We start from the raw sequence: 224554 nt of genomic DNA, 5'->3' as shown, positions 1-224554 counted from the left end.
GGTCATGTCGTGATAGCTCGGCAGGTTGAAGGCGCGCTCCGGCAGGGCGAATGACACCGGCGTGTCAACGTTGTGCCCGCTGAACATCGGCAGCGTCGACAGCGGCCAGAAGAACACCCGGGCATCGATGTCGGCGGCCTGGAACGCTGCGATCAACTGGTCGCGATGGATACCGGTGTCGGCATCGAACACCACGGTCGGCATCCAGTAACCGTTGCGCCCGTGAGCCGGCTCGGGATTGAGCGACACACCCGGCACGCCTTCCAGCGCCTGCGCATAGTTGGCAAAGATCGCCCGCTTGCGCGCGATCAACTCTTCGATCCGCTCGACCTGTGCGCAACCGACGGCCGCCTGCAGGTTGCTCATCTTGTATTTGAAACCGACGAACTCGGGCCAGAACTGCTTGGTGCAGCCGGCCACCCGACCGTGGTTGGACAGGGTCAGCACGCGCTCGTACAAGGCCTTGTCCGAGGTGACGAACATCCCGCCCTCGCCAGTCGTCATGGTCTTGGTGCCATGGAACGAAAAAGCCCCGAAAGCACCGAGCGAGCCCGCCGCCCTGCCGCGCCACTGCGAACCGATGGCTTCGGCTGCATCCTCGATCACGGGAATGCCGAATTCCTTGCCGATGGCCAGCAAGGCATCCATGTCGCACAGATTGCCGTACAGATGCACCGCCAGGATGGCTTTGGTGCGCGGGCCGATCGCGTTTCTGACCTGCTGCGGGTCGAGGCACCAGCTGTCGGCCAGCACATCGACGAACACCGGCGTGGCGCCCAGATAAGTGATGGGCGCCGCCGAGGCGATCCAGTTGGTGTTGCCAAGGATCACTTCATCGCCTTCGCCGATGCCCAGCGCCGCCATGCCCATGTGTAGGGCTCCGGTGCAACTGGAGGTGGCGATGGCGTAGGTCGCGCCCAGGTGCTCGGCAAAACCGTGCTCGAAGCGGGTCAGGTATTCGTAGCAACGTGCGCCCCAGCCGTTCTGCACGGCGTCAAGGGTGTAGCGGGCTTCGAGTTCGCCGACGCTGGGTTTGGTGTAATGAATTCTGCTCATCGAATGCTCAACTCCGGAACGGCGACGACAAAGCGTGCGCCCCACGTTTTGGCCGAGGCCAGTTGCTGCGTGACTTCACTCAACAGGTTCCACGGCAGCACCAGGATGTAGTCGGGCTTTTCCAGCTCGATGCGTTCGGGCGCGACAATCGGAATGCGGCTGCCCGGCAGGAACTTGCCCTGCTTGTGCGGGTTGGCATCGGCGACCCAGGCCAGCAGATCCGTCCTCACGCCGGCGAAGTTGAGCAAGGTATTTCCTTTTGCTGCCGCGCCATAGCCGACCACACGTTTGCCGTCGGCCTTGGCCTGCAACAGGAAACGCAGCAGGTCATGCTTGATCCGTTCGGCGGCCGGCGCCAGCGTCGCGTAGTACCCGGTGGTTTTCACCCCGGCCTCGAGCTCGGCCTGCAACTGCTGTTGCACGGCCAGCTGCACGGCGCGGCGTTCGCCGTCCTTGCGCTGGACGAACACCCGCAGCGATCCGCCATGGGTGGTCAGCCGGCTGACGTCGAACACTTCCAGACCATTGCACTCGCACAGTGTCTGCACGGCGGTCAACGACAGGTACGAATAGTGTTCGTGATACAGCGTGTCGAACTGCGCGCCGGCCATCAGCGTCAGCAGTTGCGGGAATTCAAAGGTAGCGACGCCGGTCGGTTTGAGCAGCGTGGCGAATCCACCGAGGAAATCATTGATGTCCGGCACGTGAGCAAGCACGTTGTTGGCGGCCATCAGGTCGGCGGCCCAGCCTTCGCTTTTCAGCTGGGCGGCGGTGTCGCGACCGAAGAACAGTTCACGAATCTCCAGGCCTTTTTCCCGTGCCGCCTGCGCGGTGCTGCGGGTTGGCTCGACGCCCAGACAATGGATGCCTCGACCGGCCACGTATTGCAGCAGGTAGCCGTCGTTGGCCGCGACTTCCACCACGCGGCTGTCGGCGGTCAGGCCGAAACGCTCGACCATCTCCGCCACATAACGCTCGGCGTGGGCCAGCCAGGTGCTGGAGAACGAACTGAAGTAGGCATAATCGGCGTCGAACAGGCTGTCGGCCGAGGTGTAATCCTCGGTCTGGACCAGCCAGCATTGCTCGCACACGGCGACCTTCAGCGGCACCCATTGTTCGGCCCGCTCCAGCCGATCGGCAGGCACGTAGGCGTTGGACGGTGGCGAGGTGCCGAGGTCGATCAGCGGCAGGCTCAGCGGTGCGGCGCACCCACGGCAGTTCATAGACGCACTCCAGCAAAGTGTTGATCGAGCGCGGGATGGCTGGAATCCCGCGCTGACAAATTATTGACAGGCAACGGCCAGACGATCGCCAGCCGTGGATCGTTCACCGACAGACCGCCCTCGTGCTCCGGCGCGTAATCGGTGCTGTGCAGATAAAGCAGTTCGGCGTCTTCGGTAAGGGTCTGGAAACCGTGGGCGAAACCGGCCGGAATCAGCAGGCTGCGACCGTCGCCGGCCTTCAGGTGCTCGGCGTGCCAGTGCAGGAAGGTTTCCGAGTCCGGGCGCAGGTCCACCGCCACGTCCCACACTTCACCGCGCAGGCAGGTGATCAGTTTGGCTTCCGGCGCATTGGCGTTCTGGTAATGCAGACCGCGCACGCTGCCCTTCTCGCGGGTGCAGGAATGGTTGATCTGGCGGATGTGGAATTCGCTGCCGAACGCTTTCAGGCTGCCTTCGCAGAACAGCCGGGCGAAGTGCCCGCGCTGATCTTCGAAGCGTCTGTGCTGGACGCTGAACAACCCGGCCAGCGGCAACGGTTTCAAGGAAAACTCGCTCACAGCGCGCCCCGGTACAGGTTCAGTTGGCCGAGGGTCACGGTGCGCATGTCGTCGCCGTTCTGCCACGCCAGGTGCCAGTCGAGGGTCTGGGTCAGGCATTGCTGCAACGACCAGCGCGGTTGCCAGCCCAGCACCTGACGGGCGCGACTGCTGTCCAGACGCAACAGGCCGGCTTCGTGCAGGTCACTCTTTTCGAGGCGCAGGCCACGGGCCTGAGGCCAGCGGTTGGAGAGCAGTTCGACCACTTCGCCGACGCTGCACATGTCCGCTTCGCCCGGACCGAAGTTCCACGCCCCAGCGTATTCCGGGCCATCTTCATAGAGGCCGGCAGCCAGTTGCAGATAACCGGCCAGCGGCTCCAGCGCGTGCTGCCACGGGCGCACGGCTTGCGGATAACGCAGGGTCACCGGCTCGTCGGCCGACCAGGCTTTCAGGACATCGGGAATCAGCCGTTCTGGGGCGAAATCACCGCCGCCCAACACATTGCCGGCGCGCGCAGTGGCCAGGGCCAGACCGTGCTCGGCGTACTTGTCGGCCGGGAAAAACGATGCCGCGTAAGACTGCGCCAGCAACTCGCAGCAGGCCTTGCTGCTGCTGTAAGGATCGTGGCCACCGAGGGCTTCGTCCTCGCGGTACGGCCACAGCCATTCCTTGTTGGCGTAGACCTTGTCGGTGGTCACCAGCACGCAGGCCCGCACGCAACCAACCTGACGAATCGCTTCGAGCAGGTTGAGGGTGCCCATGACGTTGCTGGAATAAGTGCCGAGCGGATCGCGATAACCTTCGCGCACCAGCGGCTGGGCCGCCAGGTGCAGGACGATTTCCGGCTCGGTGTCGGCGATGATCTCGAGCAAGGCGCCGAGGTCACGCAGGTCGCCGCGCTGATCGTTGATGCCTTCGCTCACGCGCGCCAGTTCGAACAGGCTCGGCTCGGTCGACGGATCGAGGGAAAAACCGCTGACCTGCGCGCCGAGGCTTTGCAGCCACAGGGTCAGCCAGCTGCCCTTGAAACCGGTGTGGCCGGTGACCAGAACCCGCTTGCCGCGCCAGAACTCAGGACTCAGGCCCATTGCTTCCATGGGGCCTCCCCGCTCTGCCACAGCGCTTCGAGGTGGTTTTTGTCACGCAGGGTGTCCATTGGCTGCCAGAAGCCTTCGTGCTGGTACGCCATCAACTCGCCGCGCTCGGCCAGACCGTCGAGCGGGCCGGACTCCCACGAGGTTTCGTCGCCTTCGATCAGCGGCAAAACCTTGGGCGAGAGCACAAAGAAACCACCGTTGATCCAGCCACCGTCACCGCGCGGTTTTTCCGTGAAACCGAGAACCCGGTCGCCGTCACGATCCAGCGCGCCATAGCGACCCGGCGGTTGTACGGCGGTGACTGTCGCCAACTTGCCGTGAGTCAGGTGGAAATCCACCAGCGAGCTGATATTCAGGTCGGAGACGCCGTCGCCATAGGTGAAGCAGAAGGCTTGTTCGTTTTCCAGATAGCGTGCGGCGCGGCGCAGACGGCCACCGGTCATGGTTTCCTCGCCGGTGTCGATCAGCGTCACGCGCCACGGTTCGCTGTAGTTCTGGTGAACGTCCATGCGATTTTCACGCATGTCGAACGTCACGTCGGAGGTGTGCAGGAAGTAGTTGGCGAAGAAGTCTTTGATCGCGTAGCCCTTGTAGCCAAGGCAAATCACGAAGTCATGAATCCCGTGGGCGGAATACTGTTTCATGATGTGCCAGAGAATTGGCTTGCCACCGATCTCGATCATCGGTTTCGGCTTGAGGTGCGACTCTTCACTGATGCGCGTGCCCAGGCCACCCGCCAAAATAACTGCCTTCATGGTCTCCCCTCTCGTTCGTCACAGGGCTGCGCGCTGCTTTTTGCGCATTGCGGCCTTCTGGCTAAACCTTTCTGCCGGTACGGGCGCAGGGGCAATGACCGCGAGCGCTCGTTTTATGGCGATTTGAGGGGGACTTGCAGGAAACGCGCCAGCTAGCTCGACTGCCAAATGCCTGCGTCGCAAGTAGCGACGAACGCTCAAAATTAAAAAAGGAAGGCCGATCCACCAGGATCGGCCTTCCTTCATTTCGGCTCAAAATACCTTCGATGTACGCAAGGCAAATGAATCAGCCAAACATGGCAAACCCATCACCATTGAGCGGCAGAACATCACCGTTGGCTGCCTTGAAGTGTTCAATGGTGTTGCCACCGGCGAACCAGTCCAGCAGCTTGACACCTTGCTCGGTCGGGTCGGACGGCGGGAAGTAGCCATCGTTGAGGTACAGGTCGTCGCCAACCCGCGCCAGTTGCAACGTACTGGCCGAACGGATGTTATTCAGGATCAAGGTGTCATTGGTGCTGAGCCCGTCATCCCGAATTGTCACCAACATGCCGGTGTTGACGAAATAGGTGTCATCCCCCTCTCCACCATTGGCGAAGCCGGTAGCCTTCATCTGCCCGTAGGCAGTACCCAGGGCGCCAAAGGTCAACGCATCGTTGCCCGCACCACCGAGCAGGACAAAGTTCGCTCCCGTACCGAGCAGATCGTCGTTGCCCTCTCCGCCATCCGCAGTGCCACTGACGACATAAATCGTGTCATGGCCGGCCTCACCATAAGCGATGGTGCCACGGTCGTCCGGAGCACTGACGATCATGTCGTTGCCATTGCCGCCGTACAACATGTCGGCTTGCGGGCCAGCGGCAGCCACGTCGACCGCGAATGGCCCGAGCTGGGTATAGAAGCTGCCGTAGATGACGTCATTGCCATCGCCGCCATAAATGGTGTCATTGCCGAGACCGCCTTCAAGCCCGTTGGCCAGCGCATTGCCGGTCAGAGTGTCGTTGAAGTGGGTGCCGATAATGCTCTCGACGTTGATCAGCACATCGCCCTGCGCATCGCCGCCCTGATTGACGCCGGTTTGCAAATTGATGCTCACCGCTGCGGCACTGTTGAGGTACCAGACGGTGTCGATCCCTTCACGACCGTCAATCACATCGGCGCCACCGCCACCGACGAAGTTGTCGTTGATCGCAGTGCCGGACAAGGTGTCGGCAAAATTGCTGCCCTGGAAGATCTCTATCCCGGTAAAGGTATCGCCAGCGGCATCACCGGCGTTGACGTTGGTTTTCAGGTCGATGGTGACGCCACTGGCGGACGACTCGTAGCTGACCAGATCGAAGCCCGTACCGCCATCGAGCGCCAGTGCGGCAGCACTGCCAACAAAGACGTCGTTGAAGTTTGAACCACGCATCGCTTCGATGCTGTTGTAGGTATCACCCAGCGCGATCCCGGTATTGATCCCGGTTGTCAGGTTGACGCTGACACCCACGGTGCTGTCAAGGTACGACACGGTGTCCATCCCGGCGCCACCAATGAACTGGTCGGCACCACCACCGCCATACAACACGTCATTGCCGTTGCCGCCAGTGATGATGTTGTCGCTGGCATTGCCCCAGCCGGTAAACGAACCGGTGCCGGTGTAGGTCAGGCGCTCGACGTTGGCCGCAAGCACATGGTCCTTGTAGCTGACCCGCACTTCATCGTTACCGCCGCCAGCCTGCTCGATGACGGTGACGCCGCCACCGTTGACGTAGTAGATATCGTCCCCTGCACCGCCGTCGTAAGTGGCAAAAAGGTAGGCGTCGGTGGTGAAGGTATCGTTGAAGGCCGAACCGATGACTTTCTCGACGTTGGTCAGGGTCACGCCCTGCGAATCGCCACCGACACCAGGCAAGCTGACGCCCGGACGGATGTCGATGTTCACGCCGGCAGCCGACGTCGAGTAATCGACGGTATCGAAACCTTCACCGCCATCGACGCCCGAGATCCGGCTGTCGACAACGAAGGTATCGTTGTATTTGGAGCCGGCGATGACTTCGATACTGTTGAACGTATCGCCTGCACCGATCCCCGAAATAACGCCGGTTTTCAGATTGATGTTCATGGCGACCGTGCTGTCCAGATACGACACGGTGTCGCGACCCGCACCACCGAAGAACTGGTCGGCACCACCACCGCCATACAACACGTCATTGCCGTTGCCGCCAGTGATGATGTTGTCGCTGGCATTGCCCCACCCGGTAAACGAACCGGTGCCGGTATAGGTCAGACGCTCGACGTTGGCCGCCAGCGTGTGGTCCTTGTAGCTGACCCGCACTTCATCATTGCCGCCACCTGCCTGCTCGATGACGGTAACGCCGCCACCGTTGACGTAGTAGATGTCGTCACCGGCACCACCGTCGTAAGTGGCGAAGAGGTAGGCGTCGGTCGTGAAGGTATCGTTGAAGGCAGAACCGATGACTTTCTCGACGTTGGTCAGGGTCACACCCTGCGAATCGCCACCGACACCTGGCAAACCAGTGCCTGGACGGATGTCTACGTTCACGCCGGCAGCCGACGTCGAATAATCAACAGTATCGAAACCTTCACCGCCATCGACGCCCGAGATCCGGCTGTCGACCACGAAGGTATCGTTGTATTTGGAGCCGGCGATGACTTCGATACCGTTGTAGGTATCGCCCGCGCCGATCCCCGAGTTGACCCCGGTTTTCAGGTTGATGTTCACCGCCACCGTGCTGTCCAGGTACGACACGGTGTCGCGACCTGCACCACCGAAGAACTGGTCGGCACCACCACCGCCATAGAACAGGTCGTTGCCGTTACCGCCAGTGATGATGTTGTCGCTGGCATTGCCCCAGCCGGTAAACGAACCGGTGCCGGTATAGGTCAGACGCTCGACGTTGGCCGCCAGGGTGTGCTCTTTGTAGGTGACGCGTACCTCATCGTTGCCACCGCCCGCCTGCTCGATGACGGTCACGCCACCGCCGTTGACGTAGTAGATGTCATCGCCGGCACCACCGTCGTAAGTGGCGAAGAGGTAGGCGTCGGTCGTGAAGGTATCGTTGAAGGCCGAACCGATGACTTTCTCGACGTTGGTCAGGGTCACGCCCTGCGAATCACCGCCAACGCCCGCCAGCCCGGTGCCCGGACGGATGTCGACGTTGACGCCGGCAGCCGACGTCGAGTAATCGACGGTATCGAAACCTTCACCGCCATCGACGCCGGTGATTCGGCTATCGACCACGAACGTGTCGTTGAATTTGGAACCGGCGATCGCTTCGATGCTGTTGAACGTATCACCTGCTCCGATCCCCGAAATAACGCCCGTTTTCAGATTGATGTTCATGGCGACCGTGCTGTCGAGGTACGACACAGTGTCGCGACCTGCACCGCCGAAGAACTGGTCGGCACCGCCGCCGCCATAGAACAGGTCGTTGCCATTGCCGCCGGTGATGATGTTGTCGCTGGCATTGCCCCAGCCGGTAAACGAACCCGTGCCGGTATAGGTCAGGCGCTCGACGTTGGCTGCTAGCATGTGGTCCTTGTAGCTGACCCGCACTTCATCATTGCCGCCACCCGCCTGTTCGATAACAGTGACGCCACCGCCGTTGACGTAGTAGATGTCGTCACCGGCACCGCCGTCGTAAGTGGCAAAAAGGTAGGCGTCGGTAGTGAAGGTATCGTTGAACGCCGAACCGATGACTTTTTCGATACCCGTCAGGGTATCGCCCTGCGCATCACCACCGACCCCCGCCAAACCGGTACCCGGTCGAATATCGACGTTGACCCCCGCAGCGGAAGCCGAGTAATCGACCGTATCGAAACCCTCACCACCATTCAACTTGTCTGCACCGGCCCCTCCGATCAGGATGTCATTTCCTGCCAGACCGTTGATCTCGTCATCACCACTGGTACCCGTCAGCGTATCCGCGCCGTTTGTCCCGTTGATTACCGCCATTACATCTTCCTTGCCTTGTTTGTGAACCGGTACCGGCCAGCGTGGCGATCACTCGTCATCGCGGCATGATTTTCTTGAACTGCAATGTGTTGATATCGACAGGAAACTCCCTGCGCTTGAGTCCGTTGCAAAGAAATGTATCGCCAATGAAACAAAGACGAACAGGCAGGTAAAAAAAAACAGGCGATTGCAATAGTCGCCTGTTTTTTTTGGAGCGCGGATGAACCGATCAATCCGCCAGCCAGCCGTTTTCCCAGTACCGTAGGTTATCCCCACGCAGCACGTAATCGCGCAGCACGACTTCACGCAATTCGTCACCCATGCGATAGCTCGCATCCGGATCGGCCAGGTGCATGCGGATCGCTTGCAGCCACTCATCCGTGGTGTTGGTCTTGATCCGGGTGCATGGCAGGTAACCGCGATAGGCCTCGGTGTCGGTGCAGATCACCGGGTATCCGCAGGCACCGTACTCCAGCAGACGCAGGTTGCTCTTGCAGTCGTTGAAAATGTGGAACTCCAGCGGTGCCAGGGCCAGGTCGAGGTTGAGGCTCGCCAGTTTCGCCGGGTACACGTCCAGGCCGATCACGCCGTGGAATTCATGCATGTACGGACGCAGATCATCCGGACACATGCCGAAGAACACCCAGTCGACTTCATTGGCCAGTTCACGAACAACGTCGGCAATCACGGCCAGGTCGCCGTGGTGGCTGGTGCCGCCACCCCAGCCGACCCGTGGTTTTTTCGAGGTGCGGCGCTGGCTGCGCAAGTCGCACCACATGTGTCGGGACAGCATGTTCGGAACGACCCGGATGTCGTTATGCATGCTCGACAGCGCATTGCCCAGCGGCGCCGTGGACACCACGACCCGGTCACACATGGCAATTGCCCGGCGGACGAGTTTTTCCATTTCGTCCTTGTTCGGCATGTTGCGGATGTGCGCATTGCGGTGCGGCACATCGATGACGTAGTCATCGAGCTCATAGATCCGCCGCGCACTGGAGTACTTTTGCAGACTCGGGATTTCGTTGATCGGCGCTTCGGCATAGCGCCCCTGCAAAATGATCACGTCCGGCGACTGACGCTCGACTTCAATGATGGTCGGCAGGTTGTAGTGAATGCGCCCCAGCGCGCGACCTGCTGCTTCCAGCTCGATCAGAGGCTGCGTCACGCGGTAGTGGCCGATGGCGGAGGCGTTGACCGGCAGCGCAAGGATCTTCGGCAGTTGTGGCTGGGAGAACGGAGTCCAGCCAGTACGCAAGCCTGGATCGAGACTGAAGCTCGACCCGCCAAGGCCGTTCAGCGACAGATTCTTGTTGTAGGCCGGGTCCCGCGCAACGATGGGCAACCAGCGCTTGTAGAACGTTTCCTGCTCCTTGCCGAGCTGCGCCTCTTCACCCTCTTTTGGCGTAACGGCCGGCTGCGCACCCAATGCCAGCTGCGCATAAGGCGTCCAGACCACCAGATAACCCTGCTGACCGACACGCAGGCACAAGTCCACTTCGTTCAGCGACTGCGCCAGATCCTGTTCGTCGAGGCCACCGACGGCCTCGAAAACCGACTTGCGCACCAGCAGGCAATCGCTGCCGACGGCGCTCAGGTCATGCGCCGCCAGCAGACGATACATGTAACCCGTCGCCTGCAGCGATTCACCGAAAAACGGTACGCCGGCCGGCCCTTGCAGACCCAGAATCAGCCCGGAATGCACGATCCGGCCATCCGGGTTGAATAGTTTCGCGCCCACTACACCGACTTCCGGCCTTTGCGCATGATTGAGCATTTCCGCCAGCCATTCGCCGTTGGTGATCACGGCGTACGGGTTGAGCAGCAGGACGTAATCGCCACGGGCCTCACTCACGGAGAGATTGCGCACTGACGCCAGGTTGTCCTGCTGCGGGCAGTCCAGCACGCGAATCCGCTCGCTGCCCAATTGCGCCATGCCATCGAACCAGGCCCGGGCTTCGGCGCTCTCGCTGCCGTTGTCCACCAGCAGCAGTTCGTACTCGGCGTATGCGGTTTTCTCCAGCAGGCTCTCGACGCAGCGCTGCACCGCCGCCGTCTGATCCTTGCTGACGATGATGATCGACACCAGCGGCCGGCGGGCGTGGTGATAGTCGACCCGGTTCAACAGGTTCGATGCACCTCGACGGATGTCATGAGCGATGCCCAGCCGATCCAGGTGTGCGCCGACCAGTTGCGCATTGCTGTCTGCCATTTCCGGTCCCGACAGCCACTTGGCCAGGTCAAATGCCGACTCCAGCAACACCTCGGCGATATGACCGACCACTGGCGTGCCGCCCTCCTCGACCATGCGCCACAGCACATCGTGGGGTGCCAGTTCGCCAAACGACGAATCGAAACCACCCAGGGCCAGGAAACGTTCACGCTCGAACGCCAGCGCCCTGCCGACGTAGGGGTAGCTGCGCATCAGATCGAGGTTGAAGTCCGGCTTGAATACCGGCTCGGTCGATTCCCCCTGGGACAGACCACCCTCATCGCTGTACAGACACGTCAAGGTACACGACAACGCAATGCGCTCGGCCATCACCAGCAGCGCCGGCACCACCAACCGATCGCCGGCACGCAGCAGGTAGAACCAGTCGGCGCCATCGAGTTGCGGCAGCAGATCATTGATTTGTTGCTGCCAGTCATCCTGCAGCGGCATGCGCACCACGCGCTCGTCCAGCTGCACCTCGGTACAGGCCGCAGACAATACGATGGTCAGCTCGGACAAATACTCCTGGGCGGCCAGCGATTGCAACGTAAGATCCAGCGCCGAGCGACTGCCCTGCTCGTCAATGATCAGTGCAACGATTTTCGGTATACGCGGCCACGCGGCCAGTGTATCCGGCAGCAATTCACGCTGGCCTTCGGTCAGGCGGCGGCATTCGAGCCACTGCGCGTACAGCTCGGCGAAACTGACGCTGGAGATGCCCACGTGCCAATCCTGGGTCGTCTGCTTGGTACCCAGTGTCCGGCTCAGCGGCAGCTCTTCCCAGACACGCGGCGACTCGTCTGCCTTGGTCATCGGCACGTAGCGCACCCAGCCCGGTGCAGGCGCCGACTCGCCGCTGCGCGCCTTGAGCATCTGCGTCAGCCATTGACGCTCGGCCTCGATCGCATCGCGCATGGCCTGCTGACCGCTCAATCGTTCAGGGTACAGTCGCTCGACACTCAATACATGGTTCGAGACCACCATGTTGCCCCGGCGCAGCAGACAGACATACAGGGCGAAGTCCAGACTGGCGACAAAGCAGTGCCCCGGCTGGGTCAACGCCGGCAGCAACTCCACTACATCGGCGCGGCGAAACAGGGCATTGCTGAAACCGCCCAGAATGTTGACCGGAAAGTTCTCGAAGATCGCCAGCAGGTCTTCACCCTTGAACAGCCCGCAGGTCGGAGACAGCGGCGTGTTTTGCAGGCGTGACGGCAGCGGCCGATCGTCTGCGTCCCAGAACAGGCGCTGAGCCAGGACCAGATTGACATCCTGCTGATCGATGAGTACCTGCGCCTGACGCTCGACACAGATGCTGAACAACTGGTCGTCATCGCACAGGAATTTTATGAACTCGCCCTGAGCCTGTTCGAGACAGACGTGCAGGTTGCCCACCAGCCCCAGCGTCCGGGAATTGCGTACATAACGCACCGCCACGCCGCTGCTATCGCTCACCGAGTCGACGATGGTTTTGATCTCGTGACCACGACTGTCATCACAGACAATGATTTCGAGATTGCCATAGCCCTGACTCACGGCACTTTGCAATGCCCGTTCGAAAAAACGCGGATTGAAGGCTGGAATAACGAGGCTGACGAGGGGAAGTGAATTCACGGCGGGCTCACAGGCGGTGCGAACCCGCCCAGAAAAGCGAGCTCTTGAAACCGCTAAGACATTAACTATTGAAGGAACAGGGCAACGCGGGCGCTTGCGCGCCCGCCTGCCGTCAGATCTTGTTGAACAGACCCAGCTGGCTGATTTTGCTGAACGCCAGTTGCGAGGCCTGCAGCATGGTCTGCTGCAGGGTCAGGCGGGTCATCACCTCGGCCGGATCGGAATCGCGGATCGAGCCCTGAGTGGTGGTGTTCGCCTGGATCAGGGACTCGTTGGTGGTGGTCTGGTCATCCAGCGACTGGCCACGGGCACCGATCGACGTGACGGCGGAACCGATCTGGTTGCTGGCGCTGTCGATGTTGCCCAGCGCCGACTCCATCGCCCCCTGGAATTTCTGCTTGGCGACCGGATCACCATCGATCGGTGTGTTCAATGCAGTGACCATCTGGCCCAAGGTGTCGAGCACGTTCTGGGTCTGGTGGTTGTTGGACTGGATCGAGAACTGGTCACCGGCGGCTGGCGTGCCGCCGATGGCGAAAGTCACGCCCGCAGCCGTAGCGTTGCCACCGACCACGGTGCCCGAAGACACCGGTTTGCTGTCGGCAGTGACAGGCGCCGCGTACAGGTCGAATGCCGTGGCACTCGTGAACTTCAGAACGGCGCCGCCGCCCGACGGGAAGGCGCCGTTGTAGGCCGCCTGGTTGGTCACGTTCGAACCGGTGATGACCGCGGTCGACGGGTTGCCCGGGCTGCGCACGGAGGTGAAAGAGTCCGGTGTGGCCGACAGCTGGAAGCTGTGACCGGCAATGACCGCGTCCGGGTTGGTATCACCTGGCTTGAGGTTGATGTTCAGTTTCAGATCGACACCACGGAAACTGACCGTCTGGTTGGCACCGTTGCTGTTGGTGATCGCACCGTTCTGACTGGCTTCGGTGGTTACGTCATTGCCCAGGGCATCGGTGATCTTGATCTGAGTGCTGCTGATGAAATCCACGGTGTACGGCTGGCCGGCCGTGAATTTGGCGTTGTAAGTCGCAGCGGTACCCACGATACCGTTGGTCAGCACCACACGACCGTCATCGACCGCCGGAGCCGTCATGCTGGTTTGGGTCCGGGCGGTATTGATGGTCTGCTGGAAGGCATCCCAACCGGTGGTGTTGGTGGCCACCGACAGGCCGTCGCCAATGCCCAGGTTGATCTGGGTCTGGTCGCCGTTGTAGGTGTAGGTGCCATCGGCGTTCTGCGAGTACGGCGCGGTATCGGTTTTCGAACCGGAGAACAGGTAGTTGCCGTTGGCGTCCTTGGAGTTCATCAGGCCCAGCACCTGCTGCTGGATCTGGCCAAGTTCCGCGGCGTAAGCCTGGCGGTCCTTGTCGGTGGCGATGCCGTTGTTGGCCGCCAGACCGATTTCCTTGGCACGTGCCAGAGCGGTGGTGATGGCGCTCAGGGTGGACTCCTGAACGGTCAACGAGCTCTTGGTGGTGTCAATGTTGCCTTTGTACTGCTCGAGCATCGCGGCCTGCTGGCCCAGCTTCAGCAAACGACCAGCCCCGATCGGATCGTCGGCGGCAGTGTTGATGCGCTGCAGGCTGCTGGCTTCGTTGGCGGTCGCGACCGTCTTGCTGTAGTTGCGCTGATATTGGGCAGCTTGTGTCGCGTAATACTGGGCGGTGGAAATGCGCATGAATTACGGCTCCTTAAAGGCTGTTGATCAGCGTGGCGAAAGTTTCCTGCGCAGCTTTGATGATCTGCGAAGACGCTGTGTAGTACTGCTGATACTTGACCAGGTTGCCGGTCTCTTCATCCAGGTTGACCTGGGACAGCGAGTCCCGCGCACCCTGGGCCTGATCCAGGATCACCGTGGTGGCCGCACCGTCGGACTTGCTCTGGGCGGCCTGGGTACCGACGTTGGTCACCAATTTGTTGTAGGCGTCGGTCAGGCTGATGCCCTTGCTCGCCGTGCCGGTGTCAACGGTCTGTTTGGTCTGCAAACCGACCAGTGCCTGGGCGTTGCGGTTGTCCGAAGAGGCTGCGCCGGTCAGGTTGATGGTGAAGGTTTCGCCGGACTTCGGCGTCGCGCCCACGGTGGTCTGCACGGTGAAGGTCTTTTGCACGTTCGGGATGACAGTGGTGTCCATCACCGGAGCACCGGTGGAGTCGACCATGCCGATCTTCAGGTTCAGGGTGTTCGCCTGACCGGGAACGATGACGCCGGAACCGATCGTGGCACCCTTGGCATCAACCATGTTGTAAGTCTGGCTGCCGCTGGTGGTGGCGCCGAATACCAGTTTGACCGGGGTCGAATACTTGAGCGCGTTCTGCAGCTCCGCCTGGGACGCCGGGTTGTAGATATCGACGACGTCAGTCAGCGTCGGCTGAGTGTAGGTGCCTGAGTTGTTGGCACTGGCCACGCCGGTCAACGGTGCGGCTGCCGCGATTTTCTTCGGGTCGGTGAGCACAGTCTGGATGCTCGAGGCCGCGCCACGGGTCGGGGTCACCTTGAAGGTGTCACCGGCGCTCAGGGCACCGCCATTGAGGGCCAGGGTGAAGCCGTCGATTACCGGAGGCGGCGTGGTCGTGGTGCTGAACGAACCCATGTCGGTGCCGTCGGAGCGCTTGACCGTGTAGTTGGTCGCGCTGGTGAAGGTGACCTGGTAGTCGCTGGTGGTCAGCTTGCCGGTGTCCTTGATGGTGACATCAAGGTTGCCCGAACCTGCGCTATTGCCGGACTGGGCAATACTGCGCTGGCTGATCAGGGCGGCACTGTTGATGTTGTTGAAAATCGCCGCGCCGAAGTCACCGTTCTTGTCGATGCCCTGGGCTTGCTGGCGGTTGATCTGGTCGGCAACGACCAGTGCCACACGGCCCAGCTCGTTGAGTGCAGGATCGAGCACTTCCTTGCGATAAGTCAGCAGACCGCCGATTTCACCGCCGGTCATCGCCGAGGTGATGTCGATGGTGCTCGAACCACGATCCATCTGGATGCCCATGCGCGATGGGTCACCCTTGAGCGGCACGGTGCTCAGGGTATTGGTGGTATTGCCGATGACCAACGGCTGGCCGCTGCCGATGTAGACGTCGAAGCTGGTGCCACGCTCAACGACTTGCGCGCCGGTCAGCTCGGAGAGCTGACGCACGGCTTCGTTACGGCTGTCGAGCAGATCGTTCGGCTGGCCGCCGCTGGTGGAGATCTCGCCGATCTTCTGGTTCAGAGTGGCAATCGAGGTTGCCAGCTTGTTCACCTGGGACGCCATGTCGGACAGGTTGCCATTGAGCGTAGCGTTCTGATCGTTCATCTGCTTGGCCAGCGCGTTGAAGCGACTGGTCAGGGCCTGCGCGCCGGTCAGTACCGACTGACGGGAAGTGTCGTCGGTGGCCGAGGTCGATACGCCTTGCATCGAGGTGAAGAATTTCTGCAGCACGCCGGTCAGGCCGGTGTTGGTGTCGGACAGCGAGCCGTCCAGTGCGGTGGCCTGCGCACCGAAAGCGGCGGCTTCGCTATTGAGCGACGTGGCGGTACGCAGCTGAGATTCGAGGTAGGAGTTGTACACCCGGCGCACGTCGGCGAGGGTCGTACCGGTACCGATGAACACGTTACCGTATTGAATCGAGGACTTGGTGCCCTGCACGGTTTGCTGACGCGAATAACCGGCGGTGTCGACGTTGGCAATGTTGTTACCCGTCACAGCCAGAGAGGATGAACTCGCGGCCAACCCCGACATCCCGATATTGAGCAAACTCATGATTCAAACCTTACCTTGTGTTTATAAGGGCGTTGTTGAAACGCCGGCCGCAGCGTAGTTCTGATTGACCGTCATCTGCCTGGCAATCTGCGAAATCTTCGTCGCGTAGTTCGGGTCGGTCGCGTAACCGGCCTTTTGCAATTCGCGTACAAACTGTTCTGGGTTATCGGCCGACTTCAGCACATCTTGATAGCGATTATTGCTCTGCAGCAAAGTCACCAGATCGTGGAAGCTGTCCTTGTACGAGGCATAGGAACGGAACTCGGCCGTCTCCTTGACCATCTGCCCGTTGCGGAATTCGCTGGTGATCGCCCGGGCCGAATCGCCCTTCCAGTTGCTGCTGGCCTTGATGCCGAACAGGTTGTGACTGCTGCTGCCGTCCTGGGCGCGCATGACCGATTTGCCCCAACCGGTTTCCAGCGCAGCCTGAGCCACCAGATAACGCGGATCGACGCCAATTCGCGCGGCGGCTTCCTGCGCCATCGGCAGCATGGTGTTGACGAATTCGTCGGCGTTGCCGAACGCTTTCTTTGCCGGTGCCAGCGGGATCTGCGCCATGGCGCGACCGTAAATCTGCATCTGCCCGCCCGAAGCTTTATCTGCCTCGGCACGGGCCAGCCAGTCGCCGTTGTACAGCGGGCCGGAACCGGTGGCAGCGGCGGTCGTGGCGCGTTGCGGCAGTTGAGCGGTCGCCGCCGGCGTGGCTGACGGCACCAGACCTGCGAGCAAGCGATCCGCCAGTTTCGGCGGCAGCGCCAGACGACGCTGGTTGATCATTTCCATGTCATTGCGATGGGTCAGTTCGGTGCTCGGCGCATGCACCGAACGCGACGCCCACAACGGACGCTCGCCATTGAGTCGCGACAACGGACCATTCGTAGCCACGGTGCCGGCGGCAATCGGCGTGGCCACGGCAGCGGCCTTGGCCTTGGCTTCCTCCTGCTTGGCGGCGGATGCGGCCGCCGCCTCGCCCGGCGCCATCGGTTTGTTCTTCGACATCTGGCGCATCAGCACGTCGGCCAGGCCGATACCACCGCCCTCGCGGGACATGGAGACCGCCAGTTGCTGGTCGTACATTTCCTGATATTGCTTGGCCGCCGGCGTGTTGAGCGGGTTGTCCTGGCCCAGCGCTTCAGTGGCCGAGCGCATCGACTTGAGCATTTCACCGAGGAACAGCGATTCGAATTCCTGCGCGACCTTGCGCATGTTCGCATCGCTGTTCTTGTCGCCGACCTTGAGCTGGTTCAGACGATTGAGGTCGGAGTACGAACCCGAATCGCTGCTGCTGACCAGACCGCTTTTGCGCATATCCATGGTCGGCGTCCTCAGATCACGATCAGGTCGGCTTGCAACGCGCCGGCCTGCTTCAGTGCTTCGAGGATGGCCATCAGGTCACCCGGCGCGGCGCCGACCTGGTTCACCGCACGGACGATCTCGTCGAGGGTGGTACCCGGGCCGAACTTGAACATCGGCTTGGCTTCCTGTTCGGCATTCACCCGCGAGCGCGGCACGACGGCGGTCTGGCCGTTGGACAGCGGGCCCGGCTGGCTGACAATCGGGTCTTCGGTGATGGTCACGGTCAGGCTGCCGTGGGTCACGGCGGCCGGCGAGACCTTCACGTTCTGGCCGATGACGATGGTGCCGGTACGCGAGTTGATGATGACTTTCGCCACCGCCTGACCCGGATCGACTTCAAGGTTTTCCAGGATCGACAGATAGTCGACGCGCTGGCTCGGATCGAGCGGCGCGGTCACACGGATCGAACCGCCGTCGATGGCCTGGGCCACGCCAGGGCCGAGCATGTCGTTGATCTTGTCGACGATGCGCTTGGCGGTGGTGAAGTCGGAACGGTTGAGGTTCAGCGTCAGGCTGTTGCCCTGGTTGAAACCGCTCGGCACCGAACGCTCGACCGACGCACCGCCAGGGATGCGACCGGCCGACGGAACGTTGACGGTGATCTTCGAACCGTCACGACCTTCAGCATCGAAACCGCCGACCACCAGGTTGCCCTGGGCGATGGCGTAGACGTTGCCGTCGATACCCTTGAGCGGGGTCAGCAACAGGGTGCCGCCGCGCAGGCTCTTGGAGTTACCGATGGACGACACGGTGATGTCGACCTGCTGACCCGGTTTGGCGAACGCCGGCAGATCGGCACTCACCGACACCGCCGCGACGTTTTTCAGCTGCACGTTGCCCGATCCCGGCGGCACCTTGATGCCGAACTGCGAGAGCATGTTGTTGAAGGTCTGCAGGGTGAACGGGGTCTGCGTGGTCTGGTCGCCGGTGCCGTTGAGGCCGACCACCAGGCCATAGCCGATCAACTGGTTGGAACGCACGCCGGAAATGCTGGCGATGTCCTTCAACCGTTCGGCTTGTGCATTGAAGGCCGCCGACAACAAAAACGCGGCCATCATGAGGCTTCTGAAATTCAACGTAGCCACCTAGAAAGGGAACAGCGGGCTGAGGAAGAAACGGTCGAACCAGCCTGGCTGACTCGCATCGGCGAACGAACCGGTGCCCGAGTAGGTGATGCGCGCATCGGCGACCCGGGTCGAGGAGACGGTGTTGTCGGTGGCGATGTCGTCGGCACGCACGAGACCGGCGATCCGCACCAGCTCGTCGCCGGTGTTGAGGGTCATCCACTTCTCGCCACGCACGGCGATGATGCCGTTGGGCAGCACGTCGGCGACGGTCACGGTGATCGAGCCGGTCAGGGTGTTGCCCTGGGCGGCCTTGCTGTCACCCTTGGTCGCGCGGTCGCCTTCATAGCTGGCGCTCAGGCTCAGGTCATTGCCGCCGATCGGGTTGTTGGTGGTTGCACTGCTGCCGAACAGCGACGTCAGGCCGATGCCGGTCTTGCTGTTCTTGGCCACCTGCGAGTTGGCGTTCTTGCTGGCCTGGGTTCTCTCGTTCAGGGTGATGGTGATGATGTCACCGACCCGGAACGCCTTGCGGTCGCTGTACAGGTTCTGCTCGAAACCGGCCTGATAGATCGAGCCGTTGTTGGCGGCCGATGGCAACGGTGTGCGCGGCAACACCGGGGCGTAGTAAGGATCATTGGGCTTGGGCGTCGGAGCGACGCAGCCCGCGAGCGAGACGACCCCGCTCAATGCCACAACAGATACAAAGCGTTTCATGACCCTTACCTCACGGTGTTGCAGGCAGCCTCATGGCCGCCTCATAGACTTGATTACAGATTCTGCGTTACGAACGAGAGCATCTGGTCGGCGGTGGAGATCACCTTGGAGTTCATCTCGTACGCGCGCTGGGTGGTGATCATGTTGACCATTTCTTCCACGGTGCTGACGTTGGAGGTTTCCAGGGTGTTCTGCAGGGTGGTACCGAAACCGTTCAGGCCCGGCGTACCGACTTGCGGCGCACCGGAGGCGGCGGTTTCCAGGAACAGGTTGTTGCCCACCGCTTGCAGACCGGCCGGGTTGATGAAGTCGGCGGTTTGCAGGTTGCCGATCACTTGCGATGCGGCGTTGCCGGCGGTGGTGATCGAAACGGTGCCGTCACGGCCTACGGTGAAGGTCTGGGCGTTGTTCGGGATGACGATGGCCGGTTCCAGGGCGAAACCGCTGGCGTTGACGATCTGGCCGTTGGAGTCGAGGTGGAAAGTACCGTCACGGGTGTAGGACGTGGTGCCGTCCGGCTGCAGGATCTGGAAGAAACCGCGACCGTCGATAGCCATGTCCAGCGGCTGCTCGGTGGTTTGCAGGCTGCCGGCGGTGAAGTTTTTCTGGGTGCCGACGATGCGCACACCGGTACCCACTTGCAGACCCGACGGCAGTTCGCTGTCCTGGGTCGACTGGGCGCCTGGCTGACGCTTGATCTGGTACAGCAGGTCCTGGAACTCGGCGCGGTCACGTTTGAAACCCGTGGTCGACACGTTCGCCAGGTTGTTGGAAATGGTGGTCAGGTTGGTGTCCTGGGCGGACAGACCGGTTTTGGCAACCCATAGAGCCGGAAGCATTCGATTCTCCTCGTGCGCCTGTTTTACGGCGCGACGTTCTGATAATTAGCTGATCTGCAAGACCCGAGCCATGGCCTGGTCGTCGTCTTTGGCGGTGTTCATCATCTTGACGTGCAATTCGAATTGCTTGGCCAGGGCCAGCACCGACGTCATCTCTTCCACGGCATTGACGTTGCTCGACTCCAGGAAACCCGACACCAGCTTGACGTTGGCATCGGCCGGCGCAGGCTGGCCGTCCTTGGTGTAAATCGAACCGTCCAGGCCCTTATTCATGTTCTTGATGTCCGGATTGACCAGCTTGATGCGGTCGACTTCGGCCATGACGCGCGGGCCCTCGCCCATCGCTCGAATACTGATGGTGCCGTCTTCGCCGACTTCCACCTGCTGCTCCGGCGGCACGGCGATCGGCCCGCCATTGCCCATGACCGGCATGCCGTTGCCGGCACGCAACACGCCGAGGGCGTCGATATTGAGGCTGCCGGTGCGCACGTAACTTTCACCGCCATTGGGGTTCTGCACGGCGATCCAGCCGTTACCCGACACGGCGACGTCGAGGTCACGACCGGTCTGCACCAGCGAGCCCGGCGTGAAGTCGGTGGCGGGCCGTTCGCTCATGGCAAACGCACGCGCCGGAAAGCTGTCACCGAACACCGGCATCGAACGCGCCTGCTCCAGGTCGCGCTGAAAACCGTTGGTGGAGATGTTCGCCAGGTTGTTGGCATGAGCCTTTTGCGCCAGTGCGTTCTGGCTGGCGCCGGTCATTGCCACATAAAGGTACTTGTCCACACTCTTTCCTCTGCATGCCGGACGTTTGCCGCCCACCGCTGTACTGCTGAGCCATAAGCAATTTGCAGACCAACTTTTTTCTGGCGGCCCACGACCCGGTAAACAAAGGACTTGAGGGATTTTGCGGGGAGAAGGGAAATGTATCGAAGACGAAAAACCGGCGGTGTCATGCCGCTTGGCGGCAAACACCCGATCCGGCCGTGATCACTCCGACGCGTCCTTGCCGACTTCGTACTCACGCAACTTGTTGGCGATGGTCGTATGGGAAACCCCGAGCCGCTTGCCCAGTTGCCGGCTGCTCGGATGCTCGGAATACAAGCGCTCCAGCACCGCCTTCTCGAAGCGCCCAACAATTTCGTCGAGCCCGCCTTCGAGGGAGAAATCGCCAAGCGGCTGACGCACGCCGTAATCCGGCAGGCGAATATGCTCGGCCTTGACCGTGCCGCCGTCGCACAGGGAAACCGCCTGGAACAGCACGTTCTCCAGTTGCCGCACGTTGCCCGGCCAGTGGTAGTGACTGAGCCGATCCATCGCCGCCGGCGCCAGTTTCGGCAGCGGGCAGCCGATCTGCCGACTGGCCTGATCGAGAAAGTGCTCCACCAGCGGCGTCAAACCGTCGAGGCATTCGCGCAGTGGCGGGATGTGCAGCGACAGCACGTTCAAGCGGTGATACAGATCCTGGCGAAACTCGCCGCGCGCGCACAACTCCGACAGGTCGACCTGGGTTGCGCAGATCACCCGCACATCGAGGTAAACCTCTTCATCACTGCCCACCCGCCGAAAGCAACCGTCCTGCAGGAATCGCAGCAGTTTCACCTGCAAGCGCGGGCTCATTTCGCCGACACCATCGAGGAACAGCGTGCCGCCCGCCGTCAGTTCCAGCAGCCCGAGCTTGCCTTCGGCCCGCGCGCCTTCAAAGGCACCGGGGCCGTAGCCGAACAGTTCGGTCTCGGCCATCGACTCCGGCAGCCCCGCGCAGTTGAGCGCCATCAGCGGCGACTGACCACGCGGGCTCGCCAGGTGGCAGGCCCGCGCCAGCAATTCCTTGCCGGTGCCGGTTTCGCCCTCAATCAACAACGGCGCATCCAGCGGTGCCATGCGTCGCGCTTCGCGCACCACCGCCGCCATCACTTTCGAGCTCTGGAAGATGCTGTCGAAGCCACGCAACTCTTGTTTGCGCACGTTATAGATGCGCTCGCCGACCCGGTCCGCGCGGTGCAGCGTCAGCACAGCACCAGCCATGGCCTCGCTGTCGTCGTGTTCCGATTGCAGCGGCGCGATGTCGGCCAGAAAGATGTCGCCCTTGACCTTGACCCGCATGCCGTTGATTCGCGATTTGTTGGCGCGAACCAGTTCCGGCAGGTCGAAATCCTCGGCGTAACGCGACAACGGAATGCCCGGCACCTCGTCCACCCGCACCCCGAGCAACTGCGCTGCCGCACGGTTGGCGGCAACGATGGAGCCGCCCATGTCGATCGACAGCACCGGAAACTCCAGCGCGCCGAGCAGCGCATTCAACTCCATGTGCCGCCGCTCGCTGGGCATCAACCCTACCCGCTTGACGCCGAACACCCCGGCAATCGCCTCGAACTTGGGTCGCAGCGCCTGGAACTGAATGTTGATCAGGTTCGGGCAATGCAGGTAGATCGCGTTGCCATGCTCACCGCCCACCTCGCCACGGGCGACGTTGATCCCGTACTCCACCAGCAGATTGAGAATGTCGCGCAGGATGCCGATGCGGTTCTGGCAATGGACTTTGATACGCATATAAAGGCCCGAAACAGGTGAAGAGCCGGTCTGACGCCGGAATTTTCTGCGCAGCGCGCAAGATAGTCGTCAAGATTATGTGACAGCCATCGGCCTTTTCAAACCCGACGGTCACCGTAAACACGACTTATCGCGCGAAGCGTAACGAAAATTTTACGAATTAAAGAGACTTTTCCTACTCAACCAGTCTTCAACCTGCTGCAACAACAAACGTTCCGGGGTATTTCTCAGTCCATCGCAGGACATAACAAGAACGAAATTCCCCTCGCAGGAGAGCAGTATGAAGCAGACGCAATACGTGGCCCGCGAGCCCGATGCGCAAGGTTTTATCGACTACCCCGCCGAAGAACACGCGGTGTGGAACACGCTGATCACCCGCCAGATGAAAGTGATCGAGGGTCGTGCGTGCCAGGAATACCTGGACGGTATCGAAAAACTCGGTCTGCCCCACGACCGCATTCCGCAACTGGGCGAGATCAACAAGGTGCTCGGCGAGACCACCGGTTGGCAGGTTGCCCGCGTCCCAGCGCTGATCCCTTTCCAGACCTTTTTCGAATTGCTCGCCAGCAAGCAGTTTCCGGTGGCCACGTTCATCCGCACCCGTGAAGAACTGGACTACCTGCAGGAGCCGGACATTTTCCACGAGATCTTTGGCCACTGCCCGCTGCTGACCAACCCGTGGTTCGCCGAATTCACCCACACCTACGGCAAGCTCGGCCTGCAGGCGACCAAGGAAGAACGCGTTTACCTGGCGCGCCTGTACTGGATGACCATCGAGTTCGGCCTGGTCGACACCCCGCAAGGCAAACGCATCTACGGCGGCGGCATCCTGTCCTCGCCAAAAGAAACTGTTTACTCGCTGTCGGACGAGCCCGAGCATCAGGCCTTCGATCCGCTGGAAGCCATGCGCACGCCGTATCGCATCGACATCCTGCAACCGCTGTATTTTGTCCTGCCGAACCTCAAGCGCCTGTTCGACCTGGCCCACGAAGACATCATGGCCATGGTCAAGCAAGGCATGCAGCTGGGTCTGCACGCACCGAAGTTTCCGCCAAAACCGAAAGCCGCGTGACCCGCGACTTTTGCTTACAAGTGAGTCTGTCCGTCGTCGCCACTTTGGTTTAGCGTGGCGACATTGACCGCCAATATAAAAAAACACCTTCAGATTTCAGGAAGTCCACCATGTCCACTTTGAACCAAGCCCATTGCGAAGCCTGCCGTGCCGATGCCCCACAAGTCAGCGATGAAGAACTGCCGATCCTGATCAAGCAGATTCCTGACTGGAACATCGAAGTACGTGACAGCATCATGCAGCTGGAAAAAGTCTTCCTGTTCAAGAACTTCAAACACGCGCTAGCGTTCACCAACGCCGTCGGCGAGATCTCCGAGGCCGAAGGTCACCACCCGGGCCTGCTCACCGAGTGGGGCAAAGTCACCGTGACCTGGTGGAGCCACTCCATCAAAGGCCTGCATCGCAACGACTTCATCATGGCCGCGCGCACTGACGAAGTGGCCAAGACCGCAGAAGGACGCAAGTAATGCACTTCGACGCCATCGGCCGAGTGCCCGGCGACCCGATCCTCGGTCTGATGGAGGCCTACGCGCAGGATTCCAACCCGCGCAAGTTCGACCTTGGCGTGGGCGTCTACAAGGATGCCCAGGGCCTGACGCCGATCCCCGAGGCGGTGAAAATCGCCGAGGCGCGTCTGGTCGAGAGCCAGGACACCAAGACCTACATCGGTGGCCACGGCAATCCGCTGTTCGGCAAGGTGATCAATGAGCTGGTGCTTGGCGTCGATTCGAAGCTGATCGCCGAGCAACGCGCCGGCGCCACCCAAACGCCGGGCGGTACTGGCGCCCTGCGTCTGGCGGCGGACTTCATCGCCCAATGCCTGCCGGGCAAGGGCGTATGGCTGAGCAACCCGACCTGGCCGATCCACGAAACGATTTTCGCGGCCGCCGGGGTCAAAATCAGCCATTACCCGTACGTCGGCAGCGATAACCGCCTCGACGTCGATGCGATGCTCGCCGTGCTCAACGAAGTGCCGAAAGGTGATGTGGTGCTGCTGCACGCGTGCTGCCACAACCCGACCGGTTTCGACCTGAGCCACGACGACTGGCAGCGAGTGCTGGAGGTAGTACGCCGCCGTGACCTGCTGCCGCTGATCGACTTTGCCTACCAGGGCTTTGGCGACGGTCTGGAGCAGGATGCATGGTCGACCCGGCTGTTCGCCGCCGAGTTGCCCGAGCTGCTGATCACCAGCTCCTGCTCGAAGAACTTCGGTTTATATCGCGACCGCACCGGTGCGTTGATCGTCAGCGCGAAAACCGCTGACAAGCTGATCGACATCCGCAGCCAGTTGGCGCACATCGCCCGCAACCTGTGGTCAACGCCACCGGATCACGGCGCGGCTGTGGTCGCCACGATCCTCGCCGACCCGGAGCTGAAACGCCGCTGGGCCGACGAAGTGGAAGCCATGCGTCTGCGCATCGCCCAGTTGCGCAGCGGTCTGGTGGAAGCGCTGGAACCGCACGGCCTGCGCGAGCGTTTTGCGCACATCGGCGTGCAACGCGGGATGTTCTCCTACACCGGGCTGTCGCCGGAACAGGTGAAGAACCTGCGTGAGCATCACAGCGTGTACATGGTCAGCTCGGGCCGGGCCAACGTTGCCGGGATTGATGCGACGCGTCTCGACCTGCTGGCCGAAGCGATCGCCAACGTCTGCAAATAGTCCCAACTGTGGGAGCGAGCCTGCTCGCGATAGCGGTGCATCAGTCAGCACAAATGTCGACTGACAAGCACTCATCGCGAGCAGGCTCGCTCCCACATTTGCCCTGCGTCACCCTGTCGCACTTGTCTAGACAATCCCGCCCGTCGAACCAAATGGATTTAAAAGTCTGATTGTCATTTTTCTTGCTGTATCCTGCGCAAGCTTTCTGAAAGCGCGGATCTACCAGATCTATCAACAGACTTAGCGAGGAGCGCAACCATGCACGAGATTCCGAATCTCCCCTTCCCAAGCCTGCACGAAACTGAGCAGACGACCACGCAACAAGCCGGTGCCCAACAGCCCGAGCCGAAAGAAGCCGCCGAGAGCCGTCCGGCCGACAGCGAAGAGTAAGCAAAACCCGCCGTACAGACCGTGTGGAAAGCGCTAACATGCGCTTTCCACACTGCCTGAAACCTGAGTTGCCATGTCCAAAGAATTCGATGAACAACAGGCCGAGATCCTGATCGGTGCCACCGAGAAGATGATCGAGATCTGGAGCCGTCTCTCGCCCGAGAAACAGGCCGCCCTGCTCGCCCGTTTCGGCAGCGAAGAAAACGCGCTGGCCGCCCTGGTCACCACGCAATTGGTCGCCCCGGCCAAATAGTTTTACTTTTCCCCGCCCCGGACGCGTCCGCATCGGTATCATGAGCAGCCTATCTATTCTGCTCTTCCCGTGGATCGTAATTCATGTCGTCCTCTATGCCAGAACCCCAGCGCCCCCTGGCGGTCACGCTGCAAGTCGTTTCCATCGTCCTGTTCACCTTCATCGGCTACCTGAACATCGGCATTCCATTGGCGGTGCTGCCCGGCTATGTGCACAGCGACCTGGGCTTCGGCGCGGTCATCGCCGGGCTGGTGATCAGCGTGCAATACCTCGCCACCCTGCTCAGCCGCCCGTATGCCGGGAAGATCATCGACAACCAGGGCAGCAAACGTGCGGTGATGATCGGTCTGGCCGGTTGTGGTTTGAGCGGCGTGTTCATGCTGATTTCGGCGTGGACGCCCAACCTGCCGCTGCTGAGCCTGATCAGCCTGTTCGTCGGCCGCCTGGTGCTGGGCAGCGCGGAAAGTCTTGTCGGCTCGGGATCGATCGGCTGGGGCATCGGCCGCGTCGGTGCCGCCAACACCGCCAAGGTCATCTCGTGGAACGGCATCGCCAGTTACGGCGCGCTGGCGGTCGGTGCGCCGCTGGGGGTGTGGCTGGTCAGCCGTTTCGGTCTGTGGAGCATGGGTGTGAGCATTCTGTTGCTCGCCACGCTGGGGCTGCTGCTGGCCTGGCCGAAAACCGCCGCGCCGATCGTGGCCGGCGAGCGCCTGCCGTTCATGCACGTTCTCGGTCGCGTCTTCCCGCACGGCTGTGGACTGGCCTTGGGCTCGATCGGTTTCGGCACCATCGCCACCTTCATCACCCTGTATTACGCCACGCAGCATTGGGATAACGCGGTGCTGTGCCTCAGCCTGTTCGGCGCCAGCTTCATCGGCGCACGCCTGCTGTTCGGCAACCTGATCAACCGCCTCGGCGGCTTTCGAGTGGCGATTGCCTGCCTGTCAGTGGAAACCTTGGGCCTGCTGTTGTTGTGGCTGGCGCCGGACGCGCACTGGGCACTGGCCGGCGCGGCATTGAGCGGTTTCGGTTTCTCGCTGGTGTTCCCGGCGCTGGGCGTGGAAGCCGTGAATTTGGTGCCGGCCTCCAGCCGTGGCGCGGCGGTCGGGGCTTATTCGTTGTTCATTGATTTGTCGCTGGGCATCACCGGGCCGCTGGCAGGGGCGATTGCAGCGGGCTTCGGATTTGCCTCGATCTTCCTGTTCGCCGCCCTCGCCGCGCTGAGCGGCCTGGCACTGAGCGTCTATCTCTACCGCCACACGGCGAAGTACCGCGAAGACTAGAAATCCACCTTGCCGCGCCCGGCCTTGATGCTGCCGCGCTTGGTCTTCGATTCGAGCCGACGCTTCTTGGAACCCAGCGTCGGCTTGGTCGGCCGCCGCTTCTTCTCAACCTTGGTGGCACTGAGGATCAACTCGGTCAGACGCTCCAGCGCATCGGCGCGGTTCTGTTCCTGCGTGCGGTACTGCTGGGCCTTGATGATCAGCACGCCGTCGCCGGTGATGCGACTGTCGCGCAGCGCCAGCAGCCGCTCCTTGTAGAACTCGGGCAAGGATGAGGCCGGAATGTCGAAGCGCAGGTGCACGGCGCTGGAGACCTTGTTGACGTTCTGCCCACCGGCGCCCTGGGCGCGGATGTACGTCAGTTCGATCTCGGCATCCGGCAGATGCACATTGTTGGAAATCACCAGCATGGAAAAGCGTCCCTGATCAGAACCCGCAGGATACCGCGAAAGTACAAAAAACCCGGCACTTGGCCGGGTTTGTTGTTTTTGCAACGACGCTTACTTGGCTGCGCTCGCTGCGTGCAGTGCCTGCTGCGCGCCACGTTTGTTCTTGATCACGTAGCAGACCCACATGAACACCACCCACACCGGAATCGCGTACACCGAGATCTGGATGCCCGGGATCAGCAGCATCACGCCGAGAATGAACAGCACGAACGCCAGGCAGATGTAGTTGCCGTACGGGTACCACAGCGCCTTGAACAGCGGCTTCTGGTGGGTCTTGTTCATGTGCTGGCGGAACTTGAAGTGCGAGAAGCTGATCATCGCCCAGTTGATCACCAGCGTTGCAACCACCAGCGACATCAGCAGTTCCAGCGCGTGTTGCGGGATCAGGTAGTTGAGCAGCACGGCCACCAGAGTCACCGCCGCCGACGCCAGGATCGAACGCACCGGTACGCCGCGCTTGTCGATCTTCGCCAGCGCTTTCGGCGCGTCGCCCTGCTCGGCCATGCCCAGCAGCATGCGGCTGTTGCAATAGGTGCCGCTGTTGTACACCGACAATGCCGCGGTCAGAACCACGAAGTTGAGGATGTGCGCGGCGGTGTTGCTGCCAAGCATCGAGAACACCTGCACGAACGGGCTGCCGCTGTAGGAATCGCCCGAAGCGTTGAGGGTTTCCAGCAGGCTGTCCCATGGGGTCAGCGACAGCAGGATCACCAGTGCACCGATGTAGAAAATCAGGATCCGGTAGATCACCTGGTTGATCGCTTTCGGGATCACGGTTTTCGGCTTGTCGGCTTCGGCTGCGGTGAAACCGAGCATTTCCAGACCGCCGAAGGAAAACATGATGATCGCCATGGCCATCACCAGACCGCTGACGCCGTTCGGGAAGAAGCCACCATGGGACCACAGGTTGCTGACCGAGGCTTGCGGGCCGCCATGGCCGCTGACCAGCAAGTAGCTGCCCAGGGCGATCATGCCGACGATCGCCACGACCTTGATGATCGCGAACCAGAATTCGGCTTCACCGAAGACTTTGACGTTGGCCAGGTTGATCGCGTTGATCAGCACGAAGAACGCAGCGGCAGTGACCCAGCTCGGGATCTCCGGCGCCCAGTAGTGGATGTATTTGCCGACCGCGGTCAGCTCCGACATGCCCACCAGGATGTACAGGATCCAGCAGTTCCAGCCCGACAGGAAGCCGGCGAAACCGCCCCAGTATTTGTGCGCAAAGTGGCTGAAGGAGCCGGCCACCGGCTCTTCGACGATCATTTCGCCGAGCTGGCGCATGATCATGAAGGCGATGAAGCCGCAGATGGCATAGCCGAGGATCATCGACGGACCGGCGGATTTCAGCACCCCGGCCGAGCCGAGGAACAGTCCGGTACCGATCGCACCACCGAGGGCGATCAGTTGAATATGGCGATTTTTCAGGCCGCGTTTCAGCTCGCCTGATTGCGAGTTTTGTCCACTCATGAAAAAGGTCTCACGCAAGGTTTGATGATGTTCAGTAGACGTTGCTGCAAGGTTGCGATTTCAGCCAACCTTGATCAAACCCCAGCGCAGGCACCAGGAATTCAGCTTTTTTACAACGGTCATGCGTCACCTGTTTGTTTTTATCTGTGACGAAATCGAACCCGACACGCTTGTGACGCGGCGGAGTGAACAAGGCGGATAAACCTTGAGGTTTGCGCGATTACGCAGAGGGTCACAGTTAAAACGCGGCGCATTGTACACCGCTAACCCCCTGCTGCCAGACCTCGCCGGATCAGCGTGTCGGTTGCCGGGATTGCATGTGTCCACCCCGGGAAGCCCGGGCGGCTGCAAAAATTGAGTCAGGCCTTTGCAGGCCATCGGCGTGGACGATGGACAATCCGCCCCACGTGGAGAAGTGAAAATGGATTACGGCGTTCATTGCGCCTCCTTCTTGTTATGCACCTGCACGACAGGCATGCAGCGCATCTCACCCTCCAAACGACGCTGAAACAAGCGCGCCAGAGCGCTGCGCGAGGCCCGGCGGGCGTGGCTGTGGCAGATTTTCCTTACAGCCAGGCAAAGCCACCCGATTCATGGGAAGGCGAGGGCTTTTTCGTAAATATTCACTGACAGCGCGTAACGTAAAGTTTCCACTCCAGACCCATCGAAGCGGCGCCCGGTGTTTGACGTTAGCTGGCTAACTATTTGAAAGGCGTTAAGTTTTTTGTTTAAAAACAAGAAAAACACGCCCGAAAAAAAGAAATAAAAAGTCCAAAAAAAACGCCAACCCTGAGGTTGGCGTTTCTGTTTTCAGCTTGAAGCTTGCCGCTCGAAGCTTACAACCGCGTTATTCCGGCTTCTTGCGACCGAAACCCGGACGCTGGCCGGAACCGGCCGGTGCGCCACGGCGCTTGCCCGACGGCTTGTCATCATCAGCCAGCTTGATGCCTGGACGCTTCGGCGATGGCTTGGACGGACGCTTGGTGTCGACTGGACGATCCGCCACCGGCGTACCGCGACCTTCACCACGCTCGGTACGGCCATTGGCCGGACGCGGAGTGCGTGGACCGCGCTCGCCATCCGGACGCGCTGCCGGCTTGCGACCTGGACGCTCGCCTTCGATCTGCGGCTCGCGGACCGGACGCGGACCGGCGCCAATCGGTGCACCGTTGGCCGGACGCAGGGTGCGCACGCGCTCGGTACGGGCCATCGGACGCGACGACTTGCGCTGCATGCGGTCGAGCTTGTCTTTGCTCTTGGCATTCAGTTGCGGCATGGCCACCGGGGTCAGGCCGACTTCGGCGCTCAGCACGTCGACTTCGTACTGGCTCATTTCACGCCAGCGGCCCATCGGCAGGTCGGAGTTGAGGAACACCGGACCGAAACGCACGCGCTTCAGACGGCTGACCACCAGCCCCTGGGATTCCCACAGGCGACGTACTTCACGGTTACGGCCTTCCATCACCACGCAGTGATACCAGTGGTTGAAGCCTTCGCCGCCCGGTGCCTGTTGAATGTCGGTGAACCGCGCCGGGCCGTCTTCCAGCACCACGCCGGCCTTCAGGCGTTCGATCATCTCGTCATCGACTTCGCCGCGCACACGCACCGCGTATTCACGGTCCATCTCGTAGGACGGGTGCATCAGGCGGTTGGCCAGTTCACCGTCGGTGGTGAACATCAGCAGACCGGTGGTGTTGATGTCGAGACGACCGATGTTGATCCAGCGGCCTTCTTTCGGACGCGGCAGCTTGTCGAACACGGTCGGACGGCCTTCCGGGTCGTCACGGGTGCAGATCTCGCCATCGGGCTTGTTGTACATGATCACGCGGCGAACCGACTCGGCGGCTTCTTCACGCTTGATGACCTTGCCATCAATGGTGATGGCGTCGTGCATGTCGACACGCAGGCCCAAGGTGGCGTCTTTGCCATTGACCTTGATCCGGCCGGCAGCGATCCAGGATTCGACGTCACGGCGCGAGCCGACGCCGATACGGGCGAGGACTTTCTGCAGCTTTTCGCCTGCTGGGCCGATTTCCTGGTCGTCTTTCTGATTGATGTCACTCATCTGGGCACCTCCCGGTGTGGTCTGTTCAGCGGCGCTGAATTGAGCCGCTGAAGCGTTGAAATCTGGGTTTTCGGGCGAAGGGGATCGCCGAAGGGTCGCGAATCATACGCGGATGTGGCCGCGCGCGCATCAGAGACTAGTCGATCAGGCCAAGGTTATTTCTTTTTCCGCCGACCGGTGGCCCCGAGCTTGATCAGACGCAGCGCGGCTTCGGCCAGTACGGTGCGCTTGTCGTCCTTGTCGAGTTTCTTCCAGGCCCGGATCTCGCGCTTGCTGCGGCCGCAGCCGAGGCAGATGTCGTCGCTGAACTTGCAGACGCTGATGCACGGGTCTTTGGTCGAGCTCATGCTCAGTCCTCGAACTCGCGGCGTTCGGCTTCAATGGCTTCGGCCAGGGCGCGAGCTTCGGCTTCTTCTTCGCTCAGTTCTTCCTCAGGTTCTGGTGAGGGTTGTTCGAGGCGGGCGACGGCGGCCAGCAGTTTTTCCCGGGCTTCGGCCACGCCGAGCACATCGTCTTCCTGCTCGGGTTCGGGCTCGAATTCAGGCTCATGCTCAAATTCAGGCTCAAATTCAAGTTCTGGCTCACCCTCAACCGACGGCTCGACCGGATCGGACTCAACCCCGGTCGGCAGCGATTCGCCGCCCACCCCGTCACGCAGCAAGTCGTCGAAGTCGGTCTTGATCCCCTCTTCCATGCTGTCCAGTTCCAGCAACAAGGTATGGAAACTGGTTTCTTCCTTCGGTTCTTCCGGCTCGGCACTGGCGTCGGCCAGTTCCTGCAAGCCCGGTGGCACCGGAGCGTCGTCGAAGTCGAGCACCGGTTCCGCCTCGATCTCGCGCAACTCGGCCAGCGGCGGCAGGTCGTCGAGGTTCTTCAGGTTGAAGTGATCGAGAAACGCCTTGGTGGTGGCGAACATCGCCGGTTTGCCCGGCACGTCGCGGTAACCGACGATGCGAATCCACTCGCGCTCGATCAGCGTCTTGACGATGTTGGTGTTGACCGCCACGCCCCGAACGTCCTCGATTTCGCCCCGGGTGATCGGCTGGCGATAGGCAATCAGCGCCATGGTTTCCAGCAGCGCTCGGGAGTAACGCTGCGGACGTTCTTCCCACAAGCGACCAACCCACGGCGCGAACTTCTCGCGGATTTGCAGGCGATAACCGGACGCGACTTCCTTGAGCTCGAACGCCCGGCCCTCGCAGGACTTGCCAAGCAGGGTCAGGGCTTTCTTGAAAACCGGCGGTTCCGGGCGCTCGCCCTCTTCGAACAGTTCATACAAACGCTCGAGGGATTGCGGCTTTCCCGAGGCCAACAGAAAGGCTTCAAGCAGGGACGCCAGCTCGCGGGGTTCAGTCAGGTTCATATCGGGACTCGTTATTCGGCTCGGGCTCGCACGTGGATCGCGGCGAACGGCTCATTCTGCACCAGCTCGATCAGGGATTCCTTGACCAGTTCAAGGATGGCCATGAAGGTCACCACCACCCCGAGCTTGCCCTCTTCGGCGGTGAACAGCTCGATGAACGGCACAAACCCGCCGCCCTTGAGCCGCTCCAGCACGTCGCTCATGCGCTCGCGGGTGGACAGCGCCTCGCGGCTGACCTGATGGCTTTCGAACATGTCGCCGCGGCGCAGCACTTCGGCCATGGACATCAGGATTTCTTCCAGCGCCACGTCCGGCAACAGCTTGCGCGCGCGGGCTTCCGGGGCGTCGAGCTTGGGCACGATCACGTCGCGACCGACCCGGCTCAGGCCATCGATGCCTTCGGCGGCGGCCTTGAACCGTTCGTACTCCTGCAGGCGACGAATCAGTTCGGCGCGCGGGTCGTCCTCTTCGTCCTCGACGGTTTCGGCCCGGGGCAGCAGCATCCGCGACTTGATCTCGGCCAGCATCGCGGCCATCACCAGGTACTCGGCGGCCAGTTCCAGGCGCACCGACTGCATCAGCTCGACATAGCCCATGTACTGGCGGGTGATTTCCGCCACCGGGATGTCGAGGATGTTGATGTTCTGTTTGCGGATCAGGTACAGCAGCAGGTCGAGCGGACCTTCGAAGGCTTCGAGGAAGACTTCCAGCGCATCCGGCGGGATGTACAGGTCCAGCGGCATTTCCGTGACGGCCTGGCCGTAGACCATGGCAAACGGCAGTTCCTGCTGGGCACCGGCCTGGGGATCAACGGTTTCCACTGCGGACATTCAGGCCTCGACCATGAATGGAGCAGGATCGCCGCAACCGACGCGGATCACTTCCGGATCATCGCCAGTGAGGTCGATCACGGTGGAGGCCTTGATGCCGCCGGAACCGCCGTCGATGATCAGATCCACCTGATGCTCGAGCAACTGGCGCATTTCGTACGGGTCGCTCAACGGGTCTTCATCGCCCGGCATGATCAGGGTCACGCTCATCAACGGCTCGCCCAGTTCGGCCAGCAGCGCCAGCGCGATCGGATGGCTCGGCACCCGCAGACCGATGGTGCGCTTCTTCGGATGCAGCAACAGGCGCGGCACTTCGCGGGTGGCGTTGAGAATGAAGGTGTACGGCCCCGGCAGGTGGGCTTTGAGGATTCGAAACGTCCCGGTATCGATCTTGGCGTAATTGCCCAGTTGCGACAGGTCGCTGCAGATCAGTGCGAAGTTGTGTTTCTCGTCGAGCTGACGCAGGCGTCGAACGCGCTCGATGCCGTTCTTGTCGCCGATCTGGCAGCCGATTGCGTAGGAAGAGTCCGTGGGATAGACCACCACTCCGCCCTTGCGGATGATCTCGACCGCCTGTTTGATCAGGCGCGCTTGCGGGTTTTCCGGATGAATCTGGAAAAATTGACTCACATTCTCTACCTGTTCAGACGGCGGCAATAACTGGGTCATGTTTGAACCGACCCCACAGGGGTGGAAGGTCCTCCGGCACCGGCCGGTACTGGCCGATCTCGGACCAGCCACCAGGGCCATGGAAATCACTGCCGGCGCTGACCAGCAGACCGAACTCACGGGCAAGGATGGCAAGGCTGCCCACCTGTTCCGCAGGCTGATGACCGTTGACCACTTCGATCGCATGCCCGCCCGCTTGAATATAGTCGGCAATCAGCTTTCGGCGCTTGCTGCGGGTGAAATCGTAGTGCCACGGATGCGCCAGGCTGACCCAGGCGCCGGCGGCGCGCAACGTGCCGACGGTGTCTTCCAGGGTCGGCCAGTGCTGCTTGACGTCCCCCAGCTTGCCGGCGCCGAGCCATTTACGAAACGCCTCGGCGCGATCCTTTACAAAACCTTCACGCACCATCCAGTCGGCGAAATGCGGGCGGGCCGGCGCGTTGCCGCTGTCGCCCAATTCCTGCTGGATCTGCCGCGCGCCGTCGAGCGCATTCGGCATGCCCTTGAGGGCGAGCTTGCGGCTTATTTCTTCAGACCGCAGCCAGCGGCCGTCGTGCAACTTCGCAATCGCCTCGACCAACGGCGCGGCATTGACGTCAAAACCATAGCCGAGCACGTGAATGGTCGCCCCGCCCCAGGTGCAGGACAATTCGACGCCGTTGACCAGTTGCATGCCCAGCCCCTCGGCGGCCGTGCGCGCTTCGGCGAGGCCTTCGAGGGTGTCGTGATCGGTCAGGGCCAGGACTCGCACGCCGTTCTCGAACGCACGCGCAACCAGTGCCGCAGGCGCCAGGGCGCCATCGGAGGCCGTGCTGTGGCAGTGCAAATCAACATTCACGGGGATGTGTTACCTCAAATCAGCTGGCGCTATCGCGCGCCCATATGTTTGTTATTATGCCGCCACATCCAGCTTCTGGCTCTCACTGTGAAACAATTCATCGATTTCATCCCGCTTCTGCTGTTCTTCATCGTCTACAAACTCGATCCACGCACCGTCGACGTTGCCGGCCATGAACTGACGGTAGGCGGCATTTACAGTGCCACCGCCATGCTGATCATCAGCTCCCTGGCGGTGTACGGCGCGCTTTTCATCAAGCAGCGCAAGCTGGAGAAGAGCCAGTGGCTGACCCTGATCGCCTGCCTGGTGTTCGGCAGCCTGACCCTGGCTTTTCACAGCGAAACCTTCCTGAAATGGAAAGCCCCGGTGGTCAACTGGCTGTTCGCCCTAGCCTTCATCGGCAGCCATTTCATCGGTGACCGCCTGCTGATCAAGCGCATCATGGGTCACGCGTTGACTCTGCCGGATCCGGTCTGGACCCGCCTTAACATCGCCTGGATCGCCTTTTTCCTGTTCTGCGGGGCCGCCAACCTGTTCGTCGCCTTCACCTTCCAGAGCATCTGGGTGGACTTCAAGGTGTTCGGCAGCCTGGGCATGACCGTGCTGTTCCTGGTCGGTCAGGGCATCTACCTGTCCCGTCACCTGCACGACGCCGATACCACAACGCCAAAAACCGAGGACTGACATGCTCTACGCCATCATTGCCACCGACGTCGCCAATTCCCTGGACGCCCGCCTCGCTGCGCGCCCGGCACACCTTGAACGCCTGCAAGTGCTCAAGGGCGAAGGCCGCATCGTGCTGGCCGGCCCGCACCCGGCGGTCGACAGCAATGATCCGGGCGCAGCAGGTTTCAGCGGCAGCCTGATCGTCGCCGAATTCGACTCCCTGAGCGCGGCGCAAGCCTGGGCCGATGCCGACCCGTACGTCGCCGCCGGCGTCTACGCCAACGTGATCGTCAAGCCGTTCAAGCAAGTCCTGCCGTAACCTCCCCCGCAAAAGCCTTCAGCGCGATGAACCTTGTCGGTTCATCGCGTTCTCAATCGCTCATTATTCTCGTTTGCCGGCCGACAACCTGCCCAATATCCATTTGGAAACAGGAGTCGCGATGCGCAAGGGTCCGTTGTGTCTGATGTTGGTCACGTTGTCGATCATGGCGCCCGCCCATGGTGAAGAAAGCACCGAAGGCAACAGCTCCACGCCGCTTTCATTGAGCGCCGGCAGCCAGATCACCGAGTTGCAGCAGCGCCTGAAGGCCAGCGAGCAGCAACGGGAAGAACTGAGCAAACAACTGCAAAATGCCGACAACACCCGCGAAAGCGCCCAGCTCGCCCGGTTGCGCCAGGAGAACCAGCGTCTGAAGCTGCAACTCAAGGAAGCCCAGGCCAGCCCGCTGCCGCGCCTGTTGACCGAACAGCAGCAATGGTTCGTCACCGGGGCCGGGGTAGCGCTATTGGCGCTGCTCTGCGGTATCTTTGCCAGTGGAGCAAGCCGAAAACGTCGGCAATGGCTAAATTGAGTGAGTCATGAGCGAGCTGTTACTGATTGATGATGACCAGGAGTTGTGTGAACTCCTGAGTAGCTGGCTGAGCCAGGAAGGCTTTCAGGTCCGGGCCTGCCACGATGGTCAGAGTGCCCGCAAGGCGCTGGCCGAAACCGCGCCGGCGGCCGTGGTGCTGGACGTGATGCTGCCCGACGGCAGCGGTCTGGAACTGCTCAAGCAACTGCGCAGCGATCATGCCGACCTGCCGGTGCTGATGCTTTCGGCCCGGGGCGAGCCGCTGGACCGGATTCTCGGCCTGGAACTGGGCGCCGACGATTACCTGGCCAAACCTTGCGATCCACGCGAACTGACCGCCCGCCTGCGCGCCGTGCTGCGCCGCAGCCACCCGACCGCCGTTTCGACCCAGCTCGAACTGGGCGATCTGAGCTTCAGCCCGGTGCGCGGCGTGGTCAGCATCGACGAAAAGGAATTCACCCTCACCGTCTCCGAAAGCCGCCTGCTTGAAGCCCTGCTCAAGCAACCGGGCGAGCCGCTGGACAAACAGGAACTGGCGCAGATCGCCCTCGGCCGCAAGCTGACCCTGTACGACCGCAGCCTGGACATGCACGTCAGCAACCTGCGCAAAAAGATCGGCCCGCACCCCGACGGCCGCCCGCGCATCGTCGCCCTGCGCAGCCGTGGCTACTACTACAGCCTCTGATCGTCTGCCAGTTTTGTCAGGTCGGCGCGAAAGCGTGTTTACCCAAGCTTTACACAGCGCTGACCGCCGCTGACCTTGATCTCCGTAATCTGTACTCATCCGGAACGTACCGGGAACGAGACAAAGGAGATTCACCATGCGCAAGACTCTTATCGCTCTGATGTTCGCCGCTGCCCTGCCGACCGTCGCCATGGCCATGCCACAGGATGGCGGCCCGATGGGTGGCCCGCTGGACGGCCCGCGCCATGGCGGTCAGATGCACGGCATGCACGGCAAAGGCCCGTACAGCCAGCTCGACTTGTCCCGCGAACAGCGCGAGCAGATCCGCAAGATCATGGGCGAGCAGATGCACGAGCGTAAACAGACGGTCGAAAAATACCTGGAGAAACTCTCGCCAGCCGACCAGAAAGCCATGAAGGACGAGATGGCGGCCAACCACAAGAAAGCCGAGTCCGATGTTCGCGCCGTGTTGAAACCGGATCAACAGAAGAAATTCGACGAGATCCAGAAGAAACAGGCCGAACGTCGCGCCGAATGGGCCGAGTTCAAAGCCTGGAAAGCGCAACAGCCGCAAAAGGCGCAATAATGTTCTAGCGTCACGCCCCGACCCAACGGCTCACCGCCGTTGGGTTTTCTTTGTTTGAGGACTTTCTGTGCGTTCATTGTTCTGGCGTATCCTCGCCAGCTTCTGGCTGGCCATCGCTCTGGTTGCAGGGCTTTCCATTCTGCTGGGGCACATGCTCAACCAGGACGCGTGGATCCTCAGCCGCCATCCGGGCCTCAACACCCTGGCCGCCGAATGGACGCAGACCTACGAAGCCCAAGGCGAAGACGCCGCCCAGGACATCCTCGAACAGCGTAAACGCCAGTACCACATCGACGTGCAAGTGCTGAACGAAAGCGGCGACCCGGTAGTGCGCGGCACCTTCCCCCGGCGTGCGGCCGCCTTCGAGGCGCGGCAGAACAACGATGACCGACGCCTGCCCTGGCGCCGACTGACCGACGAATTCACCAGCGACAAAAGCGGCGACACCTACCTCTTCATCTACCGCATCCCGCACCCGGAACTCGACGCCTGGCACCGCGAAAGCCTGCTCTGGCCGTTGAGCGCGCTGGGCATCGCGCTGGTGGTGCTGACCCTGTTCAGCCTGCTGGTGACCTTTTCCATCACCCGTCCGCTCAGCCGTTTGCGCGGCGCGGTGCACGACCTCGGGCAGACCACCTATCAGCAGAACAGCCTGGCGCAACTGGCCAACCGTCGTGATGAATTCGGCGTGCTGGCCAATGACTTCAACCGCATGGGCGCACGCCTGCAAAGCCTGATCGGCAGTCAGCGCCAACTGTTGCGCGACGTGTCCCACGAGTTGCGCTCACCGCTGGCCCGACTGCGCATCGCCCTGGCTTTGGCCGAACGTGCAAGCCCCGAAGAACGGGAAAAACTCTGGCCGCGCCTGACCCGCGAGTGTGACCGGCTGGAAGCGCTGATCAGTGAAATTCTGGTGCTGGCGCGAGTCGATGCCGACAACGCCAGCGCCGAAGAGGTGGATTTGAATGCCCTGCTCGCCACCCTGCAAAAAGACGCTCAATTGGGTTCGCCAGAGCAGACCGTGCGTCTGGAGGCCGAGCCGGCGCTCAATCTGACAGGCTGGCCGACCATGATCGAACGCGCCGTGGACAACCTGCTGCGCAATGCCCAACGCTTCAACCCGGTCGGGCAGTCGATTGAAATGCAGGCGTCACGTCAGGGCGAGCGGATCGTGGTCAGCGTGCGTGACCATGGGCCCGGGGTGCAGGCCGAGCATCTGAGCCAGTTGGGCGAACCGTTTTATCGGGCGCCGGGGCAGACCGCTGCGGGTCATGGCCTGGGGCTGGCGATTGCCCGGCGGGCAGCGGAGCGGCATGGCGGGACGCTGGTGCTCGCCAATCACCCGCAGGGCGGGTTTGTGGCCAGTCTTGAGTTACCGCTGGAGCCTGGGATTGTGGTGCAACCCTGAAAAGCCCCCCTCATCGGAACGCCGCCCGCCCAGCCCTCTCGCGGAGGGAGAGGGAGCCGACCGACGTGTCTTGCGTCATACATCAACCTGAAAAAACGAGTCGATTATGGATCTGCCAAAGCCCCTGAACCGCGTCAATTCCGGATTCGGCCAAGTTCTTTCAGGTCGGTGAACCTCTGGAGCATCCCCCAATCAGTCCCCTCTCCCTCCGGGCGGTCCGACGTTTCGGGAGGGTTAGGGTGAGGGCGCTTTTAAAGCTTTTAACGCCCTTTAAGCCTTACCCGACCAAGCGCTAACAAACTCCGCCAAATCAACCTTCTCGGCCACCCGCGGTTCTTTCTGCGGCGTGCCTAGGTACAGGAACGCAATCACCTCTTCGTCATCCGTCAGGCCCAGGCCCTTGGCGACATGTTTCGAATAAGCCAGATCACCGGTGCGCCACACCGCGCCAATCCCCTGCGCGTAAGCCGCCAGCAGAATCCCGTGCGCCGCACAGCCCGCTGCCAGCAATTGCTCGGCCTTCGGGTATTTGACGTGATCCTGCAACTTGGCGATGACCACGACCACCAGCGGCGCCCGCAGCGGGCCGTTGCGTGCCTTGTCAATCATCGCTTCGGTGACTTCGCCTTCCTGCATCTGTGCAGCTTCGGCCAGCAACTCGCCCATCTGCTCACGCGCCGCACCTTCGACGGTCAGGAAGCGATACGGCTGCAAATGGCCGTGGTCCGGTGCACGGGTCGCGGCGGCAAACAGCACTTCGCGCTGTTCGGCGGTGGGGGCCGGATCGATCAGTCGTGGAACGGAAACACGGTTGAGCAAAGCGTCGAGAGCCTGCATCGGCCACCTCCTGAAAAAAATGTCCGGCTATTCTAGCTGCAAGTGATCCAGACGCGTCGGTTTACATGCCTTGCACCGCAGGTAGAATGGCGCCCTTCCCACATCAGCCCGAGCGGACTTCATGGCGTTGCCGACCTTACGGATCATTGGTTTCATCATCGGCATCTTCCTGATCACCCTGGCCGTCGCCATGGTCGTGCCCATGGCCACCCTGGTGATTTTCGAGCGCACCGGCGATCTGCCGTCGTTCCTCTGGGCGAGCATGATCACCTTCGTCGCCGGCCTCGCGCTGGTCATTCCCGGCCGCCCGGAACACATTCACCTGCGCCCCCGGGACATGTACCTGCTGACCGTCAGCAGCTGGCTGGTGGTGTGCATTTTCGCCGCGCTGCCGTTTTTGCTGACCCAGCACATCAGCTACACCGACTCGTTCTTCGAAAGCATGTCCGGCATCACGGCCACCGGGTCGACCGTGCTCAACCACCTGGACGACATGTCCCCCGGCATCCTGATGTGGCGCTCGCTGCTGCACTGGATCGGCGGTATCGGCTTCATCGGCATGGCGGTGGCGATCCTGCCGCTGCTGCGCATCGGTGGCATGCGGCTGTTCCAGACCGAATCCTCGGACCGCTCGGAAAAGGTCATGCCCCGCTCGCACATGGTGGCGCGGCTGATCGTGGCAGCCTACGTCGGCATCACGATTCTCGGCAGCCTGGCGTTCTGGTGGGCCGGGATGAGCCCGTTCGATGCGATCAACCACGCGATGTCAGCGATTTCCACCGGCGGGTTCTCGACCTCCGACCAGTCCCTGGCCAAGTGGACGCAACCGGCGGTGCACTGGGTGGCCGTGGTGGTGATGATTCTCGGCAGCCTGCCGTTCACCCTGTACGTGGCGACACTGCGCGGCAACCGCCGGGCGCTGATCAAGGATCAACAGGTGCAGGGTTTGCTCGGCATGTTGCTGGCGACCTGGCTGGTGCTCGGCACCTGGTACTGGTGGACCACCAACCTGCACTGGCTGGACGCGCTGCGCCACGTGGCGCTGAACGTGACGTCGGTGGTCACTACCACGGGGTTTGCGCTGGGGGACTACAGCCTGTGGGGCAACTTCTCGCTGATGCTGTTCTTCTATCTGGGCTTCGTCGGCGGCTGTTCCGGTTCGACGGCGGGCGGGATCAAGATCTTCCGTTTCCAGGTCGCGTACATCCTGCTCAAGGCCAACCTTAACCAGCTGATTCACCCACGAGCGGTGATCAAGCAGAAGTACAACGGTCATCGCCTTGACGAGGAAATCGTCCGGTCGATCCTGACCTTTTCGTTCTTCTTCGCCATCACCATCTGCGTGATCGCCCTGCTGCTGTCGCTGTTGGGCGTGGACTGGATGACCGCGTTGACCGGCGCCGCCAGCACCGTGTCCGGCGTCGGCCCGGGCCTGGGCGAGACCATCGGCCCGGCCGGCAACTTCGCCAGCCTGCCGGATGCGGCCAAGTGGATTCTGTCGTTCGGCATGCTGCTCGGCCGACTGGAGATCATTACGGTGTTTGTACTGTGTATTCCGGCGTTCTGGCGTCACTGATCGCCTTCGGCGCCTCCAGCAACCGCGCCCGGTAATCGCCGGGCGTGGTGTCGAACCAGCGACGGAAGGCGCGGAAGAAATTGCTCGGATCGGCAAACCCCAACAGATAGGCAATCTCCAGCAAGGTCATGCTCGGTTGCGCCAGGTATTGCTCGGCGAGTTCGCGGCGGGTGTCATCGAGCAACTGCTGAAAACTGGTGCCCTCCTCCTGCAAGCGTCGCTGCAAGGTTCGCTGCGACAGATGCAGGGTCTGCGCCACCGTATCGCGCTTGGGTTCGCCCTGCGGCAGCAGGCGGCACAACACCTGACGCGCCTTGTGGGTCACGCGGCTTTCGGAAAAACGCGCCAGATACTCCCCGGCGAACCGGTCGTGCAGCAGCGCCATCGCCTCGTTGGCCGTGGGCAGCGGCGCTTCCATGTCGGCCCGTTCGAAGATCAGCGCGTCATACGGCGCGTTGAACACCAGCGGTGCATGGAAGGCTTGTTTGTAGGGTTCAAGATCATCCGGCTCGTCACCCTGCACCAGCACTTTGCGCGGGTGCAGCGTGCGCCCGGTCAGCCAGCCGCACAGTGCCAGCGCGCAGGCCAGCGAGGCTTCGGCACTCTGGCGGGTCGGCGGCAGGTGATCGCCGTGCACCGTCAGGATCAGCGCATAACCCTCGTCGAGCAGGCGAAAACTCAGGTCGGCACTTTCGGCGATGATCCGCTGATAACGCACCAGACGCTGAAAACCTTCCGCCAGCGTATTACTGGACATCAGTGCATAGCCCGCGACATGGAACGAAGCCGGCCGCACCACCTTGCCCATGTTCAGGCCGATCGCCGGATTCCCGGACAGCTCGACCGCCCGTTGCCAGAGTCGGGTCATGGAATCCTGTGGGAAGCGCGCGTCCGGATCCTCCAGCGCCGCGTAGTCGAGCCCCAGCTGTCTGAACAGAACCCGGCAATCCAGGCCGTCCATTTCCAGTGCCTTGACAATCCCCATGGCCCAGCTTGCAGAAGTCGTTCGTTCGCTCATGGCGTTTTTTCTTGGATGACATGGTGAGCCGCATACTACGGCCGATTTCCCAAGGATAGTAAAGTGGCGCCGATTGTCACTGGCCGACGCCAATGATCACTCTAGACTCAAATAAGCTACCCGCCGAACAACTTGCAATCAGAACAATAGCCACAGAGATCGCAGTCGTGGAAACCCTCAAGCCTTTCAACAGCTTCGCCGAGTTCTATCCGTATTACCTCAGCGAGCACAGCAACAGCACCTGCCGTCGCCTGCATTTCATCGGCACGACGCTGGTGATCTTCATTCTCGCCCTGACCATCGCCAAGGGCGCCTGGCTGCTGTTGCTTGCCTTGCCGCTGGCCGGCTACAGCTTTGCCTGGGTCGGCCATTTCTTTTTCGAGAAAAACCGCCCGGCCACCTTCCAGCACCCGTTCTACAGCCTGCTCGGCGACTTTGTCATGTACCGCGACATGATCCTGGGCCGCGTGCCGTTCTAGAAATTCCGACCAAGAGGATTGCCGATGAATGCCAATGCCCGTTTCACCCACATGAAGGACGGCACGCAGGAAGACTGGGCGATCATTGCGGCGGATTTCAGCGCCTATGCCCGTCAGTTGCCGGGCCGGATCATGGCCCACCTGAAACTGCTCGAAGGCGATTTCGGCGGTTTCCCGGTGGATCGCCTGACCCACTCGCTGCAAACCGCGACCCGCGCCTTTCGCGACGGGCGCGACGAGGAATACGTGGTCTGCGCCCTGCTCCACGACATCGGCGACACCCTCGGTTCCTACAATCACCCGGACATTGCCGCGGCCATTCTCAAGCCGTTCGTCAGTGCCGAGAACCTGTGGATGGTGGAAAAGCACGGGATCTTCCAGGGCTACTACTTCTTCCATCACCTGGGCATGGATCGGCACCTGCGCGAGCAGTTCAGCGACCACCCGCAGTTTCTGGCGACCGCAGAGTTCTGCGCCAAATACGACGCAGCGGCGTTCGACCCCGAGTACGACACCCTGCCGCTGAGCTTCTTCGAGCCGATGATGGAAAGGTTGTTCGCCCAGCCGAAAAACTCGATCTACAAAGCGGCGATGGAAGAGCACGCCTAGGCCTGATGTTGTCTGCACCGGCCTCATCGCTGGCAAGCCAGCTCCCACAGGTTTTTGGGGTGTACACAAAGGCTACGTACACCTTCGACCACTGTGGGAGCGGACTTGCTCCGGGCGGCGATCCGACGATGAGGCCAGCAAAACCGACACACATCTTTTCTAAGCCAGCTCGGCAACCTTCGCCGCTTTCAACTCGGCCTCCCGCGCCTGCGCATCGGCCAGGCGATACAGCTCGATCGTGCCGTCCCAGTGCTCGATCAGCGCCGTGCATGACTCCACCCAATCGCCACAATTGAGGTAATCCACCTCGCCGACCTTGCGGATCTCGGCGTGGTGAATGTGCCCGCAGACCACACCGTGCAACTCGCGTTTCACACATTCATGGGCGATGGCTTCTTCGAAGTCGCTGATGAAGCTGACCGCCGTCTTCACCTTGTGCTTGAGATAGGCCGACAGCGACCAGTAGCCGTAACCGTATTTCGCCCGCCAGTGATTGAGCCAGCGGTTGAGGGTCAGGGTGAACTCGTAGGCCGAATCGCCGAGGAACGCGAGCCAGCGGTGGTAACGGGTGATCACGTCGAACTGGTCACCGTGAATCACCAGCAGATGCCGGCCATCGGCGGTGACGTGGACTGCCTCGTCGACCAGCTGGATGTTGCCCAGAATCAGTTTCGAATAGCGGCGCAGGAATTCGTCGTGGTTGCCGGTGACGTAGATCACCTCGGTGCCACGCTTGCTCATGGTCAGCAAGCGGCGAATCACGTTGGTGTGGGCCTGGGGCCAATACATGCCGCCGCGCAGTTTCCAGCCATCGATGATGTCGCCGACCAGGTAGATCTTGTCGGCGTGATAGCCCTTGAGAAATTGCGACAGATGCTCGGCCTGGCAATCCCGCGTGCCCAGGTGCACGTCGGAGATCCACAGGGTGCGAACCCGTTGTTTACGGCTGGGTCTGGCGAGCTCGGCGCTGGTCATGGGCAACCCTCTGCGATGTTTTCGCCACTCTGCGCGCGCCCGGTTAATCGACCATGACAGGTGTGCGTCAGTCGTGTGACAAACGCGTCGCCCCTGCGCCGGTGTAGACTGGCAGCTCGCCCGGAGACCGCCATGCAACCGATCCTGACCCTGCGCCATTACAGCCACGACCTGATCGCCCACAGCCACGACCACGCGCAACTGGTGTTCGGCCTGTCCGGCGCGCTGGATTTCGAAGTCGAAGGGCGTGGCAGCCAGGTATTGCAGCAGAGCTTCGTGGTGATCCCCGCCGGCGCGCATCACGCGTGCGGCAGTCCCAAGGGCAGCCGTTGTCTGGTGCTGGATGTGCCGGACGAACAATGGCTGGCGCGCTCGCTGGGCGATCACGCCGATGCCAGCCGTCGCCTGCTGGACAACGCCGCGCGGTTGTCGCTGGATGCCGGGCAAGGTCAATTGGTCAACTGGCTGGCGAACAGTCCGGTGGACGACCCGTTGATTGCGCAACAGGGCGCGGTGCTGCTGTTGGCGAGTCTGAACCACGCGCCACCCGCCGAGATCGTCGCGCGCCGCCTGCCCTACGCGGCACTCGACGCGCACATCGAGCAGTACGCGGCCTATCCGCTGCAAGTGGCGGATCTGGCGCGCGTCGCCGGATTGTCCAGCGCTCGGCTGCATGCGCGGTTCGTCGCCGAATGCGGGCAGACACCGATGGACTACATTCGCAGCCGCCGGCTGCACAAAGCCGTCGCGCTGTTGCGCAACACCACGCTGCCCGTCGGTGAAGTGGCCAGCCGCGTCGGCTACAGCTCGCAGAGTGCGTTCTCGGCCGCCGTCCTGCGTGAATTCGGTACGTCTCCTACACAATTGCGACGCGAGGCTGACGACAAAAGTCGATAGCCTGCCGACAGACTTTTGCGCCGTGACACGCTTCAATGTGTGCCTGTAATGGTGTTTGGAAAAAGGACTGCAATGACTCCCCGTACCGCCCTCGGCGCCCTGCATATCGGCGCACTGATGTTCGGCCTGACCGGCGTCTTCGGCAAACTCGCCGCCGCAACGCCCGCCGTCATCGTGTTTGGGCGCGCCGCGTTTGCCGTGCTGGCCCTGGCGTTTTTCGCCCGCTTCGCCCAACAGGGCGGCTGGCAGAAACTGCAGGCCGTCGACTGGCGGCGACTGGCCCTGAGCGGTGTGCTGCTGGCCGGCCACTGGGTGAGTTTCTTCATTGCGGTCAAGGTCGCGGGCGTCGCCATTGCGACCCTGGGTTTCGCCAGTTTCCCGGCCTTCACGGTGATCCTCGAAGGGCTGATCTTCCGCGAACGCATCCGCATCAATGAAATCGTGCTGGTGGTGCTGGTCAGTGTCGGGCTGGTACTGGTGACGCCGGCGTTCGATCTGGCCAGCGGCGCGACCACCGGCCTGCTCTGGGCGATCCTGTCCGGCCTGCTGTTTTCCCTGTTGTCCCTGACCAACCGCGCCAGCTCCGGGCGCATCCCGGCGGTGCAGGCAGCGCTGTGTCAGAACGTGGTGGTGGCGTTGTGTCTGCTGCCGGTGGCAGCGCCGCAACTGAGCGAAGTGCGGGCCATCGACTGGTTGTGGATCGGTCTGCTCGGGGTGTTCTGCACCGGCGTCGCCCACAGTCTGTTCGTCGCCAGTCTGGCGGTAATCAAGGCGCGCACCGCCGCAGTGGTGTTCGCCATGGAGCCGGTGTACGGGATTACCGTGGCGTGGCTGCTGTTCGATGAAGATCCGACCCTGCGCATGCTGATCGGCGGCGCGCTGATCATCGTTGCCATCGTGGTGTCGAGCCGGATGTCAGGCAGCAGCGACAAGAAAACCGTCGCGGCCGAAGCCGCCTCTCACTGAGTACGGTCGTTGTGGCCGAGGTCGCGGTCAGGGTCGATCCGGTCGCGCACCCGCTGCTTGAGCACCTTGGCTTCGGGGAAACCGCCGTCGCCCTTGCGCTCCCAGATCTGCACGTCGTTGCAGGTGATGTGGAATATCCCACCGGTGCCCGGCACCAGGGACACTTTGCCGAGATCGTCGCCGAAGGTGCTGAGCAGCTCTTGCGCCAGCCAAGCGGCGCGCAACAGCCACTGGCATTGCGTGCAATAGGTGATGACGATTTCCGGTTTTGTGACGGTCATGATTGCTGAAACTCCTGAGCCAGAGGGCGCCGCTATAATAGCCGGCTTTATCGCTCGCCCCGAGACTCACGATGCGTCGTCTGCTGATCTGCCTGTTGCTTGGTTTCCTACCCCTGTTCGCTGGTGTCAGCGTCCATGCCAGTGAGGCCACACGCCCGAAAGTCGGACTGGTGCTGTCCGGCGGCGCGGCCCGTGGCCTGGCGCACATCGGCGTGCTCAAGGCTCTGGAAGAACAAGGCATCAAGATCGATGCGATTGCCGGCACCAGCATGGGCGCGGTGGTCGGCGGGCTGTACGCCTCGGGCTACAAGATTGACGAGCTGGAAAAACTCGCCCTGACCATCGACTGGCAGCAGGCATTGTCCGACGCCCCGCCCCGCAAAGACGTACCGTTCCGGCGCAAGCAGGACGACCGCGATTTTCTGGTGAAACAGAAGCTGAGCTTTCGCGACGACGGCAGCCTCGGCCTGCCCTTGGGCGTGATCCAGGGCCAGAACCTCGCGCTGCTGCTCGAAAGCCTGCTGGCCCACACCAGCGACACCCGGGATTTCGACAAACTGCCGATCCCGTTCCGCGCCGTGACCACCGACATCGCCAACGGCGAAAAAGTGGTGTTCCGCAAGGGCCATCTGCCGCAAGTGATCCGCGCCAGCATGTCGATCCCGGCAGTGTTCGCCCCGGTCGAACTCGACGGCAGATTGCTGGTGGATGGTGGCATGACCGACAACATTCCCCTCGATGTGGCGCGGGAAATGGGCGTCGACGTGGCCATCGTGGTCGACATCGGCACCCCGCTGCGCAACCGCAAGCAACTGGTGACCGTGGTCGATGTGCTGAACCAGTCGATCACCCTGATGACCCGACGCAACTCCGAAGAGCAACTGGCGACCCTGCATCCCAATGACGTGCTGATCCAGCCGCCGCTGGCCAGTTTCGGTTCCACCGATTTCGGCCGAGGCCAGGAGATGATCGACGCCGGCTACCGAGCGACCCAGGCCCTGGACGTACGCCTTGCCCGCCTCAAACCGGTGCAGTCGCAGGACGCCGAACTCAACGCTGCCCGCGCGCCGGGCCAACGCACGCCGATCATCACCGCGATCAAGGTCGAGAACGACTCTAAAGTCGGCGATGACGTGATCCGCTATTACATCCGCCAGCACATCGGCGAACCGCTGGACCTGGGCCGCCTGCAAACCGACATGGGCACTCTGTACGGCCTCGATTATTTCGAGCAGGTGCAATACCGCGTGGTGCACAAGGGCACGGATCACACGCTGGTGATCAGCGCGCGCGGCAAACGCACCGGCACCGATTACCTGCGGGTCGGCCTCAGCCTGTCGGACGACATGCGCGGCGACAGCGCCTTCAACCTCGGCGCCAGTTACCGCATGAACGGCATCAACCGACTCGGCGCGGAATGGCTGACCCGGGCGCAGATCGGCGATAAACAAGAGTTGTACAGCGAGTTCTACCAGCCGCTGGACGTGGGCTCTCGCTACTTCGTGGCGCCTTATGCGTCGTTCGCCGCACAAAACGTCGACTCGGTGCTGGACAACGATCCGATCGCCCAGTATCGCGTCGAGCGCTACGGCTTCGGCCTGAATGTCGGCCGGCAGATCGGCAACAGCGGCGAAGTGCGCTTCGGGGTTGGCGAGGCCTGGGGCAAGGCGGATGTGCGGATCGGCGATCAGGATCTGCCGAGCGAGAACTTCAACGAAGGGTTCTATGCGTTGAAGTACTCGTTCGACTCGCTGGACAACGTCTACTACCCCCACGAAGGCGAGGACATCGGCCTGACGCTGGTGCAGTTCGAGCCGAGCCTGGGTTCCGACACACGCTACCGGCAGTGGGAATTCAAACTGGACAAGGCCATGAGCAGTGGCCCGGATACGCTGATTCTCGGCGGTCGTTACGGTCGAACGCTGGACGATGCCAACGTGGTGACCTCCAGTTTCCTGCTCGGCGGTGCCCGGCAACTGTCCGGTTTCCGCGAGGACGCGATCTCCGGGCAGAACGTCAGTCTGATGCGTGCGGTGTATTACCGCCGCCTCACCCCGCGCTCGTACCTGCCGCTGGACTTCCCGCTGTACGCCGGCGCCTCGCTGGAACGCGGCCGGGCGTGGAACAACGACAACGAGTTCGACAGTGGCTACATCAACGCCGCCAGCGTGTTCATCGGCTTCGATACGCCGCTGGGGCCGCTGAACTTCAGCTATGGACTGAACGATGCGGATGAGCAGGCGGTGTACCTGAACCTCGGGCAGACCTTCTGACAGCGGTCAGCGAATCCCCGCCAACAGCGTGCGCGCCGTTTGCTTGAGGGGTTCGTCGGCTTCCTTGAGCAGTTCGTTGAGCAAGGCAATGGCGCTGTCGATATCGCCGTCGTCGATGCAGGTCTGGGCCTGTTCGAGTTTGCCGGCGTTGGCGGCGTCTGAGGGTTCGGGCTCCAGTTCAGGAGCATGTAGCTCCAGTGGTTCCAACGAGAGCGACGAACCGGGATCGCCAAACTCGTTGAGAAAGTCCTCATCCAGCGGCTGCGCTTCCGGCTCGGCGATCCATTCCAGTTCGGCGGTTTCAGCATCGTCGGGCAGGGTTTCCGGCAATTCGAAATCCTGTGGCAGTACCTGCAGATCGGAGCCGAGCGTTGATGGCGCCTGTTCAGGTGCGTCGGTGGTGGAGCGAGTCTCCTCAAGATCCCAACTCGACGCCATCGAGAGCTGATCCAGGTTCAGTTCGAAATTGTCTTCGGGTTCCGGCTCCACAGGGGGTTCGATCGGCAGCGCAGCAATCACCGGAGCCGCTGCCGCCAGAGGTGCGGCGCTGACCAGTTTCGGGTAGCGGGCGCGAATCTCCTGCAAGCGCTGATCCTCGACCCCGAGCTGGCGCAGGCGGTTTTCCTGCTCGTCATAGATCGGCGTGTCGCCCTGCCGCCCCAGCACTTCAAGCAACTGCACGCCAAGGTCGATGCGCTCCGGCTCCCGCTGCAACGCATCGCGCAACAAACCGGCAGCCTCGCCCAAGCGTCCGTAGGCCAGATAAATGCCGACCGCTTCCAGCACATCGCCGTTGGCGTGTTCCTCGCGATGCTCGACAGCACTGTGAATGGCACTCGGCTGCATCGGTTCGGCGTCGTCGACCGGGGGTTCGTTTCGTACCGGCAGGAACGGCAACGGCGCAGCAGTCCCTTGCGCCTGCTGGCGTTGCCGGCGCACATACAACCCCGCCACCAGCAACCCCAGTACCAGCAGCAGTCCGCCGAGCAGCGGCCAGTTTAGTGAATCCTCTTGAGCCTCGACCGGGGCAATGACCGGCGCCGGCACAGGTGCCACGGGCGCTGCGGTCACTGGGGGTGCCTGTTGCACTTCAATCAGACGAGCCTGCAAATCACCGAGCTGTTTCTTGCCGTCAGCGATCAGCACTTCCTGCGCCTGAAGCTTCACGTTCAATGCATCGATGGTTTTTTGCAGTTGCTGATTCTGCACAAGGCTCGCCGCCAGTTGCTCGGCCTGCGCGTCAGCGACCGGAGCCGGTGGCTGCACCGGCGCAGCAGGTTTGGCCGGCGTAGTTGCGGTGGGAGCCTCGGGGGTCGGGAATTCCGAGGATTGCGCGCGCGCCGTTGGCTCGTCGGTGGCCGGAACAATTCCCGGTGAGCCCGGCGGGTCGATCAGCACGGTGTATTCGCGCAGCAGGTGGCCGTTGGGCTGATCGAGCTGCACCAGGAAATTCAGAAAGGGTTCGTTGACCGGTTTGCTGGACGTCACCCGGATCATGTTGCGATTGCCGCGCAGGATCGGGGTGAACTTGAGGTCATTGAGGAAGAACACGCGCTCGATGCCGGCGCGGCCAAACTCGTCCGCCGAGGCCAGACGGACCGCCAGTTCGCTTTCACTGACGGCCCCGACATCCACCAGCGCGATGTCAGCCTTGAGCGGCTGATTGAGGGCTGAATGCACGGTGATGTCACCGAGCCCCAGCGCCAATGAGGCGGTGGACCAGGTGAGAACACCGGCCACCAGCAGCGAGTTGGCGCAACGCTTTACCACGTGCCGACTTCCGAGCATGAGCATCCCTTGAATAAGCAAAACCGACTTCTATGCGTTCGCACATCCGGTACGAACACGATATTGCCCAGTAGTTCTTATAGTCTGCCCAGCGCGTTCTCTCAAAAAAACGGCACGCGGTTGTGCCTCAAGACTTTTCCAGATTGGCAAGAATGTGCCCGTGAACCCGCATGCACACCTTCAAATCCGCTTCGTCGACGCCTTCGAACAATTCCTTGCGCAGTTGCGTGGCGATGGTTTCGATCTGTTCGATCAGCGGCAAGGCCGGTGAGCACAGCACGATTTTTTTCGCCCGGCGGTCTTCCATCACGGACTGGCGTTGCACCAGACCCTGGCTTTCCAGGCTGTCGAGCAGACGGGCCAGGGTCGGCCCTTCGACGCCGACGCTTTGCGCCAGCTCCCGCTGGGTCGGCGCCTCTTCGAAGCGCGCCAGATGCAGCAGCACCAGCCAGCGCGCTTGGGACAAGCCCAGGCCGGCCAGCCGGCGATCCAGTTCGGCACGCCAGCCACGGGACATCTGGGCCAATTGCATGCCAAATCGGTGTTGATCGGTTAACGGCATAAAACACTCATGATCAGACTGAAGAAATAGAGAAAAACTAATTATTAGTCAGCTAAGCATGACATTTGCCTATAGGCAAGAGGCGTCCTGTACTGAATCGTTACATCGGTATAGCGGTTGGCACAAACGCCCTCTCACATTTCAAACTCGGATTGCAGCGCAGCCCGTACGCAATACAGCACACCTTCAGGCACGCGACCGGCAAACAGCTCGGCCACTTCGGCGACCGACGGCAACTCGCCCTCACCGTCGAGAAACGCGTCCTGGACTTCGCCCATCAGGTCTTCCGGCAAATCCAGCGCCTGTTCCAGCGACAACTGCTGCTTGCCGATGGCCTCGGCGAGCATGGTGTAGACGTTCTTTTCCGAGCACTGCAATTGACCGGAGATCTGCAACGGCGTCATGCCGGCGCGGGCCAGGGTGATCAGTTCGTGGCGCACGTCGGCCACGACTTTCGGCGCCTCGGCCTCGCCGCCGAGCACTTCGAGGAAGGCCTCGCCGTAGCGCTCCAGCTTGCGCGCGCCGACGCCGCTGACCCGGGCCATGTCCGCCAGCGAGGTCGGCTGGCTGCGGAGCATTTCCAGCAGGGTCGAGTCGGGGAAGATGACGTACGGCGGCACGCCGTGTTCTTCCGCCAGCTTGCGCCGCAGGGCGCGCAAGGCTTCCCACTGTTCCCGTTCTTCGCCGCGCACCAGTTGGCTGGCCGGGCTCTTGCTGCCGCTCTTGGCGGAGACTTGCGGCTTGAGGTCGCGGCGCAGCTCCAGGCTCACTTCACCCTTGAGCAGCGGCCGGCACGTGTCGCTCAGACGCAGCCCGCCGTAACCTTCGTGATCGACATCCGCCAGGCCGCGAGCAACCAGTTGACGGAACAGCGAGCGCCATTCGCTCTCGCTCAGCGCCTTGCCGACACCGTACACCGACAGATGCTGATGACCGAAGCTGCGGACCTTTTCGTTGTCCTTGCCCAGCAGCACGTCCACCAGATGGCCGACGCCATAACGCTGGCCGGTGCGATAGATCGCCGACAGCGCCTGACGCGCAGGCTCGGTGGCGTCCCAGGTCTGCACGCCGTCGGTGCAGTTGTCGCAGTGACCGCACGGCTCCGGCATGTCTTCATCGAAGTAGGCCAGCAGCGCCTGACGGCGGCAGCGGGTTTCTTCGCAGAGCGAGAGCATGGCGTCGAGCTTGTGCTGCTCCAGACGCTTGTGGCGCTCGTCGCCCTCGGAGTTCTGCAGCATCTGCTTGAGCATCACCACGTCTTGCAGGCCGTAGGCCATCCACGCGTCCGCCGGCAGACCGTCACGGCCGCCACGTCCGGTTTCCTGGTAATACGCCTCAAGGGATTTCGGCAGGTCGAGGTGAGCAACGAAGCGCACGTTGGGTTTGTCGATACCCATGCCGAACGCCACGGTGGCGACCATGATCAGGCCTTCCTCGTTGAGGAAGCGCTTCTGGTGATAGGCGCGCAGATCGTTGGGCAGACCGGCGTGATACGGCAGTGCCGGGAAGCCCTGCTCGGTGAGAAACGCGGCCACCTCTTCCACCTTCTTGCGCGACAGGCAGTAGACGATGCCGGCGTCACTGCGCCGCTCGGCAAGGAACGCCAGCAACTGCTTGCGCGGCTGCTCCTTGGGCACGATGCGGTAGAAGATGTTCGGCCGGTCGAAGCTCGAGAGGAAACGTTCGGCATTCTGCAGGTGCAGGCGGGTGACGATTTCTTCGCGGGTGCGCTTGTCGGCGGTGGCGGTCAGGGCGATGCGCGGCACGTCGGGGAACATTTCCGCCAACTGCCCCAACTGCAGGTATTCGGGACGGAAGTCGTGGCCCCATTGCGATACGCAGTGCGCTTCGTCGATGGCGAACAGGGCGATGTTCAAGCCTTGCAGGAACGACAGCATGCGCGGCTGCACCAGCCGCTCCGGCGCCAGATAGAGCATCTTCACTTCGCCGCGCTTGATCCGGTTGGCGAGGTCGCGCTGCTGCTCGGCGCTCAGCGTGGAGTTCAACGCGGCGGCGGCCACGCCCAGCTCTTCGAGGGTGGCAACCTGATCGTCCATCAAAGCGATCAGCGGCGAAACCACCACCGCCAGGCCGTCGCGCAGCAGCGCCGGCACCTGGAAGCACAGGGATTTACCGCCGCCGGTCGGCATCAGGACAAGGGCATCACCGCCACTGGCCACGCGCTCAATGATTGCACCCTGACGGCCACGGAAACTGTCGTAGCCGAAGATGTCCTTGAGGACGCGTTGAGCCTGTTCGAGCATAAAAACTCCAAAAATCCACTGAAACATCCCTGCACAGGCTGGTTCAAGACAGCCGAGGCTGCTTTAAACAAAACGTAAGCGTGCATTGCATGCGCCGTACACAATCAGCCGCGACACCGGCAGGGATCGCAAAGCGCGGCAGTATACCCGAGCCCTCCTCGGCAGAGGGCACCGCCGATAAGAAGCTTGTTCGGGCAAATCTGCCGTGCGGCTGGCTTGAGGGCTCAAGAAGGCCTAGAATTCCCGCATTGTTTATTCCCCCAAGGTAGCCCTTTAATGTCCTTCGCCGAGCAACTAACCCGCCTGCAAGTCTTCCTTGACGCCGACGAGCTGCATGAAGAGGCGCTGGACTACGTGGCCGCTCACGGTTACCTGACTGCGCTGTCGATCTGCGCCGACGTGGTGCCGGAGCGTGAATGGATCGACGCCCTGTTCGCCGAAGAGCCGCATTACAGCAGCGAAGCGCAGCGTGAAGAGATCGAAGCCACGCTGATCGGCCTCAAGGCCCACATCGCCCGCCAACTGGCGTCGGACGAAGAGTTCGAGCTGCCATGCGAGCTGGACCTGGGCGACGACCCGGACGATTCCGAACTGCGCGGCTGGTGCATCGGCTTCATGGAAGGCGTGTTCCTGCGCGAAGCGGCCTGGTTCGAAACCGCCGAAGAAGAAGTCAGCGAAATGCTCCTGCCGATCATGGTCGGTTCGGGCCTGTTCGACGAACAGCCTGAGTTCGAAGACATCGCCAAGGACGCGAACCTGATGGACGACATGATCGTGCAGATCCCGGAAGCCCTGACCGCGCTGTACCTGCTGTGCCAGGCGCCCGACGAAAAACCGGCGATCCTCAAGCCACGTCACCACTAAGATCCGGCCTATGGACAACCCCATAGGCAACCGCTCCCTGATGTTGCGCTACATCCTGCTGGCCATCGGCTGGCTGAGCGTGGCATTGGGGGTGATCGGGATTTTCCTGCCTGTTCTCCCCACTACCCCCTTCCTGCTGCTGGCAGCCGCCTGCTTCGCCCGCAGCTCTCCGCGTTTCTATCAATGGCTGGTCGAGCATCCCCGGCTCGGGCCATGGATCCGCGATTACCTTGATGGCAACGGCATACCGCTCAAGGGCAAGGTCTACGCGATCGGGCTGATGTGGGTGAGCATTCTGTTCTCGTGCTACCTGGTGCCGCTGCCTTGGGCCCGGGGGTTCATGTTGACCAGCGCGGTGCTGGTGACGGTTTATATCTTGCGGCAGAAGACGTTGCGCAAATCCTGACAAGGGGCGATGGCGCAACTCAGTCCTTTCAACCTGACACCCAGTTGAATCATGTTTAAGAACATGTCCGCAAAGCCACGCAACCTTGCGCCTTTGCCTACGCATCCGCCAGAATCCGCCGGCTTGTGCGCCTTGGGGGCGGGTTCTATTGTTTGGCGGTCGCTGAAAAACAGCGATCGGGTTTAGCGATCCGGCTCCATACAGACGCAACAACGCCCAATCCCGATTGCAGTCTCTTCTCTGCACTTGGCGTAATGGTGGCTGTGCGTGGGAGACCTTCGGGTCTACCCGGGGTTTCTGTGACCCGGATCGCTAACCTGCGTACAGCCGCCACCTTTACTTGTTTAGCGATGAGTCGTGGCGGCCAAATCCAATCACGGAGATTCGCCATGATCAAACCAACGCCAAACCCGCCCGAAGTCGATTCGACTTCCCCCTACGAAACCCTCGACTCCAAGAAATTCCACGAAGCCGCCGAACGCGCCCTCGATCACTACCTCAATCCGCTGCTCCCCCGCAAACCGCTGCTCAAACCCAACACCCGCTACCTCATCGCCCCCGGCATCGATAGCGAAGAACTGCTGGCCGATGCCTGCGAAACCCTGACCTCGGCCAAGGTCATGGCCAATGACTTCGCCGGGTTGGTGGACGGCCCGCAGCGGCATGTGCTGTTGGGGATTGCGCAGTTGATCATGCTGGGTGAACTGGCGGTGAATCGGGTGCTGGATAATCTGGAGTTGAAAACCGAGACGGCGGTGTAAAAAAGGTAAATGCACTGTCCCGAATAATGCGTGACAGACATGACGCCTTCGTCGGATCGCCGCCCGGGGCAAGCCCGCTCCCACAGGTACGGCGGCGTAATTTAAATGTGTGTTAGACGCACGACCTTGCTCCGGCGGCAATCCGACGAAGGCTCACTCACAGGCAACCCATCACTTGCGGCATGAAAAACCCGCCGTCCCGTGTGATCGGGGCGGCGGGTTTTGTCGTTTCAGCGTTCAGATCAGACCGTGTCCACCTTCAACGAATGATCATTCAGCATGCCGTTGATGATGGTCGCCGTGTCGTGCCCGCTGGCGATCAACCCACCCGCCCCCGGCGTCACACCGTAGTGGCTGGCGAGGTTGACGCCCGCCAGGTCGATGGTCTGGTTCGGCGTGGCGCCGGCCATGGCGCTGACGTCGATGCTGGTCATGACCGAGGCGCCGCTGCCGGTGACGGTGAAGTGCAGGTAGTCATCCAGTGACGCCGACGTGCCGTTTTCACCTTGCAGCAGTTGCGACAGGTCGAGCTTGTCGGTGCCGGGGGTGAAGTCGGTGACGAGATCGTGACCGCTGTTGCCCTTGAGCCACTGGAAGGTGTCGGCACCCGGCCCGCCGGTCAGGGTGTTGTTGCCCATCCCGCCGATCAGCAGGTCGTCACCGCCGCCGCCATTGAGGATGTCGTTGCCCAGACCGCCGTTGATCACGTTGTTATTGTTGTCGCCGGTGAGGGTGTCGTTGAAGTTCGAGCCGACGAGGTTTTCGATACCGGTCAGGGTGTCTGTCCCGGCGCCAATGGTGTTTTGCGCACCGAGCAGGCCGAGGTTGACAGTCACCCCGGCGGTGGCGTGGGCGTAGCTGGCGGTGTCGATGCCGGTGCCACCGTCGAGCAGGTCGTTGCCCGGGCCGCTGTAGAGCAAGTCATTGCCGGCGCCGCCGTGCAGTTCGTTGTTGCCGGAGCCAGCGGTGAGCACATCGTTGCCGTCGCCGGCGTTGATGATGTTGTCGCCGGTGCCGGCCACCAGTACGTCATCGCCCGAGGTGCCGGTGAGGGTGTGGCCGTCCTGATAGCTGATGGTCACGTTCGCCGTGTCGCTGCCGCCGTGGTTGTCGTTGGCGGTGTAGGTGCCGTGGTAGTCCGGGGTGATGTCGTGGGCCCCGGCGTAGTTGAGGGTCATGGTCAGCTGGTAGTTCTCCGCCGCGTTGGCGTTGCTGCCCGTGGTGTTGCTGATGTTGGTGATGTGGATCTGGTAGACGCCATCGGACGTCGCGGTCAGGGTCTGGCCGTCCGCGAGGGCAATGTAAGCGCCGCCGTTGATCGAGTACTCCATGGTGATGTGACCGGCCGCCAGGTTGTGGTCCAGGTTGAGGGTTTCGCCCTGGCGCAGGTTGACGGTGATGCGGTCTTCATCGTTGGCGTTGGTGTTGGTCACCGCGCCGAGGTAGCCGCTGACCACCAGCACAGCGGTCATGGTCGCAGCGTTGGCGCTGAACGCATTGCGCACGTTGGCCAGGTTCTGGTTGGCGGCGGTGTTGGCGTTGGTGCCGGTGAAGCTGATCGCGCCGCTGCCGGTAAAGTCTGCCGCTTTGGAGACCCAGCCGGTGTTGAACGAGGTTGGCGTGGCGTTGAGGGTATCGCCGTTCGGGTCGGTGTCGTTGGCCAGCAACAGTTCGCCCGGCACCACGATGTTGCCCGACAGCACGTTGGTGATGATGTGGTCGTCCGCCGCCACCGGAGGCGCGTTGGGGATCACTTTTACGGTCAGCGTCGAACTGGCGAGGTCGCCGTCGTTGTCGCTGAGGGTGAAGCCGATGTTTTCGGTGATCACCACGGCGGTGGTTTTTTGCGAGGTGTAGCTGTAGTCGCCGGTGTCGAGGTTGACCACCAGGGTGCCGCTGTTGTTGGTGGCGATGCTCAGGGTGTTGTTCACCGTGTTGAACGTGCCGTGGTTGGCGCCGCCGCTGGCGACCAGTGAACCCTGACCGCCGTTGGCTTTCGGGTCATAGGTGTAGGTGGTGCCGTCGACCACGATGGATTTGATGAACCCGCCATCGGCGCCGAACGTACCGCCCTCGCCCAGCAGCGAACCGGTGACCGGCGCGCCCTGCACCGTGCCGGACAGCACCGAATTGAGTTGATTAAGGTCGGTGACCACCACCGCGTTGGTGTTGGTGTGGGTGATGCCGTCGTACGCCAGCGGATCGAGGTTGGCGTTGCTCACGCCGCTGCCCAGGCCGATCGCGTAGTTCTTGATGTTGTTGGCATCGAGGAACGCCTTGAGTGTCGCTTCGTCGGCAGTGCCGATATCACCCTCGTTGGGTTTGCCGTCGGAGAAGAAGTAGCCGACGTTCTGCGCCCCGGTGAGTTTGCCCGAGGTGTTGAACGCGTTGTACATGGTTGCCACGGCAGCGTCGTAGTTGGTGCCGCCGCCCGCGCTGAGGCCGGCCAGAAGGGTCTTGGCCGTCGCGACATCGACCCACACCGAAGTGCGGTCGGTGGCGTTGCTGCTGAAGGTGACGAGCTGCACTTTCACATCGCCCAGATCGTCGTACTTGTCGAGCAAGGCGCTGATCGCCTGCTTGGCCAGTTCCAGCCGCGACAGGCCCGGTACGCCGGAGGCGTCAGCCATGCTGCCGGAGATGTCGAGGACGATGAGGATGTTGGAGTCGATTTCCACCGCCGCCACCGAACGATCCGACGCCACCGCTTTTGGCACGTCGTCGACGATGTTGACCACGATGTTGCTGGTGGTGCTGTTGCCCAGCACATCGGTGGCTTTGTAGGTAAAGCTTTCGCTCAGGGTGTTCGGCCCGTCGTTGGCGTTCGGCGTGGTTTTCGGCGCCGAGGTCAGGGTGTAGGTGTAGGTGCCGTCGGCGTTGAGCTGGATCTGCCCGTAAGTGCCGGTGGCGCTGCCGACCAGGGTGTAGGTGATCGCCCCGCTGCCGCCGCTGACCGAACCGACCAGCGTGCCGGTCGCGGTTTCGCCGGTGTTGCCCGGCTCGCTGCCGGTGACCGTGCCGGGGGCCAGGTCTTGTCCGTCCTGGGTCAGGTCGAGGGCTTTCTCGTAGACGGTCACGTCCTGATCGGTCGAGGCCACGAGTTTGCTGTCGGCGACGTTGACGGTGATGGTGGTGGTGCTTTCGTCGCCGTCACTGTCGCGGATGGTGTAGGTGAAGGTGTCGGTAGCGCCCGGCGGGCTCACCGAGTTCGGGTTGCTGTGATAGACCGCATTGCCCGCCGCATCGAGGGTCAGGTAACCGTAATTGCCGTTGATGTTGCTGTTGAGGCCGCCGATGGCCGAGGTTGCGGTGTTGCCGCCGGCGCGCACGCCGACCACGATCGCAACGCCATCCGCGCCACTGATGTCATTGCCCAGCACGCTGATGTTGACCGTGCCGCCCTCCGCCACCGAGCCGGTGTCGGCCTTGGCGGTCGGCAGGTCGTCGATGATGTTGACGTTGATCTGCCCGGTGGCGGTGCTGCCATCGGTATCGGTCGCCACCACGTTGAAGTTCTCGGTGAGGCTGTTGGCGCCGTTGGCGTTCGGATGGGATTCGTTATCGACCAGGGTGTAGCTGTAACTCACCACGCCGGTAGTCGGGTTGTAACCGGTGATGGTCAGCGTGCTGCCCAGCGGGGTGACGGTCGATTGCGGGAAGCCGGCCGCCACGCCGTTGGTCATCACGGCGATGCCGCCCACGGTCAGGGTTTGCAGACCGTCGAGCGCGGTGACGGTGAAGGTGCCGCTCTGGGTCAGCGCCGGGGTGTCGGGACTGGTGCCGTCGCTGAGGTTTTTCTCGTAAACGGTGAGTTCGCCGCCATACACGTCGAGACCGTTGAGGACCACCGGATCGTCGTTATTGTGAATGTTCAGCACCAGGTTGGCGGTGCTGGTGTCGCCATCGGCATCGGTCAGGGTGTAGGTGAAGGTCTCGGTGCCGTTGCCACCGCCGTGCAGATTCTTGAAGTCTGCATCGTTGGTGTTCAGCGTGTAGGTGTAGGTGCCGTTGGCATTGAGCACCAGGGTGCCGTAAGTGCCGGTGAAGGTGCCGGGGGTGATCGGGCCGGCATTCGGACCGGTTGCCACCACGTCGGCGCCCTGCACGTCGTTGGTCAGCACGTTGCCGTTGAGGGTCAACTGGGTTTCCGACGCGGTGCTGGCGTTGCTGTCGTTGATCGCCTTCGGCACGTCATCGACGATGCTGACCACGAGGGTGCTGGTGACGACGTTGCCCAGCGAATCGGTGGCCTGGTAGGTGAAGGTTTCGGTCAGGGTGTTGGCGCCGTCATCGGCGTGCGGGGTGGTGCTGGCCGCAGAGGTCAGGGTGTAGGTGTATGTGCCGTCGGGGTTGAGCACGATTTGCCCGTAGTTGCCGGTGGCGCTGCCGACCAGCGCGTAGCTGATCACACCGACCGCGCCGGTGACCGAGCCGACCAGTGTGCCGGACGCGGTTTCCCCGGTGCTGGTCGGATCGCTGCCGGTGACCGTACCAGGGGCCAGGTCTTGCCCGTCCTTGGTCAGGTCGAGGGCTTTTTCGTACACGGTGACGTCGGTGTCGCTGACCGCACACAGCTTGCTGTTGGATACGTCGATGGTGATGGTGGTGGTGCTTTCGTCACCGTCGGAATCGCGCACGGTGTACACGAACACATCCACCGCACCCGGGCCGCTCACGGCATTCGGGTTGCTGTGATAGACCGCGTTGCCGTTGGCGTCGAGAGTCAGGTAACCGTAAGTGCCGTTGATGTTGCTGTTGAGGCCGCCGATGGCCGAGGTCGAGGTGTCGGAGCCGGCGCGCACGCCCACTACCGCGCCACTGGCTGCCGGGCCGTCGGCGCCGCCGATGTCGTTGTCCAGCACGTTGCCGCTGACGGTGCCGCCCTCCTGCACCGACGTCGCGTCGGGTTTGGCGGTCGGCAGGTCGTCGATGATGTTGACGTTGATCTGCCCGGTGGCGGTGCTGCCGTCGGTGTCCGTCGCCACCACGTTGAAGTTCTCGGTGATGCTGTTGGCGCCGTTGGCGGTCGGATGGGTTTCGTTATCCACCAGGGTGTAGCTGTAGCTGACCACGCCCGTGGCCGGGTCGTATCCAGTGATGGTCAGCGTGCTGCCCAGCGGGGTGACGGTCGATTGCGGGAAGCCGGCCGCGACACCGTTGGTGATCACGGCAATGCCACCCACGGTCAGGGTTTGCAGACCGTCGAGGGCAGTCACAGTGAAGGTGCCGCTCTGGGTCAGTGCCGGGGTGTTGGGGCTGGTGCCGTCGCTGAGGTTTTTCTCGTAGACGGTGAGTTCGCCGCCGTTGACGTCGAGGCCGTTGAGGTACACCTGATCGTCGTTGTTGTGGATGTTCAGCACCAGATTCGCAGTGCTGGTGTCGCCGTCGGCATCGGTGATGGTGTAGGTGAAGGTCTCGGTGCCGTTGCCGCCGCCGTGCAGGTTTTTGAAGTCTGCATCGTTGGTGTTCAGCGTGTAGGTGTACGTGCCGTTGGCGTTCAGCACCAGGGTGCCGTAAGTCCCGGTGAATGTGCCGGCGGTGATCGGGCCTGCGTTTTCACCGACAGGCACGCGATCAGCGCCCTGCACGTCGTTGGTGAGGACGTTGCCGCTCAACGTGAGGTTGGTTTCCGAAGCGGTGCCGGCATTGCTGTCGTCCACGCCTTTTGGCAGGTCGTCGACGATGTTCACGTCCAGCGTGCCGTTGGCGGTGGTGCCGTTGTCGTCGACCACGGTCACGGCGAACTGCTCGCTCAGCACGTTGGCGCCGTTGGCATTCGGGTGCGCTTCGTTGTCGACCAGGGTGTAGCTGTAGCTGACGACGCCGGTGGCGGCGTTGAAACCGGTGATGGTCAGGGTGCTGCCCAAGGGAGTGACGATGGATTGCGGGAAGCCTGCTGCCACGCCATTGGTGACCACGGCGATGCCGCCGATGGTCAGCGTGGTGACGCCGTCCAGTGCGGTGATGGTGAAGGTGCCGCTTTGGGTCAGGGCTGGAGCATCGGGGCTGGTACCGTCGCTGAGGTTTTTTTCGTAGACGGTGAGTTCGCCGCCATTCACGTCGAGGCCGTTGATGATCACCGGATCATCGTTGTTGTGGATTTGCAGCATCAGGTTGGCGGTGCTGGTATCGCCGTCGGCATCGGTGATGGTGTAGGTGAAGGTCTCGGTGCCGTTGCCGCCGCCGTGCAGCGCTTTGAAGTCGGCGTCGCTGGTGTTCAGCGTGTAGGTGTAAGTGCCGTTGGCGTTCAGCACCAAGGTGCCGTAAGTCCCGGTGAACGTACCCGCCGTGATCGGGCCGGCATTGGGGCCGGTCGGTACGCGGTCGGCGCCCTGCACGTCGTTGGTGAGGACGTTGCCGCTCAACGTGAGGTTGGTTTCCGAAGCGGTGCCGGCATTGCTGTCGTCCACGCCTTTTGGCAGGTCGTCGACGATGTTCACGTCCAGCGTGCCGTTGGCGGTGGTGCCGTTGTCATCGACCACGGTCACGGCGAATTGCTCGTTGAGCACATTCGCGCCGTTGGCATTCGGGTGCGCTTCGTTGTCGACCAGGGTGTAGCTGTAGCTGACGACGCCGGTGGCGGCGTTGAAACCGGTGATGGTCAGGGTGCTGCCCAGTGGAGTCACCGATTGTGGGAAGCCTGCTGCCACACCGTTGGTGACCACGGCGATGCCGCCGATGGTCAGCGTGGTGACGCCGTCCAGTGCGGTGATGGTGAAGGTGCCGCTTTGGGTCAGGGCTGGAGCATCGGGGCTGGTACCGTCGCTGAGGTTTTTTTCGTAGACGGTGAGTTCGCCGCCATTCACGTCGAGGCCGTTGATGATCACCGGATCATCGTTGTTGTGGATTTGCAGCATCAGGTTGGCGGTGCTGGTATCGCCGTCGGCATCGGTGATGGTGTAGGTGAAGGTCTCGGTGCCGTTGCCGCCGCCGTGCAGCGCTTTGAAGTCGGCGTCGCTGGTGTTCAGCGTGTAGGTGTAAGTGCCGTTGGCATTCAGCACCAATGTCCCGTAAGTCCCGGTGAAAGTGCCGGCGGTGATCGGGCCTGCGTTTTCACCGACAGGCACGCGATCAGCGCCTTGCACGTCGTTGGTGAGGACGTTGCCGCTCAAGGTGAGGTTGGTTTCCGAAGCGGTGCCGGCGTTGCTGTCGTCCACGCCTTTTGGCAGGTCGTCGACGATGTTCACGTCCAGCGTGCCGTTGGCGGTGGTGCCGTTGTCATCGACCACGGTCACGGCGAACTGCTCGTTCAGCACGTTGGCGCCGTTGGCATTCGGGTGCGCTTCGTTGTCGACCAGGGTGTAGCTGTAGCTGACGACGCCGGTGGCGGCGTTGAAGCCGGTGATGGTCAGCGTGCTGCCCAACGGAGTGACGATGGATTGCGGGAAGCCTGCTGCCACGCCATTGGTGACCACGGCGATGCCGCCGATGGTCAGCGTGGTGACGCCGTCCAGCGCGGTGATGGTGAAGGTGCCGCTTTGGGTCAGGGCTGGAGCGTCAGGGCTGCTGCCGTCGCCGAGGTTTTTTTCGTAGACGGTGAGTTCACCGCCCTCGACGTTCAACCCGTTGATGATCACAGGGTCGTCGTTGTTGTGGATCTGCAAAACGAGGTTGGCGGTGCTGGTGTCGCCGTCGGCATCGGTCAGGGTGTAAGTGAAAGTCTCGGTGCCATTGCCACCGCCATGCAGATTCTTGAAGTCCGCATCACTGGTATTGAGCGTGTAGGTGTAGGTGCCGTTGGCGTTGAGCACCAACGTGCCGTAAGTGCCGATGAAGGTGCCGGGGGTGATCGGGCCGGCGTTGTCGCCGACAGGTACACGGTCGGCGCCTTGCACGTCGTTGGTCAGGACGTTGCCGGTCAGGGTCAGTTGGGTCTCTGAGGCCGTGCCATTGTTGTCATCGAACGCTTTCGGGACATCGTCGGTAATGTTGACGTCGAGCGTGCCGGTCGCGGTGTCGCCATTGCTGTCGCCGGCAATCACAGTGAACTGTTCGCTGAGGTTGTTCGTCCCGTCGCCCGCCGCGTGGGTTTCGTTGCCGTTGAGGGTGTAGCTGTAGCTGACCGTGCCGGTGGCCGGGTTGTAGCCGGTGATGGTCAGGGTGTTGCCCAGTTGCGTGGTGATCGATTGCGGGAAACCGATCGGCACGCCACCGACGATCACGTTAATGCCGCCGATGCTCAGGCTGCTCAGACCGTCCGGCGCCGACACCGTGAAGCTGCCGGTCTGGGTCAGCGCGCCAGGGTTGGCAGCGGAACCGTCGGGCAGATTGGCTTCGTTAAGATTCAATTCGCCACCGGCAACAGACAGCCCGGTGAGTGTTACCGGGTTGTTGACTGGCGGTGGTGGTGGGGCGATCGGCGTGGTGTCGTCACCGTTGTCGATCACCGCGTTGTGGCGTTCTTCGGGAAACTCGGGAATGCCATTGAAACCGGCGGTGGGGAAACCGATGACCGGATCGACCCGGCCGGCCACTTCGGTCAATAACACGAAACTGTGCCCGCCACCCAGTGCGCCCGGCGCACCACCGGTGGCGCCGGGGCCGGCCGCTGTCGCTTCGGCGGATTGGGTCGGGTCATCGCCGGCGGCAATGGCTTTCTGGATCTGTTCGACGTCGGTCAGTTGCGACTCGCTCGGGGTCACCGCTTCCGGTGCATTGACGTAAGCCGCCTGATCGGCGAGCAACTGGCCGGTCATGGTCAGGCTGCTGTCGCGGCCGAGGGTCAGCTCCTGGCCGTTTTGCAGATGAACGGCAACCGCCCCCTGCGCCCCGGTGATCAATTGATCCCCTGCAAACAGATGATCGCCTTCGACCAGTGCGCGACGAGTGCCGTCCGCCGACTGAGCGAAAACCTGACCAATGACTTTAGTGACGATCCCGATGAGCGTTGCCATGTGCATTCCTCCGCTGCCGACCACCGTCGGCGCTGGTTAGCGAAGCAGCCCATGGCTCAAGCGGGTTGTCGGGGCGACGCTCGCACCTCGACAGTTCGTTTCGCAGGTTGTGCAAGTTCAGAAACTCCAGCGCCATCAAGCACTTGGAATCTCTGTTCACTGCAGCAGGCCCACTAGCGCTACGTAACGGTGGTGAATCACCCGAGTGACAAAAATCTGTCGCTCATCAGCCGCTACGCGTCCCTCCCCTTTAGCAGTACTTCGCCGTATGTCGCAAAGTGAGTGGAACTTTCCTCAAGCCTTTCTGTGCTCCCTAAAGCGCATAAAACAAAGGCTTTCGAGTGGAACAATGTGCTGGATTTAGCGAAGCGCATAAGTTTTTTTTGGCATAACCCTTATGAAAATTTTTTCTTAGCTACGCTTCAGGATGTTCTTAGCTCTGTTGTTACAGGCATGAAACGCTTTCTACTAAAAATATCGTCAATAAATTGGCGACAGCGAAACACCATCAGGACTCAGGGAGATGCACCCATGCGCGTACTAACCCCCCTCTGCAGCGCGGTTTTGCTGGCCATGGCTTGCACTTCCCAAGCCCAGGCCATGAACCTCACCGAAGCGATCCAGAGCACCATCGCTACCCACCCCGAACTGGCCTCGCGCGTGGATGCGCGCCTGTCGGCTGATGAACAGGTGAAGGTCGCCAAGGGCGGCTTCTATCCGTCGGTGGATCTGAACGCTGCTTACGGGCGCGGCTACAGCGACAACACCAACACCCGGGCCTTCGGTAACCACCACACCGAAATCCTCAATTACACCCAGTCCGAGCTGCGGCTGCGGCAAATGCTGTTCGACGGTTTCAACACCGCCAACGAAGTCGAGCGCACCAAGGGTGTTTCCAACTCGCGTGCCTATTACGCGCAAGGCACCGCCCAGGATCTGGCCCTGCGCACCATCGAGGTCTACCTCGAAGTGCTCAAGCGTCGCGAACTGGTGACCCTGGCCAAGAACAACCTGCAGGCGCACTTGCGGGTCAACGACCAGATCGGCCTGCGCACCGAGCGCGGGGTGGGCAGCACCGCCGACTCCGATCAATCGGTGGCCCGTAAGGCGCTGGCGCAGAACAACCTCGACACCGCCGAAGTCGATCTGGCGGATGCCGAATCCAACTTCTACAGCGTGGTCGGGCGCATGCCCGATGAGCTGGAAACCCCGGCTTCGACCCGCGGCGAGTTGCCCGCCACGCTGCCTGAAGCCCAGCAGAGCATGGTCGAGAACAACCCGTATCTGAAATCCGCCCAGGCTGACGTGCAATCGGCGGAGAGCCAGTACGAAGTCGCCAAGTCGCCGTTCTACCCGCGCTTCGACGCGGAAGCCGCCGTCGGCGCCAACAACAACGTGCAGGGTGACGAGGGCCACGACAACGAATGGCGGGTCGGCGTGGTGATGAACTACAACCTGTTCCGTGGCGGCAGCGACAAAGCGCGACTGGCCTCCGACGCGCACCAGATCAACCAGGCGATGGACATCCGCAACAACGCCCTGCGCCAGCTCAACGAGAACATTCACCTGGCCTGGAACGCCATGCTCAACGCTAAGAAACAGACCCCCACCGCCCGCGAATACGCCGAGACCACCAAGCGTGTGCGCGCTGCGTATCAGGATCAGTTCGGCCTCGGTCAGCGCACCCTGCTGGACGTGCTCGACAGTGAAAACGAGCTGTACAACGCCAACCGTCGCTACACCGAAATCCGCTACACCGAGGAATATTCGATGTACCGCGTGCTGGCGAACATGGGCCAGTTGTTAAGCAAGCAGCGGGTGGTGCTGCCGGCCGATGCGATTGCTGCGACCGAGGTGAAAAACGAAGCGCGCTTGCCTGAACTGAAGTAGTCCCGATGATGTAGTGCCAGGGGAGCGATCAATATGACCAGCATGCAACCCGGTAACACCGGGATCGATCCGCGGCTGAGTTTCGATGACCCGTTGCTCGACGGTCTGTTGATCCTCTGCAAACTGCATGGCGCGACGGTCAGTCGCGCCAGCCTGAGCGCCGGGCTGCCCCTGGACAAACAACGCCTGAGCCTGGACCTGCTGCCCCGCGCCGCAGCCCGGGCCGGGTTGCAGGCGCGGTTACTGCGCCGAGAGCTGAAAGACATCTCACCGCTGAACCTGCCGGTGCTGTTACTGCTGGGCAACGGGCGCACGGCAGTGCTGCGGCGTTTTAGCGAAGACGGCAAGGCGCTGATCCTGCCCAGCGAAGCCGACGGCGGCGAGCAATGGGTCAGCCGTGAAGAACTCACCGAACACTACAGCGGCCAGGCTCTGTTCGCCCGGCCCCGGCATGAACTGGAGGACTTGCGCTCGCCATTGGTGCCACGAGTGCAGGCGTGGTTTCGCGACACCCTGAAGCTGTCGAAATGGCTGTACAGCGACGCGATCCTCGCCAGTTTCCTGATCAACCTGCTGGGCCTGATGGTGCCGCTGTTCGTCATGCAGACTTACGACCGCGTGGTGCCGAACCAGGCCACGTCGACCCTGTGGGTGCTGGCCATCGGGCTGCTGATCGGAACCGGTTTCGAACTGGTGCTGCGGGTGGTGCGCGCGCACCTGCTGGACACCGCCGGCAAGAAAACCGATGTGATCCTTTCTGCGACTTTATTCGAACGCATCACCGGCATGGCGATGAAAGCCCGGCCGGCGACCATCGGCGGCTTCGCCCAGAGCATTCATGACTTTCAGGGCCTGCGCGAATTTCTCACCGCCGTGACCCTGACCAGCCTGATCGACCTGCCCTTCGTGGTGTTGATGCTGGTGGTGATCGGCCTGCTCGGCGGCTGGCTGGTGGTGATTCCACTGCTGGCGTTTCCGATCACGATCGTGTTCGCAATGATCATTCAGGCTCGCCTGCGCGACACCGTGCAGAAAAGCCTGAGCCTCGGCGCCGAGCGTCAGGCGTTGCTGATCGAAACCCTCGGTGGCCTGGAAACCCTCAAGGCGTGCAGCGCCGAAAGCGAGCGCCAACACAAATGGGAAAGCACCCACGGCGCCCTCACCCGACTCGACAGCCACGCGCGTAATCTCTCGGCGCTGGCCACCAACGGCACGCTGTTCATCCAGCAGTTTTCGGGGATGGCGACAATTGTGGCCGGGGTCTACAGCATCATCGCCGGCAATCTCAGCGTCGGCGCACTGGTGGCGACTTACATGCTCGGCAGCCGCGTGCTGGCGCCGCTGGGCCAGATCGCCGGGCTGATTACCCGCTACCAGCAAGCGCAACTGACCATGAAAAGCACCGATGCGCTGATGTCCCTGCCTCAGGAACGCGACGGCAAACAGCGGCCGCTGGAGCGCACGCAACTGCAAGGTGCGCTGGACGCCAACGCGGTGACCTTCCACTACAACGGCCAGAACGCCCCGGCCCTGAGCAACGTCAGCTTCAGCGTCAGACCCGGCGAACGGATCGGCATCATCGGCCGCAGCGGCTCGGGCAAAAGCACCCTGGCGCGACTGGTGATGGGCTTCTACGAACCGGACGAAGGCCAGTTGCTGCTCGACGGCCTCGACCTGCGGCAACTGGATGTCGCCGACCTGCGCCAGCAGATCGGCTACGTCGCCCATGACCTGCCGCTGCTGGCCGGCAGCCTGCGCGACAACCTGACCCTCGGCGCCCGCTACATCAGCGATTCACGGATGCTCGAAGTGGCCGAACTGACCGGCGTCACCGAGCTCGCCCGCCAGCACCCGCAAGGCTTCGACCGGCCGGTGGGCGAGCGTGGGCAACTGCTTTCCGGTGGCCAGCGCCAAGCCGTGTTGCTGGCTCGGGCGCTGTTGCTCGACCCGCCGATCATGCTGCTCGACGAACCGACCAGCGCCATGGACAACAGCAGCGAAGACGTCCTGCGCCAGAAGCTGCACGGCTGGGTGCAGGGCAAAACCTTGTTGCTGGTCACCCACCGCACTTCAATGCTGAGCCTGGTGGACCGGTTGCTGGTGCTGGACAACGGCCGGATCGTCGCCGACGGTCCGAAAGAAGCGGTCATCGATGCGCTGCGCAAGGGCCGGGTCGGCTCGGCAGCGGTCTAGGAGTTACCCCATGTCGGCTTCCTCACCTTCAAAACCGCGCGGTTACTTCGACAGTTTCGGCAAAAGCGCCGAAGCCGAATTCATGCCGGAAACCGCCGGTGCTTCGCTGCAGGATTCGCCACGCTGGTCGCGCATCACCGTGTGGCTGGCGGCGGCGCTGCTGATCAGTGCGCTGGTCTGGGCCAAGTTCGCGGTGTTGCAGGAAGTGACCATGGGCGAAGGCAAGGCGATTCCGTCGAGCAAGGTCCAGGTGATCCAGAACCTTGAGGGCGGGATCGTCACCGAGATCTTCGTGCGCGAAGGACAAATGGTCGATAAGGGCGACAAACTGCTGCGCCTGGACGACACGCGGTTTCTGTCGAACAAGGGTGAGAGCGAGGCCGATCGTTATGCCTTGACCGCGCAGGTCGAACGCTTGTCCGCCGAAGCAGAGGGCCGGCCGTTCAAGCTGTCGGACGAAGTGATCGCCAAGGCGCCGCAAGTGGCCGAGGACGAGCGTTCGCTGTACGAACAACGGCAGCGGCGGCTGGCCAGCGAACAGAGAACCCTCAGCGAACAGCTGCGGCAGAAGACTCAGGAGCTGGCGGAGTTTCGCTCGAAACAGGGGCAATACAGTTCGAGCCTGGCGCTGGTCAATCAGGAAATGAACATGTCCGAACCGCTGGTCAAGACCGGTGCCGTGTCGCCGGTGGAGATCTTGCGGCTCAAGCGCAGTGCGGTGGAAATCCGCGGTTCCCTGAACGCCACGACCCTGGCCATTCCCCGCGCCGAATCGGCCATCGCCGAGATCCGCAGCAAGATCGACGAATCGGAACAGACCTTCCGCTCCGAAGCGGCCAAGGAGCTCAACGAGAAACGCACCGACCTGTCGAAAATCACCGCGTCGAGCATCGCCATCGACGACCGCGTCAGCCGCACCACCGTGACTTCGCCGGTGCATGGGGTGATCAAGCAAATGAAGGTCAACACCATCGGCGGCGTGGTGCAGCCGGGCAGTGACATGGTGGAAATCGTGCCGCTGGAAGACAACCTGCTGATCGAAGCCAAGGTCCGCCCTCAGGACGTGGCGTTCCTGCATCCGGGCCAGAAAGCCATGGTCAAGTTCAGCGCCTACGACTACACGATCTACGGCGGGCTGAGCGCGAAGCTTGAACTGATCGGCGCCGATACGATTACCGACGACAAGGGCAACAGCTTCTACCTGATCCAGGTGCGCACCGACAAAAACCATTTGGGCGGGGATGTGAAACCGCTGCTGATCATTCCGGGGATGGTGGCGACGGTGGACATCATTACCGGGGAGAAAAGTGTGCTGGATTACCTGCTGAAACCAGTGCTCAAGGCCCGGACCGAGGCGATGCGCGAGCGCTAATTCTGCTCAACATTGTCGGTGATGTGACCATTGCAATCGCTAGCAGGCTAGCTCCCACAGGAGATTTGCTGTGAACTCAATTTTGCATTCACAACCAATCCACTGTGGGAGCTAGCCTGCTAGCGATATGGCCAGTACAGACAGCTCCTATCTTTCGCCATGATTGCGCTGAAAGGTCTCCTCCCCCATCGCCGCAATCTGCCCCTCGATCAACGCCTCGAACGGCTTTAGCAGCGGCTCGAAAGAGGCCGGCGCTTCCAAGGTCTGCAACGCCTGCACTATCGCCTCAATCGTCGACAACGCCCCCGGCCCCGGTGCCTTGCGCAGCCGATACCGCGAAACCCCGCCCTCCGCCAAAGTCACCCGTGGCAACGCCGCAAGCAGCGGATTGAGGTGCAGCATCTTGCGCGCCTTGCGCCACGTGCCGTCCGGCACCACCAGCAACAGCGGTTCATCCGATGCGGCGTAAGCCTGCATCGGCTGCGCATCATCCGCCGGGAACAGCAATCGCGCCCGATACCCCGGCCGGTTCAGCAGCGCGGGCAAATCCTCGAATACCTCACCGACGATCAGCTCGGCATTGTTCAACCCGAGCACTGCCAGCCGTGCGGTGTTGAGCGCGTGATTGACCTCGCTCGGGTGCTGCAACAGCAATACTCGGGTGCGGCTGTCGAGGCTGGGGATCAGCGGGCACAGGCAATGAGTTTGTGGGCGCAGGCAGCGCGGGCATTGGGGTCTGGACATGTTCTTTATGCCTGATTGAGCTGCGCTTTGAGCAGATCGCGGAAGGTCTGGATCAGCGGTTCGCGGCTGCGGCCACGGCGCATGATCATGGAAAACGGCGCCTGATAACCGAAGGTCGCCGGCAGCAGCACCCGCAGGTCGCCCTTGTCGGCCCAGGCCTGGGCGTAGTGCTCCGGCAGGTAACCGATGTAGGCCCCGGACAGCACCAGAATCAGTTGCGCTTCCATACTTTCCACGGTAGCGGCGCTGTGTTTGAAACCGTGACGGGCCAGTTCGGCCTGGCTCCAGTAACCGCGTCCGACCATGCGTTGCTGGGTGATGACCTGTTCGGGAATCCGCCGTTCGCTGAACAGCGGGTGCCGGTTGCTGCAATACAGCCAGTGCTGCTCGCGGTACAGCGGCATGTACACCAGACCGCTCATGCGCGTGGAGAACGCGCCGATGGCCAGGTCGAGGCGGTTGTCCTGCACGCCGAGTTGCAGTTCATACGGGCTCATCACCGACAGATGCAAATGCACCGCCGGGTGTTCCTGGCTGTAGGCGCCGATGGCTTCGGCGAACGGCAAGGCCTTGTCGCTGACCGTGGAGTCGATCACCCCGAGGTTGAGGGTGCCGCGCAACTCGCCCTTGAGCGCGGCGGCGTATTGCTCGAAACCTTCAAGCTCCGCGAGCAGACGCAGGGTTTCCTGATGGAACAGCTCGCCCTTGCTGGTCAAGCTGAAACCGCCGCGCCCGCGATGGCACAGCACCAGACCCAGCGCGGCTTCGAGCTGACTCATGTAGGTGCTGATCGCCGAGGTCGACAGGTTGAGTTCCTGCTGCGCGTTGGCAAACCCCTGATGACGCACGACGCTGACGAAGATGCGCAACAGTTTCAGGTCGGGTAAAGCGTTGGCCATGTCTACTCCGGGCTTTGGAACTGTGTCGTCTGTTGGAACCACCCCTCACCCCAGCCCTCTCCCCAAGGGGGAGAGGGGGAAAGGGAGCCGATCTCCATGGCCTTCAAATTCTGCGTCTGTCCCAGATTCTATTAAGTTCGACTCGATATTTCAGGTCGATGAAGCTCCTGAGAACAACTCTATCGGCTCCCTCTCCCTCCGGGAGAGGGCTGGGGTGAGGGCGGCGATGTTCAGCCGATCACAAACCCCAAGGCGCACAAAGTCTATCTCTACCCACATCATTAGTTTAGAAATTTCTGAACTAAGTATTTGCCCGTAGCGATTCTTCCGCCTCACTACATTTCGCAGAATCGGCCCACAGCGGTGCCCGTGACCTTGCGAATGCGGTGCGCCGACATAAATAAAACAAAGACGATGAGGCCCTACCCGTGGACAAGATTCTTCACCAACCACTGGGCGGCAACGAAATGCCGCGCTTCGGCGGCATCGCCACCATGCTCCGACTCCCCCATGTACCGACCGCTGCCGGTCTGGACGCTGCCTTCGTTGGCGTGCCACTGGACATCGGTACTTCGCTGCGCCCCGGCACCCGCTTCGGGCCGCGCGACATCCGCACCGAATCGGTGATGATCCGCCCGTACAACATGGCCACCGGCGCTGCGCCGTTCGACTCGCTGTCGGTTGCCGACATCGGTGACGTGGCGATCAACACCTTCAACCTGCTCGACGCCGTGCGCATCATCGAAGAAGCCTACGACAACATCCTCGAGCACAACGTGATCCCGATGACCCTGGGTGGCGACCACACCATCACCCTGCCGATCCTGCGTGCCATCCACAAAAAGCACGGCAAGGTCGGTCTGGTACACATCGACGCTCACGCTGATGTCAACGATCACATGTTCGGCGAGAAGATCGCCCACGGTACGACTTTCCGTCGTGCGGTCGAAGAAGGTCTTCTGGACTGCGACCGTGTGGTGCAGATCGGTCTGCGGGCGCAGGGTTACACCGCCGACGACTTCAACTGGAGCCGCGATCAGGGCTTCCGCGTCGTTCAGGCCGAAGAGTGCTGGCACAAGTCGCTGGCACCGCTGATGGCCGAAGTGCGCGAGAAAGTCGGTGGCGGCCCGGTGTACCTGAGTTTTGACATCGACGGCATCGACCCGGCCTGGGCGCCAGGCACCGGCACCCCGGAAATCGGTGGTCTGACGACCATTCAGGCGATTGAAATCGTTCGCGGCTGCCAGGGCCTCGACCTGATCGGCTGCGATCTGGTAGAAGTCTCGCCCGCTTATGACACCACCGGCAACACCTCGCTGCTGGCCGCCAATCTGCTGTACGAAATGCTCTGCGTACTGCCAGGCGTGGTCCACCGCTGAGGGTCGGGTCATGAACGAACGTGATCAGGTTCTGAAAGCGGCCGCCGATCTGGTGTCCGCCTTCGCCCGCAACGATCGCGAAGCCTACTTCGGCGCGTTCAGCGCCGATGCGAGCTTTGTGTTCTACACCCTCGAACAGCCCCTGCTGTCGCGCGATGCCTATCAGGCGTTGTGGGACAGCTGGCGCGCCGAGGATGGCTTCGAGGTGCTGTCCTGCACCTCGAGCAACGCCTTCGTCAGCCTGCAGGATGACGTGGCGATTTTCATCCATGACGTGGCCACCGAGCTGCGCATGCAAGGGGAGCAACACTTCAGCCAGGAGCGCGAGACGATTGTTTTCAGAAAACAAGCGTCGAGCCTAGAACAACAAGGCCTTTGGCTGGCCTGCCACGAACATTTGTCCGCAATGCCGGAAGGGCTGCCATCCCCTTAGCCAAACAGGTGACGCCTCACACACGATGAGGCGCGCCTTTATGATCGGAGCAGATCATGAATAACAACAACAACGACCAAAGCCTTACGCAGATTGAAACCCACGGGGTCGAACAGATCCCGGACAACGAACGCACCGCCGGTCCCGTGGACTTGTTCCGCATGATCTTCGGCGGCGCGAATACCTTTGCCACCGCCGTGCTCGGCAGTTTCCCGGTGCTGTTCGGCCTGTCCTTTCAGGCGGGCGTCTGGGCGATTGTCTCGGGCGTGCTGCTCGGCTCGCTGATCCTTGCACCGATGGGCCTGTTTGGCCCGCTCAACGGCACCAACAATGCCGTGTCGTCCGGTGCGCATTTCGGCGTGCACGGGCGGATCGTCGGTTCGTTCCTGTCGCTGTTGACCGCCATCGCCTTCTTCTCGCTCTCGGTGTGGAGTTCGGGGGATGCGCTGATCGGTGGTGCGAAACGCCTGATCGGCCTGCCGGAAACCGACCTGACCCTGGGCCTGGCCTACGGTCTGTTCGCGATTCTGGTGCTGACCGTGTGCATCTACGGCTTCCGCTTCCTGCTGTGGGTGAACAAGGTCGCAGTGTGGAGCGCGAGCCTGCTGTTCCTGCTGGGCATCTTTGCCTTCGCCGGCCCGTTCGATTCGCACTACGCCGGCACCGTCAGCCTCGGCCAGCCAGGCTTCTGGGCCGCGTTCATCGGCGCCGCACTGGTGGCCATGAGCAACCCGATTTCCTTCGGCGCGTTCCTCGGCGACTGGGCCCGCTATATCCCGCGTGAAACCTCGCGCCAGCGGATCATGGCGGCGGTGGTTCTGTCGCAGATCGCCACCTTCATCCCGTTCCTGTTCGGCCTGACCACCGCGACCATCGTGGCGATCCAGGCACCGGACTACATCGCGGCCAACAACTACGTCGGCGGTCTGCTGGCGGTGTCGCCGAGCTGGTTCTTCCTGCCGGTGTGCCTGATTGCGGTGATCGGCGGCATGTCCACCGGCACCACCTCGCTGTATGGCACCGGGCTGGACATGTCCAGCGTGTTCCCGCGTCTGCTTTCACGGGTCAAGGCGACGTTGCTGATCGGCGTGCTGTCGATTGCCTTCATCTTCATCGGGCGCTTTGCGGCGAATCTGGTGCAGAGCGTGTCGACCTTCGCGGTGCTAATCATCACCTGCACCACCCCGTGGATGGTGATCATGATCATCGGCCTGGTGGTGCGTCGCGGCTTCTACTGCCCGGACGACCTGCAAGTGTTCACTCGCGGCGAGCAAGGCGGACGCTACTGGTTCAGCCACGGCTGGAACTGGCGCGGCCTGGGCGCGTGGATCCCGAGCGCGGCGGTCGGCCTGTGCTTCGTCAACCTGCCGGGGCAGTTCGTGGGTCCGCTGGGTGAACTGGCCGGCGGCATCGACATCAGCCTGCTGGTGACCCTCGGTCTGGCCTCGGTGATGTACCTGATGCTGCTGAGCCTGTTCCCGGAGCCGGCGCTGGTCTACGGCCCGAAGGATCCCCGCAGCAAAGGCGCCCATGCGCCGGCTGAAGCGGCGCTGCGTCAGGCTGCCTGATCAACCCTGTGGGAGCGGGCTTGCTCCCACAAGGGCAGCCTCATAGAACCAATTTGTTTCACCATAAAAAAGACAATCGGAGACACGCCATCATGGCTTTGGATTTATTCGTCGTCCTCATCTACGCCGCCGGCATGCTCTTGCTCGGCTACTTTGGCATGCGCAAGGCCAAGACCAACGAGGACTTCCTGGTCGCCGGGCGTAACCTCGGCCCGAGCCTGTACATGGGCACCATGGCTGCAACCGTTCTCGGCGGCGCGTCCACCGTCGGCACCGTGCGCCTGGGCTACGTGCACGGCATTTCCGGTTTCTGGCTGTGCGCGGCACTGGGTTGCGGCATCGTGGCGCTGAACCTGTTCCTGGCCAAGCCGCTGCTGAAACTGAAGATCTACACCGTTACCCAGGTCCTGGAAAAACGCTATAACCCGATGGCCCGCTCGGCGAGCGCGGCGATCATGCTGGCCTACGCGCTGATGATCGGCGTGACCTCGATCCTCGCCATCGGCACCGTGCTGCAAGTGCTGTTCGGCCTGCCGTTCTGGATCTCGGTACTGCTCGGCGGTGGCGTGGTCGTGGTGTATTCGGCCATCGGCGGCATGTGGTCGCTGACCCTGACCGACATCGTCCAGTTCATCATCAAGACCGTCGGCCTGATGTTCATCCTCCTGCCAATCTGCCTGTACCGCGTCGGCGGCTGGGACGAACTGGTGCTGAAACTGCCGGCCACCGCCTTCAGCTTCACCACTATCGGCTGGGACACGATCATCACCTACTTCATGATCTACTTCTTCGGCATCCTGATCGGTCAGGACATCTGGCAACGGGTGTTCACCGTCAAGAACGAAAAAGTGGCTCAGTACGCCGGTAGCTTCGCAGGCATCTACTGCATCCTTTACGGTCTGGCCTGTGCCCTGATCGGCATGGCGGCGCACGTGCTGATCCCGGATCTGGACAACGTCAACAACGCCTTCGCCGCCATCGTCAAACTGTCGCTCCCGGATGGCATCCGTGGCCTGGTGATCGCCGCTGCCCTGGCCGCGATGATGTCCACCGCCAGCGCCGGTCTGCTCGCCGCTGCCACCACCCTGACCGAAGACCTGCTGCCGAAACTGCGTGGCGGCAAACAGTCGAGCCTGGGGGTGAACCGCCTGTTCACCCTGCTGACCGGTGTCGTGGTGCTGGGCATCGCGCTGGTGGTCAACGACGTGATCAGCGCCCTGACCCTCGCGTACAACCTGTTGGTGGGCGGCATGCTGATCCCGCTGATCGGTGCGATCTTCTGGAAACGCGCGACCACCGCCGGCGCCATCGCCAGCATGGGCCTGGGTTTCGCCACCGCCCTGCTGTTCATGTTCAAGGATGGTCTGGATGCCAACACGCCGATCTACTACAGCCTGGCTGTGGGTCTGGTGAGTTTTGTGGTGGTCAGCCTGATGTCCCGTCGCCCAAACGTGGTGGCCAGCGCGATCTAAGCTGAACGTAACGACTTGATGCTTTCTTCGGCGGGTGTGGCGTCGGTTGCCACACCCGTTTTTTTCGTCTCAAGGAAAGTGCTTATGAAGATTGTTTCTCGCGATCAGTGGTTCGAAGTGCAAACCCTGAGCGACGGCATTCGGCTGATTCACGAGCCGTTCATCCGCCCGTTCTACCGCTGCAACCTGTGGCATGTTCAGGGCCGGGACAAGGATCTGTTGCTCGACAGCGGTTCCGGGCTGGTCAGCCTGCGCGAGCAACTGCCGTGGCTGACCGAGCGGCCGCTGGTGGCGGTGGCCAGTCATTGCCATTTCGACCACATCGCCGGGCATCACGAATTTGCCGAACGGCTGGTGCATCCCGCCGAGGCGGACATTCTGGCAGCGCCGGATGGCGAGAACGATCTGAGCCGGGCCTTCGTCGGCGACGACATGTTCGAAGCGCACCCGGATTGCCCGTTGTGCTACGCCGAATATCGGGTCAAGGCTGCGCCGGCCACTGGGTTTGTCGAGGACGGCGATGTGCTGGACCTGGGCAATCGCACGCTGCAGGTGCTGCACACGCCGGGACATTCACCGGGCGGGATCAGCCTCTACGAAGCGGCCAGCGAAACCCTGTTCAGCGGCGACATCATTTACGACGGGCCGTTGATCGAAGACGCCTACCATTCCAATCTCGACGACTACGCCGCCAGCCTGCGGCGCTTGCAGGGGCTGAAGATCCGCACGGTGCATGGCGGGCACTTCGGCAGTTTTTCCGGAGAGCATCTGCGCGGGATGATTGACGAATGGTTGCGTCGGCACGCCTGAGGCCTGCTGTACTCCAGTCAGATCAACAACCATAAAAATCTGCCATGAGAAGAGCTGCCGTGCGTGCTGCCGTGCACCGATTCATCCTGCGCCTGCTGGAAAATCGTGAATTCGACGACCACACCAGCCTTGCGCAACTGGGGCTGGAAAAAGCGGATATCGAGGATCTGATCTTCCATCTGGAAGATGAATTCGGACTGACGGCCTTCACCGCCGAAGAAGACCGGATGCTCAAGACTGCGAAAACCGTGAATGACCTGAGCCGGTTTCTGATGGAAATCGGGCGTCACTGAAAACAAAAGATCGCACCCGGCCGCCACTCCATGGAGCGACGGCCGGATGCGATCTTTTGTCGTTTAAATCCTTTGATCCTTCAAAGCGGGGCATTACCGCCGACGTGGCTGACGCCGACGCTGTTCGTCATCGGTGCGAATCGGGACCGGTTGCAGAGGCGGTTCGATCAAGCCGAGGGCAACACCCAAATCGTGCAGCCAGTTTTGAATTTTCTCTTTCATCGTCATGCCCCCTTCAGGGTGGTGCTGAGCGTCCGGAATTCTGAGGCCGCTTCGCACTGATAATAGTCCGAAGTCCTACGCAATGCTCGGCCAAATCCGCAATGATCTGTTACTGAATTGATCCAAATCCCTGACCGTTCGTTCAAGCCGTTTCCCGCACGTCCTCGCCAGCCACGGGATAGAGCGCCTGCTGTTGTTCAATCCACGCGTTGAGGTTGGCACCGACCATGCCCCGGCGCCACATGAGCCATGTTGTCGCACTGGCAAAAGGCTCGGCCAGCGGATGCACCGCCACGCTTTCGCGCCCCGGCAGGCTGGCGAGCATCGACTCTGACATCAGTGCCACGCCGCTGCCGGCAATCACGCAGGCGAGCATGCCCTGATAGGACTCGATCTCCATCGCCCGCCCCATCGCCGCCTGATAGTGGGCGAACCACGCTTCCAGCCGTGCGCGATAGGCGCAGCCATGACGAAAGGTGAATACCGCCCGCCCTTCGACATCCTTGGCGCTGCGCACCGGCGGGTGATCGGCCTCGCTGATCAGCACTAGTCGCTCGTTGCACAACGGCACACCGTCGATCCCGGCCAGTTGCGGCGGGCCGTCCACCAGCGCGGCGTCGAGGCGCCCGGTGAGCAGGCCTTCGAGCAACTCGCCACTGGGCCCGGACTGCACCTGAAGATTCACCGCCGGATATTGCTTGTGATAGCGCGCCAGCAGCGCCGGCAAATGGATCGCGGCGGTGCTGTACAGCGTGCCGAGCACGAAATCTCCCGCCGGCTGCCCGCCCATCACCGCCGCGCAGGCCTGATCGCGCAGGGCGAACAGTTTGCCGGTGTAGTCCAGCAGGACTTTTCCCGCAGGCGACAACTGCAAACGCTGACGCTCACGGACGAACAGTTCGACACCCAGTTGCTCTTCGAGCTGTTTGAGCCGGGTCGACAGGTTCGACGGCACGCGATGCAAACGTTCGGCGGCGCGGGTGATCGAGCCCTCCTCCGCCACGGCCTGGAAGATCCGCAATTGGCTGAACTCCACAACCTTTCTCCTGAACAGAACAAGTTACTCACTATTATTCAATTTTAAAGAAAGTCAATCAGTCCTAGCCTGACGGTCATTGAACCTCCAACGGAATTCAGACCATGTCACCGCTGATTCGCTTATCCGCCTGTTTCGTTGCCCTGATGATGGCCATGGGCATCGGGCGTTTCGCCCTCACCCCGCAACTGCCGCACCTGCTCAGTGAAGGGCAGATCGACCTGACCGCCGCCGGTCTGATTGCGGCGGCTAACTACCTCGGCTATCTGCTCGGTGCGGTGGATGCGATGTTTTCCCGGCGGCCGGATCAGGTGCAGCGGCGCCTGCATGGTGGCTTGTGGTTGTGTGTGTTGCTGACACTGGCGTCGTTCTGGGCCAACGGTTTCTGGTCGCATCTGTTGCTGCGGTTCGGCACCGGAGTGGCCAGCGCCTGGGTGCTGGTGATGATTACTGCATTGAGTCAGCCGCTGGCTGCGGCGGCGGGTCGCCCACGGTTGGGGGCGCTGGTATTTGCCGGGCCGGGGTTGGGGATTTTTCTGACTGGGCTGTTGGCGCTGTTCTCACATCTGGCGCAGCAGACTTCCGCTACCCTGTGGCTGATTTATGCCGCCGTGGCGCTGGTGATGTTGCTGGGGATCGTGCGGATCCTGCCGCAACCGGGTGTCGGCGTGCCGGCCGCGCCGACTGCGGTCGGTTCGTCAAATCGTGGCATTGGACGTTTGGCGGTGGTGTATGCCTTGTACGGCGTGGGCTACATCATCCCTGCCACGTTCCTGTCGCAGATGGCCAACGCGCAGTTCCACGGGCAATGGCAGGCGGATCTGTTCTGGCCGTGCTTCGGCCTTGGCGCTGCGATTGGTGTGCTGCTGGTGAGTTTGCGTCGGCACGATCCGCAAACCACCCGGCACTGGTTGATGGCGACGTTGTGGCTGCAGGCTGCCGGGGTGTTCGCTTGTCTGCTGGGCAGTGGCCTTGGTCTGGCGCTGGGCGTGATCCTGTGCGGCACGCCGTTCCTGGCCTGCATGCAACTGGTGATGCAACGCTCCCGGGAACTGGCGCCCCACGCCACCCAGCGCAACGCCGGCCTGCTCACTGCGTGCTTCGCCGTCGGCCAGCTCAGCGGGCCGTTGCTGGCGGCGGTCAGCAGCCATTTCAGCGGCGGCCTGCAACCGGCGCTGGTGATCGCCGGCAGCGGCCTGCTGATTGCCGGCGGTCTGGCGTGCAAATCCGTTACGGCTGGCCGAGGGCTTTGCGCAAACGCCGACGCACCCACTGTTCCGCGCTGACGAAGGTGATGCCGAGCAACACCAGCACGGCACCGATGATGAAATTCAGGCTAAGTTCTTCGCCGAGCAGCACCACGCCGAAGGTCACGCCGAACAACGGCGTCATGAAGGAAAACACCGCAAGGTTGGCCGCCAGATAACGGCGCAGCAGCCAGAACCAGGTGAGGTAACTGAAGAACGACACCACCAGTCCCTGGAACAGCACGCTGCCCACGGCCACGACGGTCAGGCTGACGTGGGTGATCTGGCCGCTGAGCAGTGCGATCAGCAACAGGCCGATGAAGCCGACGATCAATTGATAGAACAGGGTCAGGGTCACCGGCGCCTCCGACAGACGCGAAGCGCGCACCACCACGGTGGTCGCGCCCCAACTGGCACCGGCCAGCACGCCGAGGGCATCGCCCATCAACATGCGGCGGTCGAGGTTGTCCCACGACACGCCGCCGGCAAACGCAACGGCAATCCCGACGAACGCCATGAAGATCCCCAGCCATTGCACCGGTCTTAGACGCTCGCTCGGCAACAGAAAATGCACGCCCAGCGCAGTGAAGATCGGCGCGGTGTAGAGGAACACCGACATGTGCGCCGCCGTGGTCAACTGCAAGCCTTCGGAGATGAACAGGAACTCCAGACCGAACAAGGCACCGGCCAGCAAGCCGCCGCGCCAGGTAGCACCGACCTGATCCCAGCCACCCTTCCAGCAGATGAGCAGTCCTACCAGCAACGCGGAAATTCCCGACCGCCCCGCCGCCTGCATCACCGGCGCAATGTCGGTCGCCGCCCACTTGATCATCACCTGCTGCACGCCCCAGATCAGGCACAGGCCGATCATCACTTGCAGGGCAAATCTGTCGGCACTGCGCCGACTGACGCTCACCTCGACACCTCGAACACACACGACATGGCAGTTTTTCCAATGGTCAAACAAAGCCCCGGCTCGTTGTCCGGGGCGAAAAATAGTGAGTGGATTATTAACCAGTCAGCCAGAAAAAGCCGTCTGGAAAAGACATTTGATTCTCCTGAAACGTCAGTGGTGATTGGCTGACGGCTGCGCCGTCAATCGCGAGCAGGCTCGCTCCCACAGGGAAACGCGATCCCTTGTGGGAGCGAGCCTGCTCGCGATTGACGCCAGTTCAGGCAACAAACATTATCCGGCGGATCGATCAAGCCTTCTGGCCACTCCCCATCCCACCGTACAAGCCAGCGCCGTGGCAAACGTCCCCCAGGCCCAATCCATCAGTGACACCTGCGCCGACCAGCCGCGCAACGTCGCCCAGTTGGTCAGGTCATAGGTGCCATAAGCCACCAGCCCGAGCAGCGCGCCCATGCGGGCGGCGCGTTGCCAGGTCAGCGACGGCAGCACCACAAACACCACGCAGCCGAAAACGTACAGGCAATAAAAAACCGCTGCCGGCACCAGCAACGGTTTTTCGAGCATCAGCGAACCGAGCAGTTCGCGATAGGTCGGCGCCATCAACACGCCGAGCCAGAGCCCGTCGAGCAGAAGAAACGCCAGCAGTGTGGCGACGTAGGCAATCAGTGCTTTTTTCATCTGCCTGACCTCAAGTAAGCCCATGCAACATGGGCCACGCGAGACTCAGGTTAGTTCAATGCGATCGGCATGGATGACGATCTGACCGTTCTTGTACAACGAACCGATGGCCTTCTTGAAATTGCCCTTGCTGACACCGAACAGGCTGCTGATCAGTGCCGGATCGCTCTTGTCGCTGACGGCCAGGGTGCCATCGTTTTCGCGCAACTTGGCGAGGATCTTCGAGTTCAGGCTGCTGGCGGCTTCCTGCCCCACCGGTTGCAGACTCAGGCTGATCTTGCCGTCGGCGCGCACTTCCTTGATGAAGCCTTTCTCGCGCATGCCGGCCCGCATGAACTTGAAGATTTCATTCTTGTGAATCAGACCCCAGTGCTTGTTGTTGATGATCGCCTTGAAGCCCATGTCGGTGGCTTCGGCGACCAGCAGATCAACTTCCTGCCCAGCGCTATAGTTGGCCGGGGTCTTGTCCAGATAACGATCCAGGCGCGCGGTGGCGGTGATGCGGCGGGTGTGCTTGTCGAGGTAGACGTGCACCACGCAGTACTCGCCGGCGGTCATCTGGCGTTTTTCTTCGGAGTAAGGCAGCAGCAGATCCTTCGGCAGGCCCCAATCAAGGAACACGCCGATGCTGTTGACTTCAACAACTTTCAAACTGGCAAATTCACCGACCTGAACTTTTGGTTTTTCAGTGGTGGCAATAAGTTTGTCATCGCTGTCCAGATAAATGAAAACATTGAGCCAGTCTTCATCTTCGCTGGGAATATCTTTAGGGATATAACGGTTGGGCAAAAGGATTTCGCCGTCGGCACCGCCGTCCAGATATAAACCGAAGTTAGTGTGTTTAACCACTTGCAAACTGTTGTAACGCCCGACTAAAGCCATTTCCAATACCCTCATTGCGTGGGCGGCATTCTACCCGGTTTTGCCGTGCTGGTTGGCCGTCCGATCGGCCGGCCGCGCGAAAATCTGTGGGAAGCCTTGATTTTCCTGGATTTCGCGTTGGATGGGCGCCGCTCGTCAGGCCAGCGTGACGGCTTTCACGCGATCCCGACAGCGCCGAACATCATGGAATCGCCTAAAGGTTGTTATTTAAAACAGCAGGTTAGCGGGATATTTCGAATAATTAATCACGAATAATCCACCCGCCCACTGGTTATTCCGGGGGATATTTACCAAGCAATTGTCAAGTTATTCCTGTACGATGCCTGGCCGAGTTACTTTTCTACAGGTTAATGGCCGCCATGCGTGTAAAAGCATCCTCCAGCAAAGCAAAGCCAGCTCCAGCCGTTGAAACCAGCGAATCGATCAACGATCAGATCGCGGCATTCCTCAAGTCCGGCGGCGAAATCCAGCAAATTGCCAAGGGCGTCAGCGGCCAGACGTTCGGCCCGTCCAAGCAGATCAGCCTGGGCAAGAAGTAACACCCCCCGCAGCACACCAGTCCAAAGGCGCTTTGAGCTTCGAAGCGTCTGGACCGGATCTCTCGCAAGACCTCTCTCGCGTTTAATCAAACCTACAAAACAGCAGAAATCGACGAACGGCCCTCGATGCCGATCATTCGCCGGTATCCTTGCACGCGTCTGGATCAAGCGTTTCAGCAGGCTTTATCGCCCTGCGCTCGCTGCTCAAGGAGTGACGCATGCTCAAATCATCCTGTTTATTGCTTGTAGGCCTGCTGGCGAGCACAGCCGCGCACGCGCAGATTTTCCAGCGTGAACTCGGTGACTTCGACCTCAAGCTCGGCACCACGCCCAGCCGCAGCATGGCCCAGGGGCTGGTCAAACCTTCGGCAGTCGGCTCGTTCCACGGCGGCCTGGATCTTAGCCATGACAGCGGCCTGTATGTTGGCCAGTACGCACCGAGCATGGGCCTCACGCCGGGGAAGAATCTCGAAATCGACTCCTACGTCGGCTTTAAACAACCTTTCGATCAGACCCTCGGCTACGAAGTCGGGATGATCCATTACAGCTATCCCAAGGTCGACACCCTCGACAGCCAGGAACTGTTCGGTGGCCTGACCCTGCTCGGCAGCCGGATCGGCATCGCCCTGAGCAACGATCCGGATAAACAGAACAACACCCTGTTTGCCGACCTGGGCGGCAATCAGCCGTTCGGCATCGGGATCAGCATGAAATACACCACCCATCAACTCAACACGCCGGTCTCGGTGGACGGGGGTTATGTCAGCAGTTTTACCGATTGGTCGGTGAAACTTTCCCGGCCGTTCATGGGCATCGACCTCGACCTGATCTACAGCAATTCGAGCCTCAGCGGCAGCGATTGCTCGGCCTATTCCGGGCATAACAGTCAGTGCGACGGGCTGGTCACGCTCAAGGCCGAACGCCCGTTCTTTTGATGGGCTGAACTGCCGGGGCCATCCTGTGTTCACATGAGAATCAGACCCTCAAGGCTGGCTTTCGCAAGGACTCGCCCATGTCTAGCTGGTTCAAACGCATCGCGATTCTACTGATCCTGACCCTTGCCCTCGGCGCCTGCAGCCGTGTCGGCCTGGCTTATCGCAACCTTGACGTGATCATTCCGTGGACGCTCAGCGACTACCTGGACATGAACGGCGAGCAGAAGGACTGGTTCAACGAGCGACTCAAGGAACACTTGAACTGGCATTGCACCACGCAATTGCCGGGTTTTCTCGATTGGCTGGATCGCCTGCAAACCATGGTCGAGACCAATCAGGTCACCGACGCAGCGCTCCAGGCCCGCACCGCAGAAGCCAAGCAGGCGATCGCCGAAACCGCCCGGGAAATCACCCCATCGGCGATTGAATTGCTGCAAGGGCTGGATGATCGGCAGGTCGCTGAAATGAACGACGCGTTTGCCAAGGATCTGCAAAAGCGCCAGCAGGAATACCTCAAGCCACCACTGGCGCAGCAGATTGCCGAACGAGGCGCGCGCATGGACAAGCGTCTCAACGATTGGCTCGGCCCATTGAGCGCCAAACAGGAACAGCGGGTGATGACCTGGTCGACCGCCCTGGGCGATCAAAACACCCAGTGGATCGCCAACCGCGCCCACTGGCAAAAGCAGTTCAGCGCGGCGGTAGCGCAACGCAAAAGTCCTGAATTCCCACAACGGATCGAGACCCTTCTGGTCAATCGCGAGCGTTTATGGACCCCGGATTACCAAAAGGCCTACGCCAATACCGAGGCGCAGGCCCGTTCGCTGTTCGTCGATCTGATGGCAGAGAGCACGCCGCAGCAAAGACAGCGCCTGTTGAAAAAAATCGAGGGGGTGCGCAAGGACTTCAATGATTTGAAGTGCCTGAAGGCTGCGCAAAAAAGCTGAGATCACTGAAAAACCCATGTGGGAGCGAGCAAAATCGCTCCCACATTTTTGTGCAAAGCCTCAGGCAATCTGCGCTTTGGAAGCCACCTCATCGAATGTCAGCTCATCCAGCGCATCTTCCTGCTCATCGAGCACCTGACGCGGATGATCGTTGCCGGGAATGCTGCTGTCGATCAGGCTCAACAGGCTGGAGCCACGCGGGGTCAGGCTGAAGTTGTTGCCGGTACTGCCTTCATCTTCGCCACGGGGCTCGATGTAGCCGCGCTCCAGCAGCAGCTTTTCGTAGTCACAGGCGAGTGTTTTCAGGTGATCCAGATTCTCGATCGGCTCGCCCGCTGCCGCTTTTTCTGCCGCATAGTCTTCGGCGAATGACCGTGGCGCGAAGCTGTGGCCCGCGCCGTTCTGCACTTCATGCAGCAGGCGCTCAATCAAATCCCAGTTATAAGTCGTCATCCTGATACAACCTCCGGTGCGCGTGATTTTTTGGCGCGTTCACAGGTTGTGACCGGAGCGCTGCGTCAGCGTTCAGGATTATTCCGCGCCCCGACCGACCGGCGGTCTGTCGATTTCCCGGGGTGTTGAACGACTAGTCTGAGACAGACGGTTTCAACCCCGCAGGAGAAATCATCATGAACGTTGAGAATCATCCGGTGGTGTCGCGCGAAGCATGGCTCGCCGCCCGCAAGCAGCATCTGGCCGATGAAAAGGCCTTCACCAGGGAACGCGACCGCCTCAGCGCCAAACGCCGCGCCCTGCCTTGGGTGAAGGTCGACAAGGATTACCGCTTCATGGGCCCGAACGGCGGATTGAAACTTGCCGACCTGTTCGGCAAACACAGCCAGCTCGTCGTTTACCACTTCATGTTCGCCAAGGGCTGGGAGGAAGGCTGCCCGGGCTGTTCATTCCTCAGCGACCACATCGACGGCGCCAACCAACACCTGGCCCATCACGACATTGCGCTGGTGGCGGTGTCCCACGCACCGTTCGCCGAATTCCAGGCCTTCAAGCGCCGGATGGGCTGGACATTCGACTGGGTGTCGTCGGACGGCTGCGATTTCAACTACGACTTTGGCGTGTGTGCCCGCGCTGAGGATGTCGAAGCAGGCAAGGCTACGTACAACTACGAAAAGACCGACAGCGCCGAGGAAGAAATGCCCGGGCTGAGCGTGTTCTATCGCGCTGACAACGGCGAGATTTTCCACACCTACTCAACCTACGCCCGAGGTCTGGACATGCTGGTCGGTGCGTACAACTTTCTCGACCTTACGCCCAAGGGCCGGAACGAGGACGAGATCATGGAATGGGTGCGGCATCATGATCGGTACGACGGGGCAGCAAAATCCAGTTGCTGCCATGGTGACTGAGCCCCAAACACACTGAACTTTTCACCGGCCACAGCCCTCAACCGGTTAACCCGCCTTAACCGGAACTGAGGCCTGCCCCATGAAAACCCTGCTCAAGCTCACCCTCGCCGCCACGCTCGCCTGCACCCTGCCCGTCTGGGCCTGTACGCCGGAAGAAGCCACCGCCAAACGCGAGCAACTGGCCAAGGAAGTCGCGAAGCTCACCGAGCAAAACCCGGCCAAGGCCAAGGAGATCAACGCCGAGTTGCAGAAAATGGACCTGGGCACTGCCTCCGCCGATCTGCCGGACAAATGCCAGTTGATCGATCAGCGCTTGAAGGAACTGGGTTCGGCCGAGAAAAAAACCGAGGGATAACACCCGCTCAGACAACGGCAGGCTTTGGCATCGATCAGGCTGGATCGATACCAGAGCCTGCTTCCTTTCGTCCGGAAATTTGCATTAGTGCATTTTGCTATTTGCACAAATGCATATTCACACCTAGGGTTACCCCGAGCCTGATCGGAACCGGCCATCGGAGATGGCAACCCTTACCCACCGATCGCTCGGTAGTACCGTTATCCCGCAAACGCGGAACGTTTGTTTTCATTCATGGAGGATTGAAAAATGTTAACCACTGAAACAACGGCATTCACCGGCAACACCCTGCCCGAATGTCTGATCAGCCATCTGCTCGACCCGCAACTGGTCGAGGTCGAGGCGGCTGTACAACAACGCGCCCTCGCGGCCGCCAGCCTGAACTTCACGATGCAGCAACAGACCCAGACCAACTGGTGCTGGGCCGCTGCTTCCGCCTCGGTCGGCAATTATTACGGCACCGGGTCCTGGACCCAATGCGCCGTTGCCAGCGCCGCACTGGACCGCAACTGCTGCAATCAACCGGGGCCGTGCAACGTCTACGGCTATCTCGATGTTGCGCTGAAGATCACCCGCAGTTTCAACGGCATGAATTCGGGCTCGCTGCAAATGTCGGCCATCCAGAACCAGATCAACATGGGCCGCCCGATCGGCCTTCGTTGCGCCTGGTACGGTGGCGGTGCGCACTTTCTGGCGATCTACGGCACCAACGGCAATTACGTGCTGGTCGCGGATTCGATCTACGGCTATTCGACCCGCGCGCTGAGTGCCTTCCCCGGTTCCTACAACGGCGGCGGCAACTGGACCCACACTTACTTCACGGCGAAAAACCAGGGGGCGGCATCATGAAACTGACTTATCCAAAGGCGCCTTCCAACGGCGTGCAGACTTTGCGCCCGGCCCTACAGGCCGCGTTGCAGACCCAGGGCTTTGGCGTCAATCGCCAGTTCGCCAGCGCCGCGCCCGCCGGGATCAGCCTCAGCGAGGCCTATCGCGGCTACTCGCTCAGTCTGGACGACTTGAGCCAGGGCAAAGGCCTGAAGAATGCCCGAGCGGGCGACTGGCATTACCTGGTGTTTTCCGGCGGGGTGTCGATTGCCGATGCGCAATTGGCCGAAGTACGCGGTCACGTCGAGTTCGCCTCGCTGAACCACGGCAACCTGGCGGCCGCCACGGTCGATGCGCTGAAACTGGCGGAGCAATCGCCGCAACTGAAGGGCAAAACCGTTGAGCTGCGGATGCTGTTTGTGTCGGCGCTGCACCTTGTGGCGATCTGGCTGCATGCGGCGGACGAAGACGTTTTGATTCCGATTGAGCCAACGCCAAAAGAACTGGCACTGACCGGGCTGTACAGCGAGGCCGCCCTGCTCGCACAGCTCAAACCGGCAGCCGATCAAGCCAAGCGGCGCTTTGATGCCGACACCACAGGCCTGCTGGGCAGCTAATAAACGCTGGTAATAAAAAACCCGGACCATGTCCGGGTTTTTCTTTGTCTGCCTGAAACGGCTTACTCAGCCGCTGGCGCTGCCGGTTTGCGGCGTTTCAGTGGGGCCATCCCGTCGCTGCTCACCAGAGCGTCCGGTTTCGGACGGTTGGCGCTCTTGCGCTTGGTCGGGGTTTTGGCGGCAGTTTTCTTCTTGTCGCCCTTGGCGTCGGTCTTTTTCTTCTTCACGCCGACGGCCTTGCCCGAGGCCTTGACCTTTTTCGGTCCGCCGTAGGTGCCTTTGACTTCCTTGATGGTGCGGCGCTCGAAGCTCTGCTTCAGATAACGCTCGATGCTCGACATCAGGTTCCAGTCGCCGTGGCAGATCAGCGAGATCGCCAGACCGTCGTTGCCGGCACGGCCGGTACGACCGATGCGGTGCACATATTCGTCGCCGCTGCGTGGCATGTCGAAGTTGATCACCAGATCCAGGCCGTCGACGTCCAGACCACGGGCCGCCACGTCGGTGGCCACCAGGATCTTCACGCCGCCCTGCTTCAGACGGTCGATCGCCAGCTTGCGATCTTTCTGGTCTTTCTCGCCGTGCAGCACGAACGCCTTGTATTCCTGGGCGACGAGGCGACCGTAGATACGGTCGGCCATGGCCCGGGTGTTGGTGAAGACGATGGCCTTCTGATAAGTCTCGTTGGCCAGCAGCCAGTTGACGATCTGCTCTTTGTGCTGATTGTGGTCGGCGGTGATGATCTGCTGACGGGTGGTGTCGTTCAGCTGGCTGACCGCGTTGAGCTGCAGGTGCTCAGGGTTGTTCAGCACCTTGGCGATCATCTCGCGCAGGCCGGAACCGCCGGTGGTGGCGGAGAACAGCATGGTCTGCTGACGGTTCGGACATTCATCGACCAGACGCTGCACGTCTTCGGCGAAACCCATGTCGAGCATGCGGTCGGCTTCGTCGAGCACCAGCACTTCGACTTCTTTCAGGTCGAGGTTGCCGGCGTTGAGTTGCTCGATCATCCGGCCCGGGGTGCCGATCAGGATGTCCGGCACCTTGCGCAGCATGGCGGCCTGGACCTTGAAGTCTTCACCGCCGGTGATCAGGCCTGACTTGATGAAAGTGAACTGCGAAAAGCGCTCGACTTCCTTCAGGGTCTGCTGGGCCAGCTCGCGGGTCGGCAGCAGGATCAGGGTCTTGATGCTGACGCGAACCTTGGCCGGGCCGATCAGGCGGTTGAGGATCGGCAGGACAAAAGCGGCGGTCTTGCCGCTACCGGTTTGCGCCGTCACCCGCAGGTCACGCCCCTGAAGCGCCAGCGGAATGGCCGCGGCTTGCACAGGCGTTGGCTCGACAAATTTCAGCTCGGCCACGGCTTTGAGCAGGCGTTCGTGCAGGGCGAATTGGGAAAACACGGGTGCTACCTCGAAGATATGCAAAAAATCAGCTGCATAGGTTACCGGTTTCGAGCGCTCAGGCCGAGTTTCTTTGTGAAATCCACGGTAATCAGTGGCTTTTTTGTTGCTCGATTTGTCTCCAACGGTAATACACAGCGTCTTAAATGCTCTAATCGCCCGTCGCGTCTTACAGAAGAATCGTTTCGCTCATGGATTTCAAACAGCTCTGGCTCAACGCCCAAGACCTCTGGGGTGCCCTCGATCAGCACCCGCTCCTGCACGCCGGCCTGGCGCTGCTCCTGTTGTTGGTGATCGCGCTGGTCCTCGGACGAGTGGCGCGCTACCTGATCCTGCATGCCAGCCGCATGCTCGGTCGCCAGCCCGCGTTGCACTGGATCAACGACTTTCGCCATAACAAGGTGTTTCAGCGTCTGGCGCAGATGACGCCATCGCTGGTGATCCAGTTCGGCCTGCACCTGGTGCCGGAACTGAGCAAGACCGCCACGGTGTTCCTCGGCAACGTGGCCCTGGCGTTCACCATTCTGTTCCTGCTGCTGTCGGTCAGCGCCCTGCTCAACGCACTGCTGGACATCTACGCCCGCACCGAACACTCCCGCACCCGCTCGATCAAGGGTTATGTGCAACTGGCGAAAATGGTCCTGTACGTGTTCGGCGCGATCATCATCGTCGCCACCCTGATCGACCGTTCGCCGCTGTTGCTGCTGTCGGGTCTGGGTGCGATGTCGGCGGTGATCCTGTTGGTCTACAAGGACACCCTGCTGTCGTTCGTCGCCAGCGTGCAACTGACCAGCAACGACATGCTGCGGGTCGGCGACTGGATCGAAATGCCGCAGGTCGGCGCCGATGGCGATGTGGTCGACATCACCCTGCACACGGTCAAGGTGCAGAATTTCGACAAGACCATCGTCTCGATCCCGACCTGGCGCCTGATGTCCGAATCGTTCAGAAACTGGCGCGGCATGCAGCAGTCCGGCGGTCGACGAATCAAGCGCAGCCTGTTCATTGATGCCAGCGGTGTGCGGTTCATCCGCGACGATGAAGAGGAGAAACTCTCCCAGGTGCACCTGCTGACCGCTTACATGGGGCGCAAGAAAGCCGAGCTCAAGGCCTGGAACGAGGCGCAGGGCAACGTCGCGGCGATGTCGGCCAACCGCCGGCGCATGACCAACATCGGCACCTTCCGCGCCTATGCGTTGGCCTATCTGAAGAGTCATCCGGAGATCCAGCCGAACATGACCTGCATGGTCCGCCAGATGCAGACCACCGCCCAGGGCATCCCGCTGGAAATCTACTGCTTTACCACCACCACGGTGTGGGCCGATTACGAGCGGATCCAGGGGGATATTTTCGATTACCTGCTGGCGGTGCTGCCGGAGTTTGGGTTGAGTCTGTATCAGCAGCCGAGTGGTGGGGATTTGCGGTCGGGGTTGTTGCCGGCGGTGTTGGGTTCGGCGCACATACCTGAAGCTGAAAAACACCTCATGTAACACCACCGATCAAATGTGGGAGCCAGCCTGCTGGCGATTGCGGAGTGTCATCAGACATTGATCAGTCTGATCCACTGCAACGCCAGCAGGCTGGCTCCCACAGGTTTTGCATCGCTTCCCTAAATTACTTCGCCTGCCGCTGCGGCGCCTTGTGCACCATGGTGTAGGCGTAATCGACGCCCATGCCGTACGCGCCGCTGTGTTCCAGCACCAGGTCCATCACTGCCTGATAAGTGTCTTTGTGCGCCCAGTCACGCTGGTACTCGAGCAGCACTTGCTGCCAGGTCACCGGTACTGCGCCGGCCTGAATCATCCGCTGTACCGACATGTCGTGGGCTTCTTTGGTAGTGCCGCCGGACGCGTCAGTGACGATGTACACCTCGTAGCCTTCAGCCAGAGCTTCCAGAGCCGGGAAGGTCAGGCAAACCTCGGTCCACAGCGCGGCGATAATCAGCTTTTTGCGCCCGGTGGCCTTCACGGCGTCAACCAGCGCCTTGTCTTCCCAGGAGTTCATCGAGGTGCGTTCGATCGGTTTCTGCTCAGGGTGTACTGCCAGCAATTCCGGCCAGATGTAGCCGCTGAAGCTTTCGGTTTCGACCGAGGTGTAGATGGTCGGCACGTTGAAGATCTTGGCAGCCTTGGCCAGGCCAACGGTGTTGTTCTTCAGGGTCTGACGGTCGATCGACTGTACGCCGAAAGCCATTTGCGGCTGGTGGTCGATCAGGATCAGGGCGGAGTTGGTTGGGTTCAGCAGTTCACGGATAGACATGGCGCGTTCCTTTTGATGTCGATTCAAAGTTTCGATTGGGTATTGGTGAGTCGAGGCGGCTTGCCGTCTTCGGCGTTGTTGTCTCGGCTTGGATGTCACTTTAGGGGCTAGCCGATAAAGGGACAATTCCCTAAAATCGAGAATCATTGATTCCAAAATAGGGACAATCATGGATCGCATCGAATGCATGCGCGCCTTCGTGGTGACGGTCGGCGAAAACGGCTTTGCAGCCGCCGCCCGGGCCATGGACGTGCCCCGCTCGAAAGTCAGCAAACAGATTCAGGCACTGGAAGAGGCCATCGGCGTGCAACTGCTGCAACGCACCACCCGCAGCCTGCACCTGACCGAGGCCGGGGCCGAGTATTTCGAAGCGGCGCGGGAAGTGATTGCGGCACTGGACGAGGCCGAACAGCGGGCGCGGGACGGGGTGGGTGAATTGCGCGGGGTATTGCGGGTCAACGCGCCGATGTCGTTCGGCCTGCGACGGCTGGGCAAGCTGATTCCGCTGTTCCACGAGCAACACCCTAACATCGAACTGCAACTGGTGCTCAGCGACCAGCAGGTCGATCCGGTGCGCGGCGGCTTCGACGTGACCATCCGCATCGCCAGCCTGCCCGACTCGACCATGATCGCCCGGCAACTGGCGCCCGCCCCACGAATCATGGTCGCCTCCCCCGCTTACCTCGAACGCGCGGGCACGCCGCAATCCCCGCAGGATCTGCGCTCACATCAATGCTTGAACTACGGCTATCTGCAGAGCGGGGTCAGCTTGCAACTGTGCAACGGCAAGGAGACCCAGCGCGTCAACGTGACCGGGCCGCTGCACGCCAACAACGGCGACCTGCTGGCGCAAGCGGCCGAGGCCGGCATGGGCATTGCGCTGCTGCCGGACTTCATCGTCGAAGAGGCGTTGGCGGCCGGGCGGCTGGTGCCGGTGCTCTGCGAATGGCAAGCCCCGGCGATCACCATCAACGCGGTGTATTCGTCAGCGCGGCGGGTGCCGCAGAAGACCCGGGCGTTTATCGAGTTTCTGGTGGGGCAACTGGCGCCGGCTTGCGAATCCCCAACCGGCTGATCCACACCGCGGCCAGAATCACGCTGCCACCGAGGAACAACCGCCCGAGCTCTTCATGCTGATTCCAGATCAGCAGATTCAGCAGCAGCCCCACCGGCACGTGCAGGTTGTTCATCACCGCCAGGGTGCCGCCGTTGACCAGGCACGCGCCCTTGTTCCACCAATACAAACCGAGTGCGGTCGAGACCAGACCAAGGAACACCAGCACGCCCCATTGCAGCGGCGCTTCGGGCAGGAAGTTGGATTTGCCGAACAACAGGAACGCCGGCAACGCCACTGCCAGCGCGCCGAGGTAGAAGAAACCGAAGCGCCGGTAGTGCGGCAGATCGCTCGGGTGTTTTGCCACCAGATGCTTGTACAGCACCTGCCCGGCGGCGTAGGTGAAGTTGGCCAGTTGCAGCAGCAGAAAGCCCATGAAGAAGTCCGGGTTGATCCGGTCGTAGCGAATCACTGCTGCACCGCACACGGCCACCAGTGCGGCGATCAGCGCCCACGGGTTGAAGCGTCGGTTGAGCGCGTCTTCGATCAGCGTCACATGCAATGGCGTGAGGATGGTGAACAGCAACACTTCCGGCACCGTCAGCACTCGGAAGCTCAGATACAGGCAGACGTAGGTCACGCCGAACTGCAACGCGCCGATCAGCAGCATGCCGCGCATGAACGCCGGCTCCACCGAGCGCCAGCGCGTCAGCGGAATGAACACCAGCCCGGCCAGCACCACACGCACCAGCACCGCGAAGTAGCTGTCGACATGACCGGCCAGGTATTCGCCGATCAGACTGAAGGAAAACGCCTGGATCAGCGTGACAAAAAGTAGATAGCCCATGCTCGCCTCGATTTCGAATGGCGGCGACGATAGCGTTTTTTGCCAGCCATCGCTAAATCCCGGGCAAAAAAAAGCCCGATCTCGCTAAAGCGTTCAATCGGGCTACAGCACTCAGGAGCAACAAGTGCAAAGGGAGGTTCGATGCGCGTAGAGCCTTGAAGGGGTTGCGCCAGGTCACTAGAACAATCGGCGATTATCTGGCGATTAACATATCAAGCGACCTGGGACAGTTTGGCGTTGGCCTGGTTGAGGCCTTTCTCCTGGAAGTCGCCGCCCAGATTCATGCCTTCAGCGTGGATGAAGGTCACGTCGTTAATGCCGATGAAGCCCATCACCTGACGCAGGTACGGTTCCTGATGATCCGCCGGGCCGCCAGCGTAGATGCCGCCGCGAGCGGTCAGCACGTAGGCACGCTTGCCGCTGAGCAGGCCTTGCGGGCCGGTTTCGGTGTATTTGAAGGTCACGCCGGCACGCAGTACGTGGTCGAGCCAGGCCTTCAGGGTGCTCGGAATGGCGAAGTTGTACATCGGCGCCGCCATCACCAGCACGTCGGCGGCCAGCAATTCATCGGTCAATTCGTTGGAACGGTCCAGCGAGGCCTGCTCGCTGTCGTTGCGCTGCTCGGCGGATTTCATCCAGCCGCCCAGCAGGTTGATGTCCAGGTGCGGCACTGGGTTCACGGCGAGGTCACGTACGGTGATCTGATCGGCCGGATGCGCCGCTTTCCACTGACTGATGAAGGTCTGGGTCAGTTGACGGGAAACCGAGTCTTGCTGGCGGGCGCTGCTTTCGATGATCAGAACGCGGGACATGTTGTGTAGCCTCCATCCGAGAATGTTGTAAGTCGATGGAGTGAAGGTTAAACAGTGCCGTATCGATGAAAAAGCGCAAATAATTGCTGCAAAGCATCGAAAAATTCGTTTAGATGCAAGCCTTAGCCTGTGGAAGCCCGCTCCCACAGGCCCATGACGCTATTTCGGGGTGCAACTCAGCTTGATGCGCAGCTTGATGATGGTCCGGGTGAATTTGGCCGTGGCGTTTTTATGCTTGCCCGCCGCCACCTCGATATTGCGCGTGCGCGGCGCCTCCGGGCCGTTGGTGAATACCACCTTGCAGGTTGCGTCGACGTCGCCGTAGTTGTTGACCTGGATGGAGCCGATGTCGTTATCGGTGTCGAACGCGTTGTAGTCGATCTTCAGGCCGTTGAGGTCCTTTTCCACATCGATCGGGTACGCGAACGCAGTCAGCGGAAGCAGCGCCAGCAACACACAACAGAATTTTTTCATTCGGCAGTCTCCATGAGGGACCGCCAGCTTAGGACAAGAGGAGCTATTGATGAAAGCGCCCCGCGTGACCCTTGATCAATGGCGAACGTTGCAGGCCGTGGTCGACCACGGCGGATTCGCCCAGGCCGCCGAGGCCCTGCACCGTTCGCAATCGTCGGTGAGTTACACCGTCGCCCGCATGCAGGATCAGCTCGGCGTGCCGCTGTTGCGCATCGACGGCCGCAAGGCCGTGCTGACTGAAGCCGGCGGCGTGCTGCTGCGCCGCTCGCGGCAATTGGTGAAACAGGCCAGCCAGCTGGAAGACCTTGCCCATCACATGGAGCAGGGCTGGGAAGCCGAAGTACGGCTGGTGGTCGACGCCGCCTACCCGAGCGCCCGTATCGTGCGCGCGTTGACCGCGTTCATGCCGCAGAGCCGTGGCTGCCGCGTGCGTCTGCGTGAGGAAGTGCTGTCGGGCGTTGAGGAAGTGCTGCTCGAAGGCGTGGCCGATCTGGCCATCACCGGGCTGAGCATTCCCGGTTACCTTGGCGCAGAATTGAGCGATGTCGAATTTGTCGCCGTCGCCCATCCTGATCACGCGCTGCATCGGCTCAACCGCGAGCTGAGCTTTCAGGACCTGGAAACCCAGATGCAAGTGGTCATCCGCGACTCCGGCCGCCAGCAACCTCGGGACGTCGGCTGGCTCGGCGCCGAGCAGCGCTGGACCGTCGGCAGTCTCGCCACGGCTGCGACGTTCGTCAGCAGTGGCTTGGGATTCGCCTGGCTGCCACGCCACATGATCGAGCGGGAACTGAAAGACGGCTCACTCAAGCTGCTACCGTTGGACAGAGGCGGCAACCGCAACTCCAGCTTCTATCTGTATTCGAACAAGGACAAACCCTTGGGCCCAGCCACGCAAATCCTCATCGAACTGCTGCGCACCTTCGACACCCTGCCGCTGGACGCACCGTTCGCCGCCCCCGAACAAGCCTGACACGGAGTTCACCGATGGCGTATTTCGAGCATGAAGGTTGCAACCTGCACTACGAGGAATATGGCCACGGCGATCCGTTGCTGCTGGTTCACGGTCTGGGCTCCAGCACTCTGGACTGGGAAATGCAGATTCCTGCCCTGGCCGCGCATTACCGGGTGATCGTCCCGGACGTGCGCGGTCACGGCCGCTCCGACAAGCCCCGCGAGCGCTACAGCATCGCCGGCTTCAGCGCTGACATCGTCGCCCTGATCGAGCATTTGAAACTCGGCCCGGTGCACTACGCCGGGTTGTCCATGGGCGGCATGATCGGCTTTCAGCTCGCCGTCGATCAGCCGCGGATGCTCAAGAGCCTGACCATCGTCAACAGCGCGCCCGAGGTCAAGGTGCGCAGCCGCGACGATTACTGGCAGTGGTTCAAGCGCTGGAGCCTGATGCGCCTGCTCAGCCTCGCCACCATCGGCAAGGCCCTTGGCGCCAAGCTGTTCCCCAAACCGGAGCAGGCCGATTTGCGCCAGAAGATGGCAGAGCGCTGGGCAAAAAACGACAAACGTGCTTATCTCGCCAGCTTCGATGCGATTGTTGGCTGGGGGGTCCAGGAACGACTTTCCCGGGTCACCTGTCCAACCCTCGTCGTCAGCGCCGACCGGGACTACACCCCCGTTTCGTTGAAAGAAACCTATGTCAGACTGCTGCCCGATGCGCGGCTGGTGGTGATCGCCGATTCGCGCCACGCCACCCCGCTCGATCAGCCCGAACGCTTCAATCAAACGCTGCTGGAGTTCCTCGCCACAGCCGATAATCACCCTCAGGATCACTGACCCATGCTGAAAAAACTCGCCCTCGCCGCCGGCACCGTGCTGTTCGCTGCCAACCTGATGGCTGCCACGCCGGCAAAAGCACCGCACGTGCTGCTGGACACCACCAACGGCCAGATCGAAATCGAGCTGGACCCGGTCAAGGCGCCGATCAGTACCAAGAATTTCCTCGAGTACGTCGACAGCGGCTTTTACAACAACACGATTTTTCACCGCGTGATCCCGGGCTTCATGGCCCAAGGCGGCGGCTTCACCCAGCAGATGCAGCAAAAAGACACCAAGGCGCCGATCAAGAACGAAGCCAGCAACGGTCTGCATAACGTTCGTGGCACTTTGTCGATGGCGCGTACCTCCAACCCGGATTCGGCCACCAGCCAGTTCTTCATCAACGTGGCCGACAACGCCTTCCTCGATCCGGGCCGTGACGCCGGTTACGCGGTGTTCGCCAAAGTGGTCAAGGGCATGGACGTGGTCGACATCATCGTCAACTCCCAGACCACCACCAAACAGGGCATGCAAAACGTGCCGGTCGACCCTGTGATCATCAAGTCGGCCAAGCGCATCGACTAAGCTTTACAGGGCATATCGAGCGGCGCTGACCTGATGTCACGCCGCTCACACTGATAAAAGGAGAGCCCGTGCTCCGGGCGGTTATCTGATGCTCTATCGCCGTTTCGAACAACTGATCGACATATTCCGCGACGCCCCGACGGCGTCTCCGCCGGACCGCGTTCTGCCCTTCTATACCTATTACCTGAAGCAGGTCTGGCCGAGTTTCGTCGCCCTGCTGATCGTCGGCCTGTTCGGCGCGTTGATCGAAGTGGCCCTGTTCAGCTACCTGAGCCGCATCATCGACCTCGCCCAGGGCACGCCGAACGTCGACTTCTTCAAGGTGCACGGCGTCGAACTGGCGTGGATGGCGGTGGTAGCGTTACTGCTGCGCCCGCTGTTCCTGGCGCTGCACGACATGCTGGTGCACCAGACCCTGAGCCCGAGCATGACCAGCCTGATCCGCTGGCAGAACCACAGTTACGTGCTCAAGCAGAGCCTGAATTTCTTCCAGAACGACTTCGCCGGGCGCATTGCCCAGCGCATCATGCAGACCGGCAACTCGCTGCGCGATTCCGCCGTGCAAGCGGTGGATGCGCTGTGGCACGTGCTGATCTACGCGATCAGTTCGCTGGTGCTGTTCGCCGAGGCCGACTGGCGCCTGATGATCCCGCTGCTGACGTGGATCGCCGCCTACATCGGCGCGCTCTATTACTTCGTGCCACGGGTCAAGGACCGCTCGGTGGAAGCCTCCGACGCGCGCTCGAAACTGATGGGCCGGATCGTCGACGGCTACACCAACATTGCCACCCTGAAGCTGTTCGCCCACACCAACTTCGAACAGCACTACGCCCGCGAGGCGATTCAGGAACAGACCGAAAAAGCCCAGTTGGCCGGTCGCGTGGTCACCAGCATGGACGTGGTCATTACCACCATGAACGGCCTGCTGATCGTCGGCACCACCGCGCTGGCGCTGTGGCTGTGGACGCAATCGCTGATCAGCGTCGGCGCGATCGCCCTGGCAACCGGCCTGGTGATCCGCATCGTCAACATGTCCGGCTGGATCATGTGGGTGGTCACCGGCATCTTCGAAAACATCGGCATGGTCCAGGATGGTCTGCAGACCATCTCGCAACCGGTCAGCGTCACCGACCGGGAGCAGGCCAAACCGCTGGCCGTGGCCCGTGGCGAAGTGCGTTTCGAGCACGTGGATTTTCACTACGGCAAGAAGAAAGGCATCATCGGCGACCTCAACCTGACCATCAAACCCGGCGAGAAAATCGGTCTGATCGGCCCGTCCGGCGCCGGCAAATCAACCCTGGTCAACCTGCTGCTGCGCCTGTACGACGTCGAGGGTGGGCGGATTCTGATCGACGGCCAGGACATCGCCGAAGTCGGCCAGGAAAGCCTGCGTGCTCGGATCGGCATGATCACCCAGGACACCTCGCTGCTGCACCGCTCGATTCGCGACAACTTGCTGTACGGCAAGCCCGACGCCACCGACGCCGAACTCTGGGAAGCGGTGCGCAAGGCCCGCGCCGATGAGTTCATCCCGCTGCTGTCGGACGCCGAAGGACGCACCGGATTCGACGCCCATGTCGGCGAGCGCGGGGTGAAACTGTCCGGCGGTCAGCGTCAGCGGATCGCCATTGCGCGGGTGCTGCTCAAGGACGCGCCGATCCTGATCATGGACGAAGCGACCTCGGCGCTGGACTCGGAAGTGGAAGCGGCGATTCAGGAAAGCCTGGAAACCCTGATGCAGGGCAAGACCGTGATCGCCATCGCCCACCGCCTCTCGACCATTGCCCGCATGGACCGGCTGGTGGTGCTGGAAAACGGCAATATCGCCGAAAGCGGCAACCATGCCGAACTGCTGGCCCACGGCGGGTTGTATGCGCGGCTGTGGGCGCACCAGACCGGAGGGTTTGTCGGCATCGATTGATCCTGCGCGAAACACAAAAACCGCCAAAGCCCTCTACCCACGGGCTCTGGCGGTTTTTTATCGCCTGCTGGAAATTCGCATGAACCCTGCTGTACTGACCCAAGGCTCCGGAACGGAACCTGTCGTAAATCTGCAAGGAAGCACCACTCGATCCAGTCTCGATAGTACGTCTATCAAGGACACTCTCATGTCTCTGTTCAAACGTTCAGTCACTGAGTTGTTGGGTACGTTCTGGTTAGTGTTGGGCGGTTGCGGCAGTGCGGTCATTGCCGCGTCTTCACCCTTGGGAATCGGCGTGCTGGGGGTCGCCCTGGCGTTTGGTCTGACGGTGCTGACCATGGCATTTGCCATCGGCCACATCAGCGGCTGTCACCTCAACCCGGCGGTGTCGGTCGGTCTGTCCGTCGGCGGTCGATTCCCGGCCAAAGAGCTGCCCGCCTACATCATTGCCCAAGTGATCGGGGCGATCCTCGCGGCGGCGCTGATCGTCTACATCGGCAGCGGCAAGGAAGGCTTCGACGTCGCCGCCGGCCTGGCCTCAAACGGTTATGGCGAACACTCGCCGGGAAAATACTCGATGGCATCCGGCTTCGTCACCGAGCTGGTGATGACCGCCATGTTCGTGGTGATCATCCTCGGCGCCACCGACAAACGCGCTCCGGCGGGACTGGCACCTATCGCCATTGGCCTGGCCCTGACGCTGATCCACCTGATCTCGATTCCGGTGACCAACACCTCGGTCAACCCCGCCCGCAGCACCGGCCCGGCGCTGATGGTCGGCGGCTGGGCCATCGCGCAGTTGTGGATGTTCTGGGTCGCGCCGTTGCTGGGTGCGGTGGTCGGCGGCGTGCTCTATCGCTGGCTGGGCAAGGAAGACAGCTGAGGGAGTCGGCGAGGATCAGGCTTGCCGATACGGCAAGGCGCTCCTCGCCTCTTCGGCATAGGCCAGTACACCGGCGCGTTCCTGGTGCAGGAAGTCTTTGACCGCGGCTTTCAAACCGGGATGGCGCAGGTAATGCCAGGAATGGGTGATTACCGGTTCGAAGCCGCGAATCAGTTTGTGCTCACCCTGGGCACCGGCATCGAAACGCTGAAAGCCCTGGGCAATCGCATAGTCCATGCCCTGATAGAAACAGGTCTCGAAGTGCAGCCGGTCGAACTCGGCCAGGCATCCCCAATAACGCCCGTAAAAGCTGTCGCCGCCCACCAGGCTGAACGCCATCGCCACCGGCCGTGAGCCCTGTCGGGCCAGCACCACGCGAATCGCTTCCGGCATGCGCTCGGCCAGCAGGCTGAAGAACTCCCGGGTCAGGTACGGTGCCTGCCGACGCACCGCGTAGGTGTTGGCATAACAGGCGTAGACGAAATCCCACTGCGCCTCGTCCAGCTCGCGGCCTTCCAGCCATTCGAACTCGAAACCCTGTCCCGCCACTTGCTCGCGCTCCTTGCGCATCTGCTTGCGCTTGCGCGAGGCGAGCACGTCGAGGAAATCCTGAAAGTCGCGATAGCCGCGATTCTGCCAGTGGTACTGACAGCCGATGCGTTGCAGCCAGCCCGGCTGCTCGGCCATGGCGGCATCGGTAAATGCATCGGTGAAGTTGATGTGGGCGCTGGAGAGCTCTTCGACTTCCAGATAGCCCGGCAGGCTCTTGAGCAGCTCGAATCCGTCCTCGACATTCGCTGCCAACAACCGTGGGCCGCTGACCGGGCTGAACGGCACGGCGCTGAGGAACTTGGGGTAGTAATCGATGCCGGCGCGGGCGCAGGCATCGGCCCAGCCGTGATCGAACACGTATTCCCCGTAGGAGTGCCACTTGCGATAACCGGGCAACGCGGCGATCACGCGCCCCGCTTCGACGTGCAGCAAATGCTCCGCTTGCCAGCCGGTGTGCGGGCCGACGCTGCCGCTGTCCTCCAGCGAAGCCAGGAAGGCGTGGCGCAGAAACGGCTGGTTTTGCGGGACCAGAACATCCCAGTCGGACGCTGGAATTTCCGACAGTTTATGCAGACGTTGCAGCGGCATTTTCCTCTCCACTTTCGGGCGTGAACGCCCGGCGAGTATCGCTGATCGGCGGGGCGTTGCCCACGTCCGATTACGCGACAGCGCTCTAAATCAATAGTTCACGGCAGCTTTGTATCGTCATCAACCTGCCATCATCGTGCCACTGCTCTGTCATAAACCATCGCGATACTGGCGCCTGTTTTTAGAGCGCCGGGTTCTACCCCGGACACTGTTTTCCGACCGTCAAACCGTCGGTTGTGCCCAGGATGGTTCAGCCATCCCCTTTTCATCTTCGGAGATTGCTATGCGTCTTGCTTCCACGAAAACTGCGGCGGCCCTGTGCGGTGGCTTGTTGCTGGCCATGAGTGTTCCGGCCAGTGCCGCAGTCGACGCCAAACTGCTCGACATGCTCAAGGCTAACGGTTCGATTTCCCAGGCGCAGTACGTTGAACTGCAAACTGAACTGGCCAAGGATCAGAAGGCCCAGCAGATCGCGCAGCAGGCGCAGCAAGAGACCAACGAGCAAATCGCGGCGACCGCGAAGAAAACCAACGAACTCAGCAGTTTCGACCAGAAACTGGCCTGGGCCGCCAAGACCCAGTTCAAGGGTGACGTGCGTATCCGTCAGGAAACCATCAAGATCGACGGCGAGCCGAACAACGGCGGCCGCGACAAGGATCGCCAGCGCATCCGTGCCCGTCTGGGTGCGTACACCGAGATCAACCCGCAAGTCGACACCGGCATCCGTATCGCCACCGGCGGCGGCGACGATGCCCGTTCGACCAACCAGGACCAGGACAACTACTTCGACAAGAAGCAGATCTGGCTCGACCTGGGCTATATCGACTACCACCCGGATCAGATCAAGAACCTGCACATCATCGGCGGCAAGATGCTGCAACCGTGGGTGAGCATGGGCGACGTGATCTGGGACAGCGACATCAACCCGGAAGGTCTGGCCGTCACCTACAAGTATCCATTGGGCAGCAGCGTCGAGCTGTTCGGCAGCCTGGGTAACTACAACCTCAAGGACAACGTCGACGGCGACGGCGTGCAATTCCGTCACGACCTGCGCCTGACCGCCGGCCAGTTGGGCAGCCGCTTCGCCATCACCGACAACCTGAAACTGACCCTGGGCGGCAGCGTCTACGCCTACCAGAACGACGAAGACAGCCGTTGCACCGGCACCTCCACGCCGTGCGCCCTGGCCGTCAACGGCAACTCGGCCGACAACGAATTCCGTCTGTACGAAGGCTTCAGCCAGGTCGACATCGGCGGCCTGCCAATGCCGCTGTCGTTCTACGGTCAGTACGTGAAGAACAACGATGCAGTGACCGATCAGGACACCGCGTGGCTGGTAGGTGCCAAGTCGAAGGTCTTCGGCCTGAACCTCGACTACAACTATCGTGACGTACAGCGCAACGCGGTGGTCGGCGCCTTCACCGATTCGGACTTCGCCAACGGCACCACCGGTTCCCGTGGCCACAAGTTCAAGGTCGGCTACGACATCGACAAAAACTTCGCCATTGGTGCGACTTACTTCCTGACCAAGGCCGACTTCTCCAGCCGTACCCAGCGTGATGCAGACACCAACACCCTGCAGCTGGACGCGGAAGCGAAGTTCTAAGCAACCCGGCAACAGACTTCAAACGATGGGTTTACATCCGGTTCCATCGTTTGAAGAGGCTTCAACAGACTGGCGCGGCCGCAGCGATCCCCATCATCCGTTCGCTGCGGCCGCGCCAGTCTGTGATTTCAGGATCGATCCTTGCGCCGCAGCGCTGCCAGCTGCTCGGCCAACGCGTCCACGCCCTCTTCAGGCTTTTGCGGCATCGCTCGCAACGTCGCCTGCATCAAACGCATCTGGCGAATGAACCGCCGGCAATTGCGGCAGAACATCAGGTGATGACGCACCATCAACTTCTCGCGAAAGCTCAACTGGCCATCGAGATAATCGCTGGATCGCGCCACTTGCTCCTTGCAGGTCAACATTCTCCCGTCTCCTCAAAATGCTCCACGGTCGCGAAGACCTTCAAGCGTGCCCTGTGCAGCAACACGCGGACATTGGAGAGCGAGATCTCCAGAAGATTACAGATGTCCTCCAGCTCCAGACCCTGACGCTCGCGCAGCGTGAGCACACTGCTCTGAAGTTCGGAGAGACTGAGCAACGTATGCTCCAGGCATTCACGCAGCTCGCCTTCTGTCAGCAACGCTTCGGGCGTGTCCTGGTGCCAGGCGAACGGTGCGACCAGCCAGTGACCGTCGCCGGGACAGAAGCGATTGTCGTCGATGGTGCCGTGGGGGGACGGCAGATCATCCAGCAACACTTCGCGACGATTGAGTTTGTAGCGGCTCTTGGCCGAGTTGGCGGTGATGGTCAGCAGCCAGGTCTTGAGACTGGAGCGCCCCTCGAAACGGCCGATATTACGCACCACCGACAGCCACGCGTCCTGCACCACTTCCTCGACATGGCGCTGGCCGACAATCGCGTAGGCGACCGCGCGCATGGGGCTTTGATAGGTGCTGACCAGTTCCTTGAAGGCTTTCTGTTCGCCTGCCAACAACCGCTCGAGCAGTTGTGTGTCGTCAACCGCCATCCATCAATCCCCTTTTCCTGACTCCGAAAATGATAGCGGCAGGATCTCTCCTGCCGCCAGTTTCGAAAATTACAGCGCTCGCGCCGATTCGGATGTAGGAAACGTCAGCGCGATTAAGAGGAAATGAACTCGCTCTTAGCGTTTACGCAGAATCACGCTACCAATCGAGTAACCGGCACCGAACGAACTCAGCACCGCCAGCGAACCGGCCGCCAGATCGTCCTGATATTTGTGGAACGCGATCACGGAACCGGCGGAGCTGGTGTTGGCGTAGGTGTCGAGAATCACCGGGGCTTCTTCTTCGGTGGCCTCGCGGCCCAGCAACTTGCGCACGATCAGGTGGTTCATGCTCAGGTTAGCCTGGTGCAGCCAGAAGCGCTTCACGTCACCGACGTTGAGCTTGTTCTCTTCCAGATGCTCGCCGATCAGCTCGGCCACCATCGGGCAGACATCCTTGAACACCTTGCGGCCTTCCTGCACGAACAGTTTGTCGCGGGCGCCGATGCCCTCTTCCGCCGCGCGGTTGAGGAAGCCGAAGTTGTTGCGGATGTTGTTGGAAAACTTGGTCAGCAGTTTGGTGCTGACCACATCGAACTGGTGTTTCGACGTCGCCAGATCGGCGCGCTCAATGATCACCGCCGTGGCGGCGTCACCGAAGATGAAGTGGCTGTCGCGGTCACGGAAGTTCAGGTGACCGGTGCAGACTTCCGGGTTGACCATCAGGATCGCCCGGGCCTGACCCAGTTGCACGGTGTTGGCCGCTTGCTGGATGCCGAAGGTCGCCGACGAGCAGGCCACGTTCATGTCGAAACCGAAACCCTGGATGCCCAGCGCTTCCTGGACTTCGATGGCGATGGCCGGGTAGGCGCGCTGCAGGTTGGAGCAGGCGACAATCACGCCGTCGATGTCGGCGGCGGTCTTGCCGGCACGTTGCAGGGCTTGTTCGGCAGCGCCGATGGCCATCTGGCAGAGCACCGACCATTCGTCGTTGGAACGCTCCGGCAGCCGTGGCGCCATGCGCGCAGGGTCGAGGATGCCGTCCTTGTCCATGACAAAGCGGCTCTTGATGCCGGAAGCTTTTTCGATGAACGCGGCGCTGGACTCGGTCAGGGCCTGGACTTCGCCGCTGGCGATGGCGTCGGCGTTGTCCGCGTTGAACTGGGCGACGTAGGTATTGAAAGACTGCACCAGCTCTTCGTTGGAGATGCTGTTGGCCGGGGTGTACAGGCCGGTGCCGCTGATGACGACGTTATGCATGGTCGTTTCTCTAATCTGTTCAGGCAGAAAGTGCTGGCACCGACGTGCCAACACGCAAAGGGTCCATTCCCGTATCAGGGACGCAAAAACCTGGCATCGCTTTATTCCGTTGCGCGGCCCGGCAAAGGCTCTGGGACGCGAAAACGGCATTTATGGTGGCGAAGTTTGCCATAAACCCGAGGTTTTGGCGCCTTTCCCAAGCGTCACGACCTTCCCAATGTGGGAGCGAGCTTGCTCCCACAAGGGGAATTTGTGATCGTTCCCACGGAGCGATCAGGCACTCGCTAGGGTTCCACCTGCGTCCACTGCTTGTTGAGGCGTTTGTCGGAGATCGGCACCTTCGTCCCCAACTGCTGGGCGAACAGCGAAACCCGGTACTCCTCCAGCCACCAGCGATACAGCTCAAGCTGCGGATCGCGCTTGCCTTCCTGGGCATGCTTGGCAGCGCGGGTCTGGTATTGCGTCCAGAGGCCGGCGAGTTCGCCGCTCCAGACCCGATCCTTCTGCACTTGCGCGCCCAGCTTCTCGAAACGCTGCTCGACCGCTTTCAGGTAACGCGGCAACTCCTTGAGCCAGAGCATCGGCGTTTCCCGGACGAAGCCCGGATACACCAGATGACTGAGTTGCTGTTTGATGTCGTTGAGCGCCACCGCTTGGGCCAGGTCGATCTTGCCCTTGAAGCGTTTTTGCAGACCGTGCCAGAGCTTGAGGATTTCCAGGGTCAGACGCGCCACGCGCTCGGCGTGCTCGGTCCAGCTGCCGCGCTTGCGCTCGGCCAGTGCCGCCAGACCTGCGCCGTCACGCGGCAAAGGGTCTTCGCCGTCGAGAATGCAGCTGTCGAGGCTGGCCAGCAGAATGTCTTCCACCAGTGCATCGACCCGCCCCAGTTCGCGGTACAGCAGGCCCAGTTCGGTCAGGCCCGGCAACTTGCCGCGCAGGAACTTCGCCGGTTCGGCCAGTTGCTGCAGCAGCAGACGTTGCAAGGCGCGGCGGTGCTGGAATTCGGCTTCGGCCGGGGTAGAAAATCGCCCTTCCTTGACCGTACCGCCCTCTTCCACCAGCGCCGGATACACCGTCATCGACAGCCCGGCGATCTTCTGTTGGGTCTTTTCCGCCACCGGCGCAAAGACTTTGGCCTCCACCGGTTGCTGGCTTTTCGCACTTTGCGGCACCGCCAGTGCGGCCTGGCTGGCTTCGGCGAAACGTGCGGTCAGCTCGGCCAGATCCCGGCCCTCGCCGAGGAACTTGCCCTGGCCGTCGACGATTTCCAGGTTCATCCGCAGGTGGCTTTCAACCTGCTGCGCCGCTTCGGCCCAGGCTTCATCGCTGACCCGCGCACCGGTCATGCGCAGCAGTTCGCGACCCAGCGCTTGCGACAACGAACCTTCGGCGAAGGTCATGCGTTGCAGCGCGGCCTTGATGAAGTCCGGCACCGGCACGAAGTTTTTTCGCAAAGCCTTGGGCAGGTTGCGCACCAGGGCGATGCACTTGGTCTCGATCAGTCCCGGCACCAGCCATTCCAGGCGTTCCGGCGGCAGCATCGGCAACAGCGGCGCCGGCACACGCAGGGTCACGCCGTCACGCGGATGATTCGGTTCGAAGTGGTAACTCAGCGCCAGTTCCAGATCGCCGATGTGCAGCGTGTCCGGGTAATGCTGGGCGGTGACTTCGCTGGCTTCGCGAGCCAGCACGTCTTCCTCGCGCATGATCAGCAGTTGCGGGTCTTTCTGACTGTTGACGCGGTACCAACTGTCGAACGTCGCGGTCTGGTGGATCTCCGCCGGCAGTCGCGCGTCGTAGAACGCGTAGAGGGTTTCCTCGTCGGCCAGAATGTCCCGGCGACGAGCCTTGGCTTCCAGTTCGTCGAGTTGTTCGAGCAATTGCTTGTTGGCAGTCAGGCATTTGGCCCGGGACTGAATCTCGCCGCGCACCAGACCTTCGCGGATGAACAGTTCTCGCGAGACCACCGGATCCACCGGGCCGTAATGCACCGGCCGGCGACCGACCACGATCAGGCCAAACAGAGTGATCTGTTCGAACGCGACGACCTGGCCGCGCTTCTTCTCCCAGTGCGGTTCGAAGTGGTTCTTCTTGATCAGGTGCCCGGCCAGCGGCTCGATCCAATCGGCGTCGATCTTCGCCACCATCCGCGCGTAGAGCTTGGTGGTTTCCACCAGTTCGGCGGTCATCACCCACTGCGGGCGTTTCTTGCCGATACCCGATGACGGGTGAATCCAGAACCGCCGCTGACGGGCGCCAAGGTAATCGCCGTCCTCGGTTTTCTGACCAATCTGGCTGAGCAGGCCGACCAGCACCGCTTTGTGCAATTTCGGATAATCCGCCGGCTCTTTGTTCAGGCTCAGCTGCAAGTCGCGGCAGATCAGGCTCAACTGACGGTGGGAATCGCGCCACTCGCGCAGGCGCAGGTAGTTGAGGAAATTCTTGCGGCACCAGTTGCGCAGCGGGCTGGCGGTCAGCGCCTGGCGCTGCTCTTCAAAACCGCGCCACAGATTGACCAGCCCGGCGAAGTCCGAATCGGCGTCCTTCCACTGAGCGTGGGCCTGGTCAGCGGCCTGCTGACGCTCCGGCGGACGCTCGCGCGGATCCTGAATCGACATGGCACTGGCGACGATCAGCACCTCCTGCAAGCTGCCGAGTTTGGCGGCTTCAAGCAGCATGCGGCCCATGCGCGGGTCCACCGGCAGGCGCGCCAGTTGGCGACCGAGCGGGGTCAGCTGACTGTTGCGATCCACCGCCGACAATTCCTGCAGCAGGTTGAAACCGTCGCTGATCGCCTTGCCGTCCGGCGGCTCGATGAACGGGAAATCGGTGATCTCGCCGAGGCGCAGATGGAGCATCTGCAGGATTACCGCAGCGAGGTTGGTGCGCAGGATTTCCGGATCGGTGAATTCCGGACGACCGAGGAAATCCTCTTCGCTGTACAAGCGCACGCAGATACCCGGCTCGACCCGGCCGCAGCGACCTTTACGCTGGTTGGCACTGGCCTGGGAAATCGCTTCGATCGGCAGCCGCTGGACCTTGGCACGGTAGCTGTAGCGGCTGATGCGCGCGGTGCCGCTGTCGATCACGTAACGGATGCCCGGCACGGTCAGCGAAGTTTCGGCAACGTTGGTCGCCAGCACCACACGACGCCCCGGATGGGACTGGAAAATCCGCTGCTGTTCCGCCGGCGACAGGCGCGCGTACAACGGCAGGATTTCGGTGTGTTTGAGCTGGGCCTTGCGCAGCATGTCGGCGGCGTCGCGAATCTCGCGCTCGCCGGGCAGGAACACCAGCACATCACCGGGACTGCGGCGCTCGCTGCGCTCATAGGCGGCGATTTCGTCGAGGGTGGCGAGAATCGCCTGATCCACGGTCAGGTCATCCTCGACGCGGTTGCCTTCTTCGTCCTGCTCGAGCGTCAGCGGGCGATACCAGGTTTCCACCGGGAAGGTGCGGCCGGACACTTCGACAATCGGCGCATCGTCGAAATGTTTGGAGAAGCGCTCCAGATCGATGGTCGCCGAAGTGATGATGACTTTCAGATCCGGGCGACGCGGCAGCAGGGTTTTCAGGTAACCGAGCAGGAAGTCGATGTTGAGGCTGCGTTCGTGGGCTTCGTCGACGATGATCGTGTCGTAGCGTTCGAGGTAGCGGTCGTTCTGGGTTTCCGCCAGCAGGATGCCGTCGGTCATCAGTTTGATCAGGGTGTTCGAATCGCTTTGGTCTTCGAAGCGCACCTGATAACCGACCAGCGCGCCCAGCGGTGTACCGAGTTCTTCGGCAACCCGGCTGGCCACGCTGCGCGCCGCGATCCGCCGAGGCTGGGTGTGGCCGATCAAACCGTGCTGGCCGCGACCGATCTCCAGACAGATTTTCGGCAACTGGGTGGTTTTGCCCGAGCCGGTTTCACCGGCGATGATCAGCACCTGGTGCTTTTCCAGGGCCTTCTTGATTTCGTCACGCTTGGCTGCAATCGGCAGGCTGTCGTCGTAACGGATCACCGGCAGGCTGGCCTTGCGTGCCAGCACCTGATCGCAGGACGCCTGCATCCGCGCCACCCACTGGGCCAGCTTGGCCTCGTCGGGTTTCTTGCGCAGCTCAAGCAACTGTCGCCGCAGCCGGTGGCGGTCGGCGAGCATGGCGTGATCGAGGTTTTTCAGCAGTTTGTCGATGGAGGGCGATTCGTCGGTCATCGGGTACGCAATTCGGTCGTCTAGTGGCGCAAGGACGCGATTGTCGCAGATTTGCGGGATTTGTGGCGTGTCTGGGGGATTGCTGCCCTCACCCTAGCCCTCTCCCAGGGGGAGAGGGGACTGATCGGGGGTTGCTCTAGAGCTACGCCGACCTGAAGGAGCCTCACCGAATCCATAATCGCCACGATCTTTCAGGTCGATGTTTAACCCGAGACACCTCGGTCGACCCCCTCTCCCTCCGGAAGAGGGCAGGGGTGAGGGCTTGCTTTTGGGGGGTTACTCGTTATCAAGCCCCTTACGCCGATACGGAAACACATCGATAACTTTCCCCGCCCGAATCGCCTCCTGTAGCCCCTTCCAGTAATCGGCGTTGTACAACTCGCCATGCAGCTGATCGAACAGCTTGCGCTGCGCCGCATCGGCAAACAGGAACGGCGGAAATTCTTCAGGGAACACGTCCAGCGGCCCGATCGAATACCACGGCTCGGAGGCCATTTCGTCCTCTGGCGTGCGCGGTGCCGGGATGTGGCGGAAATTCGCTTCAGTGAGGAAACAGATCTCGTCGTAGTCGTAGAACACCACCCGGCCATGACGGGTGACGCCGAAGTTCTTCAGCAGCATGTCGCCGGGAAAGATGTTGGCCGCCGCCAGTTGCTTGATCGCCAGGCCGTAATCCTCCAGCGCTTCGCGCACCTGGGCTTCGTTGGCGTTATCCAGATAGAGATTAAGCGGCGTCATTCGGCGCTCGGTCCAGCAGTGGCGGATCAGCACGGTTTCGCCTTCCAGCGACACCGTGGACGGCGCGACTTCCAGCAGCTCCGCCAGGCACGCCGGCTCGAATTTGCTCAGGGGAAAACGGAAGTCGGCGAATTCCTGGGTATCGGCCATGCGCCCGACCCGGTCGACGCTTTTCACCAGTCGGTACTTCTCGATCACCGTGGCACGGTCGACGTTTTTCGATGGAGAGAAACGATCCTTGATGATCTTAAACACGGTGTTGAAGCCCGGCAGCGTGAACACGCTCATGACCATGCCGCGCACGCCCGGCGCCATGATGAACTGGTCATCGGTGTTGGCCAGGTGATTGATCAGGGCGCGGTAGAACTCCGATTTACCGTGCTTGTAGAAACCGATCGAGGTGTACAGTTCGGCGATGTGCTTGCCCGGCAGGATGCGTTTGAGGAAACCGATGAACTCCGCCGGCACCGGCACATCCACCATGAAATACGAACGGGTGAAGGAGAAGATGATCGACACCTCCGCTTCGTCGGTGATCAATGCGTCGATCTGAATCCCGCGCCCTTCGCGGTGTAGCAACGGAATCACCAACGGCCACTGATCGTCGTTGGTGTAGATGCGCCCCACCAGGTACGCGCCCTTGTTGCGGTACAGCACCGAGGAAAACAGCTCGACGCTCAGCTCCGGGTCCTTGCACACCCAGTCCGGCAGGTTCTCGCGCAGTTGCGCTTCCAGACGCAGCAAGTCGCCGGGCAAATCGGCGTAGGCCTCGCTGAAGCGGTAATCGGCAAAGATGCTCGCAAGCATGCCCGAGATCTGCCCTTGGGGCTTGTAGGTGCGGGTTTGCGCGGCCCGTGCCCGACGCAGGCTCGGGCGCGTGGTGTGGATGAACATGCAGCCGTCACTGATCAGGTCGTGGCTGAACAGGCTGCAGAAAATCGAGTTGTACCAGGTCTCGGACAGTTCATCGTCGAAGCGCAGGTCGATGATGCTGATGTAGGCGCTTTTCACCAGTGGCCAGCAGGTGACATCCATCAAGGTGTCCGGCTCGAAGTACTCGCGCAGACGGGCGACGGTTTCACCGACCTTTTCTTCGTAGAGGTTGATCCGTGCCGCCGACGCGGTTTGCGTGTCCTGCCAGCGGGCCTGCTCGAAGCGCTCCCGGGCGCCGTCGGTGATCCGCCGGAAATGCTCGCGGTAATCGTCAAAGCCATCGAGGATCAGGCGGGCGATGTCGGTGGCTGGCCATTGCTGCGGCATAGATGAGACCTCTGCGGGAATTGGAGAATCTGTGCTCGAAGGCCTGAGCTTAGCCACGGAAGCAGGCGCAGGAGAAGCGCAATTTCGGCCAAATCCTCTTGCGGGTTGTACAACGACACAGTTTTTATCAAAGTTTTTTTAATCGACCGTTCGGTCAATAAACGTCCCTTCGGCTTCTCCCTATCGCTGAGCGCCAGCCCGCGTTTCTTCTGGGTTTCGGATCCAACCCGGTAGCGACGTCTCTAATCCGCGCTTTTCCCGGCTAGTTCCTTCTCGTCCATCGCGTGCCACCCCGGTTAAAAATGGCCTTACCAAGATAGTGGCACTTTGATATACAGCCCGCCATCACCCGCCTTACAACAAGATCCTCGGTCCACGAGGACGACCTCTCCCCCAATCCCCAAGGAGCACATTGATGTCTATCCGGAATCTGCGCATAGGTTTGCGCGCCAGTTTGTGTTTTGCCGTTCTGGCCAGTCTGCTGGTGGTGGTCGGCCTGTTCGGTCTGGGCCAGATGAAAACCCTGCGCGAGAGCGCGGCGGTGATCGAGGAATCGTGGATGCCCAGCATCGAAAGCATCCATGACGCAGCGGCGAATATCGCCAGCATCCGTCTTGAATCCCTGCGCCTGATCACCAGCACCCAGGTGGCCGTTCGCGAACGCAGCAAAGGCATTCTCACCGCGCAACGTCAGGAATTGCTCAAGCGCCTCGACGACCACAAGGCCCTGATCGCCAATGACCAGGAGCGAGCGATGCTGGAAGGTTTGAGCGCCGACACGGCCAAGTACCTGAGCATCCTCGACCAGATCATCAAACAGATCGATGCCGGACAAAACGAACAAGCCTACGCGCGCCTGACCACTGAACTGGCGCCCCAGGGCACGGTGCTCGACAAGACCCTTGAGCAAATGATCAGCCTCAATCAGCAAGGCGCGGATGCCGCCGCCAAGTCCGCGGCGGCGATGTACCAGCAGGCGCTGTGGATCGTCGCCGCGATCATCGTCATCGCCCTGATTGCCACGTTGTTGCTGGCCTGGTTGCTGACCCGCAGCATCACCACGCCGATCAATCAGGCGCTGAACGCGGCGCGGCAGATTGCGTCGGGAGACCTCAGCGGTCGCATCGACAGTGAGGGTCGTGATGAAGCGGCGCAATTGCTCACGGCGCTGGCGCAGATGCAGGGCAATCTGCGTTCGACCATTCGCGGCATCAGCGAGTCGGCCCAGCAACTGGCCTCCGCTGCCGAGGAAATGAGTTCGGTGATGGAACAAAGTACTCGCGGGTTGCAGCAGCAAAATGACCAGATCGAGCAGGCCGCCACGGCGGTCACCGAGATGAGCACGGCGGTGGATGAAGTGGCCGCCAATGCGGTGTCCAGTGCCCAGGCCTCCGAAGCGTCGAACGAGGACAGCAAGCACGGGCATGTGCAGGTCAGCGAGACCATCAGTTCGATTCAGGAACTGGTCAGTGCAGTACTCGGCGCGTCCGAACAGGCCGAGGGCCTTGCGACCCAGGCCCAGGACATCAGCAAGGTGCTGGAAGTGATTCGCGGCATCGCCGGGCAGACCAACCTGCTGGCCCTGAACGCTGCGATTGAAGCCGCGCGAGCCGGCGAGGCCGGACGTGGCTTCGCAGTGGTTGCCGACGAGGTCCGCTCGCTGGCCCAGCGCACGCAGAACTCCACCGAAGAAATCGAGCTGATGATCAGCAGCATTCAGCAAGGCACCAGTGCCACCGTCGGCGCCTTGCAAAACAGCGCCGAGCAGGCCAGCCATACCCTGCGTCGCGCCAACAGTGCCGGCCATGCACTGGAGAAAATCACCGCGTCGATTTCGCAGATCAACCAGCGCAACCTGGTAATCGCCAGCGCCGCCGAGCAACAGGCGCTGGTGGCTCGGGAGGTCGATCAGAACCTGGTGACCATCCGTGATCTGTCGACACAAACCGCAGCAGGTGCCACCCAGACGTCTGCCGCCAGTCAGGAGCTGTCGCGACTGGCCGTCGACCTGAACGCACTGGTCACGCGCTTCGTGATCTGATCAGACAATTAAATGCCCGATTAGCGGTTGCCATCGCCGGGGCCCTCGGCAACACTCTCGTCCCGATCAAGGAAGGAGTGGCCCGTGAGCCCCGTCGATATTTTCCGCATGTTGTCGCTGGCCGCCATCTGGGGCGCGAGCTTCCTGTTCATGCGCATCATCGCTCCTGCGATCGGTACGGTTCCGACCGGATTCTTCCGCGTTTCCATCGCCGCCGTCGGCTTGCTGGTGATCCTCGGGCTGATGCGCATCAGCTGGGATTTCAAAGGCAAACTCAAGACCGTGATGATGCTCGGCGTGATCAACTCCGGCGTGCCGGCGACGCTGTATTCGGTCGCCGCCCAGGTGCTGCCGGCCGGTTATTCGGCGATCTTCAATGCCACCACGCCATTGATGGGCGTGTTGATTGGCGGTTTGTTCTTCAGTGAAAAACTGACGTTGGCCAAACTCGCCGGGGTGTTCCTCGGCCTGCTCGGGGTGGGTGTGCTGACCCGCGCCGGCCCGGTCGCGTTCGATCTGCACTTGCTGATGGGCGCGGTGGCCTGCCTGCTCGCAACCACCTGTTATGGCTTCGCCGGGTTCCTCGCCCGACGCTGGCTGGATCAGGCCGGCGGCCTCGACAGCCGTCTGTCGGCGCTGGGCAGCATGCTCGGTGCAACCCTTTTTCTGTTGCCGCTGTTCGGTTACAGCGTCATCACTGCGCCGCCGGTGAGCTGGGGTGGCTGGAATGTCTGGCTGTCGCTGCTGGGCCTTGGGCTGGGCTGCACTGCGTTTGCCTACATCATTTACTTCCGCCTGTTGAGCTCCATCGGGCCGGTGAAATCGATGACCGTGACCTTCATGATTCCGCCGTTCGGCGTGTTGTGGGGGGCGCTGTTTCTCGATGAGCCGCTGTCGATGGCCCACGTGTATGGCGGGGTGTTGATCGCCATTGCGCTGTGGCTGGTGCTGAAACCTGCAAAGCCTCTGAAAATGGATCAGAAAGAGATCACACAATGAAATCCGACAGCAGCACATTCACGTATCGCAAACTCTCTGCCGCACCTTGTAACAAGATAATCATTCTTAAGTCGCTTCGAGAAGAAGATCCCGACACTGCCGATTATCTTTACCGGCACATCACTGAAAGTGTGAATCCCGAAAGGATTCGCAAAGGAGAAGCCGCCGCAGCTCCGGTAGTTGAGCGGCTCGAGAGCAAACGTCACCTGTTCGACAAGCTAGAGGCAATAAGGCTCGCTTGTTTAAAGGGAACCGCTCCGATTATTCATCTCGAAACACATGGCTGTGAAGGTCAGGGGCTGGTCATTTTCCCAAGACAAGCAGATCCGGAAATTGTGACCTGGGAGGAGTTGATTGAAATATTTCGCGATATCAACATCGCCTGTAATGGAAACCTGACCGTTATTCTTGCGGCCTGTCATTCCTTCGAGATGGAGAAAGAAAGCGTCAAGCAACAACGACCGTCCCCTTTTTTTGCATTCATCGGTTACGAAAAGAAAATACTGCCATGTGATATTGAGCGGGATCTCGCTTTTCTCTACGACTCTCTGTTACTGGAGAGCACGCTGCCTTCGGAAAAAGACAGCACGATGGAGAAGTACAAGCTTTACACCGAAGACTCCCTGGTCCTGAGCTTTATTGGTGTCTTGCTTAGTAACCTGTCCTCACCAGGATCTGCGGAAGGGCTGATACCAACATTTGAACAATTTTCAGCGCCTCCCTACCCGCTCGCTCATCTGCCTATCGAAAAGCAAATTCAGATATTCGAGGAAAGCCTGAAAAGCGAACAGACTGTGCTTCGAATAGTCGAGACGTTTATGCAGAACAAAGAAAATGCCGAGCTTCTTAAACAAGACATCCGCAAGCATTTTCTAACGCACTTTCCCGCTGTCGAGGGCGACTCACTTAAGCCATTCGAGCAGCTTGGCATGTAACGCCTCGGCTTCGAAATAGTTACAGTGGTTGACCTGCTCACCAGTGAACAACAAGGAATCCACCGGCAGAAGGACAGACTCATGACATCCTTCAGAGGGAACGACCAAATCATTATCGGCGGAAAAAAACCTGTCGATGGCAGCGTCTTTGAAGCGAGCCAGCATTCCTCCAGCAATTGGTGCACGGAAGACCGCTCCGACCGTATACCAGTCGATCAAGTGACTGCCACTAGAAGCCTTTGCTAACAACGGATGTGCAGGTTCCATGGCTGCCAGCCCAGGTAATCCCTGCGTCAATCCGCTACCAATAACCTTGACCAGACACAGCAAACCTTCCAGAAACACGGTAACTGAGGTGTCCGGCATTATTTTCAGACATGACGTATGGGCATTAAGGAAAGACGTCCAGTGCTGAATATCTGCCAGAGGCGTCCCTCGATTCGGCGTCCCTACAAGACACACCTTTTCAATTTTCAACCTCGCCTCGACTCTCTCGCTTAACTCTCGAGCTAAAAGACCACCGCGACTGTGGCTGACGATGTCGAAGACATTGTCACCGACGACATGCGCAGGAAGCTGCTCTATCAGCCAGTCGACGTTTTCCTGCGGACTTTCAGATAAAGATGGGTGAGCCAAGGCAATTACTCGGCCGGCATACTTCTCCATCAATGCTTGGAAGGCAGGCTTGCCCAGCCAGCCATTGAACCCGACCGTCGGTGTACTGAACGTACCGTGTATCAGCAAAAGCGCAGGGCCGGCACCAAAATTCTTCCAGTCAGGCAAAGTGCATGTGCCATCTGACTGTACCTGTAAAAGTTCATACGGCCGATGACGTTGCTCCCACTGACTGGTCAATGCCTTGGCAGCCTTGCCAACCACGGGATCGGTGATCCAGCTGATAATACTGACCAGGCTACGCATCGTCTTCGTGACAACGCCTCGACTGCCCGCTCCTGACGCAGGACTGCTGGCCACAAGGGTAAATACTTGCTCTTGTGGTGACACTTGATTCGGAAAAATCCAAGTTGATAAACCGCGCTCGTCCGTTTGAAGAATTGCGTAGCTATTCCCCGCCTTGAACGGAACGATCAACTGCGCGTCATCCCCGCCAGCGTTTCGAGTGCCGGCCTGCGAGACTGGTCCGGGAGTCAGTACCAGATCCAACTGCGCAACGACGATTATTTCCGCATCGAGAGACGCTGAGTGCAGAGGAAGTGATTTCACGCCCATGCGAGTCGCTGTGCCCGAAGTACGCATTGTGACCTCGCCCGTATACCCGCGAGCCCGCAAGCTGAATAACGTACCGTTGAGTTTTTCCGGCTGAAACGAACCTCGCAGTGTTGTTTTCATAGATCCGATTCTTTGCGATTGATACGAAGTTGGGTCATCCGTAACGAAGGATGCCCATAAAAGATGTACGCCAGATGAGTTATGTGTCCGCCGTCGCGCGCCATTGCACGGATCTCACGGAAGGTTTCCCCGACGGTCTGACCCTGCGTAAGCGTGTTGCAATAAAATTTTTCGGCCACTTGCAGGGCAACTTCGTCCTGCACCGCCCACAGTGGTGCAATGAATGCCTGTGTGCCAGCATCCACGAATGCGCCTGGAAATCCGCTTAGAAAGCCAAGTTGCTGACCTGCTGTTCCAACCTGGCAAGCATTGAGAAAGACTGCGGAGAATCTCGGCAGACCATTTTCACGAACCCCGGCAAAATGGTAAGGCGAAAGGATCTGTTCATCCTCAAGGCACAAGGCCTGCGTTTGCGAAGCTACATCGCTGTATCCGTGTAATGCGACATGGGCAAGATGTCCGCTAAGTCTAGGTTTTTGCTCCAGCCACTCCTCAACTGCTGGCAATCGCGCTTCAATACTTTGCCCGTTGAAATCACGACTCAACATATCTCGCTCTTTCAAAGCGTGCACAAGCGGACTCTGTGATGGATGGTTTTCGTAATCACTCGCCAGGACGCTGACATGGTTGATCATAATTTTTGACATAGGCCCCGAGGAATCACGGGCACTCCACCACCGCCCCAAATGTGACAACTCGCCGAGAAACCCGGCAACTTTGAAAGGTGAGTCATCTTCCACGAAGGATGCCAACTCCCAGGGAACATAGGGCTCGTCTGTCATCAGCAAAATGCTTGGCATCCTCCCGTCTGCAAAAGCAGGTAGCAGTACTTCGCTTCTGATTGCGAGGGGGATCAATTTGGATATGACCCGGCCAATCCCCGTCAGGTGCGCGTAAGCGCCCTTTCCACTGGGCGATCCGAATACACCCTGAAAATTCGACAGTTGCATGCCAAATATCTGAGGCTGCTCCAACCAAACCGAAAAGGGGCCTTTGTGCAGTGAACCCGGCACCCACGCACTCCACGCCACGTAGTCAGGTTTCTCCCTCTGGACCCAGAGCACAATATCAACGGCCTCCAGGTTAGCTGGATTAGCAAGGGGAAGAACGGAAACCGACGCTACAGGCGCAGGAAGCGTGGACGATTCGTCATCGCTGATCCGGTGGCTGCGCACGGCCAGTTTCTTAACAATGTTGCCGACCAGTTTATTACGGAAAAAATAATTCGCACGCAAGATCAGTTCTTTGATTCCTGCGCAAGGACGTAAACTGAAAACATGCTCAGCAGCCATATCAAGCTCAAGCTCGACCATCGATAAACCGTCGATTTCGGCACCGTCGGCGCTGACGAAAACCGTAAGCTTCTCACCAGGACTGGCATCGTCGATCTCAATACGTTTTTGCTCGCTCGCGTCGGCATCAGGTGCAGTTGAAAATCCAACAGAGAACTGCAGTGGTTGTTCGTGAATAGCATCGCCAAAGGGCGTAATTCGCGGATGGGCAACAAAAGGACTCGCTCTTTCCGGGGGGGAAATTACGGGAGGTCCATAAGAGAATTTAACCCGCTCGGATTCCCACGTGCGGATAGAATCGTTGGGACTCGGAAAGTCGCGGAAGGCCCTGGTGAGATCACGACGTTTATCCAAAGTACGGGGTTTGGTGTCCAGGCCCGGGTCATAAACGCTGACTACCCGATCATATTCAATCAGTACACGCAAGCGAGATGTCAGTCGCCGCACAGAATCGTATTCGGCGACTGGCACGGATTGGGGAGTGCCGAACCAGTACTGGATAAACTTTTTAAGACTCCAATTTATAAACGACCGGGGGCCAAAGACCTCGTTCCCTTTGAACTCTTTCATTGCCAGAAAGCGAATAAATTCTGGGATCTTCAATGGAGACTGCGTGAGTGATCGTTCCCACTTGCGCTTCTCGAGTGTTCCGAGCGTCGTTCGCTCAAGCAGGACAGCGGTCAATGCGCTACGCACGAGCAACTGAACCCGGCCGCCATGTTGCAGACGATCACCCAGGATGATGTAGTCGCTGACTGGATTGGCCAAAACCTGAAGCAAATCTGACGGAGAACTATCCAGTTGAAGCGTGCTGAATTTTTTACTCAAATATGAAGGACTGAAGAACATTCCGCTTCCCTGCTTATGACAACGGCGATCGAACTCACTGTGATATGAAGCCCGCAAATGACGAGCATCAGCTTTTTTCAGCGACTCTCGACACCCTATTCATGACCATATTGCCACTACCCGTTATCAATCAGCGAGTGATCTTTTTTCTACATCTTTACGGAGCGAAAGTTGGCGGGCTGGTCCGGCCCGCTGGTAAAATCTCGGCCCGGACCAGCCTGAATCAAGCTCCCCGACGGAACACGAACACCAGACCGACGATGATCAACAGCATCCCCAGCACGCTCAGCGCCGCCAGGCGATTGCCGAAGATCAGATAGTCCATCACCGCCGTCACGGCCGGCACCAGATAGAACAGGCTGGTGACATTCACCAGATTGCCCCGGGCGATCAGTCGATACAGCAGCAACGTCGCCAGCACGGAAACCACCAGCCCCATCCACAACACCGGCACGATGAAGCCGGCGCTGTGCTCAAAGTGGAACGGCTGGAACGGCACGAAGATCCCGCACAGCAGCAGACCCGCCAGGTACTGCACCGGCAGCGTGCCGAGGGGATTGTCGGTGATGCGCTTCTGCATGATCGAACCGAAGGTCATGCTCGCCAGCGCCAGCAGCCCGAACAACATCCCCGCCAGCGACATTCCGGCCAGACCGATGCCCTGGTAAACCACCATGATCAGACCGGCCAATCCCAACGCCAGACCAAACATTCGGCTCGCCGAACGCTGCCGCTCCATGAGCACCACCGTCAGGATCGGTTGCACGCCCATGATGGTCGCCATCACCCCGGGCGTGACCTTCAGGTCCAGCGCCAGCAGATAGAAGATCTGATAAGCCCCCAACAACACCACCCCGGTGGCCATCGCGTACAGCATCGGCTTGCCGCCCTTGGGCAACTTCAACTTGAGCAACGGCACCAGCAGCACCAGCCCGCACAGGGCAATGACAAACCGGATCAGCAGAAAGGCGAAGGGTGAAGCGTGGGCCAGCCCCCACTTGGAGAAGATCGCCCCGCTGCTCCACAGCAGAACGAACAGGCTCGTGGACGCCGCCGCGAGCGCGGACTTTTTCGAAAGGATAAACATGAATACCACCTGTAGTCAGGCCAATAGCCAACTCAGCCGAAGCTGAAATTCAGTAGGTTTTTTCAGGCGGGCACAGGGGTCAGCAGATAACGCTGATCAGCCCGAAACACCAACGCCCGGCGGTGATACGACTGCGCACACCGGCGTGCTACTGACAGGTGGAGGGTAATGACTGATCTGCACAGGCTGCTGATTCCCGCACGGCACGACGCCAGCGTTGACCGCTGAATCGACTACCGCGTTGATGAGGGATGCAGGCATCTGGGCTGATCTTTTTTGAAGGGTTGGACAATGAGTCGCGCGACTCACGAGCGCCGACTATAACCAGCGCGGGACATGGATTGCAATGAATTGGACAAGGGGCCAGTAGCGACAGGCAGGAGGCAGGCGCATAGGCTCGTTTGCAATTGCAACGACCATTGATGGGGGACATGGAATGCGCGAGATCATATGCCAAGGGAACGGAATCATCTGCGGTATCAGTTGTACAAATCGCAAGCCAGGAAGCTTGCCCGCCTTGCCACGACTCAACTCCAGATTGACCTGGAGATGGCTGGTCCCACAACGCTTGACCTTTCGAAAGTACGTTTCGAACCCATCGACTCGTTGGCGCTGAGTGCTTTTGAGTGTTGGGAGAGCCCACATTTTTCATGGGAAGAAGTCATTGGATGGAAAGCGCGCGAACCTCTCGCTCTCGACATCGCAATCTGGTTTGAATCTGAACTGTGCGGACTTTGCTTCGCCAACCCGAATAAAAGTCGACAACGCATCCGAATCGTACGACTGGAGGGGCGGCCAAGAGAAACACATCCATTGAAAAACCGTGTTGCACCGCTATCCGTTCTGGCAATTGAGCAATACGCCCGCATCATTGGCAGTAGCTTGATCGAAGCTCAAGAACCATTCCAGGGAGCAATACCAATTTACGAACAACTCGGCTTCGGTTTGGATAACGAGGGTCGCCTTGTCAAAACAGTAGGGAGCCTAGTATTGTGAAAAACGCTCAAATATTGATCAACCACGGTGTGAATATGCGCAAAGAAATAAAAAAATCCCCCAGAAAGAAAAAAGCGCATGCAATAAGGGGTGAATCTGATCCGGCGGTTTTGACAGCCAGTCAAAGACGGCTCTTACAGATCATTGCAACCGGCACCGCTATCGATGAACCAAGCTTACTTGCTGGCCGTCCCTGATTCCGAAAACAAAAAACCGCTCAAACGAGCGGTTTTTTATGCTTTTAATTCCAGCCTCAACCAAACAGCCAATACCCCAGCACCGTCAACACCACCACCGCCAGTACCGGCCGCATCACGCGGTAGGCTTTTGGATTACGGCGTTTCCACTGCTTGACCTTACCGCTGAACTTGTCGCTGAAGTTCTTGCTCCAGGCGTAAGCCTGGTTGATCCCGCCGACACGCTCGTCGTCGAGGTTCTGCGGTGCCGTGGCACGGCCCAGCCAGGCGCTGATGAAGCGGTTGATGCGGGTCATCAGGCGGCTGCTCAGCGGCCGCTCGATGTCGCAGAACAGGATGACGCGGGTCTGTTCGGTTTCGTTCTTGACCCAATGCACGTAGGTCTCGTCGAACATCACGTCTTCACCGTCGCGCCAGGCGTAGACCTGACCGTCGACGAAGATTCGGCAATCGTCGGAGTTTGGCGTTGACAGACCCAGGTGATAACGCAGGGAGCCGGCGAACGGATCGCGGTGCGGGTTCAAATGGCTGCCGCCCGGCAACAGCGCGAACATCGCGCCTTTGACGTTGGGGATGGCACTGACCAGCGCCACGGTTTTCGGGCACAGGGTTTCGGCCGATGGCAGCGGTTTGTCGTACCACTTGAGGTAGAAACGCTTCCAGCCTTTCTTGAAGAACGAGCCGAAACCGGCGTCGTTGTTCTTCTCGGCGGCACGAATATAACCCTCGTCGAACAGATGCATGGCTTCGTCGCGAATGGTTTCCCAGTTATCGCGCAACACGTCCAGCTCCGGAAACTTGCTGCGGTCCAGATACGGCTTGGACGGCACGCCCGAGAACAGGTACATCAAGGCGTTATACGGGGCGAACAGCGCCGAGTGGTTGACGAACTGCCGCAGCACCGGCAAACGCGCCTTGCCGCGCAAATGCACGTAGAGGATGCTGCCCACAAACAGCAGCAACACCGACACCTTGGCGGCTAACGAAAAGGTCATCAACAACTCCTTGAAATAAGACAACGCCACGCCATGTCATTTACCCGAGATGGCGGCCGGCCATGATAAACACTACCGGCTCCGGGAAAAACCCGCCCGACCCAACATTCAGTGTTAAGAATTGCGCAACAAAGCACTTATTAACATAACGATCCTGAACCCTGGCTGACCTGAATCAACGCGCCCCCTTACTGCTGGTTCTCCTGATCGGTGAACAGATCACTGAACAGCATGCTCGACAGATAACGCTCACCGGAGTCGGGCAGCACCACCACAATGGTCTTGCCCTGCATTTCCGGGGTCTCCGCCAGACGCACCGCCACCGACATGGCCGCACCGCAGGAAATCCCGCACAGGATCCCCTCTTCCTGCATCAGGCGCAGGGCCATGGCCTTGGACTCGTCATCCGTCACCAGCTCGACCCGGTCAACCATCGACAGATCAAGGTTCTTCGGCACAAAACCGGCGCCGATGCCCTGAATCTTGTGCGGGCTCGGCTTGATTTCTTGACCTGCCAGCGCCTGGGTAATCACCGGCGAAGACACCGGTTCCACCGCCACCGACAGAATCGGTTTGCCCGCCGTATTCTTGATATACCGCGACACACCGGTAATGGTTCCACCGGTGCCGACCCCTGCGACCAGCACATCGATGGCACCATCAGTGTCGTTCCATATTTCCGGGCCAGTGGTCTTTTCATGAATGGCTGGGTTGGCCGGGTTATCGAACTGGGCCGGCATGAAGTATTTGCCCGCGTCACTGGCTACGATTTCGTTGGCCTTTTCGATAGCGCCTTTCATGCCCTTGGCTGGCTCGGTCAGCACCAGCTCGGCGCCCAGCGCCTTGAGCACCTTGCGTCGCTCGATGCTCATCGAGGCCGGCATGGTCAGCAGCAACTTGTAGCCGCGCGCGGCCGCCACGAAGGCCAGGCCGATGCCGGTGTTGCCGGAGGTCGGCTCGACGATGGTCATGCCCGGCTTGAGTTTGCCGCTGCTTTCGGCGTCCCAGATCATGTTGGCGCCGATCCGGCACTTGACCGAGTAGCCCGGGTTGCGACCTTCGATCTTGGCCAGAATGGTCACGCCACGGGGCGCGATGCGGTTGATCTGCACCAGCGGCGTGTTGCCGATGGAATGGGCGTTGTCAGCAAAAATACGGCTCATGGCTGGGTCCTTGTGCAGCGTTGAATTCAGCTCTCCAAGGTAAGCCTGTTGCTCTTGTCAGTCCAGTCGGGCCGAACGTCTGCGGCAGGCGGCAGTCAATCGCTTTATACCGTTCGGAATTTGCTGCCATGAAGCGTCGCTACCGTTGGCCATTGTGGATTTTCGCCACTCTCGTTGTATTACTGGTCGTCCTGCACATCGCCCTGCCCTACCTCGTGCGCGACTATCTGAATGACAAGCTGGCCAACATGGGCGACTACCGCGGCCAGATCACTGACGTGGACCTGGCGCTCTGGCGCGGGGCCTACAAGATCAATGGCCTGAAAATCGTCAAGGCCGACGGCAAGGTGCCGGTGCCGTTCGTCGATGCGCCGGTTATCGACCTGTCTGTCAGTTGGCACTCGCTTTGGTACGACCATGCTGTCGTGGCACAGGTGAAATTCTTTAAACCTCAGGTGAACTTCGTCGATGGTGGTGCCAACAAGCAGAACTCCCAGACCGGTCAGGGCACCGACTGGCGTGAGCAACTGGGCAAACTGTTGCCTATCACGCTCGACGAAGTGCAGATCAGCGATGGGCGGATCAGCTTTCGCAACTTCAACTCCAAACCACCGGTAAACATGAATGCAACCAACGTCGACGCCAGCATTTACAACCTGACCAACGTGGTCGACAAGGAGGGCAAACGCGACGCTCGCTTCGAAGGCAAGGCTCTGCTGCTGGGACATGCCCCGCTGGAAACCACAGCCACCTTCGACCCCTTGAGCAATTTCGAAGACTTCGAATTTCGCCTGCGGGCCCGCGACATCGAACTCAAGCGCATGAACGATTTCGCCTCGGCCTACGGCAAATTCGACTTCAACGCCGGCCACGGCGACGTGGTCATCGAAGCCGCCGCCAACAAGGGCCAGCTCAAGGGCTACATCAAACCGCTGCTGCGCGACGTGGACGTGTTCAACTGGCAGCAAGATGTCGAGAACAAGAACAAGGGGATCTTCCGCTCGATCTGGGAAGCACTGGTCGGCGGCACGGAAACCGTGCTGAAAAACCAGGGCAAAAACCAGTTTGCCACCCGAGTCGAACTCAGCGGCAGCGTGCACCAGCAAGATATCAACGCGTTCGAAGCGTTTTTGCAGATTTTGCGCAACGGATTCATCCAGGCCTTCAATGCCCGGTATGAACGGCCGAAGCCGGACGCGGGCTAAGTTTTACGGTTGACGATGTAACGCCCGTTAACCTCTGCCGCGATCAGTGCAGGCTTCTCTTGCAACGAATCCCAACCCAGACAGGCCAGGGCCAATGATCGCGGCACCGCTTCCCGACCATTACTGTAGCGACTGATGCTGCGGGCGCTGACACCCAATGCTTCGGCCGCCTCATTCAACGGTAGTCCGGTGCGAGCGCGCCAATCCATGAAAATCCGTGTGTTTTCGTCCGGCGCATTTTGCGCGAGCGCGTCCCGATACAAGGTATCGGCACCAATCTGGATATCCGGTTCCAGCCACTCCACGCTCCAGCCGTCGTCACCCAACTCAGCGGTTGCAAACACTTCAGCGTCCAGTAGCGGAGCGAGCCCCGGATAGGTTTGCAGATCGCGGCTCAAGTCCAGGTTCAGCCGTTGGCCATCAATAAAGGTCAGCGACAGGCAAGCATCGCCAACAGCCTGCACTGCGGCCAATCGTGGCCGCTTCATGGGTAACATCGTTTCCAGTCCTCCAGCAATTGCGTCTGATGGGCCGAAACCCACGCCAACGCTTCCTTGACGATCAGTGGCGGTGCCTTGCCCATCATGACCTCGACGGTTTCCAGGCTCAGCATCACATCCACTCCACCACCGGTCAGGTGAACATGGGGTGGCGGGTGATCCTTCTCGCGCAACTGAATGCGGTATTTTTCGCGAAATCGGTATTTGGTAGTCATGCCCGAAGGCTATCGCCAAATCGGCGATACCTGGAATACTGGCCTCGTGCCGAAACTGAGTCAACATGTGACGCCCCATTCAGAGACTGAATAAGCCGTCTGCGTTCACAGTCGACCGGGCCGCGCGTTATAGTCGGGCATCCGATTATTTCGCCCCCGCCCTGCCCGTTCAGGTCGGCGTTACCGTTCGAGGATTAGCAGATGAAGTTCGAAGGCACCCAGGCCTACGTCGCCACCGATGACCTGAAGCTGGCGGTCAACGCCGCCATCACCCTGGAGCGGCCGCTGCTGGTCAAGGGCGAACCGGGCACCGGCAAGACCATGCTCGCCGAGCAGCTGGCCGAATCGTTCGGCGCCAAGCTGATCACCTGGCACATCAAGTCCACCACCAAGGCCCATCAGGGCCTGTACGAGTACGATGCGGTCAGCCGTCTGCGCGACTCGCAACTGGGCAATGAAAAAGTCCACGATGTGCGCAACTACCTGAAGAAGGGCAAGCTCTGGGAAGCGTTTGAGTCCGAAGAGCGCGTCATTCTGCTGATCGACGAAATCGACAAGGCCGACATCGAGTTCCCCAACGATCTGCTGCAAGAACTCGACAAGATGGAGTTCTACGTTTACGAGATCGACGAGACCATCAAGGCCAAGAAACGTCCGATCATCATCATTACCTCCAACAACGAGAAAGAGCTGCCGGACGCGTTCCTGCGCCGCTGCTTCTTCCACTACATCGCCTTCCCCGACCGCACCACCCTGCAGAAAATCGTCGATGTTCACTACCCGGACATCAAGAAGGACCTGGTCAGCGAAGCGCTGGACGTGTTCTTCGACGTGCGCAAAGTGCCGGGCCTGAAGAAGAAGCCTTCGACCTCCGAGCTGGTGGACTGGCTGAAACTGCTGATGGCCGACAACATCGGCGAAGCGGTGCTGCGCGAACGCGATCCGACCAAAGCCATCCCGCCGCTGGCCGGTGCGCTGGTGAAGAACGAACAGGACGTGCAACTGCTGGAACGTCTGGCGTTCATGAGCCGTCGCGGCACCCGCTAAGAGGCTGATGCCATGTTGCTCAACCTGTTCAATGAAATGCGTGCAGCCAAGGTGCCGGTGTCGGTGCGCGAGCTGCTCGACCTGATCAACGCACTGAAACAGCGCGTGACCTTCGCCGACATGGACGAGTTCTACTACTTGTCGCGGGCGATTCTGGTGAAGGACGAACGGCATTTCGACAAGTTTGACCGTGCGTTCGGCGCCTACTTCAATGGCCTGGAAAAGCTCGACGATCACTTGCAGGCGCTGATCCCCGAAGACTGGCTGCGCAAGGAATTCGAGCGTTCGCTGAGCGACGAGGAACGTGCGCAGATCCAATCCCTCGGCGGTCTGGACAAGCTGATCGAAGAGTTCAAGAAACGTCTGGAAGAACAGAAGGAACGCCACGCCGGCGGCAACAAATGGATCGGCACCGGCGGCACCAGCCCGTTCGGCTCCGGTGGTTTCAACCCGGAAGGCATCCGGGTCGGCGATGCCGGCAAGCGCCAGGGCAAAGCGGTGAAAGTCTGGGATCAGCGCGAGTACAAGAACCTCGACGACTCCGTTGAACTGGGCACCCGTAACATCAAGGTCGCCCTGCGCCGCCTGCGCAAATTCGCGCGTCAGGGCGCGGCGGAAGAGCTGGATATCGACGGCACCATCGACCACACCGCCAAGGATGCCGGCCTGCTGAACATCCAGATGCGCCCGGAACGGCGCAACACGGTGAAGCTGTTGCTGCTGTTCGACATCGGCGGCTCGATGGACGCCCACGTGAAGATCTGCGAGGAACTGTTCTCGGCCTGCAAGACCGAGTTCAAGCATCTAGAGTACTTCTACTTCCACAACTTCATTTATGAATCGGTGTGGAAGAACAACATGCGCCGCACCTCCGAGCGCACCTCGACCCAGGACCTGCTGCACAAGTACGGCGCCGACTACAAAGTGATCTTCATCGGTGACGCCGCAATGGCACCTTATGAAATCACCCAGGCCGGCGGCAGCGTCGAGCACTGGAACGAAGAGCCGGGTTACGTGTGGATGCAGCGCTTCATGGAGAAGTACAAGAAGCTCATCTGGATCAATCCGTACCCGAAAGATACATGGGGCTACACCTCGTCGACCAACATCGTGCGGGATCTGATCGAGGACCAGATGTATCCGTTGACGTTGCGCGGGCTGGAAGAAGGGATGCGGTTTCTGTCCAAGTAATCCGCAATGGCTCCCCCGCCAGCGGCGGGGGAAACAATCAAAAGCGCTTCAGATATTCGACATGCTCCCGGTGTGCAACTTCTTGTACCACCGGGCGCAATCTGACCTTCGCCCCCGGCAGACACTGTGCCAGTCGAGCCAGCGCCAACGGCGTCAACGCGCCCAATCGCGGATAGCCGCCAATGGTCTGCCGATCATTGAGCAACACGATTGGCTGCCCGTCTGGCGGCACCTGCACCGCGCCCAGCGGAATGCCCTCGGAAATCATCGGTTTGCCCTGATACTGCAACGCCGTCCCCAGCAAGCGAATGCCCATTCGGTCCGCACGACTGTCCAGCGTCCAGGCACGGTTGAAGGCATCGAACAGGCTCTGCCCGCTGAACTGACCGATCTGCGCGCCCAGCACCAGATCGAGCGGTGCGTCGAGGCGCAGGTCCGGTCGATGCTCCGCTGGAACCTCACGCACCAACAGGGTTTCGCCCTGATAACTCAGCGAAGCGCCCTTGGCCAGCGGCAATCCAAAACCATCAAGACCGCCAAGCTCCTCACGCACCACTGTAGCACTGCTGCCCAGCACTTTCGGCGCACTGAAACCGCCGGGCGCCGCCAGATAGGCCCGCGCGCCCAGCAACGGCTGAGTGAACTTCAAGGTCTGCCCATTGCGCAGCTTGAAACTGCGCCACGGCGCCAACGCCTCGCCGTCGATCTGCGCGCCAAGATCGGCACCCGCCAATGCCAGCAAGCAATCTTCTTCAGCCACCACTGTGAACCCGCCGAGGGTGATTTCGATCACCGGCAAGTCCAAGCCATTGCCCAGCAGCCAGTTGGCCCACGCCATCGACCGCCAGTCCGCCGCGCCGCCCTGAGTCACGCCCAGATGGCGTACGCCAAACCGTCCGGCATCCTGCAACAGGCACAACGGCGTGCTCGCTTCAATCGTCAGTCGGCTCATGCCAAGGCCTCCAGAGGCGTGTCGTCACCACCGAGGCGGATGAATTCGGCGTGGCTCACTGCTTCAAAACGCACGGTATCCCCGGGCTGCATGAGGCTGTAGCCATCGCGTTCACGGTCGAACAGTTTTGCCGGTGTGCGACCGATCAGATTCCAGCCACCGGGAGACACCACCGGATACGCGGCCGTCTGCCGCTCGGCGATGCCGACGCTGCCGGCGGCGACTTTCTTGCGTGGGGTATTCAGACGTGGTGCCGCGAGAATTTCTTCCACCAGCCCCATGAACGCGAAACCCGGCGCAAAGCCTAGGGCGAACACCTGATATTCACGAGCACTGTGACGGCGGATCACTTCTTCCACCGCCAAACCGCTGCGTTGTGACAGCAGACTCAATTCCGGTCCGACGCTCAGGTCGTACCACACCGGTAGCACATGACACTGGCCGCCGGTGCGCGCGTTCGGCGACAGGTCGATCAGCGCTTCGGCGATCAACTCCCGCGCCTGATTCGGGCTCAACGCGGTCAGATCGTAATGCACCATCAACGTGGTGTACGACGGCACCAGATCGATCAAATGCTCGCCGAACACCGCGCGCAGCCGCTCACTGGCGGCGAGCATCCACGGCATGTTGGCTTCGGCGATTTCATCGAACAGGCGCAGCATCAGGCAATCCAGTGCCACCACTTCCACTCGCGGATTCATGGCGCGCTCTGCTCGTTCAAAGCCTGACGAATGCGCTGCACGGCCGCCACAGAACTGGCGTTGTCGCCATGTACGCACAGCGTGTTGGCTTGCAGGTGCAGCGCGCTGCCGTCGCTGGCGGTGAGGCTTTCGCCACGGGCGATGGTCAGCGCCTGCCCGATGATGGTTTCGGAATCGTGATGCACCGCGCCCGGCAGTTGTCGCGAAACCAGTCGGCCGGCGCTGTCGTAGGCGCGGTCGGCGAAGGCTTCGAACCACAGGCTCACGCCGTATTCGTCGCCAAGCTGTTGCGCGGCCGTGTTATCGCGGGTGGCCATCAGCATCAGCGGCAGGCTGCGATCGTAAGCCGCGACGGCCTGAATCACCGCCCGCAACTGCGCCGGGTTGGCCATCATGTCGTTGTACATCGCGCCGTGGGGTTTGACGTAACTGACCCGCCCGCCTTGGGCACGACAAATGCCGTCGAGGGCGCCGATCTGGTAATGCAGGATGTCTTGCAGCTCCTGAGCGGTGTAGGCCATGGAACGCCGGCCAAACCCCACCAGATCCTGATAGGCCGGATGCGCGCCGATCTGCACGCCGTGGCTCAGGGCCAGGCTGACGGTCTTGCGCATGATGCTCGGGTCGCCGGCGTGGAAACCGCAGGCAATGTTGGCGCAGTCGATGAAGGGCATGACTTCCGCATCCAGACCCATGGTCCAGCTGCCGAAGCTCTCGCCGATGTCACAGTTCAATAGCAGGCGGCTCACGGTGAACACTCCTGTAGTTCTTTTCTTTTTTTGCTGTGGGACAGACAGTGTCCCGCAGGTTATCAGTTACTGCGCGTCCAGTTGTTTGCCACGGGTTTCCGGCAGGCTCAATGCCGCGAGGATCACCACCCCGTAGGACACTGCCGCAAAGGCACCGATGCCTACACTCAGCGGCACTTTCTGGCTGAGCAACCCGATCAACAGCGGGAACAACGCCGCCAGCGCCCGGCCGATGTTGTAGCAGAAGCCCTGCCCCGAGCCGCGAATCCGGGTCGGGAACAACTCGGTGAGAAACGCACCCATGCCACTGAAAATCCCCGAGGCAAAAAAGCCCAGCGGAAAGCCCAACCACAGCATCACGCCATTGCTGACCGGTAATTGGGTGTAGAGCAGAACGATGGTGAACGAGCCGACCGCGAACAGGATGAAGTTCTTCTTGCGGCCCAGCAGGTCGGTCAAATAGGCGCTGATCACATAACCGACGTAGGAACCAATGATCACCATCGCCAGATAACCGCCGGTGCCGAGTACGCTCAAGCCGCGTTCGTTCTTCAGAAAAGTCGGCAGCCAGGAGGTGATCGCGTAATAACCGCCGAGGGCGCCGGTGGTCAGCAACGAGGCGCGAATCGTGGTGAAGAGCATGCCGGGGGCGAAGATCTCGTAGAACTTCGACGGGCTGTCCGGGGTTTGCTTGGCCTTGGCTTCGCGGTAGATCTCCGGATCTTTCACCAGACGCCGGACAAAAATCACGAACACCGCCGGCACGATGCCGAGGATGAACAGTGCGCGCCAGGCGTCTTCCGGTGGCAACACCGAGAACAGCAGCGCATAGAGAATCGCCGTCAGCCCCCAACCCAGCGCCCAGCCGGATTGGACCATGCCCACCGCTTTGCCGCGATCCTTGGCGCGGATCACTTCACCGATCAGCACTGCGCCAGCCGTCCACTCGCCGCCGAAACCGAAGCCCATCAGTGTGCGGGCGATCAGCAGCTGTTCGTAGTTTTGAGCGAAGCCGCAGAGAAAAGTGAAGAAGGCAAACCACAGCACCGTCAGTTGCAGGGTGCGCACGCGGCCGATGCGGTCGGAGAGAATCCCCGCCACCCAACCGCCGATGGCCGAAGCGATCAGAGTGCTGGTGTGGATCAGGCCGGCTTCGCCAGTGGTGATGCCCCACATCGCGATCAGGGTCGGCACCACGAAGCTGAGCATCTGGGTGTCCATGCCGTCCAGACCGTAGCCGATCTTGCAGCTCCAGAAGGTCCGGCGCTCCTGCTGATTGATGTTGCGATACCAGTCGAACGGGCCGGGACGGGCCGCAGTCTTGGGGAGGTCGAGGGTGTCGGGCGCACTCATGGCATGTCTCCGCAGGCTTTTATTGGTCTTGTTCGAAGCTCCGACGACGCCTATCGTGGGAACCGGATGCGTCGATTCTTGGGTGCGTCACCCGGTCGCGTCCAACGAATAAAAACCCGCCCAAGACATAAGAAAAATTTGTTGCCATGAACCTGAAGTTTCTCGAAACCTTCGTCTGGGTCGCCCGGCTGAAAAGTTTTCGCCTGACCGCCGACAAGCTGTTCACCACCCAGGCCTCGATCTCCAGCCGGATTGCAGTACTCGAAGGCGAGCTCGGGGTGAAGCTGTTCCTGCGTGACTCACGCGGCGTCAGTCTGACGCCCGAAGGTTTGAAAGTGCTGGATTATGCCGAGCAGATGCTCGACACGATGCAGGCGCTGAAGCAGTCGATCGAGACCCGATCGAGCAAGGTCGGCCGGGTACGTATCGGCGTGATGGACACGGTGATCCACACCTGGCTCAGCCCGCTGGTGGCGCAGATGACCGATCTGTACCCTCGGGTGGAAATCGAGCTGGTGGCGGATACCTCGCTGAACCTCTGCGATCAGCTGCAAAAAGGCTTTCTCGACCTGATTCTGCAAACCGATCTGGTACGTCAGGAAAGCGTGCGCAGCCTCGAGCTGGCCAGCCACCCCATCGGCTGGATCGTCGCCAGCCATTCAATCTACAACCGCGACTACCAAAACCTCGCCGACCTGGCGCAGGAACGGATCATCACCTACTCGAAAAACTCCCGCCCACATCAGGACATCCTGGCGCTGATGCAGGCCCAGGGCGTGCTGGCGCCACGCTTGAACTGTGTGAATTCAGTGTCGGCGATCACCCGTCTGTTGCGCGACGGATTCGGTATTGGCGCGTTGCCGCCGGTACTGGTGGCCGAGGAACTGGCGCGAGGGGAATTGACCCTGCTTGACATCGAACAGCGTCCGCCGAACCTGCAGGTGGTGGTGTCGTGGCGGGTCGGTGTGGAATGGGTCGAGGAGATTGTGACGCTGTGTCAGCAGGTGCTGGAGGAATATGCGCGCAAGGTAGGTACGAATTACATCGTTCTAAGTTGATCGTTCCCACTGCGTGGGAACGATCCATCGAAGCTTACAGCCCGCGCACATCCCGGTCTTCGATCGGCCGGCTCTGGCGCAGGCGCTTGCCGCCCAGCACCACCCAGTCGATCAGACGGAACAGGCATTCAAGACCGAACGACAGCAACATCGCGCTGCTCATGCCCCAGATCATCGCTTCCGGCGTCAGCAGGATCTGGTAGCTGTAGCCATTCCAGGTTTCCTTGCGGATGTCCGGGTCGGCGGCCAGCACCACTTGCAGGAAGCGGATGTACCACGGGCCCTGCATCGCCTGGAATTGCTTGTCCAGCGCCAGCTGACGGTTGAGCAAGGTGCTCAGGCTGTCGGCATCGCTGCGAAACACCGGATCTTCGCTGGCTCGATAGTGGGCGACCAGCGCCTGGATATCACCCTTGAAAAACTGCTCGGCGGTGCCCTGGAAGCCGCGTAGACCAGTCTGCGCCTCGATCAGGTGCGCTTCGACCCGCTTGGCGTAATCGTTGATGAAGCCCGGCACCTGGACACCGATCAACAGGCCCGCCGCAAACAACACCAGCCGTAGATAACTGAGCAACATGGGGGTGCAATCCTTATTCGGTCGTGCCTTGGCTGACGCATTCGCCGCGTCGCCACAGGCTCCATTGGCCCGGTTCGTAGCGGGTCCAGGTTTCGTTTTCGGTCAAGGGTTCGGTGGCAATCACCGTGACCACGTCGTTGGGCGTGGTTTCGGCCTGGAAGTCGACAATCACATCGACATCCTTGAGCCGCGCCGGGCCAAACGGTGCGCGTCGGGTGATCTGCGCCAGTTTGGTCGAGCAATAGCAGAACAGCCAGTCGCCGTCGCTGAGCAGGCAGTTGAACACGCCTTTGCTGCGATATTCGGCGCAGGCCGCGACCAGATCCGGCAGCAGCACTTCTATATCGACCGGTTCCGGAAACGCTGCACGTACCCGGTTGAGCAAATCGCAGAACGCCGCTTCGCTGTCGGTATCGCCGACCGGGCGGTAGAAACTCTTGATCGGGGTGAAATCGGCGAGCTGGCCGTTGTGCGCGAAGCACCAGTTGCGCCCCCACAGTTCGCGGACGAACGGGTGGGTGTTGGACAGACAGACCTTGCCGACGTTGGCCTGACGGATATGCCCGATGACCACTTCGCTCTTGATCGGATAGCGCTGCACCAGATTGGCCACTTCCGACTCGCTGCTGGCCGCCGGATCCTGGAACAGGCGCAAGCCGCGCCCTTCGTAGAAGGCAATGCCCCAGCCGTCGCGATGTGGCCCGGTGCGACCGCCGCGCTGCATCAGCCCGGTGAAGCTGAACACGATGTCGGTCGGCACGTTGGCACTCATGCCCAGTAATTCACACATGTGCGGACTCTCGTGATTACAGACGCGGCTCGACCCGCATGCGCTGCGGATTGCTCGGCACCGGCGGGCGACCGTAGCGGTCATCGCCGGCACCGCCGAACGGTTGATCGGCGTCACGCTCGTCATCGGCGCGGGCCGCTGCGCGGGCGGCTTCAGCCTGCTCCCGGCGGGCCTTGGAGGCGCGTTCGATCGGCAGGCGGATCAGCACAAAAATCAGGTACAGGCCGAATGCGATCATGGCGTACATGAGCAGTTCGGAAATGGCGCGCCAGGCGTTGTTGCCGACCTTGAACGCCAGATCCAGCGCCGTGATGGCGATGGCCGGGGCGAATTTTTCCTTCACCGGGTCAATGATGGTCGGGCTGAACAGCAACACCGCCATCAACACACGCAGCGGCTCGCGCAGCCAGCGCCACATCCAGCGGGTCATGCGCATCCACACCAGCAGGCAGCCCACGGCGGCAAAGGCGTAAAGGCCCCAGGCGATCAGATAGTCGTTCTCGGTCATGGTGTCCATGGCAAGGCAGGCAAAGAGGCGCTTATAGTAACGACTTTTCGCACGTCAGGCTTCCCCGCCGTCCGTGCGGCCCTTATTTGTCATGTCCGAGAGCTTTCCATGCCCGTATCCGCCAACGTCAGCAGCGCCCCGATTGCCCACAAGGCCGCCGGTCACGACCCGTACGCCTGGCTGCAGGAACGCGACACCGACGCGGTGCTCGACTACCTCAAGGCTGAAAATGACTACCAGCAGGCACAGACCGCCGATCAGGCTGAGCTGCGCGAAACCCTGTTCGAAGAGATCAAGGGCCGGATCCTCGAAACCGACCTGTCCCTTCCCTCGCCATGGGGCCCGTACCTGTATTACACCCGCACCACAGCGGGTGACGAATACGCCCGTCACTACCGCTGCCCGCGTCCGGCCGACGACAGCCTGACCCTCGATGAAAGCCGCGAACAATTGCTGCTCGATCCGAACGCCCTGGCCAACGGCGGCTTTTTCTCCCTCGGCGCCTTCAGCATCAGCCCGGATCACCAGCGTCTGGCCTACAGCGTCGACGCCTCGGGCGACGAGATTTACACGCTGTTCGTGAAGGAATTGTCCAGCGAGCGTGTCAGCGAACTGGAATTCCAGGATTGCGACGGCAGCATGACCTGGGCCAACGACAGCCTGACCCTGTTCTTCGGTGTACTCGACGACACCCATCGCCCGCACAAGCTGTTCCGCTATCGCCTGGATGGCACGGCCGCCGAAGAGGTGTTCCACGAACCGGACGGGCGTTTTTTCCTGCATTGCTACCGCGCCAGCTCCGAGCAACAACTGCTGTTGTCGTTGGGCAGCAAGACCACCAGCGAAGTCTGGGCGCTGGACGCCAATCAGCCGCAGCAGCCATTCACTTGTCTGGCGCCACGGGTCGAGGATCACGAATACGACGTCGATCACGGCAAGCTCGACGGCGAGTGGACCTGGTTCATCCGCACCAACCGCGACGGCATCAACTTCGCCCTGTATCAGGCGCCGGACACCGGCATCGCACCGAGCGAAGCCGACTGGCAGAACCTGATTCCGCACAGCGATTCGGTGATGCTCGATGGCGTGACACTCAATGCCGAAGCCCTGACCCTGAGCCTGCGCGAAGGTGGTCTGCCGATCATCGAAGTTCGCCCACACGGTCTGGCGCCTTATCGCGTGCAATTACCGGATGCGGCCTACAGCCTCTATGTGCAAAACAGCCTGGAATTCGAAAGCGACCGCATTCGCCTGCGCTATGAAGCGCTGAACCGTCCGGCTCAGGTTCGGCAATTGATCCTCGCCACCGGCGAACAGACTGTCCTCAAGGAAACCCCGGTGCTCGGCCCGTTCGACGCCGACGCCTACGTCAGTCAGCGCCTGTGGGCGACTGCGCCGGACGGCACCCAGGTGCCGATCAGCCTGGTGATGAAACGGGAAATGGTCGGCAAACCCGTGCCGTTGTATCTGTACGGTTACGGCGCCTACGGTTCAAGCCTCGATCCGTGGTTCTCCCACGCGCGGCTGAGCCTGCTGGATCGCGGCATGGCGTTCGCCATCGCCCACGTTCGCGGCGGTGGTGAACTGGGCGAAGCCTGGTACCGCGCCGGCAAGCAGGAACACAAGCACAACACCTTCAGCGACTTCATTGCCTGCGCCGAATTCCTGATCCTCAACGGCATCACCACCGCACCACAACTGGCGATCAGCGGTGGCAGCGCCGGTGGCCTGCTGATCGGCGCGGTGCTCAATCAGCGTCCGGACCTGTTCGGTGTGGCGATTGCCGAAGTGCCGTTCGTCGACGTGCTCAACACCATGCTCGACCCGGACCTGCCGCTGACCGTCACTGAATACGACGAGTGGGGCAATCCCGAAGAGCCGGAGGTCTACGAGCGGATCAAGGCCTATGCGCCGTACGAAAACGTCACTGCACAGGCGTATCCCGCAACACTGGTGATCGCCGGCTATAACGACAGCCGCGTGCAGTATTGGGAAGCGGCCAAGTGGGTGGCGAAGTTGCGTGCGACCAAGACCGATGACAATCCATTGCTGCTCAAGACCGAACTGGGCGCCGGCCACGGCGGCATGAGCGGGCGTTATCAGGGATTACGTGACGTAGCGCTCGAATATGCATTTGCTTTCAAGGTTCTGGGCATTGCCTGAGGAACTCCGCCGGTCACTTGGGTCTTAATTCCAGACCCGATAGGCCGATAGCACATCAATCCCTTGTGGGAGCGAGCCTGCTCGCGATAGCAATCTGTCAGTCATGTTGATGTTGGCTGACACTCCGCCATCGCGAGCAGGCTCGCTCCCACAGGAGTTCTGTGCAACGCCTTGAAACAGTGAAAACAAAAAAAGACCGCACGACATGTCAGAACCCACCCTACTGAACAACGAAATCCGCGACTGGCTGATGGACTGCGGCCTGTTCGATCAATTGCAACTGGCGGATTTCGCCGCCGCTTCGGGTTACTTCAGCATCAGCACCGTGGCTGAAGGCGAAGCGATCTTTCGCGAAGGCGATGCCGGCAGTTTCATGTGCATCATCCACACCGGCCAAGTGGCCGTGCAGAAAACCGGTGGCGACGGCCAGGTCGTGACCATGGCCACCCTGCGCAGCGGTCGGGCGTTCGGTGAAATGGCCGTGCTCGACGGCGAACGCCGTTCAGCGACTTGCGTGGCGGCGAGCAACTGTCAGTTACTCAACCTCGGCAAGGATTCGCTGGAAAAAATGCTCAACGACGCACCGAAGATCGCCGCCAAGATCATCCGCGCCCTCGCCGTCTCCCTCTCCAAACGCCTGCGCATGGCCGACGGCCAGCTCGCCGCCCAGCAGATCTAGCCCCCCGGGGATTTGGGTTTACTGTCGTTCTGTTCCAGGCCCGGCAATGGCTGATCCTTGGTCGGCGGGCTGGGCATTTCGATCGGCACCAGCGGCGGGCCGCCACTGCCGGGGCCGGCCTTGGGAATCGGCACCGGGCTGATCTGCGGATACGGGGTTGGCGTCGCGGTGCCGGGCGAGCCCGGTTGCGGTGTGGGGCTGACGGGAATCGTCTGTTGCGCCTGTCCGGCAGTTATCGAGAGCGCGGCCAGGGTAATGACCGTTAGAATGGTGCGCTTCATCAAGGGCTCCGTTGGCCTGAAGTCTGCCTTCAGGCTACTCCCAACGCGCCGGCTTGCCTTCCCCCCTGTAGAGATTTCCATGAAACGTTTCGTTCTGCTCGACACCACGCCGATCCCTGACAACGGCGGCGCCCTGTGCCTGTTCGAGTATGGCGAGGACTTCGTCATCAAGATCCAGGGCGGTGACGGCGGCCAATTGATGAACACCCGCATGCACGGTTCCGAAGACGCATTGGCCGAGATCCCGTGCCGTAAGGTCGCCGGCCGGCCCAACTCGCGGGTGCTGATCGGCGGTCTGGGCATGGGCTTCACCCTTGCCTCCGCGCTCAAGCATCTGGGCAAGAGCGCCGAAGTGGTGGTCGCCGAGCTGGTGCCCGGCGTGGTCGAGTGGAACCGCGGCCCGCTCGGTGAAAAGTCCGGGCGTCCGCTACTCGACCCGCGCACGGTGATTCGTCAGGAAGACGTGGCCAAGGTGCTGCAAAGCGAGCCGAACGGTTTCGACGCAATCATGCTCGACGTCGACAACGGCCCCGAAGGCCTGACCCAGAAGGCCAATAGCTGGCTGTATTCCGCCGCAGGCCTGGCCGCTTGCGCCAGGGCGATGCGGCCCAAAGGCGTGCTGGCGGTGTGGTCGGCCAGCGCTGACCGGCAGTTTTCCGACAAATTGAAGAAGGCCGGTTTCAAGGCCGAAGAAGTGCAAGTCTTCGCTCACGGCAACAAGGGCACGCGCCACACGATCTGGATTGCCGAGAAGCTCAAGGGCTGAGCTAAACTTGCCTCATAACCGTCATTAGTCTTCTGCAAAGGTGAACCCATGAGTTCGTCCACCCCGACCAACACCTCGAAGCTGGATCGCATCCTCGCCGACAACCAGCGCGACAAGGAAATGGGCTACCGCGACAAGGCCCTGAAGATGTACCCGCACGTTTGCGGCCGCTGCGCTCGTGAGTTTTCCGGCAAGCGCCTGAGCGAGCTGACCGTGCATCACCGCGACCACAACCACGACAACAACCCGCAGGACGGTTCCAACTGGGAGCTGCTGTGCCTGTACTGCCACGACAACGAACACTCGCGCTACACCGACCAGCAGTACTTCGGCGAAGGCTCGCTGAGCACGCCGAAAATCGCCAAGGCTACGCACAATCCGTTTGCGGCGCTGGCGGGGTTGATGAAGAAAGAAGACTGAGTTACCCCACTCTGATGTGATCGTTCCCACGCTCTGCGTGGGAATGCCTCAATGGACGCTCTGCGTCCGCTTTGGGACGCGGAGCGTCCCGGGCTGCATTCCCACGCAGAGCGTGGGAACGATCAACACCGCAGATCCTGAATCTGCCCGCCCTCCCCCAATCCCCGTATAATCGCCCTCTTTTTCCCGAAGGCACCCCGCTCGTGGCAGACAAACGGTACAGCTGCATTGGTTTGTATAACCCCAAATCACCGGAAAACGTCGGTTCGGTGATGCGCGCCGCAGGCTGCTACGGCGTGTCGACCGTGTTCTACACCGGCAAGCGCTATGAGCGCGCCGCCGATTTCGTCACCGACACCAAGCGCGTGCACTACGACATCCCGCTGATCGGCATCGACGACCTGAAAAAGATCCTGCCGCTCAACTGCGTCCCGGTTGCCGTGGAACTGGTCGACGGCGCCCGCCCGCTGCCGGAATACACTCACCCGGATCGCGCCCTGTACATCTTCGGCCCCGAAGACGGCTCGCTGGATCAGGAGATCCGCGACTGGTGCGAAGACGTCGTGTACATCCCGACCACCGGCTGCATGAATCTCGCCGCCACGGTCAACGTCGTGCTCTACGACCGCATGGCCAAAGGCCTGAACACCCGCTCCGGACCGAAATTCCGCTGAAACGCCGCACATCCGATGGAACGAGCTGACCGCCTGCGCAGTCAGCTTGTTTATCCATTACTCATTGCCTGGAGAAAGATCATGACCGAGCTCAAACGTGTCGAACGTATCGAATCCACCCCGTTTCAGAGCCGTCCTGAGCAGAACGTCGAAGGCTGGGAGCGCATCGGTTCGCTGGCCGGCGGCGTGATCATGGTCGGCAAGGGCCTGCGCCGTGGCGGCGTATTCGGGCTGATTCAGGTGGCGATTGGCGGCGTGGCCATGGCCCGCGGCATCACCGGCCACAGCTCGGTGAAAAGCCTGCTGGAGAAAAGCCGTCAGGACATGAACAACGTGCGGGCGAAGATCGAGCGGGCCGGTGAAGAGCTGAGCAAGCTCAAGGCCAATGCCGAGGCGGCGACCAACACCGCCACCGTGACCGGCAATGACTCGGTGAAATCGCCGAAAGCCGGGGTTTGACCGCTACCGAAGCAACCCGCTATCAAGGACCTTGGACGACTCGCCGAGAACGCTTTCGGCGAGTTGCACGAACTCTTTGGTGTCCACCGTCCCCAGATGCATCGCCCCGCGCAGGACATCATCCAGCGAGCGCTTGTTGCGGGTCTTCAGGCGAATCTCGCCGTCCAGCTCCTGCAATAGCAACACCGCTTTCGACACCTGCGCCGGGCTGATCTGCTCGCCGCGCAGGGTCGTGACTTTCTGGCTGTCCTTCGCCAGTTTCGCCTGCAAGCTCTGATAACGCTCGTCACTCATGCCGCCGGCACGGCGCACCAGTTCGATGGCGTAATACTCGGCAAACCCTTCGCTGATCCAGTCGCTGCGCTGTTCGTCGTTGATCCGCCCGAACACCTGTGCCAGTTCGCGCACCAAGGCACTGCTGCCGCTTTCGCTGACCAGCGGCAACCGCGTGTTGAGGTAGATCGACTCCCGCGCCGCCAGACTGCCGCGCCACATCGGGTCATTGGCGCCGACGATCAGCAGTTTGCTCGGGTGGCGGGGAAACACCGCCTGCACCTGCGGCCAGACAAACGTCAGCAGCGTCAGCACGTCCATCCGGCGCATGCCCTGCCCTTGCGGCGAGGCCACGGTGACTTCGGTTTCCCCCAACCGCGTGCGGCGGCTGCCGAGGTGGCCGGCGAGCATCCAGCCGGTCGGGCGGTCGAACAGGCGTGACGGATTGTCGATACGGAATTTGTTCTTGCCGATGCGCGGCCAGGCGGTTTCGACGCTTTTCCAGCCGTCGGGCAATTCAAAGTGCAGGCGCGCGACCAGTTCGATGCCGTCCTGCTGATCGAGCCTGGCCGGCGGCACCAGTTCATCGCCGCGCATCAGCGCCCAGGTCGGGGTCATGCGCGTGTCGAAGCTGCCGTTCTTGCGGCCGTGGCTGATGCGTACGCGGTAGGTCAGGCTGGCCTTGTCCGCCGTCGGGCGCCAGACCCCGCGCGCCGGTTTGCCCGGTGTCAGTTGCCACTGACCGTCGGCCTTGAAGTCGCTGTAGTGACTGCCGTCGCCGAGGTCGAAGTCCAGGCTGCGCACCACTTCGCCGTTGGCGAGGGTCAGTCGTACCTCGGCCTGATCGCTCTGCGGCAGCAGGCGTACCTGATAATCCAGATCGACTTTCTTCGCCGCCCACACCGGCGCACTCAGCGCCAGCAGCGTGACGATCAGCGCCCGGCGCAATCCCGTCGCCATACCTGCTCCTTGGTCAATCGTTAACCTGCGCGGAAAATCAGGTGATCTTCCCAGTCGTCTTCCGGCACGCTGCCTTCGGCGAGCATGCGCCCGGACTGGGAAATCCGTTCGTGGTGTACCGCGTCGCGATCACCGCAGACCAGGTGATGCCACAGCGGCAGGTCCTTGCCTTCGCTGACCAGCCGATAACCGCAGGTCGGCGGCAGCCATTTAAATTCTTCGGCCTGGCCCGGGGTGAGCTGGATGCAGTCCGGGACAAACTGCATGCGGTTCGGGTAATCGCTGCACTGGCAGGTTTTCAGGTCCAGCAGTTTGCAGGCGATGCGCGTGTAATAGACGCTGTTGTCTTCTTCATCCTCGAGCTTTTGCAGGCAGCACAGGCCGCAACCGTCGCACAGCGATTCCCATTCCTCGTGATCGAGTTGATCGAGGGTTTTGCGTATCCAGAACGGTTCGACTTTGGCGGCCATGGCTCAAGCATCAACATCAGGTGGTGAAAAGGCCGCCAGTCTAGTGCCCAAGGCCCCGTGGGCCAAGCGCTGGCGACTGCCGGTTATGCCGGGCTTGTCAGTTTTTGCACGGCCAAGTAGCTTTGCCGGTCACACCAGGCCTTTGCCGGATGCCATTAACGCTCGACCGCGTCGCATCCGGTGAACTGCAGGCTTGCGCCACAACCCCATCGTTCAGCCCAACTGATCCCGCCGGGTTTCGCTTCCAACCTGTCCTCAAACGTAGCAAGGAATCTTTCGATGAGTGCCAACCCTCGCGTTGCCGAATACGCCATTCACCCGCAGTTCACCGATCGCTGGTCGCCCCGCGCCTTCACCGGCGAAGCGATCCCGGAAGAAACCCTGCTGAGCTTCTTCGAAGCTGCACGCTGGGCGCCATCGGCATACAACTCGCAGCCGTGGCGTTTTCTCTACGCCCGTCGCGACACGCCCAACTGGGAGCGTTACCTGGGCCTGCTCAATGAATTCAACCGCAGCTGGGCACAGCACGCTTCGGCGCTGGTGATCGTGATTTCGAAAACCACCTTCACTGCACCGGGCGCCACCGAAGAAACGCCAGCGCTGTGGCACACCTTCGACACCGGTTCGGCCTGGGGCCATCTGGCGCTGCAAGCGAGCCTGAGCGGCTGGCACACCCACGGCATGGCCGGCTTCGATCAGGAGCTGACCCGCAAGGAGCTGAACATTCCGGAGGGTTATGCGCTGCACGCCGCCGTTGCGGTGGGCAAGCTGGGTGACAAGGCAACCCTGGCGGATTACCTGCAAGCACGGGAAACGCCGAGCCCGCGTCGTCCGCTGAGCGAACTGGCGGCTGAAGGCGATTTCACCCTCTAAGCCACACCCGTGATCGCCGCTGATTGATCGTTCCCACGCTCCGCGTGGGAACGATCTCTGTAGTCAGTAACCGCGTGCGAAATCCACTTCCCCGCGCAACGCCTCTCCCGCCTGATACGCCCGCAAGTTATCCAGAAACAACTGCACCATCATCGGCGGCGAGGTCGGCGCCGAGCTGTGCCCGGTCAGCAGCAAACCCCACGCGGTCCAGAACGGATGCCGTTGCGGCAGCGGTTCCTGACGGCAGACGTCGATCACCGCGCCAGCCAGATGCCCTTCCTTCAAAGCTTCGACCAGATCCGCATCGACCACCGCCACACCGCGTCCGGCGTTGATGAACAACCCGGTCGGCTTGAATTGCTTGAACAGCGCCGCATCGTAAATGTCGTGGGTGTGCTCGGTGTTGGGCAGCAGATTGACCACGTAATCCACCTCGCCGACCAGACGCGGCAAGTCCGCCATCGAACCGACTTCGACAAACGGCGCCTGTTCGCGGGCGCTGCTGGCGATGCCATACAACTCGACGCCGAACGGCAGCAGGAACTGCGCCACGCTCTGGCCGATGTCACCGGTGCCGACGATCAGCACCTTGCGTCCGACCAGACTCTGGCCGGTGCGGTTGTCCCACTTGCGCTCGACCTGGCTGACCAGCCGCGCCAGCACTTCGCGCTCGTGGCCGAGCATGTAGGTCAGCACGTACTCGGCCATGACCTGACCGAAAATGCCGACCGCCCGGGTCAGGCGGTAATCCCGGCGCAGGCCGTCGGCCAGCAGGGGCGTGATCCCGGCCCAGGTCGATTGCAGCCATTGTGGCTCGTGGCCCTGACGCAACAGGGTCGCCAACAGATCCGGCTGGCCCAGCCACACCGGACAATCAGCAGCCTGGCGGGCCAGTTCGGCGGAGTCGCCGCTGGTCAGCACTTCAAGCTCCGGAGCCGCCTGACGCAGCAGTCGGGCGTATATCGCGTGGTCGTGTTCAGCAATCAGAACGCGCATCTTCAAACCTTTCGCAAACCGTGCAGGCGGCCGTCCACTTCGTGGCAGCCGTCGCCGTAAAAACCGTTCCAGGGGTTACCAGAGGCCCAGGACAGGGCCTCGCGGATCAGACCGGGTCGTTGCGTCGCAGCAACTCTTCGGGCAAGTGCTCGATGTACTCTTCCTCGGCCGGTGGCATTTGCAGGTGATAGCCCTGCTTTTCGAGGTTTTCCAGGACCACTGCGATGTCTTCGCTGGCCAGCTTGCGCTCGGGGGTCAGCACCAGATCGAAGGAATGCTTCGCCTTGCCGAACGCCGCCATCAGGCCTTCCGGCACGCGCTCCAGCGCATCGCTTTTGAGCACGTACAGGTACATGCCGCTTTTCTTCGAACTTTGATAAATGGAACAAATACGTTTCAAGGCTGTTCTCCGGCGGTGGCCAGGCTGTCGAGCAGCCTCTGGCCCATCAATTCGCGGCGCCAGCCACGCAGCGAATCAGGCAATTGGTAAGGGCCCTCGGGGAAGCCACTTTTGACCAGCGCTTCGAGGGTTTTCTTGCGCAGCATCAGTTCCGGCGCGATGCCCAGACGTTCGGCTTCGGCCTGACCGAGCGCCCGCAGCTGTTTGATCAGCGCGGCAGCTTCGATCGGCAGCGGCTCCGGCACGGCTGGCGGCCATTGATCAGGCCCCACACTGCCAGAGCGCTTGATCAGATCAAGCAGAAACTCGCCGTCCTGACGCACGGTACGCGGGTGCATGTCTTCGATCTTGCCCAGCGCGCTGAGGTTGTCCGGTTGGGTCCGGGCCAGCGGCCACAGCGAGTGCTCACGCACGATGCGGTTGCGCGGCAGGTCGCGGGCGCGGGCCTCGCGCTCACGCCAGGCACACAGTTCGCGCAGCACGGCCAGTTGGGCGCGGGACAGTTTCCACGCCAGTTTGGCCTCGCGATACACCTCGTACGGATCGGTCTCGCGGCGCAGGTTGGCGACCAGTTCGGCGCCGTCCTCCAGCACCCAGGCGAATTTGTCGTCAGACAGTTTCGGACGCAGTTGTACGAAAACCTCCGCCAGATGCACGGCGTCTTCGGCGGCATAGCTGATTTGCGTGTCGGACAACGGACGCTGCAGCCAGTCGGAACGGGTTTCACCCTTCGGCAGTTCGATGCCGAGCACTTCCTGCACCAGACGCGAATAGCCCATCGAGAACCCGAGGTTCAGGTAGGCAGCGGCCAGTTGCGTGTCGAACAGCGGCGCCGGCAGGCTGCCGGTCAGGCGCAGCAGGACTTCGAGGTCTTCGCTGCAGGCATGCAGGACTTTGAGCACCGCCGGGTTTTCCAGCAACGCGGCCAAGGGTTGCCAGGCGTTGATGGTCAGCGGGTCGATCAGGTAGGCGCGTTTGCCGTCGCCGACCTGCAACAGCCCGGCAATCGGGTAGAAGGTGTCGACCCGCATGAATTCGGTGTCGAGGGCAACGAACGGCAGCTGCTGCCACTCGGCGCAAAACTGCGCGAGGCTATCGTTGTCGCGAATCCAGTGAATATCGATGGCCACACGGCTCTCCCTTCAAGAATGGCGCGCAGTATATATCGCCACCGGCGCTTTCCGCGCCTCTACAGGGCAAGAGCTTGATGAAATCTCCTGCCTGAGGGAAAGAATAGTCTTACAGAGTGAGTCTGCCGGCTCAGTCCTTGGCCAACACCCCGTCGATCACCGCGCCCCGGCAGCCGGCAAACATGTCCAGATCCTGCTGGTAGACCTTGCTCTGCACTTCCAGCAGTCCGAGCATCGAGTGGAACAGATTGTCCTGGCTCAGCGGCTTGTCGCGGCTCATTTGCAGGCAATGGGTGTCGACCGAGTAGGACTTCTGATAGCTGTCGGAGAACCACGCCAGCATCGCTACGTGTTTCTGTTGCTCCGGCGCCAGCATGTACGGCGTGCCGTGGAGGAACAGGTTGTATTCGCCCAGGGATTCGCCATGGTCGGACAGGTACAGCATGGCGGTATCGACCTTGTCCTGATTGCTACGCAGCATATCGATCAGGCTCGACAGCACATGGTCGGTGTACACCAGCGTATTGTCGTACCCGTTGACGATGCTCTCGCGGCTGCAATTGTTCAGCGCGTTGCTTTCACACACCGGGGTGAAGTGTTCGTATTCCTTCGGATAACGCTTGAAATACTCCGGGCCGTGGCTGCCCATCTGGTGCAGGACCAGTACGGTGTCCTTGTCCAGGTGATCGATGAAACTTTGCAGGCCCTGCAACAGGATTTCGTCGCGGCACTCGCTGTTGGCGCACAGCGCCGGATCCTTGAGGTTGCTGACGTCCTGCAGGGTGACGCGATCGCAGGTGCCCTTGCAGCCGGACTGGTTGTCGCGCCAGATCACGTCGATCCCGGCCCGTTTCAGTACGTCCAGCAGCCCTTCCTCATTCTTCGCCTTGCTGGCGTCGTAATCCTTGCGGCCCATGTTGGAGAACATGCACGGCACCGACACGGCGGTTTCCGTGCCGCAGGAATGCACGTCGGTGAAGGCGATAAGTCCGGCTTCCTTGTCCAGTTTCGGCGTGGTGTCGCGGCCATAACCGAGGATGCCGAAGTTTTCCGCCCGGGCACTCTCCCCCACCACCAGCACCGTCAGGGATTTGCGCGGATGGTTCTGCACGGCGGCATTGCGCTGGGCGTCTTCGCCGATCATGACAAACGGTTGCTGCGCCGAAGCCACCTGCTCGCGCAGATAACCGGCCGAAGCACCGATGTAGTTGCTCGGCACCAGCATCAGGCGAATTTCGTGGTGATTGCGAAACAGCGAGGACAACCCCTGATAGTTGGCCAGCGCCACGCCGCCAATGACGGCAACCGACGCGACACTCACCACAACTTTGCTTAATAACTCGCGATGCCAGCGACGATAGTTGACTGGAACTTTCCATAACAACCAGGACGGCAAGACACCCAGAAAAACGATATAAGCCAGCAACTTCAAAGACAGCAGGTCGCGAACTTCCGTGGCATTGGTTTCGGCAAAGTTGCGAAACATGCCGGCATCGATCATGACCCCGTATTGGCTCATGAAATACGCCACGCCGGCACTGACCATGAACAACAACGTCAATACGGGTTTCAATACGGGTCGAAACGCCAGCAACGTCAACACGATGTTATACGCCGCGAAGATCATCACCCCGAACGCAATGCGCATGGCAATGCCCTTGCCGTCCGCAGCGGTGATGTCGAACAGGTGTTGCCAGAGAACGAAATTGAATCCGGTCAAAAGAAAGGCGCTGGCAAACAACGTCACCCATTCCGGGCGCACGGCTTTTAACTTGAACATGGCGAGGGGCGATTTCCTTGAAATAAGTGCCGTCGTCAATTGTGAAAATTTCATTGACTCAGACCACACAAACTTTATGCAGGCAACCATCAATTTTTTGTGAAAAAGAAGCCAACGATTAGTTGGCACATGAAATAACCATGAAACTTGCAGCGTATTTGATAATGATTCAGCTGTGGTTCAGTCGCGGGCAACGAAAACGCCGTATCGAATTTCTCGATAGCGCTCCCGACTTTCTGATTTGCCGCCCCGCTCGCCTGCCCGCCTAATCGACACTCTCTGGTCCAAAGGTTTGAAGATGGAAAACGTTCGCGCCGCTGCCCGCCCCGCCCTCTGGCTGATGCTCGGCATCATCCTGGTCGCCCTCAACCTGCGCCCGTCGATGGCGGCGGTGGGTCCTTTGCTCTCGGCCACTCGCGGCGATATGCCGCTGAGTTTCAGCCTCGCAGCGTTGCTGACGCTGCTGCCGGTGATGGCGATGGGGCTGGCGATGTTCTTCGGCATGGCGGTCAGCCAGCGCCTTGGTGAACAACGCACGGTGCTGCTGTCGTTGCTGATCATTGGCGTGGCAACGCTGTCGCGGTTGTTTCTCGACTCGGCGGGGGAATTGATCGCCAGCGCCGTGCTGGCCGGGATCGGCATTGCACTGATCCAGGCCTTGATGCCAGCGCTGATCAAATCGCGGTTTCCCGACAACGTGGCGCTGTGCATGGGGCTTTACGTCACCTCGATCATGGGCGGCGCGGCGCTGGCGGCTTCGTTTGCACCGTGGGTGTTGATGCAGACCGGCAACTGGCGGGCAGGTCTGGCGGTCTGGGCGATTTTGGCACTGCTCGCCATTCCTGTGTGGTGGGCAACCCGCGCCACGTCACCGGAGACCACCCGGGCCGCTGTCAGAAAAGAATCTTTCTTCACGAATTCCCGAGCCTGGCTGCTCGCGATCTTCTTCGGTCTGGGCACCGCGTCCTACACCTGCGTGCTCGCCTGGCTGGCGCCGTACTACGTGGAAAAAGGCTGGAGCGAACAAAACGCCGGCCTGATGCTGGGTTTTCTGACGGCCATGGAGGTGATTTCCGGGCTGGTGGTGCCCGCCATCGCCAATCGCAGCCGTGACCGACGCCTGGTGCTCGGCGCTCTGCTCGGATTGATCATCGCCGGATTCCTGGGTCTGATCCTCAGCCCGCAGCACCTGAGCCTGCTGTGGCCCTGCCTGCTCGGGCTAGGCATCGGCGGACTGTTTCCGATGAGCCTGATCGTATCCCTCGATCACCTCGACGAACCGCAACGGGCCGGCGGGCTGACCGCATTCGTCCAAGGCATCGGCTACCTGATTGCCGGGCTCTCGCCGTTGATGGCCGGGATGGTTCGCGATCGACTGGGCAACTTCGAATGGGCCTGGTGGTCATTGACGGCGGTGATGGCGCTGATGCTGCTGATGGTGCTGCGTTTCAACCCGCGGTATTACGCGCAGCACATGGGCTAATCTGACCGACCCGTCTGGATAAAGGCTTCTGGCCATCTTTGCCGGGTTTGATTGGGCACGTCGTGTTACTAAAACTTTCTGTCCCACAACTGACCGTGAAACGTCCTACAGGGCTTTCTCCTGGCACCATCGTTCCGTTACGATCATGCGCACACGTTTGCGCGGATTCGGCGCAAGGAGCACAGCGAGACAGAACGGATGCTGAACAGTAACTTGCTTAGAAAGCTCGACATGCAGGATCTCATGGTGTTTGTCGCCGTGTATGAGCAAAGCAGCGTCACCGACGTCTCGGAGGCGCTGTTCGTCAGTCAGTCCACCGTCAGTTACTGCCTGAAAAAACTGCGCACCAGCTTCGAAGACGAATTGTTCGTCAACACCCGCACGGGCATGCGCCCGACCTACAAGGCCAGCAGCATGTATGGCCATGTGCAGAAAATCCTCGAAAGCATCAACCTGTGCCACGCCGGCGCCCCGACCTTCGACCCGATGGCGCAACCGGTGACCTTCAACATCTGCGCCCCGGAATACTTCGAACAACTGATCCTGCCGCGAATGTTGAAGCGCTTCGACTTCGATGACTTGCCGGTGATGGTCAACATGCACAAGTTCGAAACCGACGTGCCGGTCGAAGAGTTGCGCGACGGCAGCCTCGATCTGGTGATCTGCTTCGGCCCGCACTTCCATCGCAGTCACGCCGACCTGAAGTCACGCATGCTGCTGGAAGATGACCTGGTCTGCGTCTTCGACAAACGCGCCACGCCGCTGGAACCGCGCCTGAGTCTGCAAGCCTTCACCGAACGCCGGCATGTGTTCCCGACGCCGTGGACGTCGACCACCAACATGGTCGATGGCTGGCTGGCGCGCCAGGCGCAGAAACGCCAGATCGTCGCCCGCTCCAACAGTTACAGCGCGGCGTTGAAGATGATCACCGGTACCGATTTCATCCTCACCCTGCCCCGGCGTATCCAGCGTTTGCTGACCAACGATGCCGTGTTCAACCACTGCGAGGCGCCGAACGGTCTGCCGGGGTTCACCCTCGACATGCAGTGGAGCCACAACGTCGATCAGGACAGCGCCAACCTCTGGCTGCGCGAGCAGGTCATCAAGACCTGCGCGGAACTGGAAACGGCCTGAGTTCTACACGCCGATGGCGGTCTTGTTGTAGGACCCACGGTCGATGTCGAGCAGTTCCACGCTCAGCTGCACCTCGACCCCGACCGGCCATTCGCACAGTTCCTGCAACACCGCCAGCAGGCTCTGCGAAAGTTGCGTCTTGATCTCGGAGGAACGACCGCTGAACAGCGCCAGCCTTACCGCCACAAAGGCGCGCTCGTTCATGGCGGTACCGACCTTGAAGGTTTCAACCTTGGTGGCACGACTCTTGATATCGAACTCCGCCGAGAATTGACCGGAACCCACCAGCGTGTTGTTGAGCCGGATCAACGCCACGTCGGCGTTCAGTTGCGGCAGGTTGGCGGTGTATTCCAGGTGCAGATGTGGCATGTCAGTGCTCCAGAGGTTCGGCAAAAAGGCCGTAGATATAACACAGCAACGCCTGACTCACGCCAACGACGACATCACCGGCCGCTCACTCATGAATTGCTCCAGCCGCGAACGCAGCCAGCGCTCCGCCGGATCGCTGTCGACGTGGCTGAGCCAGACCATCGACAGGTCGAGGGTCGGGGTCTTGAACGGGAACGGCTCCTTGAACAAGAACCCGGAAGCGGCCATGGCGTCGGCGGTGTAATCCGGCAGGCTGGCGATCAGGTCGGTGCCGGCCAACAGCGCCGGCAACGAACTGTACTGCGGCACCGACAGCACCACCTGACGGGTGCGACCGATGTCTGCCAGCCACTCATCGGCGTAGCCGCTGACATTGGCAGTGTGGGAAACCAGCACGTGAGGACGTGCGCAATATTCATCGAGGGTCAGCGGCGTGTCGGACTTGTCGGCACGCAGGATGCTCGGCTGAATGTGCCGCAGCAGTTTGCGCTTGGCATTGGCCGGCAGGCCGCGGGTCTGACTGATGCCGACGGTGATATCGCCCGCCGCCAGCAAGTCGGGAATCCGCCAGTAATCGACATGCTGTACGACGAAAACCACGCTCGGCGCCTCCTGACGCAAGGCGCGCAACAGCGGCGGCAGCAGGCCGAATTCGACGTCGTCCGACAGGCCGATGCGAAACGTCATGGTGCTGACGGCAGGGTCGAAATCACGGGTCAGGCTCAGCGCCACCGACAGCGAATCGAGCGCGGGCTTGAGATGGCGATAAATGTCTTCGGCGCGGGCAGTCGGCTCCATGCGATGGCCGACGCGAATGAACAACGGATCGTTAAGCATGGTGCGCAGACGGTTGAGTGCCGAGCTGATCGTCGGCTGACCGAGAAACAGCTTCTCGGCGGCCCGCGTCACGTTGCGTTCGAGCATCAAAGTCTCGAACACCACCATCAGGTTGATGTCGGCCTTGCGAAGTTCATTGCGGTTCATCCATTGCCCCCCCGATCCCCAGATGGCGGAAGTGTAGAAAGGCCGTGGGGGCGGCGTCCATCGAAACGCTGCGTCATTGCACCGTCAACGTCTTCAGCCCCAGGCCAATAATCCGCGAATCGTCGTTGATACCCAGCTGCCGAGGGCTGACGGCATCCGGCAGCTGCAATTCGATGTCGAGCCGGTCATCCCTCCCGAGGCGCTGGTTGAGCGCGGCACTAATCGGAATCTCCAGGCGGTTGCCTTGAAACTGCGTCAAACGGGTATCCAGTACCTGTTGGCCATTCAGGCTGACGATCACCCGCTGGCCGGGGTGCCCGGGCTGAATGAATGCCAATGCGTCGATCACGATTGAGCGTGCCGGTGGCAATACTCTCAATTGGATTTTCGCCAGTTGTCCTTCCGTCCACGTCCCCCAGCTTTCCGGCTTCGACCAGCCGCCGGTCAGTTGTCGGTTGCGATAGTTGAAGGTGAGCGTTTGCCCTGGACGAGTGAGCGGCGTGAGCAATATCTGCTGCCCTTCATCAGGCATCTGCAGGCATTCCCTGCAGCGCTTCCAGCCAGGCGCCAGTAACGCTACCCCGTCCACGCGCGTCAACAGATCGGTTTCACTGTTGATGTTTTTTGCAGCTTCGACCAGCGCATCGTCGTCCAGCAGGTACAACGAGTCTGGGTCGTACTGCCCGGATTCGAGCATCGCCTGTGCTTTCTGCTGTGCCAACAGCAGCGCCGAAGTGCTCATACGCCCCAGATACACCGCATCGGTTTTCAGCCCGTGGGTCGCTGCGAAACCGGCGATCAGCTGCCAGCGTTCGCCCTGGTTCTGCGGCATCAGACTGCGCACATTGCTATAACGCGCAGCAGCACTGGCCCAGAAGGGATCAACCATCGGGCTGCTCCACACCGATGATGGCGCCAACATTTTTCCCTGGCTGATAGCCATCCATCCGCCGCGGGTGTCGGCAACCTGGATCAACAACACGACGGCAAGCAGAGCGATGGCGATGCGTGGCCGGTAACCGCGTATCACCAGAAAAATCATGGTCAGGACGCAGGCATACAACACCGGCCAGAACATCCGCCCCGAGGCCCGAAAAATACTGGCCAGGGCAATGACGCCATCCGGCAGCGGGTACTCGAACGTCAACGCGCCAATGCCTATTCGGTTCGACAGCGCGAACAGCCATAAACCGAGCATGGCCAGCAACAGCCATGGACGAGCACTTACTTCATCCTTCAAGGAATGCCGGTTACGCAGCCAGGCCAAAAAAGCCGGCGGCACCAGCAACAGAACGCCCAGGCCGAAGTAGTTGAAACCTTCGTAATCTCCTTCTCCTTTTGGCAGACCAGACAGAATCAGGGACCAGCCGGCCGGATCGACAGGCGACAGCAGATTCATCCGGTACAAACCAAAACCGCCGGAGGCCGCGCCATCGGCAATGCTGAAGTACCCGGCCTGCCAGCAACACACGCTCACCAGGGCGAAAAGCATGCCGCCCTCGATCAAACCCTGACGCCGGGCCAGTGACTGATTGAATGTCTTGCCCAGCAAATCCGCCACCCAGATCAGCGCAACCATGGCCAGCAGATAGGCGTGCACCCATGCCGTCACCGCCAGCAAGGTGCCCCAGGCCAAGCGCCGTCGGCGCAGGTTCGGCAGCAGCGCGAGGTATAACGCAGCCAGGATCAGGAAATGGCCGGCCAGTGAAAGATGCCCGCCCATACGCAAGAGCATCGCTGGCGAGAACACCAGCAGCCCGGCACCCAGCAGTCGAATCAAGGGATTGGCCGTGATCAGCCCCATCAGTTTCCAGCCAAACCAGGCCTGCAGGACACAGCAGGCCAGCAGCCACAATCCGAAATACTGAAAGGTGTCCGGCAACCAGGCACTGAATGGTTTGAACAACAGCGCCAGTAGTGGATTGGAGTCGGAAAAAATGATCGCGCTACCCAGTTCCAATCCATATGACGGATTGAGCCCGAGCGGGAAAGTCCACGGTGAATGTCGGAAAAACGCCCAGCCCAGATAATGCGTGGCCGGATCGCCCTGCTCCAGCCAGGCAATGTTCTGCGGGTTCAGCGCTTGCGGTCCGACCACCAGAAAAAACACCAGAGCACCCAAAAACAATGGCAACAGGGAAAGTGCCGGGTGCTCCTGTGAGTCCTTCATCGATACGTCCAGAAGTTATGCAGTACGAAGGTGAATGCCGGAATCGTCAGCGCCACGGCACCGATTCCGGCGAGATAGTGCAGCCCTGCCATCTGTGCCGCCCAGGCCACGAACATCGCCAACAGAAAGCCACTCGCCGAAACCAGCATGAAACGCAGCAGGGTTTTACCGTGCAGGCGGGCCGAAAAACTCCAGGTGGTGTTGATCACGTAGGACACCAACGTCGCCACAATAAAAGCCACACCGTTGGCCAACGGAGGCAGGGGGCTGACGAAGTTGATGAACAGCACCGCCACCAGCGCGTGCAGCGCCGTGACAAACAGACCGGTCACGGCGAAGCGCAAGCCGCGCTGGATCAAGGCGGATCTTTCGGTGGGTGTCACGGCTTGCGCGCCAGCACGAAGACACTCAGACCAGCGAGGCGGTTGATACCCATCAACGGCAGCTCGAGACTGCACAGGGTTTTCAGCAGCATATTGACCAACGGATGGTGTTTTTTCAGCTGCGAGCGCGGGGCCGAACCCCGAATGCCACCGGGTATCAGGCGCGACGCCAGCGCAAGCGGGAAGACCGCGCCGAAGTAATAGGCGCCCCGCTCCACCGTCAATCCGGCGTTACCCGCCAGAGCCTCGAATTGCTTCAGGGTGTAGCGACGCTTGTGTTCGAGGAAATCATCGTGCCCGCTCCACATGAACTGGAACGCCGGCACGGTCATCAGAAAGCGACTGCCGGACGGCACTTTGTCGACGTAGGACTTGAGCAGGCCGAGGTCGTCATCAACGTGCTCCAACACATCCATCAGCAGCACCAGATCAGCGTCGACTTTGTCGATCGAGCGACGGTAATGCACCGGTTTGCCGGCGGTGGTGGCGCTCGAATCGGCCGGGTAGCTGATGTCCACGCACCACGCTTCGCGCGCCGCCGTGTGGGTCAACAAATGATGGGAGAAGAATCCTGAACCAGCGCCGACGTCGAGAATTCGTTTGATCGGCGCGTCACCCAGCAAGCGGCGGGTGGCGGCCGCTTTGGAGCAGTAATACCAATGCTCGCCGATGCTGTCGCCGAGGATGTCGGTTTCCTTGAGATCCATGCTTCAGTCCTTGGATTCGTAAATGCGGCGCACCAGGAAAACCGGCCGGCGCTTCGCTTCGATATAAGTGCGGCCCAGATACTCGCCAAGCACGCCGATACCGATCAATTGCAAGCCGCCGAGAAACGTCACGGCAACCATCAGCGAGGCGTAACCGGGCAAGTCAACGCCATGAATGAGCGTGCGCAGCACAATGAACATCGCAAAGGCGAACGACACCAGAGAGACCAGCGCCCCCAGATACGTCCAGATCCGCAACGGTTCGGTGCTGAAACTGGTGATGCCTTCGAGGGCGAAATTCCACAGTCGCCAGCCATTGAACTTGCTCTGCCCCGCCGCCCGCTCCGGGCGTTCGTACTCGACTTGCGTGGTGCGGAAACCGACCCAGGCGAACAGGCCTTTCATGAAGCGCCGGGACTCGGGCAAGGTCAGCAGCGCGTCGACCACGCAGCGATCCATCAGCCGGAAATCACCGACGTTTTCCGGCAATGACTGTTCGGCAATTTTGTTGTGCAGGCGATAGAACCAACTGGCGGAAGTTTGCTTGGCCCAAGTATCGTTGCGCCGGCTAAGGCGATGGCCGAGCACCACCTCGAAGCCTTCATGCCAACGCTCGATCATTTGCAAAATGACCTCGGGCGGATCCTGCAAATCTACATCGATCGGCACCACGATCTGCCCAGTGCAGATCTGCAGACCGGCGGAAAGCGCCGCCTCCTTGCCGAAGTTACGGCTCAGATCGACGATACGGATGCGCGAGTCGCTCTGCTGGCAGTGCAGCAAGCGCTCCAGTGTTGTATCGGAACTGCCGTCATTGACGAACACCAGTTCCAGCTCGACCAGCGTCTCTTGCTCGAAAACCTGACGAATGCGCAGGAGAAAACCGTTGAGGCTGTCCTCTTCGTTGAATACGGGGATCACCAGCGACAACTTCACGGGGCCCACGTGTTGTGTTCCGTGCGGATGGGTCAATGGAGTGCTCTTTTCTTATAGTGTTGGTGGGTCGCCGAAACGGATTCGACGCCATGAGCCTCGCCGTATTAAGCAGCACCCAACCAGGTCATGCAAGGGCGCCGCGAGGACGTACCTGCCAATCCAAAGGTCGATCCCGACGCTCTGCCCCGCACATGACGGAAACATTCTCCAACGATTGGAAACAAATCCTCGATAGCCAAAAAACCGCGCTCCGCTAGGCTTGCGTCGAAGCGACAGGTTGTCGCACAAACGCATCGCATGGAGCGAATTGAATGTATTTCGAGATTTACAGGCAATCCAAAGGCACCCCGAGCACCGGTAAAGGCCAATGGCGCTGGAGATTAAGGGCGGGGAATCACGAGACGGTCGCCAGTGGCGAATCGTACGTGAACAAGGCGGATTGTCTGCATGTGATCGAGTTGATCAAAGGTGTGAAGGGTGAGACACCGGTCAAGGAGATCTGAGGAAAACCCAAGACGCCGGGCTGCCTGTATTGGCAGCTCCGGCGACTGAACGAATGCGGTTTCAGAACCTCTCGGGAATGTGCCTGAACGGATAATCCGACTCTTTATAACCGCCCGGTTTCTGCCGTTTGGGCAAGGTCACCTTCTCTCGCGGCACCTCCTTGTAGGGGATGCGACTGAGCAGATCCGAGATGATATTGAGCCGCGCCCGACGCTTGTCGTTCGAGTTGGCCACCAGCCATGGAGCGTAATCGGTGTCGGTCGCTTCGATCATGTCGTCCCGCGCCCGGGAGTAGTCATACCAGCGGCTGTAGGACTTGAGGTCCATCGGCGACAGCTTCCAGATCTTGCGACCGTCGACAATGCGCGCCTTCAGGCGCCGGGTCTGTTCTTCCTGACTGACATTCAGCCAGTATTTGAGCAGGATCACCCCCGAACCGACAACTGCGCGCTCCACCAGCGGCACGGTCTTGAGAAACTTGTCGACCTGTTTGTCCGTGCAAAAGCCCATCACCCGCTCGACGCCGGCGCGGTTGTACCAACTGCGATCGAAGATCACCACTTCGCCGGCCGCCGGTAAATGCGGCAGATAGCGCTGCAGGTACATCTGGCTCTTCTCGCGATCGGTCGGGGCCGGCAACGCGATGACGCGAAAGACTCGCGGGCTGACCCGCTCGGTCAGCGCCTTGATGGTGCCACCCTTGCCCGCACCGTCGCGGCCTTCGAAGATGATGCAGATCTTGATGCCTTCGGCCTTGACCCACTCCTGCATTTTCACCAGTTCGACATGCAGGCGGCGCAACTCGGCAAGGTAGTCCTTGTTCGACAGTTTTATATGTTCGTCAGGTTTTTCTCGGGGCGAGTCTTTCTTCTTTCCCTTTGCCATGACCAGACCTCTCGGGTTGGAACGACAGCCAGGCTCGTCGGCAATGCATGACCTGGAACCGGAAAGTTTAGTCATTTATCGCAAAACGCAAGCAAACGGGCGGTAACGCTCAGGCAACGTGCTTATTGCGAAAAAGCCTGTGCAGTTTTTGACGGAACGCCAATCGCCAACCATTCTCCATCACGGCGCAGCTTCCAATGTCGGCCGTTGATGCCTCGCGTGTTGCAAACCTGCCATCTGGATGTGGGGAAGAGGTCATGCACAGTTCGCTCTTGCGTGCCGCGTCGCTCATGCTCGCCTTGAGCGCTGCACCGGTCCTGGTGCAGGCCGCCGATGCGCCTGCGGCACCGGCGGCTGCCACCGCGCCGGCCAAAGATGCCGTGTTTACCACGGAGCAGCTCGACCAAATGCTCGCGTCGATTGCGCTGTATCCCGACCCACTGCTCGCTCAAGTGCTGATGGCCGCCACCTATCCGGGAGAAGTCGCCGAAGCCGTGACCTGGTCCAAGGCCCATCCGGATGCCAAGGGCGATGACGCGGTCAAGCAAGTGGCCAGCCAGACGTGGGACCCGAGCGTGCAGGCCTTGGTGGCGTTTCCGCAGGTCCTGGCGACACTGGGGCAGGATCCGGTCTGGGTGCAGCGTCTGGGGGATGCCTTCCTGGCCCAGCCTGACGAACTCATGGCCGGCGTCCAGCGCTTGCGGCGTCAAGCCCAGACGGCGGGCAATCTACAGAGCAATCAATATCAGAATGTGACGGTGCAGAACGTAACGCCGCCCATCTCTTCCGGCTCAACCAAGCCGGCCGACAACACGACCATCATCATTCAGCCCGCCGATCCGCAGGTGGTCTACGTTCCGACCTATAACCCGACTACTACTTACGGCACCTGGCCTTATCCGGCCTCGCCGCCGGTGTATTACCCGCCGCCGCCCGCTTACTACCCGGGTCAGGCACTGGTGGCCGGGCTGGCCTTCGGCACGGGCGTGGCGGTCGTCGCGTCGTTGTGGGGTGACTGCGACTGGGGCAATAACGACATCGACATCGATGTGAACCGTTACAACAATATCAACGGCAATAACCGCATCACCAACAACCAGAACAAGTGGCAGCACAACAACGTGCATCGCGATGGCGTGCCTTATCGTGACAACCGCAGCCGCGCGCAGTATGGCCGGCAGCTGGACGGTGCGGCTCAGCGTGATGCCTATCGCGGGGACAACGCGCAGCGGGCGCAGGCTCGAGAACGGGCGCGCAGTTCGATGGACAGGGCCGGTATCGAGCGCCCTGCCACCAGCAATCGCGAAGCCCGCAATCAAGTCCGCGAAGCGCAATCCGCCAATGTCGGCAATCGCATGCAAGGCGGCGCGGACAGACCCAGAGTCGCCTCCCGCGCTCAAGGCAATACGCGGGAGGCGCGCCAGCCCGGCGTCAATCAACGTGAACCTCGTGCATCTCAAGCCCGACCCGCAGCAGGCAGTGCGCGTAACAACGCCTTTGCCGGCGCGCGCTCTCCGTCCCAGACCCGCGTCCAGGCTGATCGCGGCCGTGCCAGCCAGATTTCTGCGCAACGTCCCAATACCTCCCGCGCCGCCGGACATCAGATCAGCCGGCCATCCGGCGGGGGCATGCGTCAGAGAGGAGGTGGCCGTCGATGAACATCCATTCTCTGGTCAAAAACTGCCTGACCCTCGCGGCCGGCCTCGCATTATCGACCTTCGCCTCGGCCCAGCAGGTATTTCCAACCCCGGAAAAAGCCGCGGACGCCTTCGTCGAAGCCCTCGGCACGCAACACGCCGACCAAAAACGCCTGACCGAACTGCTGGGCGAGGAATGGCACAGTTTCATTCCCCGCGAAGGCGTGCAGCGCAGTGATGTCGATGCCTTCCTGCAGCAATACCGCGAACAGCACACCCTGGAAAAGACCGGCGACAACAAGGCCGTACTCTCCGTAGGGCCCGATCACTGGACGCTGCCCATCCCGCTCATCAAAGACAAAACCGGCTGGCGCTTCGACACGAAAGCCGCCCAGGTCGAAATCCGCGCCCGCCGCATCGGCCGTAACGAACTGGCGGCGGTGCAATCGGCGCTGGCCTACCACGACGCGCAAATGGACTACGCCTCGGAAGACCGCGACGGCGACGGCGCCCTCGAATACGCACAGAAAATCTTCAGTTCCCCCGGCAAACACGACGGCCTCTATTGGCCAGAAGACGACAGCGGCCAGATCAGCCCCCTCGGCCCCGCCTTCGGCCAGGCCATCAACGACGAAGACTGGCACGGCTACCACTTCCGCATCCTCGACGCCCAAGGCCCGTCAGCCCCGGGCGGCGCTTACAGCTATCTGATTGGAGACAAGATGAGCCGCGGGTTCGCCTTGATCGCCTGGCCAGCGAAGTATGCCGACACCGGGGTGATGAGCTTCATGATCAGCCATGAGGGCCAGGTGTTTCAGAAGGACCTCGGGCCGGATGGGGAGAAGGTGGCGAAAGCGATGAAGCGGTTTGATCCGGATGATAGTTGGGAGGTGGTGGATTTGGGGCAGAAGTAGTTGGGTGTCGAATTGCGCCGGATCAGAAACGAAAAAACCCCGCAGCTTCTCAGCTACGGGGTTTTTCTATGTATGGCGGAGAGATAGGGATTCGAACCCTAGGTACCGGTGAAGGTACAACGGATTTCGAATCCGTCCCATTCGGCCACTCTGGCATCTCTCCAACGGCGCGCATCATAACAACACTTTCGCTGAATGGGAAACCCCCAGACGAAATTTTTTCCGTGCTATCAGATGCTTGCGTCGATTAAAGCGGTACGCCCAGACGGTTGGCGACTTCTTCGTAGGCTTCGATGACGTCACCGAGGCCCTGACGGAAGCGGTCCTTGTCCATCTTCTTCTTGGTGTCCTTGTCCCACAGACGGCAGCCGTCCGGGCTGAACTCGTCGCCCAGGACGATGGAGCCGTCGCTGAACACGCCGAATTCAAGCTTGAAGTCCACCAGCAGCAGGCCTGCGTCGTCGAACAGTTTGCTCAGGACTTCGTTGACCTTGAGCGACAGTTCTTTCATGCGCGCCAGTTGCTCGGCGGTGCCCCATCCGAAGGCCACGACGTGGGATTCGTTGATGAACGGGTCGCCCTTGGCGTCGTCCTTCAGGAACAGTTCGAAGGTGTACGGGTTGAGCTTCATGCCCTCCTCGACGCCCAAACGCTTGACCAGGCTGCCGGCGGCGTAGTTACGCACGACGCACTCGACCGGGATCATGTCGAGTTTTTTCACCAGCACTTCGTTGTCGGCCAGCAGCTTGTCGAACTGGGTCGGAATGCCGGCCGCTTCGAGTTTCTGCATGATGAAAGCGTTGAACTTGTTGTTCACCATGCCTTTGCGGTCGAGCTGCTCGATGCGCTTGCCGTCGAACGCCGAAGTGTCGTTGCGAAACAGCAGGATCAAGCGGTCAGCGTCGTCGGTCTTGTAAACCGATTTGGCTTTGCCGCGGTAGAGTTCTTCACGTTTTTCCATGATGGGCTCCGCTTGCTAAGTAGATGGGCTAGGCGATGTGGCGCCAGTCGAGCCCTGAATCTTGATCGGCCAGTTGCAGCCAGTCCGGGTCGCACCCGAGGGTGTCGACAAAACATTGCCGGGCCAGCTGCGGCAGGTTGTTCTTGCTGCTCAGATGGGCCAGGACCAGGTGTTGCAGGCCTTGCCAGCCCAACTCGGCCACCAGGAATGCCGCCTGATGGTTGTTCAAATGTCCCAGCTCGCCGCCCACCCGCTGCTTGAGAAAGTACGGGTAATGACCACGGGCCAGCATGTCGCGACAATGATTGGACTCGATCATCAACGCATCGAGGTCCCGATAGCCGTCCAGCACCCGCTCGCAGTATGAACCCAGGTCGGTCAGCAGGCCGAAGCGCCGCTGCTCTTGATCGCTGAATACGTACTGGGTCGGTTCCTGTGCATCATGAGCCACGGCAATGACCCCGATGTTCAGAGCACCGATCTGCAACTGCTCGCCACCGGTCACGAAACCGGCAGGTTCAATCGGTTTGCGCATCCCGCGCAGTGTGCCGCGACTGAGGTACACAGGCAGATTGTAGCGCCGAGACAGCAAACCCACGCCATGCACGTGGTCGGCATGTTCGTGGGTTACGAGTATCGCGCTCAGTTGCGCCGGGTTCACACCCAGGCGCAACAGGCGTTTTTCGGTTTCCCGCAGGGAAAAACCACAATCCACCAGCACATACGTATCAGCACTGGCGATCAGCGTGCCGTTCCCTTGGCTACCGCTGCCGAGAACGGCAAAACGCATTGGATCAGCCCAGGTTGTCCTGAATCACGCTCAACACTTTACGGGCCACATCGGCCGGCGCTACGGTGTTGATGTTTTTCTCGACGGTCACCTGAACGTTCTCGCCGACCTTGCTCAGGCGAACCTGATAACGCTCGGCGCGGGCTTCAACTTCTTCCTTGGTCGGCGCGCTGCCGAACAGGCTGCTGAAGAAACCAGGCTTCTCGTCTTTCTTCTCGGCCTTCTCGGACAAGTTGATGTAGTAGAGGCCCAGGCTGCGGTTGATGTCTTCAACGCGCCATTCGCCCTGCTCCAGCGCACGACCGACGCTCGACCAGGCACGATCCAGGTCGGTACCGACGTTGAGCACCGGGTTGCCGCTGCCGTCTTCGCTCAGGCTGACACGGCTCGGGGTATCGAAATCACGCGAAGCCAGCATCGACACCGAACCACCCTTCTCGGAGGTACGGCTCATGCTCGCGAGCATGTCGTCGACCAGCGCAGCGTCGAGGCCGGTATTGACCGAACGGTTGGTGAAATCGACATTGGCGGTGCTGCCGGCAGGACGCTCGGCGCTGACCACATAGACTTCACTGGTGTTGCGCTGCACGCCCGGCTCAATGCGCACCCGCACGCGGGTTTCGCTGTCGGTGCTGACGCCGGCGGCGCTCAGACGCTTGGCCATGGCGGCGGACAGTTCGTCGGAATGCTGCCAGGTGGTGGTGAATTCGCCGGTTTGCGGGCGCTGTTCATCCAGACGGAAACCGTTGTCCTGGAAGTACTGCACCGCCACTGGCCAGACTTCGGCCGGTGGATGCTGGGCCATGACCCAACGCGAATCACCGCTCTTCTGCAGCGAGTAGTCGCTGGCGTCGGCCACGGTCGACAGTGGTTGAGGGCGCGGAACGATGTACTCACCCTTGGCGGTGTCGTCGGCCACGTTGCGCGGGATCGGCAGCAGCGGATCCAGGCGCTTGGAGGTGCTGACGTCCGGTGGCAGTTGCATCGGTGCAGTCTGTTGCGCTTCCAGGTAATCGCTACCACGGTCACGGAAATAACCTTCCGGGCCCCAGATCCATCCGCAGCCACTGGTGCTGGAGATAATCAAGGCAAGTGCGGAAAGTCCGGCCATTCGCTTCATGCGTTGTACTTCCTCAATTAAACCAGGACGTTGCACTGGCGCAGGGCCGAGCGCAGCGTTTCATGACAAGGAGCGCTCAGCCAGGTCAGCGGCAGGCGGATGCCTTGGTGCATCAGGCCCATTTCGACCAAAGCCCACTTCACCGGAATCGGGTTGGCTTCGATGAACAGGTCCTTGTGCAGCGGCATCAGTTTTTCGTTGATGGCCCGTGCGGTCTCGGCGTCGCCCTTGAGCGCGGCCTCGCACAGGTCGGCCATTTCGCGTGGCGCGACGTTGGCGGTGACGGAGATGTTGCCCTTGCCGCCCAGCAGGATCAGCTCAACGGCGGTCGGATCATCGCCGGACAGCACGATGAAGTCCTTGCTCACGCCGTCGATGATCGCCTTGGCGCGTTTCAGGTCGCCGGTCGCTTCCTTGATGCCGATGATGTTCGGCACGGTGGACAGGCGGATCACGGTCTCGGCCTGCATGTCGCAGGAGGTGCGGCCGGGAACGTTGTAGAGGATCTGTGGAATGTCGACCGCTTCGGCGATGTGCTTGAAGTGCTGGTACAGGCCTTCCTGGGTTGGCTTGTTGTAGTACGGAACGACCAGCAGGCAGGCATCGGCACCGGCTTCTTTGGCATTGCGGGTCAGCTCGACCGCTTCTCGGGTCGAGTTGGCGCCGGTACCGGCGATCACCGGAATGCGACCGGCAACCTGTTTGACCACGGCTTTGATGACGGCGATGTGTTCTTCTACATCAAGGGTTGCCGACTCGCCGGTGGTGCCGACCGCGACAATGGCATGGGTGCCGTTCTTGAGATGGAAGTCCACGAGTTTGCTGAGGCTGTCCCAGTCAAGACGCCCTTGTGCATCCATGGGTGTGACCAGTGCCACCATACTGCCCGCAATCATGAAACCGCTCCTGCCGGAAAAAGAGAGCGGTAATGGTACTGGCGCCAAGATGCTTGCACAAGCGAAGTACTGTGCCGCCATTCCCCTTGGCGCCGCTTTTCGCTACCCTTCAGACTTTGATCGGTACTGATCAGCTTGTACGCCGGGTTCCAGTCTCCCGTTTCGGCCTCCCGGGCCCCGTTCCAGTGTCGTTGCCGTACGCTTGCTTGTTCATGGAGCCGTAGCGCCACACGAATCGGGTCTTCCGGACAGTCATTGCCCCGGCAATCAACGCCCTCTCGCTACCGACCGCTCATCGCTTTAGGAATGCTGCATGTCCACCCCCACAGTTCGCGAACAATTCCTTGTCATCAGTGCCCTCGGCGCCAATCCCATGGAGCTGACCAACGTCCTGTGCCGCGCCAGCCATGAAAACCGCTGTGCGGTCGTCACCTCGCGCCTGACCCGCCACGGCGAGTGCAGCGCGCTGGTGCTCGAAGTCTCCGGCAGCTGGGACGCCCTGGCCCGCCTGGAAGGCAGCCTGCCGGTGCTGGCCAAGCGTCATGCGTTCACCGTCAACGTAGTGCGCAGCGCCGCTCTGGAAAACCGTCCGCAAGCCCTGCCGTACGTGGCTTACGTGTCTTCGGCATACCGTCCGGACATCATCAACGAGCTGTGCCAGTTCTTCATGGATCACAACGTCGAGCTGGAAAACCTGACCTGCGATACCTATCAGGCACCGCAGACCGGCGGCACCATGCTCAACGCCACGTTCACCGTGACCCTGCCCGCCGGCACCCAGATCAGCTGGCTGCGCGACCAGTTCCTGGATTTCGCCGACGCCATGAACCTGGATGCACTGATCGAACCGTGGCGCCCACAGAACCCAATGTAAGGAAGCTTTCATGGCCGTTGTTATCGACCAACCGGTTCCGGATTTCGAAGCACCTGCCACCAGCGGGCAGACCGTCAGCCTGTCGGCCCTCAAGGGCAAGCAAGTGGTGATCTACTTCTATCCGAAGGACAGCACCCCGGGCTGCACCACCGAAGGCCAGGGCTTTCGTGATCAATACGCAGCATTCAAGGCTGCCAACACGGAAATCTTCGGCATTTCCCGCGACAGCCTGAAATCCCACGAGAACTTCAAGTGCAAGCAGGAGTTTCCGTTCGAGCTGATCAGCGACAAGGACGAGGCCGTCTGCCAGTTGTTCGACGTGATCAAGCTGAAAAAGCTCTACGGCAAGGAATACCTGGGCGTTGATCGCAGCACCTTCCTGATCGACAAGAACGGCGTACTGCGTCAGGAATGGCGCGGCGTGAAAGTGCCAGGACATGTGGATGCAGTGCTGGCTGCTGCTCAGGCGCTGAACAAGGCCTGATGCTGTCGGCGCCCTTGCGGGCGCCGATTCATTCTCAAAGCAGCGGCGCCACCACCGGCTCCTTGCGCGGCCAGGCATCAAGCACAGCCTTGAACAACGTCGCCAGCGGAATCGCGAAGAACACTCCCCAGAATCCCCACAACCCGCCGAACAACAGCACCGCGCAGATGATTGCCACCGGGTGCAGGTTGACCGCTTCGGAAAACAGCAACGGCACCAGCACGTTGCCGTCCAGGGTCTGGATGATCCCGTAAACCGCCATCAGATAGATGAACTGATCGCTCCAGCCCCACTGGAACAGCGCAATCAGCAGCACCGGCACGGTCACCACCACGGCGCCGACATACGGCACCACCACCGACACGCCCACCAGTAACGCCAACAGTGCTGCGTAGTTCAATCCGAGGGCGACGAAGGCGATGTAGGTCACGCCGCCACAAATCACGATCTCGATGACCTTGCCGCGAATGTAGTTGGCGATCTGCCGGTTCATTTCCTCGGCGACCCGAGTGATCAGTGCCCGCTCTCGTGGCAAATAGCCGCGCACCCACTCGCCGATCATCGCCCGATCCTTGAGGAAGAAGAACACCAGGATCGGCACCAGCACCAAATAGATCATGATGTTCACCAGCAGCGGCAGGCTCGACAACGAGAACGTCAACGCCCACTGGCCGAACTTGCCGATCTCGCCTCGCGCCGCTTCGATCGCTTGCAGCACCTGCTCATCGGAGACCAGATGCGGATAGCGCTCGGGCAGCAACAACAGCAGCGATTGCCACTTGGCGAGCATGCCCGGCAGCTCGTTGAACAGCGTGATCAACTGATGCCAGAGCAGCGGCAGCACCACGACGATGAACACCATCAGCACGCCCATGAACAGTGCAAACACCAGACCGACCGCCGCCCCACCGGGCACGCGCAGACGTTCAAGCGTGAGCACCAGCCCCTGCATCAGATACGCCAGCACCATCCCGGCCAGCACCGGCGCGAGCATTCCGCCAAGCGTCAGTACCGCGGTGAAGGCGAGAAACAGCAGCACCGCCAGCACCACGGCTTCTTCATCGGAGAAGTAGCGCTGAATCCAGTCGCGCAACACTTTGAACATCAATTTTCCTTAGGTCATTTACGCGGTCGGTTTCAGGCTTTTTTCAGCCAGTAACGGTAGACACCCGCCTCGTCCTCTTCACGCAGCAGCGTATGACCGGCCAATTTGGCAAAGGTGCGAAAGTCGCGTTGCGAGCCAGCATCCGTGGCAATCACCTTGAGTACTGCGCCACTGGGCAGCTTGTTCAGCTCCATTTTGGCCTTGAGCAACGGCAACGGACAATTCAGGCCACTGGCGTCCAGTTCACAGTCATGGGCTACAGCGTCGGTCATGCGTCACTCCGAATCAGGTGGTCAGGCTGCCTAGAATATCTGGTCGCAGGCCCGGTGTCCGGCTACAGTAAGGTCTTTGTCGACTAAGGCTTTGTGCATGACATTTCTGCGCCCTACCCTGCTGACGCTCGCTTGCCTGCTCGCCTCACCGGGCTTCGCCGACGACCTGCCGTCACTCGGTGACGCCAGCTCTGCCATCGTCTCGCCACAACAGGAATATCAACTAGGTCGCGCCTGGCTGGCATTGCTGCGCAGCCAGGTTTCGCAGCTCAACGATCCACAACTCAAGGACTACGTCGAGTCCAGTGTCTATAAGCTGGTGGAAACCAGCCAGGTCAATGACCGACGCCTGGAGTTCATCCTGATCAACAGCCCGCAGCTGAACGCCTTCGCCGCACCGGGCGGGATTGTCGGGGTCAACGGCGGTCTTTTCCTCAATGCCCAGACCGAAGGCGAATATGCCTCGGTACTGGCTCACGAACTGGCTCACTTGTCCCAGCGCCACTTCGCTCGTGGCGTCGAGGCGTCGCAGCGGATGCAGGTGCCGATGATGGCAGCGCTGCTGGCCGGTATCGTGATCGCCGCTGCCGGCGCCGGTGACGCCGGCATTGCAGCAATAGCCGGTACCCAAGCAGCGGCGATCCAGGAACAACGGCGTTTCTCGCGCCAGAACGAACAGGAAGCCGACCGCATCGGCATCCTCAACCTGGAAAAGGCCGGCTACGATCCGCGCTCGATGCCGACCATGTTCGAGCGTTTGATGCGCCAGTATCGCTTTGATGCCAAACCACCGGAATTCCTGCTGACTCACCCGGTCACCGAATCGCGGATCGCCGACACCCGCAACCGCGCCGAGCAGGCAAAACCCGGCGGCATCGAAGACAGCAAGCGCTATCAACTGATCCGCGCGCGGGTGCAGTTGACCTACGAAGAAACGCCGGGGCTCGGCGCCAAGCGTTTTCGCGCGCAACTGGACGATAATCCGAACAACGATGTGGCCCGTTACGGATTGGCGATCGCCCAGATCAAGGGCGGTCAGTTGAATGAAGCCCGAGAGAATCTCAAGCAACTGCTGGCCAAATCGCCGAACGAGATCATCTACAACCTGGCGCAGGTCGATCTGGACATCACCAACAACAAGCTGGCCGATGCCCAGTCCCGGGTTGACCGGATGCTCAGTCAGTACCCAGGCAACTACCCGCTGAACCAGGTACGCGTCGATCTGCTGCTGAAACAAAACCGTACCGCCGATGCGGAGAAGGCGCTGGAGGGCTTGCTCAAATCGCGTCCGGACGATCCGGACGTCTGGTATCAGGTCGCCGAGACTCGTGGTCTGTCCGGCAACATCATTGGCCTGCATCAGGCCCGTGCCGAGTATTTCGCGCTGGTCGGCGACTATCGCCAGGCCATCCAGCAACTGGACTTCGCCAAGCGCAAGGCCGGCAGCAACTTCCCACTGTCGTCGCGTATCGATGCCCGTCAGCGCGAACTGATGGAGCAAGAGCGCATGGTCAAGGACATGATGGGTTAAGCCCAAGCCGAGACAAATTCCGGACGCAAAAAAACCGCCTCTTTCGAGGCGGTTTTTTTTCACTTCAACAATCGGATCATTCAGCCAGTTTGAAGGTAATGAAGCTGGCACGACCCTGACGCAGAACGCGCATCGACACCGAACGGTTCTTCGGCAGCGCCTTGGCAATCTCGGCAAACTCCTTGGAAGAACCAATGGCCTGATTGTTCAGGTGCGTGATGATGTCGCCCGGTTGCAGACCGATCAGGGCCGCAGGGCCGTCCTGCACCTCCTTGATTACCACACCACCTTTCAGGTCGTAGGTTTTCTTCTGCTCGGCGGTCAGTTCGGCGACCGATACACCCAGGCGATTGCTGTTGGTCTCGGCACCGGATTTCGGCAGCGCGTCCAGCTCCTTGTCTTCGTCCGGGATGGCGCCGACAGTCAGCTCGACATTCTTGCGTTTGCCGTCACGAATCACTTCGAGATTGGCTTTGGCGCCGGCCTTCAACGCACCCACCAGATGTGGCAGGTCAGCGGACATGACGATCGGTTGACCGTTCATGCTCAGGATTACGTCACCCACTTGCAGGCCGCCCTTGGCAGCCGGGCCGTCATCCTGAATCTGTGCAACCAGCGCACCGGCCGGTTTGTCCAGACCGAACGACTCGGCCAGATCCTTGTTCACTTCCTGGATGACGACGCCCAACCAGCCACGACTGACCTTGCCACCGCTTTTCAGCTGGTTGGAAACGTCCATGGCCACGTCGATCGGAATGGCGAACGACACGCCCATGAAGCCACCGGAACGGGTGTAGATCTGCGAGTTGATCCCGACCACTTCACCGTTCAGGTTGAACAGCGGGCCACCGGAGTTGCCCGGGTTGATCGGCACGTCGGTCTGGATGAATGGCACATAGTTTTCGTTCGGCAGGCTGCGGCCGACGGCGCTGACAATGCCTTGGGTCACGGTGTGGTCAAAGCCGAATGGCGAACCGATTGCCACGACCCACTGGCCGGCTTTCAGATCCTGAGATTTGCCAAGCTTCAGCACTGGCAGATCCTTGCCTTCGATTTTCAGCAGCGCGACGTCGGAACGTGGGTCGGTGCCGATCAGTTTGGCCTTCATTTCACTGCGATCTGCCAGACGCACTAGGATTTCGTCGGCATCGGCGATCACGTGGTTGTTGGTCAGAATGTAGCCATCCGGCGAAATGATGAAGCCCGAACCCAACGATTGCGCTTCACGCTGGCGATCACCACGCGGAGAACGCTGTTGCGGCGGCATGCCGCGCTCGAAGAACTCGCGCAGCATCGGTGGCAAGCCTTCAAGGTCAGGCATCTGCTGGTTCACTTTGCGATCCGGCAGCTTTTGCGTGGTACTGATATTCACCACCGCAGGCGAGGCCTGTTCGACCAGTTGGGTGAAATCAGGCAGGCTGGCCGGGCTGACCGCTTCAGCCGCCATGGCTGCAGGAACAGCCTGACCGAGCACCAGCACCGTGGCGAAAATGGAGAGATAAGACTTCAAGCTTGGTATCGACATACAGCTCCCGTTACGACGAGCAGGGTTAAGCGATATGGAGCAAGGAACACCGGAAACCACAGGCCGGCATTTTTGTTCCGGGAACAACAAACAAGGCCAGAGCCGAGAGGCTCTGACCTATAAAAAATTTTCGGTTGTTTTGCAAATGAAAATGCTCAGCAAACATTTCACGTCTCGAAGACGAAGGGGAGATAGCTGGAATCAGCTCACTGCTTGCTGGTTGCAGCGCCATCATTGCGCATCGACAGGGCAATCCGTTCGGCGGTCCCGATTGGAATCTCGCCAACTACCGTGACCATCATTTCGCCTTGAGGCGTAGTCAAACGGCGGGATACGGCAACGGTCGGGCCCAACTGAGTCCGGGTATCGGTGACGGTTGCGCCGTTCAGCGGCTCGAGAAACACGGAGAAGCGGGCAAGACCATCGTCATACATCAGGCTGTTGACCTGGGTCTTGGTTTCCGGATCTTTGTGCGAGGAGCTGCTGGTAAGTTCGAAGCCAGGAGGCAACCAGTCGGAACGCCATACCTGAGCGGTCTTGATTGCAGAAGCCTTGTCGCTGTCGAGGGTGACTGTCTTGCAATCGGAATTGGCTTGCAGATCTTTGTCGGATGGAATTTCAGAGGTATCCAGTCGCGTAAACTGGAATCTCTCGAGTAACTGCCCCTTGTCGTTCAACAACAGCGACTTGAGCGGCAGACCCGTTTCCTTGTCCAGATGCAGTTCGAAACCGTATCGGTGCTGATCACGCGGCGTCAGCGATACGATCACTGCTTCACGCCCGGCCACACGCGACTTGCCAATGACGGCAAGCTCATACCAGTTCTTCAGCTTTTGAGGATCGAGAGGCCGAGCGGCGGAATTGGGAGAATCTCCCAGACCCGCAATCAGGGTGCCGCTGACGCATTGAGTATGTCCATCAATGCGCACGACTTCCTGAGCCGAACCATCGAGCTGAAGCAAACGCTCGCGGACCTGGCCATTCTGGACGCGATGCCAGATGTTGTGGGTAGAAAAACTACCGTTACGCTCGTAAACGAATGTGCCGTGAAAGCTTTGCTGCTGCTCGGCCTGGCCCAGGCGGGTCAACCAGTCCTGAGCCTCGTCGGCGTGGGCTGGAACAATGAACCAGCCGCTGAGCAGAAGCGAAAGTAGAGGTATGGCGCGCATGATCCCCCTTAACGGTTTTCCAGGCTTGCTGCACGTGCATAAGGCAGCGCGCTCTCGGTGCCTTTCAAGGCAGCCTGTTGAGCGTGTTGACGCAGGTAACCTGGCAGACGCTGATCGTGCCAGCCTGGCTGACCTTGCAATACACCATTGGCCATTGGGCCAGTAGCTTCCGAACTCTCACTATAGCCTGCCAATACCGCCGGGCCTTTGACCTGAGGTGTGGCCAACACTGGCTGATTGGATTGCTGAGCGAGTTCGACGCCGGCGATTTCGTCCTGGTTGTACAGGCGAACACCCGCCAGAACGGCAACAGTCACCGAAGCGGCTACGGCCAGACGACCGAGGCTGCGCCATGGGCCACGAGACACTTTGGCCGGGGTGGCTTCATCTTCCAGTGCAGCAGAAACCGCCGCAGCGAGATCCAGACGCGGAAGCAACAGATCCTTGTGCATGGCTGCCCGAGCGATCTGGTAACGAGCCCAGGTTTCACGGGTTTCAACATCATCCAGTGCATTGAGCACTCGACGCAGTTCCAGTTCGTCCGCTTCGTTATCCATCACTGCGGACAGCGATTCCTGCAGGGCTTCACGACTCATGGCGTTCCTCTCTTGGCTGTCGCCGCTGTCTTTAGTTTTCCTGCAACAACGGCTGCAGGGCTTTATCGATGGCCTCCCGGGCGCGGAAAATCCGGGAGCGCACGGTACCAACCGGACATTGCATGACGCTCGCGATGTCCTCGTAACTCAGACCATCGAATTCGCGCAAAGTTAACGCTGTGCGCAAATCCTCCGGCAGTTGCTGAATGGTTCGATGGACGGTGCCTTCGATCTCATCCCGCAGTAATGCCCGTTCAGGAGACTCGAGATCTTTCAGGCCGTGATCGCCGTCATAGAACTCTGCATCTTCGGAACTTACATCACTATCCGGCGGCCGGCGGCCGCGTGAAACCAGATAGTTCTTCGCCGTGTTAATGGCGATGCGGTACAGCCACGTATAAAACGCACTGTCGCCGCGGAAATTTCCAAGCGCTCGATACGCCTTGATAAAGGCTTCTTGTGCGACGTCCTGGGCTTCATGGGTGTCGTGCACAAAACGCACGATCAACCCGAGAATTTTGTGCTGATACTTCAGCACCAGCAGATCGAAAGCTCGCTTGTCGCCACGCTGAACGCGTTCGACCAGCTGCTGATCCTCTTCCTGGGTTAGCATGAACACTCCTCGATAAACTCGAAGGAGGCTTGCATGACCAAACGACCGGACTTGCAAACATAGACTCGGGCTTTTCGCAAAAGTTCTCCCCCTCCAAGCAAGTTTCCTGCGGGCTCTGATTTGGCACGCACGAAAAACGCAGCGCGGGATGAACCGGCTGCGCGAATAATCTTGTCATCGGCTCGCCGGCAAGAACCCAACCGCAGGTTCCGCATTGAAGCCGACACTGTCCCTTGTTTCGGGCAACTGTCTATTGATCTTGGGCCTTTGGCAAAAGTTCCAAATATTTATAGACGTGCCGCGCCGACATTGTGCAACCGTGAGCTGAAAAAGCATGTTTCATCTGCGATACAGTCGCTTTTCCCCAAAACCGGTGAAGAAAACTTCCCGACAAAGCGTCCGTATATTTCCGTCACGGTAGTTTCACAATGCCATATCGGCCCGGCTATTGTGCCGCCCAACCCCTCTATATACTAGTGGGCTGTGTGGCTGTCTCGACTCGCCCATTCGCCTGTCCTGCGCCAACCCCGACCCGGGTCGCTTTGAGCGGAATCCTGAAATGAGCCAACAGTTTCAACACGATGTCCTGGTGATTGGCAGCGGCGCTGCCGGTTTGAGTCTCGCGCTGACCCTGCCCGGTCACTTGCGCATCGCCGTACTGAGCAAAGGCGACCTCGCCAACGGCTCGACCTATTGGGCCCAGGGTGGCGTCGCGGCCGTGCTGGACGACACCGACACCGTCGAATCCCATGTCGATGACACCTTGAATGCCGGCGGCGGCCTGTGCCACGAAGACGCGGTGCGTTTCACCGTCGAGCACAGCAAGGAAGCAATCCAGTGGTTGATCGATCAAGGCGTACCCTTCACTCGCGACGATCAGTCCGGCACTGAAGACGGCGGTTTCGAATTTCACCTGACCCGCGAAGGCGGCCACAGCCATCGCCGCATCATCCACGCCGCCGACGCCACCGGCGCCGCGATTTTCACGACCCTGCTGGCCCAGGCCAAAGAACGCCCGAACATCGAGTTGCTCGAACAGCGGGTAGCGGTCGATCTGATTACCGAGCGCCGGCTGGGGCTGGAGGGCGAACGTTGCCTGGGCGCCTACGTGCTCAACCGCAAAACCGGCGAAGTCGATACCTTCGGCGCACGCTTCGTGATCCTGGCGTCCGGCGGCGCTGCCAAAGTCTATCTATATACAAGCAACCCCGACGGCGCCTGCGGTGATGGCATCGCCATGGCGTGGCGTTCGGGCTGCCGGGTGGCGAACCTGGAGTTCAACCAGTTCCACCCCACCTGCCTCTATCATCCGCAAGCCAAGAGTTTCCTGATAACCGAGGCCCTGCGCGGCGAAGGGGCTCATTTGAAGTTGCCGAACGGCGAACGCTTCATGCAGCGCTTCGACTCACGTGCAGAACTGGCGCCACGGGACATCGTCGCCCGCGCCATTGACCATGAGATGAAGCGTCTGGGTGTCGATTGCGTCTACCTCGACATCAGCCACAAACCCGAAGCCTTCATCAAATCGCACTTCCCGACCGTCTACGAGCGCTGCCTCGGATTCGGCATCGACATCACCAAACAACCGATCCCGGTCGTCCCGGCCGCGCATTACACCTGCGGCGGCGTGATGGTCGATCAACAGGGCCGCACCGATGTGCCCGGCCTGTACGCCATCGGCGAAACCAGCTTCACCGGCCTGCACGGTGCCAACCGCATGGCCAGCAACTCGCTGCTCGAATGCTTCGTCTACGCCCGCTCGGCAGCGGCGGACATTCTCGAGCAACTTCCCGATGTGGCGATTCCACACGCCCTGCCGGCCTGGGACGCCAGCCAGGTGACCGACTCCGACGAAGACGTGATCATCGCCCACAACTGGGACGAATTGCGGCGTTTCATGTGGGACTACGTGGGCATCGTGCGCACCAACAAGCGCCTGCAACGGGCACAGCATCGGGTGCGTCTGCTGCTGGACGAAATCGACGAGTTCTACAGCAACTATAAAGTCAGTCGCGATCTGATCGAGCTGCGCAACCTGGCGCAAGTGGCGGAACTGATGATCCGTTCAGCCATGGAACGCAAGGAAAGCCGAGGCCTGCATTACACCCTCGACTACCCGAACCTGCTGCCCGAAGCGCTCGACACTATTCTGGTGCCGCCCACCTACGCCGGCTGAACTTCAGGCGAACCCGCAGGCGCCGGTGCAGATCCGCCGCCTGCGCATCCCGCGGCACGCAGATCGATCTGACTCGCCGCTCACCACGCAATCGAAAGCGCAGCACCACGATCAGCGGCAGCGCCAGGCTGTCCGGGCGCAATTGCACCGCTTGCCAGCCATCGGCCCGGTTCCACAATTGCCAGCCATCGGCGTCCCGGCGCAATCGGCAAAATGCCTTGGGATGACTCAGCAGAATCTGCCGTGGCAACACCCAGGCCGCATGGCCGAGACACGCGAACGCCCCGAGCAAAACGGTCCAGAACGGAATCGACAATAGAAACAGAGAACCCAGCGCGAATGCCTGGGCCAACAGATACGCCGCCAGCAACTGCCGTGAGGCATGCCAGCGGCATTCGAACGTGTTACTTGGGCTGGACACGGTCCAGAATCATGCGAACCATGCGTTGCAGCTCGGGATCTTCCGATTCGCTGCGCTCCATGAACCAACCGAACATGTCCTGATCCTCGCACTCGAGCAGGCGGACATACAGCGCGCGATCCACCTCGTTCAGATTGGCGTAGACCTCTTTCACGAACGGCACCAGCAACACGTCGAGTTCCAGCATGCCGCGACGGCTGTGCCAAAAGAGGCGATTCAGTTCAACTTGTTCGACCATGGAGCCCTCCTCAAATAGGCCGCAAGTATACAGGCCCGAAGCGGCCCGAACAGTCGGCTTTGGTCGGGCACCATAGATCCTTTATGAACTACCCATTTCAACACCACCCCCTTATGATGTGCCCCAGTCTATTTACCCTGCGATGACCCATGGCCGATTCTGCTTTTTTCTGCACCCTGTCTCATGAAGGCGTTCTCGCGGTTCGCGGCGCGGATGCCGGCAAATTCCTGCAAGGCCAGTTGACCTGCAACATCAATTACCTGAGCGATACCCAAGCCAGCCTCGGCGCCCGCTGCACGCAGAAAGGCCGGATGCAGTCGAGCTTCCGCATCGTGCTTGAAGGCGACGGCGTGCTGCTGGCGATGGCGGGTGAACTGCTGGAGCCGCAACTGGCGGACCTGAAAAAGTACGCGGTGTTCTCCAAATCGAAACTGACCGACGAAAGCGCCTCCTGGGTGCGCTTCGGCCTCGATCATGGCGATGCGGTCCTGAGCAGTCTGGGCCTGGAACTGCCGGCAGAAACCGACAGCGTGGCCCGCAACGAAGGGCTGATCGCGATTCGCGTCTCCCCGAATCGTGCCGAACTCTGGGTACCCGCCGATCAGGCCGACACCGTCAAAGGCAAACTGTCCGCGCAATTGAGCGAAGGCGAACTCAATCAATGGCTGCTGGGCCAGATTCGCGCCGGGATCGGTCAGGTCATGCCGAGCACCCGCGAGCTGTTCATCCCGCAGATGCTCAATCTGCAGGCCGTCGGCGGCGTGAGCTTCAAGAAAGGCTGCTACACCGGCCAGGAAATCGTCGCGCGCATGCAATACCTGGGCAAACTCAAGCGTCGCCTGTATCGCGTGCAACTGGACGCCGCTGAGTTGCCGGAGCCCGGCACCGCGCTGTTCGCCCCGAGCCACGGCAGTTCCATCGGCGAAGTGGTGCTGGCCGCCCGTACCGAAAAGAATATTGAACTGCTGGCGGTGTTGCAGGCCGAAGCTGCCGAAGCGGGCGACTTGCATCTGGGCTCGGCCGAAGGTCCGGCGCTGCACTTGCTCGACCTGCCATACGAACTGGATCGCGACCGCGAAATCCAGCGTTGATCGCAGCATTTGTTGCAACACCCTAGAGAAACGACATGAGTGAGCTGGCGGATAAGGTCCAACAGGATTTGGTTGAGGCCATCGATAACGATGACCTGGTTCTGCCAACGTTACCGGAAGTGGCCCTGCAGATTCGCAAGGCCGCGGAAGATCCGGACATCAGCGTCAGCGACCTGAGCAAAGTGATCGGCCGTGACACGGCGCTGTCGGCGCGTCTGATCAAAGTGGTCAACAGCCCGCTGCTGCGCGCCACCCAGGAAGTGACCGACCTGCACACCGCCATCACCCGGCTCGGCGTCAACTACAGCAGCAACCTGGCGATCGGTCTGGTGATGGAGCAGATCTTCCACGCCCGCTCCGACGTGGTCGAACAGAAGATGCGCGAAGTCTGGCGCAAGAGCCTGGAGATCGCCGGCGTCAGCTACGCCCTGTGCCGCCGTTACACCCAGCTCAAGCCCGATCAGGCTGCGCTCGGTGGACTGGTTCATCAGATCGGCGTGCTGCCGATCCTGACGTATGCCGAAGACCACTACGAATTGCTGTCCGATCCGGTCAGCCTCAACCATGTGATCGATCACATTCACCCGTTGCTCGGCGACAAATTGCTGCGGGTCTGGGAGTTTCCGGAGCGTCTGGTGGAGCTGCCGGGGCTGTATCAGGACCTCAAGCGCGAATCGCAGCACATCGATTACGTCGACATCGTGCAAGTGGCCAGCCTGTATTGCCACAAGGACACCGACCACCCGCTGGCCCGCATCGATCCGTTCAGCGTGCCGGCGTTCCGCAAGCTTGGTATCGATCCGGAAAACAAGGCGCTGTGCGCCGATCTGGAAGAATCGCGGTCGATGTTCTACTGATCACCGGCGACAAAACTCACCCGTACCTTCAAACCCGCCTGCTCACCATCGTGCAGACTGATCTGCGCCAGATGCGCGCGGCAGATTTCCCCGACAATCGCCAACCCCAGCCCGGAACCGGCCACCTGCTGGTTGCGCCGGTAAAAACGCTCGAAAACCCGATCCCGCTCTTCGAGCGGAATGCCCGGCCCATCGTCTTCAACCTCCAGCACCGCCGGCGCCCTGACCCGCAGAATCACGTTGCCGCCCGGCGGCGTGTGGGCCAGCGCGTTGTCCACCAGATTGCTCAGCAACTCGTTGAGCAATGTCGGCTCGCCACGCAGCCATACCGGCTCGTCCGCTTCCAGCGCCAGCGCGACACCCCGCGCATGGGCCAGTGGAGCCATGGCCATGCCCAGTTCTCGCGCCAACTGACTCAGATCGAGCAACTGCGCACCGCCCTCGGCAATCGCCCGGGCGCCGTTTTCCACTCGAGCCAGCGACAGCAATTGGTTGGCCAGATGGGTCAGGCGATCCGTGCTTTGTGCCGAGGATTCCAGCGTTTCGCGCCAGGTCTGCGGCTCGTTCGAGCGCAGGCCCAGTTCAAGTCGCGCCTTGAGCGCCGCCAGTGGCGTGCGCAGCTCATGGGCTGCATCGGCGATGAATTGCGCCTGCCGCTCGAACTGGCCACGCAGGCGTTCGGTGAAATGGTTGAGCGCACGCACCAGCGGCGACAACTCATGCTGGACTTCCACCAGCGGCAACGGACGCAAGTCGTCAGGCTGGCGCTCTTCCACTGCCGTGCGCAGACGTTCGATCGGCCGCAACGCAGCGCTCACCGCAAACCACACCAGCAACAACGCGCCAATCGCCAACATGCCCAGCCGCAACAACGTATCGGCGGCCAGACTGCGGGCCATGCTGACGCGTGCTTCGTCGGTTTCAGCAACGCGGATTTCCGCCATACCGTTCATGTTCGGCTCGCTGACCGCTTTGAGCAGGCTGACCACACGCACGTTCTGGCCCTGATATTTCGCGTCGTAAAACCGCGCCAGGGCGGGATAACTGTCGGTTCTCGGCGTGCCCGGCGGCGGGCCCGGCAGGTTTTCATAACCGGAAATCAACTTCTGGTTGATGTCGTTGACCTGGTAATAGATGCGACCCGCACTGTCGTAAGCGAAGGTATCGAGCGCAACGTATGGCACGTCGGCACTGAGACTGCCATCGCGCTGCGACAGACCGGCGGCGATGGTCCGCGCCGAGGCCAGCAGCGTGCGGTCGTAGGCGGTGTCGGCAGCTTCGCGACCGTTCCAGTACGCACTCAATCCGCTGGCGAGCATCAACACCACCAACAGCAGCGCGAGGTTCCACAGCAACCGCCAGCGCAGGCTGCTGGGCTTATGCATCGCGGCTTTCCAGCAAATAGCCCAGACCGCGGAACGTCACGATGGCCACCGAATGGCCGTCGAGCTTCTTGCGCAGGCGGTGCACGTAGATTTCGATGGCATCGGGGCTGGCCTCTTCGTCGAGACCGAACACCTGCGCAGCCAGTTGCTCCTTGCTCATCACTCGACCCGGACGGGCGATCAGCGCTTCGAGCACCGCTTGTTCGCGAGAAGTCAGCGTCAGCAATTCATCGCCGAGGGTGAAGCGTCGGGTGTCGAGGTCATAGGCCAGCACACCGCAGCGCTGCTGGCGTTCGCCGCCAAGCACACTGCGGCGCAGCAACGCCTTGACCCGTGCTTCGAGCTCGGTGAGTTCGAACGGCTTGGCCAGGTAGTCATCGGCGCCGAGATTGAGCCCATGGACCCGGTCCTTGACGTCACTGCGGGCCGTCAGCATCAGCACCGGCAGATTCTTGCCCCGGGCCCGCAGGCGCGCCAGCACCTCAAAACCGTCCATGCGCGGCAGACCGACATCGAGGATCGCCACCGCGTACTCCTCGCTGCCCAGGGCCAGGTCGGCAGCCACGCCGTCGTGCAAGACGTCCACGGTCAGACCGGTGCTCTTGAGCGCCTGGGCGACGCTTTCGGCCAGCGGCAAATGGTCTTCGACGAGCAGGACACGCATGGATCTCTACCTCATTCAGGGATGGCCGACGCCATTCTTTGCGGCGGAGTTTACAGCCGCAACCGCCACTGTGAAGCCCGAAAACACGCGAAAGAATACTGAAAGGTTAGCGAAAGGTTGGGCCGTTAGAGTCGTTTCACCGAAGGTCCCGACTGCCGACCTTCGCCGTTTTGCCTGTTCATACACCGTAGTTTCAAACCGTAGCTCTCGAAAAACGCCTCGATGCGTTTTCGCCAATAAGAACAATAACGAGGTACTGCACCATGCTGTCCACACAGCTTCAGGTTGACCCGTTTCATTCTTCCTTTCGAATTTCCCCGTTTTCGCTTGTCAGCGCCATCGTCGGCTGCGCGGCGTTCAACCCGTCCGGGTCTGAGCCTGTCAGCCTGCGCGCGCGAAACCGCCGCACCTGAAACATCCCCAAAAACAACAACTCCCGTGGAGACACTCATGAACCGATCCCTGCGCCGTTTCGCCCTCGCTGCCGGTTGCGTGCTGTTCGCCGGCCAACTGATGGCCGAACCGAAACGCCCCGAATGCATTGCCCCGGCCTCCCCCGGTGGCGGTTTCGACCTGACCTGCAAACTGGCGCAAAGCGCGCTGGTCAATGAAAAACTGCTGACCAAACCGATGCGCGTGACCTACATGCCCGGTGGCGTCGGTGCGGTGGCGTACAACGCCGTTGTGGCGCAGCGTCCGGCCGATGCCGGCACGCTGGTGGCGTGGTCCAGCGGATCGCTGTTGAACCTGGCCCAGGGCAAGTTCGGTCGGTTCGATGAAACCAACGTGCGCTGGCTGGCCGCCGTCGGCACCAGCTACGGCGCCATCGCGGTGAAAAGCGATTCGCCCTACAAAACCCTCGATGATCTCGTGCAGGCGCTGAAGAAAGATCCGAGTTCCGTGGTCATTGGCTCCGGCGGTACCGTCGGCAGCCAGGACTGGATGCAGACTGCGCTGATCGCCAAAGCCGCCGGGATCAACCCGCGCGACCTGCGCTACGTCGCCCTCGAAGGGGGCGGCGAGATCGCCACCGCCCTGCTCGGCGGTCATATCCAGGTCGGCAGTACCGACATTTCCGACTCCATGCCGCATATCCAGAGCGGCGACATGCGCCTGCTGGCCGTGTTTGCCGAAAAACGCCTGGACGAGCCGGAAATGAAGGACATCCCGACCGCGCGCGAGCAAGGCTACGACATCGTCTGGCCAGTGGTGCGCGGTTTCTACCTCGGGCCAAAAGTCAGCGATGAAGACTACGCCTGGTGGAAAGACTCCTTCGACAAACTGCTGGCCTCCGACGACTTCGCCAAACTGCGCGATCAGCGTGAGCTGTTCCCGTTCGCCATGACCGGTCCCGAGCTGGACACCTACGTCAAGAAACAGGTGGCGGACTACAAGGTGCTGGCCAAAGAGTTCGGCCTGATTCAGTGATCGTCTCTGTCTAGCGTCCATGGCCCTCTCACCGGGGCCATGGCAGGAGTTCCCTCATGCTTATTCAACGCATTTTTGCCTCGGTGCTGTTGCTGGCCTGTGCCGGCCTGGCACTGATGGCGTGGCCGTATCAGGCGGCTTTTTCCTACGAACCGGTGGGCCCTCGGGCGTTTCCATTGCTGATGCTCGGCCTGATGGGCCTGGCGCTGCTGTACATGGTGTTCCGCCCGGCGCCGATCAAACACAGCGAGGACGAACCGCCGCTGGATCGCGAAACCCTGACCAAGATCGCGATCTGCGTCGCCTTGCTGCTGGTGTTCGCCGGTTTGTTCGAACCGCTGGGCTTCATCCTCAGCAGCATTCTGATCGGCATCCCGATGGCGCGCCTGTATGGCGGGCGCTGGGTGCCCAGCGTCATTGTCACGACGCTGATGGCGATTGGTTTGTACGTGTTGTTCGACCGCGTGATGGACGTACCGCTGCCCCTCGGCCTGCTCGACGTTCTGGAGAACTGATATGGATACTCTCGGTTATTTGGGTCAGGGCTTCGGCGTCGCGCTGAGTCCGTACAACCTGGTCACGGCCCTGACCGGCACGTTGATCGGCACCGTGGTCGGGTTGTTGCCGGGCCTTGGCCCGATCAATGGTGTGGCGTTGCTGATCCCGATCGCGTTCGCCCTCGGACTGCCGCCGGAATCTGCCCTGATCCTGCTGGCGGCGGTCTATCTGGGCTGCGAATACGGCGGCCGGATCAGCTCGATCCTGCTGAACATTCCGGGCGAAGCCTCCACCGTAATGACTACCCTCGACGGTTACCCGATGGCCCGCAAAGGCCTGGCCGGCGTGGCACTGTCGTTGTCGGCGTGGAGCTCGTTCATCGGCGCCTTCATCGCCACCTGCGGCATGGTGCTGTTCGCCCCGCTGCTGGCGAAATGGGCGATTGCCTTCGGTCCGGCGGAATACTTCGTGTTGATGGTGTTCGCGATTGTCTGTCTCGGCGGCATGGCCGGTGACCGACCGCTGAAGACTTTCATTGCGGCGTTGATCGGCCTGTTCCTGTCCAGCGTCGGCATCGACGCCAACAGCGGCGTTTACCGTTTCACCGGCGACAACATTCACCTGACTGACGGCATTCAGTTCGTGGTGCTGGTACTGGGCCTGTTCTCGGTCAGCGAAATCCTCCTGCTGCTGGAAAAAACCCATCGCGGCCAGGAAGCGGTGAAAGCCACCGGGCGGATGATGTTCAACTTCAAGGAAGCAGCGTCGGTGTTCGTGGTGAACATCCGTTGCGGCCTGCTCGGTTTCATCATGGGCGTGTTGCCGGGTGCCGGCGCGACCCTGGCCAGCGCCGTGGCCTACATGACCGAGAAGCGCATCGCCGGCGCCAGCGGCAAGTTTGGTCAGGGCGACGCCCGCGGCCTCGCCGCACCGGAAACCGCCATCGGTGCCTCCGCTTGCGGCGCGCTGGTGCCGATGCTGACCCTCGGCGTTCCGGGTTCGGGTACCACGGCGGTGATGATCGGCGCCCTGTCGCTGTACAACATCACTCCCGGCCCGCTGCTGTTCCAGCAACAGCCGGACATCGTCTGGGGCCTGATCGCTTCGCTGTTCATCGCCAACATCATGCTGGTGATCCTGAACATCCCGATGATCCGCATCTTCACCCGTATCCTCGCCGTGCCGAACTGGGCTCTGGTGCCGGTGATCGCGATCATCACCGGGATCGGTGTGTACGCCGTACACGCGACCACATTCGACCTGTTCCTGATGGTCGGCATCGGCATCTTCGGCTACATCCTGCGCAAACTGGATTTCCCGCTGTCGCCAGTGCTGCTGGGGTTCATCCTCGGCGGGCTGATGGAGCAGAACCTGCGCCGGGCGCTGTCGATTTCCAACGGTGCGCTGGAAATCCTCTGGTCGAGTCCGATCACCTTCGGCGTCTGGGTGTTGACTGCCATCATGTTGCTGATGCCGCTGCTGCGCATCTGGCGCAAACGCTCGGCCGCGCAACGCGCCGTTGCCGATGTCTGATCGGCTCTCCCTCAAAACCTGGTGGGGAACCCCGCTGGTCGGTCTGCTTGGCGGTTACATCGCCAGCCAGATCGGCTGGCCGCTGCCGTGGATGGTCGGCTCGTTGCTGGCGATCATCCTGGTGCGCTGCCTGACCCCGTGGCAATTGACCGAAATCCCTGGCGGCCGCAAGTGCGGCCAGTGGATCGTCGGAATCGGCATCGGCCTGCACTTCACCCCGCTGGTGATGGAGCAGGTGCTCGGCCACTTCGGCCTGATCTTCTTCGGCGCGCTGGTCACCAGCCTCTCGGCGGTGGTCGGCGTGTGGCTGATGCGCCGCACCGGCGAGGATCGCGCCACGGCATTTTTCTCCAGCATGCCCGGCGGCTCCGGGGAGATGGTCAATCTCGGCGCCCGCAACGGCGCGCTGCTCAGCCATGTCGCGGCCGGGCAGAGTCTGCGGGTGTTGGTGGTGGTGTTGTGTGTTCCGGCGGCGTTCAAGTATCTGCTGGGTGACGGCACCCCGATTTCACACGCCGGCAGCGTCGATTGGCGCTGGCTGGCGATTCTTTTTCCGGCGGGCGGCCTGCTCGCCTGGCTCTGGCAACGTCTGCGTCAACCCAACCCTTGGCTGTTCGGTCCGCTGTTGGTCAGCGCGGCGGTGAGCATCGGCTGGGACCTGCACATCGGCCTGCCCAATGGCGGCAGCCAGATCGGCCAGTGGTTGATCGGCAGTGGGCTGGGTTGTCACTTCAACCGCCAGTTCTTCCGCCGCGCCCCGTCGTTCATGGGGCGCACATTGATCGGCACGGCGCTGACCATGTTGATCGCGACACTGGCGGCGTTGGGATTGAGTGCGCTGACCCATCTGGACCTGCGCTCGCTGACGTTGGGCATGATGCCCGGCGGGATCGCAGAGATGAGCCTGACGGCAGAGACCCTGCAACTGTCGGTGCCGCTGGTGACGGCAATGCAGGTGATGCGGCTGCTGTTCGTGTTGTTTCTGGCGGAACCGTTGTTCAAATACTGGAACCGCCAGCCCTGAGCATCAGACCACCGACGGCAAGCGCCACTCGATCGGCGCTTCGCCATTCTGCTCCAGGAATTTATTGGTGCGGCTGAAATGCCCGCAACCGAGGAAGCCGCGATAGGCCGACAGCGGCGACGGGTGCACCGAGGTCAGCACCAAATGTTTGGTGGCATCGATCAGCTTCTGCTTGCTCTGCGCATGGGCGCCCCAGAGCATGAACACCAGATGCGGCTGTTTCTGGCTGACCACTTCAATGATCCGATCCGTGAAGAACTGCCAGCCCTTGTCCTTGTGCGCATTGGCGTTGGCGCGCTCGACGGTCATGGTGGTGTTGAGCATCAACACGCCCTGATCGGCCCAGCTCTGCAGATAGCCGTGATTGGGGATGTCGATGTTCAGGTCGCGCTTCAACTCTTTATAGATGTTGACCAACGATGGCGGCGCCGGCACGCCCGGTTGCACCGAGAAGCACAAGCCGTGGGCCTGGCCCGGGCCGTGGTACGGATCCTGGCCGAGAATGACCACTTTCACCTTGTCCAGCGGCGTCGAGTTCAACGCGTTGAAGATCATCGGGCCCGGCGGATAGATTTCCTTGCCGGCCGCCCGCTCCTGCTGCAGAAAAGTGCGCAACTCTGCCATGTAGGGCTGGTCGAATTCGGCACGCAGTGCCTCCTTCCAGCTCGGTTCGAGTTTGATACGGTCGTCAGCAGTCATGGTCATACCCGGCAAAAACAATGGGGCGAACCCTAGGAAAGCCGACCACGCTTGTCAATTGATCTGACGCAGATCCGGCACTTTCCCACACAGCGATCATACTGATCGTTCAAATTCCCGATCGAGGTCACGATGAATCTGCACTTCGAAGAACTCACCGGCACCGACGGCGCGCGCATCGGCGTGGCCACGCTGGATGCCGAAAAGTCGCTCAATGCGCTGTCCCTGCCGATGATCCACGCCTTGAGCGACAAACTGAACGCCTGGGCCAAGGATCCACAAATCGTCTGCGTGCTGCTGCGCGGCAACGGCGCCAAGGCCTTCTGCGCCGGCGGCGAAGTGCGCAGCCTGGTGGAAGCCTGTCGCGCCCATCCCGGCGAGGTGCCGCCGCTGGCCGCCCAGTTTTTCAACGCTGAATACCACCTGGACTACAGCCTGCACACCTATCCGAAACCGTTGATCTGCTGGGGACACGGATATGTGCTGGGCGGTGGCATGGGCCTCTTGCAAGGCGCGAGCATCCGGATCGTCACGCCGAGCAGTCGTCTGGCGATGCCGGAAATCAGCATCGGCCTGTACCCGGATGTCGGCGCCAGTTGGTTCCTCTCGCGGCTGCCGGGCAAGCTCGGTTTGTTCCTTGGCTTGACCGGCGCGCACATGAACGGTCGCGATGCGATCGATCTGGATCTGGCCGACCGTTTCCTGCTCGACGAACAGCAGCAGGAACTGATCGACGGTTTGTTGCAGCTGAATTGGCAGGAACAGACCGCGATGCAGCTCAACAGCCTGCTCAAGGCGTTGCAGCAGGAAGCCGTGGCGCAGATGCCTGAGGCGCAATGGCTGCCGCGTCGCCAGCAGATCGATGAATGGCTGGATGTCAGCGACGTGATCTGCGCCTGGAAAGCCATCAGCCTGCATCGCGACAGCAGCGACCCGTTGATTGCCCGTGCCGCGAAAACCATGAGCGAAGGTTCGCCGCTTACCGCGCATCTGGTCTGGGAACAGATCATCCGCGCCCGCCACATGTCGCTGGCCGAAGTCTTTCAGATGGAATACACCCTGAGCCTCAATTGCTGCCGGCATCCGGAATTCAGTGAAGGGGTCCGGGCGCGGCTGATCGACAAGGATCAAAAACCGCACTGGCACTGGCCGGACATCGCCCGGGTGCCGGACGCGGTGGTCGAGGCGCACTTTCACAAGGTGTGGGAGGGGCGGCATCCGTTGGCGGATCTCTCCAGTTACTGAAATCCGGGCACAAAAAAAGCGGCGCTCATTGCGCCGCTTTTTTGCGGGGGGTTACCAGCGGTTGCCGTGTCGGTTGTAGTCGCCACGTCCACTGTGACGGTCGTAGTTGCCACGACCCCGGCGGTCATCCCAGCCACCGCGACGGTGGTCGTCCCAGCGTCCGCGATCATGACCGTGCCAGCGACGGTTCTCGTAGTAGCGCGGGGCCGGTTGGTAGTAACGAGGCGCCGAGTAATAGCGTGGAGCCGGTTGGTAATAGCGTGGCGCTGGCTGGTAGTAGCGCGGCGCCGAATAATACGTGCTGCCGCCGGTGTAATAAGTGCCACCGCTGTAATACGAAGGTGCCTGCGATGTGTAGACCTCTGAGCTGTAGTAGCCATCTCCGTAGGAATAAGGGACGCATCCGCCAAGGGAAAAGAGCATCACGGTAAACAGAAGAATTCGGCGATACATGGCGGCCTCCTGGACCGCGGGTAGCCACACCAGCGACGCTGGCAGGCGTCAGTCTTTCATTCGGCGACTGACGAAATATCTGACAGCGATTTCGGCATCCGGTGCGTTTCTGCAACAACTTGAAACAAGTGATTGATGAAACCTTGTTCATGCAGAAACGCCGTCATTCAGCCGCTGATTAGTGGTGCCCACCGTGGTATCCGCCGCCGTGATAACCCCGTCCGTAACCGCCGCGATAGCCATGGCCGCCGTAGTAATAGCGGGCGCCACCGTAGTAACGCGGGCCGTAATAACCACCGTAGTAATAGGGCGAGTAATAGCCGGGATAGTAATAGGGCGTGGAGTAAACATCGTAGCCGCCGGCGTAGTAGTAACAGCCGGACAGCCCTAGACCGAGCACTGCTCCCAGCAGCACCCGACGCAGCAATTTTGAAATACGCATGGCGGCCTCCTGAAAGACCTGTGACAGCAGTCGGCACAGACCGGCTGACATCAGATTTGACTGGCTGACCGCTACCGAGTGCCCAACCCTCAGGGGCATCGGATCAGCGGCAGCGGACGCTGCATGACGGTGCAACTGCGCACCAACACAAAGCGCCCACAGGCGTTCGCCATCCGCCGTAACGTCACGAAAGCCCGTAACAGAGGGCCCGACCCGACTTGGCACGCCTCTCGCTTTAGCAAACCCGTGCAGGAGTCATCACAGGTTCGCGGCACCACAATTTGCAATGGCTGACTAGGGTTCCGGCTCGCATCTGCGAGTGGCTGGTCCGAGAGTTGGCGACCTCCAGTTGAGGTTACACGGCGGGACAAAAGCCCGGGAGACAAGCCACCGTTCGCGGTGCCGCGTTGCCTTCCTGTCCGCCCTCGATCAACTGGAGAAGCCACCATGTCCCGACCACGTTTGCCCGCCCTGCTCGCCGCCGCGTTCGCCGCGCTCATCAGCACTCAATCCCCCGCCGCGCAGAAAGACCATTTCAGTGTCTGCTGGACGATCTACGCCGGCTGGATGCCATGGGAATACGCCGGCAGCCAGGGCATCGTCGACAAATGGGCGAAGAAGTACGGGATCAAGATTGATGTCGTGCAACTCAACGATTACGTCGAGTCGATCAACCAGTACACCGCCGGCCAGTTCGACGGCTGCACCATGACCAACATGGATGCCCTCACCATTCCGGCCGCTGGCGGCGTCGACAGCACCGCGCTGATCGTCAGCGACTTTTCCAACGGCAATGACGGCATCGTCCTCAAGGGCGAAGGCAAGAAAGTCGCCGACCTCAAGGGCATGGACGTCAACCTTGTCGAACTGTCGGTCTCGCATTACCTGCTGGCCCGCGCGCTGGACTCGGTCGACCTGACCGAAAAAGATCTGAAAGTGGTCAACACCTCCGACGCCGACATCTCCGCCGCCTTCAACACCGAACAGGTCAACGCCGTCACCACCTGGAACCCGATGCTTTCGGACATCAAGGCCAAACCGGGCGTGACCGAAGTCTTCAACTCCAGCCAGATCCCCGGCGAAATCATGGACATGATGGTGGTCAACAGCGCCACCCTTAAAGACAACCCGGCCCTGGGCAAGGCACTGACCGGCGCGTGGTTCGAAGTGGTCGAGTTGATGAACGCGAAAAACGCGGCGAGCAAAGCCGCGCTGGAGCACATGGCCAAAGCCTCGGGCACCGACCTGGCCGGATTCCAGGCGCAACTGGACACCACCAAACTCTTCGCCACACCGAAAGAAGCCCTGGCGTTCGCCACCAGCAAGCAACTGCCGGAAACCATGCGCAGGGTCGCCGAGTTCTCGTTCCAGCACGGTTTGCTCGGTGAAGGCGCGAAAGACACCAGCGCGGTCGGCATGGCGTTCGCCAACGGCGTGACCAGCGGCGACACCGGCAACCTCAAGCTGCGTTTCGATCCGACCTACGTGCAGATGGCCGCTGACGCCAAGCTGTAAGCCACGGAGGATTTGGCCATGCGCCTGATCAATCGCCACCCGGATCGCCCGAGTCGCCTGTTGCTGGTGATCCTGCCGTTCGCCCTGGTGCTGTTCGCCTATTTCATGGGCTCGGCCGAGCGCCTGGCGGACAATCCCAACGACAAACTGCTGCCCAGCGCGGTGCAGATGACCGACGCGGTGAAACGCCTGGCCTTCAACGCCGACAGCCGCACCGGTGAATACCTGCTCTGGCAGGACACCGCGTCGAGCCTGCGACGCCTGGCCATCGGCCTCGGCATCGCCGCACTGGCCGGGTCATGCCTGGGCATGGCCGCCGGCACTCTGCCGCTGTTCGGCGCACCGTTGTCGCCGATGCTGACGGTGCTGTCGATGGTGCCGCCGCTGGCCATCCTGCCGATCCTGTTCATCGTCTTCGGCCTCGGCGAACTGTCGAAAGTGATGCTGATCGTGATCGGTATCACCCCGGCTCTGGCCCGAGATCTGGAACAGCGGGCCCGGGACATCCCCGTCGAACTGCTGATCAAGGCGCAGACCCTCGGCGCCTCGACCTGGACATTGATGCTGCGTGTGGTGCTGCCGCAACTGTTGCCGCGTCTGCTGATCTCGCTGCGGCTGATGCTCGGTTCGGCGTGGCTGTTCCTGATCGCCGCCGAAGCCATCGCCTCCACCGACGGTCTGGGCTACCGGATTTTCCTCGTGCGCCGTTACCTGGCGATGGACGTGATCCTGCCGTACGTGGTCTGGATCACCCTGCTCGCCTGGCTGATGGATTGGGGCCTCAAATACCTGACCCGTCGGGCATTCCCCTGGTATGAGGGGGCCGCCAAATGAGCTTCATCACGGTGAAAAACGTCTGGCAGCAATACGCCGACCAAGTGGTGCTCGAAGGCTTGAACCTCAACGTCAACGAGGGCGAGTTCTGCACGCTGGTCGGTGCTTCGGGCTGCGGAAAGTCAACCTTCCTGCGCCTGCTGCTGGGGCAGGAAACTGCCAGTCGCGGCGAGATTCTGCTCGACGGCCAGCCGCTGGCCCGAGAGCCGGATGCCAGCCGTGGCGTGGTGTTCCAGCGTTACTCGGTATTCCCGCATCTGAGCGTGCTGGACAACGTTGCGATCGGCCTGGAATTGCCGCGCGCTCCGCTGCTCGGGCGCTTGTTCGGAAGCGCGAAAAAAGACGCCCGCGAACAGGCCTCGGCGCTGCTGCACAAAGTCGGCCTCGGCCATGCGCTGGACAAGTACCCCGCGCAGCTCTCCGGCGGCATGCAACAGCGGCTGGCGATCGCCCAGGCGCTGATCATGAAACCGCGGGTTTTGCTGCTCGACGAACCGTTCGGCGCGCTCGATCCGGGCATTCGCAAGGACATGCACGCGCTGCTGCTGGAGCTGTGGCGCGAAACGCAACTGACCGTGTTCATGGTCACCCACGACCTGTCCGAAGGCTTCAGCCTCGGCACCCGCCTGCTGGTGTTTGACAAGGTCCGCCTCGACCCGCACGCCCCCGGCGCCTATGGCGCCCGCATCACCTACGACATCCCTTTGAACAGCGACCGTCGCGCCCAACGCGCCGCCGTCGACGCCCTGCCCGCCGCGTTGGCCGGCACGCTTCGTATTGCCTGAGAGGACTGCTCCCATGACTGATTCGACCCAACTGTTTCCACCCTTCGCCGAAGAAACCCTGCCCGGCGGCGGCCACCGTTCCTTCGTCCTTAAACGCGGCCAGTTGCTGCGCCTGACCGACCTGCGCGGCGGTGCCAACGTCAGCCTGACCTTGCTCAACGCCAACGAAAAAACCGAACGCCTGAACCTGCCCGACAGCCTCAAGTGCCAACACACCGCCAAGCTGACCGCAGGCCATTGCCTGTACTCGGACATGGGCCGGGTGCTGGCGGCAATCACCGCCGACACCTGCGGCTGGAGCGACAGCCTCGGCGGTGTGCTGTGCGCTGAAGAGGTCGCGGAAAAATACGGCCAGGGCCGCTATCAGGAACTGCGCAACGGCTTCTTTCGCAACGGCACCGACAACCTGCTGGTAGAACTGGGCAAGTGGGGCCTGGGCCTGTCCGACCTGCTGATGACCCTCAACCTGTTCAGCCGGGTCAACGTCGATGAAGCCGGGCGCTTCCATTTCGTCGAAGGCCATTCGAAGGCCGGCGATTACATCGAGCTGTATGCACCGATGGACACCCTCGTTGTCCTCACTGCCCTGCAACACCCGATGGATCCGTCGCCCGACTACGCGCCAAAACCGCTGAAGCTGAGCTGGATGAACGCCGACGCTAGCGTCGCCGAGCACTGCCGTACCTCGCGCCCGGAGAACGAGCGCGGCTTTATCAACACCGACCGTTTGTTCGCCTGAGGATCATCGCCATGTCAGTTGCTATCGCCACTTCGCAAAAACAACCCGACGCTGCGGTGTACCGCGCCACCATCCCGGCCGGCGAACCCTGGCTGATGGAGGTCAAGGCCGGCCAGACCCTGCGCATCCTCGACCTTGAGGGCAACCAGGCGGTCGATACGCTGTTCTACAGCCTCGCCAATCCCCGCGAGCGCTACGATGTGCAACGCACTTTGCGCCGGCAGAACAGCGTGTACCTGAGCACCGGCAGCGTTTTGTATTCCAACCTTGGCAAACCGATGCTGACCATCATCGCCGACACCTGCGGCCGCCACGACACCCTCGGCGGCGCCTGCGCGCAGGAGAGCAACACCGTGCGCTACGCCCTGGAAAAACGCTACATGCACAGCTGCCGCGATAACTACCTGCGTGCCTGCGCCCACGACGGGCGCCTGAGCAAAGGTGACATCGGGCCGAACATCAATTTCTTCATGAACGTGCCCGTGACCGCCGACGGCGGCCTGACCTTCGAGGACGGCATTTCCGCCCCCGGCAAATACGTCGACCTGCGCGCCGAGATGGACGTGATCGTGCTGATCTCCAACTGTCCGCAACTGAACAACCCGTGCAACGCCTATAACCCGACGCCTGCGGAGCTGCTGGTATGGAACTGACATTCGCCCGTCTGCGCCGTTGGCTTTTCGCCCTGTGCCAGGCCCGTTCCGGCCAGTGTCTGAAATCCCCAAAACACCCCTGAACCCTGTGGGAGCTGGCTTGCCAGCGATGGCGTCGGCACAGCCAACATTGATGATGACTGACACACCGCCATCGCGGGCAAGCCCGCTCCCACAAGGTCAATGGTGACTTTCGAAATTGTGATTTTGCCGTCGGGGACGACCCCGGCGCTCATCGAAAAACTGCGGGACGGCCCGCATCCCCTTCAGGGGTTTTGCCATGTTCGAAAAAGTCCTGATTGCCAACCGTGGCGCGATTGCCTGCCGCATTCTGCGCACCTTGCGTGAACTGCACGTCGAAGGCGTCGCGGTGTACTCCGAAGCCGATGCCGCCAGCCTGCACATCCTGCAAGCGGACGAAGCCCACAGCCTCGGTGAAGGCGCAGCGGCCGGCACTTATCTGGCCGTCGAAAAGATCCTCGCCATCGCCAAAGCCACTGGCGCCACAGCGATCCATCCCGGCTACGGCTTCCTCTCGGAAAACGCCGCATTCGCCGAAGCCTGCGCAAACCACGGCGTTGCCTTCATTGGCCCGACTCCGGAACAGCTGCGGGTGTTTGGCCTCAAGCACACCGCCCGCGCCTTGGCCAAACAGCACGGCGTGCCGATGCTCGAAGGCACCGAACTGCTCGACAGCCTCGACGCCGCGCTGATTGCCGGCGCGCACGTCGGTTATCCGGTGATGCTCAAAAGCACCGCCGGTGGCGGTGGCATCGGCATGCGCGTGTGCCGTAACGCCAGCGAACTGAGCGAGTCGTTCGAAGCGGTGAAGCGCCTCGGGCAGAACAACTTCAGCGACGCCGGGGTGTTCATCGAGAAGTACATCCAGCGTGCGCGGCATCTGGAGGTTCAGGTGTTCGGCGACGGCCATGGCGAAGTGATCGCCCTTGGCGTGCGCGACTGCTCGGTGCAGCGGCGCAACCAGAAAGTCCTCGAGGAAACCCCGGCACCGAACCTGCCCGACGGCATGGCGGATGAGCTGTGCGCGGCGGCGATCAAACTGGCCAAAGCAGTGAATTACCGCAGCGCCGGCACCGTCGAATTCGTTTTCGACAGCGATGCGCAGCGCTTCTATTTTCTGGAAGTGAACACCCGGCTGCAGGTCGAACACGGCGTCACCGAACAGGTGTGGGGCGTTGATCTGGTGCGCTGGATGGTCGAGTTGGCGGCGGGAGATCTGCCGCCGCTGAGCGAGTTGTTTGAAAGCCTGAAACCGCAAGGCCACGCGATTCAGGCACGGCTGTATGCGGAGGATCCGGGGCGAGATTTCCAGCCGAGTCCGGGGCTGTTGACCGCTGTAGAGTTTCCTGCGGCCAACGGCATTCAACTGCGCATCGACACCTGGGTCGAGGCCGGTTGCGAGATCCCGCCCTACTTCGATCCGATGATCGCCAAAGTCATCTGCTGGGCGCCGACCCGCGAACAGGCGCGTGCCGATCTGCATCAGGCCCTGGGCGACAGCCTGCTGTACGGCGTGGAAACCAATCGCGACTACCTGCGGCAGATTCTGCTCGATGCGCCGTTTGCCAGCGGCGAGCCGTGGACCCGTTGCCTGGAAGGCCTGGTGTATCGAGCCAACACCTTCGAAGTGCTGAGCGCCGGCACCCAGACCAGCGTCCAGGACTACCCCGGTCGCCTCGGCTACTGGGCGGTGGGCGTGCCACCCTCGGGGCCGATGGACAGTCGCGCGTTGCGTCTGGGCAATCGCTTGCTGGGCAATGACGAAGGCGCGGCGGCACTGGAAATCACCATGAACGGACCGCTGCTGCGCTTCTATTGCGACGCGGTGGTGGCGGTGACGGGGGCGCCGTTGACGCTGACACTCGACGGCGAAGCGGTGCCGATGAACACCGTGCTGTTGATCGAAGCAGGCAGCCAGTTACATCTCGGCGGTTTGCTCGACGCTGGCGCCCGCAGCTACCTGTGCCTGCGTGGCGGCCTGCAGGTGCCGGATTATCTGGGCAGCAAAAGCACCTTCACCCTTGGTCAGTTCGGCGGGCATGGCGGGCGCGCTCTGCGCGCCGGGGACGTGTTGCACCTGGCCCCACTGAGCGACCGCAGCGTCGGGCAGACCCTGGCCCCGCATCACGTCAGCGAATTGCCCGCCGTGCGCCGGATCCGGGTGATCTACGGCCCCCACGGCGCGCCGGAATATTTCACCGAACACTACATCGATACGTTCTTCGCCACGCACTGGGAAGTGCATTTCAACTCCAGCCGCACCGGCGTGCGCCTGATCGGGCCGAAACCGGAATGGGTGCGCGCCGACGGCGGCGAGGCCGGGCTGCATCCGTCGAACATCCACGACAATCCCTACGCCATCGGCGCCGTGGACTTCACCGGCGACATGCCAGTGATCCTCGGTCCGGACGGCCCGAGCCTTGGCGGTTTCGTGTGCCCGGTGACGGTGATCGAGGCGGATCTCTGGCAGCTCGGGCAACTGAAGGCCGGGGACAAGGTGCAGTTTGAACCGGTCGATCTCAAGACTGCCCGCAACCTCGCCCTCAATTGGGATACCTGTGGGAGCCGGCTTGCCAGCGATGGGGCCCGAGCAGACACCGCGTCAACTTCATCGCTGGCAGGCCAGCTCCCACAGGGTCTGGTTTCGCCTGTGGTTCTGGAGTTGGGTCAGGACGACAAGCGGCTGGTCGGGCGTGTGTCCGGCGATACCCATCTGCTGCTGGAAATCGGCGCGCCGGAACTGGATCTGGTCCTGCGCTTTCGCGCCCATGCCCTGATGCAGGCGCTGGAAGGCAAAAACCTGCACGGCGTGATCGACCTGACACCGGGCATTCGTTCGCTGCAGATCCACTACCAGCCCGAACAATTGCCGCTGGCCGATCTGCTCGGCATCGTCGCCGGTGAATGGGATGCGGTGTGCGCCGCCCAGGACTTGCAAGTGCCGTCGCGCATCGTTCATCTGCCGCTGTCGTGGGACGATCCGGCCTGCCAGTTGGCGATCGAGAAATACATGACCACCGTACGCAAGGACGCGCCGTGGTGCCCGAGCAACCTGGAGTTCATCCGCCGCATCAACGACCTGCCGAACCTCGACGAGGTGCAACGCACGGTGTTCGACGCGAGCTATCTGGTGATGGGCCTCGGTGATGTGTATCTCGGTGCGCCGGTCGCCACCCCGCTCGACCCGCGCCATCGGCTGGTGACCACCAAGTACAACCCGGCGCGCACCTGGACCGCCGAGAACTCGGTGGGCATCGGCGGCGCCTACATGTGCGTGTACGGCATGGAAGGCCCCGGCGGTTACCAGTTTGTCGGGCGCACCTTGCAGATGTGGAACCGCTATCGCGAGGTCGCGGCGTTCGACGGCAAACCGTGGCTGCTGCGGTTTTTCGATCAGATCCGTTTCTACCCGGTCAGCGCCGAAGAACTGCTGCGCATCCGCCGGGATTTTCCCCTCGGGCGCTTCGATCTCGACATCGAACATAGCCAGCTCAACCTCGCCGACTACCAGGCCTTTCTGCAACGCGAAGCCGAGACCATCGACGCCTTCCGGACGCAGCAACAGGGCGCGTTCCAGGCTGAGCGCGAACGCTGGATCGCCAGCGGCCAGGCGCACTTCGACAGCGAAGAAGCCGTGCCGGACAGCAGCGAAGACACACCGCTGACCAGCGGCCAACAAAGCATCGACAGCCACATCGCCGGCAACCTCTGGCAGGTGCAGGTCGAGGTCGGCAGCCGCGTGGCGGCCGGCGATGTGCTGGTGATTCTGGAGTCGATGAAGATGGAAATCCCCGTCCTCGCGCCCATGGCCGGGGTGGTACAGGACATTCGCGTGCAGCCGGGATCGGCGGTGCGTGCCGGACAACGGGTCGTGGTGCTGGAACTCGACTGAAACCATTTGCCAAAGGATCAACCCATGAATCTGCAACTTGATGCCCTGCGCCAGGCCTACCGCAATGGCGACACCACACCGCGGCAACTGCTGCTGGCGCTGCGGGACAAAGCCGCTGCGCTGAACCCGGACTACCACCTGTTCATCCACTTGCTCAGCGTCGAAGAACTGGAACCGTATCTGGCCGCCCTCGACGGTCGCGACCTCGACAGCCTGCCGTTGTATGGCGTGCCGTTCGCGATCAAGGACAACATCGACCTCGCCGGCATTCCCACCACCGCCGCGTGCCCGGCGTTCGCCTATGTGCCGGAGCGTTCGGCGACCATCGTCGAGCAACTGCTGGCGCTGGGGGCGATCCCGCTGGGCAAGACCAACCTAGACCAGTTCGCCACCGGCCTCAACGGCAGCCGTTCGCCTTACGGCGCCTGCCCGAACAGCGTGTTGCCGGAATATCCGTCGGGCGGCTCCAGCGCCGGTTCGTCGCTGGCGGTGGCGCTCGGCGTTGCCAGTTTTGCCCTCGGCACCGACACCGCCGGCTCCGGCCGGGTGCCGGCGGCGCTGAACAACCTGGTGGGTCTGAAAGCCAGCAAAGGCCTGATCTCCACCGCCGGCGTGCTGCCTGCCTGTCGCACGCTGGACTGCGTCACCACGTTCACCGCAACGGCGCGGGAAGCCAGCCAACTGCTGGCACTGACCGCGCGCCTCGATCCACGGGACGAATACAGCCGCAGCAATCCGTCATGGAACGACGGCACCGCGTTCGGTGTGCCACGGCCGTTTCGCTTCGGTGTACCGCGTGCGCAAGACCTGGAATTTTTCGGCTGTGAGGAAGGCCCGCTGCTGTTCGGCGACGCCATCGACCGGCTCAAGGCTGCGGGGGGTGAGGCTGTCGAGCTGGACTTGTCGCCGTTCCTCGAAGCGGCGCGGTTGCTCTATGAAGGGCCGTGGGTGGCCGAGCGCTACAGCGTGGCCGGCGAGTTGATGGAAGAAAATCCCGCAGCAGTGCTGCCGGTGATCCGCGCGGTGCTGGCCAAAGCACCGGCCGTCAGCGGCGTGCAAACTTTCCGTGCGCAATACCGACTGCAAGCGCTGAAAGCCGTTTGCGATAAAGCGCTGGAAGGACTCGACTGCGTGCTCACGCCCACTATCGGCCGCCCGGTGACGCTGGCGGAACTCGACGCCGAACCGGTGCTGCGCAATTCCGAACTGGGCTACTACACCAACTTCATGAACCTGCTCGATTACGCCGCCGTCGCCGTGCCCAGCGGTTTCATGGCCAACGAGCTGCCGTGGGGTGTGACGCTGTTTGGCCGGGCGTTTACCGATCAGTATCTGCTGGGAGTGGCCGATGCCTTGCAGCGCCAGCAGGATCGCGCGCTGCCGACGCCGAACAACCCGGCGCGCCATGACCGTGCGCGACTGGTGGTCTGCGGTGCTCACCTGGACGGTCTGGCCCTGAACTGGCAACTGCGCCAGCGCGACGCACGCCTGATCGAAGTCACCCACAGCTCGAAGGACTACAAACTCTATGCCCTGGCCGGCGGCCCACCGTTGCGTCCGGGGATGCTGCGCGTGGCCGAAGGTGGCGTGGCCATCGAGGTGGAAGTCTGGGAATTGCCGAGCCGTGAGCTGGGCTCGTTCCTGACCGGCATCCCGGCACCGCTGGGACTGGGCAAGGTGCAACTGGCGGATGGCCGTTGGGAAAGCGGATTCATCTGCGAACCCTACGGCCTGGAAGGTGCAACCGACATCAGCCATTTGGGTGGGTGGCGAGCATATCTGCAAACCGGAAACTGATCCGAACACCGCCCCCTCTCGTTCCGGGAGGGGGCTGGATGAGTGAGCCATTCTCCAGACACCCCTGCCCGGCTGATCCCCCCGCATTTCAGGCACAAATCCCGCAGTCTTTTCCCCGCCGTGCCACTAGAATGCTGCCCATCGGGTCACTGTCAACGGAATTGCCAATGCCGCTCAGATCTGCGTTTCACTCCCAACGTTCGCTGGTACTGACCCTGATCGCCCTGCTCGGCGCAGGTTTCCTCGCCACCTCGCTGCTCAGCTACTACGCCTCGCGAGCGTCGATCCGCGACAACATCGTCAACACAGAACTGCCGCTGACATCCGACACGGTGTACTCGGAAATCCAGAAAGACCTCGTCAGACCGATCCTGATTTCCTCGATGATGTCCCGCGACACCTTCATGCGCGACTGGGTGGTGAACGGCGAGAAGGACAGCGACCAGATGACCCGCTACCTCGACGAGGTCATGACCCACTACGGCGCCTACACCGCGTTTTTCGTCTCCAATACCACCCACACTTACTACCACGCCAAAGGTGTGCTCAAGCAGGTAAAGATCGACGAGCCGCGCGACGCCTGGTACTTCCGCGTGCGCGACATGAAGGATCCGTACGAGATCAACGTCGACCCGGACCTGGCCAACAAAGACAACATGACCTTCTTCATCAACTACAAGGTCTACGACTACAACGATCGCTTCATCGGAGCCGCTGGCGTGGGGCTGACAGTGGATGCGGTGATCAAGCTGATCGACAAGTACCAGCAGCGCTATCAACGCAGTGTGTACTTCGTCGACACCTTCGGCCGACTGGTGCTGACCGGCGCCGAGGGCGGGCCGGAAGGTGCGCGGGTCGGGAAAAGCCTGACCGACCTCGACAGCATGAAAAGCCTGGTCAGCCAGCTGCCCAAACCCCACAGCGGCAGCTATGAATATTCCACCCATGGCCAGGGGCATTTCCTCAACGTGCGGTTTATTCCAGAGTTGAACTGGTACCTGTTTGTCGACAAACGCGAAGACGGCGCGCTGAGCGAAATCCGCCAGTCGCTGTACCTCAACCTGCTGATCTGCCTGCTGGTGACGTTGATCGTGCTGGCCCTGGTCAACCGCTTGATCCGCCGCTATCAGGAAAAGATCCACGCCCAGGCCACCCTCGACAGCCTCACCGAACTGCCCAACCGCCGCGGCTTCGACCTGCTCGCCGTGCAAGCGCTGCACGAAGCGCACCGTGAGCCGAAACCGCTGACCGCGTTGCTGCTGGATCTGGATCACTTCAAGGTTTTGAACGACACCTACGGGCACATGGCCGGCGATCAGGTGCTGATCGGTTTCGCCCGGGACCTGCAAAGCTGTCTGCGGCATTCCGACATTGTCTGCCGTTGGGGCGGTGAGGAATTTATCGTGCTGCTGAAGGACACCGACGGCGAGACCGGTCAGAAGATTGCCGAGAAGATCCGCCAGCACGTCGAACAGCATGAATATGCCTACAACGGTCACACCCTGAATCTGACGGTCAGCATCGGCGCCACCACCCTGCAACCGGATGACACCTTGCACAGTCTGCTGTCCCGGGCCGATCATGCAATGTACCGGGCCAAACAGACCGGCCGTAACCGCACCTGCGTGGAAATGCCTCACTCGACCTATGCCTGACGCCAAGAACACACCTGACCTCTGCCCGGCCTGCGGCGCCCGCAACGACTGCACCCTGGCCGACCCGCGCACCGCCGACCGCGCCTGCTGGTGCTACGGCGTTTCCATCGATCCGGCAGTGCTCGAAGCCCTGCCGGCGGAACTGCGCGACAAGTCCTGCCTTTGCCCGCGTTGCGCCCAGGTCGAGGCGCAACTGCAAGCGGCCAAGCCGTCGATCCCGTAAGATGCGCGCCCCGCTTCCCGCCGATTGCTGAACATGCGTGTCGACCGTTTCCTGAGTAACCTGCCCCGCTACAACCGCAAGCAGGTTCGCCTGTTGCTGGTGGAAAAGCGCGTGCGCATTGACGGAAAAGTCGTCAGCGATCCCCACAGCGAAGTCCTTGAGTTCAGCCGCGTGGAGGTCGACGACGAAGTGCTGCAACCCGGCAAACCGGCGCGCTACTTCATGCTGTACAAACCGCAGGGCTGCGTCAGCGCCACCCGCGATCCCGAGCATCCGACCGTGCTCGACCTGATCCACGAGCCGGACAAAGACGACCTGCACATCGCCGGGCGGCTGGATTTCAACACCACCGGGCTGATGTTGATCACCAATGACGGCAGCTGGTCGCGGCGCCTGACCCAGCCGCAGACCAAACTGCCGAAGGTCTATTACGTCGAGACCGAACAGGAGATCGGCCCGGAATATGCGATCAGGTTCGCCGAGGGGATCTACTTCGCCTTCGAAGACCTGACGACCCAACCGGCGCAGCTGCAAGTGCTCGGCCCGCGAACTGCGCGATTGAGCATCGTCGAAGGTCGTTACCATCAGGTGAAGCGCATGTTCGGCCACTTCAACAACAAAGTGCTGCGCCTGCACCGCGAATCCATGGGCCCGCTGGCGCTGGATAACGCGCTAAAACCGGGCGAGTACCGCGCTTTGCGCACCGAAGAGATTCATTTGTTCTAAGCAGCCGACCGCTCAGCAGAAGTTGTCGAACAATTTACCAACGGCACTTGCGCGATCCGGATCCCCCTGCTTGAATCAGGTCGTCGGCCAAATTGTGACCGATGAGTCACACATAACATCCAAGAAACTTTTTGTCGGTAGACAGCCCATCAGGGCTGCGCCTCAGCCGGCAGACTGCCCGCCAATAACAACACCCGTCGACCTGCCGTACCGGATCGACATGGGCCACAAAATTCCAGGCATATGCCTACCTGTCACAAAGCTCGTGCAATCTCATTTGCGCGCATACCCGCTTGCTTGCCAGGAGTCTTATGACATGAGGCCAGAAATCGCTGTGCTGGATATACAGGGTCAGTATCGGGTTTACACGGAGTTCTATCGCGCAGACGCCGCAGAAAAGACCATCATCCTGGTCAACGGCTCGATGGCCACGACTGCGTCGTTTGCACAAACCGTGAAAAATCTGCACCCGCAATTCAACGTGGTCTGCTACGACCAGCCCTACGCGGGCAAGTCGAAAGTCCACAACCGCCACGAGAAACATCTGACGAAAGAAGTCGAAGGTCTGATCCTGCTGGAGCTGATCGATCACTTCGCCGCTGAACACGTGCTGTCGTTCTCCTGGGGTGGCGCTGCGACCATGGTCGCCCTCGCTCATCAGCCTCGGCGCATCGAAAAAGCCGTGATCAGCTCGTTCTCGCCAGTAATCAACGCGCACATGCTTGATTACCTCGAACGCGGCGTCGAATGCCTCGGCAAACGCGACGGCGACCGAGTCGGACACCTCGTCAACGACACCATCGGCAAACACCTGCCGTCGCTGTTCAAGCGCTTCAACTATCGCCACGTCAGCAGCCTGGCCGAGCACGAATACGGGCAGATGCATTTCCACATCAACGACGTGCTGCACAGCGACCGTCAGTGCTATTTGAACGCGGCGAAGAAAATCAACGTACCGGTGCTGTTCCTGAACGGCGAATGGGACGAATACACCGCCGCCGAAGACGCCCGACTGTTTGGCAACCATGTCGCGCAGAGCACCTTCACCACCCTTCAGGCCACCGGGCACTTCCTCGACATGGAACACAAATCCGCCTGCCGGGACAGCCAGAACGCCCTGCTCGGTTTCCTGAAACCGGCGCAACAGGCCAGCCGAACGCGTTACCAGTTTGTCCAGGATCACCATGCATTGGCCATTTGAAACAGTGTCGTCGCGAGCAAGCCTGCGAGGCTGAGATTCAGCCGTCCTCCAGCCCGCAGCGCTTGCCCGCGATTGACCGATTTCGGCTCTGTTTCAAGACTTTCCGTAGTTCGCGTGCAAAGAAAACTTCAAATCCGTGGCCGAGTCTGGTACAAAGTCAGCCGCTCTGAGCGGGTGTCGTATAATGGCATTACTCCAGCTTCCCAAGCTGATAACGAGGGTTCGATTCCCTTCACCCGCTCCAATCGAATTTATGTCCTGCGTCGTGGTTTGACGGGGGATGCGGAAACAGAAAAACCGGCCTTGATGGCCGGTTTTTTTGTGTCTGCGTTTTGAGGTCAACTGCTTGTTCGGCAAAGAACAATTCAGAAACACACCGTTGATTGCAGTTACGCTATTCCTCCTTATGTTTAGCCGCCAGATAAGCATACGAGGTATGACCTAATGGTTATGCTTGGGATAAATCACGGAGCAACCCCATGTCTTCCATGAAACCCGGCCCCCAAAAGGAGTACACGAGTCCATTCGCAGACTTCATTCGTAATGCGAAATCGGAAGAAAAGAAGCGCGTTTACAGTGAAGTGCTGACTGAAGCCACCAAAAAACAGAATGAAGTGATGCTGGCTGCACGTGAAAAGCAAGACTGATCACGTTAGTGGATTCAAAAATTGCCCGGCCAAGTGCCGGGCTTTTTCATTCTGACGTTGGCGTGGTTCTCAACTTTTTCACGAAAAGAATACGAGAGTCTCGCGCGGATCATTACAGGGGAGAAATTCAGTAGACCGGCGTAGATGGCCGTTTTTTGAGGCCTGTTGTCTAATGACACGCAAGCTAGTTTTGAACCATTCAGAAACAACACGTTGATTGAATTCCCCCCGGCTGCGCTTACGCTCCTGACAATCAGACGAAGCGTTAGGCCTCAAGGGAAATAATCCGCATGCTTTATCCAATCGCAATATCTCCCAGCGACGGCGACTCAACATGGGGGGTTGAAGTACCAGATCTCCCCGGTTGCTTCTCCGCCGGAAACGATCAGAACCATGCGCTGGAAATGGCCAAAGAGGCGATAGAAACCCACATCGCGATTCTCGCTGAGAGCGGTGCCGTGATACCTGCCGCCAGCAAGGTCAGTAACCATGTTTCCGATCCGAGGTTTGAAAACTGCGTATGGGCGTTGGTGGATGTGGACATCAGTCAGTGCCTGGGGAATACGCAAAAGGTCAACATCACACTCCCAGGCTACTTGTTGAGCCGCATAGACCTTCACGTCAGCCAGCATCCGGAGGAAAAGAGTCGTTCCGCATTTTTGGCTTCGGCTGCGTTGCGTATGTTGAGTTCGTGAGTAATCTCTCGCCGCACACAAAAATGGCGTGATGCTCGCCATGTTTTCAGACGTTTCCCAGCGATCAGTTCTTGAGATTCCGCTAGCATTCGCACGCCCAAGAGGACGCTTGGGGTTAACGGACGTACTCAACAAGGACGACTCATGCTTTCTTCCGCACGCTTGGGCGATAAACACGTTTTTTCATTGCCAGGACATGGGGAGATGTAGTCCGTGTCCACGAATGCAAGTAAGCGACACCCGCTCTATCTCGTTATGCGGTTACTTATTCTTGTGGTGTTGACGTATCTGGTTTGGTACGTCGCAGTGCCACGCGTCGAGATTGATTTCTCGAAAGAAGGCACAGGTGATTTGAGGTTTGTGCTGAATACGCAAAATGAGATCTTTCGCGGAAACCTTGCCCCCGGAGAGTCTACGGGCGGACCAGGGCATCTGTTTTCCGATGATGACTTTTTTATGGAGTTTGATTGGCGTAATTCCGGGCAAAATCATTGCATCAGGATCACCCCGAAATGGCCCACGACTAAAATTCATATCGGGAGCAATGGCGAGGTTGACCGTGGCGCTGGCAGTGGCACCGATGTCGATCAGTTGGAGCCCTGCGCACCTTGAAGATTTATACGAAACAACCTTCGTAAAGAAAAACCGGCTCACTGAGCCGGTTTTTTTATGCCTTCTGAAACATTGCATCAACGCAGTTAACTCTTCACCTCAACATGATCCAGCGCCTGATTCACCGCCAATTCCCCCAGCATCACCAGTTGCGCAATGCCTATCGCGGTTCTGCGGTGGGCGGGGTCGAGGGTGGCGGCGAAGTTGTTGAGCATCTCGGATGCCGAGCCCAGTGATTCGCTGGCGTTAGCGAGCAAGGATTCGGTGTCGTAGGCCGGGTTGGCGAAGTACATCGGGTCGGGCTGGTTGGTCGTGCCCATGACATGAGCGCCGGGGCAGAGGTAGTGATCGAGGGCGCGGTTGGCAGCGTCGTTGAGTTTTCTGGAGTCGACTGAGGTGTAGGGGGATGTTGGGTCGGTTTCGACTTCAGGTGGATTCGGTGTCGGCTTGAACATGATTTCATCTCTCCAAAAACAGGTTGGAGCTGACCCATTCGGTTCCACGCGAAAGGAGGCAGCTGTACGCAGGTTGGAACCCGGGGAGAGACAACCCGGCAGACCCGAAGGTCTCCCGCGCACAGCCGCCATAACAGAGTGCACACATTCAAGGTGTGCAGCATACGTCATGAATAACGATTGTGCGTTTCAACTCTCCTCGGGGTTCCAATCCCGATCGCCGATTCATCAGCGACCCTCACAGGCTAGAGACCGCACTTCCGACGGACAACCTGAAAACCTTGTGGGAAGGTTCAGTAAACAGGGCCAACTCTTTAAACATCCCGAATCGAAAAACCACGTTTACAGATCCCCAACACTCCCCCGGTTCTCACACTCGCCACGACCCGCTAGCATTTCCCCATCGCCCACCACCCTCCCCCTGCGCGGCCATCGACGAATACGCGCCATCACGTTTCGAGGGATTCAAAACCGTGGCCTGCGAGCCACCCAAATCAAATTCAAATGAGCAGCAAATCCATGACCCAGAACATCTACGACGACCCCGAATTTTTCCAGGGCTACAGCCAGATGAACCGCTCCATCGGCGGCCTCGATGCCGCGCCGGAATGGCCGGCGCTGAAAGCCTTGTTGCCCTCCCTGCACGGTTTGCAGGTGGTGGATCTGGGCTGCGGCTACGGCTGGTTCTGCCGCTGGGCCAGCGAACACGGCGCTGCCCAAGTGCTGGGTCTGGATGTCTCGGAGAAAATGCTCGAGCGGGCGAAGGAAACTACTTCGGCCGCGAACATCCGCTACGAACGCGCCGACCTGGAACACCTCGACTTGCCTGCGTGCACTTACGATCTGGCCTACAGCTCACTGGCACTGCACTACATCAAGGATCTTTCGGGGCTGTTTAACAAACTGCATGCGGCGCTTAAACCCGGTGCGCATTTCGTGTTTTCCATCGAGCACCCGATCTTCATGGCGCCGCGCAATCCGGGCTGGCTGATCGACAGCGAGGGCAACAAGCGCTGGCCGCTGGACAGTTATCAGATGGAAGGCGAGCGGGTGACCAACTGGCTGGCCGACGGGGTGATCAAGCAGCACCGCACGGTCGGGACGCTGCTTAATGCATTGATCGACGCTGGGTTCACGATTCAACACGTCAATGAATGGGGCCCGAGCGATGAGGAAGTGGCTGCGCAACCGGCCCTCGCTGAAGAGCGCGAGCGGCCGATGATGATGCTGGTCGCTGTACAGCGCTGACCGTAAAGAAAGGGCCGATCAAATCGGCCCTATTTCGTATCAACGTGTGGCGACAATGAACAACCGCGGAAACGGCAACAACACCGAACCGTCCGCCAGCGCCGGATACGCCTTCGCGACCTCCGCCAGATACTGCGCCAGATAATCCGCTCGCTCCGCTTCCGTCAGCGGACTGAGGAACGGAATCAGACCGCTGCCCTTGAACCACTCGACAACGCCGGAAGCCCCGCCTGCCAACTGATGGTGATAGGTGGTGCGCCACACGTCGACCCGCGCGCAATGCGGCCGCAGCAGCGAGAAATAAGCACTGGCATCCGCCATCTCGGTCCGCTGCCCCGCCGCGTCCGCCAGTTTGCTGGCCCACGGCCCGTTGGCAGCGACCTCCCGCATCAACCGATGGGACGGCTCGTTGAGGTTGTCCGGCATCTGAATCGCCAGGCTGCCGCCCTGCGCCAACTTGCCCGCCAGCGCCGGCAGCAACGTCGCGTGATCCGGCACCCACTGCAAAACGGCGTTGGCAAAGATCACATCGAATGGCCCTGCATCCGCCCATTTATCGATGTCCGCCACCGCGAACTGCAACTGCGGCAGACGCTTGCGCGCGGCATCGATCATGTCAGGCGAACTGTCGAGCCCCTGCACTTTCGCCCCCGGAAAACGCTCCACCAACAACTCGGTCGAGTTGCCCGGACCACACCCGATATCCACCACGGAACGCGCCTCGGGCGTGGGAATTGCCGCCAGCAAGTCGCGAGCCGGGCGGGTGCGTTCATCTTCGAAAGTGACGTATTGCTTGGCGGACCAGGTCATTGCGTTCTCCTGTCTTGGACGTTTTGGCGAAACGTAGAAAAGCGGCTGCCGTCACGATACAGCGATCGCGTTTATCTGCCCTCCCCTACGTATGTCCGATATCGCCGGGACCGCTGTCTTCGCCGTGCCCACAGGAACTCAGAAAACTGTAAGTAGAATTTTCCGCCCCCCTCCGATGTCTGAATTTCAAGCTCCCCCCACAAGGAAAACGGCCATGAAATTCGCAAAAATCTCCCAGACGCTCGCCCTCTGGGCCGGCAGCCCCAGAACGTTCATGGGGGCGTTGATTCTGATCGGGCTCTGGGGGTTGAGCGGGCCGATTTTCGATTACAACGACACCTGGCAACTGATCATCAACACCTCGACCACGATCATCACGTTCCTGATGGTGTTCCTGATCCAGAACACCCAGAACCGCGACACCGACATCCTGCATTTGAAACTCGATGAACTGCTGCGGGTGAACAAGGAAGCGCAGAACGCGATGCTCGGGCTGGAGTCGCTGGATCTCAAGCAGCTGGAGGCACTGCGTCGGCATTACCGGGCGATGGGTGAGAATGAGGTGTTTGACCTGGAAGGTCTGGGAGACAAGAGCAAGCCGAAGCAGGATCTGAATGAATGCTGACAGGCAAAAAAAACGGCGCTAAAAAAGCGCCGTTTTCATTGCTGCGGATTCAGCGACTGGCCTGAAGGGCTCGGGCCATTTCCAGATGACTCTGCAGTTTTGGCAGGGTCTCGTCGGCAAACGCCTTGATCTCCGGCACGTCGGTGGTCTGAGCCTCCTGCTGGATCTGCTGAATGGCCTCTTCCGTAGCTTTGACCTGGCTGGCAGCGTAGGCCTGATCGAAGCTGGCGCCTTCTTTGACTTCGGGCATCAGCGCTTTGGCCTTGTCGGCAACTTCTTCGCGGGGCGCCACCGGCAGGTCCAGTTTCTTGGCGATTTTCGCCAGATGCTGGTTGGCGGTTGTGCGGTCGTTGATGACGACGATGGTGTAATCCTTGACCTCTTTGGACTCGGCCTTGCTGTGCGCCAGACGACTGGCCTCAATGTCGGCCATGCCTTTGGCCGAGGCCTCATTGATGAAGTCGGCGGGCGACTGGGCAAACGCGCTGCTGGCGAACAACCCCAGCAGGCTGACAAAACTGATGTGGCGTACTCGGGTGGCCATCCGGCTCATGGTCGCGCCCTCCTTCTTTGCAGATTCAAGCGGGAGCTTGCGCCCCCGCCTCTCAATCAAAACAACCTTCACCGACTACTTCGACTTTTGAGCAGGCTTGCGGCCCATCTCGGTTTTAGGCTCTTTGTCGACCGTCGTGGTGGTGGTTTTCCCACCTTTGCGACCGGCTTCAGACGCCTTGGTCTTATCGTTGGCGAAGTTTCCCGAGTTCGAGTTTCTTGAATTAGGCATGATTCTCTACCCCTTGGTATTTGATCGCGGCGAGCAGGTGCCCGCCTAGATTGAGAATTTCCTGACCGCCAAAGGTTTAGAAAAGTTGCCGTCGCCGCGACGAACGGTGAGCTGCCAGTCAGTGGTCCAGCGCCCGATGATTCAAACGTTTGGCGGCGTACATGGCCTGGTCGGCGTGACGAAACAGTTGCTGTTCCTCACGTCCGTGCTCGGGATACCGCGCCACACCGATGCTCGGTTCGATACTCAGGTTGTGCCCGTCCAAGCGCAGGGGTTGCACCAATACCTGTCGGATCTTTTCCGCCACGCTGTCGGCATCGTCGGCGGCGTGGACGCTGTGCAGCAGCACCACGAATTCGTCGCCGCCAATCCGCGCCACGGTGTCGGTCTCGCGCACGCAGCCCTTGAGCCGGTTGGCCACCGCCTGTAACAGCATGTCGCCGACCGCATGGCCAAAGGTGTCGTTGACCTGTTTGAAGCGATCCAGATCGACGTACAGCAGCGCCATGTGCCCGGACTGTTCCCGTGCATGGTTCAGGGCAGCCTTGAGGCGTTCGCGCAGCAGCTCACGGTTGGGTAATTGGGTGAGTTGGTCGTATTGCGCCATGCGTCGCAGGCGGGCGTGCAGTTGCTGGCGTTCGATGGCGGTGGCGACCTGGGCACAGACGTATTGCAGCAGTTCCTTGTCGCGTTCGGTGTAGCGCTCGCCACCGGGCAAACTTTTGACGATCAGCGCGCCAATGGTGCGGTCTTTCGAACTCAGCGGCACACCGAGCCAGCACGGCGATTGCTGCCCGGCCACCAGCGCGGCGAACTCCGGCGGCGCGTGGGGGCAATCCGGGGTCAGGAGGATTGGCTGGCGGCTGCGGATCACCTCCGCACACAGACGCCCGGTGACTGTCCCGGGTTGTTCCGGCTGCAACTCGTCATCGTCAACGTGATAGGGGAAATTCAGCTGCGCGCAATGTTCGTCGTACAGCGCCACGGAGAAATTCAGCGCCGGCAGCCACTCGCCAATAATCATGTGGATGCGCTTGAACAGCGCCAGCAGATCCTCCGCCGCATGGGCCGCTTCGGAGATGGCGTACAGCGCCGCCTGGCGCGACTCGGCGAGTTTGCGCTCGGTGATGTCCCGGGCCACGGCGATGCGCAGTTGGTCGACCTCCGACCAGCGCGCCGACCACAGGATATGCACGACGCTGCCGTCCTTGCGCACATAACGGTTTTCAAAATTGTGCTTGGGTTCGCCGCCCATGATGTCGTTCGCGGCAGCCAGGGTGCGCTCACGGTCGGCCGGGTAGACGTAGTCGATCATCGACTGGCCGATCAGCTCGTCAGGCGTGTAGCCGAGAATCCGCTCGCAGGCTGCGCTGACAAAAACGAAACGGCCCTGCTTGTCCACGGCACAGACGGCGTCCAGCAACAGATCGATGTAACTCGCCAACGGCGCGGAATTTCGGCTTTCCATGGTTCAGAAAAGGTGTCCGGACAATGCAGCGCTGTTCAACCATCCGTGACCTCGAACTCGCATCCCAGCGAATGTTTTCAAGCCTTGTTCGGCATCAACCCTGGCAGCGCATGCACCAGCGCGTTGATGGCAAAACCGATGAACATGATCCCGCACAACCGGGTGATCGCCAGTTCATGACGCTGGTACAACGTACGCACCTGCCGCGCCCCGACGATGCCAATGAGGATAGCGTAGGCGAGCAATCCGCCGAGGAAGCTCAAGGCGATCAGCATCGGCAGCATCGACCAGTTGAGCAGTTCGGCGCGGCTCGACAGCAGCGCGGTGAAGGTTGCCACCGCCACCGGGTAGGCCTTGGGGTTGGTCAGGCCGAACAGGATGCCGTGCCAGAACGGCTGACGCGCCGCGCCCTGCGGTTGATCGCCGTTGCTGCGCTTGGCCCGTACCGCACGCCAGCCGAGCCAGAACAGGTACAGGCCGCTGAGTACGCCGAGTACATCGAACGCGGTGCTGCCGATTTCCCGGGCGCCGACAATCGCGATCAGCGCGGTGCTGCACCAGATCACGTCGCCCAGCAGATGCCCGCACAAGAACCCCGCCCCAGCCCGCCGCCCACGTGCGGCGCCGATGCCGAATACCGCCAGCACACCCGGCCCCGGCGTGATGCCGTAAATGAAACCCGAAGCCAGCACGGCCATTAGCAACGATGGAGTCATGGAAAACCTGCAAGTCCCGGAAAACGTGGCCGCCAGTCTATATCAGCGATTAACGGATGATCACGGCTCGTTGAAAAAACCCATGCCCGCATAGGGCTTTTGCCGACACGCGGCCAGTCGCGAGGCCAGATCGCCGACGTGGGCTTCGAGCTTGTGCCCGTCCGGGTCGAGGAAGTAGAACGACGCGCCTTCGCTACGGTTGTCGCGCCATTCCTGCACGTTGGCGGCGCGAAGCTGCTGTACGAACAGCGGGAAATCCGCAGTGCCAATGCTGAAAGCGTAGTGGGTGTAGTCGGCGGCGGGTTCGGGATGGCGCTTCGGATCGAGGGACAGGCACAACCACAGGCCCGGGAGCGACAGGTAGGCACCGGCGTCCCACGTGGCTTCGACCCGCAGGTGCAACACGTCGCGGTAGAACGCGAGGCTGCGGTCCAGGTCGGTGACGGCGAGGGTCAGGTGGTTGAGGCCGGTGAGCATCGGTCAGTAACCTCGGAGGTCTTCGGGGATGGAGTATTGCTTGCCGTCGTAGGTCAGGGTGATTTGGGTTTTCTTCAGGTCAGTGGTTTTGGAAACGCACTCTTTGCCTGACCGAGTCGAGGTGTACACCACACCACTTGAAGAAACGATCAGATCAGAGAAGCCATTATGGCTGGACGGGCCGATTTCCACGGTCCTGAGGATTTTCGTGTCCTTGGTTTCGCACTCACCGGTACCCTCGCCAAACTCCTTCCGAATGACCAGACCTTCCAGCACCGGTCGCAACTTGCTGCCTTCGCGCACATACAACGCCAGATCGGTTTTCGCGTAGGGGTTGGCGCTTGAGAGATGGTCGGCAAAATCCGAACGCAGACCGAAGGCGCGAACGTCCGACGCCAGACGGTATCGAGCGGTATCGATCTTCAAGTCATCGAAGCTGATCGCGTCGGAGTTGTAGGCTCCAGGCTTGACGTAAGTCGCCAACGGCTTGGCATTGGCGGCGTTGAGCAGCGACAACTCCAGATCGAACACGCCGTCGTGGTCACCTTCGGAGTCTGAAACGAATGTGGATTTTGCCGAGATCGCCTTGTCCGGAAAGGCGGGCCACACTTTGCAGCATGACAGGGAGTGACCGTCGAATTTTTTTACCTGACAGGCAGCGTGGGCCTGAGTGGTGATGGCCAAAAAACCGAGGGCGATAAGAAGTCGGGTTGGGGTGAGCATTGTTCTTCCTTGAATTAAGTCGCGTTGGCTCTGTATCACTCGATGGCTTTGAAACCTTTAGGCAGAACGTAGGATTTTCCGTCGTAGCGAAGGGTTGTCAGTTCAGGGCTGCTGACACTGGTCTTTTCTTCACAAGTGTCGCCTTGGACGACATTGGTCGTCCCTGTCGTCTTGGTTTTGATGATCAGATCGGCATAACCATGGGAGCTGGTCTTGGCGATTTCTACCGTTCTGGTCGTCTCATATCGCTCGCCGGCGCAATCACCGTCCCATTCACCGCCGTACTCATAAACCACTAATTGACTGAGCACGGGACGTAATTTATCGCCCTCTCTCACATAAAGAGAGAGGTGCGTTTCCTCAAGCGGGTTGAGGCGAGAGGCATTGGTGAATTGCACGCGAACGCCAAAGGCCCGTGCCTCGGGGGTGAGTTTGTAGCGTGCGGTATCGAGCGAGATATCTCGCAATGCCACCCCACCCGAGAAGAAAGTGGAGGCCTGGTGATAAGTGGCAACCGGTTTCGTTTGGTCGCTTTTCAAGACCGATAAATTGAAATCATAGGTGCCGCTCGTGTCGGTACTCTCCGGCACGGAGCTCCGCTCAAATTTCGCATTCGCGCTGATGATCAACCCCGGATACGCCGGCCACTCCTTGCACACGGAGAAATCCAGATCACCCGCCACCGGCTCAGGCACACAATCAGCCAACACCTGCCCCGCCATCAGCGCCCCACAAAGCGCCAGCCCCACAACAACCCCAGACTTCACTGTCACGCCCCGCTCCTTGATGTTTTTCAGCCGCGCACTATCCCCTGCTCAATCCGGCGATTCAACCAGTTCAACGCCTGATCCCCACCCCGCCGCTTGTGCCACGCCGACACAAAGGTGAACGGTGCAATTTCAAACGGTGGCGGTACGACGATCAGCGATTGGTCATCCACCTCATTCAACGCCCGCGAAGCGACGGTCAGGATCAGGTCCGTGCCGCTGATGAAACGTGGCGCAGCGCTCCAGTGCGGCAGGCTGATGGCGACGCGGCGGCGTTCGCGCAGGGCAGTCAGGGTGCGTTCGATTTCCGGGGTGCCGCTGCCGCGCATTTCCAGCAAGACATGGGGACGGGAGAGATAGGTTGGCAGGTCGAGCTGGCCGTCGGCCGGCAAACTGTGGCGATCCAGCAAACACACGTAGCGTTCCTCGAACAGCGGCGTGCTGCGCAGTTCACCGGGCAATTCGGGGAGTACGCCGGCGGCTAGGTCGATGTCGCCGTTGAGCAGGCCTTCGACCATGCCTTCGCGGCTGGCATGGCTGATTTGCAGGTCGATGCCCGGTGCTTCCGCGCGCAAGGTGCGAATCAGCCCGGGCAGGATGATCGCCGCGCCGTAGTCCGACATCGCGAGGCGAAAGGTCCGACGGGCGCTGGCCGGATCGAAGGTGTTCGGCGCCAGCAGCGATTGCACCTGGGCCAGGGTTTCCGCCAGCGGCGCCGCCAGCTCCAGCGCCCGCGCGGTGGGCACCAGCCCCGAACCGGCACGCACCAACAATGGATCACCGAGCAAGTCGCGCAGACGCGCCAACGCGTGGCTGACCGCCGGTTGGCTCAGGTGCAGGCGTTCGGCGGCGCGGGTCACGTGTTGCTCGCCGAGCAAGGCGTCGAGGATCACCAGCAGATTGAGGTCGATGCGGCGCAGATCATTCATTCGATGCATGTTCCGAATACCAAAACAGAATTTAAATCTGCGCGACGAATACCCTAGAGTCCAGCAAAACCTTGCCGGAGAACGATCATGGGAACGATGCAGTGGGTCGGTTTGCTGCTATTGGCGGTATTTGCCGGGGCGGTGGTGCCGTTTCAAAGTGCGATCAATATCAATCTGGCGCGGGGGTTGGGGCATCCGCTGTGGGCGACGTTCACCTCGCTGGTGGTGAGCGTGCTGGTGTTGTTGCCGGTGATTGTCGCCCTGCGCCTGCCGTTACCGTCGCTGGCCCTCGCCAGCAAGCTGCCATTGTGGATGTGGACCGGCGGGGCGTTCGGGGTGTGCTTCGTGGCCTTGGCGGTGGTGTTGCTGCCGAAGCTGGGGGCTTCGGGATTTCTGGCGCTGGCCCTGGCCGGGCAAATGATCACGTCAATCGTGCTGGATCACTTCGGCCTGTTCGGGCTGGTGGAGAAGCACCTGACATTGCCGCGCCTGTTCGGCGCAGTCTTGTTGATGGCGGGAGTGGCGTTGATCCAGTTCTCCCCGACACTGGAAAAGAGCGCCACAGCCGTTGGATAAGGGTTCAAGCGTAGGCTCTCCAGCACCGGACTTGTCGGGCATTTCATCGCCTCACAGCCGGGCAAGGCTTCGCCCTACAAGCAAATCTCCAACAGCCGTCAATGCTATCGGACGCAGCCGATTCTGACCCTGCATAGCTCTCTGTAAAGTCTGGCAACACACACAATTTGCAACACCCCATGGATTGCCCTGCTCAAGGAGAGCTGCCTATGAATCACCTGTCGGAATCCGCCAACACTTTCTCCAATTACCGCAAGGTCATCGCTTTGGCAGACCACGATTGGGAGGCTGCGGAAGCTGGAAAAATCGCCGCCCTCAACGTCGAGGTCAAAGGCTGTAATCACTTGCTCGATCAGCACGGGCGCCAGTTCCATCATTTCTGCACCACCTCCTATCTGGGCCTCGATCACCACCCCGCGCTGCTTGAGGGGGCCATCACGGCGCTGCGTGAAACCGGTACGTTGCGCGTTGCCAACTCGAAAAACCGCTGCAAACTGGCGCTGCTCGAGCAATACGAAAGCGAGTTGTCGCAATTGTTTGGCGCGGTGTGTCTGACGACTCTGTCCTGCAGCGCCGCGAGCGCCGGTATCCTGCCGCTGCTGGCCAGTGGCGTGTTCACCCAGAACCGCCCGCCGGTGATGGTGTTTGATCGCCTGGCCCATTACTCGATGAATCACCTGAAGGCCAGTTGCGCCGACGAGACCCAGGTATTGACCTGCCCCCACAACGACATGGATTTTCTCGAATCGGTGTGCCAGCGCCATTCCACCGTCGCCTATGTCGCCGACGGTGCCTACAGCATGGGTGGCGTTGCCAATCTGGACGGTCTGTTGTATCTGAAGGAGCGTTACGGCCTGTTTCTTTATCTCGATGACTCCCACGCGTTGTCGGCAGTCGGCAGCAACGGCGCAGGTCTTGTTCGACCAAGAATGCCGGCGCTGGAGGAGGACTGCCTGATCGTCGCTTCGCTGGCCAAATCGTTCGGGGCAAGCGGCGGTCTGGTGATGCTCGGGAATGAACGGCAGAGGAAGTTGATCCAGCGTTACGGCGGGCCGAGCAACTGGTCGCAAAGTCTCAATTGCGCGGCCATCGGTGCGGGCCTGGCGTCGATCCAGGTGCATCGCAGCGCGGAACTGAGGGCGCTGCAGGTTCGGCTCCAGGCCAACATCCACCTGTTCGACAGCCTCTTGAGCACCGAGCAGCACGGCAGCTCCATGGCCATCCGTTTGATCAACTGCGGCGAGGCCGCCCTGGCCACGCAAATCGCCGTTGAACTGGCCGAACACGGCTTTTTCACCAGTGCGGTGTTTTTCCCGGTGGTAGCCCAGGGCAAAGCCGCGATCCGCGTGACCCTGCGCGCCGACATGGAATCGACCCTGATCCACCGCTTTTGTGATTTGATCACCGGTCTGTTAATGACGCGCGGTCACCCTCGCAACCGCTGAACCTTTACGGACGACTCATGAACCCCAGCCTCATCCTGCTCATCACTTGCTCCACCGTGTTCCTCGCCCAGTTGGGCATGAGCATTTATCTGCCGGCGCTGCCACAGATCGCCGGGCATTTGCGGGTCGATGCATCGCAAGTGGCCTGGGGTTTGTCGCTGTACCTGATCGGCATGGCGCTGCCGATGCTGCTGTGGGGCAGCCTGGCCCAGCGCATCGGCCGCAAACCGGTGCTGCTGGCGGCATTGGGAATTTATGGCGTGGCGAATCTGGCACTGCCGCTGGGTGCGACGCTGGAGTCGTTCCTGCTGCTGCGACTGCTTCAGGGGATCGGCGCCAGCGGCATTTCGGTGATGGCGCGGGTGCTGATTCGTGACAGCTTTCGGGGGGATCTGCTGGCGAAGGCGTTGTCGTGGATTTCGATTTCATTCGTTGTCGCGCTCGGGATCGGGCAATACGCCGGTTCGCTCATTCAGGTGACGCTGGGCTGGCAGGCGATCTTTTATCTGCTGGGCGCGGTCAGTCTGTTGATGGCCGCGATAGTCTCGCGTCTGAATTTTCCGCAACTCGTCGAAGCGCCCACAACCGCTTCGCCCTGGGCGGTCTACCGGACGATTCTGGTCCATCGGGCGTTTCTTCTGCCAGCGCTCGCGGGCGGCCTGGGCTATGGCGTGATCATCGCGTTCAACAGCGCTGCGCCGTTGATTCTGCAAGGCCCGTTCAACTGGTCGGCGACTGAATATGGGTTGCTGGGCTGGCCGATCAGCGCCGCATATTTTCTGGGGGCGCTGGCGGTCAATCGCTTTGTACTGCGTATCGGTCAGCACCGGTTGATGACACTGGGGGTCGCGTTGGTGATGGCCGGCACTGGCGTGATGCTGGCTGGCAGTCTGTTGGCCAGCTCGATGGCCTGGCTGCTTTGGCTGCCTTATTGCGTTGCCGTGTTCGGCCAGTCGCTGAACTATCCGATCAGCCTGTCACGGGCCAACGATGGCGCGCCGATTGCCGGCGCCTACGCGATGGCCCTGAGCGGGTTCATCCACCAATTGATGGCGGCGCTGATCGGCGCCGTGGCGAGCCTGTTCGCCAGTCCGCAAGCGTGGCCGCTGTCGTTGCTGTGCTGCATTCTGGCGATGGGCGCGCTGCTCTGTACGAGAGGCACGCCCGTTCGCCTGCCCGCTTAAAACGCGTTGCGGAAAATCTCCTCGATCTGTCGTTGATCCGCTGCGCGCGGATTGGTGAAGCCGCAGGCGTCTTTCAGGGCGTTGGCGGCGAGCACCGGGATGTCGGTGCATTTGGCGCCCAGATCACGCAGGCCACCGGGAATCTCCACGTCCCTGGCCAGGCAACGAATCGCATCGATCGCGGCTTTTGCGCCCTCCTCCGGGCTGAAACCACGAATGTCGGCGCCCATGGCGTGGGCCACGTCGGTCAGACGATCGGCGCAGACCTGCGCGTTGAATGTCTGCACATGCGGCAGCAATACCGCGTTGCACACCCCGTGAGGCAGATCATAGAAACCGCCCAACTGGTGCGCCATCGCATGCACGTAGCCGAGGGACGCATTGTTGAATGCCATGCCCGCGAGGAACTGCGCGTAGGCCATGTTTTCCCGCGCGGCCAGGTCGCTGCCGTCGCGAACGGCCAGGCGCAGGTTGTTGCTGATCAGGGTCATTGCCTTCAGCGCGCAGGCGTCGGTGATCGGGTTGGCAGCGGTGGAGACGTAGGCTTCGATCGCGTGGGTCAGCGCGTCCATGCCGGTGGCGGCGGTCAGGCTTTTCGGCATGGCGACCATCAGCGCCGGATCGTTCACCGACAGCAGCGGCGTGACGTTGCGGTCGACGATGGCCATTTTCACGTGGCGGGTTTCGTCGGTGATGATGCAGAACCGGGTCATCTCGCTGGCGGTACCGGCGGTGGTGTTGATGGCGATCAGCGGCAGTTGCGGCTTGGTCGATTGATCGACGCCTTCGTAGTCGCGGATCTGCCCGCCGTTGGTGGCACACAATGCAATGCCCTTGGCGCAGTCGTGGGGCGAACCGCCGCCCAACGACACCACGAAGTCGCAGCGACTGTCCTTGAGCAGCGCCAGCCCCGCCTCGACGTTGGCGATGCTCGGGTTGGGTTTGGCGCCGTCGAAGATCACCGAATCGATGTCCTGCATCGCCAGTTTCTCGGCAATCATCGTCGACACCCCGGCCTTGGCCAGCCCGGCATCGGTGACGATCAGCGCCTTGCGAAAACCGTAGTTGCGGATCGCGTTCATGGCGTCGTCAAGGCAGCCGCTGCCCATGATGTTTACGGCGGGAATGAAAAAGGTGCTGCTCATGGCGCGTCTCCTGACTGGAGCCGAATCGACTCGTGCAATTCGGCGGATGCACACAGGATCGACCGATCGGTCACGGCGGATGTTGATCTGGCTCAATGCCCGCTCGTGATAAAGTCGCCGTCCATCTGCCCCTTTGTTTTGAGACGTGCCCTGCAATGAGCGATTTTCTGGATGTCGACGCCACCCTCGAAGACTGGAACGCGTTGCGCGCCACCACCGATTTCAGCGGCCTGCTGCTGGGCAACGGAGCCAGTCGCGCGGTGTGGGACGATTTCGGCTACGACTCGCTGTTCGAAAACGCCCGCACGGTGGAAGAAAAGCCCCTGAGCCCGTCGGAACTGAGCGTGTTCGACGCCATGCAGACGCGCAGCTTCGAGCAGGTGCTCGGCGCGCTGAAAACCACCAGTCGGGTCAACAAGGCGCTGGCCGTCAGTTCGGCCGCACCGCGCAACCGCTACTACGCGATCAAGGAAGCGCTGATCAACACGGTGCACGCGGTGCACATCCCGTGGCGGCTCATCGAAGCCTCGACCCTGACGACCCTGAACAGCGAACTGGCGCGTTATCGCACGGTGTTCACCACCAATTACGATTTGCTCAATTACTGGGCCCTGCAACATCAGGGCGAGGCGATCGACGACCTGTTCAACGGCCCCGATGCGAGTTTCGATCTGTGCGACAGCAACACTGAAAAACCGCGTCTGCTGTACCTGCACGGCGGCCTGCATCTGGTGCGCAATCAGGACGGCACTGCGCGCAAACTGACAGCGACCGAGGGCACGCTGCTCGGCAGTTTCGCGATCAACAACACGATCAAGACGCTGGACGACGTGCCGCTGTTCGTCAACGAAGGGCCGAGCGCGGACAAGCTCAAAACCATCCGCAGTTCCGATTACCTGTCGTTCTGCTACAACCAGTTACTCGGTCACGGCGACAATCTGTGCATCTTCGGCCACGCCCTCGGCGAGCAGGACAGCCACCTCGTGCGCGCTCTGCGCCTGGCGAAACCGAAGACCGTGGCGATCTCGATCTACCCGCGCAGCGCGGCGTTCATCCAGCATCAGAAGCGTCACTACGCCAAGGTGTTCGAGGGCACGGGCGTCGAGTTGCGGTTTTTTGATTCCAAGAGCCATGCGTTGGGCAATCCGAAGCTGTCGGTGCCGGTCGAGATCTGATCACTCCTCGCTGCTGTGCACCACCACCAGCAACTGCGCCTGCACCTCGCCCACTGAGCGGATGCGGTGGGGTTTCTGCGCATTGAAGTGCAGCGCATCGCCCCGCTCCAGCAGCACCCGTTCGTTCACGAAGTCCACTTCGACCTGGCCTTCGTGGACGAACAGAAATTCCTCGCCCAAGTGTTCCTTGAAAGTCTTGTCGGTGAATTCGCTCGGCGGATAAATGATGAACGGCAACAGGCTGCGCTCGCTGACCTGATGGGCCAGCACCGCATAACCGGGGCTGTGGTCGTTGGCCGCCAGCGACTGGCGCTCATGGCTGCGCACCAGGCTGTAGCTGTCGAGGCTGACGTTGTCTTCGGAGAACAGCTCCTCGACTTTCACGTTCAGCGCCTTCGCCAGTTTCAGCGCAGCGGCAATCGACGGCGTGTTCAACCCGCGCTCGACCTTCGACAGGTAACTCTTGGTCATGCCGGATTTCTCGGCCAGCGCCTCAAGGGTTACGCCAAGTTTTTTTCTCAATAATTTCAAACGGATAGACATGCGAAGCGATTAATCCAGCAAAGGAAAGACGTTTTGTCCTTGCCAATGACACAAAGTGTCATATAGCCTCTTAAGTGTCATCCATGGCAATCACCACAGGACACGGATATGGCGAAGACATTAGCACTACCCAAAGACGAACTGGTCAAGCAAGCGCTGACCCAGATGCAAAAAACCCTGGCGGATAATACGTGGACAGACCGGCAAAAGCTGGCCCTGACCTGCCGGATCCTGTTCGAAAACGGCCACGATTCGGGCCTCGCCGGGCAGATCACCGCCCGTGGCCCGCAGCCGGGCACTTACTACACTCAGCAACTGGGCCTGGGTTTCGATGAAATCACCGCGAGCAATCTGCTGCTGGTCAACGAAGACCTCGAAGTACTCGAAGGCCACGGCATGGCCAACCCGGCCAACCGTTTCCACAGCTGGGTGTACCGCGCCCGACCGGACGTGAACTGCATCATCCACACCCACCCGACACACATTGCCGCGCTGTCGATGCTGGAAGTGCCGCTGCAGATTTCCCACATGGACCTGTGCCCGCTGTACGACGATTGCGCGTTCCTTGAAGGCTGGCCGGGTGTGCCGGTGGGTAACGAAGAAGGCGAACTGATTGCCGGCGCGTTGGGCGACAAACGGGCGATCCTGCTTTCCCACCACGGGCAACTGTCGACCGGCACGACCATCGAGGAAGCCTGTGTCATCGCGCAACTGATCGAACGCGCCGCCAAACTGCAACTGCTGGCAATGGCCGCCGGGACGATCAAACCGATCATTCCCGAGCTCGGCCGCGAGGCCCATGACTGGGTGTCGAAACCCAAACGCCACGCCGCGGCCTTCAACTACTACGCCCGGCAGAACCTGCGGCAGCACGCCGATTGCCTGAACTGAACACCTCATCCTTGCGGAGCACTCTCATGTCCAACATTCACGGCATCATCGGCTACACCATCACCCCGTTCGGCGCCAATGGCGAAGGCGTCGACCTGCCGGCCCTCGGCCGCTCCATCGACCGTCTGATCGCCGGCGGCGTTCACGCCATCGCGCCACTGGGCAGCACCGGCGAAGGCGCCTACCTGAGCGATGCGGAGTGGGACCAGGTCGCCGAATTCAGCATCAAGCACGTCGCCAAACGCGTGCCGACCGTGGTCAGCGTGTCCGACCTGACCACCGCCAAAGCGGTACGGCGCGCACGCTTTGCCGAAGCCCATGGCGCCGACGTGGTGATGGTGCTGCCGACGTCCTACTGGAAGCTCACCGAAGCGGAAATCCTCGCCCACTACCGCGCCATCGGCGACAGCATCGGCGTGCCGATCATGCTCTACAACAACCCGGCCACCAGCGGCACCGACATGTCGGTGGAGCTGATCCTGCGTATCGTCAACGGCGTGGAAAACGTGACCATGGTCAAGGAGAGCACCGGCGACATCCAGCGCATGCACAAGCTGCAACTGCTGGGCGAAGGCCGGGTGCCGTTCTACAACGGCTGCAACCCGCTGGCGCTGGAAGCCTTCGCTGCCGGGGCCAAGGGCTGGTGCACGGCGGCGCCGAACCTGATTGCGCAACTCAATCTGGATTTGTACGAAGCCACACTGGCAGGGGATCTCGGCAAGGCGCGGGAGCTGTTCTACCGCCAGTTGCCGCTGCTGGACTTCATCCTCAAGGGCGGCTTGCCGGCGACGATCAAGGCCGGTCTGCGCCTGACCGATCTGGAAGTCGGCGATCCGCGTTTGCCGGTGTTCCCGCTGGCTGAGGCCGGGCGTACGCAATTGCAGGCCTTGCTGAACACCTTGCGTTGAACGAAAAAAATCCCGCCCGGTTTACGCCGGGCGGGATTTTTTGTGGCCGTCGATCAGAGGCTGGCGGCGCGTTTCATGGCTTCGCGGTGGAACGGCTGATCCTTGAGAATCTGCGCGATGAACGTGTCGCTGATCAAGCGCATGTGTTCGAACTGACCGCCCGAGGCATTGAATGCGCCGCGCCAGGATTCGGTGTGATTCTTCACGGTGTACACGCCCAGTATCTGCTTGCCATGGCTGAGGCTGAACACCACCGTGCTGTCGAAACTCACCGGCACCGGCACCAGAAACAGAGTGAAGGCGCTCAGAAGCATCTGCGGCTGAATCCCGCCGACATCGCTGTTGGCAATCACCAAAACGTTGTAGCCGTCTTCGCTGCGGCCGGCCTTCACTTCTTCAAAGGTGCCACGCCGACGCAATTCGTCACGCAGCATCCAGCTCGGCATGCCGATCACACTGACGTTGATGGCCGGCAATTGCTGGCTGCTGTAATCGACGTCCGGCGCCTTCAGCGAATGGGTGGCCTGGCAGCCACCGAGCAGCAGAAGCAAGCCCAGAAGCAGACGTTTGATGAGCATTAGAATTTCCCCGAGAGCATGGCTTTGTAGACGGAGGCGCTGGTGCCGTTCTCTTCACGAATAAACGGTGTGGCGGTGTACAGGTTCGGCATGTCCAGTCGTTGCAGGCCGGGTACTTGCGGATATCTGGCGCGGACCAGCGCGGCGTCGCGTTCGAGATGATCGCTGTGCAGAAACAGGCAGGTGCTGTCGCTGGGGGACACGCAGCCGGCACGGAAGTCACCGATGTAGTAAGCCTTGCCCGCTTCAAGCTGCATGCCGATGGTGAAGTCCTCACGGCTCCAGGACACCGACCTGCCGCGATCGAATCGCACGTTGTAGATCTCGTAGCGACCGGGTTTGAGCGGCATCACGAACAGCGTGCCGATGCCATGACCGGTCTCGCGCACGTCTCGTGCGGTACGGGCATAGAACTCGTTGTGCAGGCGCGCGCTGGCGAATTCGTCACTGCCACGCTTGCGGATCAGCAGCATCTGTTCCTGGGCCGCATAGGATGCTTTTGGCCAGATGCCGACCACGCCCACCAGATACGCGGTGCCGGAATCGGCACTCGGTGCGAGTTCATCATCGATTTGGGTCGGGGACAGGCTATAGCAGCCGCTCAAGCCGAGCAGCAGGGTCAGGACAGCGAAAAGGCGGATCATCAGTGGGAAAACTCTGGCGGCAGTTGTTCAAAAATTCCGCGAAAGAGTCATCTCGCGCCCCTTCCTTGGATTGGCGGCGGAGGATAAGCGAAATGATGGCACATAGCCATAATTCAGTCGCCAAAGATTTGGCGACTGAACGTCATGGGTGGTTCAAAGCACCGGCAGGGTTTTGTCCTTGATCACCTTGGACGGCCCGTTGGCCTTGACGCTGGCGATGCCCTTGTCACACGCCGCGTCCGATGAATAGGATTCGCTGCTGCCGATGATCTGGTGATTGGCCGCCTTGAGGTTGAAGTAGGGGTGACCGTCCTTCGTCGATTTTTTCTCGTAGCGTTCGTCCAGCGGGCTGTTGGCCTGCACCGAGGCGATGCCGTTTTCGGCGGCCGTGCGGCTGGTATACAGCTCGCTGGTCAGAATGGTTTCGGCGTTCGCCGCTTTCAGTACGAACCTGTACTGGCCGTTGCTGCTTTTGCTCAACTCATACCATCCGGACATGGTGTTTCTCCTTTTCGATGTGTCACAGGGTGATTCTGGTTCCAAGCAATCCGAGGAAACCGGCCAGCCATTTCGGGTGCGCCGGCCAGGCGGGCGCAGTGGCCAGGTTGCCCTGGACATGGCCGTCCGTGACCGGGATGTCGATGTAGGTGCCGCCGGCCAGGCGCACTTCCGGGGCGCAGGCCGGATAAGCACTGCACTCGCGACCTTCGAGAATCCCCGCCGCCGCCAGCAGTTGCGCGCCGTGACAGACGGCGGCAATCGGCTTGCCGGCCTTGTCGAAAGCACGCACCAGTTCGAGGACTTTTTCGTTCAGCCGCAGGTATTCCGGCGCACGCCCGCCGGGCACCAGCAAGGCGTCGTAATCCTTGGCATCAACCTTGGCGAAATCGAAATTGAGGGCAAACTGGTGACCGGGCTTTTCGCTGTAGGTCTGGTCGCCTTCAAAGTCATGAATCGCGGTGCGCACGGTCTTGCCGGCAGCTTTATCCGGGCACACTGCGTGGACGGTGTGACCGACCATTTGCAGGGCCTGGAACGGCACCATCACTTCGTAGTCTTCGACGTAATCGCCGACCAGCATCAGTATCTTTTTCGCGGCCATGGGCAGGGCTCCTCTGGTGAATGCGCAGGAATATTCACAGTAGCCCAAGGACCGCGATGGCGTTCGCAAACTGTATGGATAACTCTGCGCTCAGCTGTAACAGCCCGACTGCCGTGGTTTGTGGCTAGATGAAGACACCTTCCCGTTACCTTCGAATCGAGTTGCCCTCAATGTCTTCGCGCGAAAACACCGGCATGGCCCTCGGCCTGCTCGGCGTGGTGATTTTCAGCCTCACCCTGCCCTTCACCCGCATCGTGGTACAGGAACTGCACCCGCTGCTCAATGGCCTCGGCCGCGCGTTGTTCGCCGCGATTCCGGCAGCAGCGCTGTTGTTGTGGCGACGGGAAAAGTGGCCGACCTGGAAGCAAGTCAAAGGCCTGAGCCTGGTGATCGCCGGGGTGATCCTCGGTTTCCCGGTGCTGTCGGCGTGGGCCATGCAGACCCTGCCGGCCTCCCATGGCGCGCTGGTCAACGGTTTGCAGCCGCTGTGCGTGGCGCTTTATGCGGCGTGGTTGTCCCATGAACGTCCTTCAAAAGCCTTCTGGGCCTGCGCCGCACTGGGCAGTGCGCTGGTGCTGGGATACGCGCTGTACACCGGTGCCGGCAGCATTCAGGCCGGGGATTTGTTGATGTTGGGTGCGATCGCGGTAGGCGGTCTGGGTTATGCCGAAGGCGGGCGTCTGGCCCGGGAGATGGGCGGCTGGCAGGTGATCTGCTGGGCGCTGGTGCTGTCGACGCCGCTGCTGATCGGCCCGGTGCTGTACCTGGCGTTGCAGCATGAGGGCGCGGTATCGGCAAAAACCTGGTGGGCCTTCGGTTACGTCGCACTGTTTTCGCAATTTCTGGGGTTCTTCGCCTGGTACGCCGGGCTGGCCATGGGTGGCATTGCCCGGGTCAGTCAGATCCAGTTGTTGCAGATCTTCTTCACCATCGCGTTTTCCGCGTTGTTCTTCGGGGAACACGTGGAGCCGATCACCTGGCTGTTCGCCTGCGGGGTGATCGCGACAGTGATGCTCGGGCGCAAGACCGCGGTGCGCCCGGCTCAACCGGGCACATTACCGGCCGGGGTTCAGCTCAAGCCTTGAGCTTCAGCAGGCCGTCAGCGAGCAGCAGGGTTTCGAGGCAGTGCTCGCTGATCTGGTAGAACGCCTTCAACTCCTGAATCTTCACCAGCAACTGAGTCGGGTCCACCGGCTCGGCGCGCTTCACGGCGAGGATCATCTTGTTCTTGTTGGTGTGGTCCAGGGAGATGAACTCGAACACCTTGGTCTCGTAACCGCAGGCTTCAAGGAACAGCGCACGCAAGCTGTCGGTGACCATTTCCGCCTGCTGGCCCAGGTGCAGGCCGTATTGCAGCATCGGCTTGAGCAGCGCCGGGCTCTGGATCTGCAAGCGGATCTGTTTGTGGCAGCACGGCGAACACATGATGATCGAGGCGCCGGAGCGGATGCCGGTGTGGATCGCGTAGTCGGTGGCGATGTCGCAGGCATGCAGGGCGATCATCACGTCCAGCTCGCTCGGCGCCACGCTGCGCACATCACCGCATTTGAACACCAGCCCCGGGTGTTCCAGCTTCGCGGCGGCGGCGTTGCACAGGTTGACCATCTCTTCGCGCAGTTCGACACCAGTGACTTCGCCTTCGGCCTTCAGGGTGTTGCGCAAATAGTCATGAATGGCGAACGTCAGATACCCCTTGCCCGAACCGAAATCCGCCACCCGCACCGGTTTGTCCAGGGCCAGCGGCGACGAGGTCAGCGCGTGGCTGAAGACTTCGATGAACTTGTTGATCTGCTTCCACTTGCGCGACATCGCCGGGATCAGCTCGTGCTGGGCGTTGGTCACGCCCAGATCCTTGAGGAACGGTCGGTTCAGTTCGAGGAAGCGGTTTTTCTCGCGGTTGTGCTCGGCGGACGGCACTTCGCGCAATTGCTGGGGTTTGCTCATGAACAGCGAGCTCTTGCCCTTTTTGCTGTATTCGAGCTGGGCTTCGTCCGTCAGCGCCAGCAAATGCGCATTTTTGAACGCCGCCGGCAGCAGCCCGGCAATCGTCGCCACCGCTTCGTCCAGCGGCAGGTTCTTGGTGATGTCGCGAGTCTTGTAGCGATAAACGAACGACAGGCACGGCTGCGCCTTGACCGTCACCGGTTTGATGATGATCCGCTGCAGATCCGCTTCCTCGCCGACGTACTTGGCCAGCACCAGTTTGATGAAGCCGTTCTGTTCGAGGCTGGTTTGCAGTAGCTCGATGAACCGGGCGTGGTGATCGGGCGCCGGTTTGGCAGATGCGGAGGGAGCGGTAACGGACATGGGAAAAAGCGGCCTCGGACGGGCGGATCGGGAATGGGCGCTAGTTTAGGGGGGATGGGGGTTGGGGACACGCTCTTATTTACTGAACGGCTTTTAAAAGCGGCCCTCACCCTAGCCCTCTCCCAGAGGTAGAGGGGACCGACTGGGGGATATTGAGGAGATACGCCGACTTGAACGAATGGCTTTGAATCCATAATCGACTCGGTATTTCAGGTCGATGGATAGCGGCAGACAATTCGGTCGGCTCCCTCTCCCTCCGGGAGAGGGCTGGGGTGGGTAAAGACCGGGTACATCCTTTACGTTTGAGACCGGGGACATGGTTTACAGGTATCAATCATGGTCAGGAGGTGCTGACCATGCCCTGGAATCAAGAGTCCCCGATGGATCAACGAGTGAAATTAGTCAGTGACTGGCTCAGTGGCAGCTACACCAAGAGCCAATTGAGCCGGCGTTATGGGGTCAGCCGGCCAACCGTCGATAAATGGCTGGATCGGTATGCAGCGCTCGGTGTGGATGGCTTGAAAGAGCAATCCCGCAAGCCTTTGAACTGCCCTCATCAAACCCCGGATGAAATCATCGCCACATTGCTGGCCAAGAAAAACGAGCATCCGGATCGAGGTCCCAAACAGATCATTGATCGCCTGCGAAAGTCCGATCCACAGATCCCATGGCCGGCCGCAAGCACTGCTGGTGAGTGGTTGAAGAAGGCTGGCTTGGTCATTGCGCGGCGCCCTTATCCTTTGCGCCCGCGTGCTCCGACGCATTTACGCCCGGCCGATGAACCCAACCAGACCTGGTGTGCCGACTTCAAAGGGCAGTTCAGGATGCAGGACGGCAATTGGTGCTATCCGCTGACCATTACCGATCAGATGAGCCGCTATCTGCTGCTCTGCCGGGCGCTGCCCGGCACGCACAGCGAGCCGACGCGACAGGGATTCGAATGGGCTTTCCGGGAGTTTGGATTGCCGGACGTAATCCGCACAGATAACGGGGCGCCTTTCGCATCGACCGGTTTGGCGCGGCTGTCGAAGCTGTCCGTCTGGTTCATCAGGCATGGCATCCATATCGAGACAATCACACCAGGGCGTCCTGACCAGAACGGTCGACACGAACGGATGCACCGCACCCTCAAAGCAGCGGTACTGCGAACACCTGCGGAAAATCTCGTACGCCAGCAGCTGGCCTTTGAAGAGTTCGTTCAGGACTTCAACCATGATCGACCACACACCGCACTGGGCATGAAACCGCCGGCTTCCGTATACAGACCTTCGTTGCGCCCGTATCCGGGCTACTTGCCCGCGGTCGAATATGGCCCTGAGGTTGAGGTACGCAAGGTTCGCTCGAACGGCGAGTTCAAGTGGAAGGGGCAACGAATGTTTTTGGGCGAGGCGCTGATCGGCGAGGACATCGCGCTGAAGGAAGTGGCTGATGACGTGTGGGAGCTGTACCTTTGCAACTTCTGTTTAGGCAGGCTTGAGCGCGGTGCCAACCGCGTATCAAGCCTGTAAAAGGTGTAAACGATGTCCCCGGTCTAATGTGTAAAGGATGTACCGGTCTCTACAGTGAGGGCTGCGATCTCAAGACCTATAAAACTGCCGAGACTACCCCAACACCACCAAGCGATTGGGCAACTCATTCCTCACCTGCGTCACCGGCACATGCACCTTGAGCAACTCGCCGCACGCCTCGATACAGGTCACGAAGCCCTGCAACGTCTGCCCCTGCCTTACCTGCTCGGTAAACGCCGCAACAATCGAGTCCCAGCTCTTGTTATCCAGTTTTTTGGAAATTCCTTCGTCCACCAGAATCTCCACATACCGCTCCGCTTCGCAAACAAAAATCAGCATGCCGGTGCTGCCCACCGTGTGATGCAGGTTCTGTTCGAGAAACTGCCGCCGCGCCAGGTTCGAGGCGCGCCAGTGCCGGACGTGGCGCGGGATCAGATGAGTGGTGACCCTGGGCAGGCGAAACACCAGGCACAGAACTACAAAACTGACCCACTGCACCAGCAACAGGCTGTGCATGGTCAGCCAGCCGGTCAGGTAATGCACGATCCCCGGCACCACCAGCGCCAGCAGGCTGGCCCACAGCAGCGGGATGTACGCGTAGTCGTCGGCGCGGGCCGCGAGCACCGTCACCAGTTCGGCGTCGGTGTCGCGCTCGACCCGGGCGATGGCCTCGGCGACCTTGCGTTGTTCGTGTTCAGTCAGTAATGCCATGTACGGCAGACGACCAGGAAGTCATCGTTATTGTTAACTTTGAGCATTCCAAAGTAGCGGAG

Annotated in this window: 216 protein-coding genes, 2 tRNA genes and 1 riboswitch (1 of these 219 cut by a window edge); of the genes, 103 read left to right on the top strand and 115 right to left on the bottom strand. The window is 61.0% G+C overall.

Annotation, left to right across the window (positions count from 1 at the left end; translation table 11 throughout):
* From CAF76_RS08440 to CAF76_RS08370, 15 genes are all read right to left on the bottom strand, one after another.
* Positions 1–1056, bottom strand: the 5' portion of a protein-coding gene (locus tag CAF76_RS08440; protein WP_064594311.1) for a DegT/DnrJ/EryC1/StrS aminotransferase family protein. Its footprint begins 66 nt before the window's first position; 1056 of the gene's 1122 nt are visible here — the first part of the coding sequence; it begins with the start codon at positions 1054–1056; the stop codon falls past the left edge of the window.
* Positions 1053–2279 (bottom strand): class I SAM-dependent methyltransferase, encoded by a 1227-nt coding sequence (locus tag CAF76_RS08435; protein ID WP_085648537.1) that lies wholly within the window; start codon positions 2277–2279, stop codon positions 1053–1055. The genes CAF76_RS08440 and CAF76_RS08435 overlap by 4 nt, the downstream gene beginning before the upstream one ends.
* Complete coding sequence (locus tag CAF76_RS08430) at positions 2276–2836, bottom strand: dTDP-4-dehydrorhamnose 3,5-epimerase family protein (protein ID WP_085648538.1); 561 nt, start codon at positions 2834–2836, stop codon at positions 2276–2278. Before CAF76_RS08430 ends, CAF76_RS08435 begins: the two co-directional genes overlap by 4 nt.
* Entirely contained in the window at positions 2833–3915 is a 1083-nt protein-coding gene (rfbG, locus tag CAF76_RS08425; protein ID WP_085648539.1) for a CDP-glucose 4,6-dehydratase, read from the bottom strand. Before rfbG ends, CAF76_RS08430 begins: the two co-directional genes overlap by 4 nt.
* On the bottom strand, positions 3897–4670 hold the full coding sequence (gene rfbF / locus CAF76_RS08420; protein WP_085648540.1) for a glucose-1-phosphate cytidylyltransferase: 774 nt from the start codon (positions 4668–4670) through the stop codon (positions 3897–3899). Before rfbF ends, rfbG begins: the two co-directional genes overlap by 19 nt.
* A gap of 286 nt (positions 4671–4956) precedes the next feature.
* A complete protein-coding gene (locus CAF76_RS08415) occupies positions 4957–8628 on the bottom strand; it encodes a calcium-binding protein (RefSeq protein ID WP_085648541.1) in 3672 nt (1223 codons plus the stop codon).
* A gap of 229 nt (positions 8629–8857) precedes the next feature.
* Complete coding sequence (locus tag CAF76_RS08410) at positions 8858–12454, bottom strand: glycosyltransferase (protein ID WP_085648542.1); 3597 nt, start codon at positions 12452–12454, stop codon at positions 8858–8860.
* A gap of 112 nt (positions 12455–12566) precedes the next feature.
* Positions 12567–14138 (bottom strand): flagellar hook-associated protein 3, encoded by a 1572-nt coding sequence (locus tag CAF76_RS08405; RefSeq protein WP_064594294.1) that lies wholly within the window; start codon positions 14136–14138, stop codon positions 12567–12569.
* Positions 14139–14151: 13 nt separating this feature from the next.
* The gene (gene flgK / locus CAF76_RS08400) at positions 14152–16197 is read right to left on the bottom strand and encodes a flagellar hook-associated protein FlgK (protein ID WP_085648543.1); all 2046 of its coding nucleotides are present in this window, start codon (positions 16195–16197) and stop codon (positions 14152–14154) included.
* A 21-nt stretch (positions 16198–16218) separates the two neighbouring features.
* Positions 16219–17511, bottom strand: coding sequence for a flagellar assembly peptidoglycan hydrolase FlgJ (gene flgJ, locus CAF76_RS08395; protein WP_085648544.1), 1293 nt, complete (start codon positions 17509–17511; stop codon positions 16219–16221).
* An 11-nt stretch (positions 17512–17522) separates the two neighbouring features.
* Complete coding sequence (locus CAF76_RS08390) at positions 17523–18611, bottom strand: flagellar basal body P-ring protein FlgI (protein WP_074692277.1); 1089 nt, start codon at positions 18609–18611, stop codon at positions 17523–17525.
* Between the two features lie 27 nt (positions 18612–18638).
* Positions 18639–19334 carry a flagellar basal body L-ring protein FlgH gene (gene flgH, locus CAF76_RS08385; RefSeq protein ID WP_039765527.1) on the bottom strand — a complete coding sequence of 232 codons (696 nt, stop codon included), beginning with the start codon at positions 19332–19334 and terminating at the stop codon, positions 18639–18641.
* 53 nt (positions 19335–19387) lie between these two features.
* Entirely contained in the window at positions 19388–20173 is a 786-nt protein-coding gene (gene flgG / locus CAF76_RS08380; RefSeq protein ID WP_039765524.1) for a flagellar basal-body rod protein FlgG, read from the bottom strand.
* 45 nt (positions 20174–20218) lie between these two features.
* Entirely contained in the window at positions 20219–20959 is a 741-nt protein-coding gene (locus tag CAF76_RS08375; protein WP_007958343.1) for a flagellar basal body rod protein FlgF, read from the bottom strand.
* Positions 20960–21163: 204 nt separating this feature from the next.
* Positions 21164–22726 carry a sigma-54-dependent phenylalanine hydroxylase transcriptional regulator PhhR gene (locus CAF76_RS08370; RefSeq protein ID WP_011333015.1) on the bottom strand — a complete coding sequence of 521 codons (1563 nt, stop codon included), beginning with the start codon at positions 22724–22726 and terminating at the stop codon, positions 21164–21166.
* A gap of 280 nt (positions 22727–23006) precedes the next feature.
* Here CAF76_RS08370 and phhA point away from each other — a divergent pair, with 280 nt between their 5' ends.
* The 6 genes from phhA (at position 23007) to CAF76_RS08345 (ending at position 27384) form a co-directional block, all read left to right on the top strand.
* Complete coding sequence (gene phhA, locus CAF76_RS08365) at positions 23007–23798, top strand: phenylalanine 4-monooxygenase (RefSeq protein ID WP_039765515.1); 792 nt, start codon at positions 23007–23009, stop codon at positions 23796–23798.
* 110 nt (positions 23799–23908) lie between these two features.
* The gene (locus CAF76_RS08360; RefSeq protein ID WP_003222798.1) at positions 23909–24265 is read left to right on the top strand and encodes a 4a-hydroxytetrahydrobiopterin dehydratase; all 357 of its coding nucleotides are present in this window, start codon (positions 23909–23911) and stop codon (positions 24263–24265) included.
* On the top strand, positions 24265–25458 hold the full coding sequence (locus CAF76_RS08355) for an amino acid aminotransferase (protein WP_011333013.1): 1194 nt from the start codon (positions 24265–24267) through the stop codon (positions 25456–25458). The genes CAF76_RS08360 and CAF76_RS08355 overlap by 1 nt, the downstream gene beginning before the upstream one ends.
* A 258-nt stretch (positions 25459–25716) precedes the next feature.
* Positions 25717–25848 (top strand): hypothetical protein, encoded by a 132-nt coding sequence (locus CAF76_RS28825; protein ID WP_007958347.1) that lies wholly within the window; start codon positions 25717–25719, stop codon positions 25846–25848.
* A 73-nt stretch (positions 25849–25921) separates the two neighbouring features.
* Positions 25922–26101: a hypothetical protein gene (locus CAF76_RS08350; protein ID WP_007958348.1), complete on the top strand. Its 180-nt coding sequence runs from the start codon at positions 25922–25924 to the stop codon at positions 26099–26101.
* A 95-nt stretch (positions 26102–26196) separates the two neighbouring features.
* Positions 26197–27384: an MFS transporter gene (locus CAF76_RS08345; protein ID WP_172829517.1), complete on the top strand. Its 1188-nt coding sequence runs from the start codon at positions 26197–26199 to the stop codon at positions 27382–27384.
* On the opposite strand, the gene arfB is transcribed toward CAF76_RS08345, so the two are convergent.
* The 8 genes from arfB to CAF76_RS08305 all read right to left on the bottom strand — a co-directional run bounded on the left by arfB (position 27381) and on the right by CAF76_RS08305 (position 35068).
* Positions 27381–27794, bottom strand: coding sequence for an alternative ribosome rescue aminoacyl-tRNA hydrolase ArfB (arfB, locus tag CAF76_RS08340; RefSeq protein ID WP_011333010.1), 414 nt, complete (start codon positions 27792–27794; stop codon positions 27381–27383). The genes CAF76_RS08345 and arfB overlap by 4 nt on opposite strands.
* Before the next feature lie 90 nt (positions 27795–27884).
* Positions 27885–29303: an amino acid permease gene (locus CAF76_RS08335; RefSeq protein ID WP_064378594.1), complete on the bottom strand. Its 1419-nt coding sequence runs from the start codon at positions 29301–29303 to the stop codon at positions 27885–27887.
* Positions 29304–30150: 847 nt separating this feature from the next.
* Complete coding sequence (rluB, locus tag CAF76_RS08330) at positions 30151–31368, bottom strand: 23S rRNA pseudouridine(2605) synthase RluB (RefSeq protein ID WP_007958356.1); 1218 nt, start codon at positions 31366–31368, stop codon at positions 30151–30153.
* A 155-nt stretch (positions 31369–31523) separates the two neighbouring features.
* Positions 31524–31715 carry a DUF1289 domain-containing protein gene (locus CAF76_RS08325; RefSeq protein ID WP_007958358.1) on the bottom strand — a complete coding sequence of 64 codons (192 nt, stop codon included), beginning with the start codon at positions 31713–31715 and terminating at the stop codon, positions 31524–31526.
* 2 nt (positions 31716–31717) lie between these two features.
* On the bottom strand, positions 31718–32731 hold the full coding sequence (gene scpB, locus CAF76_RS08320) for an SMC-Scp complex subunit ScpB (protein ID WP_085648545.1): 1014 nt from the start codon (positions 32729–32731) through the stop codon (positions 31718–31720).
* Between the two features lie 11 nt (positions 32732–32742).
* The gene (locus tag CAF76_RS08315) at positions 32743–33441 is read right to left on the bottom strand and encodes a ScpA family protein (protein ID WP_170928268.1); all 699 of its coding nucleotides are present in this window, start codon (positions 33439–33441) and stop codon (positions 32743–32745) included.
* 120 nt (positions 33442–33561) lie between these two features.
* On the bottom strand, positions 33562–34191 hold the full coding sequence (locus CAF76_RS08310) for an L-threonylcarbamoyladenylate synthase (protein ID WP_102686021.1): 630 nt from the start codon (positions 34189–34191) through the stop codon (positions 33562–33564).
* Between the two features lie 13 nt (positions 34192–34204).
* Positions 34205–35068: a PHP domain-containing protein gene (locus CAF76_RS08305; protein ID WP_064594281.1), complete on the bottom strand. Its 864-nt coding sequence runs from the start codon at positions 35066–35068 to the stop codon at positions 34205–34207.
* Between the two features lie 87 nt (positions 35069–35155).
* On the opposite strand from CAF76_RS08305, the gene CAF76_RS08300 reads away from it, so the two are divergent.
* From CAF76_RS08300 to CAF76_RS08275, 6 genes are all read left to right on the top strand, one after another.
* Positions 35156–35752 carry a septation protein A gene (locus CAF76_RS08300; protein WP_085648547.1) on the top strand — a complete coding sequence of 199 codons (597 nt, stop codon included), beginning with the start codon at positions 35156–35158 and terminating at the stop codon, positions 35750–35752.
* Position 35753: 1 nt separating this feature from the next.
* Complete coding sequence (locus CAF76_RS08295) at positions 35754–36053, top strand: YciI family protein (protein WP_064594279.1); 300 nt, start codon at positions 35754–35756, stop codon at positions 36051–36053.
* A gap of 121 nt (positions 36054–36174) precedes the next feature.
* Positions 36175–36585 (top strand): translation initiation factor 2, encoded by a 411-nt coding sequence (locus CAF76_RS08290; RefSeq protein WP_039765500.1) that lies wholly within the window; start codon positions 36175–36177, stop codon positions 36583–36585.
* Positions 36586–36592: 7 nt separating this feature from the next.
* Entirely contained in the window at positions 36593–37270 is a 678-nt protein-coding gene (locus CAF76_RS08285; protein ID WP_085648548.1) for a response regulator transcription factor, read from the top strand.
* Between the two features lie 136 nt (positions 37271–37406).
* The gene (locus CAF76_RS08280) at positions 37407–37856 is read left to right on the top strand and encodes a Spy/CpxP family protein refolding chaperone (protein ID WP_007958371.1); all 450 of its coding nucleotides are present in this window, start codon (positions 37407–37409) and stop codon (positions 37854–37856) included.
* 67 nt (positions 37857–37923) lie between these two features.
* Complete coding sequence (locus tag CAF76_RS08275) at positions 37924–39264, top strand: HAMP domain-containing sensor histidine kinase (RefSeq protein WP_085648549.1); 1341 nt, start codon at positions 37924–37926, stop codon at positions 39262–39264.
* A gap of 270 nt (positions 39265–39534) precedes the next feature.
* Here CAF76_RS08275 and CAF76_RS08270 read toward each other — a convergent pair whose 3' ends face one another.
* Positions 39535–40101: a nitroreductase family protein gene (locus CAF76_RS08270; RefSeq protein ID WP_064594272.1), complete on the bottom strand. Its 567-nt coding sequence runs from the start codon at positions 40099–40101 to the stop codon at positions 39535–39537.
* Between the two features lie 121 nt (positions 40102–40222).
* On the opposite strand from CAF76_RS08270, the gene CAF76_RS08265 reads away from it, so the two are divergent.
* On the top strand, positions 40223–41677 hold the full coding sequence (locus CAF76_RS08265; protein WP_039765494.1) for a TrkH family potassium uptake protein: 1455 nt from the start codon (positions 40223–40225) through the stop codon (positions 41675–41677).
* On the opposite strand, the gene CAF76_RS08260 is transcribed toward CAF76_RS08265, so the two are convergent.
* Positions 41634–42695, bottom strand: coding sequence for an AraC family transcriptional regulator (locus tag CAF76_RS08260; protein ID WP_011332998.1), 1062 nt, complete (start codon positions 42693–42695; stop codon positions 41634–41636). The two genes, CAF76_RS08265 and CAF76_RS08260, sit on opposite strands and share 44 nt — an antisense overlap.
* Positions 42696–42862: 167 nt before the next feature.
* On the opposite strand from CAF76_RS08260, the gene CAF76_RS08255 reads away from it, so the two are divergent.
* The gene (locus tag CAF76_RS08255; protein WP_041475173.1) at positions 42863–43174 is read left to right on the top strand and encodes a DUF962 domain-containing protein; all 312 of its coding nucleotides are present in this window, start codon (positions 42863–42865) and stop codon (positions 43172–43174) included.
* 24 nt (positions 43175–43198) lie between these two features.
* Entirely contained in the window at positions 43199–43783 is a 585-nt protein-coding gene (locus CAF76_RS08250) for an HD domain-containing protein (protein WP_085648550.1), read from the top strand.
* 159 nt (positions 43784–43942) lie between these two features.
* Here the strand turns inward: CAF76_RS08250 and CAF76_RS08245 are convergent, their stop codons facing one another.
* Positions 43943–44758 carry a UDP-2,3-diacylglucosamine diphosphatase gene (locus tag CAF76_RS08245; RefSeq protein WP_007958385.1) on the bottom strand — a complete coding sequence of 272 codons (816 nt, stop codon included), beginning with the start codon at positions 44756–44758 and terminating at the stop codon, positions 43943–43945.
* A 132-nt stretch (positions 44759–44890) separates the two neighbouring features.
* On the opposite strand from CAF76_RS08245, the gene CAF76_RS08240 reads away from it, so the two are divergent.
* Positions 44891–45655, top strand: a complete 765-nt coding sequence (locus CAF76_RS08240) for an AraC family transcriptional regulator (RefSeq protein WP_085648551.1) — start codon at positions 44891–44893, stop codon at positions 45653–45655.
* A 72-nt stretch (positions 45656–45727) separates the two neighbouring features.
* On the top strand, positions 45728–46621 hold the full coding sequence (locus tag CAF76_RS08235) for a DMT family transporter (protein ID WP_007958389.1): 894 nt from the start codon (positions 45728–45730) through the stop codon (positions 46619–46621).
* Here CAF76_RS08235 and CAF76_RS08230 read toward each other — a convergent pair.
* Positions 46615–46902, bottom strand: coding sequence for a SelT/SelW/SelH family protein (locus tag CAF76_RS08230; protein WP_085648552.1), 288 nt, complete (start codon positions 46900–46902; stop codon positions 46615–46617). The two genes, CAF76_RS08235 and CAF76_RS08230, sit on opposite strands and share 7 nt — an antisense overlap.
* 71 nt (positions 46903–46973) lie before the next feature.
* Here CAF76_RS08230 and CAF76_RS08225 point away from each other — a divergent pair, with 71 nt between their 5' ends.
* Complete coding sequence (locus CAF76_RS08225; protein WP_085648553.1) at positions 46974–49175, top strand: patatin-like phospholipase family protein; 2202 nt, start codon at positions 46974–46976, stop codon at positions 49173–49175.
* A 6-nt stretch (positions 49176–49181) separates the two neighbouring features.
* Here CAF76_RS08225 and CAF76_RS08220 read toward each other — a convergent pair whose 3' ends face one another.
* From CAF76_RS08220 to recQ, 3 genes are all read right to left on the bottom strand, one after another.
* Positions 49182–50963, bottom strand: a complete 1782-nt coding sequence (locus tag CAF76_RS08220; RefSeq protein ID WP_085648554.1) for a FimV/HubP family polar landmark protein — start codon at positions 50961–50963, stop codon at positions 49182–49184.
* Between the two features lie 127 nt (positions 50964–51090).
* Positions 51091–51525: a MarR family transcriptional regulator gene (locus CAF76_RS08215; protein ID WP_007958397.1), complete on the bottom strand. Its 435-nt coding sequence runs from the start codon at positions 51523–51525 to the stop codon at positions 51091–51093.
* 134 nt (positions 51526–51659) lie between these two features.
* The gene (recQ, locus tag CAF76_RS08210) at positions 51660–53789 is read right to left on the bottom strand and encodes a DNA helicase RecQ (protein ID WP_007958398.1); all 2130 of its coding nucleotides are present in this window, start codon (positions 53787–53789) and stop codon (positions 51660–51662) included.
* A gap of 276 nt (positions 53790–54065) precedes the next feature.
* On the opposite strand from recQ, the gene CAF76_RS08205 reads away from it, so the two are divergent.
* The 3 genes from CAF76_RS08205 to CAF76_RS28645 all read left to right on the top strand — a co-directional run bounded on the left by CAF76_RS08205 (position 54066) and on the right by CAF76_RS28645 (position 55820).
* Entirely contained in the window at positions 54066–54653 is a 588-nt protein-coding gene (locus CAF76_RS08205) for a YecA family protein (protein ID WP_064594261.1), read from the top strand.
* Positions 54654–54663: 10 nt separating this feature from the next.
* Complete coding sequence (locus CAF76_RS08200) at positions 54664–55059, top strand: YbaN family protein (RefSeq protein ID WP_085648555.1); 396 nt, start codon at positions 54664–54666, stop codon at positions 55057–55059.
* 389 nt (positions 55060–55448) lie between these two features.
* A complete protein-coding gene (locus CAF76_RS28645; RefSeq protein ID WP_085648556.1) occupies positions 55449–55820 on the top strand; it encodes a DUF6124 family protein in 372 nt (123 codons plus the stop codon).
* Between the two features lie 242 nt (positions 55821–56062).
* On the opposite strand, the gene CAF76_RS08190 is transcribed toward CAF76_RS28645, so the two are convergent.
* Positions 56063–64714 (bottom strand): retention module-containing protein, encoded by an 8652-nt coding sequence (locus CAF76_RS08190; protein WP_085695470.1) that lies wholly within the window; start codon positions 64712–64714, stop codon positions 56063–56065.
* 531 nt (positions 64715–65245) lie between these two features.
* Here CAF76_RS08190 and CAF76_RS08185 point away from each other — a divergent pair.
* Genes CAF76_RS08185 through CAF76_RS08175 form a run of 3 tightly spaced genes read left to right on the top strand, consistent with a single transcriptional unit; the run spans position 65246 to position 70169 of the window.
* Positions 65246–66604, top strand: coding sequence for a TolC family outer membrane protein (locus tag CAF76_RS08185; RefSeq protein ID WP_064383226.1), 1359 nt, complete (start codon positions 65246–65248; stop codon positions 66602–66604).
* Between the two features lie 33 nt (positions 66605–66637).
* On the top strand, positions 66638–68797 hold the full coding sequence (locus tag CAF76_RS08180) for a type I secretion system permease/ATPase (RefSeq protein WP_085611569.1): 2160 nt from the start codon (positions 66638–66640) through the stop codon (positions 68795–68797).
* A 10-nt stretch (positions 68798–68807) separates the two neighbouring features.
* Positions 68808–70169: an HlyD family type I secretion periplasmic adaptor subunit gene (locus CAF76_RS08175; protein WP_039772526.1), complete on the top strand. Its 1362-nt coding sequence runs from the start codon at positions 68808–68810 to the stop codon at positions 70167–70169.
* A gap of 147 nt (positions 70170–70316) precedes the next feature.
* On the opposite strand, the gene CAF76_RS08170 is transcribed toward CAF76_RS08175, so the two are convergent.
* Positions 70317–70913 (bottom strand): tRNA-uridine aminocarboxypropyltransferase, encoded by a 597-nt coding sequence (locus CAF76_RS08170; protein ID WP_085648558.1) that lies wholly within the window; start codon positions 70911–70913, stop codon positions 70317–70319.
* Positions 70914–70918: 5 nt separating this feature from the next.
* Positions 70919–71812, bottom strand: coding sequence for a LysR family transcriptional regulator (locus CAF76_RS08165; protein WP_085648559.1), 894 nt, complete (start codon positions 71810–71812; stop codon positions 70919–70921).
* Positions 71813–72240: 428 nt separating this feature from the next.
* On the opposite strand from CAF76_RS08165, the gene speB reads away from it, so the two are divergent.
* The 6 genes from speB to CAF76_RS08135 all read left to right on the top strand — a co-directional run bounded on the left by speB (position 72241) and on the right by CAF76_RS08135 (position 77767).
* Entirely contained in the window at positions 72241–73191 is a 951-nt protein-coding gene (speB, locus tag CAF76_RS08160) for an agmatinase (RefSeq protein ID WP_003222717.1), read from the top strand.
* 10 nt (positions 73192–73201) lie between these two features.
* Positions 73202–73624, top strand: a complete 423-nt coding sequence (locus CAF76_RS08155) for a nuclear transport factor 2 family protein (protein ID WP_085648560.1) — start codon at positions 73202–73204, stop codon at positions 73622–73624.
* Between the two features lie 56 nt (positions 73625–73680).
* Positions 73681–75192, top strand: coding sequence for a cytosine permease (locus CAF76_RS08150; RefSeq protein ID WP_064594245.1), 1512 nt, complete (start codon positions 73681–73683; stop codon positions 75190–75192).
* A gap of 92 nt (positions 75193–75284) precedes the next feature.
* The gene (locus CAF76_RS08145) at positions 75285–76664 is read left to right on the top strand and encodes a sodium:solute symporter (protein ID WP_011332980.1); all 1380 of its coding nucleotides are present in this window, start codon (positions 75285–75287) and stop codon (positions 76662–76664) included.
* Positions 76665–76748: 84 nt separating this feature from the next.
* Positions 76749–77474, top strand: coding sequence for an MBL fold metallo-hydrolase (locus CAF76_RS08140; RefSeq protein WP_085648561.1), 726 nt, complete (start codon positions 76749–76751; stop codon positions 77472–77474).
* Positions 77475–77518: 44 nt separating this feature from the next.
* Positions 77519–77767 (top strand): phosphopantetheine-containing protein, encoded by a 249-nt coding sequence (locus CAF76_RS08135; protein ID WP_039772540.1) that lies wholly within the window; start codon positions 77519–77521, stop codon positions 77765–77767.
* A 93-nt stretch (positions 77768–77860) separates the two neighbouring features.
* Here the strand turns inward: CAF76_RS08135 and CAF76_RS28820 are convergent, their stop codons facing one another.
* Positions 77861–77989: a PA1414 family protein gene (locus CAF76_RS28820; protein ID WP_003184145.1), complete on the bottom strand. Its 129-nt coding sequence runs from the start codon at positions 77987–77989 to the stop codon at positions 77861–77863.
* Between the two features lie 142 nt (positions 77990–78131).
* A complete protein-coding gene (locus CAF76_RS08130) occupies positions 78132–79025 on the bottom strand; it encodes a LysR family transcriptional regulator (protein WP_074691146.1) in 894 nt (297 codons plus the stop codon).
* A 104-nt stretch (positions 79026–79129) separates the two neighbouring features.
* Here CAF76_RS08130 and CAF76_RS08125 point away from each other — a divergent pair, with 104 nt between their 5' ends.
* Positions 79130–80311: an MFS transporter gene (locus CAF76_RS08125; RefSeq protein WP_085648562.1), complete on the top strand. Its 1182-nt coding sequence runs from the start codon at positions 79130–79132 to the stop codon at positions 80309–80311.
* On the opposite strand, the gene CAF76_RS08120 is transcribed toward CAF76_RS08125, so the two are convergent.
* The 3 genes from CAF76_RS08120 to CAF76_RS08110 all read right to left on the bottom strand — a co-directional run bounded on the left by CAF76_RS08120 (position 80256) and on the right by CAF76_RS08110 (position 82745).
* Positions 80256–81188 carry a DMT family transporter gene (locus CAF76_RS08120; RefSeq protein WP_085648563.1) on the bottom strand — a complete coding sequence of 311 codons (933 nt, stop codon included), beginning with the start codon at positions 81186–81188 and terminating at the stop codon, positions 80256–80258. The two genes, CAF76_RS08125 and CAF76_RS08120, sit on opposite strands and share 56 nt — an antisense overlap.
* Before the next feature lie 270 nt (positions 81189–81458).
* On the bottom strand, positions 81459–81863 hold the full coding sequence (locus CAF76_RS08115) for a DUF2177 family protein (RefSeq protein ID WP_085648564.1): 405 nt from the start codon (positions 81861–81863) through the stop codon (positions 81459–81461).
* 45 nt (positions 81864–81908) lie between these two features.
* Positions 81909–82745, bottom strand: coding sequence for a S1 RNA-binding domain-containing protein (locus tag CAF76_RS08110; RefSeq protein ID WP_064383204.1), 837 nt, complete (start codon positions 82743–82745; stop codon positions 81909–81911).
* Between the two features lie 350 nt (positions 82746–83095).
* Here CAF76_RS08110 and CAF76_RS08105 point away from each other — a divergent pair, with 350 nt between their 5' ends.
* The 3 genes from CAF76_RS08105 (at position 83096) to CAF76_RS08095 (ending at position 85166) form a co-directional block, all read left to right on the top strand.
* Positions 83096–83284, top strand: coding sequence for a hypothetical protein (locus CAF76_RS08105; RefSeq protein WP_170844885.1), 189 nt, complete (start codon positions 83096–83098; stop codon positions 83282–83284).
* Positions 83285–83502: 218 nt separating this feature from the next.
* Entirely contained in the window at positions 83503–84219 is a 717-nt protein-coding gene (locus CAF76_RS08100) for a TorF family putative porin (RefSeq protein ID WP_039772546.1), read from the top strand.
* Positions 84220–84296: 77 nt separating this feature from the next.
* Positions 84297–85166: a DUF6279 family lipoprotein gene (locus CAF76_RS08095; RefSeq protein WP_085648565.1), complete on the top strand. Its 870-nt coding sequence runs from the start codon at positions 84297–84299 to the stop codon at positions 85164–85166.
* A gap of 60 nt (positions 85167–85226) precedes the next feature.
* Here the strand turns inward: CAF76_RS08095 and CAF76_RS08090 are convergent, their stop codons facing one another.
* Positions 85227–85619, bottom strand: coding sequence for a hypothetical protein (locus CAF76_RS08090; protein ID WP_039772548.1), 393 nt, complete (start codon positions 85617–85619; stop codon positions 85227–85229).
* Positions 85620–85795: 176 nt separating this feature from the next.
* Between CAF76_RS08090 and CAF76_RS08085 the strand changes: the two genes are divergently transcribed.
* The 4 genes from CAF76_RS08085 to CAF76_RS08070 all read left to right on the top strand — a co-directional run bounded on the left by CAF76_RS08085 (position 85796) and on the right by CAF76_RS08070 (position 88330).
* Complete coding sequence (locus CAF76_RS08085; RefSeq protein WP_085648566.1) at positions 85796–86530, top strand: thioredoxin family protein; 735 nt, start codon at positions 85796–85798, stop codon at positions 86528–86530.
* Positions 86531–86609: 79 nt separating this feature from the next.
* A complete protein-coding gene (locus CAF76_RS08080) occupies positions 86610–86885 on the top strand; it encodes a hypothetical protein (protein ID WP_064594218.1) in 276 nt (91 codons plus the stop codon).
* A 249-nt stretch (positions 86886–87134) separates the two neighbouring features.
* Positions 87135–87734, top strand: coding sequence for a papain-like cysteine protease family protein (locus tag CAF76_RS08075; protein WP_085648567.1), 600 nt, complete (start codon positions 87135–87137; stop codon positions 87732–87734).
* Positions 87731–88330: a hypothetical protein gene (locus tag CAF76_RS08070; protein ID WP_085648568.1), complete on the top strand. Its 600-nt coding sequence runs from the start codon at positions 87731–87733 to the stop codon at positions 88328–88330. The genes CAF76_RS08075 and CAF76_RS08070 overlap by 4 nt, the downstream gene beginning before the upstream one ends.
* Positions 88331–88392: 62 nt before the next feature.
* Here the strand turns inward: CAF76_RS08070 and CAF76_RS08065 are convergent, their stop codons facing one another.
* A complete protein-coding gene (locus tag CAF76_RS08065) occupies positions 88393–89733 on the bottom strand; it encodes a DEAD/DEAH box helicase (protein ID WP_011332966.1) in 1341 nt (446 codons plus the stop codon).
* 191 nt (positions 89734–89924) lie between these two features.
* Between CAF76_RS08065 and CAF76_RS08060 the strand changes: the two genes are divergently transcribed.
* Entirely contained in the window at positions 89925–91223 is a 1299-nt protein-coding gene (locus CAF76_RS08060; protein ID WP_085648569.1) for a mechanosensitive ion channel family protein, read from the top strand.
* Between the two features lie 124 nt (positions 91224–91347).
* Here CAF76_RS08060 and CAF76_RS08055 read toward each other — a convergent pair whose 3' ends face one another.
* The gene (locus CAF76_RS08055; RefSeq protein WP_085648570.1) at positions 91348–91992 is read right to left on the bottom strand and encodes a hydrolase; all 645 of its coding nucleotides are present in this window, start codon (positions 91990–91992) and stop codon (positions 91348–91350) included.
* Between the two features lie 169 nt (positions 91993–92161).
* Here CAF76_RS08055 and CAF76_RS08050 point away from each other — a divergent pair, with 169 nt between their 5' ends.
* A complete protein-coding gene (locus tag CAF76_RS08050) occupies positions 92162–93067 on the top strand; it encodes a LysR family transcriptional regulator (protein WP_007956547.1) in 906 nt (301 codons plus the stop codon).
* Here the strand turns inward: CAF76_RS08050 and CAF76_RS08045 are convergent.
* From CAF76_RS08045 to CAF76_RS08035, 3 genes are all read right to left on the bottom strand, one after another.
* A complete protein-coding gene (locus tag CAF76_RS08045) occupies positions 93012–93893 on the bottom strand; it encodes a carboxylate/amino acid/amine transporter (RefSeq protein WP_085648571.1) in 882 nt (293 codons plus the stop codon). The genes CAF76_RS08050 and CAF76_RS08045 overlap by 56 nt on opposite strands.
* Before the next feature lie 212 nt (positions 93894–94105).
* Positions 94106–94705 carry an FMN-dependent NADH-azoreductase gene (locus CAF76_RS08040; protein WP_011332962.1) on the bottom strand — a complete coding sequence of 200 codons (600 nt, stop codon included), beginning with the start codon at positions 94703–94705 and terminating at the stop codon, positions 94106–94108.
* Positions 94706–94864: 159 nt separating this feature from the next.
* Positions 94865–95179 carry a hypothetical protein gene (locus CAF76_RS08035; RefSeq protein WP_011332961.1) on the bottom strand — a complete coding sequence of 105 codons (315 nt, stop codon included), beginning with the start codon at positions 95177–95179 and terminating at the stop codon, positions 94865–94867.
* 49 nt (positions 95180–95228) lie between these two features.
* Between CAF76_RS08035 and CAF76_RS08030 the strand changes: the two genes are divergently transcribed.
* The 5 genes from CAF76_RS08030 (at position 95229) to aqpZ (ending at position 100341) form a co-directional block, all read left to right on the top strand.
* Complete coding sequence (locus CAF76_RS08030) at positions 95229–96152, top strand: LysR family transcriptional regulator (protein ID WP_011332960.1); 924 nt, start codon at positions 95229–95231, stop codon at positions 96150–96152.
* A gap of 14 nt (positions 96153–96166) precedes the next feature.
* A complete protein-coding gene (locus tag CAF76_RS08025; protein WP_064594205.1) occupies positions 96167–96970 on the top strand; it encodes an alpha/beta fold hydrolase in 804 nt (267 codons plus the stop codon).
* A gap of 3 nt (positions 96971–96973) precedes the next feature.
* The gene (locus CAF76_RS08020) at positions 96974–97537 is read left to right on the top strand and encodes a peptidylprolyl isomerase A (RefSeq protein ID WP_011332958.1); all 564 of its coding nucleotides are present in this window, start codon (positions 96974–96976) and stop codon (positions 97535–97537) included.
* Between the two features lie 88 nt (positions 97538–97625).
* Positions 97626–99458: an ABC transporter ATP-binding protein gene (locus CAF76_RS08015; protein WP_085648572.1), complete on the top strand. Its 1833-nt coding sequence runs from the start codon at positions 97626–97628 to the stop codon at positions 99456–99458.
* 187 nt (positions 99459–99645) lie between these two features.
* Positions 99646–100341 (top strand): aquaporin Z, encoded by a 696-nt coding sequence (gene aqpZ, locus CAF76_RS08010; RefSeq protein WP_085648573.1) that lies wholly within the window; start codon positions 99646–99648, stop codon positions 100339–100341.
* 15 nt (positions 100342–100356) lie between these two features.
* Here the strand turns inward: aqpZ and CAF76_RS08005 are convergent, their stop codons facing one another.
* Positions 100357–101481, bottom strand: a complete 1125-nt coding sequence (locus CAF76_RS08005; protein ID WP_085648574.1) for a GNAT family N-acetyltransferase — start codon at positions 101479–101481, stop codon at positions 100357–100359.
* Between the two features lie 283 nt (positions 101482–101764).
* Here CAF76_RS08005 and CAF76_RS08000 point away from each other — a divergent pair, with 283 nt between their 5' ends.
* On the top strand, positions 101765–103087 hold the full coding sequence (locus tag CAF76_RS08000; protein WP_039772596.1) for a putative porin: 1323 nt from the start codon (positions 101765–101767) through the stop codon (positions 103085–103087).
* 128 nt (positions 103088–103215) lie between these two features.
* Here CAF76_RS08000 and CAF76_RS07995 read toward each other — a convergent pair whose 3' ends face one another.
* The 5 genes from CAF76_RS07995 to aceK form a co-directional block, all read right to left on the bottom strand.
* On the bottom strand, positions 103216–103452 hold the full coding sequence (locus CAF76_RS07995; RefSeq protein ID WP_085611585.1) for an anti-sigma factor: 237 nt from the start codon (positions 103450–103452) through the stop codon (positions 103216–103218).
* The gene (locus CAF76_RS07990; RefSeq protein ID WP_085648575.1) at positions 103446–104057 is read right to left on the bottom strand and encodes an RNA polymerase sigma factor; all 612 of its coding nucleotides are present in this window, start codon (positions 104055–104057) and stop codon (positions 103446–103448) included. The genes CAF76_RS07995 and CAF76_RS07990 overlap by 7 nt, the downstream gene beginning before the upstream one ends.
* 135 nt (positions 104058–104192) lie before the next feature.
* On the bottom strand, positions 104193–105314 hold the full coding sequence (locus CAF76_RS07985; protein ID WP_064594196.1) for a beta-ketoacyl-ACP synthase III: 1122 nt from the start codon (positions 105312–105314) through the stop codon (positions 104193–104195).
* A 284-nt stretch (positions 105315–105598) separates the two neighbouring features.
* A complete protein-coding gene (hrpA, locus tag CAF76_RS07980) occupies positions 105599–109510 on the bottom strand; it encodes an ATP-dependent RNA helicase HrpA (RefSeq protein ID WP_085648576.1) in 3912 nt (1303 codons plus the stop codon).
* Positions 109511–109786: 276 nt separating this feature from the next.
* On the bottom strand, positions 109787–111508 hold the full coding sequence (aceK, locus tag CAF76_RS07975) for a bifunctional isocitrate dehydrogenase kinase/phosphatase (RefSeq protein ID WP_011332949.1): 1722 nt from the start codon (positions 111506–111508) through the stop codon (positions 109787–109789).
* A gap of 415 nt (positions 111509–111923) precedes the next feature.
* Between aceK and CAF76_RS07970 the strand changes: the two genes are divergently transcribed.
* The 3 genes from CAF76_RS07970 (at position 111924) to CAF76_RS07960 (ending at position 115483) form a co-directional block, all read left to right on the top strand.
* Positions 111924–113549 (top strand): methyl-accepting chemotaxis protein, encoded by a 1626-nt coding sequence (locus CAF76_RS07970; RefSeq protein WP_085648577.1) that lies wholly within the window; start codon positions 111924–111926, stop codon positions 113547–113549.
* A gap of 84 nt (positions 113550–113633) precedes the next feature.
* Positions 113634–114548, top strand: a complete 915-nt coding sequence (locus tag CAF76_RS07965; protein ID WP_085648578.1) for a DMT family transporter — start codon at positions 113634–113636, stop codon at positions 114546–114548.
* Entirely contained in the window at positions 114545–115483 is a 939-nt protein-coding gene (locus CAF76_RS07960) for a hypothetical protein (protein ID WP_085648579.1), read from the top strand. Before CAF76_RS07965 ends, CAF76_RS07960 begins: the two co-directional genes overlap by 4 nt.
* On the opposite strand, the gene CAF76_RS07955 is transcribed toward CAF76_RS07960, so the two are convergent.
* The 3 genes from CAF76_RS07955 to CAF76_RS07945 all read right to left on the bottom strand — a co-directional run bounded on the left by CAF76_RS07955 (position 115451) and on the right by CAF76_RS07945 (position 120061).
* Entirely contained in the window at positions 115451–116833 is a 1383-nt protein-coding gene (locus CAF76_RS07955) for a triacylglycerol lipase (RefSeq protein ID WP_085648580.1), read from the bottom strand. The genes CAF76_RS07960 and CAF76_RS07955 overlap by 33 nt on opposite strands.
* Positions 116830–118974 carry a CHAT domain-containing protein gene (locus tag CAF76_RS07950; RefSeq protein WP_085648581.1) on the bottom strand — a complete coding sequence of 715 codons (2145 nt, stop codon included), beginning with the start codon at positions 118972–118974 and terminating at the stop codon, positions 116830–116832. The genes CAF76_RS07955 and CAF76_RS07950 overlap by 4 nt, the downstream gene beginning before the upstream one ends.
* Before the next feature lie 223 nt (positions 118975–119197).
* Entirely contained in the window at positions 119198–120061 is an 864-nt protein-coding gene (locus tag CAF76_RS07945; RefSeq protein WP_085648582.1) for a DMT family transporter, read from the bottom strand.
* A 450-nt stretch (positions 120062–120511) separates the two neighbouring features.
* Between CAF76_RS07945 and CAF76_RS07940 the strand changes: the two genes are divergently transcribed.
* Complete coding sequence (locus tag CAF76_RS07940) at positions 120512–121057, top strand: hypothetical protein (RefSeq protein WP_039772608.1); 546 nt, start codon at positions 120512–120514, stop codon at positions 121055–121057.
* A complete protein-coding gene (locus tag CAF76_RS07935; protein ID WP_074691111.1) occupies positions 121054–121254 on the top strand; it encodes a hypothetical protein in 201 nt (66 codons plus the stop codon). Before CAF76_RS07940 ends, CAF76_RS07935 begins: the two co-directional genes overlap by 4 nt.
* 56 nt (positions 121255–121310) lie before the next feature.
* On the opposite strand, the gene CAF76_RS07930 is transcribed toward CAF76_RS07935, so the two are convergent.
* A complete protein-coding gene (locus tag CAF76_RS07930; protein ID WP_085648583.1) occupies positions 121311–122249 on the bottom strand; it encodes an aspartyl/asparaginyl beta-hydroxylase domain-containing protein in 939 nt (312 codons plus the stop codon).
* Positions 122250–122437: 188 nt separating this feature from the next.
* Complete coding sequence (gene cysK / locus CAF76_RS07925; RefSeq protein WP_011332943.1) at positions 122438–123412, bottom strand: cysteine synthase A; 975 nt, start codon at positions 123410–123412, stop codon at positions 122438–122440.
* 128 nt (positions 123413–123540) lie between these two features.
* On the opposite strand from cysK, the gene CAF76_RS07920 reads away from it, so the two are divergent.
* Entirely contained in the window at positions 123541–124617 is a 1077-nt protein-coding gene (locus tag CAF76_RS07920) for a DUF748 domain-containing protein (protein WP_085648584.1), read from the top strand.
* On the opposite strand, the gene CAF76_RS07915 is transcribed toward CAF76_RS07920, so the two are convergent.
* Complete coding sequence (locus tag CAF76_RS07915) at positions 124614–125114, bottom strand: helix-turn-helix domain-containing protein (protein ID WP_085611592.1); 501 nt, start codon at positions 125112–125114, stop codon at positions 124614–124616. The genes CAF76_RS07920 and CAF76_RS07915 overlap by 4 nt on opposite strands.
* Entirely contained in the window at positions 125102–125332 is a 231-nt protein-coding gene (locus CAF76_RS07910) for a DUF4160 domain-containing protein (RefSeq protein WP_064594177.1), read from the bottom strand. Before CAF76_RS07910 ends, CAF76_RS07915 begins: the two co-directional genes overlap by 13 nt.
* Before the next feature lie 201 nt (positions 125333–125533).
* Here CAF76_RS07910 and CAF76_RS07905 point away from each other — a divergent pair, with 201 nt between their 5' ends.
* Positions 125534–126379, top strand: coding sequence for a MoxR family ATPase (locus CAF76_RS07905; RefSeq protein ID WP_007911294.1), 846 nt, complete (start codon positions 125534–125536; stop codon positions 126377–126379).
* Between the two features lie 12 nt (positions 126380–126391).
* Positions 126392–127570, top strand: coding sequence for a VWA domain-containing protein (locus CAF76_RS07900; RefSeq protein ID WP_016771218.1), 1179 nt, complete (start codon positions 126392–126394; stop codon positions 127568–127570).
* Between the two features lie 37 nt (positions 127571–127607).
* On the opposite strand, the gene CAF76_RS07895 is transcribed toward CAF76_RS07900, so the two are convergent.
* The 4 genes from CAF76_RS07895 to CAF76_RS07880 form a co-directional block, all read right to left on the bottom strand.
* Positions 127608–128522: a biotin-dependent carboxyltransferase family protein gene (locus CAF76_RS07895; RefSeq protein WP_085648585.1), complete on the bottom strand. Its 915-nt coding sequence runs from the start codon at positions 128520–128522 to the stop codon at positions 127608–127610.
* On the bottom strand, positions 128519–129223 hold the full coding sequence (locus tag CAF76_RS07890) for an allophanate hydrolase subunit 1 (RefSeq protein ID WP_085648586.1): 705 nt from the start codon (positions 129221–129223) through the stop codon (positions 128519–128521). The genes CAF76_RS07895 and CAF76_RS07890 overlap by 4 nt, the downstream gene beginning before the upstream one ends.
* Positions 129220–129972: a 5-oxoprolinase subunit PxpA gene (locus tag CAF76_RS07885; protein WP_085648640.1), complete on the bottom strand. Its 753-nt coding sequence runs from the start codon at positions 129970–129972 to the stop codon at positions 129220–129222. The genes CAF76_RS07890 and CAF76_RS07885 overlap by 4 nt, the downstream gene beginning before the upstream one ends.
* 66 nt (positions 129973–130038) lie before the next feature.
* Entirely contained in the window at positions 130039–131325 is a 1287-nt protein-coding gene (locus CAF76_RS07880) for an MFS transporter (RefSeq protein ID WP_064594172.1), read from the bottom strand.
* Positions 131326–131471: 146 nt separating this feature from the next.
* Between CAF76_RS07880 and CAF76_RS07875 the strand changes: the two genes are divergently transcribed.
* Positions 131472–132383: a LysR family transcriptional regulator gene (locus tag CAF76_RS07875; RefSeq protein WP_085648587.1), complete on the top strand. Its 912-nt coding sequence runs from the start codon at positions 131472–131474 to the stop codon at positions 132381–132383.
* Positions 132384–132417: 34 nt separating this feature from the next.
* On the opposite strand, the gene CAF76_RS07870 is transcribed toward CAF76_RS07875, so the two are convergent.
* The 3 genes from CAF76_RS07870 to CAF76_RS07860 are packed head-to-tail and all read right to left on the bottom strand — an operon-like array spanning position 132418 to position 134267.
* On the bottom strand, positions 132418–132960 hold the full coding sequence (locus tag CAF76_RS07870) for a DUF2937 family protein (RefSeq protein WP_085648588.1): 543 nt from the start codon (positions 132958–132960) through the stop codon (positions 132418–132420).
* A 13-nt stretch (positions 132961–132973) separates the two neighbouring features.
* Positions 132974–133750 (bottom strand): class II glutamine amidotransferase, encoded by a 777-nt coding sequence (locus CAF76_RS07865; protein WP_025110635.1) that lies wholly within the window; start codon positions 133748–133750, stop codon positions 132974–132976.
* Positions 133751–133766: 16 nt separating this feature from the next.
* On the bottom strand, positions 133767–134267 hold the full coding sequence (locus CAF76_RS07860) for a hypothetical protein (RefSeq protein WP_039772625.1): 501 nt from the start codon (positions 134265–134267) through the stop codon (positions 133767–133769).
* A 99-nt stretch (positions 134268–134366) separates the two neighbouring features.
* Here CAF76_RS07860 and CAF76_RS07855 point away from each other — a divergent pair, with 99 nt between their 5' ends.
* Positions 134367–136421 carry a S9 family peptidase gene (locus CAF76_RS07855; RefSeq protein WP_085648589.1) on the top strand — a complete coding sequence of 685 codons (2055 nt, stop codon included), beginning with the start codon at positions 134367–134369 and terminating at the stop codon, positions 136419–136421.
* 205 nt (positions 136422–136626) lie between these two features.
* Positions 136627–137100 (top strand): cyclic nucleotide-binding domain-containing protein, encoded by a 474-nt coding sequence (locus CAF76_RS07850; protein ID WP_007956482.1) that lies wholly within the window; start codon positions 136627–136629, stop codon positions 137098–137100.
* Here the strand turns inward: CAF76_RS07850 and CAF76_RS07845 are convergent.
* Entirely contained in the window at positions 137097–137381 is a 285-nt protein-coding gene (locus CAF76_RS07845) for a hypothetical protein (protein WP_064594163.1), read from the bottom strand. The two genes, CAF76_RS07850 and CAF76_RS07845, sit on opposite strands and share 4 nt — an antisense overlap.
* Positions 137382–137460: 79 nt before the next feature.
* Between CAF76_RS07845 and CAF76_RS07840 the strand changes: the two genes are divergently transcribed.
* The 4 genes from CAF76_RS07840 to CAF76_RS07825 all read left to right on the top strand — a co-directional run bounded on the left by CAF76_RS07840 (position 137461) and on the right by CAF76_RS07825 (position 139700).
* A complete protein-coding gene (locus CAF76_RS07840; protein WP_085648590.1) occupies positions 137461–138147 on the top strand; it encodes a hypothetical protein in 687 nt (228 codons plus the stop codon).
* 48 nt (positions 138148–138195) lie between these two features.
* Positions 138196–138567 (top strand): YajD family HNH nuclease, encoded by a 372-nt coding sequence (locus tag CAF76_RS07835; protein ID WP_007944009.1) that lies wholly within the window; start codon positions 138196–138198, stop codon positions 138565–138567.
* Positions 138568–138770: 203 nt separating this feature from the next.
* Positions 138771–139241 (top strand): RNA methyltransferase, encoded by a 471-nt coding sequence (locus tag CAF76_RS07830; RefSeq protein WP_007958066.1) that lies wholly within the window; start codon positions 138771–138773, stop codon positions 139239–139241.
* A gap of 81 nt (positions 139242–139322) precedes the next feature.
* Complete coding sequence (locus tag CAF76_RS07825) at positions 139323–139700, top strand: DUF2892 domain-containing protein (RefSeq protein WP_039772634.1); 378 nt, start codon at positions 139323–139325, stop codon at positions 139698–139700.
* Positions 139701–139703: 3 nt separating this feature from the next.
* Here CAF76_RS07825 and CAF76_RS07820 read toward each other — a convergent pair whose 3' ends face one another.
* A complete protein-coding gene (locus tag CAF76_RS07820) occupies positions 139704–140933 on the bottom strand; it encodes a hypothetical protein (RefSeq protein ID WP_085648591.1) in 1230 nt (409 codons plus the stop codon).
* A 20-nt stretch (positions 140934–140953) separates the two neighbouring features.
* Complete coding sequence (locus tag CAF76_RS07815; protein ID WP_064594159.1) at positions 140954–141403, bottom strand: YcgN family cysteine cluster protein; 450 nt, start codon at positions 141401–141403, stop codon at positions 140954–140956.
* Positions 141404–141682: 279 nt separating this feature from the next.
* Between CAF76_RS07815 and CAF76_RS07810 the strand changes: the two genes are divergently transcribed.
* A complete protein-coding gene (locus CAF76_RS07810; RefSeq protein ID WP_011332926.1) occupies positions 141683–142276 on the top strand; it encodes a nitroreductase family protein in 594 nt (197 codons plus the stop codon).
* A 63-nt stretch (positions 142277–142339) separates the two neighbouring features.
* Here the strand turns inward: CAF76_RS07810 and CAF76_RS07805 are convergent, their stop codons facing one another.
* From CAF76_RS07805 to CAF76_RS07790, 4 genes are all read right to left on the bottom strand, one after another.
* Complete coding sequence (locus tag CAF76_RS07805; RefSeq protein WP_085648592.1) at positions 142340–143272, bottom strand: D-2-hydroxyacid dehydrogenase; 933 nt, start codon at positions 143270–143272, stop codon at positions 142340–142342.
* Between the two features lie 106 nt (positions 143273–143378).
* On the bottom strand, positions 143379–143672 hold the full coding sequence (locus CAF76_RS07800; RefSeq protein WP_007958052.1) for a YcgL domain-containing protein: 294 nt from the start codon (positions 143670–143672) through the stop codon (positions 143379–143381).
* Positions 143669–144802 carry a ribonuclease D gene (gene rnd / locus CAF76_RS07795; RefSeq protein ID WP_085648593.1) on the bottom strand — a complete coding sequence of 378 codons (1134 nt, stop codon included), beginning with the start codon at positions 144800–144802 and terminating at the stop codon, positions 143669–143671. Before rnd ends, CAF76_RS07800 begins: the two co-directional genes overlap by 4 nt.
* 130 nt (positions 144803–144932) lie before the next feature.
* Entirely contained in the window at positions 144933–146582 is a 1650-nt protein-coding gene (locus CAF76_RS07790) for a phosphoethanolamine transferase (RefSeq protein ID WP_085648594.1), read from the bottom strand.
* Between the two features lie 298 nt (positions 146583–146880).
* On the opposite strand from CAF76_RS07790, the gene CAF76_RS07785 reads away from it, so the two are divergent.
* Both CAF76_RS07785 and CAF76_RS07780 read left to right on the top strand, forming a co-directional pair.
* On the top strand, positions 146881–148065 hold the full coding sequence (locus CAF76_RS07785; protein ID WP_085648595.1) for a cyanate transporter: 1185 nt from the start codon (positions 146881–146883) through the stop codon (positions 148063–148065).
* 198 nt (positions 148066–148263) lie between these two features.
* Positions 148264–149199, top strand: a complete 936-nt coding sequence (locus CAF76_RS07780; RefSeq protein ID WP_064594151.1) for a LysR family transcriptional regulator — start codon at positions 148264–148266, stop codon at positions 149197–149199.
* Between the two features lie 3 nt (positions 149200–149202).
* Here the strand turns inward: CAF76_RS07780 and CAF76_RS07775 are convergent, their stop codons facing one another.
* From CAF76_RS07775 to CAF76_RS07750, 6 genes are all read right to left on the bottom strand, one after another.
* Positions 149203–149568: a 5-carboxymethyl-2-hydroxymuconate Delta-isomerase gene (locus CAF76_RS07775; RefSeq protein ID WP_085648596.1), complete on the bottom strand. Its 366-nt coding sequence runs from the start codon at positions 149566–149568 to the stop codon at positions 149203–149205.
* Positions 149569–149625: 57 nt separating this feature from the next.
* A complete protein-coding gene (locus CAF76_RS07770) occupies positions 149626–150552 on the bottom strand; it encodes a LysR substrate-binding domain-containing protein (protein WP_045121852.1) in 927 nt (308 codons plus the stop codon).
* A gap of 73 nt (positions 150553–150625) precedes the next feature.
* The gene (locus tag CAF76_RS07765; protein WP_085648597.1) at positions 150626–152722 is read right to left on the bottom strand and encodes a DUF6311 domain-containing protein; all 2097 of its coding nucleotides are present in this window, start codon (positions 152720–152722) and stop codon (positions 150626–150628) included.
* Positions 152719–153105 (bottom strand): GtrA family protein, encoded by a 387-nt coding sequence (locus tag CAF76_RS07760; protein WP_085648598.1) that lies wholly within the window; start codon positions 153103–153105, stop codon positions 152719–152721. The genes CAF76_RS07765 and CAF76_RS07760 overlap by 4 nt, the downstream gene beginning before the upstream one ends.
* Positions 153102–153812, bottom strand: a complete 711-nt coding sequence (locus CAF76_RS07755; protein ID WP_085648599.1) for a bifunctional 2-polyprenyl-6-hydroxyphenol methylase/3-demethylubiquinol 3-O-methyltransferase UbiG — start codon at positions 153810–153812, stop codon at positions 153102–153104. The genes CAF76_RS07760 and CAF76_RS07755 overlap by 4 nt, the downstream gene beginning before the upstream one ends.
* Before the next feature lie 3 nt (positions 153813–153815).
* On the bottom strand, positions 153816–154784 hold the full coding sequence (locus tag CAF76_RS07750) for a glycosyltransferase family 2 protein (RefSeq protein ID WP_085648600.1): 969 nt from the start codon (positions 154782–154784) through the stop codon (positions 153816–153818).
* A 275-nt stretch (positions 154785–155059) separates the two neighbouring features.
* Between CAF76_RS07750 and CAF76_RS07745 the strand changes: the two genes are divergently transcribed.
* On the top strand, positions 155060–155251 hold the full coding sequence (locus tag CAF76_RS07745) for a DUF1508 domain-containing protein (protein WP_039772660.1): 192 nt from the start codon (positions 155060–155062) through the stop codon (positions 155249–155251).
* Between the two features lie 61 nt (positions 155252–155312).
* Here CAF76_RS07745 and ppk2 read toward each other — a convergent pair whose 3' ends face one another.
* A complete protein-coding gene (ppk2, locus tag CAF76_RS07740) occupies positions 155313–156137 on the bottom strand; it encodes a polyphosphate kinase 2 (protein ID WP_085648601.1) in 825 nt (274 codons plus the stop codon).
* Between the two features lie 257 nt (positions 156138–156394).
* On the opposite strand from ppk2, the gene CAF76_RS07735 reads away from it, so the two are divergent.
* Together CAF76_RS07735 and CAF76_RS07730 are read left to right on the top strand one after the other, a co-directional pair.
* Positions 156395–157795 (top strand): DUF3300 domain-containing protein, encoded by a 1401-nt coding sequence (locus CAF76_RS07735; protein WP_085648602.1) that lies wholly within the window; start codon positions 156395–156397, stop codon positions 157793–157795.
* Complete coding sequence (locus CAF76_RS07730; RefSeq protein ID WP_085648603.1) at positions 157792–158688, top strand: DUF2950 domain-containing protein; 897 nt, start codon at positions 157792–157794, stop codon at positions 158686–158688. Before CAF76_RS07735 ends, CAF76_RS07730 begins: the two co-directional genes overlap by 4 nt.
* A gap of 73 nt (positions 158689–158761) precedes the next feature.
* Here the strand turns inward: CAF76_RS07730 and CAF76_RS07725 are convergent.
* The 5 genes from CAF76_RS07725 to dapA form a co-directional block, all read right to left on the bottom strand.
* A tRNA-Ser gene (locus CAF76_RS07725) sits at positions 158762–158851 on the bottom strand.
* 84 nt (positions 158852–158935) lie between these two features.
* Positions 158936–159649: a phosphoribosylaminoimidazolesuccinocarboxamide synthase gene (gene purC, locus CAF76_RS07720; RefSeq protein WP_007958019.1), complete on the bottom strand. Its 714-nt coding sequence runs from the start codon at positions 159647–159649 to the stop codon at positions 158936–158938.
* Positions 159650–159677: 28 nt separating this feature from the next.
* The gene (locus CAF76_RS07715) at positions 159678–160439 is read right to left on the bottom strand and encodes an MBL fold metallo-hydrolase (RefSeq protein WP_011332911.1); all 762 of its coding nucleotides are present in this window, start codon (positions 160437–160439) and stop codon (positions 159678–159680) included.
* Between the two features lie 4 nt (positions 160440–160443).
* Positions 160444–161559: an outer membrane protein assembly factor BamC gene (gene bamC / locus CAF76_RS07710; RefSeq protein WP_011332910.1), complete on the bottom strand. Its 1116-nt coding sequence runs from the start codon at positions 161557–161559 to the stop codon at positions 160444–160446.
* Between the two features lie 17 nt (positions 161560–161576).
* Positions 161577–162455, bottom strand: a complete 879-nt coding sequence (dapA, locus tag CAF76_RS07705) for a 4-hydroxy-tetrahydrodipicolinate synthase (protein ID WP_007958015.1) — start codon at positions 162453–162455, stop codon at positions 161577–161579.
* Between the two features lie 313 nt (positions 162456–162768).
* On the opposite strand from dapA, the gene CAF76_RS07695 reads away from it, so the two are divergent.
* Entirely contained in the window at positions 162769–163329 is a 561-nt protein-coding gene (locus CAF76_RS07695) for a glycine cleavage system protein R (protein WP_007958014.1), read from the top strand.
* Between the two features lie 10 nt (positions 163330–163339).
* On the top strand, positions 163340–163813 hold the full coding sequence (locus tag CAF76_RS07690; RefSeq protein WP_039772668.1) for a peroxiredoxin: 474 nt from the start codon (positions 163340–163342) through the stop codon (positions 163811–163813).
* Between the two features lie 34 nt (positions 163814–163847).
* Here CAF76_RS07690 and CAF76_RS07685 read toward each other — a convergent pair whose 3' ends face one another.
* On the bottom strand, positions 163848–164918 hold the full coding sequence (locus CAF76_RS07685; RefSeq protein WP_039772670.1) for an AI-2E family transporter: 1071 nt from the start codon (positions 164916–164918) through the stop codon (positions 163848–163850).
* Positions 164919–164950: 32 nt separating this feature from the next.
* The gene (locus tag CAF76_RS07680; protein WP_007958011.1) at positions 164951–165190 is read right to left on the bottom strand and encodes a sulfurtransferase TusA family protein; all 240 of its coding nucleotides are present in this window, start codon (positions 165188–165190) and stop codon (positions 164951–164953) included.
* Positions 165191–165287: 97 nt separating this feature from the next.
* On the opposite strand from CAF76_RS07680, the gene CAF76_RS07675 reads away from it, so the two are divergent.
* Positions 165288–166721: a M48 family metalloprotease gene (locus tag CAF76_RS07675; RefSeq protein WP_039772673.1), complete on the top strand. Its 1434-nt coding sequence runs from the start codon at positions 165288–165290 to the stop codon at positions 166719–166721.
* A gap of 76 nt (positions 166722–166797) precedes the next feature.
* Here the strand turns inward: CAF76_RS07675 and CAF76_RS07670 are convergent, their stop codons facing one another.
* The 4 genes from CAF76_RS07670 to rpoE form a co-directional block, all read right to left on the bottom strand.
* Entirely contained in the window at positions 166798–168168 is a 1371-nt protein-coding gene (locus tag CAF76_RS07670) for a DegQ family serine endoprotease (RefSeq protein WP_236189711.1), read from the bottom strand.
* 284 nt (positions 168169–168452) lie between these two features.
* The gene (locus CAF76_RS07660) at positions 168453–169415 is read right to left on the bottom strand and encodes a MucB/RseB C-terminal domain-containing protein (RefSeq protein WP_085648605.1); all 963 of its coding nucleotides are present in this window, start codon (positions 169413–169415) and stop codon (positions 168453–168455) included.
* A gap of 8 nt (positions 169416–169423) precedes the next feature.
* Positions 169424–170011, bottom strand: a complete 588-nt coding sequence (locus CAF76_RS07655; protein ID WP_039772679.1) for a sigma-E factor negative regulatory protein — start codon at positions 170009–170011, stop codon at positions 169424–169426.
* Between the two features lie 31 nt (positions 170012–170042).
* On the bottom strand, positions 170043–170624 hold the full coding sequence (rpoE, locus tag CAF76_RS07650; RefSeq protein WP_003172477.1) for an RNA polymerase sigma factor RpoE: 582 nt from the start codon (positions 170622–170624) through the stop codon (positions 170043–170045).
* Positions 170625–171183: 559 nt separating this feature from the next.
* On the opposite strand from rpoE, the gene nadB reads away from it, so the two are divergent.
* Positions 171184–172800, top strand: coding sequence for an L-aspartate oxidase (gene nadB, locus CAF76_RS07645; RefSeq protein WP_085648606.1), 1617 nt, complete (start codon positions 171184–171186; stop codon positions 172798–172800).
* Here nadB and CAF76_RS07640 read toward each other — a convergent pair.
* Both CAF76_RS07640 and CAF76_RS07635 read right to left on the bottom strand, forming a co-directional pair.
* Positions 172769–173221, bottom strand: a complete 453-nt coding sequence (locus tag CAF76_RS07640; RefSeq protein WP_064594109.1) for a protein YgfX — start codon at positions 173219–173221, stop codon at positions 172769–172771. The genes nadB and CAF76_RS07640 overlap by 32 nt on opposite strands.
* A complete protein-coding gene (locus CAF76_RS07635) occupies positions 173205–173459 on the bottom strand; it encodes a succinate dehydrogenase assembly factor 2 (RefSeq protein WP_007957989.1) in 255 nt (84 codons plus the stop codon). Before CAF76_RS07635 ends, CAF76_RS07640 begins: the two co-directional genes overlap by 17 nt.
* A 149-nt stretch (positions 173460–173608) precedes the next feature.
* On the opposite strand from CAF76_RS07635, the gene CAF76_RS07630 reads away from it, so the two are divergent.
* Both CAF76_RS07630 and CAF76_RS07625 read left to right on the top strand, forming a co-directional pair.
* Positions 173609–174550 (top strand): folate-binding protein YgfZ, encoded by a 942-nt coding sequence (locus CAF76_RS07630; protein WP_085648607.1) that lies wholly within the window; start codon positions 173609–173611, stop codon positions 174548–174550.
* A gap of 35 nt (positions 174551–174585) precedes the next feature.
* Positions 174586–175407 (top strand): HDOD domain-containing protein, encoded by an 822-nt coding sequence (locus CAF76_RS07625; RefSeq protein WP_085611615.1) that lies wholly within the window; start codon positions 174586–174588, stop codon positions 175405–175407.
* Here CAF76_RS07625 and CAF76_RS07620 read toward each other — a convergent pair.
* The 3 genes from CAF76_RS07620 to CAF76_RS28640 form a co-directional block, all read right to left on the bottom strand.
* Positions 175401–176792 (bottom strand): sensor histidine kinase, encoded by a 1392-nt coding sequence (locus CAF76_RS07620; RefSeq protein ID WP_064594105.1) that lies wholly within the window; start codon positions 176790–176792, stop codon positions 175401–175403. The two genes, CAF76_RS07625 and CAF76_RS07620, sit on opposite strands and share 7 nt — an antisense overlap.
* Complete coding sequence (locus CAF76_RS07615) at positions 176785–177456, bottom strand: response regulator (RefSeq protein WP_007957980.1); 672 nt, start codon at positions 177454–177456, stop codon at positions 176785–176787. The genes CAF76_RS07620 and CAF76_RS07615 overlap by 8 nt, the downstream gene beginning before the upstream one ends.
* A 125-nt stretch (positions 177457–177581) precedes the next feature.
* Positions 177582–177908 carry a hypothetical protein gene (locus CAF76_RS28640; protein ID WP_158090457.1) on the bottom strand — a complete coding sequence of 109 codons (327 nt, stop codon included), beginning with the start codon at positions 177906–177908 and terminating at the stop codon, positions 177582–177584.
* Here CAF76_RS28640 and CAF76_RS07610 point away from each other — a divergent pair.
* Genes CAF76_RS07610 through CAF76_RS07595 form a run of 4 tightly spaced genes read left to right on the top strand, consistent with a single transcriptional unit; the run spans position 177907 to position 181939 of the window.
* Complete coding sequence (locus CAF76_RS07610) at positions 177907–178884, top strand: tripartite tricarboxylate transporter substrate binding protein (protein ID WP_039772690.1); 978 nt, start codon at positions 177907–177909, stop codon at positions 178882–178884. The two genes, CAF76_RS28640 and CAF76_RS07610, sit on opposite strands and share 2 nt — an antisense overlap.
* A gap of 56 nt (positions 178885–178940) precedes the next feature.
* A complete protein-coding gene (locus CAF76_RS07605; RefSeq protein ID WP_039772692.1) occupies positions 178941–179399 on the top strand; it encodes a tripartite tricarboxylate transporter TctB family protein in 459 nt (152 codons plus the stop codon).
* Between the two features lies 1 nt (position 179400).
* Complete coding sequence (locus CAF76_RS07600; RefSeq protein WP_039772694.1) at positions 179401–180915, top strand: tripartite tricarboxylate transporter permease; 1515 nt, start codon at positions 179401–179403, stop codon at positions 180913–180915.
* A complete protein-coding gene (locus tag CAF76_RS07595) occupies positions 180908–181939 on the top strand; it encodes an AbrB family transcriptional regulator (RefSeq protein WP_085648608.1) in 1032 nt (343 codons plus the stop codon). Before CAF76_RS07600 ends, CAF76_RS07595 begins: the two co-directional genes overlap by 8 nt.
* A gap of 3 nt (positions 181940–181942) precedes the next feature.
* On the opposite strand, the gene ung is transcribed toward CAF76_RS07595, so the two are convergent.
* Positions 181943–182638: a uracil-DNA glycosylase gene (ung, locus tag CAF76_RS07590; RefSeq protein WP_064384152.1), complete on the bottom strand. Its 696-nt coding sequence runs from the start codon at positions 182636–182638 to the stop codon at positions 181943–181945.
* 132 nt (positions 182639–182770) lie between these two features.
* Here ung and CAF76_RS07585 point away from each other — a divergent pair, with 132 nt between their 5' ends.
* On the top strand, positions 182771–183883 hold the full coding sequence (locus tag CAF76_RS07585; protein ID WP_085648609.1) for an enoyl-CoA hydratase/isomerase family protein: 1113 nt from the start codon (positions 182771–182773) through the stop codon (positions 183881–183883).
* 51 nt (positions 183884–183934) lie between these two features.
* Here the strand turns inward: CAF76_RS07585 and CAF76_RS07580 are convergent, their stop codons facing one another.
* A complete protein-coding gene (locus tag CAF76_RS07580; RefSeq protein WP_064594097.1) occupies positions 183935–184336 on the bottom strand; it encodes a hypothetical protein in 402 nt (133 codons plus the stop codon).
* A gap of 178 nt (positions 184337–184514) precedes the next feature.
* On the bottom strand, positions 184515–184778 hold the full coding sequence (locus CAF76_RS07575; RefSeq protein WP_064383076.1) for a hypothetical protein: 264 nt from the start codon (positions 184776–184778) through the stop codon (positions 184515–184517).
* A 283-nt stretch (positions 184779–185061) separates the two neighbouring features.
* Positions 185062–185162, top strand: a riboswitch (guanidine-I (ykkC/yxkD leader).
* A gap of 63 nt (positions 185163–185225) precedes the next feature.
* Between CAF76_RS07575 and CAF76_RS07570 the strand changes: the two genes are divergently transcribed.
* The 15 genes from CAF76_RS07570 (at position 185226) to CAF76_RS07505 (ending at position 200773) form a co-directional block, all read left to right on the top strand.
* Positions 185226–186293 carry a putative urea ABC transporter substrate-binding protein gene (locus CAF76_RS07570; RefSeq protein ID WP_085648610.1) on the top strand — a complete coding sequence of 356 codons (1068 nt, stop codon included), beginning with the start codon at positions 185226–185228 and terminating at the stop codon, positions 186291–186293.
* Between the two features lie 18 nt (positions 186294–186311).
* Positions 186312–187127 carry an ABC transporter permease gene (locus CAF76_RS07565; protein ID WP_085648611.1) on the top strand — a complete coding sequence of 272 codons (816 nt, stop codon included), beginning with the start codon at positions 186312–186314 and terminating at the stop codon, positions 187125–187127.
* Positions 187124–187912 carry an ABC transporter ATP-binding protein gene (locus tag CAF76_RS07560; RefSeq protein WP_064594089.1) on the top strand — a complete coding sequence of 263 codons (789 nt, stop codon included), beginning with the start codon at positions 187124–187126 and terminating at the stop codon, positions 187910–187912. Before CAF76_RS07565 ends, CAF76_RS07560 begins: the two co-directional genes overlap by 4 nt.
* Positions 187913–187925: 13 nt before the next feature.
* A complete protein-coding gene (locus CAF76_RS07555; RefSeq protein ID WP_085648612.1) occupies positions 187926–188651 on the top strand; it encodes an urea amidolyase associated protein UAAP1 in 726 nt (241 codons plus the stop codon).
* Positions 188652–188662: 11 nt separating this feature from the next.
* Positions 188663–189304, top strand: coding sequence for an urea amidolyase associated protein UAAP2 (locus CAF76_RS07550; RefSeq protein WP_085648613.1), 642 nt, complete (start codon positions 188663–188665; stop codon positions 189302–189304).
* A gap of 280 nt (positions 189305–189584) precedes the next feature.
* Entirely contained in the window at positions 189585–193217 is a 3633-nt protein-coding gene (gene uca / locus CAF76_RS07545) for an urea carboxylase (RefSeq protein ID WP_085648614.1), read from the top strand.
* 24 nt (positions 193218–193241) lie between these two features.
* Positions 193242–195014 (top strand): allophanate hydrolase, encoded by a 1773-nt coding sequence (gene atzF / locus CAF76_RS07540; RefSeq protein WP_085648615.1) that lies wholly within the window; start codon positions 193242–193244, stop codon positions 195012–195014.
* A gap of 167 nt (positions 195015–195181) precedes the next feature.
* Complete coding sequence (locus tag CAF76_RS07535; protein WP_085648616.1) at positions 195182–196669, top strand: sensor domain-containing diguanylate cyclase; 1488 nt, start codon at positions 195182–195184, stop codon at positions 196667–196669.
* A complete protein-coding gene (locus CAF76_RS07530) occupies positions 196662–196892 on the top strand; it encodes a cysteine-rich CWC family protein (RefSeq protein WP_085648617.1) in 231 nt (76 codons plus the stop codon). Before CAF76_RS07535 ends, CAF76_RS07530 begins: the two co-directional genes overlap by 8 nt.
* Before the next feature lie 33 nt (positions 196893–196925).
* Positions 196926–197618 (top strand): pseudouridine synthase, encoded by a 693-nt coding sequence (locus tag CAF76_RS07525; RefSeq protein ID WP_085648618.1) that lies wholly within the window; start codon positions 196926–196928, stop codon positions 197616–197618.
* Positions 197619–197934: 316 nt separating this feature from the next.
* On the top strand, positions 197935–198819 hold the full coding sequence (locus CAF76_RS07520; protein ID WP_011332879.1) for an alpha/beta fold hydrolase: 885 nt from the start codon (positions 197935–197937) through the stop codon (positions 198817–198819).
* A gap of 170 nt (positions 198820–198989) precedes the next feature.
* Positions 198990–199063, top strand: a tRNA-Gly gene (locus CAF76_RS07515).
* Between the two features lie 235 nt (positions 199064–199298).
* Positions 199299–199466 carry a hypothetical protein gene (locus CAF76_RS28715; RefSeq protein ID WP_178076167.1) on the top strand — a complete coding sequence of 56 codons (168 nt, stop codon included), beginning with the start codon at positions 199299–199301 and terminating at the stop codon, positions 199464–199466.
* A gap of 290 nt (positions 199467–199756) precedes the next feature.
* Positions 199757–200161, top strand: coding sequence for a type II toxin-antitoxin system HicB family antitoxin (locus tag CAF76_RS07510; protein WP_085648619.1), 405 nt, complete (start codon positions 199757–199759; stop codon positions 200159–200161).
* 213 nt (positions 200162–200374) lie between these two features.
* A complete protein-coding gene (locus CAF76_RS07505) occupies positions 200375–200773 on the top strand; it encodes a hypothetical protein (protein WP_085648620.1) in 399 nt (132 codons plus the stop codon).
* A gap of 86 nt (positions 200774–200859) precedes the next feature.
* Here CAF76_RS07505 and CAF76_RS07500 read toward each other — a convergent pair whose 3' ends face one another.
* Positions 200860–201228 carry a DUF6124 family protein gene (locus CAF76_RS07500; protein WP_085648621.1) on the bottom strand — a complete coding sequence of 123 codons (369 nt, stop codon included), beginning with the start codon at positions 201226–201228 and terminating at the stop codon, positions 200860–200862.
* 519 nt (positions 201229–201747) lie between these two features.
* On the opposite strand from CAF76_RS07500, the gene CAF76_RS07495 reads away from it, so the two are divergent.
* The gene (locus tag CAF76_RS07495; protein WP_085648622.1) at positions 201748–202476 is read left to right on the top strand and encodes a bifunctional 2-polyprenyl-6-hydroxyphenol methylase/3-demethylubiquinol 3-O-methyltransferase UbiG; all 729 of its coding nucleotides are present in this window, start codon (positions 201748–201750) and stop codon (positions 202474–202476) included.
* A 39-nt stretch (positions 202477–202515) separates the two neighbouring features.
* Here CAF76_RS07495 and tam read toward each other — a convergent pair whose 3' ends face one another.
* Positions 202516–203286 carry a trans-aconitate 2-methyltransferase gene (tam, locus tag CAF76_RS07490; protein ID WP_085648623.1) on the bottom strand — a complete coding sequence of 257 codons (771 nt, stop codon included), beginning with the start codon at positions 203284–203286 and terminating at the stop codon, positions 202516–202518.
* 214 nt (positions 203287–203500) lie between these two features.
* On the opposite strand from tam, the gene CAF76_RS07485 reads away from it, so the two are divergent.
* Positions 203501–203911 (top strand): low affinity iron permease family protein, encoded by a 411-nt coding sequence (locus tag CAF76_RS07485; protein WP_085648624.1) that lies wholly within the window; start codon positions 203501–203503, stop codon positions 203909–203911.
* Between the two features lie 49 nt (positions 203912–203960).
* Here CAF76_RS07485 and CAF76_RS07480 read toward each other — a convergent pair whose 3' ends face one another.
* The 8 genes from CAF76_RS07480 to CAF76_RS07445 form a co-directional block, all read right to left on the bottom strand.
* A complete protein-coding gene (locus tag CAF76_RS07480; RefSeq protein WP_064594055.1) occupies positions 203961–204464 on the bottom strand; it encodes a DUF4142 domain-containing protein in 504 nt (167 codons plus the stop codon).
* A 75-nt stretch (positions 204465–204539) separates the two neighbouring features.
* On the bottom strand, positions 204540–204695 hold the full coding sequence (locus CAF76_RS07475; RefSeq protein ID WP_074691067.1) for a KGG domain-containing protein: 156 nt from the start codon (positions 204693–204695) through the stop codon (positions 204540–204542).
* A gap of 118 nt (positions 204696–204813) precedes the next feature.
* Positions 204814–206163 (bottom strand): bifunctional diguanylate cyclase/phosphodiesterase, encoded by a 1350-nt coding sequence (locus CAF76_RS07470; RefSeq protein ID WP_064594053.1) that lies wholly within the window; start codon positions 206161–206163, stop codon positions 204814–204816.
* A 77-nt stretch (positions 206164–206240) separates the two neighbouring features.
* Positions 206241–206879 (bottom strand): LysE family translocator, encoded by a 639-nt coding sequence (locus CAF76_RS07465; protein ID WP_039772730.1) that lies wholly within the window; start codon positions 206877–206879, stop codon positions 206241–206243.
* Positions 206880–206939: 60 nt separating this feature from the next.
* Positions 206940–207356, bottom strand: coding sequence for a fosfomycin resistance glutathione transferase (fos, locus tag CAF76_RS07460; protein WP_085648625.1), 417 nt, complete (start codon positions 207354–207356; stop codon positions 206940–206942).
* A gap of 3 nt (positions 207357–207359) precedes the next feature.
* Positions 207360–208079, bottom strand: coding sequence for a hypothetical protein (locus CAF76_RS07455; protein WP_085648626.1), 720 nt, complete (start codon positions 208077–208079; stop codon positions 207360–207362).
* A gap of 35 nt (positions 208080–208114) precedes the next feature.
* Positions 208115–208852: a hypothetical protein gene (locus tag CAF76_RS07450; RefSeq protein WP_085648627.1), complete on the bottom strand. Its 738-nt coding sequence runs from the start codon at positions 208850–208852 to the stop codon at positions 208115–208117.
* Between the two features lie 20 nt (positions 208853–208872).
* Complete coding sequence (locus CAF76_RS07445; RefSeq protein ID WP_172829473.1) at positions 208873–209784, bottom strand: LysR family transcriptional regulator; 912 nt, start codon at positions 209782–209784, stop codon at positions 208873–208875.
* A gap of 78 nt (positions 209785–209862) precedes the next feature.
* Between CAF76_RS07445 and CAF76_RS07440 the strand changes: the two genes are divergently transcribed.
* From CAF76_RS07440 to CAF76_RS07430, 3 genes are all read left to right on the top strand, one after another.
* Positions 209863–210351: a DMT family transporter gene (locus CAF76_RS07440; protein ID WP_085648628.1), complete on the top strand. Its 489-nt coding sequence runs from the start codon at positions 209863–209865 to the stop codon at positions 210349–210351.
* A gap of 209 nt (positions 210352–210560) precedes the next feature.
* Entirely contained in the window at positions 210561–211796 is a 1236-nt protein-coding gene (locus CAF76_RS07435; RefSeq protein ID WP_085648629.1) for an aminotransferase class I/II-fold pyridoxal phosphate-dependent enzyme, read from the top strand.
* Positions 211797–211813: 17 nt separating this feature from the next.
* Positions 211814–212980, top strand: a complete 1167-nt coding sequence (locus CAF76_RS07430) for an MFS transporter (RefSeq protein ID WP_085648630.1) — start codon at positions 211814–211816, stop codon at positions 212978–212980.
* Here the strand turns inward: CAF76_RS07430 and yiaY are convergent.
* Positions 212977–214125, bottom strand: a complete 1149-nt coding sequence (gene yiaY, locus CAF76_RS07425) for an L-threonine dehydrogenase (RefSeq protein WP_085648631.1) — start codon at positions 214123–214125, stop codon at positions 212977–212979. The two genes, CAF76_RS07430 and yiaY, sit on opposite strands and share 4 nt — an antisense overlap.
* A gap of 155 nt (positions 214126–214280) precedes the next feature.
* On the opposite strand from yiaY, the gene CAF76_RS07420 reads away from it, so the two are divergent.
* Positions 214281–215300 carry a DUF4917 family protein gene (locus tag CAF76_RS07420; RefSeq protein WP_085648632.1) on the top strand — a complete coding sequence of 340 codons (1020 nt, stop codon included), beginning with the start codon at positions 214281–214283 and terminating at the stop codon, positions 215298–215300.
* Here the strand turns inward: CAF76_RS07420 and CAF76_RS07415 are convergent, their stop codons facing one another.
* Positions 215301–215843, bottom strand: a complete 543-nt coding sequence (locus CAF76_RS07415) for a helix-turn-helix domain-containing protein (protein ID WP_007957913.1) — start codon at positions 215841–215843, stop codon at positions 215301–215303.
* A gap of 108 nt (positions 215844–215951) precedes the next feature.
* On the opposite strand from CAF76_RS07415, the gene CAF76_RS07410 reads away from it, so the two are divergent.
* On the top strand, positions 215952–216734 hold the full coding sequence (locus CAF76_RS07410; protein ID WP_064594034.1) for an aldolase: 783 nt from the start codon (positions 215952–215954) through the stop codon (positions 216732–216734).
* Between the two features lie 26 nt (positions 216735–216760).
* Positions 216761–217642, top strand: a complete 882-nt coding sequence (locus CAF76_RS07405) for a dihydrodipicolinate synthase family protein (RefSeq protein WP_085648633.1) — start codon at positions 216761–216763, stop codon at positions 217640–217642.
* A 53-nt stretch (positions 217643–217695) separates the two neighbouring features.
* Here CAF76_RS07405 and CAF76_RS07400 read toward each other — a convergent pair whose 3' ends face one another.
* The 4 genes from CAF76_RS07400 to CAF76_RS07385 form a co-directional block, all read right to left on the bottom strand.
* Positions 217696–218220 (bottom strand): hypothetical protein, encoded by a 525-nt coding sequence (locus CAF76_RS07400; RefSeq protein ID WP_064383015.1) that lies wholly within the window; start codon positions 218218–218220, stop codon positions 217696–217698.
* Entirely contained in the window at positions 218220–218864 is a 645-nt protein-coding gene (locus CAF76_RS07395) for a hypothetical protein (RefSeq protein WP_085648634.1), read from the bottom strand. The genes CAF76_RS07400 and CAF76_RS07395 overlap by 1 nt, the downstream gene beginning before the upstream one ends.
* 153 nt (positions 218865–219017) lie before the next feature.
* Positions 219018–219362, bottom strand: coding sequence for a YegP family protein (locus CAF76_RS07390; RefSeq protein ID WP_085648635.1), 345 nt, complete (start codon positions 219360–219362; stop codon positions 219018–219020).
* Between the two features lie 22 nt (positions 219363–219384).
* Complete coding sequence (locus CAF76_RS07385; RefSeq protein WP_064594029.1) at positions 219385–219966, bottom strand: DJ-1/PfpI family protein; 582 nt, start codon at positions 219964–219966, stop codon at positions 219385–219387.
* A 170-nt stretch (positions 219967–220136) separates the two neighbouring features.
* On the opposite strand from CAF76_RS07385, the gene CAF76_RS07380 reads away from it, so the two are divergent.
* Complete coding sequence (locus tag CAF76_RS07380; protein WP_085605452.1) at positions 220137–221051, top strand: DMT family transporter; 915 nt, start codon at positions 220137–220139, stop codon at positions 221049–221051.
* On the opposite strand, the gene CAF76_RS07375 is transcribed toward CAF76_RS07380, so the two are convergent.
* On the bottom strand, positions 221041–222273 hold the full coding sequence (locus CAF76_RS07375) for an SAM-dependent methyltransferase (RefSeq protein WP_085648636.1): 1233 nt from the start codon (positions 222271–222273) through the stop codon (positions 221041–221043). The genes CAF76_RS07380 and CAF76_RS07375 overlap by 11 nt on opposite strands.
* Positions 222274–222629: 356 nt before the next feature.
* Here CAF76_RS07375 and CAF76_RS07370 point away from each other — a divergent pair, with 356 nt between their 5' ends.
* Positions 222630–223781, top strand: coding sequence for an integrase core domain-containing protein (locus tag CAF76_RS07370; RefSeq protein ID WP_074690342.1), 1152 nt, complete (start codon positions 222630–222632; stop codon positions 223779–223781).
* 93 nt (positions 223782–223874) lie between these two features.
* Here the strand turns inward: CAF76_RS07370 and CAF76_RS07365 are convergent, their stop codons facing one another.
* A complete protein-coding gene (locus CAF76_RS07365; RefSeq protein ID WP_039772747.1) occupies positions 223875–224492 on the bottom strand; it encodes a TPM domain-containing protein in 618 nt (205 codons plus the stop codon).
* Between the last annotated feature and the right edge of the window lie 62 nt (positions 224493–224554).

The sequence above is a fragment of the Pseudomonas sp. B40(2017) genome, assembly GCF_002112855.1.
GTDB classification, from domain to species: Bacteria; Pseudomonadota; Gammaproteobacteria; order Pseudomonadales; family Pseudomonadaceae; genus Aquipseudomonas; species Aquipseudomonas pharyngis.
The sequence above is the reverse complement of the archived record's forward strand: the minus strand, read 5'-3'. Positions and strand labels throughout refer to the sequence as shown.

Excerpts from the sequence above, each read along its gene's own strand:
- CAF76_RS07455 (WP_085648626.1), bottom strand. The coding sequence starts at position 208,079 with ATGCTCACCCCAACCCGACTTCTTATCGCCCTCGGTTTTTTGGCCATC.
- rpoE (WP_003172477.1), bottom strand. The coding sequence starts at position 170,624 with ATGCTAACCCAGGAAGAGGATCAGCAGCTGGTCGAACGCGTTCAGCGT.
- purC (WP_007958019.1), bottom strand. The coding sequence starts at position 159,649 with ATGGAAAAACGTGAAGAACTCTACCGCGGCAAAGCCAAATCGGTTTAC.
- CAF76_RS08045 (WP_085648571.1), bottom strand. The coding sequence starts at position 93,893 with ATGGGCTATCTACTTTTTGTCACGCTGATCCAGGCGTTTTCCTTCAGT.
- CAF76_RS07620 (WP_064594105.1), bottom strand. The coding sequence starts at position 176,792 with ATGCATAAGCCCAGCAGCCTGCGCTGGCGGTTGCTGTGGAACCTCGCG.
- CAF76_RS08180 (WP_085611569.1), top strand. The coding sequence starts at position 66,638 with ATGACCAGCATGCAACCCGGTAACACCGGGATCGATCCGCGGCTGAGT.
- CAF76_RS08145 (WP_011332980.1), top strand. The coding sequence starts at position 75,285 with ATGGCTTTGGATTTATTCGTCGTCCTCATCTACGCCGCCGGCATGCTC.
- CAF76_RS07430 (WP_085648630.1), top strand. The coding sequence starts at position 211,814 with ATGAACCCCAGCCTCATCCTGCTCATCACTTGCTCCACCGTGTTCCTC.
- CAF76_RS08325 (WP_007958358.1), bottom strand. The coding sequence starts at position 31,715 with ATGAGCTCGACCAAAGACCCGTGCATCAGCGTCTGCAAGTTCAGCGAC.
- CAF76_RS07365 (WP_039772747.1), bottom strand. The coding sequence starts at position 224,492 with ATGGCATTACTGACTGAACACGAACAACGCAAGGTCGCCGAGGCCATC.
- CAF76_RS08055 (WP_085648570.1), bottom strand. The coding sequence starts at position 91,992 with ATGTCTATCCGTGAACTGCTGAACCCAACCAACTCCGCCCTGATCCTG.
- CAF76_RS07770 (WP_045121852.1), bottom strand. The coding sequence starts at position 150,552 with ATGAACCGCAATGAACTTCGCAAGGCCGACATCAACCTGATGGTGGTG.
- CAF76_RS07765 (WP_085648597.1), bottom strand. The coding sequence starts at position 152,722 with ATGAAGGACTCACAGGAGCACCCGGCACTTTCCCTGTTGCCATTGTTT.
- CAF76_RS28825 (WP_007958347.1), top strand. The coding sequence starts at position 25,717 with ATGCACGAGATTCCGAATCTCCCCTTCCCAAGCCTGCACGAAACTGAG.
- CAF76_RS07405 (WP_085648633.1), top strand. The coding sequence starts at position 216,761 with ATGTCCAACATTCACGGCATCATCGGCTACACCATCACCCCGTTCGGC.
- uca (WP_085648614.1), top strand. The coding sequence starts at position 189,585 with ATGTTCGAAAAAGTCCTGATTGCCAACCGTGGCGCGATTGCCTGCCGC.
- CAF76_RS07595 (WP_085648608.1), top strand. The coding sequence starts at position 180,908 with ATGTCTGATCGGCTCTCCCTCAAAACCTGGTGGGGAACCCCGCTGGTC.
- CAF76_RS08205 (WP_064594261.1), top strand. The coding sequence starts at position 54,066 with ATGTCCTTCGCCGAGCAACTAACCCGCCTGCAAGTCTTCCTTGACGCC.
- CAF76_RS08030 (WP_011332960.1), top strand. The coding sequence starts at position 95,229 with ATGAAAGCGCCCCGCGTGACCCTTGATCAATGGCGAACGTTGCAGGCC.
- rfbG (WP_085648539.1), bottom strand. The coding sequence starts at position 3,915 with ATGGAAGCAATGGGCCTGAGTCCTGAGTTCTGGCGCGGCAAGCGGGTT.
- CAF76_RS08370 (WP_011333015.1), bottom strand. The coding sequence starts at position 22,726 with ATGCGTATCAAAGTCCATTGCCAGAACCGCATCGGCATCCTGCGCGAC.
- CAF76_RS07565 (WP_085648611.1), top strand. The coding sequence starts at position 186,312 with ATGCGCCTGATCAATCGCCACCCGGATCGCCCGAGTCGCCTGTTGCTG.
- CAF76_RS07820 (WP_085648591.1), bottom strand. The coding sequence starts at position 140,933 with ATGGCGACGGGATTGCGCCGGGCGCTGATCGTCACGCTGCTGGCGCTG.
- scpB (WP_085648545.1), bottom strand. The coding sequence starts at position 32,731 with ATGAACCTGACTGAACCCCGCGAGCTGGCGTCCCTGCTTGAAGCCTTT.
- CAF76_RS08260 (WP_011332998.1), bottom strand. The coding sequence starts at position 42,695 with ATGAGCGAACGAACGACTTCTGCAAGCTGGGCCATGGGGATTGTCAAG.
- CAF76_RS07945 (WP_085648582.1), bottom strand. The coding sequence starts at position 120,061 with ATGTTTATCCTTTCGAAAAAGTCCGCGCTCGCGGCGGCGTCCACGAGC.
- CAF76_RS07895 (WP_085648585.1), bottom strand. The coding sequence starts at position 128,522 with ATGAGCCGACTGACGATTGAAGCGAGCACGCCGTTGTGCCTGTTGCAG.
- flgJ (WP_085648544.1), bottom strand. The coding sequence starts at position 17,511 with ATGGATATGCGCAAAAGCGGTCTGGTCAGCAGCAGCGATTCGGGTTCG.
- CAF76_RS08115 (WP_085648564.1), bottom strand. The coding sequence starts at position 81,863 with ATGAAAAAAGCACTGATTGCCTACGTCGCCACACTGCTGGCGTTTCTT.
- CAF76_RS07825 (WP_039772634.1), top strand. The coding sequence starts at position 139,323 with ATGACCGAGCTCAAACGTGTCGAACGTATCGAATCCACCCCGTTTCAG.
- CAF76_RS07860 (WP_039772625.1), bottom strand. The coding sequence starts at position 134,267 with ATGGACACCATGACCGAGAACGACTATCTGATCGCCTGGGGCCTTTAC.
- CAF76_RS08345 (WP_172829517.1), top strand. The coding sequence starts at position 26,197 with ATGCCAGAACCCCAGCGCCCCCTGGCGGTCACGCTGCAAGTCGTTTCC.
- CAF76_RS07470 (WP_064594053.1), bottom strand. The coding sequence starts at position 206,163 with ATGGAAAGCCGAAATTCCGCGCCGTTGGCGAGTTACATCGATCTGTTG.
- CAF76_RS07535 (WP_085648616.1), top strand. The coding sequence starts at position 195,182 with ATGCCGCTCAGATCTGCGTTTCACTCCCAACGTTCGCTGGTACTGACC.
- CAF76_RS07685 (WP_039772670.1), bottom strand. The coding sequence starts at position 164,918 with ATGTTCAAAGTGTTGCGCGACTGGATTCAGCGCTACTTCTCCGATGAA.
- CAF76_RS07870 (WP_085648588.1), bottom strand. The coding sequence starts at position 132,960 with ATGTTGCTCAGTTATCTACGGCTGGTGTTGTTTGCGGCGGGCCTGTTG.
- CAF76_RS07390 (WP_085648635.1), bottom strand. The coding sequence starts at position 219,362 with ATGTCCGGATGGTATGAGTTGAGCAAAAGCAGCAACGGCCAGTACAGG.
- flgH (WP_039765527.1), bottom strand. The coding sequence starts at position 19,334 with ATGAAACGCTTTGTATCTGTTGTGGCATTGAGCGGGGTCGTCTCGCTC.
- CAF76_RS07730 (WP_085648603.1), top strand. The coding sequence starts at position 157,792 with ATGAACATCCATTCTCTGGTCAAAAACTGCCTGACCCTCGCGGCCGGC.
- CAF76_RS07940 (WP_039772608.1), top strand. The coding sequence starts at position 120,512 with ATGCCAAGGGAACGGAATCATCTGCGGTATCAGTTGTACAAATCGCAA.
- CAF76_RS07400 (WP_064383015.1), bottom strand. The coding sequence starts at position 218,220 with ATGCTCATCAAACGTCTGCTTCTGGGCTTGCTTCTGCTGCTCGGTGGC.
- CAF76_RS08405 (WP_064594294.1), bottom strand. The coding sequence starts at position 14,138 with ATGCGCATTTCCACCGCCCAGTATTACGCGACACAAGCTGCCCAATAT.
- CAF76_RS08005 (WP_085648574.1), bottom strand. The coding sequence starts at position 101,481 with ATGCCGCTGCAACGTCTGCATAAACTGTCGGAAATTCCAGCGTCCGAC.
- phhA (WP_039765515.1), top strand. The coding sequence starts at position 23,007 with ATGAAGCAGACGCAATACGTGGCCCGCGAGCCCGATGCGCAAGGTTTT.
- CAF76_RS07745 (WP_039772660.1), top strand. The coding sequence starts at position 155,060 with ATGTATTTCGAGATTTACAGGCAATCCAAAGGCACCCCGAGCACCGGT.
- rluB (WP_007958356.1), bottom strand. The coding sequence starts at position 31,368 with ATGAGTGACATCAATCAGAAAGACGACCAGGAAATCGGCCCAGCAGGC.
- arfB (WP_011333010.1), bottom strand. The coding sequence starts at position 27,794 with ATGCTGGTGATTTCCAACAATGTGCATCTGCCGGATGCCGAGATCGAA.
- CAF76_RS07905 (WP_007911294.1), top strand. The coding sequence starts at position 125,534 with ATGAAGTTCGAAGGCACCCAGGCCTACGTCGCCACCGATGACCTGAAG.
- CAF76_RS08185 (WP_064383226.1), top strand. The coding sequence starts at position 65,246 with ATGCGCGTACTAACCCCCCTCTGCAGCGCGGTTTTGCTGGCCATGGCT.
- CAF76_RS07570 (WP_085648610.1), top strand. The coding sequence starts at position 185,226 with ATGTCCCGACCACGTTTGCCCGCCCTGCTCGCCGCCGCGTTCGCCGCG.
- CAF76_RS08360 (WP_003222798.1), top strand. The coding sequence starts at position 23,909 with ATGTCCACTTTGAACCAAGCCCATTGCGAAGCCTGCCGTGCCGATGCC.
- CAF76_RS07615 (WP_007957980.1), bottom strand. The coding sequence starts at position 177,456 with ATGCGTGTCCTGCTCGTCGAAGACCATTTGCCGCTGGCCGAAAGCGTC.
- CAF76_RS07790 (WP_085648594.1), bottom strand. The coding sequence starts at position 146,582 with ATGTTCAAGTTAAAAGCCGTGCGCCCGGAATGGGTGACGTTGTTTGCC.
- CAF76_RS08245 (WP_007958385.1), bottom strand. The coding sequence starts at position 44,758 with ATGACCAGCGCCGAGCTCGCCAGACCCAGCCGTAAACAACGGGTTCGC.
- CAF76_RS07495 (WP_085648622.1), top strand. The coding sequence starts at position 201,748 with ATGACCCAGAACATCTACGACGACCCCGAATTTTTCCAGGGCTACAGC.
- CAF76_RS07915 (WP_085611592.1), bottom strand. The coding sequence starts at position 125,114 with ATGTTACCCATGAAGCGGCCACGATTGGCCGCAGTGCAGGCTGTTGGC.
- CAF76_RS07755 (WP_085648599.1), bottom strand. The coding sequence starts at position 153,812 with ATGGATCTCAAGGAAACCGACATCCTCGGCGACAGCATCGGCGAGCAT.
- recQ (WP_007958398.1), bottom strand. The coding sequence starts at position 53,789 with ATGCTCGAACAGGCTCAACGCGTCCTCAAGGACATCTTCGGCTACGAC.
- CAF76_RS07605 (WP_039772692.1), top strand. The coding sequence starts at position 178,941 with ATGCTTATTCAACGCATTTTTGCCTCGGTGCTGTTGCTGGCCTGTGCC.
- CAF76_RS07670 (WP_236189711.1), bottom strand. The coding sequence starts at position 168,168 with ATGGCGGCTGAAGCGGTCAGCCCGGCCAGCCTGCCTGATTTCACCCAA.
- CAF76_RS08135 (WP_039772540.1), top strand. The coding sequence starts at position 77,519 with ATGAGAAGAGCTGCCGTGCGTGCTGCCGTGCACCGATTCATCCTGCGC.
- CAF76_RS08085 (WP_085648566.1), top strand. The coding sequence starts at position 85,796 with ATGAACGTTGAGAATCATCCGGTGGTGTCGCGCGAAGCATGGCTCGCC.
- CAF76_RS28820 (WP_003184145.1), bottom strand. The coding sequence starts at position 77,989 with ATGAAAGAGAAAATTCAAAACTGGCTGCACGATTTGGGTGTTGCCCTC.
- CAF76_RS07840 (WP_085648590.1), top strand. The coding sequence starts at position 137,461 with ATGAAACGTTTCGTTCTGCTCGACACCACGCCGATCCCTGACAACGGC.
- atzF (WP_085648615.1), top strand. The coding sequence starts at position 193,242 with ATGAATCTGCAACTTGATGCCCTGCGCCAGGCCTACCGCAATGGCGAC.
- CAF76_RS07625 (WP_085611615.1), top strand. The coding sequence starts at position 174,586 with ATGAGTGAGCTGGCGGATAAGGTCCAACAGGATTTGGTTGAGGCCATC.
- CAF76_RS08000 (WP_039772596.1), top strand. The coding sequence starts at position 101,765 with ATGCGTCTTGCTTCCACGAAAACTGCGGCGGCCCTGTGCGGTGGCTTG.
- ung (WP_064384152.1), bottom strand. The coding sequence starts at position 182,638 with ATGACTGCTGACGACCGTATCAAACTCGAACCGAGCTGGAAGGAGGCA.
- CAF76_RS07435 (WP_085648629.1), top strand. The coding sequence starts at position 210,561 with ATGAATCACCTGTCGGAATCCGCCAACACTTTCTCCAATTACCGCAAG.
- CAF76_RS07660 (WP_085648605.1), bottom strand. The coding sequence starts at position 169,415 with ATGCGCGCCATACCTCTACTTTCGCTTCTGCTCAGCGGCTGGTTCATT.
- CAF76_RS07675 (WP_039772673.1), top strand. The coding sequence starts at position 165,288 with ATGACATTTCTGCGCCCTACCCTGCTGACGCTCGCTTGCCTGCTCGCC.
- CAF76_RS07555 (WP_085648612.1), top strand. The coding sequence starts at position 187,926 with ATGACTGATTCGACCCAACTGTTTCCACCCTTCGCCGAAGAAACCCTG.
- rfbF (WP_085648540.1), bottom strand. The coding sequence starts at position 4,670 with ATGAAGGCAGTTATTTTGGCGGGTGGCCTGGGCACGCGCATCAGTGAA.
- CAF76_RS07580 (WP_064594097.1), bottom strand. The coding sequence starts at position 184,336 with ATGTATCGCCGAATTCTTCTGTTTACCGTGATGCTCTTTTCCCTTGGC.
- CAF76_RS07395 (WP_085648634.1), bottom strand. The coding sequence starts at position 218,864 with ATGATCCGCCTTTTCGCTGTCCTGACCCTGCTGCTCGGCTTGAGCGGC.
- CAF76_RS08230 (WP_085648552.1), bottom strand. The coding sequence starts at position 46,902 with ATGACCGTCACAAAACCGGAAATCGTCATCACCTATTGCACGCAATGC.
- CAF76_RS08100 (WP_039772546.1), top strand. The coding sequence starts at position 83,503 with ATGCTCAAATCATCCTGTTTATTGCTTGTAGGCCTGCTGGCGAGCACA.
- CAF76_RS07420 (WP_085648632.1), top strand. The coding sequence starts at position 214,281 with ATGAGCGATTTTCTGGATGTCGACGCCACCCTCGAAGACTGGAACGCG.
- CAF76_RS07375 (WP_085648636.1), bottom strand. The coding sequence starts at position 222,273 with ATGTCCGTTACCGCTCCCTCCGCATCTGCCAAACCGGCGCCCGATCAC.
- CAF76_RS07530 (WP_085648617.1), top strand. The coding sequence starts at position 196,662 with ATGCCTGACGCCAAGAACACACCTGACCTCTGCCCGGCCTGCGGCGCC.
- CAF76_RS08155 (WP_085648560.1), top strand. The coding sequence starts at position 73,202 with ATGAACGAACGTGATCAGGTTCTGAAAGCGGCCGCCGATCTGGTGTCC.
- CAF76_RS08270 (WP_064594272.1), bottom strand. The coding sequence starts at position 40,101 with ATGCAGGCTCTCGACGCTTTGCTCAACCGTGTTTCCGTTCCACGACTG.
- CAF76_RS08015 (WP_085648572.1), top strand. The coding sequence starts at position 97,626 with ATGCTCTATCGCCGTTTCGAACAACTGATCGACATATTCCGCGACGCC.
- CAF76_RS08240 (WP_085648551.1), top strand. The coding sequence starts at position 44,891 with ATGCAACCGATCCTGACCCTGCGCCATTACAGCCACGACCTGATCGCC.
- CAF76_RS07480 (WP_064594055.1), bottom strand. The coding sequence starts at position 204,464 with ATGAGCCGGATGGCCACCCGAGTACGCCACATCAGTTTTGTCAGCCTG.
- CAF76_RS07525 (WP_085648618.1), top strand. The coding sequence starts at position 196,926 with ATGCGTGTCGACCGTTTCCTGAGTAACCTGCCCCGCTACAACCGCAAG.
- CAF76_RS07380 (WP_085605452.1), top strand. The coding sequence starts at position 220,137 with ATGTCTTCGCGCGAAAACACCGGCATGGCCCTCGGCCTGCTCGGCGTG.
- fos (WP_085648625.1), bottom strand. The coding sequence starts at position 207,356 with ATGCTCACCGGCCTCAACCACCTGACCCTCGCCGTCACCGACCTGGAC.
- CAF76_RS08265 (WP_039765494.1), top strand. The coding sequence starts at position 40,223 with ATGGCGTTGCCGACCTTACGGATCATTGGTTTCATCATCGGCATCTTC.
- CAF76_RS07960 (WP_085648579.1), top strand. The coding sequence starts at position 114,545 with ATGAAATCCGACAGCAGCACATTCACGTATCGCAAACTCTCTGCCGCA.
- CAF76_RS07855 (WP_085648589.1), top strand. The coding sequence starts at position 134,367 with ATGCCCGTATCCGCCAACGTCAGCAGCGCCCCGATTGCCCACAAGGCC.
- CAF76_RS08025 (WP_064594205.1), top strand. The coding sequence starts at position 96,167 with ATGGCGTATTTCGAGCATGAAGGTTGCAACCTGCACTACGAGGAATAT.
- CAF76_RS07735 (WP_085648602.1), top strand. The coding sequence starts at position 156,395 with ATGCACAGTTCGCTCTTGCGTGCCGCGTCGCTCATGCTCGCCTTGAGC.
- CAF76_RS07995 (WP_085611585.1), bottom strand. The coding sequence starts at position 103,452 with ATGTTGACCTGCAAGGAGCAAGTGGCGCGATCCAGCGATTATCTCGAT.
- CAF76_RS08125 (WP_085648562.1), top strand. The coding sequence starts at position 79,130 with ATGTCACCGCTGATTCGCTTATCCGCCTGTTTCGTTGCCCTGATGATG.
- CAF76_RS07875 (WP_085648587.1), top strand. The coding sequence starts at position 131,472 with ATGAACCTGAAGTTTCTCGAAACCTTCGTCTGGGTCGCCCGGCTGAAA.
- CAF76_RS07510 (WP_085648619.1), top strand. The coding sequence starts at position 199,757 with ATGCTTTATCCAATCGCAATATCTCCCAGCGACGGCGACTCAACATGG.
- CAF76_RS07415 (WP_007957913.1), bottom strand. The coding sequence starts at position 215,843 with ATGTCTATCCGTTTGAAATTATTGAGAAAAAAACTTGGCGTAACCCTT.
- dapA (WP_007958015.1), bottom strand. The coding sequence starts at position 162,455 with ATGATTGCGGGCAGTATGGTGGCACTGGTCACACCCATGGATGCACAA.
- CAF76_RS07810 (WP_011332926.1), top strand. The coding sequence starts at position 141,683 with ATGAGTGCCAACCCTCGCGTTGCCGAATACGCCATTCACCCGCAGTTC.
- CAF76_RS07680 (WP_007958011.1), bottom strand. The coding sequence starts at position 165,190 with ATGACCGACGCTGTAGCCCATGACTGTGAACTGGACGCCAGTGGCCTG.
- CAF76_RS08280 (WP_007958371.1), top strand. The coding sequence starts at position 37,407 with ATGCGCAAGACTCTTATCGCTCTGATGTTCGCCGCTGCCCTGCCGACC.
- CAF76_RS07585 (WP_085648609.1), top strand. The coding sequence starts at position 182,771 with ATGAATCTGCACTTCGAAGAACTCACCGGCACCGACGGCGCGCGCATC.
- ppk2 (WP_085648601.1), bottom strand. The coding sequence starts at position 156,137 with ATGGCAAAGGGAAAGAAGAAAGACTCGCCCCGAGAAAAACCTGACGAA.
- yiaY (WP_085648631.1), bottom strand. The coding sequence starts at position 214,125 with ATGAGCAGCACCTTTTTCATTCCCGCCGTAAACATCATGGGCAGCGGC.
- CAF76_RS28640 (WP_158090457.1), bottom strand. The coding sequence starts at position 177,908 with ATGAGTGTCTCCACGGGAGTTGTTGTTTTTGGGGATGTTTCAGGTGCG.
- CAF76_RS08095 (WP_085648565.1), top strand. The coding sequence starts at position 84,297 with ATGTCTAGCTGGTTCAAACGCATCGCGATTCTACTGATCCTGACCCTT.
- CAF76_RS07775 (WP_085648596.1), bottom strand. The coding sequence starts at position 149,568 with ATGCCACATCTGCACCTGGAATACACCGCCAACCTGCCGCAACTGAAC.
- bamC (WP_011332910.1), bottom strand. The coding sequence starts at position 161,559 with ATGAAGCGAATGGCCGGACTTTCCGCACTTGCCTTGATTATCTCCAGC.
- CAF76_RS07465 (WP_039772730.1), bottom strand. The coding sequence starts at position 206,879 with ATGACTCCATCGTTGCTAATGGCCGTGCTGGCTTCGGGTTTCATTTAC.
- CAF76_RS07845 (WP_064594163.1), bottom strand. The coding sequence starts at position 137,381 with ATGAAGCGCACCATTCTAACGGTCATTACCCTGGCCGCGCTCTCGATA.
- CAF76_RS07950 (WP_085648581.1), bottom strand. The coding sequence starts at position 118,974 with ATGTTCTTCAGTCCTTCATATTTGAGTAAAAAATTCAGCACGCTTCAA.
- CAF76_RS07890 (WP_085648586.1), bottom strand. The coding sequence starts at position 129,223 with ATGAATCCGCGAGTGGAAGTGGTGGCACTGGATTGCCTGATGCTGCGC.
- CAF76_RS08140 (WP_085648561.1), top strand. The coding sequence starts at position 76,749 with ATGAAGATTGTTTCTCGCGATCAGTGGTTCGAAGTGCAAACCCTGAGC.
- CAF76_RS28645 (WP_085648556.1), top strand. The coding sequence starts at position 55,449 with ATGATCAAACCAACGCCAAACCCGCCCGAAGTCGATTCGACTTCCCCC.
- CAF76_RS07865 (WP_025110635.1), bottom strand. The coding sequence starts at position 133,750 with ATGTGTGAATTACTGGGCATGAGTGCCAACGTGCCGACCGACATCGTG.
- CAF76_RS07635 (WP_007957989.1), bottom strand. The coding sequence starts at position 173,459 with ATGGTCGAACAAGTTGAACTGAATCGCCTCTTTTGGCACAGCCGTCGC.
- CAF76_RS07880 (WP_064594172.1), bottom strand. The coding sequence starts at position 131,325 with ATGAGTGCGCCCGACACCCTCGACCTCCCCAAGACTGCGGCCCGTCCC.
- CAF76_RS07985 (WP_064594196.1), bottom strand. The coding sequence starts at position 105,314 with ATGCATAACGTCGTCATCAGCGGCACCGGCCTGTACACCCCGGCCAAC.
- CAF76_RS07850 (WP_007956482.1), top strand. The coding sequence starts at position 136,627 with ATGTCAGAACCCACCCTACTGAACAACGAAATCCGCGACTGGCTGATG.
- CAF76_RS08070 (WP_085648568.1), top strand. The coding sequence starts at position 87,731 with ATGAAACTGACTTATCCAAAGGCGCCTTCCAACGGCGTGCAGACTTTG.
- CAF76_RS08175 (WP_039772526.1), top strand. The coding sequence starts at position 68,808 with ATGTCGGCTTCCTCACCTTCAAAACCGCGCGGTTACTTCGACAGTTTC.
- CAF76_RS07485 (WP_085648624.1), top strand. The coding sequence starts at position 203,501 with ATGAAATTCGCAAAAATCTCCCAGACGCTCGCCCTCTGGGCCGGCAGC.
- CAF76_RS08435 (WP_085648537.1), bottom strand. The coding sequence starts at position 2,279 with ATGAACTGCCGTGGGTGCGCCGCACCGCTGAGCCTGCCGCTGATCGAC.
- CAF76_RS08335 (WP_064378594.1), bottom strand. The coding sequence starts at position 29,303 with ATGAGTGGACAAAACTCGCAATCAGGCGAGCTGAAACGCGGCCTGAAA.
- CAF76_RS07475 (WP_074691067.1), bottom strand. The coding sequence starts at position 204,695 with ATGCCTAATTCAAGAAACTCGAACTCGGGAAACTTCGCCAACGATAAG.
- CAF76_RS08285 (WP_085648548.1), top strand. The coding sequence starts at position 36,593 with ATGAGCGAGCTGTTACTGATTGATGATGACCAGGAGTTGTGTGAACTC.
- CAF76_RS07930 (WP_085648583.1), bottom strand. The coding sequence starts at position 122,249 with ATGACCTTTTCGTTAGCCGCCAAGGTGTCGGTGTTGCTGCTGTTTGTG.
- CAF76_RS07695 (WP_007958014.1), top strand. The coding sequence starts at position 162,769 with ATGTCCACCCCCACAGTTCGCGAACAATTCCTTGTCATCAGTGCCCTC.
- CAF76_RS07550 (WP_085648613.1), top strand. The coding sequence starts at position 188,663 with ATGTCAGTTGCTATCGCCACTTCGCAAAAACAACCCGACGCTGCGGTG.
- CAF76_RS07955 (WP_085648580.1), bottom strand. The coding sequence starts at position 116,833 with ATGAAAACAACACTGCGAGGTTCGTTTCAGCCGGAAAAACTCAACGGT.
- CAF76_RS07815 (WP_064594159.1), bottom strand. The coding sequence starts at position 141,403 with ATGGCCGCCAAAGTCGAACCGTTCTGGATACGCAAAACCCTCGATCAA.
- CAF76_RS08040 (WP_011332962.1), bottom strand. The coding sequence starts at position 94,705 with ATGTCCCGCGTTCTGATCATCGAAAGCAGCGCCCGCCAGCAAGACTCG.
- CAF76_RS08415 (WP_085648541.1), bottom strand. The coding sequence starts at position 8,628 with ATGGCGGTAATCAACGGGACAAACGGCGCGGATACGCTGACGGGTACC.
- CAF76_RS07655 (WP_039772679.1), bottom strand. The coding sequence starts at position 170,011 with ATGAGTCGTGAAGCCCTGCAGGAATCGCTGTCCGCAGTGATGGATAAC.
- CAF76_RS07910 (WP_064594177.1), bottom strand. The coding sequence starts at position 125,332 with ATGACTACCAAATACCGATTTCGCGAAAAATACCGCATTCAGTTGCGC.
- CAF76_RS07610 (WP_039772690.1), top strand. The coding sequence starts at position 177,907 with ATGAACCGATCCCTGCGCCGTTTCGCCCTCGCTGCCGGTTGCGTGCTG.
- CAF76_RS08110 (WP_064383204.1), bottom strand. The coding sequence starts at position 82,745 with ATGGCTTTAGTCGGGCGTTACAACAGTTTGCAAGTGGTTAAACACACT.
- CAF76_RS07440 (WP_085648628.1), top strand. The coding sequence starts at position 209,863 with ATGGGAACGATGCAGTGGGTCGGTTTGCTGCTATTGGCGGTATTTGCC.
- CAF76_RS08390 (WP_074692277.1), bottom strand. The coding sequence starts at position 18,611 with ATGATGGCCGCGTTTTTGTTGTCGGCGGCCTTCAATGCACAAGCCGAA.
- CAF76_RS07690 (WP_039772668.1), top strand. The coding sequence starts at position 163,340 with ATGGCCGTTGTTATCGACCAACCGGTTCCGGATTTCGAAGCACCTGCC.
- CAF76_RS07805 (WP_085648592.1), bottom strand. The coding sequence starts at position 143,272 with ATGCGCGTTCTGATTGCTGAACACGACCACGCGATATACGCCCGACTG.
- CAF76_RS08220 (WP_085648554.1), bottom strand. The coding sequence starts at position 50,963 with ATGCTCGGAAGTCGGCACGTGGTAAAGCGTTGCGCCAACTCGCTGCTG.
- CAF76_RS07970 (WP_085648577.1), top strand. The coding sequence starts at position 111,924 with ATGTCTATCCGGAATCTGCGCATAGGTTTGCGCGCCAGTTTGTGTTTT.
- CAF76_RS08200 (WP_085648555.1), top strand. The coding sequence starts at position 54,664 with ATGGACAACCCCATAGGCAACCGCTCCCTGATGTTGCGCTACATCCTG.
- CAF76_RS08060 (WP_085648569.1), top strand. The coding sequence starts at position 89,925 with ATGGATTTCAAACAGCTCTGGCTCAACGCCCAAGACCTCTGGGGTGCC.
- tam (WP_085648623.1), bottom strand. The coding sequence starts at position 203,286 with ATGACCTGGTCCGCCAAGCAATACGTCACTTTCGAAGATGAACGCACC.
- CAF76_RS07370 (WP_074690342.1), top strand. The coding sequence starts at position 222,630 with ATGCCCTGGAATCAAGAGTCCCCGATGGATCAACGAGTGAAATTAGTC.
- CAF76_RS07600 (WP_039772694.1), top strand. The coding sequence starts at position 179,401 with ATGGATACTCTCGGTTATTTGGGTCAGGGCTTCGGCGTCGCGCTGAGT.
- CAF76_RS08050 (WP_007956547.1), top strand. The coding sequence starts at position 92,162 with ATGGATCGCATCGAATGCATGCGCGCCTTCGTGGTGACGGTCGGCGAA.
- CAF76_RS07990 (WP_085648575.1), bottom strand. The coding sequence starts at position 104,057 with ATGGCGGTTGACGACACACAACTGCTCGAGCGGTTGTTGGCAGGCGAA.
- CAF76_RS08150 (WP_064594245.1), top strand. The coding sequence starts at position 73,681 with ATGAATAACAACAACAACGACCAAAGCCTTACGCAGATTGAAACCCAC.
- aqpZ (WP_085648573.1), top strand. The coding sequence starts at position 99,646 with ATGTCTCTGTTCAAACGTTCAGTCACTGAGTTGTTGGGTACGTTCTGG.
- CAF76_RS08215 (WP_007958397.1), bottom strand. The coding sequence starts at position 51,525 with ATGCCGTTAACCGATCAACACCGATTTGGCATGCAATTGGCCCAGATG.
- CAF76_RS07500 (WP_085648621.1), bottom strand. The coding sequence starts at position 201,228 with ATGTTCAAGCCGACACCGAATCCACCTGAAGTCGAAACCGACCCAACA.
- CAF76_RS07715 (WP_011332911.1), bottom strand. The coding sequence starts at position 160,439 with ATGCGTTTTGCCGTTCTCGGCAGCGGTAGCCAAGGGAACGGCACGCTG.
- CAF76_RS08295 (WP_064594279.1), top strand. The coding sequence starts at position 35,754 with ATGCTCTACGCCATCATTGCCACCGACGTCGCCAATTCCCTGGACGCC.
- cysK (WP_011332943.1), bottom strand. The coding sequence starts at position 123,412 with ATGAGCCGTATTTTTGCTGACAACGCCCATTCCATCGGCAACACGCCG.
- CAF76_RS08235 (WP_007958389.1), top strand. The coding sequence starts at position 45,728 with ATGACTCCCCGTACCGCCCTCGGCGCCCTGCATATCGGCGCACTGATG.
- CAF76_RS07785 (WP_085648595.1), top strand. The coding sequence starts at position 146,881 with ATGGAAAACGTTCGCGCCGCTGCCCGCCCCGCCCTCTGGCTGATGCTC.
- CAF76_RS08190 (WP_085695470.1), bottom strand. The coding sequence starts at position 64,714 with ATGGCAACGCTCATCGGGATCGTCACTAAAGTCATTGGTCAGGTTTTC.
- CAF76_RS08250 (WP_085648550.1), top strand. The coding sequence starts at position 43,199 with ATGAATGCCAATGCCCGTTTCACCCACATGAAGGACGGCACGCAGGAA.
- CAF76_RS07385 (WP_064594029.1), bottom strand. The coding sequence starts at position 219,966 with ATGGCCGCGAAAAAGATACTGATGCTGGTCGGCGATTACGTCGAAGAC.
- CAF76_RS07410 (WP_064594034.1), top strand. The coding sequence starts at position 215,952 with ATGGCGAAGACATTAGCACTACCCAAAGACGAACTGGTCAAGCAAGCG.
- CAF76_RS07835 (WP_007944009.1), top strand. The coding sequence starts at position 138,196 with ATGAGTTCGTCCACCCCGACCAACACCTCGAAGCTGGATCGCATCCTC.
- CAF76_RS08105 (WP_170844885.1), top strand. The coding sequence starts at position 83,096 with ATGGCCGCCATGCGTGTAAAAGCATCCTCCAGCAAAGCAAAGCCAGCT.
- CAF76_RS08290 (WP_039765500.1), top strand. The coding sequence starts at position 36,175 with ATGCGCAAGGGTCCGTTGTGTCTGATGTTGGTCACGTTGTCGATCATG.
- CAF76_RS07630 (WP_085648607.1), top strand. The coding sequence starts at position 173,609 with ATGGCCGATTCTGCTTTTTTCTGCACCCTGTCTCATGAAGGCGTTCTC.
- nadB (WP_085648606.1), top strand. The coding sequence starts at position 171,184 with ATGAGCCAACAGTTTCAACACGATGTCCTGGTGATTGGCAGCGGCGCT.
- CAF76_RS08020 (WP_011332958.1), top strand. The coding sequence starts at position 96,974 with ATGCTGAAAAAACTCGCCCTCGCCGCCGGCACCGTGCTGTTCGCTGCC.
- CAF76_RS08090 (WP_039772548.1), bottom strand. The coding sequence starts at position 85,619 with ATGACGACTTATAACTGGGATTTGATTGAGCGCCTGCTGCATGAAGTG.
- CAF76_RS07780 (WP_064594151.1), top strand. The coding sequence starts at position 148,264 with ATGCTGAACAGTAACTTGCTTAGAAAGCTCGACATGCAGGATCTCATG.
- flgG (WP_039765524.1), bottom strand. The coding sequence starts at position 20,173 with ATGCTTCCGGCTCTATGGGTTGCCAAAACCGGTCTGTCCGCCCAGGAC.
- CAF76_RS07920 (WP_085648584.1), top strand. The coding sequence starts at position 123,541 with ATGAAGCGTCGCTACCGTTGGCCATTGTGGATTTTCGCCACTCTCGTT.
- CAF76_RS07900 (WP_016771218.1), top strand. The coding sequence starts at position 126,392 with ATGTTGCTCAACCTGTTCAATGAAATGCGTGCAGCCAAGGTGCCGGTG.
- flgK (WP_085648543.1), bottom strand. The coding sequence starts at position 16,197 with ATGAGTTTGCTCAATATCGGGATGTCGGGGTTGGCCGCGAGTTCATCC.
- CAF76_RS08225 (WP_085648553.1), top strand. The coding sequence starts at position 46,974 with ATGCGTCGTCTGCTGATCTGCCTGTTGCTTGGTTTCCTACCCCTGTTC.
- CAF76_RS07575 (WP_064383076.1), bottom strand. The coding sequence starts at position 184,778 with ATGCGTATTTCAAAATTGCTGCGTCGGGTGCTGCTGGGAGCAGTGCTC.
- CAF76_RS08035 (WP_011332961.1), bottom strand. The coding sequence starts at position 95,179 with ATGAAAAAATTCTGTTGTGTGTTGCTGGCGCTGCTTCCGCTGACTGCG.
- CAF76_RS08350 (WP_007958348.1), top strand. The coding sequence starts at position 25,922 with ATGTCCAAAGAATTCGATGAACAACAGGCCGAGATCCTGATCGGTGCC.
- CAF76_RS07560 (WP_064594089.1), top strand. The coding sequence starts at position 187,124 with ATGAGCTTCATCACGGTGAAAAACGTCTGGCAGCAATACGCCGACCAA.
- CAF76_RS08355 (WP_011333013.1), top strand. The coding sequence starts at position 24,265 with ATGCACTTCGACGCCATCGGCCGAGTGCCCGGCGACCCGATCCTCGGT.
- CAF76_RS08075 (WP_085648567.1), top strand. The coding sequence starts at position 87,135 with ATGTTAACCACTGAAACAACGGCATTCACCGGCAACACCCTGCCCGAA.
- hrpA (WP_085648576.1), bottom strand. The coding sequence starts at position 109,510 with ATGACCGACGAATCGCCCTCCATCGACAAACTGCTGAAAAACCTCGAT.
- aceK (WP_011332949.1), bottom strand. The coding sequence starts at position 111,508 with ATGCCGCAGCAATGGCCAGCCACCGACATCGCCCGCCTGATCCTCGAT.
- CAF76_RS08080 (WP_064594218.1), top strand. The coding sequence starts at position 86,610 with ATGAAAACCCTGCTCAAGCTCACCCTCGCCGCCACGCTCGCCTGCACC.
- CAF76_RS08170 (WP_085648558.1), bottom strand. The coding sequence starts at position 70,913 with ATGTCCAGACCCCAATGCCCGCGCTGCCTGCGCCCACAAACTCATTGC.
- CAF76_RS08165 (WP_085648559.1), bottom strand. The coding sequence starts at position 71,812 with ATGGCCAACGCTTTACCCGACCTGAAACTGTTGCGCATCTTCGTCAGC.
- CAF76_RS07520 (WP_011332879.1), top strand. The coding sequence starts at position 197,935 with ATGAGGCCAGAAATCGCTGTGCTGGATATACAGGGTCAGTATCGGGTT.
- CAF76_RS07445 (WP_172829473.1), bottom strand. The coding sequence starts at position 209,784 with ATGCATCGAATGAATGATCTGCGCCGCATCGACCTCAATCTGCTGGTG.
- CAF76_RS28715 (WP_178076167.1), top strand. The coding sequence starts at position 199,299 with ATGTCTTCCATGAAACCCGGCCCCCAAAAGGAGTACACGAGTCCATTC.